This is a genomic window from Pseudomonas fulva, assembly GCF_023517795.1.
Lineage (GTDB): Bacteria > Pseudomonadota > Gammaproteobacteria > Pseudomonadales > Pseudomonadaceae > Aquipseudomonas > Aquipseudomonas fulva_D.
Genome location: NZ_CP082928.1, coordinates 288,358 through 513,006 on the forward strand (window position 1 = coordinate 288,358; position 224,649 = coordinate 513,006).

General features: G+C 65.4%; 214 protein-coding genes, 1 tRNA gene and 1 pseudogene (2 of these 216 cut by a window edge). 115 read left to right on the forward strand and 101 right to left on the reverse strand.

The window, feature by feature from the left end:
* From K8U54_RS25275 to hppD, 7 genes and pseudogenes are all read right to left on the reverse strand, one after another.
* Positions 1-545: the 5' portion of a methyl-accepting chemotaxis protein gene (locus K8U54_RS25275; RefSeq protein WP_434060005.1), read on the reverse strand. Its footprint begins 328 nt before the window's first position; 545 of the gene's 873 nt are visible here — the first part of the coding sequence; the start codon lies at positions 543-545; its stop codon lies beyond the left edge, outside the window.
* A 30-nt stretch (positions 546-575) separates the two neighbouring features.
* Positions 576-1,628 (reverse strand): annotated as a pseudogene (locus K8U54_RS25280) (methyl-accepting chemotaxis protein); the annotation flags it as partial.
* A gap of 278 nt (positions 1,629-1,906) precedes the next feature.
* Positions 1,907-3,295, reverse strand: a complete 1,389-nt coding sequence (locus K8U54_RS01165) for an amino acid permease (protein WP_249908503.1) — start codon at positions 3,293-3,295, stop codon at positions 1,907-1,909.
* A gap of 81 nt (positions 3,296-3,376) precedes the next feature.
* Positions 3,377-4,027, reverse strand: a complete 651-nt coding sequence (gene maiA / locus K8U54_RS01170) for a maleylacetoacetate isomerase (protein WP_249908504.1) — start codon at positions 4,025-4,027, stop codon at positions 3,377-3,379.
* A gap of 220 nt (positions 4,028-4,247) precedes the next feature.
* Positions 4,248-5,234: a fumarylacetoacetate hydrolase family protein gene (locus K8U54_RS01175; protein WP_249908505.1), complete on the reverse strand. Its 987-nt coding sequence runs from the start codon at positions 5,232-5,234 to the stop codon at positions 4,248-4,250.
* Positions 5,234-6,373, reverse strand: coding sequence for a homogentisate 1,2-dioxygenase (locus K8U54_RS01180; protein ID WP_249908506.1), 1,140 nt, complete (start codon positions 6,371-6,373; stop codon positions 5,234-5,236). The genes K8U54_RS01175 and K8U54_RS01180 overlap by 1 nt, the downstream gene beginning before the upstream one ends.
* A 4-nt stretch (positions 6,374-6,377) precedes the next feature.
* Positions 6,378-7,460 (reverse strand): 4-hydroxyphenylpyruvate dioxygenase, encoded by a 1,083-nt coding sequence (gene hppD / locus K8U54_RS01185; RefSeq protein WP_249908507.1) that lies wholly within the window; start codon positions 7,458-7,460, stop codon positions 6,378-6,380.
* 297 nt (positions 7,461-7,757) lie between these two features.
* Here hppD and K8U54_RS01190 point away from each other — a divergent pair, with 297 nt between their 5' ends.
* The gene (locus K8U54_RS01190; protein WP_249908508.1) at positions 7,758-8,357 is read left to right on the forward strand and encodes a hypothetical protein; all 600 of its coding nucleotides are present in this window, start codon (positions 7,758-7,760) and stop codon (positions 8,355-8,357) included.
* Positions 8,358-8,450: 93 nt separating this feature from the next.
* Here K8U54_RS01190 and K8U54_RS01195 read toward each other — a convergent pair whose 3' ends face one another.
* Genes K8U54_RS01195 through K8U54_RS01205 form a run of 3 tightly spaced genes read right to left on the reverse strand, consistent with a single transcriptional unit; the run spans position 8,451 to position 11,799 of the window.
* The gene (locus tag K8U54_RS01195) at positions 8,451-10,229 is read right to left on the reverse strand and encodes an ABC transporter ATP-binding protein (RefSeq protein WP_249908509.1); all 1,779 of its coding nucleotides are present in this window, start codon (positions 10,227-10,229) and stop codon (positions 8,451-8,453) included.
* Positions 10,222-10,854: a DsbA family protein gene (locus K8U54_RS01200; protein ID WP_249908510.1), complete on the reverse strand. Its 633-nt coding sequence runs from the start codon at positions 10,852-10,854 to the stop codon at positions 10,222-10,224. The genes K8U54_RS01195 and K8U54_RS01200 overlap by 8 nt, the downstream gene beginning before the upstream one ends.
* A gap of 3 nt (positions 10,855-10,857) precedes the next feature.
* Positions 10,858-11,799 (reverse strand): rhodanese-related sulfurtransferase, encoded by a 942-nt coding sequence (locus tag K8U54_RS01205; protein ID WP_249908511.1) that lies wholly within the window; start codon positions 11,797-11,799, stop codon positions 10,858-10,860.
* Positions 11,800-12,068: 269 nt separating this feature from the next.
* Between K8U54_RS01205 and K8U54_RS01210 the strand changes: the two genes are divergently transcribed.
* Positions 12,069-13,082 (forward strand): zinc-dependent alcohol dehydrogenase family protein, encoded by a 1,014-nt coding sequence (locus K8U54_RS01210; protein WP_249908512.1) that lies wholly within the window; start codon positions 12,069-12,071, stop codon positions 13,080-13,082.
* A 103-nt stretch (positions 13,083-13,185) separates the two neighbouring features.
* Here K8U54_RS01210 and K8U54_RS01215 read toward each other — a convergent pair whose 3' ends face one another.
* Both K8U54_RS01215 and K8U54_RS01220 read right to left on the reverse strand, forming a co-directional pair.
* Entirely contained in the window at positions 13,186-13,491 is a 306-nt protein-coding gene (locus K8U54_RS01215; RefSeq protein ID WP_249908513.1) for a BolA family protein, read from the reverse strand.
* A gap of 52 nt (positions 13,492-13,543) precedes the next feature.
* On the reverse strand, positions 13,544-14,044 hold the full coding sequence (locus K8U54_RS01220; RefSeq protein ID WP_070887016.1) for a DUF2059 domain-containing protein: 501 nt from the start codon (positions 14,042-14,044) through the stop codon (positions 13,544-13,546).
* Positions 14,045-14,293: 249 nt separating this feature from the next.
* Between K8U54_RS01220 and K8U54_RS01225 the strand changes: the two genes are divergently transcribed.
* Genes K8U54_RS01225 through K8U54_RS01235 form a run of 3 tightly spaced genes read left to right on the forward strand, consistent with a single transcriptional unit; the run spans position 14,294 to position 17,372 of the window.
* On the forward strand, positions 14,294-15,304 hold the full coding sequence (locus tag K8U54_RS01225) for a DUF2804 domain-containing protein (RefSeq protein WP_249908514.1): 1,011 nt from the start codon (positions 14,294-14,296) through the stop codon (positions 15,302-15,304).
* Positions 15,305-15,364: 60 nt separating this feature from the next.
* Positions 15,365-16,759: a class II fumarate hydratase gene (locus K8U54_RS01230; RefSeq protein ID WP_249908515.1), complete on the forward strand. Its 1,395-nt coding sequence runs from the start codon at positions 15,365-15,367 to the stop codon at positions 16,757-16,759.
* On the forward strand, positions 16,752-17,372 hold the full coding sequence (locus K8U54_RS01235; protein ID WP_249908516.1) for an NAD(P)H-dependent oxidoreductase: 621 nt from the start codon (positions 16,752-16,754) through the stop codon (positions 17,370-17,372). The genes K8U54_RS01230 and K8U54_RS01235 overlap by 8 nt, the downstream gene beginning before the upstream one ends.
* 319 nt (positions 17,373-17,691) lie before the next feature.
* Here K8U54_RS01235 and K8U54_RS01240 read toward each other — a convergent pair whose 3' ends face one another.
* The 6 genes from K8U54_RS01240 to pcaQ form a co-directional block, all read right to left on the reverse strand.
* Entirely contained in the window at positions 17,692-18,633 is a 942-nt protein-coding gene (locus K8U54_RS01240) for an AEC family transporter (RefSeq protein ID WP_249908517.1), read from the reverse strand.
* A 4-nt stretch (positions 18,634-18,637) separates the two neighbouring features.
* Positions 18,638-19,765, reverse strand: coding sequence for a cell division protein ZapE (gene zapE / locus K8U54_RS01245; RefSeq protein WP_249908518.1), 1,128 nt, complete (start codon positions 19,763-19,765; stop codon positions 18,638-18,640).
* Entirely contained in the window at positions 19,755-20,363 is a 609-nt protein-coding gene (gene pcaG / locus K8U54_RS01250) for a protocatechuate 3,4-dioxygenase subunit alpha (RefSeq protein WP_249908519.1), read from the reverse strand. The genes zapE and pcaG overlap by 11 nt, the downstream gene beginning before the upstream one ends.
* A 10-nt stretch (positions 20,364-20,373) precedes the next feature.
* On the reverse strand, positions 20,374-21,087 hold the full coding sequence (gene pcaH / locus K8U54_RS01255; RefSeq protein WP_249908520.1) for a protocatechuate 3,4-dioxygenase subunit beta: 714 nt from the start codon (positions 21,085-21,087) through the stop codon (positions 20,374-20,376).
* 399 nt (positions 21,088-21,486) lie between these two features.
* On the reverse strand, positions 21,487-22,284 hold the full coding sequence (locus tag K8U54_RS01260; RefSeq protein ID WP_249908521.1) for an SDR family NAD(P)-dependent oxidoreductase: 798 nt from the start codon (positions 22,282-22,284) through the stop codon (positions 21,487-21,489).
* A gap of 151 nt (positions 22,285-22,435) precedes the next feature.
* The gene (gene pcaQ, locus K8U54_RS01265; RefSeq protein WP_249908522.1) at positions 22,436-23,374 is read right to left on the reverse strand and encodes a pca operon transcription factor PcaQ; all 939 of its coding nucleotides are present in this window, start codon (positions 23,372-23,374) and stop codon (positions 22,436-22,438) included.
* A 751-nt stretch (positions 23,375-24,125) separates the two neighbouring features.
* Here pcaQ and glgA point away from each other — a divergent pair.
* The 16 genes from glgA to K8U54_RS01345 all read left to right on the forward strand — a co-directional run bounded on the left by glgA (position 24,126) and on the right by K8U54_RS01345 (position 42,639).
* The gene (gene glgA, locus K8U54_RS01270) at positions 24,126-25,664 is read left to right on the forward strand and encodes a glycogen synthase GlgA (protein WP_249908523.1); all 1,539 of its coding nucleotides are present in this window, start codon (positions 24,126-24,128) and stop codon (positions 25,662-25,664) included.
* Positions 25,664-27,397, forward strand: coding sequence for a malto-oligosyltrehalose trehalohydrolase (gene treZ, locus K8U54_RS01275; RefSeq protein ID WP_249908524.1), 1,734 nt, complete (start codon positions 25,664-25,666; stop codon positions 27,395-27,397). Before glgA ends, treZ begins: the two co-directional genes overlap by 1 nt.
* Positions 27,394-29,472, forward strand: coding sequence for a 4-alpha-glucanotransferase (malQ, locus tag K8U54_RS01280; RefSeq protein WP_249908525.1), 2,079 nt, complete (start codon positions 27,394-27,396; stop codon positions 29,470-29,472). Before treZ ends, malQ begins: the two co-directional genes overlap by 4 nt.
* Positions 29,465-32,269: a malto-oligosyltrehalose synthase gene (locus tag K8U54_RS01285; RefSeq protein WP_249908526.1), complete on the forward strand. Its 2,805-nt coding sequence runs from the start codon at positions 29,465-29,467 to the stop codon at positions 32,267-32,269. The genes malQ and K8U54_RS01285 overlap by 8 nt, the downstream gene beginning before the upstream one ends.
* The gene (locus K8U54_RS01290) at positions 32,266-32,598 is read left to right on the forward strand and encodes a DUF2934 domain-containing protein (protein ID WP_249908527.1); all 333 of its coding nucleotides are present in this window, start codon (positions 32,266-32,268) and stop codon (positions 32,596-32,598) included. The genes K8U54_RS01285 and K8U54_RS01290 overlap by 4 nt, the downstream gene beginning before the upstream one ends.
* An 18-nt stretch (positions 32,599-32,616) precedes the next feature.
* The gene (glgX, locus tag K8U54_RS01295; protein ID WP_249908528.1) at positions 32,617-34,749 is read left to right on the forward strand and encodes a glycogen debranching protein GlgX; all 2,133 of its coding nucleotides are present in this window, start codon (positions 32,617-32,619) and stop codon (positions 34,747-34,749) included.
* On the forward strand, positions 34,746-35,780 hold the full coding sequence (locus K8U54_RS01300) for an acyl-CoA dehydrogenase family protein (protein WP_249908529.1): 1,035 nt from the start codon (positions 34,746-34,748) through the stop codon (positions 35,778-35,780). The genes glgX and K8U54_RS01300 overlap by 4 nt, the downstream gene beginning before the upstream one ends.
* Complete coding sequence (locus K8U54_RS01305; protein WP_249908530.1) at positions 35,777-36,535, forward strand: PIG-L deacetylase family protein; 759 nt, start codon at positions 35,777-35,779, stop codon at positions 36,533-36,535. The genes K8U54_RS01300 and K8U54_RS01305 overlap by 4 nt, the downstream gene beginning before the upstream one ends.
* Positions 36,532-37,158, forward strand: coding sequence for a class I SAM-dependent DNA methyltransferase (locus tag K8U54_RS01310; RefSeq protein WP_249908531.1), 627 nt, complete (start codon positions 36,532-36,534; stop codon positions 37,156-37,158). The genes K8U54_RS01305 and K8U54_RS01310 overlap by 4 nt, the downstream gene beginning before the upstream one ends.
* Complete coding sequence (locus tag K8U54_RS01315) at positions 37,155-37,808, forward strand: glycosyltransferase (RefSeq protein ID WP_249908532.1); 654 nt, start codon at positions 37,155-37,157, stop codon at positions 37,806-37,808. The genes K8U54_RS01310 and K8U54_RS01315 overlap by 4 nt, the downstream gene beginning before the upstream one ends.
* Positions 37,809-37,937: 129 nt before the next feature.
* The gene (locus K8U54_RS01320) at positions 37,938-38,351 is read left to right on the forward strand and encodes a CBS domain-containing protein (RefSeq protein ID WP_249908533.1); all 414 of its coding nucleotides are present in this window, start codon (positions 37,938-37,940) and stop codon (positions 38,349-38,351) included.
* A 76-nt stretch (positions 38,352-38,427) separates the two neighbouring features.
* Positions 38,428-39,339: a DUF72 domain-containing protein gene (locus tag K8U54_RS01325; RefSeq protein WP_249908534.1), complete on the forward strand. Its 912-nt coding sequence runs from the start codon at positions 38,428-38,430 to the stop codon at positions 39,337-39,339.
* The gene (locus tag K8U54_RS01330) at positions 39,336-40,115 is read left to right on the forward strand and encodes an endonuclease/exonuclease/phosphatase family protein (protein WP_249908535.1); all 780 of its coding nucleotides are present in this window, start codon (positions 39,336-39,338) and stop codon (positions 40,113-40,115) included. The genes K8U54_RS01325 and K8U54_RS01330 overlap by 4 nt, the downstream gene beginning before the upstream one ends.
* On the forward strand, positions 40,112-41,344 hold the full coding sequence (gene clsB / locus K8U54_RS01335) for a cardiolipin synthase ClsB (protein WP_249908536.1): 1,233 nt from the start codon (positions 40,112-40,114) through the stop codon (positions 41,342-41,344). Before K8U54_RS01330 ends, clsB begins: the two co-directional genes overlap by 4 nt.
* Positions 41,341-42,330 carry a lysylphosphatidylglycerol synthase domain-containing protein gene (locus K8U54_RS01340; RefSeq protein WP_249908537.1) on the forward strand — a complete coding sequence of 330 codons (990 nt, stop codon included), beginning with the start codon at positions 41,341-41,343 and terminating at the stop codon, positions 42,328-42,330. The genes clsB and K8U54_RS01340 overlap by 4 nt, the downstream gene beginning before the upstream one ends.
* A gap of 96 nt (positions 42,331-42,426) precedes the next feature.
* Positions 42,427-42,639: a DUF3079 domain-containing protein gene (locus K8U54_RS01345; protein ID WP_249908538.1), complete on the forward strand. Its 213-nt coding sequence runs from the start codon at positions 42,427-42,429 to the stop codon at positions 42,637-42,639.
* Between the two features lie 2 nt (positions 42,640-42,641).
* Here the strand turns inward: K8U54_RS01345 and K8U54_RS01350 are convergent, their stop codons facing one another.
* Positions 42,642-44,114, reverse strand: coding sequence for a PLP-dependent aminotransferase family protein (locus K8U54_RS01350; protein WP_249908539.1), 1,473 nt, complete (start codon positions 44,112-44,114; stop codon positions 42,642-42,644).
* 87 nt (positions 44,115-44,201) lie between these two features.
* Here K8U54_RS01350 and K8U54_RS01355 point away from each other — a divergent pair, with 87 nt between their 5' ends.
* From K8U54_RS01355 to K8U54_RS01365, 3 genes are read left to right on the forward strand one after another with little or no spacing between them, the layout of a single operon-like run.
* Positions 44,202-44,831, forward strand: coding sequence for an FMN-binding negative transcriptional regulator (locus K8U54_RS01355; protein ID WP_249908540.1), 630 nt, complete (start codon positions 44,202-44,204; stop codon positions 44,829-44,831).
* Between the two features lie 13 nt (positions 44,832-44,844).
* Complete coding sequence (locus tag K8U54_RS01360; RefSeq protein ID WP_249908541.1) at positions 44,845-45,282, forward strand: GNAT family N-acetyltransferase; 438 nt, start codon at positions 44,845-44,847, stop codon at positions 45,280-45,282.
* A 14-nt stretch (positions 45,283-45,296) separates the two neighbouring features.
* Positions 45,297-45,977, forward strand: a complete 681-nt coding sequence (locus K8U54_RS01365) for a GNAT family N-acetyltransferase (protein WP_249908542.1) — start codon at positions 45,297-45,299, stop codon at positions 45,975-45,977.
* 1,213 nt (positions 45,978-47,190) lie between these two features.
* Here K8U54_RS01365 and K8U54_RS01370 read toward each other — a convergent pair.
* From K8U54_RS01370 to K8U54_RS01415, 10 genes are all read right to left on the reverse strand, one after another.
* Positions 47,191-47,796, reverse strand: coding sequence for a LysE family translocator (locus K8U54_RS01370; RefSeq protein WP_249908543.1), 606 nt, complete (start codon positions 47,794-47,796; stop codon positions 47,191-47,193).
* 47 nt (positions 47,797-47,843) lie between these two features.
* Positions 47,844-48,683 carry an AraC family transcriptional regulator gene (locus tag K8U54_RS01375; protein ID WP_249908544.1) on the reverse strand — a complete coding sequence of 280 codons (840 nt, stop codon included), beginning with the start codon at positions 48,681-48,683 and terminating at the stop codon, positions 47,844-47,846.
* Positions 48,684-48,763: 80 nt separating this feature from the next.
* Positions 48,764-49,855, reverse strand: coding sequence for a DUF1615 domain-containing protein (locus K8U54_RS01380; protein ID WP_434060006.1), 1,092 nt, complete (start codon positions 49,853-49,855; stop codon positions 48,764-48,766).
* Between the two features lie 355 nt (positions 49,856-50,210).
* Entirely contained in the window at positions 50,211-52,415 is a 2,205-nt protein-coding gene (gene glgB / locus K8U54_RS01385; protein ID WP_249908545.1) for a 1,4-alpha-glucan branching protein GlgB, read from the reverse strand.
* Entirely contained in the window at positions 52,412-55,744 is a 3,333-nt protein-coding gene (gene treS / locus K8U54_RS01390) for a maltose alpha-D-glucosyltransferase (RefSeq protein ID WP_249908546.1), read from the reverse strand. Before treS ends, glgB begins: the two co-directional genes overlap by 4 nt.
* Positions 55,745-55,755: 11 nt before the next feature.
* A complete protein-coding gene (locus K8U54_RS01395) occupies positions 55,756-57,780 on the reverse strand; it encodes an alpha-1,4-glucan--maltose-1-phosphate maltosyltransferase (protein ID WP_249908547.1) in 2,025 nt (674 codons plus the stop codon).
* 265 nt (positions 57,781-58,045) lie between these two features.
* Positions 58,046-60,601, reverse strand: coding sequence for a DNA ligase D (ligD, locus tag K8U54_RS01400; RefSeq protein WP_249908548.1), 2,556 nt, complete (start codon positions 60,599-60,601; stop codon positions 58,046-58,048).
* A gap of 11 nt (positions 60,602-60,612) precedes the next feature.
* The gene (locus K8U54_RS01405) at positions 60,613-61,437 is read right to left on the reverse strand and encodes a Ku protein (protein ID WP_249908549.1); all 825 of its coding nucleotides are present in this window, start codon (positions 61,435-61,437) and stop codon (positions 60,613-60,615) included.
* A 116-nt stretch (positions 61,438-61,553) separates the two neighbouring features.
* The gene (locus tag K8U54_RS01410; protein WP_070887049.1) at positions 61,554-61,796 is read right to left on the reverse strand and encodes a hypothetical protein; all 243 of its coding nucleotides are present in this window, start codon (positions 61,794-61,796) and stop codon (positions 61,554-61,556) included.
* 65 nt (positions 61,797-61,861) lie between these two features.
* Positions 61,862-62,350, reverse strand: a complete 489-nt coding sequence (locus tag K8U54_RS01415) for an MgtC/SapB family protein (RefSeq protein WP_434059975.1) — start codon at positions 62,348-62,350, stop codon at positions 61,862-61,864.
* Positions 62,351-62,561: 211 nt separating this feature from the next.
* On the opposite strand from K8U54_RS01415, the gene K8U54_RS01420 reads away from it, so the two are divergent.
* From K8U54_RS01420 to K8U54_RS01430, 3 genes are read left to right on the forward strand one after another with little or no spacing between them, the layout of a single operon-like run.
* Positions 62,562-62,780 (forward strand): hypothetical protein, encoded by a 219-nt coding sequence (locus K8U54_RS01420; RefSeq protein WP_070887050.1) that lies wholly within the window; start codon positions 62,562-62,564, stop codon positions 62,778-62,780.
* An 8-nt stretch (positions 62,781-62,788) separates the two neighbouring features.
* A complete protein-coding gene (locus K8U54_RS01425) occupies positions 62,789-63,367 on the forward strand; it encodes an NAD(P)H-binding protein (protein ID WP_249908550.1) in 579 nt (192 codons plus the stop codon).
* Entirely contained in the window at positions 63,364-63,612 is a 249-nt protein-coding gene (locus K8U54_RS01430; RefSeq protein WP_249908551.1) for a hypothetical protein, read from the forward strand. Before K8U54_RS01425 ends, K8U54_RS01430 begins: the two co-directional genes overlap by 4 nt.
* A 313-nt stretch (positions 63,613-63,925) precedes the next feature.
* Here the strand turns inward: K8U54_RS01430 and katE are convergent, their stop codons facing one another.
* The 3 genes from katE to K8U54_RS01445 form a co-directional block, all read right to left on the reverse strand.
* Positions 63,926-66,064 carry a catalase HPII gene (katE, locus tag K8U54_RS01435; protein WP_249908552.1) on the reverse strand — a complete coding sequence of 713 codons (2,139 nt, stop codon included), beginning with the start codon at positions 66,062-66,064 and terminating at the stop codon, positions 63,926-63,928.
* Positions 66,065-66,312: 248 nt separating this feature from the next.
* Positions 66,313-68,769 carry a glycogen/starch/alpha-glucan phosphorylase gene (locus K8U54_RS01440; RefSeq protein ID WP_249908553.1) on the reverse strand — a complete coding sequence of 819 codons (2,457 nt, stop codon included), beginning with the start codon at positions 68,767-68,769 and terminating at the stop codon, positions 66,313-66,315.
* Positions 68,770-68,788: 19 nt separating this feature from the next.
* Positions 68,789-69,184: a DUF2513 domain-containing protein gene (locus tag K8U54_RS01445; RefSeq protein ID WP_249908554.1), complete on the reverse strand. Its 396-nt coding sequence runs from the start codon at positions 69,182-69,184 to the stop codon at positions 68,789-68,791.
* A 215-nt stretch (positions 69,185-69,399) separates the two neighbouring features.
* Here K8U54_RS01445 and K8U54_RS01450 point away from each other — a divergent pair, with 215 nt between their 5' ends.
* Both K8U54_RS01450 and K8U54_RS01455 read left to right on the forward strand, forming a co-directional pair.
* Positions 69,400-69,777: a termination factor Rho gene (locus K8U54_RS01450; RefSeq protein WP_249908555.1), complete on the forward strand. Its 378-nt coding sequence runs from the start codon at positions 69,400-69,402 to the stop codon at positions 69,775-69,777.
* An 11-nt stretch (positions 69,778-69,788) separates the two neighbouring features.
* Entirely contained in the window at positions 69,789-70,046 is a 258-nt protein-coding gene (locus K8U54_RS01455; RefSeq protein ID WP_249908556.1) for a YgaP family membrane protein, read from the forward strand.
* Between the two features lie 155 nt (positions 70,047-70,201).
* On the opposite strand, the gene K8U54_RS01460 is transcribed toward K8U54_RS01455, so the two are convergent.
* A complete protein-coding gene (locus tag K8U54_RS01460) occupies positions 70,202-70,594 on the reverse strand; it encodes a hypothetical protein (protein ID WP_249908557.1) in 393 nt (130 codons plus the stop codon).
* A gap of 196 nt (positions 70,595-70,790) precedes the next feature.
* On the opposite strand from K8U54_RS01460, the gene K8U54_RS01465 reads away from it, so the two are divergent.
* Together K8U54_RS01465 and K8U54_RS01470 are read left to right on the forward strand one after the other, a co-directional pair.
* Positions 70,791-71,240, forward strand: coding sequence for a MarR family winged helix-turn-helix transcriptional regulator (locus K8U54_RS01465; protein ID WP_249908558.1), 450 nt, complete (start codon positions 70,791-70,793; stop codon positions 71,238-71,240).
* Between the two features lie 191 nt (positions 71,241-71,431).
* Positions 71,432-71,860 (forward strand): organic hydroperoxide resistance protein, encoded by a 429-nt coding sequence (locus K8U54_RS01470; RefSeq protein ID WP_073264773.1) that lies wholly within the window; start codon positions 71,432-71,434, stop codon positions 71,858-71,860.
* Between the two features lie 61 nt (positions 71,861-71,921).
* On the opposite strand, the gene K8U54_RS01475 is transcribed toward K8U54_RS01470, so the two are convergent.
* On the reverse strand, positions 71,922-72,197 hold the full coding sequence (locus K8U54_RS01475) for a putative quinol monooxygenase (protein WP_249908559.1): 276 nt from the start codon (positions 72,195-72,197) through the stop codon (positions 71,922-71,924).
* 60 nt (positions 72,198-72,257) lie between these two features.
* On the reverse strand, positions 72,258-72,995 hold the full coding sequence (locus tag K8U54_RS01480; protein ID WP_249908560.1) for an SDR family oxidoreductase: 738 nt from the start codon (positions 72,993-72,995) through the stop codon (positions 72,258-72,260).
* A gap of 275 nt (positions 72,996-73,270) precedes the next feature.
* Here K8U54_RS01480 and K8U54_RS01485 point away from each other — a divergent pair, with 275 nt between their 5' ends.
* Positions 73,271-74,182, forward strand: coding sequence for an AraC family transcriptional regulator (locus K8U54_RS01485; RefSeq protein ID WP_249908561.1), 912 nt, complete (start codon positions 73,271-73,273; stop codon positions 74,180-74,182).
* A gap of 146 nt (positions 74,183-74,328) precedes the next feature.
* Here K8U54_RS01485 and K8U54_RS01490 read toward each other — a convergent pair whose 3' ends face one another.
* From K8U54_RS01490 to dnaX, 6 genes are all read right to left on the reverse strand, one after another.
* Positions 74,329-76,818, reverse strand: a complete 2,490-nt coding sequence (locus K8U54_RS01490; RefSeq protein WP_249908562.1) for a TonB-dependent siderophore receptor — start codon at positions 76,816-76,818, stop codon at positions 74,329-74,331.
* Between the two features lie 114 nt (positions 76,819-76,932).
* Positions 76,933-77,880 (reverse strand): FecR domain-containing protein, encoded by a 948-nt coding sequence (locus K8U54_RS01495; protein ID WP_249908563.1) that lies wholly within the window; start codon positions 77,878-77,880, stop codon positions 76,933-76,935.
* Between the two features lie 3 nt (positions 77,881-77,883).
* Positions 77,884-78,390, reverse strand: coding sequence for a sigma-70 family RNA polymerase sigma factor (locus K8U54_RS01500; RefSeq protein WP_249908564.1), 507 nt, complete (start codon positions 78,388-78,390; stop codon positions 77,884-77,886).
* 120 nt (positions 78,391-78,510) lie between these two features.
* Positions 78,511-79,110: a recombination mediator RecR gene (recR, locus tag K8U54_RS01505; RefSeq protein ID WP_249908565.1), complete on the reverse strand. Its 600-nt coding sequence runs from the start codon at positions 79,108-79,110 to the stop codon at positions 78,511-78,513.
* 257 nt (positions 79,111-79,367) lie between these two features.
* A complete protein-coding gene (locus K8U54_RS01510; RefSeq protein ID WP_013791929.1) occupies positions 79,368-79,694 on the reverse strand; it encodes a YbaB/EbfC family nucleoid-associated protein in 327 nt (108 codons plus the stop codon).
* Positions 79,695-79,711: 17 nt separating this feature from the next.
* Positions 79,712-81,781 carry a DNA polymerase III subunit gamma/tau gene (gene dnaX, locus K8U54_RS01515; RefSeq protein WP_249908566.1) on the reverse strand — a complete coding sequence of 690 codons (2,070 nt, stop codon included), beginning with the start codon at positions 81,779-81,781 and terminating at the stop codon, positions 79,712-79,714.
* Between the two features lie 597 nt (positions 81,782-82,378).
* Between dnaX and K8U54_RS01520 the strand changes: the two genes are divergently transcribed.
* Together K8U54_RS01520 and K8U54_RS01525 are read left to right on the forward strand one after the other, a co-directional pair.
* On the forward strand, positions 82,379-82,600 hold the full coding sequence (locus K8U54_RS01520; protein ID WP_249908567.1) for a hypothetical protein: 222 nt from the start codon (positions 82,379-82,381) through the stop codon (positions 82,598-82,600).
* Between the two features lie 113 nt (positions 82,601-82,713).
* The gene (locus K8U54_RS01525; RefSeq protein ID WP_249908568.1) at positions 82,714-83,001 is read left to right on the forward strand and encodes a DUF3509 domain-containing protein; all 288 of its coding nucleotides are present in this window, start codon (positions 82,714-82,716) and stop codon (positions 82,999-83,001) included.
* A 202-nt stretch (positions 83,002-83,203) separates the two neighbouring features.
* On the opposite strand, the gene K8U54_RS01530 is transcribed toward K8U54_RS01525, so the two are convergent.
* Entirely contained in the window at positions 83,204-83,779 is a 576-nt protein-coding gene (locus tag K8U54_RS01530; protein ID WP_249908569.1) for a DUF1287 domain-containing protein, read from the reverse strand.
* A gap of 175 nt (positions 83,780-83,954) precedes the next feature.
* Between K8U54_RS01530 and K8U54_RS01535 the strand changes: the two genes are divergently transcribed.
* The gene (locus K8U54_RS01535; RefSeq protein ID WP_249908570.1) at positions 83,955-84,131 is read left to right on the forward strand and encodes a PA1571 family protein; all 177 of its coding nucleotides are present in this window, start codon (positions 83,955-83,957) and stop codon (positions 84,129-84,131) included.
* Between the two features lie 24 nt (positions 84,132-84,155).
* Here the strand turns inward: K8U54_RS01535 and pdxB are convergent, their stop codons facing one another.
* A complete protein-coding gene (gene pdxB / locus K8U54_RS01540; RefSeq protein WP_249908571.1) occupies positions 84,156-85,307 on the reverse strand; it encodes a 4-phosphoerythronate dehydrogenase PdxB in 1,152 nt (383 codons plus the stop codon).
* A 114-nt stretch (positions 85,308-85,421) separates the two neighbouring features.
* Here pdxB and K8U54_RS01545 point away from each other — a divergent pair, with 114 nt between their 5' ends.
* Positions 85,422-86,810 (forward strand): MATE family efflux transporter, encoded by a 1,389-nt coding sequence (locus tag K8U54_RS01545; RefSeq protein WP_249908572.1) that lies wholly within the window; start codon positions 85,422-85,424, stop codon positions 86,808-86,810.
* Positions 86,811-86,930: 120 nt separating this feature from the next.
* On the opposite strand, the gene tusA is transcribed toward K8U54_RS01545, so the two are convergent.
* A complete protein-coding gene (gene tusA / locus K8U54_RS01550; protein WP_070887113.1) occupies positions 86,931-87,173 on the reverse strand; it encodes a sulfurtransferase TusA in 243 nt (80 codons plus the stop codon).
* A 73-nt stretch (positions 87,174-87,246) separates the two neighbouring features.
* A complete protein-coding gene (gene rlmM / locus K8U54_RS01555) occupies positions 87,247-88,302 on the reverse strand; it encodes a 23S rRNA (cytidine(2498)-2'-O)-methyltransferase RlmM (protein WP_249908573.1) in 1,056 nt (351 codons plus the stop codon).
* A gap of 242 nt (positions 88,303-88,544) precedes the next feature.
* Here rlmM and acnA point away from each other — a divergent pair, with 242 nt between their 5' ends.
* From acnA to K8U54_RS01605, 10 genes are all read left to right on the forward strand, one after another.
* Positions 88,545-91,283: an aconitate hydratase AcnA gene (acnA, locus tag K8U54_RS01560; RefSeq protein ID WP_249908574.1), complete on the forward strand. Its 2,739-nt coding sequence runs from the start codon at positions 88,545-88,547 to the stop codon at positions 91,281-91,283.
* A 340-nt stretch (positions 91,284-91,623) separates the two neighbouring features.
* Positions 91,624-93,189: a methyl-accepting chemotaxis protein gene (locus tag K8U54_RS01565; RefSeq protein WP_249908575.1), complete on the forward strand. Its 1,566-nt coding sequence runs from the start codon at positions 91,624-91,626 to the stop codon at positions 93,187-93,189.
* Between the two features lie 226 nt (positions 93,190-93,415).
* Positions 93,416-93,802, forward strand: a complete 387-nt coding sequence (locus tag K8U54_RS01570; RefSeq protein WP_249908576.1) for a hypothetical protein — start codon at positions 93,416-93,418, stop codon at positions 93,800-93,802.
* A 618-nt stretch (positions 93,803-94,420) separates the two neighbouring features.
* The gene (locus K8U54_RS01575) at positions 94,421-94,579 is read left to right on the forward strand and encodes a DinB family protein (RefSeq protein WP_249910373.1); all 159 of its coding nucleotides are present in this window, start codon (positions 94,421-94,423) and stop codon (positions 94,577-94,579) included.
* Positions 94,580-94,621: 42 nt separating this feature from the next.
* Positions 94,622-94,960 carry a DUF6966 domain-containing protein gene (locus tag K8U54_RS01580; protein WP_249908577.1) on the forward strand — a complete coding sequence of 113 codons (339 nt, stop codon included), beginning with the start codon at positions 94,622-94,624 and terminating at the stop codon, positions 94,958-94,960.
* Between the two features lie 25 nt (positions 94,961-94,985).
* Positions 94,986-95,312 carry a hypothetical protein gene (locus K8U54_RS01585; protein ID WP_249908578.1) on the forward strand — a complete coding sequence of 109 codons (327 nt, stop codon included), beginning with the start codon at positions 94,986-94,988 and terminating at the stop codon, positions 95,310-95,312.
* Entirely contained in the window at positions 95,309-95,845 is a 537-nt protein-coding gene (locus K8U54_RS01590; RefSeq protein ID WP_249908579.1) for a GNAT family N-acetyltransferase, read from the forward strand. Before K8U54_RS01585 ends, K8U54_RS01590 begins: the two co-directional genes overlap by 4 nt.
* 17 nt (positions 95,846-95,862) lie before the next feature.
* Entirely contained in the window at positions 95,863-96,330 is a 468-nt protein-coding gene (locus tag K8U54_RS01595; protein ID WP_249908580.1) for a GNAT family N-acetyltransferase, read from the forward strand.
* Complete coding sequence (locus tag K8U54_RS01600) at positions 96,327-96,488, forward strand: DUF2986 domain-containing protein (protein ID WP_249908581.1); 162 nt, start codon at positions 96,327-96,329, stop codon at positions 96,486-96,488. Before K8U54_RS01595 ends, K8U54_RS01600 begins: the two co-directional genes overlap by 4 nt.
* Positions 96,489-96,579: 91 nt before the next feature.
* Positions 96,580-96,885 carry a hypothetical protein gene (locus K8U54_RS01605; protein WP_249908582.1) on the forward strand — a complete coding sequence of 102 codons (306 nt, stop codon included), beginning with the start codon at positions 96,580-96,582 and terminating at the stop codon, positions 96,883-96,885.
* A 273-nt stretch (positions 96,886-97,158) separates the two neighbouring features.
* Here K8U54_RS01605 and K8U54_RS01610 read toward each other — a convergent pair whose 3' ends face one another.
* The gene (locus tag K8U54_RS01610; RefSeq protein WP_249908583.1) at positions 97,159-97,530 is read right to left on the reverse strand and encodes a hypothetical protein; all 372 of its coding nucleotides are present in this window, start codon (positions 97,528-97,530) and stop codon (positions 97,159-97,161) included.
* 453 nt (positions 97,531-97,983) lie between these two features.
* On the reverse strand, positions 97,984-98,664 hold the full coding sequence (locus K8U54_RS01615) for an alpha/beta family hydrolase (protein WP_249908584.1): 681 nt from the start codon (positions 98,662-98,664) through the stop codon (positions 97,984-97,986).
* A gap of 99 nt (positions 98,665-98,763) precedes the next feature.
* Between K8U54_RS01615 and ccoN (K8U54_RS01620) the strand changes: the two genes are divergently transcribed.
* The 15 genes from ccoN (K8U54_RS01620) to hemN all read left to right on the forward strand — a co-directional run bounded on the left by ccoN (K8U54_RS01620) (position 98,764) and on the right by hemN (position 113,128).
* Positions 98,764-100,203: a cytochrome-c oxidase, cbb3-type subunit I gene (ccoN, locus tag K8U54_RS01620; protein ID WP_249908585.1), complete on the forward strand. Its 1,440-nt coding sequence runs from the start codon at positions 98,764-98,766 to the stop codon at positions 100,201-100,203.
* The gene (ccoO, locus tag K8U54_RS01625) at positions 100,203-100,811 is read left to right on the forward strand and encodes a cytochrome-c oxidase, cbb3-type subunit II (protein ID WP_249908586.1); all 609 of its coding nucleotides are present in this window, start codon (positions 100,203-100,205) and stop codon (positions 100,809-100,811) included. Before ccoN (K8U54_RS01620) ends, ccoO (K8U54_RS01625) begins: the two co-directional genes overlap by 1 nt.
* A gap of 4 nt (positions 100,812-100,815) precedes the next feature.
* Positions 100,816-101,001 carry a cbb3-type cytochrome oxidase subunit 3 gene (locus tag K8U54_RS01630; protein WP_249908587.1) on the forward strand — a complete coding sequence of 62 codons (186 nt, stop codon included), beginning with the start codon at positions 100,816-100,818 and terminating at the stop codon, positions 100,999-101,001.
* Positions 100,998-101,927, forward strand: a complete 930-nt coding sequence (ccoP, locus tag K8U54_RS01635; protein WP_249908588.1) for a cytochrome-c oxidase, cbb3-type subunit III — start codon at positions 100,998-101,000, stop codon at positions 101,925-101,927. Before K8U54_RS01630 ends, ccoP (K8U54_RS01635) begins: the two co-directional genes overlap by 4 nt.
* Before the next feature lie 164 nt (positions 101,928-102,091).
* A complete protein-coding gene (locus K8U54_RS01640) occupies positions 102,092-102,541 on the forward strand; it encodes an REP-associated tyrosine transposase (protein WP_249908589.1) in 450 nt (149 codons plus the stop codon).
* A gap of 356 nt (positions 102,542-102,897) precedes the next feature.
* Positions 102,898-104,352: a cytochrome-c oxidase, cbb3-type subunit I gene (gene ccoN / locus K8U54_RS01645; protein ID WP_249908590.1), complete on the forward strand. Its 1,455-nt coding sequence runs from the start codon at positions 102,898-102,900 to the stop codon at positions 104,350-104,352.
* A complete protein-coding gene (ccoO, locus tag K8U54_RS01650; RefSeq protein ID WP_249908591.1) occupies positions 104,349-104,957 on the forward strand; it encodes a cytochrome-c oxidase, cbb3-type subunit II in 609 nt (202 codons plus the stop codon). Before ccoN (K8U54_RS01645) ends, ccoO (K8U54_RS01650) begins: the two co-directional genes overlap by 4 nt.
* Positions 104,958-104,961: 4 nt before the next feature.
* On the forward strand, positions 104,962-105,162 hold the full coding sequence (locus K8U54_RS01655; RefSeq protein ID WP_249908592.1) for a cbb3-type cytochrome oxidase subunit 3: 201 nt from the start codon (positions 104,962-104,964) through the stop codon (positions 105,160-105,162).
* Positions 105,159-106,106: a cytochrome-c oxidase, cbb3-type subunit III gene (gene ccoP, locus K8U54_RS01660; protein ID WP_249908593.1), complete on the forward strand. Its 948-nt coding sequence runs from the start codon at positions 105,159-105,161 to the stop codon at positions 106,104-106,106. Before K8U54_RS01655 ends, ccoP (K8U54_RS01660) begins: the two co-directional genes overlap by 4 nt.
* Before the next feature lie 180 nt (positions 106,107-106,286).
* Positions 106,287-107,693 (forward strand): cytochrome c oxidase accessory protein CcoG, encoded by a 1,407-nt coding sequence (ccoG, locus tag K8U54_RS01665; RefSeq protein ID WP_249908594.1) that lies wholly within the window; start codon positions 106,287-106,289, stop codon positions 107,691-107,693.
* Between the two features lie 104 nt (positions 107,694-107,797).
* Positions 107,798-108,304: a FixH family protein gene (locus K8U54_RS01670; protein WP_147176342.1), complete on the forward strand. Its 507-nt coding sequence runs from the start codon at positions 107,798-107,800 to the stop codon at positions 108,302-108,304.
* On the forward strand, positions 108,304-110,742 hold the full coding sequence (locus K8U54_RS01675) for a heavy metal translocating P-type ATPase (RefSeq protein WP_249910374.1): 2,439 nt from the start codon (positions 108,304-108,306) through the stop codon (positions 110,740-110,742). The genes K8U54_RS01670 and K8U54_RS01675 overlap by 1 nt, the downstream gene beginning before the upstream one ends.
* Positions 110,739-110,942 (forward strand): cbb3-type cytochrome oxidase assembly protein CcoS, encoded by a 204-nt coding sequence (ccoS, locus tag K8U54_RS01680; protein WP_249908595.1) that lies wholly within the window; start codon positions 110,739-110,741, stop codon positions 110,940-110,942. The genes K8U54_RS01675 and ccoS overlap by 4 nt, the downstream gene beginning before the upstream one ends.
* Positions 110,935-111,618, forward strand: a complete 684-nt coding sequence (locus K8U54_RS01685) for a sulfite exporter TauE/SafE family protein (RefSeq protein ID WP_249908596.1) — start codon at positions 110,935-110,937, stop codon at positions 111,616-111,618. Before ccoS ends, K8U54_RS01685 begins: the two co-directional genes overlap by 8 nt.
* A 127-nt stretch (positions 111,619-111,745) precedes the next feature.
* Entirely contained in the window at positions 111,746-113,128 is a 1,383-nt protein-coding gene (gene hemN, locus K8U54_RS01690) for an oxygen-independent coproporphyrinogen III oxidase (RefSeq protein ID WP_249908597.1), read from the forward strand.
* Between the two features lie 40 nt (positions 113,129-113,168).
* Here hemN and K8U54_RS01695 read toward each other — a convergent pair whose 3' ends face one another.
* Positions 113,169-113,651 (reverse strand): hypothetical protein, encoded by a 483-nt coding sequence (locus K8U54_RS01695; RefSeq protein WP_249908598.1) that lies wholly within the window; start codon positions 113,649-113,651, stop codon positions 113,169-113,171.
* A gap of 144 nt (positions 113,652-113,795) precedes the next feature.
* Here K8U54_RS01695 and fnr point away from each other — a divergent pair, with 144 nt between their 5' ends.
* A complete protein-coding gene (gene fnr / locus K8U54_RS01700) occupies positions 113,796-114,530 on the forward strand; it encodes a fumarate/nitrate reduction transcriptional regulator Fnr (protein ID WP_070887096.1) in 735 nt (244 codons plus the stop codon).
* A 26-nt stretch (positions 114,531-114,556) separates the two neighbouring features.
* Positions 114,557-115,105 carry an adenine phosphoribosyltransferase gene (locus tag K8U54_RS01705; protein ID WP_070887097.1) on the forward strand — a complete coding sequence of 183 codons (549 nt, stop codon included), beginning with the start codon at positions 114,557-114,559 and terminating at the stop codon, positions 115,103-115,105.
* Positions 115,106-115,269: 164 nt separating this feature from the next.
* Here the strand turns inward: K8U54_RS01705 and K8U54_RS01710 are convergent, their stop codons facing one another.
* From K8U54_RS01710 to K8U54_RS01720, 3 genes are all read right to left on the reverse strand, one after another.
* Positions 115,270-116,223: an ABC transporter substrate-binding protein gene (locus K8U54_RS01710; RefSeq protein ID WP_249908599.1), complete on the reverse strand. Its 954-nt coding sequence runs from the start codon at positions 116,221-116,223 to the stop codon at positions 115,270-115,272.
* A 75-nt stretch (positions 116,224-116,298) separates the two neighbouring features.
* On the reverse strand, positions 116,299-117,243 hold the full coding sequence (locus tag K8U54_RS01715) for an ABC transporter substrate-binding protein (RefSeq protein ID WP_249908600.1): 945 nt from the start codon (positions 117,241-117,243) through the stop codon (positions 116,299-116,301).
* A gap of 16 nt (positions 117,244-117,259) precedes the next feature.
* On the reverse strand, positions 117,260-118,324 hold the full coding sequence (locus K8U54_RS01720) for an LLM class flavin-dependent oxidoreductase (RefSeq protein ID WP_249910375.1): 1,065 nt from the start codon (positions 118,322-118,324) through the stop codon (positions 117,260-117,262).
* 399 nt (positions 118,325-118,723) lie between these two features.
* On the opposite strand from K8U54_RS01720, the gene K8U54_RS01725 reads away from it, so the two are divergent.
* The 12 genes from K8U54_RS01725 to K8U54_RS01775 all read left to right on the forward strand — a co-directional run bounded on the left by K8U54_RS01725 (position 118,724) and on the right by K8U54_RS01775 (position 131,679).
* Complete coding sequence (locus K8U54_RS01725) at positions 118,724-119,326, forward strand: cysteine dioxygenase (RefSeq protein ID WP_249908601.1); 603 nt, start codon at positions 118,724-118,726, stop codon at positions 119,324-119,326.
* The gene (locus K8U54_RS01730; protein ID WP_249908602.1) at positions 119,323-120,906 is read left to right on the forward strand and encodes a rhodanese-related sulfurtransferase; all 1,584 of its coding nucleotides are present in this window, start codon (positions 119,323-119,325) and stop codon (positions 120,904-120,906) included. The genes K8U54_RS01725 and K8U54_RS01730 overlap by 4 nt, the downstream gene beginning before the upstream one ends.
* A 478-nt stretch (positions 120,907-121,384) precedes the next feature.
* Positions 121,385-122,278, forward strand: a complete 894-nt coding sequence (locus K8U54_RS01735; protein WP_249908603.1) for a LysR family transcriptional regulator — start codon at positions 121,385-121,387, stop codon at positions 122,276-122,278.
* Positions 122,279-122,517: 239 nt separating this feature from the next.
* Positions 122,518-123,720 carry an acyl-CoA dehydrogenase family protein gene (locus K8U54_RS01740; RefSeq protein WP_249908604.1) on the forward strand — a complete coding sequence of 401 codons (1,203 nt, stop codon included), beginning with the start codon at positions 122,518-122,520 and terminating at the stop codon, positions 123,718-123,720.
* 76 nt (positions 123,721-123,796) lie between these two features.
* The gene (locus K8U54_RS01745) at positions 123,797-124,591 is read left to right on the forward strand and encodes a class II aldolase/adducin family protein (protein WP_249908605.1); all 795 of its coding nucleotides are present in this window, start codon (positions 123,797-123,799) and stop codon (positions 124,589-124,591) included.
* Positions 124,592-124,607: 16 nt separating this feature from the next.
* Positions 124,608-125,432: an ABC transporter permease gene (locus K8U54_RS01750; protein ID WP_434059976.1), complete on the forward strand. Its 825-nt coding sequence runs from the start codon at positions 124,608-124,610 to the stop codon at positions 125,430-125,432.
* A gap of 3 nt (positions 125,433-125,435) precedes the next feature.
* Positions 125,436-126,230, forward strand: coding sequence for an ABC transporter ATP-binding protein (locus K8U54_RS01755; RefSeq protein WP_249908606.1), 795 nt, complete (start codon positions 125,436-125,438; stop codon positions 126,228-126,230).
* Between the two features lie 15 nt (positions 126,231-126,245).
* Positions 126,246-126,371, forward strand: coding sequence for a hypothetical protein (locus K8U54_RS25165; protein ID WP_283939394.1), 126 nt, complete (start codon positions 126,246-126,248; stop codon positions 126,369-126,371).
* Between the two features lie 208 nt (positions 126,372-126,579).
* Positions 126,580-128,208: an ABC transporter substrate-binding protein gene (locus K8U54_RS01760; RefSeq protein WP_249908607.1), complete on the forward strand. Its 1,629-nt coding sequence runs from the start codon at positions 126,580-126,582 to the stop codon at positions 128,206-128,208.
* Complete coding sequence (locus tag K8U54_RS01765; RefSeq protein ID WP_249908608.1) at positions 128,205-129,155, forward strand: ABC transporter permease; 951 nt, start codon at positions 128,205-128,207, stop codon at positions 129,153-129,155. Before K8U54_RS01760 ends, K8U54_RS01765 begins: the two co-directional genes overlap by 4 nt.
* A gap of 2 nt (positions 129,156-129,157) precedes the next feature.
* Complete coding sequence (locus K8U54_RS01770; protein WP_249908609.1) at positions 129,158-130,060, forward strand: ABC transporter permease; 903 nt, start codon at positions 129,158-129,160, stop codon at positions 130,058-130,060.
* On the forward strand, positions 130,057-131,679 hold the full coding sequence (locus K8U54_RS01775; RefSeq protein WP_249908610.1) for a dipeptide ABC transporter ATP-binding protein: 1,623 nt from the start codon (positions 130,057-130,059) through the stop codon (positions 131,677-131,679). The genes K8U54_RS01770 and K8U54_RS01775 overlap by 4 nt, the downstream gene beginning before the upstream one ends.
* Before the next feature lie 69 nt (positions 131,680-131,748).
* Here K8U54_RS01775 and K8U54_RS01780 read toward each other — a convergent pair whose 3' ends face one another.
* Positions 131,749-133,071 carry an LLM class flavin-dependent oxidoreductase gene (locus tag K8U54_RS01780; protein ID WP_249908611.1) on the reverse strand — a complete coding sequence of 441 codons (1,323 nt, stop codon included), beginning with the start codon at positions 133,069-133,071 and terminating at the stop codon, positions 131,749-131,751.
* Between the two features lie 333 nt (positions 133,072-133,404).
* On the opposite strand from K8U54_RS01780, the gene K8U54_RS01785 reads away from it, so the two are divergent.
* From K8U54_RS01785 to K8U54_RS01795, 3 genes are all read left to right on the forward strand, one after another.
* On the forward strand, positions 133,405-134,388 hold the full coding sequence (locus K8U54_RS01785) for an ABC transporter substrate-binding protein (protein WP_249908612.1): 984 nt from the start codon (positions 133,405-133,407) through the stop codon (positions 134,386-134,388).
* A 19-nt stretch (positions 134,389-134,407) separates the two neighbouring features.
* The gene (locus K8U54_RS01790; RefSeq protein WP_249908613.1) at positions 134,408-134,572 is read left to right on the forward strand and encodes a hypothetical protein; all 165 of its coding nucleotides are present in this window, start codon (positions 134,408-134,410) and stop codon (positions 134,570-134,572) included.
* 63 nt (positions 134,573-134,635) lie between these two features.
* Positions 134,636-135,742, forward strand: a complete 1,107-nt coding sequence (locus K8U54_RS01795; protein WP_249908614.1) for an LLM class flavin-dependent oxidoreductase — start codon at positions 134,636-134,638, stop codon at positions 135,740-135,742.
* 92 nt (positions 135,743-135,834) lie between these two features.
* On the opposite strand, the gene sppA is transcribed toward K8U54_RS01795, so the two are convergent.
* The 3 genes from sppA to rluC are packed head-to-tail and all read right to left on the reverse strand — an operon-like array spanning position 135,835 to position 138,440.
* The gene (gene sppA, locus K8U54_RS01800; protein WP_249908615.1) at positions 135,835-136,809 is read right to left on the reverse strand and encodes a signal peptide peptidase SppA; all 975 of its coding nucleotides are present in this window, start codon (positions 136,807-136,809) and stop codon (positions 135,835-135,837) included.
* Complete coding sequence (locus tag K8U54_RS01805) at positions 136,799-137,494, reverse strand: HAD-IA family hydrolase (protein ID WP_070887099.1); 696 nt, start codon at positions 137,492-137,494, stop codon at positions 136,799-136,801. The genes sppA and K8U54_RS01805 overlap by 11 nt, the downstream gene beginning before the upstream one ends.
* A complete protein-coding gene (gene rluC, locus K8U54_RS01810) occupies positions 137,487-138,440 on the reverse strand; it encodes a 23S rRNA pseudouridine(955/2504/2580) synthase RluC (protein WP_249908616.1) in 954 nt (317 codons plus the stop codon). Before rluC ends, K8U54_RS01805 begins: the two co-directional genes overlap by 8 nt.
* 747 nt (positions 138,441-139,187) lie before the next feature.
* Here rluC and rne point away from each other — a divergent pair.
* Entirely contained in the window at positions 139,188-142,409 is a 3,222-nt protein-coding gene (gene rne / locus K8U54_RS01815; RefSeq protein WP_249908617.1) for a ribonuclease E, read from the forward strand.
* Positions 142,410-142,552: 143 nt separating this feature from the next.
* Here the strand turns inward: rne and murB are convergent, their stop codons facing one another.
* The 11 genes from murB to K8U54_RS01870 all read right to left on the reverse strand — a co-directional run bounded on the left by murB (position 142,553) and on the right by K8U54_RS01870 (position 152,722).
* On the reverse strand, positions 142,553-143,572 hold the full coding sequence (gene murB, locus K8U54_RS01820) for a UDP-N-acetylmuramate dehydrogenase (protein ID WP_249908618.1): 1,020 nt from the start codon (positions 143,570-143,572) through the stop codon (positions 142,553-142,555).
* Positions 143,569-144,033, reverse strand: coding sequence for a low molecular weight protein-tyrosine-phosphatase (locus K8U54_RS01825; protein ID WP_249908619.1), 465 nt, complete (start codon positions 144,031-144,033; stop codon positions 143,569-143,571). The genes murB and K8U54_RS01825 overlap by 4 nt, the downstream gene beginning before the upstream one ends.
* A complete protein-coding gene (gene kdsB / locus K8U54_RS01830) occupies positions 144,033-144,797 on the reverse strand; it encodes a 3-deoxy-manno-octulosonate cytidylyltransferase (RefSeq protein ID WP_249908620.1) in 765 nt (254 codons plus the stop codon). Before kdsB ends, K8U54_RS01825 begins: the two co-directional genes overlap by 1 nt.
* A 1-nt stretch (position 144,798) precedes the next feature.
* On the reverse strand, positions 144,799-144,984 hold the full coding sequence (locus K8U54_RS01835; protein ID WP_013791977.1) for a Trm112 family protein: 186 nt from the start codon (positions 144,982-144,984) through the stop codon (positions 144,799-144,801).
* Positions 144,985-145,025: 41 nt separating this feature from the next.
* Positions 145,026-146,033 carry a tetraacyldisaccharide 4'-kinase gene (gene lpxK / locus K8U54_RS01840; protein WP_249908621.1) on the reverse strand — a complete coding sequence of 336 codons (1,008 nt, stop codon included), beginning with the start codon at positions 146,031-146,033 and terminating at the stop codon, positions 145,026-145,028.
* Positions 146,033-146,461 (reverse strand): ExbD/TolR family protein, encoded by a 429-nt coding sequence (locus tag K8U54_RS01845; RefSeq protein WP_249908622.1) that lies wholly within the window; start codon positions 146,459-146,461, stop codon positions 146,033-146,035. Before K8U54_RS01845 ends, lpxK begins: the two co-directional genes overlap by 1 nt.
* Positions 146,458-147,114 carry a MotA/TolQ/ExbB proton channel family protein gene (locus K8U54_RS01850; protein WP_249908623.1) on the reverse strand — a complete coding sequence of 219 codons (657 nt, stop codon included), beginning with the start codon at positions 147,112-147,114 and terminating at the stop codon, positions 146,458-146,460. The genes K8U54_RS01845 and K8U54_RS01850 overlap by 4 nt, the downstream gene beginning before the upstream one ends.
* Positions 147,115-147,186: 72 nt before the next feature.
* Complete coding sequence (locus K8U54_RS01855; protein ID WP_249908624.1) at positions 147,187-149,409, reverse strand: DNA internalization-related competence protein ComEC/Rec2; 2,223 nt, start codon at positions 149,407-149,409, stop codon at positions 147,187-147,189.
* 121 nt (positions 149,410-149,530) lie between these two features.
* Positions 149,531-150,775, reverse strand: coding sequence for a lipoprotein-releasing ABC transporter permease subunit (locus K8U54_RS01860; protein WP_249908625.1), 1,245 nt, complete (start codon positions 150,773-150,775; stop codon positions 149,531-149,533).
* Positions 150,775-151,479 (reverse strand): lipoprotein-releasing ABC transporter ATP-binding protein LolD, encoded by a 705-nt coding sequence (lolD, locus tag K8U54_RS01865; RefSeq protein WP_249908626.1) that lies wholly within the window; start codon positions 151,477-151,479, stop codon positions 150,775-150,777. The genes K8U54_RS01860 and lolD overlap by 1 nt, the downstream gene beginning before the upstream one ends.
* On the reverse strand, positions 151,472-152,722 hold the full coding sequence (locus tag K8U54_RS01870; protein WP_249908627.1) for a lipoprotein-releasing ABC transporter permease subunit: 1,251 nt from the start codon (positions 152,720-152,722) through the stop codon (positions 151,472-151,474). Before K8U54_RS01870 ends, lolD begins: the two co-directional genes overlap by 8 nt.
* Before the next feature lie 95 nt (positions 152,723-152,817).
* Here K8U54_RS01870 and K8U54_RS01875 point away from each other — a divergent pair, with 95 nt between their 5' ends.
* Genes K8U54_RS01875 through K8U54_RS01885 form a run of 3 tightly spaced genes read left to right on the forward strand, consistent with a single transcriptional unit; the run spans position 152,818 to position 154,412 of the window.
* Positions 152,818-153,390, forward strand: a complete 573-nt coding sequence (locus K8U54_RS01875; protein ID WP_249908628.1) for a PilZ domain-containing protein — start codon at positions 152,818-152,820, stop codon at positions 153,388-153,390.
* The gene (locus tag K8U54_RS01880; protein WP_249908629.1) at positions 153,387-153,683 is read left to right on the forward strand and encodes a phosphodiesterase; all 297 of its coding nucleotides are present in this window, start codon (positions 153,387-153,389) and stop codon (positions 153,681-153,683) included. Before K8U54_RS01875 ends, K8U54_RS01880 begins: the two co-directional genes overlap by 4 nt.
* Positions 153,684-153,692: 9 nt before the next feature.
* Positions 153,693-154,412, forward strand: coding sequence for a glycerophosphodiester phosphodiesterase (locus K8U54_RS01885; RefSeq protein WP_093501775.1), 720 nt, complete (start codon positions 153,693-153,695; stop codon positions 154,410-154,412).
* A 210-nt stretch (positions 154,413-154,622) separates the two neighbouring features.
* On the opposite strand, the gene sthA is transcribed toward K8U54_RS01885, so the two are convergent.
* The 10 genes from sthA to K8U54_RS01935 form a co-directional block, all read right to left on the reverse strand.
* A complete protein-coding gene (gene sthA, locus K8U54_RS01890; protein ID WP_249908630.1) occupies positions 154,623-156,017 on the reverse strand; it encodes a Si-specific NAD(P)(+) transhydrogenase in 1,395 nt (464 codons plus the stop codon).
* A 126-nt stretch (positions 156,018-156,143) separates the two neighbouring features.
* Positions 156,144-156,371 carry a (Na+)-NQR maturation NqrM gene (gene nqrM / locus K8U54_RS01895; protein ID WP_249908631.1) on the reverse strand — a complete coding sequence of 76 codons (228 nt, stop codon included), beginning with the start codon at positions 156,369-156,371 and terminating at the stop codon, positions 156,144-156,146.
* A complete protein-coding gene (locus K8U54_RS01900) occupies positions 156,368-157,411 on the reverse strand; it encodes an FAD:protein FMN transferase (protein ID WP_249908632.1) in 1,044 nt (347 codons plus the stop codon). The genes nqrM and K8U54_RS01900 overlap by 4 nt, the downstream gene beginning before the upstream one ends.
* On the reverse strand, positions 157,408-158,631 hold the full coding sequence (gene nqrF / locus K8U54_RS01905; protein WP_249908633.1) for an NADH:ubiquinone reductase (Na(+)-transporting) subunit F: 1,224 nt from the start codon (positions 158,629-158,631) through the stop codon (positions 157,408-157,410). The genes K8U54_RS01900 and nqrF overlap by 4 nt, the downstream gene beginning before the upstream one ends.
* Positions 158,632-158,641: 10 nt before the next feature.
* Positions 158,642-159,250, reverse strand: coding sequence for an NADH:ubiquinone reductase (Na(+)-transporting) subunit E (nqrE, locus tag K8U54_RS01910; protein ID WP_074880290.1), 609 nt, complete (start codon positions 159,248-159,250; stop codon positions 158,642-158,644).
* 1 nt (position 159,251) lies between these two features.
* Positions 159,252-159,920, reverse strand: coding sequence for an NADH:ubiquinone reductase (Na(+)-transporting) subunit D (locus K8U54_RS01915; RefSeq protein ID WP_074880293.1), 669 nt, complete (start codon positions 159,918-159,920; stop codon positions 159,252-159,254).
* A gap of 3 nt (positions 159,921-159,923) precedes the next feature.
* Complete coding sequence (locus tag K8U54_RS01920) at positions 159,924-160,709, reverse strand: Na(+)-translocating NADH-quinone reductase subunit C (protein WP_249908634.1); 786 nt, start codon at positions 160,707-160,709, stop codon at positions 159,924-159,926.
* Positions 160,702-161,913 carry an NADH:ubiquinone reductase (Na(+)-transporting) subunit B gene (locus K8U54_RS01925; protein WP_249908635.1) on the reverse strand — a complete coding sequence of 404 codons (1,212 nt, stop codon included), beginning with the start codon at positions 161,911-161,913 and terminating at the stop codon, positions 160,702-160,704. Before K8U54_RS01925 ends, K8U54_RS01920 begins: the two co-directional genes overlap by 8 nt.
* Before the next feature lie 2 nt (positions 161,914-161,915).
* Positions 161,916-163,253 (reverse strand): Na(+)-translocating NADH-quinone reductase subunit A, encoded by a 1,338-nt coding sequence (locus K8U54_RS01930; RefSeq protein WP_249908636.1) that lies wholly within the window; start codon positions 163,251-163,253, stop codon positions 161,916-161,918.
* Positions 163,254-163,609: 356 nt separating this feature from the next.
* The gene (locus K8U54_RS01935) at positions 163,610-165,058 is read right to left on the reverse strand and encodes a glyceraldehyde-3-phosphate dehydrogenase (protein WP_249908637.1); all 1,449 of its coding nucleotides are present in this window, start codon (positions 165,056-165,058) and stop codon (positions 163,610-163,612) included.
* Between the two features lie 152 nt (positions 165,059-165,210).
* On the opposite strand from K8U54_RS01935, the gene mfd reads away from it, so the two are divergent.
* Complete coding sequence (mfd, locus tag K8U54_RS01940) at positions 165,211-168,654, forward strand: transcription-repair coupling factor (RefSeq protein ID WP_249908638.1); 3,444 nt, start codon at positions 165,211-165,213, stop codon at positions 168,652-168,654.
* A gap of 213 nt (positions 168,655-168,867) precedes the next feature.
* Here the strand turns inward: mfd and nagZ are convergent, their stop codons facing one another.
* Both nagZ and K8U54_RS01950 read right to left on the reverse strand, forming a co-directional pair.
* On the reverse strand, positions 168,868-169,866 hold the full coding sequence (gene nagZ / locus K8U54_RS01945; RefSeq protein WP_249910376.1) for a beta-N-acetylhexosaminidase: 999 nt from the start codon (positions 169,864-169,866) through the stop codon (positions 168,868-168,870).
* A 166-nt stretch (positions 169,867-170,032) separates the two neighbouring features.
* Positions 170,033-170,737 carry a TetR/AcrR family transcriptional regulator gene (locus tag K8U54_RS01950; protein ID WP_249908639.1) on the reverse strand — a complete coding sequence of 235 codons (705 nt, stop codon included), beginning with the start codon at positions 170,735-170,737 and terminating at the stop codon, positions 170,033-170,035.
* 250 nt (positions 170,738-170,987) lie between these two features.
* Between K8U54_RS01950 and lexA the strand changes: the two genes are divergently transcribed.
* A complete protein-coding gene (gene lexA / locus K8U54_RS01955) occupies positions 170,988-171,599 on the forward strand; it encodes a transcriptional repressor LexA (protein ID WP_075963132.1) in 612 nt (203 codons plus the stop codon).
* 11 nt (positions 171,600-171,610) lie between these two features.
* Positions 171,611-172,066, forward strand: a complete 456-nt coding sequence (sulA, locus tag K8U54_RS01960; RefSeq protein WP_249908640.1) for an SOS-induced cell division inhibitor SulA — start codon at positions 171,611-171,613, stop codon at positions 172,064-172,066.
* A gap of 93 nt (positions 172,067-172,159) precedes the next feature.
* Here sulA and K8U54_RS01965 read toward each other — a convergent pair whose 3' ends face one another.
* The 6 genes from K8U54_RS01965 to fadB form a co-directional block, all read right to left on the reverse strand.
* On the reverse strand, positions 172,160-172,399 hold the full coding sequence (locus K8U54_RS01965) for a hypothetical protein (protein WP_027910358.1): 240 nt from the start codon (positions 172,397-172,399) through the stop codon (positions 172,160-172,162).
* Between the two features lie 112 nt (positions 172,400-172,511).
* Positions 172,512-173,033 carry a DUF6586 family protein gene (locus K8U54_RS01970; RefSeq protein ID WP_249908641.1) on the reverse strand — a complete coding sequence of 174 codons (522 nt, stop codon included), beginning with the start codon at positions 173,031-173,033 and terminating at the stop codon, positions 172,512-172,514.
* A 52-nt stretch (positions 173,034-173,085) separates the two neighbouring features.
* Positions 173,086-175,692, reverse strand: a complete 2,607-nt coding sequence (gene topA / locus K8U54_RS01975) for a type I DNA topoisomerase (protein ID WP_249908642.1) — start codon at positions 175,690-175,692, stop codon at positions 173,086-173,088.
* Between the two features lie 255 nt (positions 175,693-175,947).
* Positions 175,948-176,184, reverse strand: a complete 237-nt coding sequence (locus tag K8U54_RS01980; RefSeq protein WP_249908643.1) for a DUF1653 domain-containing protein — start codon at positions 176,182-176,184, stop codon at positions 175,948-175,950.
* Between the two features lie 203 nt (positions 176,185-176,387).
* The gene (gene fadA / locus K8U54_RS01985; protein ID WP_070886860.1) at positions 176,388-177,563 is read right to left on the reverse strand and encodes an acetyl-CoA C-acyltransferase FadA; all 1,176 of its coding nucleotides are present in this window, start codon (positions 177,561-177,563) and stop codon (positions 176,388-176,390) included.
* A 30-nt stretch (positions 177,564-177,593) separates the two neighbouring features.
* Complete coding sequence (gene fadB, locus K8U54_RS01990; RefSeq protein ID WP_249908644.1) at positions 177,594-179,741, reverse strand: fatty acid oxidation complex subunit alpha FadB; 2,148 nt, start codon at positions 179,739-179,741, stop codon at positions 177,594-177,596.
* Between the two features lie 434 nt (positions 179,742-180,175).
* Between fadB and K8U54_RS01995 the strand changes: the two genes are divergently transcribed.
* Complete coding sequence (locus K8U54_RS01995; RefSeq protein WP_249908645.1) at positions 180,176-180,994, forward strand: hypothetical protein; 819 nt, start codon at positions 180,176-180,178, stop codon at positions 180,992-180,994.
* 29 nt (positions 180,995-181,023) lie between these two features.
* Here the strand turns inward: K8U54_RS01995 and K8U54_RS02000 are convergent, their stop codons facing one another.
* Positions 181,024-181,461: a hypothetical protein gene (locus K8U54_RS02000; RefSeq protein ID WP_249908646.1), complete on the reverse strand. Its 438-nt coding sequence runs from the start codon at positions 181,459-181,461 to the stop codon at positions 181,024-181,026.
* Positions 181,462-181,548: 87 nt separating this feature from the next.
* Here K8U54_RS02000 and K8U54_RS02005 point away from each other — a divergent pair, with 87 nt between their 5' ends.
* On the forward strand, positions 181,549-181,992 hold the full coding sequence (locus K8U54_RS02005) for a universal stress protein (RefSeq protein ID WP_249908647.1): 444 nt from the start codon (positions 181,549-181,551) through the stop codon (positions 181,990-181,992).
* A gap of 76 nt (positions 181,993-182,068) precedes the next feature.
* Here the strand turns inward: K8U54_RS02005 and K8U54_RS02010 are convergent, their stop codons facing one another.
* Positions 182,069-183,997, reverse strand: coding sequence for an ATP-binding cassette domain-containing protein (locus K8U54_RS02010; RefSeq protein ID WP_249908648.1), 1,929 nt, complete (start codon positions 183,995-183,997; stop codon positions 182,069-182,071).
* A gap of 364 nt (positions 183,998-184,361) precedes the next feature.
* On the opposite strand from K8U54_RS02010, the gene K8U54_RS02015 reads away from it, so the two are divergent.
* A complete protein-coding gene (locus K8U54_RS02015) occupies positions 184,362-186,287 on the forward strand; it encodes a transglycosylase SLT domain-containing protein (protein ID WP_249908649.1) in 1,926 nt (641 codons plus the stop codon).
* A 96-nt stretch (positions 186,288-186,383) separates the two neighbouring features.
* On the opposite strand, the gene K8U54_RS02020 is transcribed toward K8U54_RS02015, so the two are convergent.
* The 5 genes from K8U54_RS02020 to moaB all read right to left on the reverse strand — a co-directional run bounded on the left by K8U54_RS02020 (position 186,384) and on the right by moaB (position 191,058).
* Positions 186,384-187,184: an MOSC domain-containing protein gene (locus K8U54_RS02020; protein WP_249908650.1), complete on the reverse strand. Its 801-nt coding sequence runs from the start codon at positions 187,182-187,184 to the stop codon at positions 186,384-186,386.
* A 72-nt stretch (positions 187,185-187,256) separates the two neighbouring features.
* Entirely contained in the window at positions 187,257-188,186 is a 930-nt protein-coding gene (locus K8U54_RS02025; protein WP_249908651.1) for a chemotaxis protein CheV, read from the reverse strand.
* A 121-nt stretch (positions 188,187-188,307) separates the two neighbouring features.
* Positions 188,308-189,204 (reverse strand): lipid kinase YegS, encoded by an 897-nt coding sequence (gene yegS, locus K8U54_RS02030; RefSeq protein WP_249908652.1) that lies wholly within the window; start codon positions 189,202-189,204, stop codon positions 188,308-188,310.
* A gap of 106 nt (positions 189,205-189,310) precedes the next feature.
* A complete protein-coding gene (locus tag K8U54_RS02035) occupies positions 189,311-190,522 on the reverse strand; it encodes a molybdopterin molybdotransferase MoeA (RefSeq protein WP_249908653.1) in 1,212 nt (403 codons plus the stop codon).
* Complete coding sequence (gene moaB / locus K8U54_RS02040; protein ID WP_013792019.1) at positions 190,519-191,058, reverse strand: molybdenum cofactor biosynthesis protein B; 540 nt, start codon at positions 191,056-191,058, stop codon at positions 190,519-190,521. The genes K8U54_RS02035 and moaB overlap by 4 nt, the downstream gene beginning before the upstream one ends.
* A gap of 68 nt (positions 191,059-191,126) precedes the next feature.
* On the opposite strand from moaB, the gene mobA reads away from it, so the two are divergent.
* The 3 genes from mobA to K8U54_RS02055 all read left to right on the forward strand — a co-directional run bounded on the left by mobA (position 191,127) and on the right by K8U54_RS02055 (position 192,209).
* Positions 191,127-191,699, forward strand: a complete 573-nt coding sequence (mobA, locus tag K8U54_RS02045) for a molybdenum cofactor guanylyltransferase MobA (protein ID WP_249908654.1) — start codon at positions 191,127-191,129, stop codon at positions 191,697-191,699.
* Between the two features lie 107 nt (positions 191,700-191,806).
* Positions 191,807-192,028 (forward strand): YgdI/YgdR family lipoprotein, encoded by a 222-nt coding sequence (locus tag K8U54_RS02050; RefSeq protein WP_070886848.1) that lies wholly within the window; start codon positions 191,807-191,809, stop codon positions 192,026-192,028.
* A gap of 104 nt (positions 192,029-192,132) precedes the next feature.
* Positions 192,133-192,209: transfer RNA gene (locus K8U54_RS02055), tRNA-Pro, on the forward strand.
* 269 nt (positions 192,210-192,478) lie between these two features.
* On the opposite strand, the gene K8U54_RS02060 is transcribed toward K8U54_RS02055, so the two are convergent.
* From K8U54_RS02060 to K8U54_RS02080, 5 genes are all read right to left on the reverse strand, one after another.
* Complete coding sequence (locus tag K8U54_RS02060) at positions 192,479-192,661, reverse strand: hypothetical protein (RefSeq protein WP_249908655.1); 183 nt, start codon at positions 192,659-192,661, stop codon at positions 192,479-192,481.
* A gap of 230 nt (positions 192,662-192,891) precedes the next feature.
* Positions 192,892-194,220, reverse strand: a complete 1,329-nt coding sequence (locus K8U54_RS02065) for a dicarboxylate/amino acid:cation symporter (protein ID WP_249908656.1) — start codon at positions 194,218-194,220, stop codon at positions 192,892-192,894.
* A gap of 284 nt (positions 194,221-194,504) precedes the next feature.
* Entirely contained in the window at positions 194,505-195,815 is a 1,311-nt protein-coding gene (locus K8U54_RS02070) for an ATP-binding protein (protein WP_249910377.1), read from the reverse strand.
* 56 nt (positions 195,816-195,871) lie between these two features.
* Complete coding sequence (locus K8U54_RS02075; protein ID WP_013792025.1) at positions 195,872-196,549, reverse strand: response regulator; 678 nt, start codon at positions 196,547-196,549, stop codon at positions 195,872-195,874.
* Positions 196,550-196,785: 236 nt separating this feature from the next.
* Positions 196,786-197,394 (reverse strand): outer membrane protein, encoded by a 609-nt coding sequence (locus K8U54_RS02080; RefSeq protein WP_249908657.1) that lies wholly within the window; start codon positions 197,392-197,394, stop codon positions 196,786-196,788.
* Between the two features lie 293 nt (positions 197,395-197,687).
* Between K8U54_RS02080 and napE the strand changes: the two genes are divergently transcribed.
* The 11 genes from napE to K8U54_RS02135 all read left to right on the forward strand — a co-directional run bounded on the left by napE (position 197,688) and on the right by K8U54_RS02135 (position 209,455).
* Positions 197,688-197,855, forward strand: a complete 168-nt coding sequence (gene napE / locus K8U54_RS02085; protein ID WP_249908658.1) for a periplasmic nitrate reductase, NapE protein — start codon at positions 197,688-197,690, stop codon at positions 197,853-197,855.
* A gap of 24 nt (positions 197,856-197,879) precedes the next feature.
* Positions 197,880-198,140 carry a chaperone NapD gene (locus K8U54_RS02090; protein WP_249908659.1) on the forward strand — a complete coding sequence of 87 codons (261 nt, stop codon included), beginning with the start codon at positions 197,880-197,882 and terminating at the stop codon, positions 198,138-198,140.
* On the forward strand, positions 198,137-200,641 hold the full coding sequence (gene napA, locus K8U54_RS02095; RefSeq protein ID WP_249908660.1) for a nitrate reductase catalytic subunit NapA: 2,505 nt from the start codon (positions 198,137-198,139) through the stop codon (positions 200,639-200,641). Before K8U54_RS02090 ends, napA begins: the two co-directional genes overlap by 4 nt.
* A gap of 11 nt (positions 200,642-200,652) precedes the next feature.
* The gene (locus K8U54_RS02100; protein ID WP_249908661.1) at positions 200,653-201,138 is read left to right on the forward strand and encodes a nitrate reductase cytochrome c-type subunit; all 486 of its coding nucleotides are present in this window, start codon (positions 200,653-200,655) and stop codon (positions 201,136-201,138) included.
* A gap of 9 nt (positions 201,139-201,147) precedes the next feature.
* Positions 201,148-201,744, forward strand: coding sequence for a cytochrome c3 family protein (locus K8U54_RS02105; RefSeq protein WP_249908662.1), 597 nt, complete (start codon positions 201,148-201,150; stop codon positions 201,742-201,744).
* 21 nt (positions 201,745-201,765) lie between these two features.
* Positions 201,766-202,488: a 4'-phosphopantetheinyl transferase family protein gene (locus K8U54_RS02110; protein WP_434059977.1), complete on the forward strand. Its 723-nt coding sequence runs from the start codon at positions 201,766-201,768 to the stop codon at positions 202,486-202,488.
* A gap of 254 nt (positions 202,489-202,742) precedes the next feature.
* Positions 202,743-204,032, forward strand: a complete 1,290-nt coding sequence (locus K8U54_RS02115; protein WP_249908664.1) for a M18 family aminopeptidase — start codon at positions 202,743-202,745, stop codon at positions 204,030-204,032.
* A gap of 7 nt (positions 204,033-204,039) precedes the next feature.
* Positions 204,040-204,627, forward strand: coding sequence for a D-sedoheptulose 7-phosphate isomerase (lpcA, locus tag K8U54_RS02120; protein WP_070886834.1), 588 nt, complete (start codon positions 204,040-204,042; stop codon positions 204,625-204,627).
* Between the two features lie 46 nt (positions 204,628-204,673).
* A complete protein-coding gene (locus K8U54_RS02125) occupies positions 204,674-206,851 on the forward strand; it encodes a mechanosensitive ion channel family protein (protein WP_249908665.1) in 2,178 nt (725 codons plus the stop codon).
* Between the two features lie 105 nt (positions 206,852-206,956).
* The gene (locus tag K8U54_RS02130) at positions 206,957-207,553 is read left to right on the forward strand and encodes a LemA family protein (RefSeq protein WP_249908666.1); all 597 of its coding nucleotides are present in this window, start codon (positions 206,957-206,959) and stop codon (positions 207,551-207,553) included.
* A 15-nt stretch (positions 207,554-207,568) separates the two neighbouring features.
* The gene (locus K8U54_RS02135; RefSeq protein WP_249908667.1) at positions 207,569-209,455 is read left to right on the forward strand and encodes a M48 family metallopeptidase; all 1,887 of its coding nucleotides are present in this window, start codon (positions 207,569-207,571) and stop codon (positions 209,453-209,455) included.
* 125 nt (positions 209,456-209,580) lie between these two features.
* Here the strand turns inward: K8U54_RS02135 and K8U54_RS02140 are convergent, their stop codons facing one another.
* Complete coding sequence (locus tag K8U54_RS02140) at positions 209,581-210,459, reverse strand: CAP domain-containing protein (protein ID WP_249908668.1); 879 nt, start codon at positions 210,457-210,459, stop codon at positions 209,581-209,583.
* Positions 210,460-210,566: 107 nt separating this feature from the next.
* Here K8U54_RS02140 and stpA point away from each other — a divergent pair, with 107 nt between their 5' ends.
* The 4 genes from stpA to K8U54_RS02160 all read left to right on the forward strand — a co-directional run bounded on the left by stpA (position 210,567) and on the right by K8U54_RS02160 (position 214,343).
* Complete coding sequence (gene stpA / locus K8U54_RS02145) at positions 210,567-211,835, forward strand: glucosylglycerol 3-phosphatase (protein ID WP_249908669.1); 1,269 nt, start codon at positions 210,567-210,569, stop codon at positions 211,833-211,835.
* An 85-nt stretch (positions 211,836-211,920) separates the two neighbouring features.
* Positions 211,921-212,817, forward strand: coding sequence for a bestrophin family protein (locus tag K8U54_RS02150; RefSeq protein WP_434060007.1), 897 nt, complete (start codon positions 211,921-211,923; stop codon positions 212,815-212,817).
* A 475-nt stretch (positions 212,818-213,292) separates the two neighbouring features.
* Positions 213,293-213,619: a hypothetical protein gene (locus tag K8U54_RS02155; protein ID WP_249908671.1), complete on the forward strand. Its 327-nt coding sequence runs from the start codon at positions 213,293-213,295 to the stop codon at positions 213,617-213,619.
* 157 nt (positions 213,620-213,776) lie between these two features.
* Positions 213,777-214,343: an MFS transporter permease gene (locus K8U54_RS02160; protein WP_249908672.1), complete on the forward strand. Its 567-nt coding sequence runs from the start codon at positions 213,777-213,779 to the stop codon at positions 214,341-214,343.
* A 51-nt stretch (positions 214,344-214,394) separates the two neighbouring features.
* Here K8U54_RS02160 and K8U54_RS02165 read toward each other — a convergent pair whose 3' ends face one another.
* Both K8U54_RS02165 and K8U54_RS02170 read right to left on the reverse strand, forming a co-directional pair.
* Entirely contained in the window at positions 214,395-215,432 is a 1,038-nt protein-coding gene (locus K8U54_RS02165) for a DUF2167 domain-containing protein (protein WP_249908673.1), read from the reverse strand.
* A gap of 115 nt (positions 215,433-215,547) precedes the next feature.
* Positions 215,548-215,811: a DUF2798 domain-containing protein gene (locus K8U54_RS02170; protein WP_070886910.1), complete on the reverse strand. Its 264-nt coding sequence runs from the start codon at positions 215,809-215,811 to the stop codon at positions 215,548-215,550.
* A 141-nt stretch (positions 215,812-215,952) separates the two neighbouring features.
* Between K8U54_RS02170 and K8U54_RS02175 the strand changes: the two genes are divergently transcribed.
* From K8U54_RS02175 to K8U54_RS02195, 5 genes are all read left to right on the forward strand, one after another.
* The gene (locus K8U54_RS02175; protein WP_249908674.1) at positions 215,953-216,876 is read left to right on the forward strand and encodes a LysR family transcriptional regulator; all 924 of its coding nucleotides are present in this window, start codon (positions 215,953-215,955) and stop codon (positions 216,874-216,876) included.
* A gap of 96 nt (positions 216,877-216,972) precedes the next feature.
* Entirely contained in the window at positions 216,973-217,254 is a 282-nt protein-coding gene (locus K8U54_RS02180; protein WP_070886824.1) for a peptidylprolyl isomerase, read from the forward strand.
* Between the two features lie 142 nt (positions 217,255-217,396).
* On the forward strand, positions 217,397-218,539 hold the full coding sequence (locus tag K8U54_RS02185) for a zinc-binding metallopeptidase family protein (RefSeq protein WP_249908675.1): 1,143 nt from the start codon (positions 217,397-217,399) through the stop codon (positions 218,537-218,539).
* Between the two features lie 43 nt (positions 218,540-218,582).
* A complete protein-coding gene (locus K8U54_RS02190) occupies positions 218,583-218,999 on the forward strand; it encodes a GFA family protein (protein WP_249908676.1) in 417 nt (138 codons plus the stop codon).
* A gap of 96 nt (positions 219,000-219,095) precedes the next feature.
* Entirely contained in the window at positions 219,096-219,830 is a 735-nt protein-coding gene (locus K8U54_RS02195) for a sulfite exporter TauE/SafE family protein (RefSeq protein ID WP_249908677.1), read from the forward strand.
* Positions 219,831-220,066: 236 nt separating this feature from the next.
* Here the strand turns inward: K8U54_RS02195 and dgt are convergent, their stop codons facing one another.
* Positions 220,067-221,533 (reverse strand): dGTPase, encoded by a 1,467-nt coding sequence (gene dgt, locus K8U54_RS02200; protein WP_249908678.1) that lies wholly within the window; start codon positions 221,531-221,533, stop codon positions 220,067-220,069.
* 113 nt (positions 221,534-221,646) lie between these two features.
* Here dgt and K8U54_RS02205 point away from each other — a divergent pair, with 113 nt between their 5' ends.
* Positions 221,647-221,835, forward strand: coding sequence for a hypothetical protein (locus K8U54_RS02205; protein ID WP_249908679.1), 189 nt, complete (start codon positions 221,647-221,649; stop codon positions 221,833-221,835).
* Between the two features lie 7 nt (positions 221,836-221,842).
* Here K8U54_RS02205 and K8U54_RS02210 read toward each other — a convergent pair whose 3' ends face one another.
* On the reverse strand, positions 221,843-222,088 hold the full coding sequence (locus K8U54_RS02210) for a DUF2789 domain-containing protein (RefSeq protein WP_070886817.1): 246 nt from the start codon (positions 222,086-222,088) through the stop codon (positions 221,843-221,845).
* Between the two features lie 126 nt (positions 222,089-222,214).
* Between K8U54_RS02210 and K8U54_RS02215 the strand changes: the two genes are divergently transcribed.
* The 3 genes from K8U54_RS02215 to K8U54_RS02225 form a co-directional block, all read left to right on the forward strand.
* The gene (locus K8U54_RS02215; protein WP_434059978.1) at positions 222,215-223,489 is read left to right on the forward strand and encodes a serine hydrolase; all 1,275 of its coding nucleotides are present in this window, start codon (positions 222,215-222,217) and stop codon (positions 223,487-223,489) included.
* A 74-nt stretch (positions 223,490-223,563) separates the two neighbouring features.
* Positions 223,564-224,073, forward strand: a complete 510-nt coding sequence (locus tag K8U54_RS02220) for a hypothetical protein (RefSeq protein ID WP_249908681.1) — start codon at positions 223,564-223,566, stop codon at positions 224,071-224,073.
* Between the two features lie 226 nt (positions 224,074-224,299).
* Positions 224,300-224,649, forward strand: partial view of a YebC/PmpR family DNA-binding transcriptional regulator gene (locus K8U54_RS02225; protein ID WP_249908682.1) — the beginning only. 352 nt of this gene lie beyond the right edge of the window; 350 of the gene's 702 nt are visible here — the first part of the coding sequence; the start codon lies at positions 224,300-224,302; its stop codon lies off the right edge, out of view.

The window sequence follows — 224,649 nt, forward strand, 5'->3', positions numbered from 1 at the left end:
TTGGCGATCAGGTTCTCGATTTCCTGGGTCGAGTCATGGGTGCGCCGCGCCAGGGCGCGCACCTCGTCGGCGACCACCGCGAAGCCGCGGCCCTGGTCACCAGCCCGGGCGGCCTCGATGGCGGCGTTGAGCGCCAGCAGGTTGGTCTGTTCGGCCACCGCACGAATCACCTCCAGCACGCTGCCGATCCGCCCGCTTTCCTGATTCAGGGCCTGCATGGCCTCGGCCGATTGCTCGACCTCCTGGGCCAGCTTGCCGACCTGGCTGATGGCCTGCTGCACTACCTGGTTGCCCTGCTGCGCTTCGCGGTCGGCGTCGCCGGCGGCCAGGGAGGCCTGTTCGGCGTTCTGCGCCACTTCCTGCACGGTGGCGGCCATCTGGTGCATGGCGGTGGCGGTCTGCTCGGTTTCCACCTTCTGGGTCTGCACGCCGGCGCTGGTCTGGGCGGTGATCGCCGACAGCTGCTCGGCGGCCGCGGCGATCTGCCCGACACCGTTGCCGATGCGGCCGACCAGATCGCGCAGGCTGCGGGTCATGCCCTGCATGGCCTCGAGCAACTGGCCCAGTTCGTCCCGGCGGTTCTGCGGCAGATCCTGGCTCAGGTCGCCGCCGGCGATACGCCGCGCGAACTCCACGGTCTGGCGCAGCGGCGCGACGATGGAGCGGCTGATGGTGAAGGCAGCGAACAGGCCGATCAGGACCGCCGCCAGGCCCATGCTGCCGAGCAGCAGCATGGCGTTGCGGCTGTCTTCGCTCATGGCCTGCTCTTCGATGTTCTTGGCCTGTTCGGCCAGCGCCAGTACCTGGTCGGCCTGCTCGAGCATGGCGGCATCGCTGGCCAGGCTCTGCTCGTGCACCTGCTGGAAGTTGGTGAACGCCTGCTGGTAGTTGGTCAGTGCCACCAGAGCGGCTTCGATGGCGCGCTTCTGGTCGTCGTCGAGCCACACCATCAGGCCGTTGGCCGATGACTGCAGGTCGTAGCTGACGAAGTTCCAGTCTTCCAGCGCGGCGGGCGAGCCATCGATGATGAACTGGCCTTCGTGGCCGCGCAGTTCGAGCATGCGCTTGCTGAGGTTGGAGGCGGTTTCGGCCAGCGTCAGCGGGTCGCTGCCGCGCAACTGGTCGCCGGCCAGGCGCAGCTCCCGCACGGCGTCGTACATGCCCAGTTCGATCATCTCGAACTGGCTACGTGCCTCCTGGGCGGCATCGTCCATCTGCTTGCGCGCTTCGCTGGCACGCGCCTGTTGCTGCACGCTGGCGTCGAACTGGTGCAGGTAATCGGCGGTCGCCACATCCATGGCCTGCAGACGCTCGCGCTCGGCCGGCGAGGCAGCGGCGATCTGCTCGGCCAGCCCGGCACGCACCTTGGCCAGCTGCTCGCGCATGCGCTGGGCATCGGCTTCGCTGTGGCTGATCGCGTAATCACGCTCCATGCGCCGGGCGCCGAGAATCTGCGCGTCGATGGTCGACAACGATACGGACTGGGCGTGGCCTTTCATCACCGCCTGCACGGCGACGAAGCCGCTGGCTGTCACGGTAACGGTCAACAGCAGTACCAGGCCGAAACCGACCAGAAGTTTCTTGCCGACGGAAAGGTCGACGAACAGTCGAGTGGCAGAATGCAACATCCAAGCGGGCTCCCTTTGTTTTTATAGGTGTGGTGCACGGCCTTCTTCCTGCAACCGTGCGACCCATGGCTTCAGGAAGTTAATCGGCCGCGCGCGGCAAAGCCTGAGCGAAAAAGCCGATTACTGGCGCCATCAAGTCGCCACTATACCGGCCTATGCCCACCCCCCCCCATGTCCATACCTGCGACAAAAGGTTATGGCGCGTACGCGAGCGTCGACGATTAGGCACAAATGCCACCCGCAGCGTTGCGCTGCGGGTGTGGGATGACGCTTGGCAGTCAGCGAGCCAGGCGACGCTGGCGGACCTGGTAACAGCCCCAGATGAACAGCAGCCAGAACGGAATGGCGAACACCGAGATGCGGATGCCGGGGATGAACAGCATCACGCCGAGGATGAACAGCACGAAGGCCAGGCACAGGTAGTTGGCGAAGGGGAACCAGAAGGCCTTGAACGACGGCTCCACGCCCTTGGCCTGCATGGCCTTGCGAAACTTTATGTGGGCCAGGCTGATCATCGCCCAGTTGATCACCAGGGCGGCGACCACCAGGGACATCAATAGCTCCAGCGCGCTCTTGGGCACCAGGTAGTTGATCACCACGCAGATCAGCGTGAACAGCGCCGAGAAGAAGATCGCCAGTACCGGCACGCCGCGCTTGTCGACCTTGAGCAGCGCCTTCGGGGCGTTGCCCTGCTCGGCCAGGCCATAGAGCATGCGGCTGTTGCAGTACACGCCGCTGTTGTAGACCGACAATGCAGCGGTGAGCACCACGAAGTTGAGCAGGTGCGCGGCGGTGTCGCTGCCGATCAGCGAGAAGATCTGCACGAAGGGGCTGCTACCGTAGGAGTCGCCGCCGGCGGTCAGGGTAGCCACCAGGTCGTCCCAGGGGTGCAGCGAGAGCAGCACGGTCAGCGCACCGATATAGAAGATCAGGATGCGATAGACCACCTGGTTGATGGCCTTGGGAATCACGGTTTTCGGCTGGTCGGCTTCGGCCGCGGTGATGCCCACCAGTTCCAGGCCGCCAAAGGAGAACATGATGATGGCCATCATCATCACCAGCCCGGACACCCCGTTGGGGAAGAAGCCGCCGTGGCTCCACAGGTTGCTGACCGACGCCTGCTCACCGCCCGCGCCGCTGAACAGCAGGTAGCAGCCGAGCAGGATCATGCCCATGATCGCCACCACCTTGATGATCGAGAACCAGAACTCGGCCTCGCCGAACACCCGCACGTTGGTCAGGTTGATGGCATTGATCAGCACGAAGAACGCCGCCGCGGTCGCCCAGGTGGGGATCTCCGGCCACCAGTACTGCACGTACTTGCCCACCGCGGTCAGCTCGGCCATGCCCACCAGCACGTAGAGCACCCAGTAGTTCCAGCCGGACAGGAAGCCGGCGAACGGCCCCCAGTAGCTATGGGCGAAGTGGCTGAACGAGCCGGCCACCGGCTCCTCGACGATCATTTCGCCAAGCTGGCGCATGATCAGAAAGGCGATGAACCCGCCGATCGCGTAACCCAGGATCATCGACGGCCCGGCCGAGGCCATCACCCCGGCAGAACCCAGGAACAGGCCGGTACCGATGGCACCGCCCAGGGCGATCAACTGAATGTGGCGGTTCTTCAGGCCGCGCTTGAGCGGGCCGGTCTGGAGCATTTCGCTTGGCATCTGTCACCTGTGGGTGATCGACCGTGACGGGATCGAACCCGCCCGGCTCGTGGCCTTGCGGAATGGCTTGGGTGCTTGCGTTTACTGCGCGTCGGGCTGGGCATCCGGCGCGGCGTGCCGGAATGCATCAAGGGCCTCACAACGGGCGGTCAGCGCGAGGATGCGTGGATACGCATCGAGGTCACAGTCGAAACGGCGCGCATTGTACACCTGTGGAATCAAACAGGCTTCCAGATAGCCGGGCCGCATGCCCAGGGAAAATCTATCGCCATGCGCCGCCAGCCCCTGCTCCACCGCTGCCAGGCCTGCAGCCACCCAGTGGCGGTACCAGGCATTCTTCGCGGCATCGTCGACACCCAGCTCACGGCTGAGGTACTGCAGCACCCGCAGGTTGTTCAGCGGGTGCACATCGCAGGCGAGGTGCAGCGCCAGGGCGCGAGCCTGGGCCCGCTCGACGGGGTCGGCCGGCAGGATGGCCGGCACCGGGAAGATTTCCTCCAGGTACTCGATGATCGCCAGGGACTGAGCGATGCGCGCACCGCCGTTCTCCTCGTCCACCAGCAGCGGCACCAGGCCCTGGGGATTCAGGGCCTGATAGGCTTCGTCATGCTGCTCGCCACCGTCACGCACCAGGTGCACCGGCACCTGCTGGTAAGCCAGGCCCTTGAGGTTGAGGGCGATACGCACCCGGTAGGCGGCGCTGGAGCGCCAGTAACCGTAGAGCTTCAACATTGCGGACTCCCTTCGAAACACAACACAGTGGGAGCGGCTTCAGCCGCGGTCAGGCTTGAATGCGCTGACAGCTCGCGGCTAAAGCCGCTGCTACGGATCTGCGGCGCACTCGGTCATCGATCCCAGGTCAGGGTGCCGGCATACGCTCTCGTGGGAGCGGCTTCAGCCGCGATCGGGCTTGAAGGCGCCGACAGCTCGCGGCTAAAGCCGCTGCTAGGGGTCAGTGGGTGTCATAGCGCTCCACCACCTGGTCGATGGCGCCGAATATGCTCGCCCCGGCGCCATCGAACATCTCGATGCGCACCCGGTCGCCGAACTTCAGGAATGGCGTCTTCGCCTCGCCGTGTTCGATCACCTCGAGCATGCGCTTTTCGGCCAGGCAGCTGGACCCGGCGCTGCGGTCGTAGTTGGAGACGGTGCCCGAGCCGATGATGGTGCCGCTGCCCAAGGGCCGGGTGCGGGCGGCGTGGGCGACCAGGGTCGGGAAGTCGAAGGTCATGTCGGTGCCGGCATCCGGCTGGCCGAACAGTGCGCCGTTGATATGCGACACCAGCGGCCGGTGCACGCGGCCTTCGCGCCAGCTGTCGCCCAGCTCGTCCGGCGTCACCGCCACCGGCGAGAAGCTCGACGACGGCTTGCTCTGGTAGAAGCCGAAACCCTTGGCCAGCTCGCCGGGCACCAGGTTGCGCAGCGACACGTCGTTGACCAACATCAGCAACTGGATATGCCCCGCGGCCTGGGCCGGCGTGGCGCCCATGGGCACGTCGTCGGTGATCACCGCCAGCTCGGCCTCCAGGTCGATGCCCCAGGCCTCGTCACCCAGGCGAATCGGCGCCTGGGGCGCGATAAAGGTATCCGAGCCGCCCTGGTACATCAGCGGCTCATGCCAGAACGACTCCGGCATCTCGGCGCCTCTGGCCTTGCGCACCAGCTCGACGTGATTGACGTAGGCACTGCCATCGGCCCAGTGGTAGGCACGCGGCAGCGGGCTGTGGCAGGCGCTCTGCTCGAAGTCGAAGGCTGCAGCTTCCAGGCCGTCGTTGAGGCGCTGGTAGATGGCTTCCAGCTGCGGGCGCTTGCTCGCCCAGTCGTCCAGGGCGGCCTGCAGCGTCGGGGCGATCTGCGCCACACGCACGGCGCGGCTGAGGTCGCGGGATACCACCACCAGTTCGCCATCGCGGCCCCTGTTCAGCGATGCCAGTTTCATCAGGACTCCTTGCCTGGCGCACGCCAGGAATTGACGTATTCGGCGACATCCACCGCAGCCGCGGCGTCGGTCACTTCCAGGGCGCGGCGGGTGTCGATCATCACCGCCACTTCCTCGGCGAAAGTGGCCGGGTCGGTCTGCGCCTTCTTCAGCGCCTTGGGATGCGGGCCATGGGGGAAACCGCAGGGGTGCAGGGTGACCATGCCGGCCTCGATATTGTCGCGGCTGAAGAAGTTGCCACGGTGGTAGAACAGCACCTCGTCGTAGTCGTCGTTGTTATGGAAGAACGGCACCTTGAGGGCGCCCGGGTCGGACTCCACCGGCCGCGGCGTGAAGGTGCAGACCACGAAGCCCTTGGCCACGAAGGTGGTGTGCACCGAGGGCGGCAGGTGATAGCGGTGGCTCATCAGCGGGCGGATGTCGCGCCAGTTGACCCGCACCACGGTGTTGTCGCCATGCCAGCCCACTGCATCGAGGGGATTGTAAGGATAGGTCACGGTGCTGATCTGGCCCTGGCGCTTGATGCGGATCTGCCAGGTGCTTTCGTCCTGCTGGGCCTTGAAGGCGTCATCGATGCGGGGGTGATCGAGCACCGCCGGGTCGAAGATCGCCTGGCCACCGAGCAGGCCCTTGTCCGGCAGTTGATAGGCGCCATCGGTGTTCTCGATCAGCAGGAAATGGCTGGGCGTCGTGGGCTCGACGCGCCAGGCGGTGCCGCGGGGAATCACCAGGTAATCGCCATCGCGGTATTCCAGATGCCCGAAGTCGCAATGCAAGTGCCCGGCGCCGTCGTGCACGAACACCAGCTCGTCGCCATCGCTGTTGCGCACCAGATGGCGCATCGCAGTGGCGGTCTTCCACACGCGCAGGCGGATGTCGGCGTTGTGCAAGGTCAGCGGCGCCTCGAACGGACAATCGTGCTCGCTGGGAATCCTGTTGAAGTTGAAGGCGTGGGGGCGCAGCGGCCCCTGCCAGTCGATCCAGCCGGTGGGCGGATGCTTGTGGTGCAGGTGGGTCACCGGGCCGAAGAAGCCCTCGCGGCCCATTTCCCGCTCGTAGGTGTCGGCGGGAAAGTCGCAGTGGGCCTGGCGCGAGTGCTCGCCTTCACGCAGGGGAAAGCTGATCCATTTGCGGCTCATGGCTTCACTCCTCGCTGATCACACCGCGGCGCACCTGGTCTTCTTCGATGGACTCGAACAGCGCCTTGAAATTGCCCTCGCCAAAGCCCTGGTTGCCCTTGCGCTGGATGATCTCGAAGAAGATCGGGCCGATCACCGTGTTGGTGAAGATCTGCAGCAGGATGCCGTCATCCTCCGGCGCGCCATCGATCAGTAGGTTCAGGTCACGCAGCACGTCCAGCGGCTCGCCATGGCCAGCCACGCGCTGGTCGACCTTCTCGTAATAGGTGTCCGGGGTACCCATGAACGACACGCCATTGGCCTGCAGCTGGCGCACGGTGGCGTAGATGTCGTCGGTGGCCAGGGCGATGTGCTGGATGCCCTCGCCATGGTACTCGCGGATGAATTCCTCGATCTGCGACTTGTCGTCGGCCGACTCGTTGATCGGGATGCGGATCTTGCCGCACGGCGCGGTCATGGCCCGGGACAGCAGGCCGGTGAGCTTGCCCTCGATATCGAAATAGCGGATCTCGCGAAAGCCCGCGATGCGCTCGTAGAAGCCGGACCAGACGTCCATCTGCCCACGTTTGACGTTATGGGTCAGGTGGTCGATGCATTGCAGGCCCACGGCATTGTCATTGGCCGAGCGGCCTTCGATGAACTCGAAATCGACGTCGTAGATGCTGTGCTCACCGTAGCGGTCGACCAGATACAGGAGCGAGCCGCCGATGCCCTCGACGCAGGGAATTTTCAATTCACCGAAGTTGGCGTGGCTGCCGACCAGGGTGGCACCCTGCTCCTTCACGTAGGCCGCCGCCTGGGCAGCGTTTCTGACCCGAAAGGCCATGGCGCAGGCACTGGGCCCGTGTTTTTCGGCGAAGGCGTGCACGTGCCCCGTCGGGCTGCCGTTGAGCACGAAGTTGACGTCGTGCTGCTGGAACAGCCACACCTGCTTGCTGCGGTGCCTGGCGGTCTCGGTAAAACCCATGGCGGTGAACAGCTGGCGCAGCTGCTCGATGCCTTCGGACGTCGGCGCGGTGAATTCGACGAACTCGAAACCGTCGGTACCGATGGGGTTGTGCTGCTCGATTCTGGACACGGCGTTCATGGGGGTCGTCCTCGTTGTCGTTATGCCTCTCATGACAATCGAGGCGCCGACCCCGAGCAAGGCCGCCTGGCTCGCCCGAAACGGGCGCTGCGCCTGCCAATGGCAAGGCTTCGATACATGGCGGCGCAATCGGCGGCCAAGCGCTGCCTGCAGACCTGTGGAACGGCCGCATGCGTAAACCTTTCTTTACAACCTGGTCGATTAGCCTGCCGACGGGATGACAGCGCTGCACGGGCAGATCGATGAAAACACTGCCAGAATGACAGCATCCATCAGCGCCATGACAATGAGGCCGCCATGAGCAGTGAAACGCCTACCGAAGCCGAGAGCGCACCCGCCGCATTCGACCTGGCGCCCGCCAGCGACGAGGAGCGCCTGGCCAGGCTGGAAAAGGCCAACCGCCTCAACCGCATCCTGATCTTCGCCCTGGCCCTGCTGCTGTTCATCATCCTCTCCAGCCTGGCCACCTCGGCGGTGGTGAAGATGCTCGCCGACGAACCGCCGCCCTTCGACCCGGAGGCCTTCGCGGCGCTGCAGCAGCATGCCGAGGAACTGGAAAAGCAGGTAACGGCGCTGAAGGAGGATCAGAAGCGCCAGGACGCCCTGCTGAAACTCGCCGCCGCGCCACCGCCGCCGCCTCCTGCGGCCGTCGCGGCGCCGCCCGCCCAGGACATAGCCGCCCTGAAGCTGATGGGCCGCACTCTGCTCGGCCAGGAACAGAGCTACCAGCAGAGCCTGCAGGCGCTGAAGAATGGCATGCGTGACCTGGCGGACATGATCCCCGGCTCGCGCAGTTGGCTGGACGACTACAACCAGGAAATCGACAAGGCGGTCAGCGCCAGTGTGCAACGCACCAAGGCGATCCAGCAGTGGGGCAGCAAGCTGCCCCACGAGTAGGGCTGGCGTTCGATCGCCCAGGGTTTGCGCAACGGACCCTGGGTATCGCTGCGCTCGACCGCCGGCTACGCAAGGCGGATTGCTTAGCGCGCCCTAGTGCTGCAGATTGCCGTAGAGCTTGGCGTACAGCCCGCCCTCGGCGATCAGCTGACGGTGGTCACCGTCTTCGGCGACGCTGCCGCCATCGAACACCAGCACCCGGTCGGCCTGTTTCACCGCGCTCAGCCGGTGGGCGATGATCAGCGTGGTGCGGCCGTTGAGGAACTGCCCCAGCGCCTGGTGCAGGGCGTATTCGGTGGCGGCGTCGAGGGCCGAGGTGGCCTCGTCGAGAATCACCACCCTGGGGTCGGCCAGCACCATCCGAGCGATGGCCAGGCGCTGGCGTTGGCCGCCGGACAGCCGCACGCCGGAGCGCCCGACCAGGGTATCCAGGCCTTGCGGCAACTGGCGAACCGTCTCTGCCAGCTGGGCGATGGTCAGGGCCTGCCAGCAGGCTTCGTCGCTGCGCTCACGGCCCATGCACAGGTTGGCGCGCACCGTGTCGTTGAACAGCGCCGGGTGCTGCAGCACCACCGCCACGTGCTCGCGAATGGCCGGCAGGCCGATCTCTTCCTGGCTGCTGCCGCCAAAGCGGATCACCCCGGCCTGGGGCGTATACAGCCCCAATAGAAGCTGCACCAGGGTGCTCTTGCCGCCGCCGCTGGCACCGACGACGGCGACCTTCTCGCCTGGCGCGATGGACAGGTCGAGGCCGGTCAGCACTGGCTCCTCGCCGTAGGAAAAGGTCAGGTCGCGGATTTCGATGCCGACGGTTTCACGGCCCTTGAACGGGTCGGCGCCACCGATGTAGTCCGGCTCGTCACGCCTTGCGAGCAACTCGTTGATGCGGGTCAGCGCCCCGCCGGCGGCATAGAAGGCGTATTGCAGGTTGAGCAACTGCTCGACGGGGCCGATCATGAACCACAGGTAGCTGAACACCGCGAGCATCTGGCCGATGGACAGGTCGGAAAACAGCACGGTGAGCATCGCCGCGGCGCGGAATACGTCGATGCCGAACTGGAACAGCAGGCCGCTGGCGCGGTTCGAGGCGTCGGTCTTCCACTGCGAGGCCACGGCGTAGTCGCGCACTTCCTTGGCACGCCCGCCGAGGCGACCGAGAAAGTAGCCCTGACGGTTGCCGGCACGCACTTCCTGGATCGAATCGAGGGTTTCGGTCAGCGCCTGGGTGAAGCGCGAGGTGCTGTCGTTCTCGAGCTTCTTAAGGTGCTTGACGCGCTTGCCCAACTGTACCGTGGCGTAGATCACCAGCGGGTTGAACAGCAGGATCAACAGCGCCAGCTTCCAGTGCATCCACAGCAGGATCGCCGAGGTGCCGGCCAGGGTCAGCACGCCGACCAGAAAACGGCTCAGGGTTTCGCCGATGAATTTGTCCAGGGTGTCGAGATCGGTGACCAGGTGGGTGGTCACCGTGCCGCCGCCGAGGCTTTCGTACTCGGCCAGGGAAATGCGCTTGAGCCGCTCGATCAGGCGGATGCGAATGCGGTAGACGATATCCTTGGCGAGCCGTGCGAACAGTCGCGCCTGCACCACGTTGAACAGCAGCGCCGCACCGCGTAGCAGAAAGGTCAGCCCGAGCATCAGCAGGATATAGCCCACCGCGCCCTGCCAGGCCGCGGGCAGGAAGTTGTCCATCACCTGCAGGGCGGTGTTGCCGTCGCCGAGCAGCACCTCGTCGACCAGCAGCGGCAGCAACAGGGGAATCGGCACGCTGCACAGGGTGGCCAGCACGGCGACCAGGTTGGCGAGGATCAACGCACGCTTGTGGCGCAGGGCCAGGCGACGGATTTCCGCCCAGCTCAGGCGATCAACCATCGACGGCGTGCTCCAGCCAGCGGCCGAGCAGTGGCGCCAGGGCATCGAGGGGCTGGTAGCCATTGGTGAGCAGTGCCAGGCGCCCGCCCTTCTCGGCCAGCAGGGTCGGGAAGCCGGCGATGCCGAGATCCTGCACCCAGGTGAAATCGGCCGCGGTGGCGCGGTGCTGGGCCTCGCTGTCGAAGGCCTCGGCGAATTCGATCCGCGGGATGCCGACGTCTTCGGCCAGCTGCACCAGGGTCGAGGCCAGGGTCACGTCAGCGCCCTGCTGGTAGAAGGCCTGCTGGATGCGCTGCGCCATGGGCCAGGCGCTCGCCGTGTCCAGGGTGCGCACGGTGACCACCGCGCGGCACGCCGCCTCGGTGTCGTAGCGCATGCCCAGGGGAATGCCGGCGTCGAAGTTGAACAGCTGGCCGGTGCTGGCGTTGACCGCCTGCCAGTAGCCCAGGTAACGCACCCGCGCCGCGGCGTCGATGGCCACCTGATCACGGCGCAAGCCGCCGAGCACCAGTTGCATGGGTACGCCGCGCTCGGCGGCCTGGGCGGCCAGCGCCTCGGCCACCGGGGCGAAGCCCCAGCACCAGGAACACATCGGGTCCATCACGTAGAGCAGGCGCGCATCCATGGCTCAGGCCTCGTTTTTCTGACGGGGGTTGTTGCCCAGAGGATGGGGCTGATTGCGCGCTTTCGCCAGTTCGATCTGCCGCTGACGCTCGCGGGCGCCCTCGCGGGTCTTCTCCGGCAGCGAATCCCAGCAGTGTGGGCAACTGACCCCGGGGCTGAACAATTCCGAGGCGCGGTCCTCGACCGATACCGGTGTGCGGCAGGCGTGGCACTGGTCGTAGTCACCTTCGGACAGGTCGTGACGCACCGTCACGCGGTTGTCGAACACGAAGCAGTCGCCCTGCCACTTGGTTTCTTCCTGGGGCACTTCCTCGAGGTATTTGAGGATGCCGCCCTTGAGGTGATAGACCTCCTCGAAGCCCTCGCTGAGCATGTAGCTGGAGGCCTTCTCGCAGCGGATGCCGCCGGTGCAGAACATCGCCACCTTCTTGTGCTTGCTCGGGTCGAAGTGCTCGCGGATATAGTCCGGGAATTCGCGAAAGGACTTGGTCCTGGGGTCGATGGCGCCTTCGAAGGTGCCGATGGACACCTCGTAGTCGTTGCGCGTGTCGATCAGCAGCACCTCGGGGTCGCTGATCAGCGCGTTCCAGTCCCTGGGCTCGACATAGGTGCCCACCCGCTGGTTGGGGTCGACGCCCGGCACGCCGAGGGTGACGATCTCCTTCTTCAGCTTGACCTTGGTGCGATAGAACGGCTGCTCGGCGCAATACGACTCCTTGTGGTCGACGTCGGCCAGGCGCGGGTCGAGTGCGAACCAGGCGAACAGCCCGTCGATGCCTTCGCGGCTACCGGAAACGGTGCCGTTGATGCCCTCTTCGGCGAGCAGCAGGGTGCCCTTGATGCCGTTGGCGAGCAGGGTGTCGAGCAAGGGTTGGCGCAGCGCCTCGTAGTCCGGCAGGGACACGAACTTGTAGAGCGCGGCGACGACGATGGTGGTGTCGGTCATTGCAGATGTCCTTCAGTAGTCGCCCTCGCAAAGGGCGGACTGGGTACGAAATGTAGGCCGTTTCGGCAAAGCAGCGCACTGCCCGGTGGCGTCGCCTGGGCATGGGTGAGGTGCAGTGGAGAAATGGGCCGTGCAGTTTACTGGTGTTGGCCGCCCAGGTGTAGTGCGCGCCGCCGGAACGCCCCGGGATGGGTACTGTCGAGAAAAGAGTGGCGGCCGCGCGTGCTGCCATCGATCAAGCCTATTGGCTGCCACAGGAGGAACCGCCCATGAAAGCCGTCGTCGTGCGTACACCCGCAGGCCTGAACAACATCGAAGTGGTCGATATCGCCGACCCCGGGCAACCCGGACCCGGCCAGATTCGCGTTGCCCTGCACGCCAGCTCGCTGAACTTCCACGACCTGCTGGTGGCCAATGGCAGCAGTCCCACCGCTGATGGCCGGGTGCTGATGGCCGACGGCGCCGGGGTGGTCGAGGCCGTGGGCGACGGGGTCGACGAATTCGAGGCAGGTGATCATGTGGTGTCGGGCTTCTTTCCGCAGTGGCCGGATGGCGACGCGGGCGCGCCGGTCAGCAATTTCGCCGGCACCCCGGGCGATGGCATCGACGGCTTCGCCGCCCAGTATGCGGTGCGCGCGGCCAGCGCTTTCACCCACGCACCGCGTGGCTGGAGCCATGCCGAGGCGGCGACCATCACCACGGCGGGGCTGACCGCCTGGCGGGCGCTGGTCGTCGATGGCGGGCTGAAGGCCGGTGACAGCGTGCTGGTGCTGGGCAGCGGCGGTGTGTCCATCGCCGCCCTGCAGATCGCCAGGATGATGGGCGCCTCGGTGATCGCCACCTCCTCGTCGGACGAGAAGCTCGAGCGCCTGCGCCAACTGGGCGCCGATCACACCATCAACTACCGGCAGACACCGGACTGGGGCAAGCGCGTGCTGGAGCTGACCGATGGCCGCGGCGTGGACCAGGTGGTCGAAGTGGGCGGCCCGGGCACCCTGGCGCAATCGATCACGGCGGTGCGCGTGGGCGGTCATATCGCCCTGATCGGCGTACTGACCGGGCGTCAGGGCGATGTGCCGACTGCCGTGCTGATGGCCAAGCAGGTACGCCTGCAGGGGCTGATCGTCGGCAGCCGTCGCCACCAGCAGGACTATGTCCGCGCGCTGGAACAGTCCGGCGTGCGCCCGATCCTCGATCAGAGCTTCCCGCTGGAAAGGCTGGCAGACGCCTTCCGCCTGCAGGAAAGCGGCCGCCATTTCGGCAAGATCGTGGTCGAGTGGTAAATGCTGCAACCTAGCCTGGGTTGAGCGAAGCGATACCCGGGACTGCCTAACTAGGGACGTTTACAGATGAGTGCCCCTGCGCAGAAGGCGGGGCACGCAGAAATCAAAGGTCGTGCTTACTGCCACCGCGGCAGGTTGGCGAATCCGGTGCAGCCCCTTGCAGGGCCCACTCCTGCGGCGTGTAGGTATGCAAGGCCAACGCATGCACCTGGCCCATCAGCTCGCCCAGCACGCCATAGACCTTCTGGTGGCGCTTGACGGCATTGAGGCCGTCGAACTGCGGGCTGACGATCACCGCCTTGTAATGGGTCTCCAGGCCACGGCTGTGCATGTGGCTTTCGTCCAGCACCTCGAGGTGCTCGGGTTGCAGGGCGGCAAAGGCGTTACGCAGCTGGTCGATCTTGGGCATTGCGGGCTCCGGGGAAAGGCCGTGGCCGGCACCAGGCCGGCCACGTCGGGTATCAGGGCTTCTTGGCGCCCAATTCGTTGCCCATGTCGCTGAGCAGCTTGTTGACCGCCGGCACGGCGCTTTCCAGCTTGGCCTGGGTGATCTGCGCGGACTGGGCGGTGAGCGCCGGCATCTGCTTGAGCACCTTCTGGCCCAGGGGCGACTGGTAGAAGGCGATCAGGTCCTTGAGCTCCTGCTCACTGAAGTTGCTGGTGTACAGCTTGACCATGTCCGGCTTGAGCTTGTCCCAGCCGACCGCCTTGTCCAGCTCGGCGTTGGCCTTGGCCTGGTAGCTTTCCAGCACGGCCTTCTTGCTCTCCGGCGCCTTGGTTTCGGCGAAGCGCTGGGCGAACATCTGCTGCACCTGGGCGTAAACCGGAACAGCCAGCTTGTCGGCGTTGGCGAGCTGCAGGAAGCGCTCGGCATCGGCGGCATGGCTGCGGGCATCGGCCAGCACCTGGGTGCTACCGACGGCCATCAGAGCGGCAATGCAAAGCGCGGGGATACGGGACATCGGGGTACTCCTGATCACGAGGGTGAGGTGCTTTGACCGACAGCGGCGCATTTTGTGCCCCGGCGCCGCACCTCTCAAGCCTTTTCGCACAAGGGAGTGCACCCGTTCTGCGCCTGCCGCCGGTCATCAATGGGTACGAAATGCCTACTGGCGCACCCTTGCAACGCAGTTCAAACTGCCAGTACTTGCCCGCCACGCCGCACAGTTGCATGCTCGACGGCTCTCTTCATGCACACATGGACGTGCCAGATGAACAGCCCCTTCGTTCCCTCACCGCCGATCCCGCTATGCGACGCCCGCGGGCGACTCAACCCCGAGGCCGTCGGCTGGTCGTCGCAGCCGCGGGTCGACTGCTCGCTGCCGGGCAACCTGGGGCGTCGCAAACGCTGGAACCACTGGAACATCTGCACCCCGGACTGGACGCTGTCGCTGATCCAGGCCGATCTCGACTACGTCGGTTATGGTGCCGCCTACTTTCTCGACCTGGGCAGCGGCCGCCATGTCGCCCTCAACCAGCTCAGCCTGCTCGCCCGCGGCTGCCACCTGCCGGACACGCCCCTGGGCGGCCACGCCTTCGAGCACCCGCGACTGCAGTTGCATTTCAACGAGTACCCCGGCCGCGTGCGGCTGACCGCCACCTCACCGAATATCGGCGGCCAGCCCCTGCACCTGGCCCTGGACATCCAGCGCCCCGCTCACCTGGAGTCGGTGAACCTGGTGGTGCCCTTCGGCAACCAGGGCTTTCATGCCACCTGCCGTCAGGTGGGCCTGCCCGTCACCGGCAGCGTGCACCTGGGTGCCAGGGACTATGAGTGCGCCAGTGGCCACAGCTTCGCCTCCATGGACTTCGGCCGCGGCGTCTGGCCGCTGTACAGCCAATGGACGCGCGCGGTGTTCGCGGCGCCCGGCGGCATCGGCGGCAACTTCGGCAGCGGCTGGACCGAGCACAGCGGGCTGACGGAAAACGCCCTGTGGTTCGGCGGCGCCTTGCTGCATCTGGAGCAGGCCGTGCAGATCAGCCAGACCCGCCAGGCGCACCTGGCGCCCTGGCAGCTGTGCACCGAGGACGGCCAGGTCGACCTCACCTTCACCCCGCGCCAGGCCCACGTCGCCAGACCGCGCCTCGGCCTGGGCCTGCTGTATGCCGACACCCATGAGTGGTTCGGCCAGTACGACGGCCTGCTGCGCAATGCCCTGGGAGAACGTGTGCCGGTACGCGCCGCACAGGGCTGGATCGGCACGAGCCAAACGCGCTGGTAGTTGGAACGTGTCGCCGCCGGCGCAGCCTAACGAGCTTGAACAGCGACGGAGAGTCCCGCAATGAGCCGCACCGAAACCGACAGCATCGGCCCCATCGAAGTCCCTGAAGAGGCCTACTGGGGCGCCCAGACCCAGCGTTCGCGGATCAACTTCGCGATTGGCGAGGAACGCATGCCGCTGGCGGTGGTGCACGCCCTGGCGCTGATCAAGAAGGCCGCTGCGCGTATCAACGACCGCATCGGCGACCTGCCCCAGGACATCGCCCGGCTGATCGAGCAGGCCGCCGACGAGGTGATCGCCGGCCAGCATGATGAACAGTTTCCCCTGGTGGTCTGGCAGACCGGCAGCGGCACCCAGAGCAACATGAACGTCAACGAGGTGATCGCCGGGCGCGCCAACGAGCTGGCCGGCAACCCCCGGGGCGGCAAGAGTCCGGTGCACCCCAACGACCACGTCAACCGGGCGCAGAGCTCCAACGACTGCTTCCCCACCGCCATGCACATCGCCGCCGCCGGCGCCGTGCAGCGCGACCTGCTGCCGGCCATCGCCGAGCTGTCCGAAGCCCTGGCCGACCAGGCCGCGCGCCACAACCGCCTGGTGAAGACCGGCCGCACCCACATGATGGATGCCACGCCCATCACCTTCGGCCAGGAGCTGTCGGCGTTCGTCGCCCAGCTGGAGCTGGCCCAGCAGGCGATTCGCGCCACCCTGCCGGCGGTCTGCGAACTGGCCCAGGGCGGCACGGCGGTGGGCACCGGCCTGAATTCGCCCCCCGGCTTCGGCGAGGCGATCGCCGCGGAACTGGCGGCCCTCAGCGGCCTGCCGCTGAAGAGCGCGCCGAACAAGTTCGCCGCCCTCGCCGGCCACGAGCCGCTGACCGCGCTGTCCGGCGCCCTGAAGACCCTTGCCGTGGCGCTGATGAAGATCGCCAACGACCTGCGCCTGCTCGGCTCCGGCCCACGCGGCGGCCTGGCCGAAGTGCGCCTGCCGGCCAACGAGCCGGGCAGCTCGATCATGCCCGGCAAGGTCAACCCGACCCAGTGCGAAGCCCTGTCGATGCTCGCCTGCCAGGTGATGGGCAATGACGTGACCATCGGTTTCGCGGCGAGCCAGGGCCATCTGCAGCTCAACGTCTACAAGCCGGTGATCATCCATAACGTGCTGCAATCGATCCGCCTGCTGGCCGATGGCTGCCGCAACTTCCGCGAGCATTGCGTGCTGGGCCTGGAACCCGACGCCCCGCGCATGGCCGAGCACCTGGAACGCGGCCTGATGCTGGTCACCGCGCTGAACCCCCATATCGGCTACGACAAGGCCGCGGAAATCGCCAAGAAGGCCTACAACGAGGGCACCACCCTGCGCGAGGCAGCGCTGGCGCTGGGCCATCTGACTGACGAGCAGTTCGACACCTGGGTGCGCCCGGAAACCATGCTGCAGGCCGGCCACCATGACTGACGGCGCCAAGAGCGGCGCCACCCCGCTGGAGGGTGACGGCAAGCGGATCCTGATGATCATCGGCTCGCCGAAAAGCGACAGCCTCTGCCATTCCCTGGCGGAGGCCTACGCCCTGGGCGCGCGCACCGAAGGCCATGTGGTGCGGCAGATGCGCCTGAGCGAGATGAGCTTCGATCCGGTGCTGCACGAAGGCTACAGCCAGAGCCAGACCCTGGAACCGGACCTGCTCGAAGCGCAGCGCCAGATCCACTGGGCCCAGCACCTGGTGTTCGTCTACCCGGTGTGGTGGGGCGGCCTGCCGGCCCAGCTCAAGGGCTTTTTCGACCGCGTGCTGCTGCCCGGCTTCGCCTTCAAGTACCGCAGCGACTCGCAGCGCTGGGACAAGCTGCTCAGCGGCCGCAGCGCGGACCTGCTGGTCACCCTCGATACGCCGCGCTGGTACTTTCACTGGATCTACGGCGCGCCGGCCCATCGTCAGATGAAACGTACCATCCTCGGCTTCTGCGGCATCAAAACGCGCCGCCTGGAGACGTTTTCGCCGGTGCGTCCCTCTTCGGAGAATCAGCGGCAGAACTGGATAAGGCGTGCCGAATTGCTCGGCAGTCGGGTTTGATCAGAATCTGTGCGCGATCTTCTTAGGCGACATTAACGAGGCTGCTAAAAGGCAGAATCGGACATCGTTGCTTTACCTGTGGGAACGGGCCGTGCCCGTGACTTTTTCGCGGGCATGGCCCGCTCCCACAGATAATCACCAGTCCATAGGGTAGATGATGCTTCACCTCCGCGGCCCCGCCCCATTCACTGGCCTGCAATTGCAACGGTGGATGAAAAGAGCGTCAGCTACGCGCCCCGATCCACCCTACGGCCCGAGCCATCCTACAGCGGGTTCGTACGCACGCCTTCACGGGCATGGCCCGCTCCCACAACCCCGTTCAGGACGTCCCCGCGCCGATAAACAGCAGCGCTAGGCTGATGGTGACGAACGACAGCACGGTGGCCACCAGCAGCGTCGCGCTGCAGCGGTCCTCGAGGCCGAAGCGCTGGCCGAGGATCGGGAAGATGCTCATCATCGGCGAGCAGGCGAACAGCACGCCCACCGCCATCATCACCGGGTCGACGCCCGGCACCAGCATGAAGGCGCAAAGCACTGCCAATGGGTGAAGGATCAGCTTGCCGCCCGAGATCCACGCCGCATCGAGCCACACGCCGCGGGCCTTCATGCCGAACAGGCCGGCGCCGATCACGAACAGCGCCAGGGGCGCCGACACCCCGGCGAGCATGTCGATGGGCTTGAACAGCAACGGGGGAATCTCGATGCCCAGCAGCGATACCCCCAGGCCGATGATGATGCCGACGATCACCGGGTTCTTCAGCAGTCGCCCGAAGGTCATGCCCAGCACCCTGAGCCCGCCGCCGCCCTGCTGCTTGCCCGCCTCGGCCAGTACCAGCGCCAGGGGAATCATCAGCAGGTTCTCGACCAGCATGCCCATGGCCATGCCCAGCACCGCCGGCGAACCGATGGCGGCCGCCACCAGCGGGTAGCCGACGAAACCGCTGTTGGAAACCGACATGCCCATGGCGTTGATGGCCGAGCCCGAGAGGTTGTCGCCGCGCAGCCAGCGCGACACGCCGAAGGCCAGGGTGAAGGCCGCCAGGGAGCCGAGCGCGTAGGCGATCAGGTAGCCGGGCATCAGGGTCTGCTGGATCGGCGAGGTGCCCAGGGTCCTGATCAGCAGCGCCGGCATGGCGAAGGTGATCACGAACGCGCCGATGCCCCGCACCTGCTCGCGGTTGAGCAGGCCGCCCATGGCCGCGAGGTAGCCGAGGCCGATCAGCAGGAAGATCGGTGCGGTGATCTGGAGGATGTGCAGCACGGGTTCAGCATTCCTTGTCGCAGATGGCGCGGGGCTCTCGGCCAGGGCCTTCGGTCACCAGTTCTCGTTTGTGCAATTGACCGAGGCGGCTGCGGGTTCGCACGAAATCCTGATGGGCGGAGCCGCGGCACAGGCGCTCGAGACTGAACTCGCTGCACAGCAGCAGCGTGGCGCCGGCATCGTAGGCGATATCCACCAGGTTGATGAAGCGCTGGCAGGCATCGGTGGGCTGCGAATCCAGGCTCGGCACCCCGGTCAGCGCCAGGCGCGGATAGCGCTGCAGCAGCCAGAGAAAATCCGCCGTGGAGTGGGCGCTGCCACACAGCTCGGCGAACTCCAGCCAGGCGCGACCGGGCGCCAGGGCCCGCACCTGCAGCGGATGGTGGTTGACGGTCAGGACCTGATCGCGCTGCGCCTGCTCATCCAGCGCCAGCCAGCGCTGCAGATAAGCCAGCCCGCCGGCCGACTGTGGCCACAGGTATTCGCCCCACTGCTGGGCGTTACCGGGCAATTCGCGGTAGTCGGTGCCGGCATCCAGGGCCAGCACCGTGAAACGCTTCTCGAGCATCTCGATGGCCGGAGTGAAGCGCTCGCGGTACAGCGGGTTGGGGCACAGCCCGGCGGGCGGATAGTTGGAGGTCATCACCAGACCGACGCCCTCCTCGACCAGCACGTCGAGCAACCGGCGCAAGAGCATGGCATCACCGATGTCATGCACGTGGAATTCGTCGAAGCACAGCAGGCGGATATCCTTGGCCAGCGCGCGGATCGCCAGTACCAGCGGGTCGGGCTGGCCGGCGAACGCCTGCATGCGCTGTTGCAACTCCTGCAAGAAGGCGTGGAAATGCACGCGGCGCTTGGCGGTGAACGGCGCCGCGGCGAAGAAGGCATCCATCACGAAGCTCTTGCCGCGCCCCACGCCACCCCACAGGTACACGCCGGCCGCCGGCTTGCGCAGCCAGCCACGGCGCCCGGCGCACCAGCCCTGCAGCCACTGCCCGAGCGTATCGATTGCTTGCTGTTGCTGACTGTCGGCATGAAAACCGCGGGCCTCGAGGGCCGCGGTGAAACCCTGGTGGATGCGCGCGTCGATCTGCTCGGCGGGCACATCTAGGTCACTGTCAGAAATCAAAAAACACCGTTTCGCCGTCCCCCTGAATGCGTATATCAAATCGGTAGGCCGGTTTGCCGTCAACCTCGCAGCGCCTGGCGATCAGGGTTTCGCGCCGCGACGGCTGCTCGATCAGGTTGAGCACCGGATCCTTGCCATTGGCCTCGGCTTCGTCTTCGAAATACAGGCGCGTATGCAGGTGGATATTGATGCCACGGGCGAACAGCGCGACGTTGATATGCGGCGCCATCGGCACACCGGCGGCGTTGTCGACCACACCGGGCTTGACGGTCTGAACCGTCCACTCGCTGCCGGCATCGAAGGTGGTGGCGGTACGGCCAAACCCGTTGAAGGGTTTGTCCAGATCGTATTCGGCATCGTAACGGCCCAGGTGATCGGCCTGCCAGAGTTCCAGAAAGGCGTCGCGGACCAGGTGGCCGTTGCCGTCGTAGACGTGACCGATCAGGGTGATGTGCTCGCCCGGCGCACCGGGCTTGGCCATCTGGTTCCAGATCTCCTGGTCGCGGGTCGGGTTGCCGGCGGCGGCCAGGGCCAGGCCGATATGCACGTAGGGGCCGGCGGTTTGCGAAGCGGTTTCGGGCAAGAGTTCGACAGGCATGGCGGGCTCCTCAGCAATTCTCGAAGTGGGTCTTGCGCTGGCCGCGCAGCACGATATCGAAGCGGTAGGCCAGGCAGTCCATGGGGTTGGCCATGCTCATGTCGAGCTTGGCGATCAGCGTCTGTACCGCGTCCGGGTTGGCGATCGACTTGACGATCGGGCACAGCGGGATCAGCGGATCCCCTTCGAAATACAGCTGAGTGATCAGTTTGGTGGCGATCGACGGGCCACTGATGGAGAAATGGATGTGCGCCGGGCGCCAGTCATTGGGGCCGTTGCGCCACGGGTACGGGCCTGGCTTGACGGTACGGAAGCTGTAGTTGCCTTCGCTGTCGGTCAGGGCGCGACCGACACCGCCAAAGTTCGGGTCCAGCGGAGCCAGGTAGCGGTCGTTCTTGTGGCGATAGCGGCCGCCGGCGTTGGCCTGCCACATTTCCACGAAAGTATGGGGGATCGGCTTGCCGTACTGATCCATCACCCGGCCGCACACCAGAATGCGCTCACCGATGGGCAGGCCGCCGTTGTTGAAATTGAGCAGCAGGTCGTTGTCGTGCCTGCCCATTTTCAAGCGGGTGAAATCCGGCCCGGTGGTTTCCGAAATCGATTGCGCAATGCTCACCAGCGCCTGGCGCGGTGAACGAGCGATGGAGGTCTTGTAATCGGGGGTGAAGGCTTTGGGGTGCCAATTGCGATCACGGATGACGAAACGGCTGTCCTCGGACATGGGACGCTCCTGGTTATTGAAATTGTGGAGTCGCCGGTCATTTGGCGCGCTTGCGCCGATGCAGGCTCTGCGGGCCATGATCAGATAAAGGGGGCAAGGCGCCTATTGAAAAAATATCGGCCATACATAACCAAAAGGTTATTGATGATCGGTATTCGAGATGACATCGCCGGGTGGCGAAACCGCCAGCCGAGGCGTGCTGATCGGCAGCTACTAGGCAGAAGCGGCCGCTCCCAGCGTAGGGTGGACAACGCTCTTTTTGTCCACCATTGCGATCGCAGAGCGGTGGACGGGTAAAGCGTCGTCCACCCTACGAAAGGCCACTTGCGCCACTCAACTGCCAAAATCGACGAAACAGCGCTCAAGATCATCAAAAGGTTGTAAGCGCTCGGGGTTGGTCTAGTTCTGCACGCTCTGCACCGAGCCACCATCGACGCGCAGGTTGCTGCCGTTGATAAACGAGGCGCGCGCCGATACCAGCAAGGCGATTGCCGCCGCCACCTCCTCGGGCTGGCCACGTCGCTGCTGGACGATGCCCGGACGCTCCTCCTTCAGGAAGCTCTCTACCGCTTCCTCGAAGCTCACGCCCATCTCGTCGGCGCGCTTTTTCATCATGCCGTCGGTCATGCCGGTTTCGATAAAGGCCGGCGCTACCGTATTGCACAGCACGCCATGGGCGGCTTCCTTGTACGACAGGTTCTTGATGAAGGCCGCCAGCGCGGCCTTGGCCACGTTGTAGACGGCTTCGTCCCAATAGGGCTGCACGGCGTTTTCCGAAGTGATGCAGACCAGCCGGCCCCAGCCGCGCCGACGCATGGCCGGCACGGTCGCGCGGGCGATACGCACGGCGGTGAAGAAGTCGGTGTCCCAGGCTTCCTGGTAGTCGGCGTCGGTCAGCGCCAACGGGTCGCCCTTGGCACCGGTCACGCCAGCGGTGTGCACCACGATATCGACTTGGCCAAAGCGTGCTTCGGCCTGGCGGACCAGGTCATCGACCTCGGCTTGCCGGGTCATGTCCGCGGCGATCAACAGCGGATCACCGGCCAGGCGGGCAGTGGATTGCTGCAAGGCGTCCTGCTCGCGGTCGGTCAGCACCAGCTTCACGCCCTCTTCCGCCAGCAGGCGCGCGGTCGCCAGACCGATGCCGCCCGCCGCCCCGGTGATCAGTGCCACACGGTCTTTCAAGCCCAGGTCCATCACGGTTCTCCTCTAGAACTACCAGCAGCGATGCGATGACGTGATCGCCCTTGGCCCGGTGGCAACGTGGGCGCAGCGAACGCCTGCCTACCGGGGTTCAAAGTGGAAAGCGAGACGGCAGCGGGAGTTCAGGTAATTACCGGGATCGCGCTCAGGCAGAGCAACCGAGGGCGGCGTTTCGCTCGCCGGCCAGTTCCCGCAATGTCTCGCAGCACCACTGCGCTGCCAGCGACAGGGGCAGCGTGGCGTTGCTGCAGATGCCCACGGACCCCCCGGGCTCGCGGATACCCAGGGCCAGCTCGGCCAGGTCGCCGTTCTGCAGGTCGAGGCGCACGGCATCGAGCGGTGCCACCCACACCGCGTCGCTCTGCTGCACGTAGCGGCGGCTGAGCGCCGGCGACAGGGTCTCCAGGCGCTGGCGTGGCTGGGGCACGCCGCATTGCACGAACAGGCTGTCGGCGTAACGGCGGATGGTGGTGCCAGCCAGCGGCAGCACCGCGGGGTAGTCGCCCAATTGGCTGAGACCGGCATCGCCCAGGGCCAGCAGCGGATGCCCGGGGCGCACCACCAGGCTCATCGACTCGCTGTACAGATGCTCGAAGGTCAGGCCCTGGATATCCGGGCTGTCGGTCATGCGCCCGACCACCAGGTCCAGTTCGCCGACACGCAGCTGCGCCAGCAGGTAGGCGCTGGGCCCGGTGGCGACGCTGACCACCAGGGCCGCATGACGCTGGTGCAGGCGCCGCACCACGTCGGGAATCAACAAGCTCTCCACGGTGGACAGCACGCCGACGCGCACCTGCCCGGCATCATGTTCGCCACTGCGCAGGCTGTTCACGCCGTCGCGCAGCGCCTGCACGCAAGGGCCGGCGTAGCGCATGAAGGCCAGCCCCGCCGAGGTCAGGCTGACGCCCGCCTTGCCGCGCTCGAACAGCGAGGCGTCGAGGATGGCCTCCAGCTCCTTGAGCGTCTTGGAGATGGCCGGCTGGCTGACGGCCAGGGCGTCGGCGGCCTTGGCGAAACTGCGCTGGCGGGCGATCTCGAGAAAGCAGGTGAGGTGGCGAAACTTGATGCGGGTGTCGAGGTTCATGGCCGGAACACGTTGATTGGGGCGCGGCCACAGTAGCAGAACCCCACGGCCGCTGCCGGCCCGCCGCGGGCCGTTCGCGATCTGCAACACCGTGCCCGTTTCAGCGGCGGACCAACGACCTGCTCCGCAGCCGGGCAACCTGGCAAAAACCCTGCACCTGAAAGCCTTCCGGCGTACCTGCGAGATGCTGCCGCAAGTATCTGGGCCTGGGCGATACTTTTACTTTCGCCATGAAATATCGAACGGCAGGTCGATCAATAAAAAACAGCGAACTTTATGGGTTGTTCGAACGATCAATATAAATGCAACTTCGCGCCTGCTTAGTTGCGCTGTTAGCTGTAAAGGAGTTGTCCAGGTTTTGTACAACCGGACTAACAGCGGCAAATATGACCGCTCGTCGCCTCGCTTCGGCACAAACAGCCGAAAGCCCCTCCCAGAGATCTTCCAGAGCAGTGCGAACCTGGCCCGCAAACCGCCCAACACAGTCGAAACCCCGCTACTTGACCGGCATCGGCAGCGAAAACCTGCTGCTTCCCATTAGTTCCGTACTGGCCAGTGGTGGCACCGAAAATAGTCGAAACTTCTTATTCGCGGGCTGGGTCATCAACTACGTGGGAATTAATCACCAGCAAGCAGCTTTTCCTCCTGCCCCGACACGGCAATCAACTGGAAAGACAGGGCGGCATATTCCCGTCGGCGCGCAAGCTAACGAAACATTACGGGTCAAGGACAGAATCGAGCGGAGGATGGTATGGGAAACGCTGTTGCAGCAACACGGTTTGACCAGTCGGTCTCAGTAGAAACACCCCTCAAGCCACACAACACAATTACCAATCTGCACGCGGTCAAGAAGAAGATCCTCTTCGTCAGCCCCGAGCTGGCCGACCTCATCAAGGTGGGCGGCCTGGGTGACGTGTCCGCGTCGCTGCCACGGGCGATGAACGCGGATCACGACGTCCGGGTGCTGATCCCTGGCTACCGCCAGGTGCTGCAGAGCGGTCACGCGATTCGTGACGTTGGCAGCGTGCCGGGCCATGCCGCCCTGCCCCCCGCGCGCATTGGCTGCATGACCCTGCCGGACGGCCTGATCGTCTACGTGCTGATCTGCCCCGAACTGTTCGACCGTGATGGCACGCCCTACGCCGACGCCCATGGCCGCGACTGGCAGGACAACCACATCCGCTTCGCCAGCCTAGGCCTGGCAGCCGCCGAAATCGCCGCCGGCACCGCCTGCCTGAGCTGGTGCCCGGAAGTGGTCCACGCCAATGACTGGCCAGCCGCCCTGGCCCCGGCCTACATGAGCTGGCGAGGCCTGCAGACCCCCACCGTGTTCACCATCCACAACCTCGCCTACCAGGGCCTGTGCAGCCTGGAATGCAGCCCGGAGCTGGGCTTGCCGTCGTCGGCCTGTGGCCACCAGGGCATGGAGTTCTATGGCCGCCTGTCGTTTCTCAAGGCCGGCCTGGTGTACTCCGACCACGTCACCACGGTGAGCGCCAATTACGCCCGCGAGATCACCACCCCCGAATTCGGCTGCGGCCTGGAAGGCATGCTGCAGTTCAAGGTGCAGCTCAACCAGCTCAGCGGCATTCCCAACGGCATCGACGACAGCTGGGACTCGGTCAACGACCCGCACCTGGTCCAGGGCTTCGATGCCCACGACTGGGAAGGCAAACGGGTAAACACCCGCCACGTCGAGCAGATGTTCAGCCTGGAGCAGAGCGACGGCCCGCTGTTCGCCGTGGTATCGCGCCTGGTGCAGCAGAAAGGCATCGACATGACCCTGGAGATCGCCGACACCATCGTCGCCGAGGGCGGTCGCATCGCCATCATCGGCCGCGGTGAGGAGCACCTCGAGGAAGCCGTTCGCGAACTGGCTCGCCGTCACCCCGGCAAGGTCGGCGCCAACGTCGGCTTCAACGAGGCGGACGCGCGCTGCATGTTCGCCGGCAGCGATTTCCTGCTGATGCCCTCGCGTTTCGAGCCCTGCGGCCTGAGCCAGATGTACGCCCAGCGCTTCGGTTCGCTGCCGATCGCCCGCGCCACCGGTGGCCTGGCCGACACCATCGAAGATGGCGTCAACGGCTTCCTGTTCGACGAGCCGAGCACCGACAGCTACCTGGCCGCCGTACGACGCGCCATGGCCATTTACCGTAACCCGGAACTGCTCAACGCCATGCGCGCCCACGCCATGGCCGCGCCGCTGTACTGGACGCAGTCCGTGGAACCCTATGCCGCGCTGTATCGCAAGCTGCTGGCCGCAAAGAAATCGGGTGGGAAACTGGTCTGATGCCTGAAGCAAAACAGAGACACGGTGCCTGGCCGGACGACAGCGGCCACACCCACTTTTCCCTGTGGGCGCCGGACGCCAAGCGCGTCGACGTGAAGCTTGGTGACGCCCGGCATGCAATGACCGCCGGCGAAGACGGCTGGTACGGCGTCACCCTGCCGGTGACGGCAGGTACCGATTACCACTATCTGATCGATGGCCACCTGCAGGTGCCTGACCCTGCCTCGCGCTGGCAGGCCAATGACGTTCACGGCCCAAGCCGCGTCGCCGATCCGCACCGCTATCAATGGCGCAGCAATGCCTGGCAGGGCCGCCCCTGGCAGGAAACCGTGCTCTACGAAGTGCACGTTGGCACCCTGGGCGGCTACCAGGCCATCGAGGCGCGCCTGCAGGAACTCGCCGACCTCGGCGTCACCGCCATCGAACTGATGCCCCTGGGCGAGTTTCCCGGTGGCCGCAACTGGGGTTACGACGGCGTCCTGCCCTTCGCCCCGGACTCGTCCTACGGTACCCCCGACCAACTGCGCGGGCTGATCGACCGCGCCCATGAGCTGGGCCTGATGGTATTCATCGACGTGGTGTACAACCACTTCGGCCCCGACGGCAATTACCTGGGCCAGTACGCCAGCGACTTCTTCCGCGAAGACGTGCACACGCCCTGGGGCCCGGCCATCGATTTCCGCCGCCGCCAGGTGCGCGACTACTTCCTCGACAACGCCCTGATGTGGGTACAGGACTACCGCGTCGACGGCCTGCGCTTCGATGCCGTGCACGCCATCAGCGAACGCGACTTCCTGCTCGAACTGGCCGAGCGGCTGCACGCCGCCATTCCCGCCGCGCGCCATCTGCACCTGGTGCTGGAAAACGAACACAACGACGCCGAACTGCTGCAACAGGGCTTCGTCGCCCAGTGGAACGACGACGGCCACAACGTGCTGCACCACCTGCTGACCGGTGAACACGAAGGCTATTACGCCGACTTCGCCGAGGACGCCACCGGCAAGCTGGCCCGTTGCCTGCGCGAAGGCTTCATCTACCAGGGCGAGACCACTCGGCATGGCACCGCCCGCGGCAGCAGCAGCGGCCACCTGCCGCCCAGCGCCTTCGTATTGTTCCTGCAGAACCACGACCAGGTGGGCAACCGCGCGGTCGGTGAGCGTCTGCGCAGCCTCGCCGATGACGAGGCGCTGAAGAGCGCCACCGCCCTGCTGCTGCTCAGCCCGATGATTCCGCTGTTGTTCATGGGCGAGGAATGGGGCAGCGAACAGCCGTTCCAGTTCTTCACCTCCCACAACGACGAACTCGGCGAAGCGGTACGCAAGGGTCGCCAGAACGAATTCAAGGACTTCTCCAAGTTTTCCGGCCAGGCCATTCCGGCCCCCAACGAAGCCAGCACCTTCGAAACCTCGAAGCCCGATCATCACAACCGCGACACGGCAGACGGCAAGGCCTGGCAAGCCTTCTACCGCGAGCTGCTGAGCCTGCGCCACCAGCACATCGTGCCGCGTCTGCCCGGTAGCCAGGCCCTGGAAAGCCGCGTACTCGGTGAAGCCGCGGTGGCCGCCAGCTGGCAGCTTGGCGATGGCCAGGTGCTGCATATCGCCCTGAACCTGGGGCGTGAGCCGGTCGAAGCCCAGGTGCCCCAAGGCGCCCGTGCCTTGTTCAGCTATCGCGCCGAGGGCGATCGGCTGCCGGCGCACAGCGTGCGGGTTCTGCTGGAGGGCGCGCCATGAGCGATGCACGCCTGGCAGAACTGAGCAAGGCCGCGGGTCTGAGCGTCGACTGGGTCGACGCCGACGGCAACGCCCAATCGGTCAAACCCGAACACCAGCGCTGCCTGCTCGAGGCCCTCGGTTATCCAGCCGCGGATGATGAGCAGATCGAAGCCAGCCTGGCGCGGCTGCAGGACCGCCAGAACAACCTGGCCCTCGGCCCGCTGGTCACCCTCGACCAGCAACAGGCCCTGGACCTGACCCGCTACTTCCCGCCGGGCACCCCGTTCGAGATTCAGCTCGAAGACGGCGAACGCCTGGAAGGCCGGCTGGACGACAGTGGCAGCCTGCCGGTGATCGCCACCACCGGTTACCACCAGCTGCGCATTGCCGGTGGCGAAGTGACCCTGGCCGTGGCGCCTGCCGCTGGCCCGAGCGTCGCCGAACTGGCGGGCCGTGCGGACGCCAAGATCTGGGGTCTCAGTGCCCAGCTGTATTCATTGCGCCGCCCGGGCGATGGCGGCCTGGGCGATACCCAGGCACTGGAATCCCTGGTGCGCAGCGCGGCCGCCCGTGGCGCCGACGCCGTGGCGATCAGCCCGATGCACGCCATGTTCAGCGCCAATTTGCACACCTATAGCCCCTATTCCCCCTCCAGCCGCCTGTTCTTCAACGTGCTGCATGCCGCCCCGGCCAGCGTGCTTGGTGAGGCGGCCGTGCAGCAGGCGATTCGCACCTGCGGCCTGGGCGAGGAGCTGGCGCGCCTGGAAAGCCTGGAGCTGATCGACTGGCCGGGCGTGGCCCGTGCACGGATGCAGATCCTGCGTCAGCTGCATGCCGATTTCGCTGCCAGCCTTCACCCGCTGCAGGCTGATTTCGAGGCGTTCCGCCAGGCTGGCGGCGATGCCCTGCGCCAGCACTGCCGTTTCGAGGCCTTGCGCGGTTTCATGGACCTCAACGGCCTGCCGGTGGACTGGCGCGCCTGGCCCGAGCAGTACCGCGACCCGGCCAGCGAGGCGGTGGAGCAATTCTGCGAAGGTCACGGGCACGAGATCGAATTCCACGCCTTCGCCCAATGGCTGATCGCCCGCTGCCTGCACGGTGCCCAGAATGCCGCCCGCGATGCCGGCATGGCGGTCGGCCTGATCGCCGACCTGGCGGTGGGCGCCGACGCGTCCGGCAGCCAGGCCTGGGGTCGCCAGGCCGAACTGCTGCAGTCGGTCAGCGTCGGCGCGCCGCCGGACATCCTCAACCGCTCGGGGCAGAACTGGGGCGTCTCGGCATTCTCGCCCCAGGGCCTGCAGGAGAATGGCTTTCGCGCCTACATCGAAATGCTGCGCGCCAACCTGGCCCACGCCGGCGGCATGCGCATCGATCACGTGATGACCATGCGCCGCCTCTGGGTGATACCCGAGGGCCAGGATTCGTCCGCCGGCGCCTACCTCAACTACCCGTCCCAGGACCTGCTGCGCCTGCTGTGCCTGGAAGCCGAGCGCCACCGTGCGCTGATCATCGGCGAGGACCTGGGCACGGTGCCCGACGGCCTGCGCGAAGAGCTGGCGGCGCGCAACATTCTCGGCATGCGGGTGTTGCTGTTCGAACAGAGCAATGGCCGCTTCCATGCGCCGGCCGACTGGCCACGCGATGCCCTGGCCACCACCACCACCCATGATCTGCCGAGCATTCGCGGCTGGCTCGCCTCCCGCGACATTCATTGGCGCCAGGCTGCGGGCCACCGCAGCGACGACTACACCAATCAGGATCACCAATTGCGCGCCCAAGAGACCCGAGCACTGCACCAGGCCCTGCACGAGCATGGCCACGCCACCGCCGACCAGATGGACGACGGCCAGCAGCTGGACGCCAGCATCGCCTTCATCGGCAGCACCCCCGCACCGCTGGTACTGCTGCCACTGGAAGACGCCATGGCCGCCAGCGAGCAGCCCAACCTGCCCGGCCCCGGTGACGAACACCCGAACTGGCGCCGCCGCTGGGCCATCGAGGCGGCCAGCATGCTCGACGCACCAGCCGTCGCGCACCGCCTGCAACGCCTGCAGTGGGCCCGCAACCTGGCCGAGGGCCTTGGCCATGACTGAGTTGCGCGCCAGCGTCCGCCTGCAGTTTCACAAGGGTTTCACCCTCGACGATGCCGTGCCCCTGGTCGATTATTTCGCGCACCTGGGCATCAGCCACATCTACGCCTCGCCGCTGCTCACCGCGCGCCCGGGCTCCATGCATGGCTACGACGTGGTCGACCCGACCCGCGTCAACCCCGAGCTGGGCGGCGAAGCGGCCCTGCAGCGCCTGGTCACCGCCCTGCGCGGCAAGGACATGGGGCTGATCCTGGATATCGTCTCCAACCACATGGCGGTGGGCGGCGACGCCAACCCCTGGTGGCTGGACGTCCTGGAGTGGGGCGCCAGCAGCGCCCATGCCAAGTTCTTCGACATCCACTGGCAATCCCATGACCCGCTGCTGCGTGGCCAGCTGCTGGTGCCCTTCCTGCGCAGCGACTACGGCGAGGTGCTGGCCGCTGGCGAGATCGAGCTGCATTTCGACGCCCAGCGCGGCCTGTTGTATGCCAAGCACTACGATCACCGCTTCCCGCTCAACCCGCCGACCTATGGCGACGTGCTGCGACACAGCGGCCACCCCGAGCTGCAGGCCCTCGGCCAGCGCTTCGCGGCGCTGGACGACAGCGCCGAGGGCCAACGCCAGGCCGGTGCGCTGTTTCGCGAACTGGTGGCCCTGGCGAGCAAGGCCGGGGATGCCGTCGAGCGGGCGCTGGACAGCCTGCGCCCCGTCGATGGGGAGAATTTCCAGGCCCTGCACCAGCTGCTCGAACGCCAGCACTACCGCCTCGCCAGCTGGCGTACCGCGGCGGACGACATCAACTGGCGGCGCTTCTTCGACATCAACGAACTGGGCGGCCTGAAGGTCGAGCGCCACGAGGTGTTCGAGGCGACCCACGCCAAGATCTTCGAGCTGATCGAGAACGGCCTGGTCGACGGCCTGCGCATCGACCATGTCGATGGCCTGGCCAACCCCCGCGCCTACTGCCGCAAGCTGCGCCGCCGGGTCGAACGGCTGCTGCCCAGGCGCCCCGCCAGCCTTCAGGGTGGCCGCTTCCCGATCTACGTCGAGAAGATCCTCGGCGAGGGCGAACAATTGCCCCGCGACTGGGGCGTGGATGGCACCACCGGCTACGAGTTCATGAACCAGGTTTCGCTGCTGCAGCATGCGCCCGAGGGCGAGCCGGTGCTGGCCCAGCTATGGAGCGAAACCAGCGGCCGTGACGCCGACTTCATGGCCGAAGTGCGCGAGGCGCGCCAGCTGGTGCTGACCACCTCCCTGGCCGGCGACCTGGAAGCCCTGGCTCAAGGCCTGCTGCTGGTCGCCCGTGACGATATCGCCACCCGCGACCTGACCCTGGGCGCCATCCGCCGCGCGTTGCTGGAGCTGATCACTCATTTCTCGGTGTACCGCACCTACGTGTCGGCGGCCGGGCGCAGCGCCACGGACCAGGCGGTGTTCGAACAGGCCCTGGAAGGCGCTCGCAGCACCCTTGCCGAGGGTGACTGGCCGCTGCTCGAGCACCTCGACCGCTGGCTCGGTGGCCAGGCGCTGTCCGAACTGCCGCCCAGCCCGCAGCGCAAGCGCCGGGCGAAGATGATCGAACGCTTCCAGCAGCTCACCTCGCCGGCGGCGGCCAAGGCGGTGGAAGATACCGCCTGCTACCGCAGCGCCGTGTTGCTGTCGCGCAACGACGTGGGCTTCGACCCGCAGCAGTTCAGCGCGCCGCTCCAGGCCTTCCACGATGGCTGCCTGGAACGGGCACGGCATTTCCCGGCCAACCTGCTGACCACCGCCACCCATGACCACAAGCGTGGCGAAGACACCCGTGCCCGCCTCGCCGTGCTCAGCGAGCGTGCCGAGTGGTTCGCCGAACGCTGCCAACGCTGGCGCGAGATGGCCGCACCGCTGCGCGCCGAACTGGAAGATGGCCTGGCACCCTCCCCCGGCGATGAGTTGATGCTGCTGCAGATCCTGCTCGCCTGCTGGCCGCTGGATCTGTCGGCCGACGATGCCGAAGGCCTGCAGACGCTGACCGAACGCCTGAGCGCCTGGCAGGAGAAGGCCGTGCGCGAGGCCAAGCTGCGCAGCACCTGGAGCAACCCCAACCAGGGCTACGAAGAGGCGTGCAGGAACTACCTCCAGGCGGTACTCGGCAGTGACCAGGGCGCCGAATTGCGTACCCAGATCCGTGCCGCCGCCGCCGAGATCGCCCCCGCTGGCGCACTCAACAGCCTGGCCCAGAGCCTGCTGCGCATGAGCGTGCCGGGCGTGCCTGATCTGTATCAGGGTTGCGAGTTCTGGGACTTCTCCCTGGTCGACCCGGACAACCGCCGCCCGGTGGATTTCGCCGCTCGCCGCCAGGCCCTGGCTGATGGCCAATCCCTGGCCGAAGCCCTCGGGCACTGGCACGACGGCCAGGTGAAGCAGACGCTGATCGCCGCCACCCTGCAGGCACGCGCCCACCACCCGCGGCTGTTCGCCGAGGGCGACTACCAGCCGCTCGAGGTACAGGGCACGCATGCCGAGCGGGTCGTGGCCTTCCTGCGCAGCCTGGGTGACCAGTACGCCATCGTGGTGGTGCCGCGACTCGGCGCTGCCCTGCTGGGCGACAGCCCGCTGCCGCTGATCGCCGCCGACCAATGGGGCGACACCCGTATCGCCCTGCCCGCCGTGCTGGCCGACAAGGCCCTGCACAGCGCCTTCGCTGCCACTGCCCCGCTTGCCCCTGGCGGCCACCTCGCGTTGCGCGATGTGCTGCGCGACACCCCCGTCAATTTGCTGATCGCCCCTAGCCACTCTCAGGAGTCACACCCATGAGCGCAAAAGAAGACCGTATCCGTGAGTTCGCCTATCAGATCTGGGAATCCGAAGGGAAACCCCATGGCCAGGCCAAACGCCATTGGGAAATGGCCACCAAGCTGGTCGAAGCCGAGCAGACGCCCGGCAAGGCCACACCCAAGCGCGCGAGCAAGCCAAAGGCCGCCGCGGGTGAGGTAGCCGCTGCCGCTCCGATCAAATCGCGCACCAGCAAGTCAGCGCCCAAGGCCGAAGCCGAGAAACCTGCCCTGCTCAAACCTGCCAAGGCACCCGCCAAGGCCAAATCCAGCACCCCCGCCAAGCCTGCCGCCAAGAAGCCCAAGGCCTGATACCAGGAGCCACCCAGAATGAGTCAACCACGCTCGCGTATAACCGAAGGTCAACCCTTTCCGTTGGGGTCGACCTGGGATGGTTTGGGCGTCAACTTCGCGCTCTTCTCGGCTCATGCCACCAAGGTCGAGCTGTGCATCTTCGATCCCGAAGGTCTGGAGGAGATCGAGCGCATCGAATTGCCGGAGTACACCGACGAGATCTGGCACGGCTATCTGCCCGATGCACACCCGGGGCTGATCTACGGTTACCGCGTTTACGGCCCCTACGAGCCGGAAGCCGGTCACCGCTTCAACCCCAACAAGCTGCTGATCGACCCCTACGCCAAGCAACTGGTCGGCGAGCTGAAATGGTCCGAGGCGCTGTTCGGCTACGAGATCGGCCATCCCGATGGCGACCTCAGCTTCGATGAGCGTGACAGCGCGCCCTTCGTGCCCAAGTGCAAGGTCGTCGACCCGGCCTACACCTGGGGCAAGCACCGCAACCACCGCGTCGACTGGGACAAGACGGTGTTCTACGAAGCCCACCTGCGCGGCCTGACCATGCGTCACCCGTCGGTGGCCGAGGACAAGCGCGGCACCTTTGCCGGCCTGATGAACGCCGACGTGATCAAGCACATCCGCAAACTGGGCGTCTCGTCGGTCGAGTTGCTGCCCATCCATGCCTTCGTCAACGACCAGCACCTGCTGGAAAAGGGCATGAACAACTACTGGGGCTACAACAGCATCGGCTTCTTCGCCCCGCACCCGCGCTACCTGGCCAGCGGCCATATCAACGAGTTCAAGGAGATGGCCGCGCACCTGCACGACGCCGGCCTCGAGCTGATTCTCGACGTGGTCTACAACCACACTGCCGAAGGCAACGAGCTGGGCCCGACCCTGTCGATGCGCGGCATCGACAACGCCAGCTACTACCGGCTGATGCCCGATGACAAGCGCTACTACATCAACGATTCCGGCACCGGCAACACCCTGGACCTGAGCCACCCCTGCGTGCTGCAGATGGTCACCGACTCGCTGCGCTACTGGGCCACCGAGATGGGCGTGGACGGCTTCCGCTTCGACCTGGCGACCATTCTCGCCCGCCATCACGATGGCTACGACGAGCGTCACAGCTTCCTGGTCGCCTGCCGCCAGGACCCGGTGCTGAGCAAGGTCAAGCTGATCGCCGAACCCTGGGACTGCGGCCCCGGTGGCTACCAGGTGGGCGGCTTCCCGCCGGGCTGGGCGGAGTGGAACGACAAGTTCCGCGACAACGTGCGCAGCTTCTGGAAAGGCGACGAAGGCCAGCTGGCCGAGCTGGCCAGTCGCCTGACCGCCTCGGGCGACCTGTACAACCAGCGTGGTCGTCGGCCGTTCTCGTCGGTGAACTTCATCACCGCCCACGACGGTTTCACCCTCAATGACCTGGTCTCCTACAACGACAAGCACAACGAGGACAACGACGAGAACAACCAGGACGGCAGCAACAACAACATGTCCTGGAACCACGGCGTCGAAGGCCCGACCGATGACGAGGCCATCAACGACCTGCGCTTCCGGCAAATGCGCAACTTCATGGCCACCCTGGTGCTCGCCCAAGGCACGCCGATGCTGGTGGCCGGCGACGAATTCGCACGCACCCAGCACGGCAACAACAACGCCTACTGCCAGGACAGCGAAATCGGCTGGATCAACTGGGACCTGGGCGAGCGCGGCAAACAGTTGCAGGCCTTCGTCACCCGGGTGATCAAGCTGCGCATGAGCTACCCGATCCTGCGCCGCGGGCGCTTCTTCGTCGGTGCCTACAACGAGGAGCTGGGCGTCAAGGACGTCACCTGGCTGGCGCCCAATGGCGAGGAAATGAGCGAGGAAAACTGGCACGATCCCCATGCGCGCTGCATGGGCATGCTGCTCGATGGCCGCGCTCAGCCCACCGGCATCCGCCGTAGCGGTGCCGATGCGACCTTGCTGCTGGTGGTCAACTCGCACCATGACGTGGTCAATTTCCGCCTGCCGGAAGTGGCCCAGGGCAGCCATTGGACGTGCATGCTCGATACCAACCGTGTCGACGAGCCGGAAGACGACGAAGTCTTCCAGTTCGGTGACGAGTTCATCGTCACCCATCGCTCCCTGGTGCTGTTCGAGTTGCAGAAGGAAAAAGTGGCATGACCGGGAGCGGCACTCGTCCGCTGGAACGCCTTGGCGCCCTGCTCGACGAGTGGCCGCACCCCCTCCCGCATCACCCCGAGGCCCTGCTGCGCAGCCTGCAACGGTTGTGCAACGAGGGCCTCGACCAATTACCCCCACCCGGCGGTGGCCAGACCCTGCAACGTTGGCAGGCGCTGGCCACGGTCGCCGCACAGGACCTGAGCCTGTGCAAACTCTATGAAGGCCACACCGACGCCCTGGCGATCTTCCAGCACTATGAAACACCAGTGCCGGCGCAGTCGACCTGGGGCATGTGGGCCGCCGAGCCACCCCAGGCGCGGGTGACGCTGGACGCCGAACGGCGCGACGGCAGCGTGCGCCTGCATGGCCGCAAGGCCTGGTGCTCGGGCGCCACGGTGCTCAGCCACGGCCTGCTCACCGCCTGGAATGCCCATGGCGAACAGCAGCTGGTGGCCGTGGCCCTGGAGCAACCCGGCGTACGGGTTAGCGAGGACGGCTGGCAGGCCGTGGGCATGGCCGCCACCCAGAGCGTCGAGATCCTGTTCGAGGATGCCATTGGCCAGCCCGTCGGCCCGGCCAATGGTTATCTGGCCAGGCCCGGCTTCTGGCAAGGCGGCGCGGGCATCGCCGCCTGCTGGTACGGGGCGGCGAGCCGCCTCGGCGATGCGCTGCGCCGCCATTGCGCCGAACGTGACGAGCCCCATGCCCACGCCCACCTGGGCCAGGTGGACTGCGCCCTCAGCGCAGCCGCCAGCGCCCTGCGCGATTGCGCCGCCTGGATCGACGCCAACCCCGAAGCCGATGCCGAATTGCCGGTGCGCCGCGTGCGCGCCATCGTCGAACACAGCGCCAGCGCGGTGATCGAGCATGTCGGCCGCGCCCTGGGCGCCGCGCCCTACTGCCGAGACGCAGCCTCGGCGAGGCTGCTGGCCGACCTGCCGGTGTTTCTGCGCCAGAGCCATGCCGAACGCGACCTGGCGGCCCTCGGCGGGCTGGTGGCGCTTCAACCACGAGAGAGCTGGATGCTATGAACACCAACCCGATTCAGGGCCAGGGCACCTCACCGCAAGCCTGGAAAGCCTCGCGCCGTCTGGCCCAGGTGGCCGATATCCAGTGCACGCAACTGGTGCCCGAAGGCTGCCGTGCGGTGATCATCGCCCCGCACCCGGATGACGAGATTCTCGGCAGCGGCGGCCTGCTGCAGCTGCTGGCCCAGGCACGGCGGCAGATCCTGCTGATCTCGGTCACCGACGGCGCTGCCAGCCATCCAGGCTCGACCTACTGGACGGCGCAGCGCCTGAGCATCGTGCGCCCTCAGGAAAGCGCCGACGCCCTCAAGCGCCTCGGCCTGCCGGTCAACCAGGTGCAATGGGTCCACGGCGGCTTCGCCGATACCGGCGTCGCTGCCGCTGAAGCCGAGCTGCGCGAATTCCTGAAAACCTACCTGCAGCCCAGCGACGTGGTGTTCGCCACCTGGCGCGAAGATGGCCATGCCGACCACGAGGCGGTGGGTCGCGCGGCCCTGACCGCGGCCCTGGAATGTGGCGCCCGCGCGCACGAGATTCCAATCTGGGCCTGGCACTGGGCGAGCCCGGAAGACCCGCGCATCCCCTGGGAGCGCGCTCGCAAGCTGCAGCTCGACAAATGGACCCAGGCGCGCAAGCGCCACGCCATCCAGGCCTTTGCCAGCCAGCTCTACGACGACCCCGACACTGGCCACGAGCCGGTGCTTTCCAGCACGGCGGTGGAGCGCCTGCAGCAGCCGTTCGAGGTGGTGTTCCTATGAGCGTTGCCGACAATTATTTCGAGAAGCTCTACAAGGGCAGCGAAGATCCCTGGTCGTTTCGCGAACGCTGGTACGAGCAGCGCAAGCGCAACCTGACGCTCGCCGCCCTGCCGCGCAGCCATTACGGCAGTATCTTCGAGCCGGGCTGCGCCAACGGTGAACTCAGCGCGCGCCTGGCCGAACGCTGCACCCACCTGCTGTGCAGCGACACCTCGGCGATTGCCCTGGAGCTGGCGCGCAATCGCCTCGCCCATCGCAGCAACGTGCGCCTGCTGCAGACCCGCCTGCCGGAACAATGGCCGGCCGGGCGCTTCGACCTGATCGTGCTCAGCGAGCTGTGCTACTACCTCGACGAGCAGGATCTGGATCGGCTGATCGACTGTGCCAGGGCCGCCCTCAACACCGGCGGCAACCTGCTGGCCTGCCATTGGCGCTGGCCGATCGCCGAGTGCCCGTTGAGCGGCGATCAGGTTCACCAACGCCTGCACGAACGCCTCGGCCTGCCGCGCCTGCTGCGCCACGAAGATGCCGACCTGCTGCTCGAGGTATGGGGCACCCAGGCCACCTCGGTTGCCCAGCGCGAAGGCCTGGCACCGGATTCCGCCACGGAGTTGCCTGCTTGATCGGCGTCGTCATTCCCGCCCACAACGAAGAGCAATACCTGGACGCCTGCCTGGAGGCCCTGCTCGAAGCCGCCGCTCATCCGGCGCTCGACCTGCCGGTGCGCATCCTGGTGGTGCTCGACAGCTGCACCGATGGCTCGGCCAGCGTGGTGGCCAACTACCCGGTAGCGAGCCTGGCGTTGCAGGCACGCAACGTCGGCCGGGCACGCGCCGCCGGGGTGGCGCGGCAGTTGGCCCAGGGCGCCAACTGGATCGCCTGCACCGATGCCGACAGCCGGGTCGCCAGCGACTGGCTGGTGCGCCAGCGCGAACTGCAGGCCGACATGGTCTGCGGCACCGTGGAGGTCGCCGAGTGGGGTGAGCTCGATGACGGTGTGCAGGGCCGCTACCTCAGTGCCTATCAGGACCGTGACGGGCATCGCCACATCCACGGCGCCAACCTGTCGTTCAGCGCCGCGGCCTACCGACGCGCCGGCGGCTTCCAGGAGCTAGTGGTCGACGAGGATGTGCAACTGGTCGCCGCCTTCCAGCGCACCGGCGCACGTATCGCCTGGAGCGCGCTGCCACGGGTGTACACCAGTGCACGCCTGGATTGCCGCGCCCGCGGCGGTTTCGGCGACTACCTGCGCTCGCTGCTCCAGGCCAGCTGACACCCCGCGCCAGCGGCAAAAACCTTGAACCGCCTCCTCGCCGATCCAGTCGGAATTTAACGACGCCCGCGCGCTTGTCGCGCCCGGGCCCCTCGCTGAAACCACCGCGACCATCGCCAGGAGGACAGCATGAAAGTCAGCGAAATCATGACCCGCGGCGTGCAGACCATCACGCCGGGCCAGACCATCCACGAAGCCGCCGCCATGATGGCGCGCATCGATTGCGGCGCCCTGCTCGTCAATCAGGACGACCGCCTGGTCGGCATGATCACCGACCGCGACATCACCGTGCGTGCCGTGGCCACCGGCATGCCGGGCGAAACGCCGATTTCCGAGGTGATGAGCGGCGAGATCCGCTACTGCTTCGAGGACGAGGACGTGCGCGACGTGGCCCGCAACATGGGCGACAACCAGTTGCGTCGCCTGCCGGTGCTCAACCGCGACAAGCGCCTGGTGGGCGTGGTGTCGCTGGGCAACCTGGCCCTCAGCGACGACCCGCGGGCCAGCGCCGAGCTGCTGCGCCGCGTTACCGGCGCGCACTGAGCATGAGCAGACCGACGCGAAGAGTCGGCGCCTGCGGGCAACTGCGCGTTGGTCTGCCGCGAGCGGGTGAGCCGCGGTGAAGCACATCCACATCGGCATTTCCGGCTGGCGTTATGCGCCCTGGCGTGGCGACTTCTACCCCGAAGGGTTGAAGCAGCGCGAGGAACTGGCGTTCGCCTCACGGGCGGTCAGCAGCATCGAGATCAACGGCTCCTTCTATGCCCTGCAGACACCCGAGCGCTATGCCGGCTGGGCCAGCGAAACGCCCGACGGCTTCTGCTTCGCGGTCAAGGCGCCGCGCTACATCACCCATATCCGCCGCCTCGACGACGTGGCCACGCCGATCGCCAACTTCTTCGCCTCCGGCCCGCTGCAGCTGGGTGACAAGCTGGGGCCGATCCTCTGGCAATTTCCGCCGAGCATGGCCTTCGACGAGCAGCGCTTCGCCGACTTCCTCGCCCTGCTGCCACAGGACACCGACCAGGCCCTGCGCAGCGCCAGGCAGGCCGATCGTCTTCAGGACGGCAGCCTGGAGGCGCCCCACCACCAGAAACTGCGCCATGCCGTGGAAATCCGCCACGACAGCTTTCGCGACCCGGCCTTCATCAAGCTGCTGCGCAAGCACAAGGTGGCCCTGGTGTTCGCCGACAGCGCCGGCAAGTGGCCGTACGCCGAGGATCTGACCGCCGACTTCGTGTACCTGCGCCTGCACGGCAACAAGAAGCTCTACGAAAGCGGTTACGACGAAGACGCCATCGACCATTGGCACCAGCGCATCGCCACCTGGAGCCGCGGCCAGCACCCCGGCGACGCGCAGCTGATCGACAGCCACAAGCCACGGGCCCGAGCGTCACGCGACGTGTATTGCTACTTCGACAACGACCTCAAGGTACGTGCGCCCTACGACGCCCACGCGCTCTTACAGAAGTTCGACCTGGCCAAGGCGTTGCCCAACGCCCCCGGCCAGTCGCCAGGAGTGACCCCATGACCACCCACCAACCGGCCCCCACGGAGCTGGCCAGCGCGGTTCATACGCTGAAGATTCTCACCGTCAACACCCACAAGGGGTTCACCGCCCTGAACCGCCGTTTCATCCTCCCGGAACTGCGCGATGCGGTGCGCACCCTGTCGGCCGACATGGTGTTCCTGCAGGAGGTGCACGGCACCCACGAGCACCATGCCAAGCGCTACGAGAACTGGCCGCCGACGCCGCAGTACGAATTTCTCGCCGACAGCATGTGGCCGCAGTTCGCCTACGGGCGCAACGCCGTTTACCCCCACGGCGACCACGGCAACGCCCTGCTCTCCAAATTCCCGATCCTGCGCCACGAGAACCTCGACGTGTCGATCGGCACCCAGGAGCAGCGCGGCCTGCTGCACTCGGTGCTCGACGTGCCGGGCCACGCCGAAGTGCATGCCATCTGCGTGCACCTGGGCTTGCGCGAAGTCCACCGCAAGCAGCAGCTCGGCCTGCTCTGCAAGGTGATCGACCGACTGCCGCCCGATGCCCCGGTGATCGTCGCCGGGGACTTCAACGACTGGCGCCAGCGCGCCGACGGCCTGCTGGCCGCCAGCGGCCTGAAAGAAGCGTTCGTCAGCGAGCACGGCAAGCCGGCGAGGAGCTTTCCGGCGCGCTGGCCGCTGCTGTGCCTGGATCGCATCTATGTACGCAACGCGACCACTCACAACCCGCAGGTGCTGTCGACCCGCCCCTGGTCGCACCTGTCGGATCATGCACCGTTGGCTGTGGAGATACGGCTATGAAGTACGACTGGCGTGATGGCAACCAGGTCGATTTGCTGATCAACGGCGAGGAGTTCTACCCCGCCGTGTTCGAATCCATCCGCAACGCCCGGCAGGAAGTGCTGCTGGAAACCTTCATCATCTTCGAAGACAAGGTCGGCATGGAGCTGCAGCAGGCGCTGATCGCCGCGGCGCGCAACGGCGCCAGCGTGGAGATCACCGTGGACGGCTACGGTACCGCGGACCTGTCCATCGAGTACGTGGCCGCGCTGACCGCTGCCGGTGTGCGCGTGCACATGTTCGACCCCGGCAAGCGCCTGCTCGGCATGCGCACCAACCTGTTCCGTCGCCTGCACCGCAAGATCGTGGTGATCGACAGCGAGATCGCCTACATCGGCGGCATCAACTTCGGTGCCGACCACCTCGGTGACTACGGCCCGATGGCCAAGCAGGACTACGCCGTACGGGTGCGCGGCCCGATCGTCGCCGACCTGCACACCGCTGCCGAGCGCCTGCTGGAGGCCCGCGACGACCGCGAAGTCGCCAAGCGCCGGGTCAACCAGCCCGGCCAGCACCGCCACGCCGGCAACAGCCGCCTGCTGATGACCATCCGCGACAACGGCGACGACACCAACACCATCGAACAGCACTACCTGGACGCCATTCGCAAGGCCCAGCACCGGCTGATCGTCGCCAACGCCTACTTCTTTCCCGGCTACCGCCTGCTGCGCGAGCTGCGCAACGCCGCCCGCCGTGGCGTTAAGGTGACGCTGATCCTCCAGGGCATGCCGGACATGCCGCTGGTGCGCCTGTGCTCGCGCCTGACCTACAACTACCTGCTGCGCGACGGCGTGACCATCTACGAGTACTGCCAGCGTCCGCTGCACGGCAAGGTCGCCCTGGCCGACCACGAGTGGTGCACCGTGGGCTCGAGCAACCTCGACCCGCTGAGCCTGTCCCTGAACCTGGAAGCCAACCTGATCATCCGCGACCCGGCACTCAATCGCCGCCTGCACGAGCACCTGTCCGAGCTGGCCGCCTCCAGCTGCAAGTCGGTGCCGCTCAAGCGGGTGATGCGCGGCTACTGGTGGCGCGCGCCGCTGATCTTCCTGTGCTTCCACTTCCTGCGCCACTTCCCGGCCATCGCCGGCTGGTTCCCGGCCCACTCACCGCGGCTCAAGCTGCTCAAACCCGATATTGAAGCGCCGCAGTGCGGCACCTTGCAGGTCGACCAGGAGAAAGTCTCGTGAGCAAAGCCGACGACAAACAGGGCAAACCGGCCTGGCGCTGGGCCAAGCGCCTGCTGACCCTGTGCTTTTTCATCCTGGTGCCGGCGCTGCTGTTCATGCTGGTCAAGAACCTCGACTGGCAGGAAGTCAGCCTGGCCCTGCGCAGCTACAGCGCCACCATTCTCCTGGCCGCGGTTGGCGTCACGGCGCTCAGCTACGGGGTGTATTCGAGTTTCGACCTGATCGGCCGTGCCTACACCCAGCACGGCCTGCCCGCCCGGCAGGTGCTGCCGCTGACCTTCGTATGCTACGCCTTCACCCTCAACCTGAGTTCCTGGGTGGGCGGCGTGGCGCTGCGCTATCGCCTGTACTCACGCCTGGGCCTGAAGGTCTCGACCATCACACGGGTACTGAGCATGAGCCTGATCACCAACTGGCTCGGCTACATCCTGCTGGCCGGCGTGCTGTTCACCTTCGGCCTGTTGAAGCTGCCGGAGGGCTGGGCGATCGGTGCCACGGGTCTGCGCATCATCGGCCTGGCACTGCTGGCCATCGGCATCGGCTACCTGCTGGCCTGCCAGTTCTCCAAGCGTCGCAGCTGGACGATCCGCGGCCACGAACTGAACCTGCCGTCGCTGCCCATGGCCCTGCTGCAGGCCGGCCTGGGTGCCCTGAACTGGTCGCTGATGGCGCTGATCATCTACCTGCTGCTGCCCGAGGAGGCCTTCTACCCGACCATTCTTGGCATTCTGATGATCAGCAGTATCGCCGGGGTGATCACCCATATCCCGGCCGGCCTGGGGGTGATCGAGGCCGTGTTCATCGCCATGCTGCAGCACGAGATGTCCAAGGGCAGCATCGTCGCCGCGCTGATCGGCTACCGGGCGATCTACTTCCTGCTGCCGCTGGCGGTGGCCTGCGTGGTCTACCTGGTGCTGGAAAAACGCGCCAAGAAGCTGCGCCAGAACGCCGGCCAGGAAAACAGCGAAGAGCCGCGCCCCGCCTGACCGACGGCTCCTCGACCGGGACAGGCCTTGATCCCGGTCAAGGGGCCAGCGGCCTGTCGCGCTAGGCTGGGATCGACACCCAGCGGAGCACGCGAGATGGCCAAGAAATTCCCCCTGCAACCCGGCAACCCCGAGCGCATCTGCTGGGGTTGCGACCGTTACTGCAGCGCCACCGACCTGCAATGCGGCAACGGCGCCGGCCGCACCCAGCACCCCATCGAGCTGTTCGGCGAAGACTGGTACCTGGACGGCAGCTGGGGTATCGAGCCCCCAGGGGCCGATCGCAAGCCCAAGCAGCGGCAGATCTGAATTCAGCCCGGCAACTTCCAGGCCCTGCGCAGGGCCTGCAGCGCTTCGCCGATGGCCTGTTCCGGCACCGCCGCAAAGCCCATCACCAGCCCGGCACGCTGCTCCGCCGGCGTGCTCCCCTCGGGCAGCCATTGCACGCTGAGCGGGTTGATCTCCACCCCACAGCTGGCCGCCGCCGCGATCAGTTCGCGCTCACGGGCCAGGCTCTCGCAGCGCACGCTCAGGTGCAGGCCGGCGTGCACGTCCGGCAGTGGCGCACAGCCGGGCACGGCAGCCGGCCAGCCGGCCAGCAAGGCATCGCGACGGGCCCGGGCGGCGTTGCGCATACGGCGGATATGGCGCTGGAAATGCCCGCCGGCAATGAAGTCGGCCATCACCGCCTGGGTGCCGATATCGGAATGCCGCATATCCACCCCACGGCGCCGGGCGAACGCCTGGGCCAGGCGCGGCGGCGCCACCAGATAGCCCAGGCGCAGGGCCGGAAAGGCGATCTTGCTGAAGGTGCCGACGTACAGCACGCGCTGGCCGCGATCCAGGGCGGCGAGCGGGGCCAGTGGCGTGCCGCTGTAGCGGTACTCACCGTCGTAATCGTCCTCGATGATCCAGGCATCGTGGCGCTCGGCCCAGTCGAGCAGGGCCAGGCGCCTGGGCAGCGACAGCGTCACCCCGGTCGGGTACTGGTGCGACGGGGTGACGTAGGCCAGCCGACACGGCCCTGAACGTTGCAGCGCGGCGACGTCCAGGCCCTCGGCGTCGATGCCGACGCCCTCGAGGCGGGCACCGGCGACGCTGAACGCGTGGGCGGCGGCGCGGTAACCCAAGTCCTCGATGGCCACCCGGTCACCAGGCTCGAGCAGCAGCTGGGTGCACAGGCTGATGGCCTGCTGGGCACCACAGGTGATGATGATCTGCCCCGGGTCGCACTGCAGGCCGCGGCTGCTGCGCAGGTAGGCGGCGATCAGCTCACGCAGCCGACCATCACCCGCCGGGTCGCCGTAGCCCAGCAGCGCAGACGCCGGCCGGCGCCAGAAACGCGCGGCCAGACGTGCCCAGGTGTCGTAGGGAAACAGGTCGAAAGCCGGCACGCCAACGCGAAAGGCCCGCGGTGGCCCGGGCAGGTGCGGCGGCAGATGAAAGCGCTCCAATCGCTGCAAGGCGCTGCTGCTCGCCTGGCTCACCGGCATCTCCGCCGGCAACGGCGCGCTGGCGGCCAGGTCGGCCACGTAGGTGCCATCGCCGACCCGCGCCTGCACATAGCCCTCGGCGTACAGCTGATCCAGGGCGCGGTTGACGGTATTGCGCGACACCCCCAGCAGCTCGGCCAGCTGGCGGCTGGCCGGCAGGCGCGTGCCACCGGGCAGCCGCCCGTCGAGCATGCGTTCGCGCAGCGCCTGGTACAGCTGGCGCGACAGGCCTGCACCGGGCTGCAGGCACAGGCCCGAGAGGTCGACGGGTAGCGGCGCCGAGGTGGCCATGATTGGCTCCATGAAAGTCACGGGAAATGGATCTTACAACAGACCAATCGTAATTCTAGGATGGCGCATCCAGCCAAGGAACGCCCCATGTACACGCCACCCGCCTTTCGCCAGAACGACCTCGCCACCCTGCACCGGGAAATCCACGCCTGCCGCCTGGCGACCCTCATCAGCCCTGGCGAACATGGCCTGCAGGCCAGCCACCTGCCCTTGCTGCTGCGCGCCGAAGAAGGCCCCTACGGCACCCTGTATGGCCACCTGGCGCGGGCCAACCCCCATGCCCGGCTGCTGGCAGAAGGCGGCGAGGCCCTGGTGGTGTTCGGCGGCGCCGATGCCTACGTCAGCCCCTCCTGGTACCCGACCAAGGCCGAGCACGGCAAGGTGGTGCCGACCTGGAACTACATCGCCGTGCATGCCCATGGCCGCGCCGACGTGTTCGACGATGCCGAACGCCTGCTGGCCCTGCTCGGCGCGCTGACCGACCGCCATGAGCAACCGCGGCCGCAGCCCTGGACCATTGACGACGCACCGCGCGATTACATCGACGGGATGCTGCGCGCCATCGTCGGCTTCGCCCTGCCCATCGCGCGCCTGGAGGGCAAGTGGAAGCTGGGCCAGAACCGCAGCGAGGCCGACCAGCGCGGCGTGCGTGACGGCCTCGATGCCAGCCCCGATCCCCGTGACCGCGCCCTGGCGCAGCGCATGACCGAACGATAACAGGAGACCGAACATGGAAATACGCGCCGTTACCGCTGACGATCACGCCGCCTGGCTACCACTCTGGCAGGGCTACCAGCGTTTCTACGCCACCGAGATCCCGGAGGCCACCAGTGCCCAGACCTGGCAGCGCTTTCTCGACGCCGACGAGCCGATGCACGCGGCCCTGGCCTGGCAGGACGACCGCGCCATGGGTATGGTCCAGTGGATTTTCCATCGTTCCTGCTGGACCGCGGGGGACTACTGCTACCTGCAGGACCTGTTCGTCGACGAAAGCGTTCGCGGCAGCGGCGTCGGGCGCGGACTGATCGAGCACGTCTACGCCCAGGCCAGGCTGGCCGGCGCTTCGCGGGTGCACTGGCTGACCCACGAGAGCAACACCAACGCCATGCAGCTGTACGACCGCATCGCCGAGCGCCCCGGCCTCGTGCAGTACCGCAAGAAATTGTGATCAGGAGCCCGACCATGACAGACGCCCCGCTCGACTGGGTACCCGCCACACCACCGCCCCGCGCGCCCATCGACGGCCGCTACGTGCGCCTGGAACCGCTGGACGCCCAGCGCCACGGCGAGGCGCTATGGCATGCCCTGCAAGGCCCGGACAGTGATCCCGATTTGTGGGACTACCTGCCCTACGGCCCGTTCGCCGAACGCGGCGCTTTCGATGACTGGCTCGCCGGCAGGCAGGCGGGCGACGACCCGCTGTTCTTCACGGTGATCGACAAGGCCACCGAGCGGGCCGTGGGGCTGCTCAGCTTTCTGCGCATCGCCCCGGCCGACGGCTGCATCGAGATCGGCCATATCGCCTCTGGCCGCGCCATGCAGCGCTCCCCCGCCTCCACCGAAGCGCTCTGGCTGCTGATGCGCCTGGCCATGGACGAGCTCGGCAATCGCCGCCTGGAATGGAAGTGCAATGCCCGTAATGGGCGCTCGATGCGCGCAGCCCAGCGGCTCGGCTTCACCCAGGAAGGCCTGTTCCGCCAGCATGCGGTGATCAAGGGGCGGAATCGCGATACCGCCTGGTTCTCGATCATCGATGGCGAATGGCCGGCGATTCGCGATGCCTTTGTACGCTGGCTGGCCCCGGAGAATTTCGATGCGCAGGGCAGGCAGCGCCAGCGTCTGGAGGAGTTGCGCGGGCGGTAGAACGACCTTCTGCGCGAAAACGATTGCGGCCTTACCGCGAGAACGGCGTTGTGCACACGATTCGCCGCGAGGTCGCGTCTCCTACACGGGGATCGCGGTATCACACGAGCCTGGTGGGAGCGTCGCCCCCGGCGCGAAAACGATTGCGGCCTTACCGCGAGAACGGTGCCGTGCTCACGATTCGCCGCGAGGTCGCGGCTCCTACAATGATCGCGAGCATCCCAACGCCCGAGTGGGAGCGTCGCCCCCGGCGCGATATCGATTGCGGCCCTACCGCGAGAACGGTGCCGTGCTCACGATTCGCCGCGGGTCGCGGCTCCTACAATGATCGCGAGCATCCCAACGCCTGCGTGGGAGCGTCGCCCCCGGCGCGAAAACGATTGCGGCCTTACCGCGAGAACGGCGTTGTGCACACGATTCGCCGCGAGGTCGCGTCTCCTACACGGGGATCGCGGTATCACACGAGCCTGGTGGGAGCGTCGCCCCCGGCGCGAAAACGATTGCGGCCTTACCGCGAGAACGGTGCCGTGCTCACGATTCGCCGCGAGGTCGCGGCTCCTACAATGATCGCGAGCATCCCAACGCCCGAGTGGGAGCGTCGCCCCCGGCGCGATATCGATTGCGGCCCTACCGCGAGAACGGTGCCGTGCTCACGATTCGCCGCGGGTCGCGGCTCCTACAATGATCGCGAGCATCCCAACGCCTGCGTGGGAGCGTCGCCCCCGGCGCGAAAACGATTGCGGCCTTACCGCGAGAACGGCGTTGTGCACACGATTCGCCGCGAGGTCGCGTCTCCTACACGGGGATCGCGGTATCACACGAGCCTGGTGGGAGCGTCGCCCCCGGCGCGAAAACGATTGCGGCCTTACCGCGAGAACGGCGTCGTGCACACGATTCGCCGCGGGTCGTGGCTCCTACAATGATCGCGAGCATCCCAACGTCCGCGTGGGAGCGTCGCCCCCGGCGCGAAAACGATTGCGGCCTTACCGCGAGAACGGCGTCGTGCTCACGATTCGCCGCGGGTCGCGGCTCCTACAATGATCGCGAGCATCCCAACGCCCGCGTGGGAGCGTCGCCCCCGGCGCGAAAACGATTGCGGCCTTACCGCGAGAACGGCGTCGTGCTCACGATTCGCCGGGAGGTCGCGTCTCCTACACGGGGATCGCGGTATCACATGAATCGCTGGGAGGATCGCCCTCAGCGCGTCAGCGGTTCAAAGCGGCGCACCCAGCCAGGCTGAGGCCAACAGCAGCACGGCCATCGTCTGGTTGAAACGGCTCATGGCGCGCGCCGAGGTGAACAGCCGGGCGGCGCCGCGACCGAGCAATGCCCAGCAGCCCAGGCACGCCAGGGAAATGGCCAGGAAGATCGCCGCCAGCAGCGCTACCCGCAGCCCCTGCCCGGGCCCCGGTGTGGCGAATACGCTGACCACCGCCAGGGCCATCATCCAGGTCTTGGGGTTGACCAGTTGCAGCGCCGCGCCGGCAGCCAGCCCGAGGCGTTTCTCTCCCGCCGTCACCGCCGCGCCATCCAGCGCCGCCGCAGGGCTGCTGAAAATCCGCCAGGCCAGGTAGCTCAGCCACAGCACGCCGAACCAGGCCATCGCCCATTGCCGGCGCGGGTGCTGCTGCAGCAGCTCACCCAGGCCGAGGCCGACCGCAACCACCATGGCCGCCGCGCCAAAGCAGGCGCCGAGCACCAGCGGCAGGGTCGCCGCCAGGCCATGGCGGGCGCTGCTGCCGAGCACCAGCACGTTGGTGGGCCCCGGGGTGATGGAGGCGACGAAAGCGAACAGCATAAAGGGCAACAACTGGGTCATGAATGGGCTCCTCAACGATCCGAGCCCTGATCATCGGCGCCTGCAGCTCAGCAGTCTGGAAGCTTTGAGCAGCGCCGCTGGTAGTTCGCCGGGGTGATGCCGTAGGCGCGGCGGAACCAGCGCCCCAAGTGGCTCTGGTCGGCAAAGCCGAGAATCGCCGCCACCTGCACCGGCGGCTCGCCGCGGGCCAGCAGGTGCCGGGCCCGCGCCAGGCGCAGCTGCACCAGGTAGGCATGGGGCGCCAGGCCGAACGCGGCCTTGAAGGCGCGGCTGAGGCGAAAACGATCGACGCCGCAGGCAGCGGCCAGGTCGTCCAGGCCGATATCGCGGCTGTGCTGGTCGTGCAGGAAATCCCGTGCGCGCTGGGCCACCAGCGGCAGGCGCGGGTCGACATCCAGGCGCCGGCGCCAGTGCAGCCGCTCGGTGAGGCGCGCCAGCAGCCCGTCCAGGGCAGCCTGCCTGACCATGCGCAGCTCCTGGCGATGCAGGGCGCCAAAAGCCTCGACCACCGCTGCCAGCAGGCGCGGGTCACTGGCCAGGGTGGCGCCGAAGCCTGGCAGGCAGTCCGCCGGTGCATGCTCGAACAGGCTGCGCAGCTCACGCTCCAACCACTGGCCGTCCAGGTACAGCGTCGAGTAGGTGAAGCCCTCCGGCTCCGGTGCATGGCCGTCGTGCAGTTCCCCGGGCTCGAGCAGAAACACCTGGCCTGCCAGGCTGCTGTTCAACTGCTTGCGGCAATTGAACTGCTGCACGCCCTGCTCGGTGAAGCCGACCAGGTAGGCGTCGTGCCAGTGAGGATCGTAGGCATGCCCGCGAAAATGCGCGCGGATGGTCTCGATCCCGGTGTCTGCGTCCTGGGCCAGGTCGACCCAACTCTGCGCGCTCATGCCTGCTCCCGCGCCACGGTGTGTGGACGGATGATGCTAACCGACCTGCCGCGCTTATTCTGGAAGTTTTGAGCAACCGTTCATCTGGCCCGTGCCATGCAACGCTGGTGACGGACGTCCACGCGCTCGGCGAACCAGGCGGTGGTCAGGCGGCGGGTGATCTTCGGGCTCTTCAGCACGATGCCGGGCAGCAGCGCGCGCGGCACGGGTTTGCCTTCGGCCGCGTCGGCCAGGGCGAATACCCGCTCGTAGAGGCGGCTGTCCTCGAAATCCAGGCTGTCACCCTGCTCCAGGTCCCGGCGAATCGCCCGTTCGCTCATATCCAGGCGCTTGCCCAGCGAGCGCACGGCAAGCTCCGTGGAGCCCGCCCTGCTGCTGCCGTGAATGATCAGGTCGCCATCGAGGGCCAGGGGAATGCCCGAGGCGCTGGTGACGGCGTTCTGGAACGCCGCGTTGCGGCTGGCGTACCAGCCGGCATTGAAATCGGCGAAGCGGTACAGCGGTTTCGGGTAATTGGCCGGGTAGCCCAGCAGGTGGGCGATGCCGAAGTACATGCCGCCGCGGCGGCTGAACACTTCGCGGCGAATGGAGCCGTCCGGCGGATAGGGGTAGCCCTCGGCATGGGCCTGGGCGAAGGCGATGCTGACCTGCATCGGCCCACCGGTGCGCACCGGGTTGAGGGTGCCGAACAGCTGGCGGCCGAGGGGCACCATGCCGGTGAAGTCATCGAAGATGGCGCTCAGCTGCTTTTCGGTGCGCACGCTGTCCAGGCGCTGCTGGTAGGTCTTGCCGGTCGGCGACTCGAGGCGCAGCGCAGCGTTCACCAGCAGCCGAGGAATGTGCAGGCTGGCGGCGCGGCGGTCGATTTCCGCGCGGGCGATCCTGGCCAGCCCCGGCACCTGCGGGTCGGCATTGAAGGTCGACTCCTGCTCGGTCACCGCCAGCACCGCGCAGATGTTCTCGGTGGTCGGCGCGATTTCCTGGGCGGCGAAGGCGGCGTAGATATCGGCGGCCCAGCCTTCGCGATCAGGGGTATTGATCGGCATCAGCCGCACGATCTGCGCGCGTACCTCGGCCGGCTTGGGCGCCGGCTCCCGGGGCTGGGTGGCGCAGCCGGCCAGCGACAGGGCCAGCAGCGCAGCGGTTGAACGCAGGAAAAAGGATGTCACCAGGGGCTCCTCGCAATGAACAGGCTTGAGCCTCTGACAACGGGGGTACGCTGCCGTGCGCGATTATTTGCCGCGCTTGGCTGCCTGGCCGTGGCAATGATCGCGAGGGGCCGCCGGCAGCGACGAACAGAATCCGCTCGAAGAGCCGTAATCGCCGCACTGCACGAGCAGGCCCGCAATGACCGCGCATCGGTGGATTCAGCGACCGGCGACACCTGTGCCCGCGCTGCCAGGCGGCAGCTCAAAGGGTGGTTATCACGCTCGGGCGCCAGGAAAGGACTCACGGTGATCGAGCTCGAAAACCGCTGTTGCAGAGCCGCCGGGGTGGGCCGCCATCATCGGCCCACCCCTGTTCGCCTCACTGCGGCTTGATCACCAGGGTGGCCAATGGCGGCAGATCCAGGCTCAGCGACTGCGGCTGACCATGGCTGGCCACCGCATCACTGAACAGCCCGCCCTGGCTGCCGGCGTTGGAGCCGGCGTAGCGCTCCGAATCGCTGTTGAGCAGCACGTGCCAGGCGCCCCCTTTTGGCACGCCGATGCGATAGCCGTTGCGCGGTTCGGGGGTGAAGTTGTGCACCACCAGAAGCGGTGCACCGCTGCGATCGTGACGCAGCCAGGCGAACACGCTGTTGGTGGCGTCATCGCCGATCAGCCAGGCGAAGCCCTCGGCGTTGCCGTCGAGCTGGTGCAGCGCCGGCTCGTGGCGGTACAGGCCGTTGAGATCGCTGACCAGCTGCTGCACGCCCTTGTGCTCGCCGTAGCGCAGCAGGTACCAGTCCAGCTCGTGGTCGTGGTTCCACTCGCGCCATTGGCCGAACTCGCAGCCCATGAACAGCAGCTTCTTGCCCGGGTGGCTCCACATGAAGCTCAGGTACAGGCGCAGGTTGGCGAATTTCTGCCAGCGGTCGCCGGGCATCTTGTCGAGCAACGAGCGCTTGCCGTGCACCACTTCGTCGTGGGAGATCGGCAGCACGAAATGCTCGGAAAAGGCGTACAGCAGGCCGAAGGTCAGCTGGTGATGGTGATGGCGGCGATGCAGCGGGTCCTCGGCGGCGTACTTGAGGCTGTCGTGCATCCAGCCCATGTTCCACTTGTATGAAAAGCCCAGGCCACCTTCCTGGGTCGGCCGGCTGACCCCTGGCCAGGCGGTCGATTCCTCGGCGATGACCAGGGCTCCGGGCACTTCCTGGGTAACCACGTCGTTGAGGTGGCGCAGGAAGTCGATGCTCTCCAGGTTTTCGCGGCCGCCGAAACGGTTGGGAATCCACTCGCCGTCCTTGCGCGAATAGTCGCGGTAGAGCATCGACGCCACGGCGTCCACGCGCAGGCCGTCGATATGGTAGGTGCGCAGCCAGTGCAGCGCAGAGGCCAGCATGAAGCCGTGCACCTCGGTGCGGCCCAGGTTGTAGATGTAGGTATCCCAGTCCTGGTGGAAGCCCTCGAACGGGTGGGCGTACTCGTACAGCGCGGTACCGTCGAACTGGCCAAGGCCATGGGCATCGGTGGGGAAATGCGCCGGCACCCAGTCGAGGATCACGCCGATGCCGGCCTGGTGGCAGGCGTCGACGAAGGCGGCGAAGTCCGCCGGGCTGCCATGCCGCGCGGTGGGCGCGAACTGCGACAGCAGCTGATAGCCCCAGGAGCCACCGAACGGGTGCTCCATGATCGGCATCAGCTCGATATGGGTGAAGCCCAGCTGCTGCACGTAGGGAATCAGCTGCTCGCTCAGCTCCCGCCAGCTCAGCAGGCGACCATCCTCGCCGCCCTCGCGGCGCCAGGAGCCGGCATGCAGTTCGTAGATCGACATCGGCGCCTGGTAGCCCTGCTGGGCCTGACGCTGCTGCAGCCAGTGATCGTCGTGCCAGTCGAACTGCAAGGGCGCCGACACCACCGAGCCGGTAGCCGGCGGCAACTCGGTAGCCAGGGCCATGGGGTCGGCCTTGAGCGGCAGCAGGCCGTCACGGCCGAGAATCTCGTACTTGTAGACCTCGCCCGGCGCCAGGCGCGGAATGAACAGCTCCCACACACCGCTGGGCTGGCGCAGGCGCATCGGGTGGCGCCGACCGTCCCAGCCGTTGAAGTTGCCGACCACCGACACCCGCCGGGCGTTGGGCGCCCACACCGAGAAGCGCACGCCCTGTACGCCTTCGTGGGTGGTGAACTGGGCGCCCAGGCTCTTGCCCAGTTCGCGGTGGTTGCCCTCGGCGAACAGATACAGGTCCATCTCGCCGAGCAGCTGGCCGAAGGCATAGGGGTCTTCGGTTTCCTGCACACCGGTGCCCCACTGGATGCGATAGCGATACGGCACCTGCTGCTCGATACGAATGCTGAACAGCCCCGGCACGCTGGATTGCTCCAGGGCACCGAGTACCTCGCCGCTCACCGCGTGGATCAGCTCGACGCCCAGGGCACCGGGCAGGTAGGCACGGATGGTCAGCCCGTGGGCGAAGGCGTGGGGGCCCAGAATCGAAAACGGATCGCCATGCTCGCCCCTGATCAGGGCCTCGACGGCGGCGCGTTCCAATCCCGCCACCTGGCGCTCGGTTTCTCCATTGCTCATCGTTTACCGCTCCCCAAGAGATATTTGGTCAGCTCTATCAACCCTTGCACCGGGACTTCCAGCCAATCGGGACGATAGCGCGCTTCATACAGGATTTCGTAGGCCGCCTTCTCGATGCAGAACAGCGCCAGGGCTGCCACTTCACCTTCGCGGTCGTGCCAGGCATGGGGCAGATCGGCTGCCGCCAGCCGGTAGGCTTCGTTGAATGCGGTTCTGGCCTGGCTGCGATACAGCCCGGCGATATGCTGGCGGGCCTGTTCGGCCTCGGCGGTGACATCGGCGCTCTGGGCACTGCGCATGGCCATGGCGGCAGCGTAGTCGAAGGAGCGCAGCATGCCGGCGACGTCCTTGAGCGGGCTGTAGAAGGCGCGGCGCTCCTCCAGCGTGCGGGTCGGCTCGCCTTCAAAGTCGATCAGGTAGGCATCGCCCTGCACCACCAGCACCTGGCCCAGGTGCAGGTCGCCATGCACGCGCATGCGGATACCGCCTGCCGAACGCCGCGCCAGGTCGTCGACCAGCTCGATGATCTGGTCATGCCGCGCCGCCAACCAGTCGGCCTGATTGGCCGCTTCACCCGGCAGGTGCCCGCGGCCTTCGGCGATCACCTTCAAAGCTTCGCGCACCTGGGCGGCAATGTTCTGCGACCACTCGGCCACCTCGGCCTCGCCCGTCTCGTGGTAACCGAAATCCGGGTTGTCGCTGGCCTGGCCGAGCGCCACGTGCATTTCGCCCAGGCGTTTACCCAGCAGCCCGGCGAAGGTTTCCAGTTCGGATAACGCACCGTGCTGGCTTTCCTGCTCGGAATGCCCGCCGGCCAGTTCGTCGCGGATGGCGCGCTCCAGATTGTTCTGGGTCCACTGCCAGGCGTCGCCCTGGTTGCTCAGGAAACCCTGCAGGATCATCAGCGTATGGGGCACGCCCTGCTCGTCGACGCGGCGTACTTCACCGAGCAGCGGCGCGATATGTTCGAAGCCGGCGGCGGTCAGGTAGCCGCCGATCTCCGCCTCCGGATGGATGCCGGGCAACACGCGGCGCACCAGCTTGAGCACCGCCTGCTCGTTGATGATCGCCGAGCTGTTGGACTGTTCCGCGGAGATCAGCTTGATCTCCGCGTCGCTCAGATCGCCCAACGCCTGCAGGCGCGAGGTGGGCACGAATTGGATTTCGCTGCCCTGCCAGCCCAGCACGCTGCGCTCGCTCAGCTGACGCATCACATGGCGCACGAAGCCGGGCAGCGTGTAGCCATCGGTAAGCAGCCCCACCTGGCGGCCGCGGCGCAGCCGGGCCAGGGCGAGTTGCTGGGGCACGCTGCTGCCCGCGTCATGCTCGCCAACAAAGCCCAGCGGCACCTGGTAATGCTCGCTGGCCCCGGAGGCGCGAGTGACCTGGACTTCGCTGAGCACGTAGGGCTCCTCGGCGGTGCCGAAGGGAATGGCGTAGAGCAGCTTGACCTGGCCGGGGTTCTCGCCCTGCCCGGAGAACCAGCGGCGCTTGGGCAGGTAGGCCGGCAGCGACTCCTGTTCCAGTGTCGCGCGGGCCGGCAGCTGCAGCAGCTCGCCGAGTTCGTTCTTGATCACCAGGGTGGTCAGTTCCGGCATGCGGTCGACCGGTGGTACGTGCCAGCTGGGCATTTGCGCCTCCTCGGCGAGCAGAAACCAGTAGAAGCCATAAGGCGGCAGGGTCAGCAGGTAGTTGAGCTGGCCGATGGGCGGGAACGACGAGCCGCCGACCATTTCCACCGGCACCTTGCCGTCGTGGGCGGACAGTTCCAATTCCACCGCCTGTGCGGCGCGCGACAGGTTGGCCACGCAGAGGATCAGCTCCGGGTTGCCCTGGACATCGGTGCCCTCACGCAGGTAGGCCAGCACGCGGCGGTTGTTGGGGGTGAGCATCTTCAGCGCACCGCGGCCGAAGGCACGATGCTGCTTGCGGATGTTGAGCATGCGCCGCGTCCAGTTGAGCAGCGAATGGGGGTCGCGGGACTGGGTCTCGACGTTGATGCTCTGGTAGCCGTACAGCGGATCCATCACCGGCGGCAGCACCAGCCCGGCCGGGTCGGCGCGGGAAAAGCCACCATTGCGGTCGGGGGACCACTGCATCGGCGTGCGCACGCCATCGCGGTCGCCCAGGAAGATGTTGTCGCCCATGCCGATCTCGTCGCCGTAATACAGTGTCGGCGTGCCGGGCATGGACAGCAGCAGGCTGTTGAGCAGTTCGATGCGCCGACGATCGCGCTCGACCAGCGGCGCCAGGCGCCGGCGGATACCCAGGTTGATACGCGCCCGGCGGTCGGCGGCGTAGTAGTTCCACAGGTAGTCGCGCTCGTGGTCGGTGACCATTTCCAGGGTCAGTTCATCGTGGTTGCGCAGGAAGATCGCCCACTGGCAATTGTCGGGAATCTCCGGGGTCTGGCGCAGGATGTCGGTGATCGGGAAGCGGTCTTCCTGGGCGATGGCCATGTACATGCGCGGCATCAGCGGGAAGTGAAAGGCCATGTGGCATTCGTCACCCTGGCCGCTGGCGTCACCGCCAAAGTACAGCTGGGTGTCCTCGGGCCACTGGTTGGCCTCGGCGAGCAGCATGCGGTCGGGGTACTTGGCGTCCAGCTCGGCGCGAATCTTCTTCAGCACCCCGTGGGTTTCCGGCAGGTTCTCGTTGTTGGTACCGTCGCGTTCGATCAGGTACGGAATGGCGTCCAGGCGCAGGCCGTCGACGCCCATGTCGAGCCAGAAGCGCATCACCCCCAGCACTTCCTTGAGCACCTGGGGGTTGTCGAAATTCAGGTCCGGCTGGTGCGAGTAGAAGCGGTGCCAGTAGTACTGGCCGGCCTCGGCGTCCCAGCTCCAGTTGGACTTCTCGGTATCGAGAAAGATGATCCGCGTACCGTCGTATTTCTGGTCATCGTCGGACCACACGTAATAATCGCGCGCCTTGCTGCCGCGCTTGGCGGCGCGGGCGCGCTTGAACCAGGGATGCTGGTCCGAGGTGTGATTGATGACCAGCTCGGTGATCACCCGCAGGCCACGCTTGTGGGCTTCGGCGATAAAGCGCTTGGCGTCGGCCATGGTGCCGTAGTCCGGATGCACGCCGCGGTATTCGGCGATGTCGTAGCCGTCGTCACGGCGCGGCGACGGGTAGAACGGCAGCAGCCACAGGGTATTCACCCCCAGGTCGGCGATGTAGTCGAGCTTGTCGATCAGGCCCGCGAAGTCGCCGATGCCATCGTTGTTGGCATCGAAGAATGACTTCACGTGCACCTGATAGATGATCGCGTCCTTGTACCACTGCGGGTCATTGAGGAAGGTGCCGCGCCGGGCTCTGCGTGCCATCGACCGCTTCCTCAGCTCGCCACGCGAATGCGCCAGATGCCGAACGGCTGGTGCCAGGGCTCGATGCGCATCCACTGGGTCTTGCCGTGCCAGTGCCAGGTATGGCCGGTCATCAGGTCTTCGCCATGGGTGGTGGCGTGGTCATCCAGGCCCAGCTCCCAGAGTGGCAGCTCGAAGTGCGCTTCCTGGGCGTTGTGCGGATCGAGGCTGACCGCCACCAGAATGAAGTTCTCGCGGTCGGCGGTGCGTTTGCCGAAGAACAGGATGTTGTCGTTCCAGCAGGTGTAGGCCTTGAACCCGAGGTGGGTCTGCAAGGCCGGGTTCTGACGGCGAATGCGGTTGAGCTGGGCGATCTCGGCGACGATGTTGCCCGGCGCCTGATAGTCTCGCACGCGGATCTCGTACTTCTCCGAGTCCAGGTACTCCTCCTTGCCCGGGACCGGCAGGGACTCGCAGATCTCGAAGCCCGAATACATGCCCCACAACCCCGAGCCCATGGTCGCCAGGGCAGCGCGGATCAGAAAGCCGGCGCGGCCGCTGTGGTGCAGGAAGTAGGGGTTGATGTCCGGCGTGTTGACGAAGAAGTTCGGCCGGTAGCAATCACGCCACGGCGCCTCGTTGAGCTGGGTCAGGTAGGTTTCCAGCTCGGCCTTGGTGTTGCGCCAGGTGAAATAGGTGTAGCTCTGGGTGAAGCCGAGCTTGCCCAGGCGCGCCATCATCGCCGGGCGGGTGAAGGCCTCGGCGAGGAACATCACCTGCGGATGGCTCTTGCGGATATCGGCGATCAGCCATTCCCAGAACGGCAGCGGCTTGGTGTGCGGGTTGTCGACGCGGAACTGGTACACGCCCAGCTCCACCCAGCCGCGCACCACGTCGCGCAGTGCCAGCCACAGGTCGGGCACGGCATCCTTGGCGTAGAAATCCACGTTGACGATGTCCTCGTACTTCTTCGGCGGGTTCTCGGCATGACGAATGGTGCCGTCCGGGCGCCAGCTGAACCAGCCCGGGTGTTGCTGCAGCCAGGGATGATCGGGCGAGCACTGGATGGCGAAATCCAGGGCGATCTCCAGATCATGCTCGCGGGCGGCCTCGACCAGGGCGACGAAATCCTCACGGCTGCCGAGCTGCGGGTGGATGGCCTCGTGGCCGCCGTCGGGGCTGCCGATGGCGTAGGGGCTGCCGGGATCATCCGGGCCGGCCGTCAGCGAGTTGTTGCGACCCTTGCGGTGGGTGGTGCCGATGGGGTGGATCGGCGGGAAGTACAGTACGTCGAAGCCCATGGCCTGGATCGCCGGCAAGCGTCTGATCACGTCGCGGAAGGTACCGTGGCGGGCCGGGTCATCGGTTTCCGAGCGGGGAAACAGCTCGTACCAGCTGGCGAAGCGCGCCAGGGGGCGCTCCACGTCGAGCAGGTAGGTGGCACTGCGGGTGCGATGCGGGTGGCCTTCGGCGCGGCGTACCAGGGCCACGGTTTCGGGGGCCAGCAACAGCGCCACCCGCTCATCCAGGCTCTGCAGTTCCTGCAGCTCGTCGCACAGGGCCTGCAGGGTCATGGCCAGGTCACCCTCGGCGCGCTCGGCGGCTTCGCGCAGCAGCGCCTGGCCTTCCTGCAGTTCGAGGTTGATGGTCACGCCGGCGCCGAACTTCTTCGACAGCTCGTAGCAGTAGCTGGCGTAGATGTCCCACCAGGCTTCGATGAGAAACTCCACCTCGCCGACCCGCTGCGGGGTGATCTGTGCCTGCCAGCGATCGTGGCCCAGCTCTTCCAGCGGCTCGCGGTGCCAGTCGGTGGCGCCGACGTCACGCCACAGCACTTCGCCAGCCAGCTTGTCGTGGCCATCGGCAAAGATCAGCGCGCTGACCGTGACCCGGTCGCCGGCTATCGCCTTGGCAGCGAAGCGCCCCTGTTCGACCTGCGGCTCCACCTCCTCGATGGCCAGGCGCGGCAATTCCAGCGCCCGTTCCAGGGACAACTGGCCATGGCTCAAGCGAACGGGTTCTTGCAGAAAAGCGGCTTGCGGATCAGCGGACGGCATCGAAACGGGCTCCTCACGCCTGGCAGGCGTATAAGCTGTTGCACCGTGGCGAACCACGGGCTGTACGCGACAGTGCGTACCTGAATGCGGGTTTGCCGACGGCACCTGCTCGGCGCCCTGCGCTGCGACGTCGCCCTGGCCTGACCTGCGCCAGTGCGACTTGCATGACAGGGGCTGCGGGGTGCCGCGACCTGTCTATCTCCGAACCTGGCGCATTTGCCAAAGTTCATAGTTTCCGAGGCGAGGCAGGCGCGCCCTCTCGGGCTCATGGCGCCTCGGCGCCCAACTTCTTCCACATCGCCCGGGTGATGCGCTGGCGGTTGGCGTAACCGGCCCAGGGATCGCCCTCGAGTTTGTCCAAGCGCTGCTGCAGATTGCCGATATGCCACTGCCTGGAGTCGCGCAATTGCGCCAGCTCGTCGCGACCGATCGGCACCGACACCGGCAGGCCCGGCCGCGCGCGTACCGAATAGGCGGCCACGGTGCTGGCCCCCCGGCCGTTGCGCAGGTAATCCAGGTACACCTTGCCGATGCGGTTCTTCGGCCCCATGCGGGCACTGAAGCGATCCGGCAACTGGTCGGCCATGAATTGCGAGATCGCCTTGCCGAAGGCCTTCAGGGTGTCCCAGTCGACATGCCGGGCCAGCGGCACCACCAGGTGCATGCCGGCGCCGCCGCTGGTTTTCACGAAGGTTTCCAGTCCCAGCTCGTCGAGTACCGACAGGCTCAGGCGCGTGGCCTCCAGTACCGCGCGCCAGGGCAATGCCGGATCCGGGTCGAGGTCGAGGATCAGCCGGTCCGGCCGTTCGATGCTGGCATAGGCGGCATTCCAGGTGTGCAATTCGATGGTGCCCATCTGCACGGCACCGACCAGGGCCGGCACGCTGTCGATGGCCATCAGCCGGTCGTGACCGGGGTCGAGATCGGCATCCAGGTGGCGGATATTGGGAATCGCCAGGCGCTCGGCGTGCTTCTGGAAGAACTGCTCGCCACCCACACCGCTCGGCGCGCGCAGCAGGGACACCGGCCGGTTGCGCACATCGGGCAACAGCCAGTCGGCAATCTCGGCGTAGAAGCGCGCGAGCTGCGCCTTGGTGGTACCGCTTTGCGCGTCGATGACCCGCTCGGGGTGGCTGACCGACACCTCGCCGATCTGCTCACGCCCCTTGCGTGGGGAAGCCTTGCCGGCAGGTTGGTCGCCAGTAGCGCCCGCCTCCACGGCCTGCGCTGGCGCGGCTTGCTCCTTCACGATCTGCTCGGCCGGCTTGTCACTGCGCTCGCCGACGAAGGCGCCCTGGCGCACCAGCCCTTCCCCGGTCCAGCCGGCAAAGGCCACCTCGACCACCAGCTGCGGTTCGATCCATTGCACGCCCCGGCGCTGCGCCGCGCTGGGTTGCTTGTGCAGCGGCGAGTCGTCCCGCGCCAGCGCTTTCATGCGCGTAAACAGGCTGCCGAGCAGCGCCTCGTTGAAGCCGGTACCGACTCGCCCGGCATAGCGCAGGCCCTGTGCCTCGTTGACCGCCAGCAACAGCGCTCCGAACCCCGAGCGACTGCCCTGGGGCTTGCTGAAGCCGACCACCACGAACTCCTGGCGCTGCCGACACTTGAGCTTGATCCAGTCGGCGCTGCGCGAGGAGCGATAGGGGCTGCCGGCACGCTTGCCGATCACCCCTTCCAGGCCCAGCGCACAGGCGCTGCCCAGTACGCTCTGGTGATCGACCTCGAAGGCGTCGGAAAAACGCAGCGGACCCTTGCGCTTGGGCAACTTCTTCTGCAGCGCCGCGCGGCGCTGCTCGACCGGCAGCTGACGTTGATCCTGGCCGTCCAGCCAGGGCGCGTCGAACAGGAAATACAGGATGGCGCCACTGCGCGACTCGTCGAAGGCATTCTGCAGGGCCTGGAAATCCGGCATGCCCTGCTCGTCGAGCACCACCGCCTCGCCGTCCAGCCAGCTATCGCCGAGCTTGAGTTTTTCCAGGGCCTTGGCCTGGGGCGCCATGCGCGCCGTCCAGTCGTGGCCGTTGCGGCTGAACAGGGTCACCTTGCCGTCTTCTACGCGCGCCATGATCCGGTAGCCGTCGTACTTGATCTCGTAGATCCAGTCCCCCGCCGGCGGCGACTCGACCAGGGTCGCCAGCTGCGGCGAGAGGGTCTCCGGCATGGCCGACTGGGCGCCCTTGCCGGCCTTGGCCTTGCTCGCCCTGGCCGGCGCCTCGCTGCGCGCCTTGGCCTTGGCGGCCTGGTTGGCAGCCGGCTTGGCCATGCCGCCCACCAGTTCGCCGCTGATCACGCTGGCCGGCAAGGCGGTGACGATGTCGTATTCATCGGCCGGCCTGGCCACGTCGTCCTGCTCCTTGATCAACAGCCATTGCTGCTTGTCGCCGCTGCCCTTCAGGCGCGTGCGCACCAGCGTCCAGGCACCGCTGAGTTTCTCGCCAATCAGGGTGAACTTGAGCTTGCCGGCCGCATAGGCCGCCACGGGGTCACCCTCGGGCTGCCAGATACCCTGATCCCAGACGATCACGTCACCGGCCCCGTAGTTGCCCTCGGCGATGCTGCCCTCGAAGCTGGCGTAGGCCAGCGGGTGATCCTCGACGTGCACGGCCAGGCGTTTCTGGCTCGGATCGAGGCTCGGCCCCTTGGGAACGGCCCAGCTTTTCAGGGTGCCCTCCAGCTCCAGGCGAAAATCGTAATGCAGGTGCCGCGCATCATGCTTCTGCACCACGAAGGTCAATGCCCCGGCCTTGGCGCGGCTGCGCCGGCCGGACTCGCGGGGTTCGCTGGTGGACTCGAAATTGCGCTTGCGGTTGTAGTCGCTCACGGCCGCTCACCTCACTTGGACGAGCGCTTGCGCGCAGGCTTGCCGGAATTGCCTTCCAGGCTGCGCTTGAGCAGGTCGGTAAGATCGATGACGTCGGCGCTCTTGCTCGCCGGCTTGCGCTCGCCGCCTTCCACGTCTTCGATCTTGCCGGCCTTGGCCTTCTTCTCGACCAGTTTCATGATCTCGTCGCGGAAGGTGTCCTGATACTCGTCAGGCGTCCACTCCACGGTCATGTCGCGCACCAGGCGCTTGGCCATGTCGCGTTCGCCCTTGCTGAGCTTGGCGCCGGTTACCGCGCTACTCAGCTCCAGGGTGTCCAGGCCGCGCACCTCATCTGGCCAGCGCAGCATCACCAGCAGCAGCGCATCGCCGTCGACCATCACCGCCGCCAGGTGCTGCTTGACGTGCAGCACCACATTGGCGAGCGCCACCTTGCCGGAATCCTTGAGGGTCTGCTGCAGCAGGGCATAGACCTTTTCGCCGCGCTTGTCCGGCGCCAGGTAGTAAGGACGCTCGATGTTCTGTAGGGGAATGTCCTTGGCGTCGAGAAAGCCGAAGATATCGATGGTCTGGGTCGACTCCGGATGGGCGGCGCGGATCTCGTCCTCGCTGATGATCACGTAGCGGCCCTTTTCCACCTGCACGCCCTTGGCGATGTGCTCCTTGTCGACTTCCTTGCCGGTGGCCTTGTTGACGCGCTTGTAGCCCACCGGCTCCATGCTGCGTGCATCCAGCCAGTCGAAATCGATGCCCTTGGATTCGGTCGCCGAGACCAGCGACACGGGAATGTGGACCAGCCCGAAACTGATCGCCCCTTTCCAGATTGCACGCGCCATGTGGCGAATCTCCCGTTGATTGAATCTGTACGGGTGACTGGGCGGCGAAAACAAAAGTTTCAGTGATCCGCCGGAGGGCCCGGCGGCGACGCGGGATCGCGCCGCAGGAGGGGTCTCTACAGGGCGACGCCGTCGCGGTAGATCACGTCGCCGTCGATGGTGATGTCACGGATCTGGCGCAGCATGTTGTCGGCGGCGGTTTCCGCCTCGCTCTCGCACACCGAGCCCAGGGCCGGCACCCAGAGCAGCTGCACGGCAGCGCCAGCGCATTTGGGCTGGTACTCGATCAGGCCAACGTAGTGCTGGCCATCCTTCATGGCGTCCGTCCAGGCGATGCATCCCTTGAAATCGCGGAACATACGGGGCTCCCCTCATCCACCAGGTAGTGCATGAGAGCGTGACGGGGGCGAAGACGTTCCCATCTTCAGCGCGCACGCTTCTCCAGCCAGGCGATCAGGTGCGGCACGGTATTGAAGATGAACAGCGCCATCAGCGTGGCCAGCACCGCGGTGGCTTCGCGTCCCATGCCGATGGTGATGCCGATGGCGGCGGTCAACCAGATACCCGCGGCGGTGGTCAGGCCCTTCACTTCGGTCATCGAATCGCCCTTGATGATGGTGCCCGCGCACAGGAAGCCGATACCGGCCACCAGCCCCTGGATGACCCGGCTCATGGCGTCGTGCTCGGCGCCCATCTGCGCCGGCACCAGCACGAACATCGCCGAGCCGATGGCCACCAGCATATGGGTGCGCACGCCAGCGGCCTTGCCGCTGGTCTCGCGCTCGAGCCCCAGCAGACCGCCCAGCAGCGCCGCCAGCAGCAGGCGCAAGGTGACCTGGGTGAACTGCTCGGGGGTACTCAGATCGGAAAATTCGTTGGCCAGGGTGGCCAATACCGCGTCCCAGAAACTCAAGTCGATTGCTCCAGCCTGCTCGATCAGGAAGTAAGCGCAGCGCTCCCGCCGCGCTGCTGTAATCGACCCCATAAGCAGGTAGAGGTTTGGCTTTTTTGACGGCGTACCGCTGGGCGAAAAACCTGAACGCCGTGCAACGCCGGCCAGTCAGCTGTCATGACAGGCGAGCACGCCGCCCCGCGCCACAAGCGCACGACGAAAAGAGGTTCGGATGTCCAGAAATCACTACTTTCTCGTCAGCTACAGGCTTGGCAAGCAGAAGAAATCCACCGAGGTGCAGGCCGGTGCCTCGGTGCTGACGCCCGAGCAGGCTCGTTATCACATCGAATCGCTGCACAGCAGCGAACTGCCCAGTGAGATTACCGATATCGAGGTCAAGCCTCTGGGTGATTCGAACGAGCAGGAACCCGGTCAACAACGGCAGACCTGAGCCCGATCATGAGCGACCTACGCCCCATCGACAAAATCGCCCTCTACGGTGCGCCGGACCGGGTCACCGATGCCCTGCAGGACGTGCTGCTGGAGCGCGGCCTGCAGGTGGTGGTGATCGTCGATGACCCGAGCGACATCGCCGCGCGCCCAGGCCTCGCGGCCAAGAGCGGTACGCCGCTGCAGGCCGACAGCGTGGCACGCAGCGTCGCCGGCATGGACGCGGTGATCGTCGTGTTGAATAGCCGACAGCTGCGCATCGAGGGATTCGAACGCACCTACGACGCGATCATCGCCCTGCTCGAGGGATTGCCCACGGCGGGCGTGGAGCGCCTGCTGCTGATCGGCGAACACGGCTGGCTGGATCGCGACGACGGCCTGCCGGCCGACAAGCTCGAACACCTGCAGCACAGCCTGCACAAGTCGCCGCTGGCGTGGACGCTCGTCGAAGCGCCCGGCACAGAGCCAAATGCATTCATGACGCTGCAACACTATGCCTGCAGCGTGATAGACCAATGCCTGCAGGGGACGAGCGTCAAACAGCGTTTGCACGTCGACTCTCGCCCGCAGGCCGAGGAGGCCCCATGAGTCCTGAAAGCTATATCCTGTTGATGATTTCCGGCTGGTTACTGGTATCGGCGGCCATGCTCTGGGGCATGCTGCGCCTGCTCAACCGTTACCAGCTCGAAGCCCAGCTGGCCGAAGAATTCCCCGCCCTGCCCGCCTCGCCGAGCGATCCGGTATGGCGTCGCCAGCATGCACCGCGCCGCGCCAAATTGCGCGCCCGTGCCCAGCGTACCTGCCAGCAGCATGCGCATGTGCTGATGAGCTAAGAATCAGTTGACGATTTTTAGGCAACGTTGAAGAGGCAGCTATAAGGCAGAAGCGGCCGTCACTGATCCAGTGTGGGAGCGGGCCATGCCCGCGAAAAATCACGGGCATGGACTAGCCACGTAGGGTGGATGACGCTCTTTTCATCCACCGTTGCGATCACGAAGCGGTGGACGGATGAAGCGTCGTCCACCCTACAAATGTCCGCTCCCGCCAATTTGCAGGCAAAGCGCTGAAATCGGCCGAACGATTGTGAAAAGCTTCTGACACCCAGCTGAAAGCCCCTGCACCTCGCGGTACAGGGGCTTTTTCACGTCAGGCTGGAATCGCCTTGGTCAGCGGCTCGCGGGCCCACACGCGGTGCTTGGCGATGGCCGCGGTGAACGGCTGTACCAACCCACTACCCGCCTGCCCGGTGAGCAAGCCTTCATCCTCCTGGAGACGCAGCAGCTTGAGCAGATCGGCCGACTCGCCGCACAGGGCGATGGCCTTGAGGTGCTTGTAGGCTTCGAGCAGGTAATGCAGCGCCACGCCATCGCCTTCCAGGGCCTTGGCGAAGCTCGCGCCACCCGGCACCCACACCGCGTCGAAGGCCACCGACGGCAGGCCCTGCATGGAGTCATTGGGCACCAGTTGCTTACCGGCATCACTGTTCACCGGCGCGGCGCTTGGCGCGAGCAACTTGAACTGCGCGCCCTGCTTGTCCAGCTCGGCAGTGAGCGCATCGATATCGGCCTGCTTGACGCCCTCGCCGATCAGGATCGCCACCTTGCGCGACTTGATGTTGCCCGGCAGCAGGTTCATCTGGCTCAGCGCCGGCGACTCCTTCAGCGAAATCTCCGGCACCTGCACGGTCGGCCCGCTCGGTGCGTCGACACCGATATTGGCCGCTACCTGCCTGGCCAGGTCCAGGTCGATGTTGGCGAGGATCTCATGCACCTGGCGCTTGCGGATATGCATGCGTTCGACCTTGCCCAGCTCGAAGCTGTAGGCCGCCACGATATGCGCTTTCTCGGCGTCGCTCATGCTGTTGAAGAACAGCCGCGCCTGGGAGAAATGATCGCCGAACGACTCGGCGCGCTTGCGGATCTTCGGCCCGGAGACCTCTTCGGGGTAGCTGACGTAGCCGCCGCCCTTCGGTGCCTCGGGGGTTTCCTTCGGCCAGCCGCCATCGATGGAGTTCGGCTCGTAGGAGGCACGGCCCTTGTTGATGGTCTGGCGGTGGAAGGAGTCACGGTTGTTGTTGTGGAACGGGCACACCGGACGGTTGATCGGGATCTCGTTGAAGTTCGGCCCACCGAGGCGCAGCAGTTGGGTGTCGGTGTAGGAGAACAGCCGGCCCTGCAGCAGCGGGTCATTGGTAAAGTCGATGCCCGGCACGATGTTGGCCATCTGGAAGGCCACCTGCTCGGTCTCGGCGAAGAAGTTGTCCGGGTTGCGGTTCAGCACCAGCTTGCCGACCACGCGCACCGGCACCTGCTCTTCGGGCACCAGTTTGGTGGCGTCGAGCAGGTCGAAGTCGAATTTGTGCTCGTCTTCCTCGGGGATCACCTGCAGGCCTAGTTCCCATTCCAGCGGGTCACCGTTCTCGATGTCGTCCCACAGGGTGCGGCGATGGAAGTCCGGGTCCTTGCCGGCGAGCTTCTGCGCCTCGTCCCAGACCAGCGAGAACACCCCGGCCACGGGGCGCCAGTGGAACTTGACGAAGTGCGCGCGGCCTTCGGCGTTGACCAGCCGGTAGGTGTGTACGCCGAATCCCTGCATGCCGCGAAAGCCTACGGGGATGGCGCGGTCGGACATGGTCCACAGCACCATGTGGGCCGACTCCGGGGTCAGCGACACGAAGTCCCAGAAGGTGTCGTGGGCCGAGGCGCCGGTGGGAATCTCGTTGTGCGGCTCGGGCTTCACGGCGTGCACGAAGTCCGGAAACTTGATGGCGTCCTGGATGAAGAACACCGGCATGTTGTTGCCGATCAGGTCGAAGTTGCCCTCGTCGGTATAGAACTTGGTGGCGAAGCCGCGTACGTCGCGCACGGTGTCGGCCGAGCCGCGCGGGCCCTGCACGGTGGAGAAGCGCACGAATACCGGGGTCTGCTTGCTCGGGTCGGTGAGGAAATCCGCCTTGGTCAGCTCGCTCAGGTCTTCATAGACCTGGAAGTAGCCATGGGCCGCCGCGCCGCGGGCATGCACCACGCGCTCGGGGATGCGCTCGTGGTCGAAGTGGGTGAGCTTCTCGCGCAGCAGGAAGTCCTCGAGCAGCGACGGGCCGCGCTCGCCGGCACGCAGGCTGTTCTGGTTGTCGGCGATACGGGTGCCGTGGTCGGTGGTCAGCGCCTGGCCGGTGGCGTCTTCACGAAAGCGTTCGAGCTGCTCGAGCTTCTTGTTGCTGTTGCCGCGGTCCACGGTGTCGGTTCCCGCCAATTCGCTGGTACGGCCCTTGTCTCTGGATTCCATCAGTCATCTCCTCGCAGTGGTATCGCCCGCCAGATCGACTGATCGGGGGCAACAGCGTCCGCCGCGCTCAGGCAGGCGCGGCTTGGACGTGTGGACGCCTCAGGAATGTGAGGCCGCAAGCGGAGGGACGTTCGGGTTATTTAGCGAAGCGGTGCCCGGCAACAGGACGGACGGCAGGCAACCTGGTGGCGCAAAGCAAAAAGCCCGGCATGCGCGAGGCATGCCGGGCTCTGCTCGTTGCCTATCGGTCAGCCGTCGAGGCCGCCCACGTTCCAGATCTCCTTGGCGTACTCGCGAATGGTGCGGTCCGAGGAAAACCAGCCGGTACGGGCGGTGTTGAGCACCGCCGCCTGCCACCAGCGGTCCGGCGTGCGCCAGAGGATGTCGACCTTGCGCTGCGCCTCCCAGTAGGCCTGGAAGTCCGCACAGACCAGGAAGCGATCATGGGCCAGCAGGCCATCGATCAGGCCCGTGTAGCGGCCCGGGTCGTCCGGCGAGAACACCCCGGAGCGAATCGCCTCCAGGGCCCCCGCCAGCCGCTCGGAGGCGGCCACCTCGGCGCTCATGTTCAGGTCACGGCGCGAGCGCGCGGCGACCTGCTGGGCGGTCATGCCGAAGATGAACATGTTCTCGCGGCCGATCTGCTCGGACATCTCCACGTTGGCGCCATCCAGGGTGCCGATGGTCAGCGCGCCGTTGAGGGCGAACTTCATGTTGCTGGTGCCGGAGGCTTCCAGCCCGGCGGTGGAGATCTGCTCGGAGAGATCCGCCGCCGGGATGATCACCTCGGCCAGGCTGACGTTGTAGTTGGGGATGAACACCACCTTGAGCAGCCCGCGCAGGGTCGGGTCGGCGTTGACGGTGCGGCTGATGTCGTTGGCCAGCTTGATGATCAGCTTGGCCTGGTGATAGCTGGCCGCGGCCTTGCCGGCGAAGATCTTCACCCGCGGTGCCCAGTCGGTGGCCGGGTCGTTGCGCATCGCCTGGTACAGCGCCACGGTGTGCAGCAGGTTGAGCAACTGACGCTTGTATTCGTGGATGCGCTTGACCTGCACGTCGAAGATCGCTTGGGTATCCAGGCTGATGCCCATGCGCTCGCGCACCAGCTCGGCCAGGGCGCGCTTGGCGTGCTGGCGCTGGGCAGCGAACTGCTTGCGGAACGACGATTTGGCGGCGAACGGCTCGAGCGAGCGCAGGGTGGTCTCCGGCGTGTCGAGCACGCCCTCGCCCAGGGCGCCGACCAGCAGCTCGGTCAGTTGCGGATTGGACTGGTACAGCCAGCGGCGAAAGGTCACGCCGTTGGTCTTGTTGTTGATGCGCTCCGGGTACAGGCGATGGAAGTCGCTGAACACGCTCTTGCGCATCAGGTTGGTATGCAGCGCCGAGACGCCGTTGATGCTGTGCGAGCCGAGGAAGGCCAGGTTGCCCATGCGCACGCGGCGGCCATTGTCCTCGTCGATCAGCGAAATGGAGCGCAGCAGGTCGAAGTCGTGGATGTCCTTGGCGCGCAGCGAATCGATGTGGTAGGCGTTGATCAGGTAGATGATCTGCATGTGCCGTGGCAGCAGGCGTTCCATCAACGACACCGGCCAGGACTCCAGGGCCTCGGGCAGCAGGGTGTGGTTGGTATAGGACAGGGTCGCGGTGGTCAGTTTCCAGGCTTCGAACCATTCCAGGCGGTACACGTCGACCAGCAGGCGCATCAGCTCGGCCACGGCGATCGCCGGGTGGGTGTCGTTGAGCTGGATGGCGACGCGGTCGGGCAGCGAATGAATGTCGAGATTCAGCTCCAGGTGCCGGGCGATCAGGTCCTGCAGCGACGCCGAAACGAAGAAGAACTCCTGGCGCAGGCGCAGTTCCTGGCCGGCTTCGGTGCTGTCCGCCGGGTAGAGCACCCGGGAAATGCTCTCGGCCTTGACCACGTCAGCCACGGCGCCGAAGTGGTCACCGGCATTGAAGCGCTCCAGCTGCAGGTCTTCCTCGGCGCGGGCACGCCACAGGCGCAGGGTGTTGACGCTGGAATGACGCCAGCCGACCACCGGGGTGTCATAGGCGATGGCGCGCACCTGTTCGTTGGGGTGCCATTCGTGACGGGACACCTCGGCCGAATCGGCCAGGTTCACCACGCTGCCGCCGAAGCCGACGCTGTAGCTCACCTCCGGGCGCTCGAACTCCCAGGGATTCCCGAAATCCAGCCAGGTCTCGGTGTGCTCCTGCTGCCAGCCGTCGACCACCACCTGGCGGAACAGGCCGTGCTCGTAGCGAATGCCGTAGCCGTGGGCGGCGATGTTGAGGGTCGCCATGCTTTCCATGAAGCAGGCAGCCAGGCGGCCCAGGCCACCGTTGCCGAGGGCGGCATCGGGCTCCAGGTTGCGAATCTGCTCGAAATCCACGTCCAGCTGCGCCAGCGCTTCGCGGGCGGTGTCCAGCAGGCCGAGGTTGCTGAGGTTGTCGACCAGCAGGCGGCCGATCAGGAACTCCAGCGAAAGGTAGTAGACGCGTTTCTGTTCCTGGCGATCGACCTGCAGGGAGGCGTCTTCCCAGTGGTCGATCAGGTGGTCGCGAGCCGCCAGGGCGACCGCCTCGAACCAGTCGTGGGCAAAGGCGTTGCCCGGGTCCTTGCCCACCGAATACCTGAGCTTGGCCAGGATCAGTTGTTTGAAAGTATCGACGTTGTCTGTTGCTTTCACTGCTTCCTCGGCCATTGCAGGTTCGCTCCCTGAATCAGTTGTAGACGTGGCCGTTATGACCCTCTTCGCTACCGCGACTGGCGAACAGCATGGAGTCGGCGGTCGGCGCGTTCTTCAGCCCTTCATAGGTGATGCCACCGGCACGAGCCTGCAGATAGGCCTTCTTGGCTTCCCACAGCGCCTCCTCGCGAATGCCGTCGAGCAGGTCGTGACCGGTCAGGGTCAGGCCGTTGGCGATGGAAACCGGCGCGCCATTCCAGGGATGGTGCTGGGAGCACTCGATCAGGTTGGCCTGGCACATCAGATGAATATGGTAGCTGACCGATTCGGCGCTGTGCTCGCCGACCTGCTGCGGGTAGAAGTGGTGTCCGGTTTCCAGTGCTTCGATCTGCAGCAGCAGTTCACGGATCAGTTCCCAATCGCGTTTCATCATTGATCTCCTTGAATGAGGTTAGGTGGCCGGGGGACGCATGCCAGAGCTTGGCGCCCCTGCCACGGGCACTTAGCAATGAGTCCGGCACCGGCGACAGAGTTCAATGCGTCTGCCGAATTGCCGACGACCACTCATCCAGCCCTCTGAACTCGACGCCGTGGCGCCCTGCCCCATGGGTATCGACCCATGCCATTGCTGACCAGGAGACCGACATGCCACGTGGAAGCAAAGACAAGTACACCGCAGCCCAGAAGCGCAAGGCAGCGGCCATCGAATCCAGCTACGAGGACCGCGGCATCGCGCAAGACGAGGCCCGTGCCCGGGCCTGGGCGACCGTCAACAAACAGTCCGGGGGCGGCGAACGTGCCGGCGGCTCGGGGCGGCAGACCAGCGCCAAACAGAAGAGCAGCGCCCGCCAGGATTCTGCCCGTCAGGCAGCGGCCAGCCGCCGCGGTGAGACCCATCCCAACCGCCCACTGGACGAGCAGAGCAAGCAGGAGTTGCTGCGCCTGGCGCGTGCCCGCCAGATCAGCGGGCGCTCGACGATGCGCAAGGCCGAGCTGCTCAGCGCCCTGAAGAAAGCCTCTTGATGGGAGTTTCCATGCCCGCACACGACAGCAACGACAGTTCCGCCAACCTGGCGCCCCTGGAACGGGTGATTTCCATCGCCGGTGGCGCACTGCTGATTCGCAAGGGGCTGGCCATTGGCGGCGTGTTCGGCCTGACCGACATCGCCGCCGGTGCGCTGGGCATCTTCCGCGGCGTGACCGGCATCTGCCCGGCGAAACGGCGCATGGCCGCCCGTGGCAAGGCCGCCACGCTCAAGCGCCTACCACCGCCACGGCGCCTGCTGGACTAAGATCCGGCGGCTCAGCTGGGCGGATTCAACCGCTCGAGAACCGGGTGGGAGGGGCTTTGGCCGCGAGCTCTTTACGCCTGGCCAGGCACGATCGAGGCAAAAGCGGATCGCCGCCCGCCCCCCTGCCACAAAAGTGCCGTGCCTACCGTCTGCGTCTAGCGGTAGGAGCAGATCATCGCCAGGAACTGGTTCTCGGTGCTGGTGCCATGGGGCGCGGCTTCGTCCCAGAGCAGCAACTCGCCGTTGTAGTAGGCGAAATACAAAGCGCCGTCCTGATCATCGCGCTTGGCGAAACCGCACACCGCCGGGTCTTCGCCGGCCGCGTTGGCCGCCGTGCCGAACAGGGTGTCGAATTCGACCCCACCGGAATCGATGGCAGTGAACAGGCTGGCTTTGGCCGCCTCGATATCGGCATCACTCGGTGTGACCTGCACCCGGGTCGGGTTGCTCTTGCCGGTCACCGGCGCCTGCAGCGCCGGCGGCTTGCCGGGCGCACTGCAGCCGACCAATAGCAACAGCGCGGCGAACCCCGCCATCAAGCTCTTCATGTCTTCCCCCCTGATGACTGATCGATGCCGCGTAACCATCACAGGCGGCGTCGCATTGTATGCCAGATGGGTGCCGGCGAGGTGATCGGCGCCCATTGCAGGCCACTCACCGGCGCCCTGCTCTGCCGCTTTGGCTGGCATCGACCGGATTGGCGCGCTAAATTGCGCCCTCGCCCGCCCTCATCCCGGAGCCTCCATGACCACCGACGACACCTGCGCCGATCTGCTGCTCGACAACCAGGTGTGCTTCGCCCTGCATTCGACCTCGCTGATGATGACCAAGGTCTACAAGCCGCTGCTCAAGAAGCTCGGCCTGACCTATCCGCAGTACCTGGCGATGCTGGTATTGTGGGAAGGCGACGGCATTACCGTGAGCGAGATCAGTGCGCGCCTGCTCACCGACCCCGGCTCGCTGACGCCGCTGCTCAAGCGCCTGGAAGCCGAGGGGTTGATCGACCGCAAGCGCAGCAGCAGCGACGAGCGCGTGGTGCACCTGCACCTCACCGACAAAGGCCGCGCCCTGCACGCCGAAGCCCGGCAGATCCCCGGCTGCATTCTCGATGCCAGCGCCCAGACGGCCGAGCGCCTGGCCAAGCTCACCGCCCAGCTGACCGCCCTGCGCAAGCAGTTGCAGGACAGCCTCTGAGCACGTGCGTGCAATCGACAGCTAACCATCCGGGTCTACACTGAGCCTCACTCGAGGATGCCGGTCTCGCCCGCTTGCGATTTTCCTCGAAAAATACCTTGCGCACTAAATAAATCACGACTAGAGTTCACCCCGAACAGTTAAGTTGCGCACTAACAAACATCGCACAAACAAAATACGAGGATTTCACCATGTCGATCGAAACCGTTGCCTACCGCGCCTACGCCGAAGCCACTGGGGGCCGTGAAGGCCGTGCCATTTCCTCCGACGGCGTGCTGGATGTCGCGCTGACCACGCCCAAGGAGCTGGGCGGCGCTGGCGGCCAGGGCACCAACCCCGAGCAGCTGTTCGCTGCCGGCTACTCGGCCTGCTTCCTGGGCGCGATCAAGTTCGTCGCCGCCCGTGACAAGCACAAGGTGTCGCCGGATAGCTGGATCGAAGGCATCGTCGGCATCGGTGCGGTGCCCACCGGTTTCGCCATCGAGGTGGAACTGAAGATCACCCTGCCGGGCCTGGACCGTGAAGAAGCCAAGGCACTGATCGACAAGGCGCATATCGTCTGCCCTTACTCGAACGCGACCCAAGGCAATATCGACGTGACCCTGACCCTGGTCGAGTAAACGCCCGCCGCAGCAACGCAAACGCCCCGGTCGATACCGGGGCGTTTGCGTTGCTGCGGCGTCAGGCGGCGCGGCTTTGCAGTTGCTGTATGGCGCCACTGCGCCAGGCACTGGCGAGCACCTCCTGCAATAGTGGCTGGGCGAAATAGCGCTCCAGATCGCGGCTGCTGCGCCAGCGGCTGTGCAACTGCCAGCGCTGCCGATCACGTTGTAGTTCGAACGCCAGGCAACCTTCCAGGCGCCGCGTTGGCTCCAGCAGGTCACGCAGGTAGCCACCCAGTTCCTCACAACGACCTGGAGCGGCTTCGAGCACGGTGATGTGGGTCTGCAGGGTCATGTTTTTCTCCCTCGATCTAGTCGGCGATGCCACGGCAGATCCACCGTGGCATCGGCCCTGTCAGTGGATGCTCGCGGTCGGGCGCACCACCAGTTCGCTGACGTCGACGTCGGCCGGTTGCTCGATGGCATAGGCCACGGCACGGGCGATGGCCGACGGGCTGATGGCCACCTTGCGGAATTCGCGCATGGCGTCGCGGGCACCCTCGTCGGAGATGCTGTCGGCCAGTTCGGATTCCACCACGCCAGGCGATACCAGGGTGACGCGAATATCGCCGCCGACTTCCTGGCGCAGGCCATCGCTGATCGCCCGTACCGCGTACTTGGTGGCGCAATACACCGCTGCGGTCGGTGACACCCGGTAGGCACCGATCGACGCCACGTTGATGATCTGCCCGCTGCGCTGGGCCTGCATGACCGGCAAGGCCGCAGCGATGCCGTGCAGCACGCCACGGATGTTGACGTCGATCATGCGGTTCCACTCGTCCAGCTTGAGTGCTTCGATCATCGACAGCGGCATCACACCGGCATTGTTGAGCAGCACATCGATGCGCCCATACTCGGCCACGGCGGCATCCGCGAAGGCCTGCACATCGGCGGCGTCGGTCACGTCGAGACGACGGGCGATGGCCTGGCCGCCGGCAGCGCGGATATCCGCCACCAGTTGCTCGAGGCGTTCGACTCGACGGGCGCCGAGTACCACCCGCGCGCCCTGCTCGGCCAGCAAGCGGGCGCAGCCTTCGCCGATGCCGCTGCTGGCGCCGGTGATCAGGACGACTTTTTCTTGGATGTTGTTCATGGTGCGATCCTCTGGTCAGGGCGGCGTACCCGCCGCGATGGATCCAGAGTAGGAGCCGGATACATTTCTGCGTTAGCCGGATACTGGAACATTCTTGCCTGATCGTGCAGATCTGCGCTCGAGCTCAGCCTCCGCCCGCCCATTACGGGGCATACAGCGCGGACGATTGCCTAATGCTGTGCAACGCTTGCCCAATACTCCGAAGATCGCTGGCCGCGCAGGACGTCTGGGCAATTCCCGGATAGGCTTCGCACAAATTCGCGAGTGAGTAGACGATGCAACCCGACCAGCCTGATGACCTGGCCCTTCGCCAACGCGAACTGGCCCACCTGATTCAGCAGCACACCCCGGCCGAGGGCATGCACGAGACCTTGATCGACGGCCTGGGGTTGGCCTACACCACGGCGCCCAGCCTACCGATGCCGACGCTCTATCGGCCGTGCCTGTGCATCATTGCCCAGGGCCGCAAGGAGGTTCGCCTGGGCGCCGAGCAGTATTACTACGACCCGCTCAACTACCTGGTGGCTTCGGTGACCTTGCCGGTGACCGGCCAGGTGATCGAAGCCACCCCGGAGCAGCCGTACCTGAGCGTGCGCCTGGATATCGACCCGGCGCTGATCAGCGAACTGCTCTCCGCCGCCGGCCCGATCGGCCTGCCGGCGCCCGGCACCAAGCGCGCGCTGTTCGTCGACCGCCTGGACGCCTCCATGCTTGACGCGGTGATTCGCCTGCTGCGCCTGCTCGACGCCCCGCGCGACGCCGCCATGCTGGCGCCGCTCGCCCTGCGCGAGATCTTCTATCGGCTGCTGCGCAGCCCCCAGGGCCAGCGCCTGCGCGAGATCGTCATGGCCGACAGCCAGAGCCACCGTATCGCCCGCGCCATCGAATGGATCAACCGGCATTACGACAAGCCCCTGCGCATCGAGGAGCTGGCCCGCGAGGTCAACCTCAGCGCCTCGACCCTGCACCACCGCTTCAAGGCCGTCACCGCCCTGAGCCCGCTGCAGTACCAGAAGCAGCTGCGCCTGCAGGAAGCGCGCAGGCTGATGTTCAGCGAAGGCCTGGAAGCGGCCTCGGCAAGCTTCCGCGTCGGCTACGAGAGCCCCTCGCAATTCAGCCGCGAGTACAGCCGCCTGTTCGGCGCCCCGCCGCTGCGCGATATGCTGCGGCTACGCAACGCGGGCTGAGCGCTGGAAAGCGATAGCGGCCGTTCGCTGATCCACTGTGGGAGCGCGCCATGCGCGCGAAAAATCGCGGGCATGGCCCGCTCCCACAGGTGGGGCGCCTTACGCCCGCTTTCGCCACTTTGCGAACTCAACGATGGCGCAGCGTCTCAGAAACGCTGAGTCAGGGTCGCCGTCACCGTCCGCTCCTCGCCCAGATAACACGCAACCGCCGAATAGCAGGATGCCACGTAGTACTCGTCGGTGAGGTTGTTGGCGGTCAGCCTGAGCGAGGTGCCGTTCAGGCCGACCTGGCTCAGGTCATAACCCACCGACGCATCGAACAGGGTGTAGGACGGCACATCGAAGTCGTTCAGCTCACTGCCCTCGCTCTGCCCGACATAGCGCGCACCGGCGCCGATACTCAGGCCGGCCAGCGGGCCGTCACTGAAGCGGTAGTCGGCCCACAGGCTGGCCATGCGCTCGGGCGTCTGCGGCGGGGTATTGCCCTTGGCGTCGACCACGGCGCTGCCGGCGTTGACGAAGTAGGTCTTGCTGTACGACACGTCGGCGTAGGTGTAGCTGGCGATCAGCTGCAGGTTGTCGACGGGCTTGAAACGCGCCTCCAGCTCGACGCCGCGGGAACGAATGCCGCCGACGCCCTTGTAGAAGCTGTCGGTGACCAGGCTGTTTTCCTTGGCGAACAGGTTCTCCATCTCCAGGTTGAAGAACGACAGGGTGTAGAGGTCGTCGGTGCCCGGCGGCTGGAACTTGAGGCCGGCTTCCCATTGCTCGCCGGTGGTCGGGTCGAGGATCTGCGCACCGCTGGAATAGTTGGAGGTCGGGTTGAACGAGGTCGAGTAGCTGACATAGGGCGACACGCCATTGTCGAACGCATAGAGAACGCCGACATGGCCGCTGAGTTTCTCGCCCTGATTGTCGTCCTTGCCACTGATCTCGTCATCGATGGACACGTCGTACCAGTCCTGACGCAGGCCGAAGGACAGGTTCCAGTTGTCGATCTCGACCAGGTCCTGCAGGTACAGGCCGGTCTGTTTCTGCCGGCGCAGGGCGTCGGTCACCGGGGTGATGGAGGTCAGGGGATTGTTGTCGTAGACCGGATCGAACACGTCGATCGGGGTAACCGAGCCGGGCGGCTGCAGGATCGAGTTGTCACGCTGGTCGGCGATCTTGTTCTTCGAATACTGATAGTCCAGGCCCAGTACCAGGGTGTGCTGGGCCGCGCCGGTGGCGAAGTCGGCCTGCAGCATGTTGTCGACGATCCAGGCGTGCAAACGCTCCTGGCCACCGCTGTAGCCGCGGTACAGCTCGTTGCTGGTGTCGCTCAGGTAGCCGGAGGCCCAGACCTGGCTGTTCGACACCCGGGCATCCACGTAGCGGAAGTTCTGCCGCGCACTCCAGGTGTCGTTGAAGCGGTGCTCGACCTCGTAACCGGCCATCTGCTGGGTGCGGGTGAACTCTTCCACGCCCGGGTCGCCCTCGAAAAAGCCGCTCGAAAGGCGCCGGCCATCGCGCTTGTGCACGGTGCCGGAGGCCGGCAGGCTGCCGTGATAGCCGCCGTTGGGATCATCCTGCAGGTAGGCGTAGAGCGTCATGAAGGTGTCGTCACTGAGGTTCAGCGCCAGGCTGGGCATGAGCGCATAGCGGGTCTCGGTGACGTGATCGGCCTGGGAATCGGCATCCTTGGCCAGACCGACGACGCGGTAGGCGATGTTCTCGTTCAAAGGGCCGGTGACATCGAAGCCCAGGGACTTGCGGGCATTGTTGCCATAGGACAGGTCCACCCGGCCGGACTGGGTGAATTCCGGTCGCTTGGTGCTGATGGCCGCCAGGCCGCCGGGGTTGCTGCGACCGTAGAGCACCGAAGACGGCCCTTTGAGAATGTCGATGCGCTCGATGAAGTACGGGTCGATCTGCAGGCTGCTGTAGGAGCCGGGATCGCCCATGGACTTCAGGCCGTCGATGGTGATGTTGTCCACCGAGCCGTCGTTGATGCCACGAATCGCCAGATAGTCGTAGCGGTGGGTGTTGCCGTAGGGGTTGGTCAGCACGCCCGGGCTGTAGCGCATGGCATCGGCGGCGCTCAACGCGCCCTGGCGCTCGATCTGCTCGCGGGTGACCACCGACACGCTTTGCGCGGTTTTCGCCAGCGCCTTGCTGGTCTTGGTCGACACGCTGCTGTGGGTGGCGTTGTAGCCGTCCATGCTGCCCAGCGCGTTGCCCAGGGCGAAGGCGCGCACATCGGTGCTTTCCAGTTCCAGCGAGCCGGTCCCCGTCTGCGCGGCAGCCTGCAGCGAGTAGCCGCCATGACCATCGGCGACGGCCTGCAGGCCGCTGCCCTGCAGCAGCCGCGCGAAGCCCTCGTCGACACCGGCCTCGCCCTGCAGCCCGGGGCTCTGTTTGCCGGCGGTCAGCCGCCCATCCACCGACAGCAGCACGCCCGTCTCCGCCGCGAAACGGCTCAGCGCCGTCGACAGCGAACCCGCCGGAATCTGGTAGCTGCGCGCTGCCTGCTGGTGGCTACCGACCTCAATGGCCTGGGCCTGCACGAGAAGCGGTGAGCAGGTCGCCAGGGCCAGGGTGGCCAGGCGGATCGAGCGGCGCAGATCAAGGGGCGAGAAGCGGAGCGGTGACGACATGCAGGAATCCTCGAGACAACGCCCGCGCAGGGTGCGCAAGGGCCGGATGCACTGAGGCCAAGCGAGATCGCAAAAGGGGAACCACCATCGCAAGATTTTTTGCACGCCAGGTCGTCAGCCGGCCAGTGGTTCTATCGTCACCCACCAGGGCAAACGCCGGTTGACGCGGATCGGCAGGCTGCCGGCCAGGGCCTGGAGAATCCGCTCGGGGTCGCCCAGCGGATAGGCACCGACCAGGCGCAGATCGGCCACCCGCGGGTCGCAGCCCAGATAACCCGGCAGGTAATCGGCCAGCTCCGCGATGAAATCGCCCAGGGGCCGGTCATTGGCCAGCAACACGCCGCGACTCCAGGCCTGACGCGCCGGGTCCACCGGCTCGCTGGCCGAGATGGCGTCACTGCCGAAGCGCACCTGATGGCCGGCCTGCAACACCTGGGCAGAATGCCCGGCCCAGGGTTCGATACGTACCGCCCCCGCGAAGACGCTGAGCTGGCTGAAGCCATCGCCCTCGCGCACGCCGAAACGCGTACCCAGGGCCTGCAGCCGCCCGTGGCGGGTATCGAGCAGCAGGGGCCGCGGATCGGCTGCCGTGTCGATCAACACCTCGCCCTGCAGCAACCGCAACGACCGCGTCGAAGCGCTGTAGTCGATATCGACCGCCGTGCGGCTGCCCAGCCAGAGGTGGCTGCCATCGGCCAGGCGCCGCTCGCGGATTTCCCCCATACCAGTGCGCTCGCTGGCCAGCCACGCGCGCCACGGCTGGCCCTGCCCGGCAGCGGCCAGCAACCCTGCGCCGCCCAGCACGGCGAACAGCCCAAGCACCTGGCGCCGGCTGCGCGCCGGATGGCGCAGGGCCCTGGCCGCAGCGCGGCGATGGGTATCGGCCGGCAATCGGGCGAACTGGCTGCTGATCGCCTCGACCCGCTGCCAGGCCGCCGCATGCTCGGGGCGCGCCGCCAGCCACTGCTGCCAGGCCTGGCGCTGCTGATCGTCGACTGGCGGATCGGCAAGCACCGCGAACCACTCGGCGGCCTGTTGCAGGTGAACGTGATCAGGCGCCATGGCTCAGGCCTCGGCCAGCAACAGGCATTGCAGCATGGCCTGGGCCATGTACTTCTTGACCATCCGTTCGGACACCTGCAGGCGCGTGGCGATGGCCCCATAGGTCAGGCCCTCGAGCTGCGAGAGCAGGAACGCCTCGCGTACCCGGGCCGGCAGGCGCAGCAACATGGCGTCGATGGCCAGCAGGGTTTCGATGATCAGCTCGCTGGTTTCCGGCGAAGGTGCATGGGGCTCCGGCTGCAGGGCCAGGGCCTCGAGGTAGGCACGCTCGATCGCCTGGCGGCGCCAGTGATTGACCAGCAGCGAATGGGCGATGGTCGAGAGATAAGCCCGCGGCTCGCGCAGCGACGGCAACTCGCGATGCTTGGCCAGCAGGCGCACGAAAGTGTCCTGGGCCAGATCCGCGGCATTGTCCGCACAGCCCATGCGTTTGCGCAGCCAGCCGTTCAGCCAGCTGCTGTGCTCGAGGTACAGCTGCTGCAGGGACTGTTGGGAAGAGACGAGGGACATCGAGCACACCATCACCGCGCAGGAAAAACGCATGAATGGTAATGCTTCTCAGAAACAAATTATAGCTATTCCTAGCTCAGAGACAGCTGGCTGGGCATCACGCCCCCAAGTGACGGCCACTCAGAGGTTGATCGGCCGCCGCCCCGCCAGGGCGTGGGCCAGGGTGCCGCCATCGACCAGCTCCAGCTCACCGCCGAGCGGCATGCCGTGGGCGATACGCGAGGCGATCATGCCTTTGCCAGCCAGCAGCTGGGCGATGTAGTGGGCGGTCGCCTCGCCCTCCACCGTCGGGTTGGTGGCCAGGATCACTTCACTGAACTGCCCGGCCTCGATGCGCGCCAGCAGTTCGGGAATGCCGATGGCCTCCGGCCCCAGGCCATCGAGGGGCGACAGGTGGCCCTTGAGCACGAAGTAGCGGCCGCGAAAGCCGGTGTGCTCCACGGCATACACGTCCATCGGTCCTTCCACCACGCAGAGCAGGCTGTCGTCGCGGCGCGGGTCCTCGCAAATCTGGCAAAGCTCGCTCTCGCTCAGGCTGCGGCACGACTTGCAGTAACCCACGCCTTCCATCGCCTGGCTCAGTGCCTGGGCCAGCCGCTGGGCACCATTACGGTCGCGCTCGAGCAGTTGCAGCGCCATGCGCTGGGCGGTCTTCTGGCCGACACCGGGCAGGATGCGCAGCGATTCGATCAGTTGGCGGATCAGGGGGCTGAAGCTCATGGGGCGAGTGCTCGAAGAGGATGAAGCGAAAAGGTGTAACGGTCAGACGTAGCAAGGGCCGAACCACGCAGGTGACACCCATCGATCACCGACGGGGTCCACCTGCCTTACCTCTGGCCCAGGGAAATACGGTGGCGATCAGACGGCGTGCAGGGCAAGGCGCTGGCGAGCGAGGAACCGCAGTGTGCTGGTGCACATGAGGATTCCGAGCCCGCCGGCAACGCAGCCATGTGCGTCGGCTGGACGGCACGTGCCAATCAGAACGGCATCTTGAAGCCGGGCGGCAACTGCATGCCGGCGGTCATGCCGGACATCTTGTCCTGGCTGTTGGCTTCGATCTTGCGCACGGCGTCGTTGACGGCCGCGGCGATCAGGTCTTCGAGGATTTCCTTGTCTTCCTGCATCAGGCTGTCGTCGAGGCTGACGCGCTTGACGTCATGGCGACCGGTCATCACCACGCTGACCAGACCGGCACCGGATTGGCCGGTGACCTCGGCGTTGGCCAACTCTTCCTGCATCTTCTGCATCTTTTCCTGCATCTGCTGCGCCTGCTTCATCAGGCCGGCCATGCCACCTTTCATCATGATGTTGTCCTCGGTAGTCAGGGATTAACGACGTTATCGACGGGTTCGATACTGCCCGCACGCACGGAGGCGGCGAACTGGGAAATCATTTGCTGCACCAGCGGATCGTTCTGGATCGCGGCCTCGGCTTCACGCTGGCGATTGGCGCGCTTGCGGGCGGCAGCCTGGGCCGGGGTTTCCTGCTCGGGCTTGACCAGCTCGATGCTCAGCTGCATCTCCCGGCCATGGTAGGCGTTGAGGGCGTCGTTCAGGCGCCGCTGCTGGGTGGCGTTGAACAATGCACTGTGGCCAGGGTCCAGGTGCAAGAGCCACTTGTCGCCTTCGGCGGCGATCAGCGTGCAGTTGGCGGCGATGCTGCCGGTCATGCCGCTCAAACCCAGCTTGGGGAAGATCTCCAGCCATTCGGCGGCCAGGCCGGTGGCCGGCATCGCTGCCGGCTCCGGTTCCGGCTCGGCCTGGGGCTGATCGCCGCCGAGCGCATCGGCGAAATCGTAATCCAGGTTGTCGACGTCCATCGCCACGTAGTCGTAGTCGCCGGGTGGCGGCTCGTCATCGCTGTCGGGCGGGTTCAGGTCGCGGGTGTCGATCACCGGCACGTCGGCCAACTCGGGCACGGGCAGCTCGGCCGCCGGTTCCGGCTGCGCTTCGACAGCGGCGGCCGGCGGTTGCGGCACCGGCGCTGGCGCTGCGGCAACCGGCTCCGCTGCTGGCGCCTCGCTGACCGGCGCGGCAGGCTCGGCTCGGGCTGGCATCTCTTCCCAGGGCGGCGTGACGGCTGGTGCCGCCGCAACGGGTGCAGTCACCGCCGAAGCGACGACAGCCGGCGCAGCGGGCGGCTCGACAGCGGCCGGCTGGCTGGGCGCGGCTGGTGCCTCAGGCGCAACGCTGGCAATGGCAGGCGATGCAGCGGGCGCTGCATCGGCCACCGGGGTTACCTGGGGATCAGCCTTGGCCTGGCTGATCCCCAGTGGCTTTAGCGCCACCTTCGGGGCATCGCCCTCGCCGGCCGGCCGGAACGCCAGCATGCGCAGCAGCACCATCTCGAAACCGCTGCGCGGATCCGGCGCCAGGGGCAGGTCGCGGCGGCCGATCAGGCCCATCTGGTAATAGAACTGCACGTCTTCGGCGGGCAGCGCCTGGGCCAGGCCCAGCACGCGCTCGCGGTCGCCCTGGCCGTTGTCCACCGCATCCGGCAGCGCCTGGGCGATGGCCACGCGGTGCAGCACGTTGAGCATTTCGGCCAGCACGCCGCTCCAGTCCGGGCCCTGCTCGGCGAGCTGGCGTACCGCATCGATCACACCACGGGCGTCGCCTTCGATCAGCGCGTGCAGTACGCCATACACCTGGCCATGGTCGAGGGTGCCGAGCATGGAGCGCACGTCGGCCGCCAGCACCTTGCCCTCGCCAAAGGCGATGGCCTGGTCGGTCAGGCTCATGGCGTCGCGCATCGAACCATCGGCGGCGCGGCCCAGCAGCCACAGCGCGTCATCCTCGAACGGAATGTTCTCGGCGCCCAGTACGTGGCTCAGGTGCTCGACCACCCGCTCCGGCGGCATGTTCTTCAGGGAGAACTGCAGGCAGCGCGACAGCACGGTGACCGGCAACTTCTGCGGGTCGGTGGTGGCGAGCAGGAACTTGACGTGGGGTGGCGGCTCCTCGAGCGTCTTGAGCAAGGCGTTGAAGGAGCTGGTGGAGAGCATGTGCACTTCGTCGATCAGGTAGACCTTGAAGCGCCCACGGCTTGGCGAGTACTGCACGTTGTCGAGCAGCTCGCGGGTGTCTTCGACCTTGGTGCGGCTGGCGGCGTCGACTTCGATCAGGTCGACGAAACGACCCTCGTCGATCTCCCGGCACACCGAACAGGTACCGCAGGGTGTCGAGCTGATGCCGGTCTCGCAGTTCAGGCACTTGGCGATGATCCGTGCGATGGTGGTCTTGCCCACCCCGCGGGTGCCGGTGAACAGATAGGCATGGTGCAGGCGCTGACTGTCCAGTGCGTTGATCAGCGCCTTCAGCACATGGGTCTGCCCGACCATCTCGCGAAACGAACGCGGGCGCCATTTGCGTGCAAGAACCTGATAACTCATTGAAAACCGTCGCCAGAGGAAAGCAAAAGAGCGCTAATGCTAGCTCAAATCGACCAGCCAGTGCGACGCCGATCGGCGGCCACAAAAATATCAAAACGGGGCTGGCTATTTTTTATACAGCCGGGTATGATCCGCACCGTTCGTACCACGCTGCAAGTCATCCGGCCCCTGGGCCTTCCCGATGGTTTCCTGGCAATCGGCATCCAATCGATGCACGCATCGCTGCCAAGACCCCCTCCGCTGACTGATCTGGCCGTCCCGCTCACGCGCTGACCTTGCCAGTCTTCCGAAGTACAGACCCGCTCCAGCAAGCCGTTGAAGAACCACCTGCGTTGCCATTGCTGCGCTGAAGCCGTGCGCGGACACCAGTCCGATCGGAATGCTCATTTACAGCCCGTAAACTGCGCTTTCTCGCCCGCCTTCGCCTGGCACCGGCTGCCTCGCCAGGTATTCGACAGCCCGCTGGTTCCGCCCATATAGGTGGAACTTAAAAGCGCGCAGCTCGCTCCGATAACCAATCCCGTTGGCATAAGCCCGCGACCGGAGCCCTTTATTTATGGCGCGATCATGCGCCTGCAGTATCAGGAAACACCGATCATGAATACCAATCAACAAATCCAGACCGCTATCCATACCCTCTCCAACGCCTTCGCACCGCTGGCTTGCCATATTCTGGCCACGCGCAAGGGCAGCTTCAGCTTCACCGTGGTGGACCATACCGGCGTCGCCCAGCACAGCCAGCGCCTCTACCCCGGCCAGTACGGGGCGGACACCCTGCCGGGCGTCATCGAGCGTACGCGCCAGGCATTGCGTCGCTGAACATCGAGATAAATGCGAAATCCATCACCATAAGGGCGCGAAAAAGCAGCCATCGTCGAACTAAATGATTTTCAGTCACTCATAGGGGTTCCTACGTAAACTGGAGTTCGTCAATGGAAAATGGTCATCGACAGCTTGTCGAGAAGCTATTCGCCCCACTACGTGCCACCTTCAGTCGGCCTCGCCCGGACGGTAGCATCGTTCTCTCCCTGATCGATGAAGCGGACACCACCGCCTACAGCCGGGTCTTGCAGAAACTGCAGATCAACGATTCGAACGCTTTCGCTCAGAGCCTCGAAGACATCCGCCTGGAGCTGGCCGTCAGGGCCGGCAACATCCCGGCGGAAATGCGCAAGGTGCTCAAGGAGCAGGACAGCGTGATCAGCTACCACCACGCCTGACAGCTGTTCCAACCGAAGCCCCGCAGCCCACAAGGCGCGGGGCTTCGTCGTTTCTGTGCCCGGGGTCTGTACGAAAAGTCTCCGAGCGAAGGTCAGGCGAGGCAAAAATCGGTGAGGACGCGGAGTTTACGAGCTGTAAATGAGCAGTCCGAACCGATTTTTAACGAAGCATCACCGAGCGCAGGTACTTTTCGTACAGAGCCTAACTGGGTGTGAAGCGGTAATGGCCTGCGATGGGAAAACGGAACAGGATGGCCTCCTCCCGGGTACCGGCGCCTATGTTGTGCAGGATCAGCGGCTCGCCCGCCGCGGACAGGCGATCGGAAACGATGCCGATATGGGTCTGCCCGCGGCCCAGATCCCAGGTGACGATATCGCCCGCCCGATAGTCGGCCGCCTGGCGACCTATCTCTAGCGCCATGCCCTGGCGCTTGAACCAGGTCATCAGGTTGGGCACGCGGCGGTGATCGATGTTGCGATCCGGACGCTTGAGCCCCCACTGCTTCGGGTAGGCGGAAAAATTCGCCGCCATGTCCTCGTGCACCGCCTTCTGCAGATCCAGGCCTTGCAGGCGCAGGGCGCGGATCACCACATCGGTGCATACCCCGGTTGCCATGGGTACGTCCCCGCCCGGGTAGGCGATGCGTCGGTAGGCGGGGTCGTAGGCCAGGGTCACGCCGACCTGCTGGCGCGCTCCGCTCACCAGCTCTGCAGGCTCGATGGCCGCCACCTGCAGACTCAGCAGAAACCCCAGCAGCAACAATGACGCTCTCAGCATGCACGCCTCCTTTCAGCCGAAACCGTTCGACGGACGCTCTTCTTTAAATGGTAATTTTTTGCGACAGTATGGCTGGGCACGGTTGAAGCCATATCGGGATGCCCCCATCACTACATAAAGTCGTCATGCACGGATGCCATCGACGATGCGCCTACCACCTGATGAGGAGACCATGATGAGCAGCCCCGACAAGCAACAGGCACAGCAGTCGAACAGCAAATGTGAGCTCGCCCACGGCGCGCTGATCGACCCCAATGGTCAGGAAATTCCGATTACCGAAAGCATGATCCAGCAAGCATGCAGCGAACTCGACAAGGACGCGACAACCAACCAGCAGGACACCTCCCGCTGACAGGCCAGCACGGCGTACGCGCTGTCATCTCAGGTTGATCACGCGCGCGCCCAGCGCGCTGATCAGCGCCCTCAGGTGCTCGTCCACGCCGAGCAGCTCGACTTCCAGCCCTTCTATCTCACGGCGCATGGGATAACCCTTGCGCAGCAGGTCGAAACCGGCCTTGCGTGCCTGCTCCTCGATCACCAGGCTGCGGCGCAAGTCCGCATCGTCGCGCCGCGGGTCGTAGACGGCGCGGCATACCGTAGCCAACGCCCAGGCCGGATCGCTGCCCGCGGCGATGCTCAGGCGCTGCAGCCAGCGGGCCGGGGTCAAGGCGTCCAGAGAAATCGCCGGTTCGATACCCTGGTGTCGACAGAACGCCTGATAGATCTGCGCCGTGCCGCGCAGCTTGCCGTCCAGGCTGTAGCCGGCGATGTGCGGCGTGGCGATATGGCACAGCGCGGCCAGTTCGAGATCGACCAGGGGCTCACCCTCCCAGACGTCCAGCACCACATGCAGATCGGCGCCGCGCTGCAGGTGCGTGCGTAGCGCTACGGTATCGAGCACCGCGCCACGGCTGGCGTTGAGCAGCCAGGTGCCGGGGCGCAGCTGCTCCAGCAGATCGGCGTCGAGCAGATGCCGGGTGGCGAACTCGCCGTCGCGGGTCAGCGGGGTGTGCAGGCTGATCACGTCGCACTGCTCGACGATCTGCTGCAGGCTCACATAATCGCCGCCCTCGGCGCGCCGCCGGGGCGGATCGCAGACCAGCACCCGCCAACCCAGCGCGCGCAGCACCTTGATCAGCCGCTCTCCAACCTGGCCGGCGCCGACCACGCCGTAGGTGCGCTGCGTCAGGTCGGCGCCCAGGCGCTCGCCGAGCACCAGCAGGCTGCCGAGCACGTAGTCGACCACCCCCCGCGCATTGCAACCCGGCGCACTGCTCCAGGCGATGCCGGCTGCGCTGAAATAGTCGAGATCCAGGTGGTCGGTGCCGATGGTGCAGGTGCCGATGAAGCGCACCGGGCTGCCCTGCAGCAGCGCCTGGTCGACGGTCGTGACCGAACGCACCAGCAGCAGCTCGGCATCGGCCACGGCGGCGCGGTCGATGGCGCGCCCGGGCAACCGACGAATTTCGCCGAAACCGGCGAAGAACTCATCGAGCAGCGGAATATTTTCGTCGGCGACTATGCGCATGGCAGCTCTCCACAAACCGGTGGGCATTCTACCTGCAAGCGCGGCGGTTCGCCTTTCCTGACCGATCCGTCAACGCGTAGACTGTGCGGTTTTCTCTGCCCAGTGAAACTTGTCATGCCTGCCCAATCCCGCCTGCAGCGGGTGCGCACCGAACTGCGCACACTGCTGGCCCTTGCCCTGCCGATCATCGTCGCGCAGTTGGCCTATACCTCGATCGGCTTCGTCGACACCGTGATGTCCGGGCGCTTCAGTGCCCGCGACCTGGCCGCCGTGGCCCTCGGCAACTCGATCTGGGTACCGGTGTTCCTGCTGATGACCGGTATCCTGCTGGCCACCACACCCAAGGTGGCCCAGCGCTTCGGCGCCGGCCAGCACGGCGAGATCGGCCCGCTGGTGCGCCAGGCCCTGTGGCTGGCACTGGCGGTGGGCTGCCTGGCGGGCACGCTGCTATGGAACGCCGAGTTCGTGCTGCGCCTGATGAAGGTGGACGCAGACCTGATCGAACCGGCCATGGGCTACCTGCACGGCGTGGCGTTCGGCTTTCCCTGCGTGGCGCTGTTCCACGTGCTGCGCTGCTACAGCGACGGCCTGGGTCGCACCCGCCCGGCCATGGTGGTGGGCCTGCTCGGCCTGCTGGTGAATATCCCGCTGAACTACGTGCTGATCTACGGCAAGCTCGGCCTGCCGCCGCTGGGCAGCGTCGGCTGTGGTTGGGCCACGGCGCTGGTGATGCTGTTCATGCTGCTGGGCATGCTCTGGTGGATTCGCCGCGCGCCGGTCTACGCGCACACCACGCCACTGCGACGCTTCGACTGGCCGGACTGGACGCTGATCAAGCGCCTGCTGGGCATCGGCCTGCCGATCGGCATCGCGGTATTCGCCGAGTCGAGCATCTTCGCGGTCATCGCCCTGCTGATCGGCGGCCTGGGCGCCACCGTGGTCGCCGGGCACCAGATCGCCCTCAACTTCGCCTCGCTGGTGTTCATGATCCCCTACTCCATCGGCATGGCCGCCACCGTGCGCGTCGGCCAGGCACTCGGCCGCGAGCAGCCACGGGAGGCGCGCTTCGCTGCCGGGGTGAGTATCGCCACCGCATTGGCCTACGCCTGCGTATCGGCGACCTGCATGCTGCTGATGCTCGAACCCATCGCGCGGATCTACTCCTCGGCGCCGGAGGTGATCGAAGTGGCCGTGGCGCTGATCGTCTACGCCGCGCTGTTCCAGTTCTCCGATGCCATCCAGGTCACCGCGGCCGGCGCGCTGCGTGGCTATCAGGACACCCGGGCGACGATGATCCTGACCCTGTTCGCATACTGGGGCATCGGCCTGCCGGTCGGCTACCTGCTGGGCCTGACCGAGCTGTTCGGCGCCGCCAGTGGCCCGGCCGGGCTGTGGCAGGGGCTGATCGTCGGCCTGACCTGTGCAGCGTTGATGCTGACGCTGCGCCTGAAGACCAGCGCCAGGCGGCGAATTGGAATGCAGCCGATGGCGCCAGCGGCCTAGCGAGGTGATCGCAATGGTGGGCAGCAGCCAGCAATCCCCTGTGGGAGCGGGCCATGCCCGCGATTTTTCACGGGCATGGCCCGCTCCCACATGGGTCACCTATTGCCCGCCTAGCCCCGCTCAATCAACCTTCTTGCGAATCCAGTACAGGTAGGTCTCGGCATCCTGCGCCTGCTCCACCAGCTCATGGCCGAGAAACACGCAGAACTTGGGGATATCGCGCTGGGTCGAGGGGTCGGTGGCGATCACCTTGAGCAGGCCGCCGGCCGGCAGGTCGCGCACCTTGTTGTGCAGCATCATCACCGGCTCGGGGCAGAACAGGCCGGTGGCGTCGAGGGTGTCATCAGGGGTCGAATCGAGCATCACAGGCTCCGCGTCATGGGTACGTGCAGTGTTCATGGAATCGCCGCCCGGCTGGGCGGCGTAACGGTTTGGCCTACTTGCTCAGGCGGCGCAGGTGGCAGGTCACTTCCTCGCGGTCGTGGTACAGCTGCTTGCAGGCGATGGTCGCCTTGACCTTGCGCGCCGCCAGGCCTTCGGCAATGCGTTCGAGCAGGCGCTGCACCTCGGCGTAGCGCTGCTTCATCGGCAACTTGAGGTTGACCACCGCCTCGCGGCAATGTCCCTCGCCGATCCAGCTTTCCAGCAGCGCGGCACTGCGCGCCGGCTTCTCGACGATATCGCAGACCATCCAGTCCACCGGCTGCTTGGGCTTCCAGGTGAAGCCGTCGACCATCAGGTGCTTGACCAGGCCGGTGTCCATCAGGCTCTCGGCCATCGGGCCGTTGTCGATGGCGGTGACCAGCATGCCGCGGCGTACCAGCTGATAGGTCCAGCCACCCGGTGCGGCGCCGAGGTCGACGCCGGTCATCTCGTCCGACAGGCGCTCGTCCCATTGCTCGCGGGGGATGAAGGTGTGCCAGGCCTCTTCGAGCTTCAGGGTCGAACGGCTGGGCGCCTCGCGGGGGAACTTGAGGCGCGGGATGCCCATGGGCCAGATCGCCGAATTGTTCGCCTCGGCCATGCCGAGAAATACCTCGCGGCCACTCTTGAAGGTCAGCAGCAGGCGCGGCGCGCGGGCGTTCTCCGCCAGCCGGCCGGCAGCCATCAGCGCCTTGCGCAGCGGGCCTTCGAACTTCTTGCAGAAGCCGGACAGCTCCTTGCCCTCGTTGCTGTCGAACACCTCCAGCCACAGGCTGCCGAAGATCGGCAGCGGCGCCAGGTGCTCGAGCAACACGCTGATACGATCCTTCTCGGGCAGCTCGATGAAGCGCCCTCGCGCCCACTGGCGAATGAATATCAGTTGGCCGAAGCGCAGCCCGGCCATCAGCCGCTCGGCGCCCGCCTCGTCGCTGCAGATGAATTCGGCGTGGGCGGTATTGGGCTTGGCCTTGGCGTAACCGGGCACCTCGAGGCGCGCAGCATGCTCGGAAATCTCCGAACATACCTCGCTCTCGAAGCCGGGGCGGCAGTGCAGCAACAACGTATTCATCGACACTCTCCTTGGGCCGCGCATGATAGCGAAAACCGGAACCCAGGGCCTCAGTTCCCTGTCCAGAGAACAGCATCCCGGCATCGCCGGCTGCGCCTGCGGACTATGCTCGACAGGCGCACGATCAGGCGACGGCTCACCGCACGCCACACGAGCCGGGCCCAGGGAACTCTCGCGCAGAGTCGCAGAAGCTCTGCCAAACCAGCTTGGCTTGTACCGTGCAAGCCATAAGGAGATGCACGATGCCTTCCATCGATAGCCTGAACTGCCGCCGCACCCTCGAGGTGGACGGCAAATCCTACGATTACTTCAGCCTGCCGGACGCCGCCAAAAGACTGGGCGATATCGACAAGCTGCCGGTGTCGTTGAAAGTGCTGCTGGAAAACCTGCTGCGCTGGCAGGACGACAAGACCGTCACCCAGGACGACCTGCAGGCCATCAGCGACTGGCTGCACAAGCGCAGCTCCGACCGCGAAATCCAGTACCGCCCTGCCCGCGTCTTGATGCAGGACTTCACCGGGGTGCCCGCCGTGGTCGACCTGGCCGCCATGCGCGACGCCATGGCCAAGGCCGGCGGCGACCCGCAGAAGATCAACCCGCTGTCACCCGTGGACCTGGTGATCGACCACTCGGTGATGGTCGACAAGTTCGCCAGCCCTGAAGCCTTTGGCGAAAACGTCGAGATCGAGATGCAGCGCAACGGCGAGCGCTACGCCTTCCTGCGCTGGGGCCAGAGCGCCTTCGACAACTTCAGCGTGGTGCCGCCAGGCACCGGCATCTGTCACCAGGTCAACCTGGAGTACCTGGGCCGCACCGTGTGGACCAAGGAAGAAGACGGCGTGACCTACGCCTACCCCGACACCCTGGTCGGCACCGACTCGCACACCACCATGATCAACGGCCTGGGTGTGCTCGGCTGGGGCGTCGGCGGCATCGAGGCGGAAGCGGCGATGCTTGGCCAGCCGGTGTCGATGCTGATTCCCGAGGTGATCGGCTTCAAGCTGACCGGCAAGCTCAAGGAAGGCATCACCGCCACCGACCTGGTGCTGACCGTCACCCAGATGCTGCGAAAAAAAGGCGTGGTCGGCAAATTCGTCGAGTTCTATGGCGACGGCCTGGCCGAACTGCCCCTGGCCGACCGCGCCACCATCGCCAACATGGCGCCGGAATACGGCGCGACCTGCGGCTTCTTCCCGGTCGATGACATCACCCTGGATTACCTGCGCCTGTCCGGTCGCCCCGACGAGACGGTCAAGCTGGTCGAGGCCTATTCCAAGGCCCAGGGCATGTGGCGCCAGGCTGGCAGCGAGCCGGTATTCACCGACACCCTGGAACTGGACATGGGCCAGGTCGAAGCCAGCCTCGCCGGGCCGAAACGCCCGCAGGACCGCGTCGCCCTGCCCAACGTCGGCCAGGCCTTCGAGGACTTCCTCGGCCTGCAGCTCAAGCCGCCGCGTAAAGAGGAAGGTCGCCTGGAAAGCGAAGGCGGCGGTGGCGTGGCCGTCGGCAATGCCGCGCAGAACGAAATCCACTACGAGATGGACGGCCACCGTCACCCGATCAGCGACGGCGCCGTGGTGATCGCGGCGATCACCTCCTGCACCAATACGTCGAACCCGAGCGTGATGATGGCCGCCGGCCTGCTGGCCAAGAAGGCCGTGGAAAAAGGCCTCAAGCGCAAGCCCTGGGTCAAGAGCTCGCTGGCACCCGGCTCCAAGGTGGTGACCGAATACTTCGCCGCCGCTGGCCTCACCGAATACCTCGACAAGCTTGGCTTCGACCTGGTCGGCTACGGCTGCACCACCTGCATCGGCAACTCGGGCCCGCTGCCGGACCCGATCGAGAAGGCCATTCAGGAGCATGACCTGACCGTCGCCTCGGTGCTGTCCGGTAACCGCAACTTCGAAGGCCGCGTGCACCCGCTGGTGAAAACCAACTGGCTGGCCTCGCCGCCCCTGGTGGTCGCCTATGCCCTGGCCGGCAGCGTGCGGGTGAATATCGCCGAGGAGCCGCTGGGCGAAGACCGCGACGGCAAGCCGGTGTACCTGCGCGATATCTGGCCGAGCCAGAAGGAAATCGCCGAGGCGGTGCAGAAGGTCGACACTGCCATGTTCCGCAAGGAATACGCCGAGGTGTTCGAAGGCGACGAGCAGTGGCAGTCCATTGCCGTGCCGGAGGCCGATACCTATACCTGGCAGAACGACTCCACCTATATCCAGCACCCGCCGTTCTTCGAAGCCATCGACCAGGCGCCGCCGGCGATCACCGACATTGCCAATGCGCGGATCCTTGCGCTGCTCGGCGATTCGGTGACCACCGACCACATCTCCCCGGCCGGCAACATCAAGGCCGACAGCCCGGCCGGTCGCTACCTGCGCGAGCAGGGCGTCGAGCCGCGCGACTTCAACTCCTACGGCTCGCGCCGCGGCAACCATGAAGTGATGATGCGCGGCACCTTCGCCAACATCCGCATCCGCAACGAGATGCTCGACGGCGAGGAAGGCGGTATCACCCTGCACGTGCCCAGCGGCGAGAAGCTGGCGATCTACGATGCCGCCATGCGCTACCAGCAGGAAGGCACGCCGCTGGTGGTGATCGCCGGCAAGGAATACGGCACCGGCTCCAGCCGCGACTGGGCGGCCAAGGGCACCAACCTGCTGGGCGTGAAGGCGGTGATCGCCGAAAGCTTCGAGCGCATCCACCGTTCCAACCTGGTGGGCATGGGCGTGCTGCCGCTGCAGTTCACCAACGGCGCGGACCGCAAGAGCCTCGGTCTGACCGGCAAGGAAACCCTGGCGATCAAGGGCCTGGATGGCGTCGAGGTGCGCCCGCACATGCCCCTGACCCTGGAGATCACCCGTGAAGACGGCAAGCTGGAGAGCGTCGAGCTGCTCTGCCGTATCGACACCCTCAACGAGGTCGAGTACTTCAAGGCCGGCGGCATCCTGCACTACGTGCTGCGCCAGCTGATCGCCAGTTGATGCGCATCCGTGCAGCGTCGCCAATGGCCGCGCTGCACGGCGCTTTCCGTAGCCTGGGTCGAGCGACGCGACGCCCGGGTTCTTTATTATCCGCCTGCCCGCTACATAAGCCCCACCAATGGACTGCCGATTTACCGGCGTCAAAATGTGACGAACCTCGAATATTGGTTACACTGCAGCCCTGCCACGCGTAAGCGATAACCATAAAAAGCGTTGTCTGAAGATCGGCCGACCCAGCCGCACCGGGTCCAGGCCCAAGGTCATAGTCTGTAGGCACCGCGACTCATCGCCAGCCTGCCTAGTGCCCACCAGGCATCGCACTGACATCAGGGTAGATGCCATGCGTAACAACCAGCCCATCACCGGTAACGAGCGGACATTTCCAGCGCAGCAGCGCCTGATCTCGACCACCGACCTCAAGGGCCAGATCACCTACTGCAACGATGCCTTCGTGGAAATCAGCGGTTTCTCCCGCGACGAGCTGATCCGCGCCCCGCACAACCTGGTTCGCCACCCGGACGTGCCGCCCGCCGTGTTCGCCCATATGTGGGAGACCCTGAAAGCCGGCCGACCGTGGATGGGCATCGTCAAGAACCGCTGCAAGAGCGGCGATCATTACTGGGTCAACGCCTACGTGGTGCCGGTGCTGGATGACGGCAAAGTCACCGGCTACGAGTCGGTGCGCAGCAAGCCCACCGCCGAACAGGTGCAGCGCGCCCAGGCCCTCTATTCCCGTATCAATGCCGGCAAGGCGGCGATACCGAGCCGCGACCGCTGGCTGCCGGTGCTGCAGAACTGGCTGCCGTTCATTCTGGTCAGCCAGGTGGGCTTCCTGGTTGGCGCCTGGCTGGACAGCACCTGGGGCTTCGTCGCCGCCGCGGCGCTGTCGATTCCCCTCGGCCTGCTCGGCCTGGCGTGGCAGAGCCGCGGTACCAAGCGCCTGCTGCAACTGGCCGAACAAACGACGTCCGACCCGCTGATCGCGCAGATGTATACCGACAACCGGGGCGTCGAAGGCCGTCTGGAACTGTCCATTCTCAGCCAGGAAGCACGACTGAAAACCTGCCTCACCCGCCTGCAGGACAGCGCCGAGAACCTGGCCAGGCAGGCCCAGCAGGCCGACGTGCTCGCCCATAACAGCTCCGCCGGGTTGCAGCGCCAGCGCGAGGAGACCGACCAGGTCGCCACCGCCGTCAATGAAATGGCCGCCACCACCCTGGAGGTGGCCAACAACGTGGCGCGCACCGCCATCGCCACCCAGGAAGCCAACCGCCTGACCCAGGAAGGCCGCACCATCGCCAGCGAAACCCGCCAAGCGATCCAGCGCCTGTCCCTGTCGGTGGGGGAAACCGGCGAAGCCGTCACCCGCCTCGCCCAGGACAGCAATGAAATCGGCGGCGTGGTCGACGTGATCAAAGGCATCGCTGACCAGACCAACCTGCTGGCCCTCAACGCCGCCATCGAAGCCGCCCGCGCCGGCGAAATGGGCCGCGGCTTCGCCGTGGTCGCCGACGAAGTCCGCTCCCTGGCGCAACGCACCGCCGAATCCACAGGCCAGATCCACGCCCTGATCGCCAAACTGCAACGCACCGCCGACGAAGCCGTAATGACCATGGACATCGGCCGCAAACAGGCCGACGAAGGCGTCGAACGCGTGCAACAGGCCGACCAGGCCCTGGCCGGCATCAGTGACGCGGTGGCCAATATCAACGAAATGGCCGACCAGATCGCCGCCGCCGCCGAAGAACAAAGCGCCGTGGCCGACGAAATCAGCCGCAATATCACTACCATCGCCCAACTCTCCGACCAGACGGCGGGTGAGGCACAGAGTACGGCGTTGTTGAGTGAGGAACTGACCAGTACGGCGCAGGGGCAGTATTCGTTGGTGGCAAGGTTTAATCGGTAGGTTGGGTTGGTGGGGCTGCACTTTGGGCCTGGTGCGCACGCGAGGCAAGGAAACTTTTGTACCCTTGCGAAGGTGCAATGAGCGTGGTGTATACATGCCAAACACCCCAGTGCCTCGCCGTATGCCTCGGACTAGACGGGTTCAGCACAAAGGTCCTGAAATGTTATACACCAGTCAATTACAGGGAGTTATGCAAGTTGGTGTCTATTTATAATTAGGAGGCTTGATGAAGGACCTCGAAGCCCTCATTAAAGCAGCTGCCACAAACGGCAGCGAGCCAGAATACCAAGAGACATTTATCTATTGCGAGGCAATGAAAATTTCTCCGGAAGCATTCTGCAATGAGTTTTCAATTGTGGTCGCAAAGAGTTTCCAACAGGGAGCGCTTGATTATAATTACTGTAATGAGGCGATGAACTACTTGTGGGGTTTTATCACGACTCCTCCTGTATTCGGACCAGATAAAGACATTCCTGAACCAGCTTTTTCCGTCTATAAAGCCTTTGATGAGGGTGAGATCCTGCATAAAGGAGATTCAGCCGAAACAGACCCAATAGAGAAATATACCAAACCAATCATTACTGAGATACTTAGTCGCGCAGAAGCATCCTAACTACTTTCGCCCACTGGGACGGGCCAAAGTCCGCCGCTTAACCAACGTTAGAGCTAGGTATGCACCCCAAAAATATCAAACCATGGCTACTTATTTCGCTCGCGGCACTGTCAGTACGTTTTTTTGCCGGCCTTTATTACCTATACATAGGTTGCCCTAGAATTTTGGGGGAATGCTACAACGAAGGCGCGGATGCTGCTTTCTGGCCAATAATAATCTCGATGCTAACATTTTATGTATCTGCCCTAGCAATTATTACCATAGTAACAGTCAGAACGGCTATGATCCTGGTGCGCCTTTCGAGGCAAGTATTCACATCCAAAAAATCCACCTAGTGGTTCAAGTCCTTTCGCTCCGCTCACCGATACCGGCTAAAGCTCACTCCGCAACCAAACACCAGAAGCAACTCAACATGAAATTTTTTTGGAAAATAACTAGAGCAATAGCAGCACTAACAGCAAGTAGGGTGGATGACGCTCTTTTCATCCACCATTGCACGCTGAAACTGGTGGACGGATAAAGCGTCGTCCACCCTACGAAACTGAGTACTTGGAAGACCTCGTATCTACGCAGTTTCAGGAGCCTATTCGCTTTGTTTTCGTGGATTGCAAACAGGGCATGCTGAGCCGTGAGGAAGCGATCTTTAATCTGATCAATCACGGCACCTATCATCGCGGCGCCATCGGCCATGCTCTCGACCGGGCTGAAGGCAGCCGGCCCGCCGATACCTACACGGTATTTATTCATGGGGCTGAGCCTGAGCGTCGAAACGCCTGAGGCATGCTCCCCGTTCGATACAGACCCACCATCCGGCGCACCATGACCAATCCGCAAAACCAACTGAATGAACTGATCGCTCACCTTGCGGCGCTCAGAGACATTCTCGCCCTCGACGCAGATAGCCACTGGGGCACGCATTTCCGCAATTGCCTGTCGACCGCCAGAGCGCTGGCGGACAGCAGTCACGATGGGGATGAATTGACAGGCCTGGCGTGTTCTGTGATGTCCGTATACGGCGGCATGGGCAGCTTCAACGATTACGCGCCGTGGCAGAATGGCCGCTTGATTGCTGGCATGGAGTCGTTGGATGAGGCCTCGAACCGCGTCTATATGGCCGCCCGGGCGATAAGGCTGCGCAACGCCACAGACGTAGATTGACTGCATACAGAGGCAACCGCATCGAATGTCCATAAACACCCTATCCGACCTCTTCCAGTCCGACCCCATCAGTTGGGGCTGCCGGGGCGATCCCTATCTGTGGCAGGAAATGAGCGAGGCGCTGGCCGCCCTGCCGCTTCCACCCAGCGAGGCGCAGCTGGCCGCACTCCTCGAGACCACCTTCGAACGCCTGGTTGGCTTGCCGACAAGCGCGCAAGAGTCGTCGGTGTTCGTCGAGCGGCATGCCCATGGCGGTATGTCGTCGGGCCATATCAGCTTGAAGTTCTGGCGCGAGACGGCCTTGCCGTTGTTGTTGGCGCGCTACCGCACCGCACAGGGCGACAGGCTGTGAAGGAACTCGATGGCGAACTCGTGCTGAGGACCGAGCGCCTGCTGGTGCGGCGCTGGTCGCCTGATGACCTGGAGCCGCTGCTGCGGGTCTACGGCGATGCCGAGGCCATGCGCTGGGTCGGCGATGGCGTGGCGCTGACGCCGCCACAGGCGGCCAACTGGCTCGAAGTGACGGCGAACAACTACCGGCAACGCGGCTATGGCATGTACACCGTGACCCTGCGCGACGGCGGCCCGGTAATCGGCTTCTGCGGGCTGGTGCACCCGGACGGCCAGGACAAGCCCGAGATCAAGTACGCTTTCGCCCGCGAGCACTGGGGCCATGGCTATGCCAGCGAAGTGGTATGCGCCCTGCTACCCTACGCGGCCCAAAAGCTGGGCCTGACGCAGATCATCGCCACCGTCGCGCCGGACAATGCCGCTTCCCGGCGGGTGCTGAGCAAGGCTGGCATGACGCTTATCGACACACTGGAGGACGACGGCAGCCAGACGCTGTTAATGGGCTGGCACGCGCCAGCTGCAGAATTGCAGTGATTTCAGGAGTTTCTCCCATGACCCAAAACACCTCCGCCTACTCCATCGTGCACGCCATCCCGTCGGTGGAAACCTATCGCCATCTGCGCAGCGCAGCCGGGCTGAGCGCCAAGACCATCGAGGCGGCGAGCCGTGGGCTGCCCAACAGTCTGTTCGCCGTACAGGTGCTCTGCGCCGGCGAGCCGGTCGGCATGGGCCGGGTGATCGGTGATGACGGCGCGTTCTATCAGGTGGTGGATATCGCCGTGCTGCCGGAACATCAGGGCCGGGGGCTGGGCAAGCAGATCATGGCCGCGATCAGCGATTACATCGCCCGCGAGGTGCCAGAATCCGCTTACGTCAGCCTGATCGCTGACGGTGAGGCCTATCGCCTTTATCAGCAGTTCGGCTTTGCGCTGACGGCACCGGCAAGCCAGGGCATGGGGCTGACGAAGGCTAGGCTGAACCACCCCAAACCACCGATCGAGACGCAGGTAGCACCATGAATCGCCGCAAGAAGATCAAGCAGTTGCTGGAGGCCCACGCGAAAAAGGCCAACGCCAAGCTGGCACCCAAAAGCAGCAAGCCGAAATACATCAGCAAGGCTGACAGGGCGAAGCTGGAAGCCGAGGCTGCTGAAAGCCCGGGCAGCGTAGCCGAGTAAAGCAAACTGCTTCATTTGTTTTCCATCAGGCACATGGCCACGTAACTGAAGCCAAACTGGCAATGGCCACCCGATAACAAGGATGCCTGCCATGGACCAGAACGCTTACAACCGCCTGCGCAGCCAAGTGGACTTTCTGGAATCACTGCTCGCCGTGCTGGTGATCGCCCTGTTCGTGCTGACGATCTCCGGCGCCCCGGACTTCGCGGTAATCATCCTGGCCGTGATCATTGCCTGCGGCCTGCTCAACCTGTATCGCCAGCATCAGCTGCTGGAGCGTTACACCTGCCCCAACTGCCGCAATACGCCCCATCAGAAGTTCGACGAACGCGCCGGCGACTACCATGACCCAGCGACCGCGGACTGCCTGCATTGTGGGCAGCGGCTGACTGAGTGAGGCATCGATCCGAACCCCGCAGCTATCACGTAGGAGCGTTGACATCAGCGCGAGGGCGTTACTGCATGCCGTTAGTGCGCTACTGCCTTTGTGGGAGGGGCTTTAGCCCCGATTGTGCCTGTCTAGGCTTAAAGAACTCGAGGCTAAAGCCTCTCCCACAAAAGCGCCGAGTCTACCGGCTGCTTTTGCCTTGTCGTTGCCGCTTCATGCAAATAAAGATTTGATCGTTCGCGCGCTCTGCGTGAGTACTCTCCGCATAAGCGCCCTAAACGATCAGGGCCCCGACCGCGGCCCGGCGCAGCGGCTCTTGTTCCACTCGTCCGTCAGCACGTTTGGCGCCACACTCTGGCCTGGGATGGCGACAAAACCCATGGGCGTACTACGTTTTCCGTCACGGCCGATATAACTGAACGTTCCGCAGGTGCCGTGGTGGTCACTGAGGATCAGTGTTGCGGGGTCGGCGCCGGCGCCGCGCACGTAGTCCTTCATCATCTCGATGGATTCGGGGTTTGCCGGCACACCCGCCAGGTACCACGTGCTCTTGCCCAGCAGCATGATCAGGCACAACAGGATGGCTGCCCACAGCGCCAGGCGTTTGAAGCGTTTGGCGCTTCGGTGAATCTGCAGCACGTCGCGGTAATGCATCCCTGATTTCCTGCCTCCCAATCCCAACTGCCGATGTTAACCAGCCAGGTGGATCAGGGCTGCGACGCAGGCCTGCTTTCAGCGCTTCTTAGCCTCGTAGGGTGGATGACGCTTTTTTCATCCACCGTTGCGATTGCAGAACGGTGGACGGGTGAGGCGTCGTCCACCCTACAAACTGCGCCATTCGCCCCGGGTCGGGGCTCCTACAATTCGGCCACGGATAAGAGGGCGTTACTGCGTGCCTTTAGCGTTTCGCGTGAAGACCTGCTCAGGATCGTTTAATCCAGGCTCGTCGATTTTGGCAGTTAAGCGGGGCGGAAGCGGCCGTTCCCCGATCCACTGTGGGAGTGCGCCATGCGCGCGAAAAATCGCGGGCATGGCCCGCTCCCACAGTGGATCAGTGACGGCTGCTTCTGCGTTGTAGCTGCCGCTTCATGCCCATAGTGATCGTAATCAGGTTCCAAGAAACGCCGCCACCGCATCCGCCGCCGACTCCAGATGCTGTTCATGGCTGTAGCCGGACACTTTCAACGGTTTGAGGTCGTGATCGCCTGCCGTCAGCCAGCACAGCTCGATGGCCGCCGAGAGTTGATAACCGGCCACGGTGTGGCGATCGCCCATGGCGTCGCGCTCGCCTTGCACGATGAGGGTCGGCGTTTTCAGGTCGGCCAGGTGCGCGGTGCGCGGTTTGTCGGCCTTGCCGATGGCGTGGAACGGATAACCCAGGCAGACCAGGCCGTCAGCACCCAGTTCGTCGGCCAGCAGACTGGCCATGCGCCCGCCCATGGATTTGCCGCCGATGGCCAGCGGGCCCGTGACCTGCTGTCGCACGGCGGCATACACGGTTCGCCAGCAGTCGAGCAGTTTGGCCTGGGGGTTGGGTGGGCGCTTCTTGCCGTCCTGGCGGCGCGCGGCCATGTAGTCGAATTCGAAACGCACCACCGTCAGCCCGCGGGCGGCGAGCTTCTGCGCCATCAGGCTCATGAAGTCGCTGTCCATCGGCGCGCCGGCGCCGTGGGCGAGGATCAGCGTGCCCTGGCTGGCACCCGCCGGCCGATCCCAGAGCAGCGCTGGCGCCTGGCTTTCCTGTGCCTGTTGACCGGCGTCAATACCGCTTCGTTGCCCTTCTCGCATGCTTGCCTCGCTCATAAAAAAGCCCTTTTTCCTGTACGGATTTGTCCGTGCGCGGGGGCTGCAGATGATCTGCCCATAACCGTGGATGGAAACCCAGACATGAACACAACAACCAGTTCCGCCTATAACTACAAGGTGGTTCGCCAATTCGCCATCATGACGGTGGTGTGGGGCATAGTCGGGATGGGGCTCGGCGTGCTTATCGCGGCGCAGCTCGCCTGGCCGTGGCTCAACTTCGACCTGCCGTGGACCAGTTTCGGTCGCCTGCGGCCCCTGCACACCAACGCGGTGATCTTCGCCTTCGGCGGCTGCGCTCTGTTCGCCACCAGCTACTATGCCGTACAGCGCACCTCCCAGGCCACGCTGTTCGCGCCCAAGCTGGCGGCCTTCACCTTCTGGGGCTGGCAACTGGTGATCCTGCTGGCGGCCGTCACCCTGCCGCTGGGTTACACCAGCAGCAAGGAATACGCCGAGCTGGAATGGCCGATCGACATCCTGATCACCATCGTCTGGGTCAGCTACGCGATCGTGTTCTTCGGCACCATCATCAAGCGCAACGTCAGCCACATCTATGTCGGCAACTGGTTCTTTGGCGGCTTTATCCTCACCGTGGCGCTGCTGCACGTGGTCAACAACCTGGAAGTGCCGGTCACCCTGACCAAGTCCTACTCGCTGTATGCCGGCGCCACCGACGCGATGATCCAGTGGTGGTACGGCCACAATGCCGTGGGTTTCTTCCTGACCGCGGGCTTCCTGGGGATGATGTACTACTTCGTGCCCAAGCAGGCCGGGCGCCCGGTGTATTCGTATCGCCTGTCGATCGTGCATTTCTGGGCGCTGATCACCCTGTACATCTGGGCCGGTCCACACCACCTGCACTACACCGCGCTGCCGGACTGGGCGCAGTCGCTCGGCATGGTGATGTCCCTGGTGCTGCTGGCACCGAGCTGGGGCGGCATGATCAACGGCATGATGACCCTCTCGGGCGCCTGGCATAAGCTGCGCACCGACCCGATCCTGCGCTTTCTGGTGGTGTCCCTGGCGTTCTACGGCATGTCGACCTTCGAAGGCCCGATGATGGCCATCAAGACCGTCAACGCCCTCTCCCACTACACCGACTGGACCATCGGCCACGTGCACGCCGGCGCCCTCGGCTGGGTCGCCATGGTGTCGATCGGCTCGCTGTACCACATGATTCCCAAGGTATTCGGCCGCGAGCAGATGCACAGCATCGGCCTGATCAACGCGCACTTCTGGCTCGCCACCATCGGCACCGTGCTGTACATCGCCTCGATGTGGGTCAACGGCATCGCCCAGGGCCTGATGTGGCGCGCGGTGAACAGCGACGGCACGCTCACCTACTCCTTTGTCGAGGCGCTGGAGGCCAGCCATCCCGGCTTCGTGGTGCGGGTGATCGGCGGCGCGATCTTCTTCACCGGCATGCTGCTGATGGCCTGGAACACCTGGCAGACCGTACGCGCCAGCAAGCCGGAAGAGCTGGAAGCCGCTGCGCTTTATTCGGTTGAGGGAGCCCACTGATGAAACACGAAATCGTCGAAAAGAACGTCGGCCTGATGGCGTTGCTGATGGTGTTCGCCGTCAGCATCGGCGGCCTGACGCAGATCGTCCCGCTGTTCTTCCAGGACGTGGTCAACGAACCGGTGGCCGGCATGAAGCCCTACACCGCGCTGCAACTCGAAGGCCGCGACGTGTACATCAAGGAAGGCTGCGTGGGCTGCCACTCGCAGATGATCCGCCCATTTCGCGCCGAAACCGAGCGCTACGGCCACTACTCGGTGGCTGGCGAAAGCGTGTGGGACCACCCCTTCCTGTGGGGTTCCAAGCGCACCGGCCCGGACCTGGCCCGGGTTGGCGGCCGCTACTCGGACGAGTGGCACCGCGCGCACCTCTACAACCCGCGCAACGTGGTGCCGGAGTCGAAGATGCCCGCCTACCCCTGGCTGGTCGAGAACGTGCTGGACGGCAAGGACACCCCCGCCAAGCTCAAGGCCATGCAGTTTCTCGGCGTGCCCTACACGGATGAAGACATTGCCGGCGCCAGCGCCGCGGTGAAGGGCAAGACCGAGATGGACGCCCTGGTCGCCTACCTGCAAGTGCTCGGCACTGCCTTGAAGAACAAGAGGTGATTCCATGCTTTTCGACTTTATCGACATCGGCATGGTGCGTGGCATCGGCACCGCACTGGTACTGATCGCCTTCACCTGCGTGACGCTGTGGGCCTACAGCGGCAAACGCGCCAAGGCTTTCGACGATGCGGCGAACCTGCCCTTCGCCGATGAACCCAACAAAGCAGCAGTAAGGAAAGACACCCCATGAGCACTTTCTGGAGCGGGTACATCACGCTGCTGACCCTCGGCAGCCTGGTCGCGTTGTTCTGGCTGCTGTTCGCCACACGCAAGGGGGAACGCAAGAACACCACCGACCAGACCATGGGCCATTCCTTCGACGGCATCGAGGAGTACGACAATCCGCTGCCGCGCTGGTGGTTCATGCTGTTTCTCGGCACGCTGATCTTCGCCGCGGGCTACCTGGCGTTGTATCCCGGCCTGGGCAACTTCAAGGGCCTGCTGCCCGGCTATGAAGACGGCTGGACCCAGGTCGCCCAGTGGCAACGGGAAGTGGCCAAGGCCGACGCCCAGTACGGGCCGATCTTCGCCAAGTACTCGGCCATGCCCCTGGAACAGGTGGCCCAGGACGAGCAGGCGCTGAAGATGGGCGGTCGGCTGTTCGCCACCTACTGCTCGATCTGCCACGGCTCGGACGCCAAGGGCGCGGTGGGCTTTCCCAACCTGACCGACGAGAACTGGCGCTGGGGCGGCGACGCCGAAACCATCAAGACCACCATCCTCAACGGCCGCATCGGCGTGATGCCGGCCTGGGGCCAGGTGCTCGGTGACGACGGCGTGCGCAACGTCGCCGGCTACGTGCGCCACGAACTGGCGGGCCTGCCGCTGGCCGAGGGCAGCAACGTCGACCTGGAACAGGGCAAGCAGCTGTTCGCCACCACCTGCGTGGCCTGCCACGGCCCGGCTGGCAACGGCATGGCAATGCTCGGCGCACCGGACCTGACACACCCGGGTGGCTGGATCTACGGCTCGAGCCTGGCGCAGCTGCAGCAGACCATCCGCTACGGCCGCAACGGCCAGATGCCGGCGCAGGAACAGTACCTGGGCAACGACAAGGTGCACCTGCTGGCGGCCTATGTGCTGAGCCTGAGCCGTAAACCACAACCAGGCGAATGATGCCCACTTCTAGGAGTGGCCGGGCGGCGATCCGCTTCAGCCGCGAGTTCTTTGGTGCCTGGTCGGGTGCTAAAGCTCGCGGCTAAAGCCGCTCCTACGAAATCGGTCCCGCAGGTCGCCAATCTATCAGCTACCGTTGCTTTACCTACTCAGGAGGCAACGGAATGCCGCACTCAGTCAGTTTGCGCAAAGGCCGGATCTCTCTAACCAACCACATCTACCTGCTCACGGCCACTGTCGAGAATCGCCAGGCGATCTTTGCCGACCTGGCGCCCGCTCGCCTCCTCATTCGGGAGCTGTATAACGCTCAAGCATCAGGGCTGGCAGAGTCGCTCGCCTGGGTGGTCATGCCCGATCACCTGCACTGGCTGGTATCGCTGCAAGAAGGCTTGCTCAGCGAATTGATGCAACGCGTCAAGGGGCGCAGCGCCTTGCAGGTGAACAGTCGGCTCGGTCGTCAAGGCAGACTCTGGCAAGAGGGTTTCCATGACAGAGCACTACGCCGTGAGGAGGACATACTGCCAACTGCACGATACATCGTTGCCAACCCTCTACGTGCAGGCCTGGTAAAGCGTATCGGTGATTACCCTTTCTGGGATGCGGTGTGGCTTTGAGAGCCTGCTCAATATTTTCAGTCTGACCTATTAACTTAGAATGCGACCTACCGTGGGAGGGGCTTTAGCCCCGAGTTTTATTCTGGAACGAAGAGCTCGGGGCTAAAGCCCCTCCCACGCCCCCGCCCATGAATCTAGGTTCCCAGGTCGCAGGCTTCTGCTCCTTCGGTAACGTCCTCGCACTCCAAAGCTCCGCCACAATCGGCCGCGCATCCTCCCGAAACACAGCAAAGCTCACCACAGAGCGCTTTCCGGATATTTCCGAACATTGCACCGCCTAAGCGTGTCGGGGATACTCGCGCCGCCTGAAATGCCTGTCGCCCCGCGGCAGCACCCAGCCCAGCGTGGAACCCAGCATGAGCCCAGCAAGCAGTCCGGCTGCCTACAACTACAAGGTGGTGCGCCAGTTCGCGGTGATGACCGTGGTCTGGGGCGTGGTCGGCATGGCGCTGGGGGTGTTCATCGCCGCGCAGCTGGTGTGGCCGCAGCTGAACCTCGACCTGCCCTGGACCAGCTTCGGCCGCCTGCGCCCGCTGCACACCAATGCGGTGATCTTCGCCTTTGGCGGCTGCGCGCTGTTCGCCACCAGCTATTACGTGGTGCAGCGCACCTGCCAGGTCAGGCTGGCGTCCGACCGCCTGGCGGCCTTCACCTTCTGGGGCTGGCAGGCGGTGATCGTCGCAGCGGTGATCAGCCTGCCGCTGGGCTACACCAGCAGCAAGGAATACGCCGAGCTGGAATGGCCGATCGATATCCTCCTGGGCATCGTCTGGTTCGCCTACATCGGCGTGTTCTTCGGCACCCTGTTCAAGCGCCGCACCCGGCATATCTACGTCGCCAACTGGTTCTTCGGCGCCTTCATCCTAGTCACCGGCATGCTGCACCTGGTCAATAGCGCCGCCGTGCCGGTCGGCCCCTTCAAGTCCTATTCGATGTACGCCGGCGCCACCGACGCGATGATCCAGTGGTGGTATGGCCACAACGCGGTGGGCTTCTTCCTGACCACCGGCTTCCTGGGAATGATGTACTACTTCGTGCCCAAGCAGGCCAACCGGCCGATCTACTCGTACCGGCTGTCCATCGTGCACTTCTGGGCGCTGATCACCCTGTATATCTGGGCCGGCCCGCACCACCTGCACTACACCGCCCTGCCGGACTGGGCCCAGAGCCTGGGCATGGTGATGTCGATCATCCTCCTGGCACCGAGCTGGGGCGGCATGATCAACGGCATGATGACGCTTTCGGGCGCCTGGCATAAGCTGCGCACCGACCCGATCCTGCGCTTTCTGGTCGTCTCCCTGGCGTTCTACGGCATGTCGACCTTCGAGGGGCCGATGATGGCCATCAAGACGGTCAACGCCCTCTCCCACTACACCGACTGGACCATCGGCCACGTACACGCCGGCGCCCTGGGCTGGGTGGCGATGATCACCTTCGGCGCGCTGTACCACCTGATCCCCCGGGTGTTCGGCCGCGAGCAGATGCACAGCCTGGCGGCGATCCATGTGCACTTCTGGCTGGCGACCCTCGGCACCGTGCTGTACATCGTCGCCATGTGGGTCAACGGCATCACCCAGGGCCTGATGTGGCGGGCGGTGCATGAAGACGGCACGCTGACCTACTCGTTCATCGAATCGGTGGCAGCCAGCCACTGGGGCTACCTGGTGCGCATGATCGGCGGCGCGATCTTCTTCAGCGGCATGCTGCTGATGGCCTGGAACACCTGGCGCACCATTCGCGCCGCCCGGCCAGCCGAGTACGACGCCGGCGCGCGTATTCCCCTGGCGCAAAACGGGGGGGCCGGGCGATGAAGCACGACCTGATCGAAAAGAACCTCGGCCTGATGACCCTGCTGATGGTCATCGCCGTGAGCATCGGCGGCCTGACCCAGATCGTGCCGCTGTTCTTCCAGGACGTGGTCAACGAGCCGGTGGCCGGCATGCGGCCCTACACCGCGCTGCAGCTCGAAGGTCGCGACATCTATATCCGCGAAGGCTGCGTGGGCTGCCATTCGCAGATGATCCGCCCGTTCCGCGCCGAGACCGAGCGCTACGGCCATTATTCGGTGGCCGGGGAAAGCGTCTGGGATCACCCCTTCCTGTGGGGCTCCAAGCGCACCGGCCCGGACCTGGCGCGGATCGGCGGGCGCTACTCGGACGACTGGCACCGCGCCCACCTGATCAACCCGCGCGACCTGGTGCCGGAGTCGAAGATGCCCGCCTACCCCTGGCTGGCCGAGCGCAGGCTCGACGGCGCCCTGAGCGCCGACAAGCTCAGGGTGATGCAGGGCTTCGGCATTCCCTACAGCGACGAGGATATCGCCAAGGCCCGCGAGGCGGTGGCCGGCAAGAGCGAGCTGGACGCATTGATCGCCTACCTGCAGGTGCTCGGCACCGCGATTCCCAACAAGCGGTGACACCATGCCAGCCTTTCTGACCGACATCGGCACCCTCCGCGGCATCGGTACTGCGGTGGTGCTCATCGCCTTCGTCGCCGTGGTGCTCTGGGCCTACAGCAGCAAGCGCAAGTCCAGCTTCGACGAAGCGGCCAACCTGCCCTTCGCCGACGAGCCGGAGCGCGCCTGCCAGCAGGACGAGAAGGCTGGGGACGACAAGCCTTGAGCACCTTCTGGAGCCTGTTCGTTGCCCTGGCCACCCTCGGTACCTTGCTGGGGCTGACCTGGCTGCTTATCGCCACCCGCAAGGGCCAGCGCCCGGTCGACAGCGAGCGGACCACCGGGCACAACTTCGACGGCATCGAGGAATACGACAACCCGCTGCCGCGCTGGTGGTTCCTGCTGTTTCTCGGCACCCTGGCGTTCGCCTTCGGCTACCTGTTGCTGTATCCCGGGCTGGGCAACTTCAAGGGCCTGCTGCCCGGCTATGGCGGGGGCTGGACCCAGGTCGGCCAATGGCAGCGTGAAATGGCCGAGGCCGATGCACGCTATGGCCCGCTGTTCGCCGGGTACGCCGCCATGCCCATCAGCGAGCTGGCCGGGGATGAGAAGGCGCTGAAAATCGGCGGCCGGCTGTTCGCCAACAACTGTGCCGTATGCCACGGCGCCGACGCCAAGGGCGCCTTCGGCTTTCCCAACCTCACCGATGACGACTGGCTGTACGGCGGCGACCCGGAAACCATCAAGACCTCCATCCTGCAGGGCCGCCAGGGCGTGATGCCGGCCTGGCAGGCCATTCTCGGCGACGATGGCGTGCGCGACGTGACCGGCTATGTGCGCAGCCTCTCGAACCTGGAGAACCCGGCGGACATCGCCGTGGACCTCGACGAGGGCGAACAGCTCTACGCCAGCAACTGCGCCATGTGCCACGGCGCCGATGGCACGGGCCTGCAGGTGCTCGGCGCACCAGACCTCACGGACAAGGTGTGGCTGTACGGCTCCAGCTTCGCCCAGGTGCAGCAGACCATCCGTTATGGGCGCAGCGGCAAGATGCCGGCGCAGGCGGACTTTCTCGGCAACGACAAGGTGCACCTGTTGGCGGCCTATGTGTACAGCCTGTCGCAACGCGAAAAGGTGCCGGCACAAGCGCAAAGCCGGGAGAAAGATTGAGTGCACTGATCTGGGTCAGGACGCCTTGATCATGCAACGCCTAGCATGGCCCTGCACCTACCCTGCGACGGGTAGCCGCAAGCCCGATCCGGCCTGGCGGCGTACCATCGGCGCAGCGAACGATCGCGACCGGCAGGTATCGGTCGCGGCAGGCCCGACCAACCGTTGTGGTAGCCCTCGATGAGCCAACAGATTCCCGTCAAGAACGTCACGCCGCCCGCCGGCGAGACCATCGACCTCTATGTCAGCCGCGAGAAGATCCACACCCGCGCCTTCAGCGGCTTCTACCGCAACCTGCGGCGTGCTGGCGGAGCCCTGCTGTTCGTCCTCTACTTCGGCACCGTGTGGTTGAACTGGGACGGCCACCAGGCGGTGTGGTGGAACCTGCCGGAGCGCAAGTTCCACATCTTCGGCGCCACCTACTGGCCCCAGGATTTCGTGCTGCTCTCGGCGCTGCTGATCATCGCCGCCTTTGGGCTGTTCTTCATCACCGTGTTCGCCGGCCGGGTGTGGTGCGGCTATACCTGCCCGCAAAGCGTGTTCACCTGGGTTTTCATGTGGGCGGAAAAGGTCACCGAGGGCGACCGCAACCAGCGCATGAAGCTGGAAAAGGCGCCGATGAGCGCAGACAAGTTCATCCGCCGCTTCGCCAAGCACAGCATCTGGCTGGGGGTTTCCCTGGCCACGGCACTGACCTTCGTCGGCTATTTCGCACCGATCCGCGAGCTGCTCCCTGAGCTGGTCACCTTCGAAGCCAGTGGCTGGGCGCTGTTCTGGATCGCCTTCTTCACCCTCGCCACCTACGGTAATGCCGGCTGGCTGCGCGAGCAGGTGTGCATCCACATGTGCCCCTATGCGCGCTTCCAGAGCGTGATGTTCGACCAGGACACCCTGATCGTTTCCTATGACCCGCGCCGTGGTGAAACCCGCGGCCCGCGCAAGAAGAGCGCCGACCACAAGGCTCTGGGCCTGGGCGACTGCATCGACTGCACCCTGTGCGTGCAGGTGTGCCCCACCGGTATCGACATCCGCGACGGCCTGCAGATCGAATGCATCGGCTGCGCCGCCTGCATCGACGCCTGCGACGCGGTCATGGACAAGATGAACTACCCGCGCGGGCTGATCAGCTACACCACCGAACACAACCTCTCGGGGCAGCAAACCCGCCTGCTGCGCCCAAGGCTGATCGGCTACGCCATCGCCCTGCTGGCCATGCTGGCGGTATTCGCCTGGGCAGTGAGCAACCGCCCGCTGGTGGAGCTGGACGTGCTCAAGGATCGGGTACTCTACCGCGAGAACGAGCTGGGCCGGATCGAGAACGTCTATACCCTGAAGATCATGAACAAGGCCCAGCAGGACGTCGTCTACCGCATCGAGGCCGACGGCCTGGACGGCCTGGTCTACGAAGGCCGCCGCGAAGTGCGCGCCCTGGCCGGCGAAGTGCTGGCGATCCCAGTGGAGCTGTCCATCGACGCAGAGAAACTGCCGTCGAGCACCAACGAGATCACCTTCCATATCCGCGCCACCGACGACGACAGCATCCACAACGACGCCAGCAGCCGCTTTATCGGCCCGAGCTTGAGATAGCCAAGGCCGGTGGGCTTCGCGGATCGCCGCCCGGCCCACCCTACCGAGTTACCACCGTAGGGTGGGCTTCAGCCCACCAAATCGAATGAAAGAGCAGGCCAACCATGAACGAAGACCTCCAACCCGCCCCCTGGTACAAGCAGTTCTGGCCCTGGTTCCTGATCGCCCTGCTCGGCTACTCGGTGATCCAGGGGCTGACCCTGCTGACCGTCGCCACCCGCAATCCGCCGGGGTTGATCTCCGACGACTATTACGACGTCGGCAAGGGCATCAACCAGTCCCTGGAGCGCGAGAACCTGGCGCTGCGCCTGAAGCTGCAGGCGACACTGGACCTGGACGACGAACGCGGCATCGCCGAGTTGCAACTGCACGGCGCCAGCGCCCCCGCGCAACTCGTGCTCAACCTGGTATCGCCCACCCAGCCGGAGCGCGATCGCCGCGTAGTGCTGCAACATCAGGGTGAAGGCCTGTATCGCGGCAACCTGCAGGACAGTGTGCAGGGCCGGCGCTTCGTCGAGCTGATCGGCCAGGAAGGCGGCCAGGACTGGCGCCTGTTCGAGGAAGAAACCCTCGAAGCCGGCAAGCGCATCCAGCTGGGGGATGAACGCTGATCGACACCTCGCTTGCCACCGGCGCGCCGCTTGAGCGCAGCAGCCCGGCACCCTGCTACCACTGCGGCCTGCCGGTGCCGGCGGGCAGCCACTTTTCAGCTGTGGTGCTGGGCCAGTCGCGCGAGCTGTGCTGCCCAGGCTGCCAGGCGGTGGCCGAAACCATCGTGCAGAATGGCCTGGAGCATTACTACAGCCACCGCAGCGAAGCGGCCAACAACCCCCAGCAACTGCCCCAGGCACTGCCCGACGAGCTGGCCCTGTATGACCGCCGCGACGTGCAGCAGCCCTTCGTCGAACAAAGCGGCGAATGGCGCGAAACCAGCCTGCTGATCGAGGGCATCAGTTGCGCGGCCTGCGGCTGGCTGATCGAAAAGCACCTCGCTGCCCTGCCCGGCGTGGTCGAGGCGCACCTGAACCTGTCCAACCATCGCCTGCGGGTACGCTGGAGCGCCAGCGCCCTGCCCTTGAGCGAACTGCTCGGCGAAGTGCGGCGCATCGGCTACGCCGCCCATCCCTGGCAGGCCGATGCCGCCGCCGAGCAGCTGACCCGCGAGAACCGCCGCGCGATGCGCCAGCTGGGTGTGGCCGGGCTGCTGTGGATGCAGGTGATGATGGCCAGCATGGCCACCTGGCCGGAATTCAACGTCGACCTGAGCCCCGAGCTGGACAGCATCCTGCGCTGGGTCAGCCTGTTTCTCACCACGCCCATCGTCTTCTACTGCTGCGGCCAATTCTTCCGCGGCGCCCTGCGCGACCTGCGCACCCGTCACCTGAGCATGGACGTCTCGGTGTCGCTGGCCATCGGCGGCGCCTACGCGGCCGGCATCTGGTCCACCGTCACCGGCCATGGCGAGCTGTACTTCGATGCCGTGGGCATGTTCGCCCTGTTCCTGCTCAGCGGTCGCTACCTGGAACGCCGCGCCCGGGAGCGCACCGCCGCGGCCACTGCGCAACTGATCAAGCTGCTGCCGGCCTCCTGCCTGCGCCTGGATGAACAGGGCCGCAGCCAGCGCGTCCTGCTCGCCGAACTGCAACCCGGCGACCGCGTGCTGGTGCCGCCGGGTGCGCTGCTGCCGGCCGACGGCCAGGTGCTGGCCGGGCAGTCCAGCGTCGATGAATCCCTGCTCACCGGTGAGTACCTGCCGCAACCGCGCAGCGTCGGCGATGCCGTGACCGCCGGCACCCTCAATGTCGAGGGGCCATTGACCGTCGAGGTGCAGGCGCTGGGCGACGCCACCCGGCTGTCGGCCATCGTCCGCCTGCTCGAGCGCGCCCAGAGCGACAAGCCGCGCCTGGCCGAGATCGCCGACCGGGTGGCGCAATGGTTCCTGTTGATCGTGCTGGTGGTGGCGGCCATCGTCGGGGTCGTCTGGTGGCAGCTCGATGCGTCGCGGGCGTTCTGGGTGGTGCTGGCCCTGCTCGTCGCCACCTGCCCCTGCGCCCTGGCCCTGGCTACGCCGACGGCCCTGACCACCGCCACCGGCACCCTGCACAAGCTCGGCATGCTGCTGACCCGCGGTCATGTGCTCGAAGGCCTGGAGCAGATCGACACGCTGATCGTCGACAAGACCGGCACCCTCACCGAAGGCCGCCTGACCCTACGCGCCGTGCACCCGCTCGGTGACCTGGATGGCGACACCTGCCTGGCCCTGGCCGCGGCGCTGGAAAGCCAGTCCGAACATCCGCTAGCCCGCGCCTTCGGCCACGCCACGGCGCCGGTCGAAGCGCTACAGAACGTGCCGGGGCTGGGCCTCGAAGGCGTCGTCAGGGGGCGCCGGCTGCGTATCGGCCAGGCCGAATTCGTCAGCGCACTCAGCGCCAGCCCCGCACCGGCCTTCAACGGGGAACAGGGCCAGTGGTTGCTGCTCGGCGATGAACAGCGGCCGCTGGCCTGGTTCGTACTCGACGACCGCCTGCGCGACGATGCGCCGGCCCTGGTCGAGGCGGCGCGCGGGCGTGGCTGGCAGATCCTGCTGCTCAGCGGCGACAGCTCGCCCATGGTCGGCGAAGTGGCCCGCCAGTTGGGTATCGAGCAGGCACGCGGCGGGCTGACCCCGGACGCCAAGCTGGCCATCCTGCGTAATCTGCAGGCACAGGGCCGCCGCGTGCTTATGCTCGGCGATGGCGTCAACGACGTGCCGGTGCTCGCCGGCGCCGACATCAGCGTGGCCATGGGCTCGGCCTCGGATCTGGCCAAGACCAGCGCCGACGCCGTGCTGCTCTCCAATCGGCTGACCAGCCTGGTCGATGCCCTGCGCCTGGCACGCCGCACCCGCACGGTCATCATCGAGAACCTGGCCTGGGCCGGCCTGTACAATGGCCTGGTGCTGCCCTTCGCCGCCCTGGGCTGGATCACCCCGATCTGGGCCGCCCTGGGCATGTCGCTCAGCTCACTGCTGGTGGTACTCAACGCACTGCGCCTGGGGAAAGCACCATGACCGCGCTGTACATCCTGATTCCCGTCGCCCTGTTGCTGGTCGCCTTCGCCGTGTGGCTGTTCTTCTGGGCGGTGGACAGCGGCCAGTACGACGACCTCGACAGCCCGGCGCACCGCATCCTCTTCGATGACGATGACCCGCGCCATCAGGCGGCGGTGAAACAGGCCAGAGACGAGCCCACGCCGAACGACCATGACTGACCTTCTGCCACAACTGCTCTCCGCGCTGATCCTCGGCCTGCTCGGCGGCGGCCATTGCCTGGGCATGTGCGGCGGGCTGATGGGCGCGCTGACCCTGGCCATCCCGGCCGAACGGCGCCAGCAGCGCCTGCAGTTGCTGGTCGCCTACAACGCCGGGCGCATTCTCAGCTATACGGCCGCCGGGATGCTGCTCGGCCTGGCTGGCTGGGTAATAGCCAGCGGGCCGCTGGCCACCCTGCTGCGCAGCATCGCCGGGCTGCTGCTGATCGCCATGGGCCTGTACCTGGCCGGCTGGTGGAGCGGCCTGACCCGTATCGAAACGCTGGGCCGCGGCCTCTGGCGGCACCTGCAACCCGTCACCCGACGCTTTATGCCGATCACCAGCGCGCCGCGTGCCATGGTGCTGGGCGGCCTGTGGGGCTGGCTGCCCTGTGGGCTGGTGTACAGCACCCTGCTGTGGGCGGCGAGCCAGGGTGATGCCCTGCGCAGCGCCGCCCTGATGTTCGCCTTCGGCCTCGGCACCCTGCCGGTGCTGCTGGCCACGGGGCTGGCGGCCGAGCGCCTGGTCGGCCTGCTGCGCCGGCGCGGCGTGCGCATCGCAGGCGGTCTGCTGGTGATCCTGTTCGGCCTGTGGACGCTGCCCGGCCCGCACCAGCATTGGCTGATAGGGCACTGAGAACCGCCTCTGGCAGCTGACAGGCCCAACGGTCCCACCACCACTGCGACCCCATGACTCAGATCAAAAAGCCCCGTCCATCCGCCCCCTAGACTGCTGAGCATTCAACGCTGAAGCGGAATTCGCCATGCTCGACGCCATCCAGTGGGATTCCGACCTGATCCGCCGCTACGATCAAGCCGGCCCGCGCTACACCTCCTACCCGACCGCCGTGCAGTTCCACGACGGCGTCGGCTCCTTCGACCTGCTGCACGCCCTGCGCGACAGCCGCCGCGCGCTGCGCCCGCTGTCGCTGTACCTGCACCTGCCGTTCTGCGCCAACATCTGCTACTACTGCGCCTGCAACAAGGTCATCACCAAGGATCGCGGCCGCACCCAGCCCTATCTGCAGGCGCTGGAGCGGGAAATGGCGCTGATCGGCCACCATGTCGACAGGCGCCAGCGCATCGAACAGTTGCACCTGGGCGGCGGCACGCCGACCTTTCTCAGCCATGACGAACTGCGCCAGCTGATGAGCAAGCTGCGCGAGCACTTCAGCCTGCTCGACGACGATTCCGGCGACTACAGCATCGAGATCGACCCCCGTGAGGCGGACTGGTCGACCATGGGCCTGCTGCGCGAGCTGGGCTTCAACCGGGTCAGCCTGGGTGTGCAGGACCTGGACCCCAACGTGCAGCGCGCCATCAACCGCCTGCAGAGCCTGGAAGAAACCCGCGCCATCATCGAGGCCGCGCGCACCCTGCAGTTTCGTTCGGTGAACATCGACCTGATCTATGGCCTGCCGCTGCAGACGCCGGAAAACTTCGCCCGCACCGTGCAACAGGTCATCGCCCTGCAGCCCGATCGCCTGTCGCTGTTCAACTACGCCCACCTGCCGGAGCGTTTCATGCCGCAACGGCGCATCGACAGCGGTCAGCTGCCCAGCGCGGCAGCCAAGCTGGCCATGCTGCAGGGCAGCATCGAGCAGTTGGCGAGCGCCGGTTATCGCTATATCGGCATGGACCATTTCGCCCTGCCTGACGACGAGCTGGCCAGCGCCCAGGAGGATGGCAGCCTGCAACGCAACTTCCAGGGCTATACCACCCACGGCCACTGCGACCTGATCGGCCTGGGCGTGTCGTCGATCAGTCAGATAGGCGACCTGTACTGCCAGAACACCACGGACCTGGCCGCCTACCAGGGCAGCCTCAACAACCGGCAGTTGGCGACCCAGCGCGGCCTGGGCTGCAACGACGACGACCGAATCCGCCGTGCGGTGATCCAGCAGCTGATCTGTCACTTCCAGTTGGAGTTCGCCGACATCGAGCAGCGCTTCGCCATGAGCTTTCGCAGCTACTTCGCCGCTACCTGGCCAGCACTGCAGCAGATGTACCGTGACGGGCTGATCGAATTACGGGAGAGCGGTATCGAGGTGCTGCCCGCCGGCCGGTTGCTGGTGCGCTCGCTGTGCATGGCGTTCGACCGCTACCTGGGCGAGACCAGCCTGCAGCGCTTTTCCCGGGTGATCTGAGCGGTGCGCCCGACAGGACCGAGATGCCGCGCAGCCGTCCTCACTTGGCCATCAACGAGGCGACGGTGGCGCTCTGCTCACTGCTGAGTTTCTGATCACGCATCACTTTCACCAACTGGGCGTTGGCGGTGCTCAGGGCGCCGTTGATCGAACCGATTTCGGTCTGCAAGCCACGCACCCTGGCCTGCTGCGCCTCATCCTCCCTATCGCCCTGGGCCATCAGGGCCTGCAGCTCGGCCATTTTCTCGGCCAGTTGGGCCTTGAGCTCGCGGATCATCTTGAGCAGTCGTTTCACCTCGTCGGGCAAATTGCTCTTGTCGATATCGGCGTTCTTGTTTTCGGCTTCCCGGGAACGGGCCAGGCCAACGTCCGACAGGCTCACCTTGACGCCGGGTGCGGAGCCGGCTTCCTCGCCTGGCGTGGCGGCTTGCTCTGCCGCCTCGGCAGGCGCCGCTGCAGCTACGGGCGCCGCGCTGGCGGTCACGTAGCTGGGCTCTCTCGACACATTGGTCGCCACTTGCATCACACCGCTCCCTGCTTCCTGACTGATCGATACAGGTCTATCGGCAGGCGCGTGCGACACTTGAGCACCCTGCGGCAGGTGGCCGCGCACCCCTCTGGTGCGTTACCCTTACAACTTCTGAGTGATTACCTAGGGATAAGGGCGATGTCCGAAAGCATCAAGCTGCGCACAACTCATCAGGCACACTGCAAGGATTGCAGCCTCGCCAGCCTCTGCCTGCCCCTGTCGCTGGATCTCAAGGACATGGACGCGCTCGACGATATCGTCAAACGCGGCCGCCCCCTGAAAAAGGGCGAGTTCCTGTTCCGCCAGGGCGACACCTTCAACTCGGTGTTCGCCGTGCGTTCCGGCGCCTTGAAGACCTTCAGCCTGAGCGACGCCGGCGAGGAGCAGATCACCGGTTTCCACCTGCCCAGCGAACTGGTCGGCCTCTCCGGCATGGACACCGAGCTGTACCCGGTGTCGGCCCAGGCCCTGGAAACCACCTCGGTCTGCGAGATTCCCTTCGAGCGTCTCGACGAGCTGTCGGTCAGCCTGCCGCAACTGCGCCGCCAGCTGATGCGCGTGATGAGCCGTGAGATCCGCGACGACCAGCAGATGATGCTGCTGCTCTCCAAGAAGACTGCCGACGAGCGCATCGCCACCTTCCTGGTCAACCTGTCCGCACGCTTCAGCGCCCGCGGCTTCTCGGCCAACCAGTTCCGCCTGGCCATGTCGCGCAACGAGATCGGCAACCACCTGGGCCTGGCCGTGGAAACCGTGTCGCGGGTGTTCACCCGCTTCCAGCAGAGCAACCTGATCGAAGCCGAAGGCAAGGAAGTGCATATTCTCGACCCGATCGAGCTGTGCGCCCTGGCAGGTGGTAACCTTAACGGCTGATACTCCCGTTAAGGATTCACCCTGCCATGATCTTTGATGAATTCACCATCAAGACCCTTATCCGCCCGGTCAACGACTTCCCCAAACCGGGCGTGGTGTTTCGCGACATCACGCCGCTGTTCCAGTCCCCACGCGCCCTGCGCATGGTCATCGACAGCCTGATCCAGCGCTACGTCGAAGCGGACTTCAGCCACGTCGGCGCGATGGATGCACGGGGTTTTCTGATCGGCTCGATCCTTTCCTACGAGCTGAACAAGCCGCTGGTGCTGTTTCGCAAGCAGGGCAAGCTGCCGGCTGACGTACTCAGCCAGGGCTACCAGACCGAATACGGCGAAGCCTTTCTGGAGGCCCACGCCGACAGCCTGTGCGAAGGCGACAAGGTGCTGATCGTCGATGACCTGATCGCCACCGGCGGCACCCTGCTGGCCGCCGTGCAGCTGGTCAAGCGCATGGGCGCCGGCATTCACGAGGCGGCGGCGATCATCGACCTGCCCGAGCTCGGTGGCTCCCGCCGGCTGCAGGACATGGGCATTCCCACCTACAGCCTGACGGCCTTCGCCCTCGACGAGCGCTGAGACCGTTTCCTGGCAAGGCGCCCATCGACACGCGAAACGCGCGCTTAATCGATGGGCGCCTTGCCCTGTGATGCGATTTTCCGCACCCTCCGCCGGCAGTTTCTTCTAGCCGACCTCGGCCCATCAGGACCTACCCGGCGCCCATCGAGCGCCAGGGCCTTTGCTCATTGCGCCTGGGCAGTGGCCGGCTGCAAGGTCGAGGTGAAAGAGCTGTCGAACAACCGCTCGGCCGGGTAGCCCTTTACCAGACCCAGGCCGGCGAAGAAGTCGACGGTCTGTTGCGCCTGTTCGATGGCAGCGGGCGTCACCGGGCCGATGTCGGTGCGCGCGCGGGCGAACCAGGCACGGGCGACCGATTCGTCGGCGCGGGTGTGCTTGGCCCAGGCGCTGGCATAGGCGTCGGTGTGGGCCGGGCTGGCCAGGGCCCATTCACGGGCGCGTTTGAGGCGCTGCAGGAAGTCGCCGATAATCTCGCGCTTGCCGGCCAGGGCCTTGTCGCTGGCCACGGCAAAGCTCTGCGCGGGAATCAATCCTTCGGCGGTGGTCAGTACACGGGCGCCGTGGCGCTCGGCCTGGGTGACGTAGGGCTCCCAGGTGGCGATCACGTCCACCGAGCCGCCTTCCAGGGCATGGGAGGCGTCCAGTGCGCTCAGGTAGCTCAGGTGCAGGTCGTCCCGGGCGATGCCTTCACGGTCCAGCGCGGTGAACAGCAGCTGCTGGCTCCAGGAGCCCTTCCACACGGCGGCACGCTTGCCGCGAAGATCCGCCAGGCTGCGAATCGGTGAGTCCTTGCGCACCAGAATGGCAACCCCGTCCAGGCTCTGCCGGGTCACCGCGACCACCTTAATGGGGGCGCCCAGGGCGCCGAGGAACAGCGGCGGTGCATCGCCGAGAAAGCCCAGGTCGAGACTGCCGACATTCAGCGCTTCGGCAACCGGCGAGCCGGCGGTGAACTGCTTCCAGTCGACGGCATAGGGCAGGTCATCGAGCACGCCGGCGGCCTCCATGACGGTACGGGTGTTGTAGCTCTGGTCGCCGATAACCAGCGTCTGGGCCAGTGCGGAGAGCGAAAGCAGCGTGCTGGCCGTGGCCAGTGCCAGGGAGCGGAAGATGCGCATGAGCGGGTGTCCTGTTTGGGTAGGCTACCGATCCGCGCGTGCGGTCTCGTGAGTGATGACCAGTCGAATTGAGAGTTACTCAAAGGCCTTGTCGAACGAGGTGTCGATGATGCGGCTGGTGTCGATGTTCTGCTTCAGCGCGCCGGTCTCGACGAGAAAGTCAGCGGTTTCCTGATAGTCGCGCGCCGCCTGCTCATCGACCGGGCCGACGGTCATGTCGGCGTGGCCGATCCAGTTGCGCGATACCGCCTGGTCCAGGTTGGCCTTCTTGGCCCACAGGTCGGCGTAGTCTTCCTTGTTGGCCTCGACCCAGGCACGGGCCTTTTGCAGGCGGCCCAGGAAGTCGGCGATGGCAGCGCGCTTGGGTTCGATGGAGTCGGCATTGGCGGCGATGCTCGACAGCCCGGGCATCAGGCCCTTGGCGGTGATCAGCGGCCTGGCACCGGAGAACAGGGTCTGCTGGGAGATATAGGGCTCCCAGACCGGAAACGCATCGATGCTGCCCCGGGGAAAGGCCGCCGCGGCGTCGATGGGCATCAGCTTGACGAATTCGACGTAGTCCGGGGGCAGGCCGGCTTTCTCCAGTGCCCGCAAGGTCAGCTGCTGGCTCCAGGCGCCGGGCCAGTAGGCGACCTTCTTGCCCTTGAGGTCGGCGATGCTCGTGGCGGTGGAGTCCTTGGGCACCAGCAAGGCAATGGTGTCCGGGTTCTGCCGCGACACGCCGATCAGCTTGACCGGCGCGCCCTTGGCAGCCAGGAAGACGAAACCCGAGTCACCGAGAAAACCCAGGTCGACCGCGCCCGCCTCCAGCGCCTCGGCCACCGGTGCGGCGGACTGGAAATGCTTCCACTCCACGGTATATGGCGCACCTTCCAGCACGCCGGAAGCCTCCACCGAGGCCCGCACGTTGTAGTAGTTTTGGTCACCGACACGCAGCACCGTTGGGTCTGCGGCGTGTGCCAGGGGCGCAGCCAGGGCGATGGCCGCCAGGCTGCGGCGCAACAGGAAAAGCAGTTTCATGGGACGATCTCCAGAGTCAGCCGGCCCGGCGCTGTTGCAGGGTGGCGATATGTTCACGAATTGCCGGAATCAGGCCCCGGCCATAGAGCTCGGCGTCGTCCAGGGGATCGAAGCCGCGAATCAGGAAGGTGGAGGCGCCGTGCTGCCAGTAGCGGCCGAGCGAGGCAGCGACCTGCTCGGCGGTGCCCACCAGGGCGGTGGAATTCCACTGCGCACCGGTCAGGCGGGCCACGCCGGTCCACAGCCGCTCGTCCAGCACCTCGCCGCGCTGCGCCGCCGCCAGCAGGCGCTGCGAGCCGGCATTGGCCGGGGCATGGCCGTTGATCGGCAGGCCAAGACGGGTGCGGTTTTCACGGATGCGTTCGAGCAGTTCGGCGGCGCGTTTCCAGGCCCCCTCCTCGGTATCGGCGATGATCGGCCGGAACGACACCGACACCCGCGGGCTGCGACCCTGGCGTTGGGCAGCGGCGCGCACCTGCTGCACGTGCTCGGCGAAATCCGCGAGCGGCTCCCCCCAGAGCATGTAGGTGTCGGCGTGCCGCGCCGCCACCTGGATGGCGGCAGGCGACGAGCCGCTGAAGTAGACCGGAATGTGCGGCTTCTGCCGGGTGCGCACGTTCGGCAGCGCCCCCTTGAAGCGGTAATAGTGCCCCTCGTGATCGACCGGCCCCTGGGCGGTCCAGATCGCCTTCAGGGCATCCAGGTATTCGTCGGTGCGCGCGTAACGCTGGTCATGGTCCAGCCAGTCGCCGTCACGCTGCTGGTCGGCATCGCTGCCGCCACTGATCACGTTGAGCGCCAGGCGGCCGTTGCTGAACTGGTCCAGCGTCGCCAACTGGCGGGCCGCGAGCGGCGGCGCGATCACCCCGGGCCGGTAGGCCAGCAGGATGCCCAGGCGCTCGGTGGCCGCGGCGATGAACGAGCTGACCACCGCACCTTCGGCACCATTGGAGAAGTAGCCGACCAGGGCGCGGTCGAAGCCCGCGCGCTCATGGGCCTGGGCGAAACGCCGGACGAAGTCCGCATCCACCGCATCACCCAGGGGTTGATCCACTTCCGAACTGGGAGTGGCAGTGATCATGCCGATGATTTCCACGCTCATGTCGCGCTCCAGAATGAGTTGAGCAAGCGCCAGCACGACAGAGCATTTCATTTATAAAAGCGCGTCGATGCCTAACGAATGCTTATAACGCTACCCAAGCGGCATTACGTTAGGAAATTCATTTTAGGAATAACCTAATATGCATAAATATCATCCGCTATTTTTCCGGGGTTGCTGGACTCGCAGGATCGATCCACGGCAACACCTGCTGAGCGCGGGCCGGCGGTCAAGGACCCGCCGCGGAATTAAGACCAACCCGATAAATTCCTAATTCGCATATTAGCTTATGCGCAAATTGAATTTTTATGATCATAAGCCGTTTGCTACCGTGGGCACTCGATGCCCTGCCGGGCCTTCAGCCGACCACCGGATATCCCCATGAGCGCCCAACCGAATCTGCAACGCCTGCGCCTGTTCATCGATCAACTGGCGCAACTGCTCGACAGCACGCCCGAGGAGAGCCAGGTGCTCGAGCGCGGCGCCGAGCTGCTGCAGCAACTGGTCGGTCATGACGACTGGCTACCAACCGCCTTCGCCCAGCCTGACCCGCAACGCTACCAGCAATTTCTGCTGCACGGCGATTCACGCCAGCGCTTTTCCATCGTCAGCTTCGTCTGGGGCCCAGGTCAGAGCACGCCGGTGCACGATCACCGCGTCTGGGGCCTGATCGGCATGCTGCGCGGCGCCGAGCTGTCCCAGGGGTACGTGCGCGATGCCGCCGGCCTGCGCCCCGACGGGCCAGCCGTACGCCTGCAGCCTGGCCAGGTGGAAGCCGTGTCGCCACGCATCGGCGATATCCACCGGGTCAGCAACGCGTTCGACGACCGCACCTCCATCAGCATTCATGTCTATGGCGCCAACATCGGCGCGGTACGCCGCGCCGTCTACCTCGACGACGGTAGCGAGAAGCCGTTCATTTCCGGCTATTCCAACAGCCTTCTTCCCAACCTCTGGGACCTGTCCAAAGAGAACCCTGCATGAGCCAGATCGCCACCCGCTCCTTCCACGCCATCCGCCAGGCCCTGCTCGACAGGCAGGAAGTGGCGCTGATCGATGTTCGCGAAGAGGCGCCGTTCGCCGAAGCGCATCCGCTGTTCGCGGCCAATATCCCGCTGTCCAAACTGGAGCTGGAGGTCTACGCACGTATTCCGCGGCGCGATACCGCCGTGACCCTGTATGACGACGGCGAGGGCCTGGCGCAAGAAGCGGCCGAACGCCTGATCGTCCTGGGCTATAGCCAGGTGGCGCTGCTCGAAGGGGGCCTGGCCGGCTGGCGCGACGCCGGCGGCGAGCTGTTCCGTGACGTCAACGTGCCGAGCAAGGCCTTCGGTGAGCTGGTCGAAAGCCTGCGTCACACCCCGTCGCTGGCTGCCGAAGAGGTGAAGGCCCTGCTCGACGCCAAGGCCGACGTGGTGGTGCTCGACGCCCGCCGCTTCGACGAATACCAGACCATGAGCATCCCCACCGGCATCAGCGTACCGGGTGCCGAGCTGGTGCTGCGCGCCCGCGAACTGGCACCCGATCCGGCCACCCGTATCGTGGTGAACTGTGCCGGCCGCACCCGCAGCATCATCGGCACCCAGTCGCTGATCAACGCCGGCCTGCCCAACCCGGTGTCGGCACTGCGCAACGGCACCATCGGCTGGACCCTGGCCGGCCAGCAACTGGAGCACGGCCAGGCACGGCGCTTCGGCGAGGTGAGCGAGCACAATCACCAGCAGGCCGCGCAGTCGGCACGCGCTGTAGCGGATAAAGCTGGCGTCGGCCGCGCCAGCCTGCAGGACCTGGCGCGCTGGCAGACCGAGAGCGCTCGCACCACCTACCTGTTCGACGTGCGCACGCCCGAGGAATACGAGGCCGGCCATCTGCCGGGCGCGCGCTCGACGCCGGGCGGCCAGCTGGTGCAGGAAACCGACCACTTCGCCAGCGTGCGCGGCGCTCGCCTGGTGCTGGCTGACAGTGACGGCGTGCGCGCCAATATGAGCGCCTCCTGGTTGGCACAGCTGGGTTGGGACGTGCACGTGCTCGACGGCCTTCAAAAGAGCGATTTCACCGCACGTGGCCCTTGGCAGCCACCATTGCCGGCCCTGCCGCAACCCGCCGCCATCGATGCGCCTACGCTGGCCAACTGGCTGGCCGCAGGTGACACGGTGGTGCTGGACTTCACCGCCAGCGCCAATCATGTCGCCCGGCATATCCCCGGCGCCTGGTGGGCATTGCGCTCACAGCTGCCGCAGGCCCTGGAAAGGCTGCCGCTAGCCGAACGCTATGTGCTGACCTGCGGCAGCAGCCTGCTGGCCCGCTTCGTGGTCAGCGAACTGCGAGAGCTGACCGGCAAACCGGTAACGTTACTCGAAGGCGGCACGGCGGCGTGGGTGGCTGCCGGCCTGCCGACGGAGAGCGGTGAACAGCACCTCGCCGTACCGCGCAGCGACCGCTACCGTCGCCCCTACGAGGGCACCGACAACCCGCGCGAGGCCATGCAGGCCTATCTGGACTGGGAGTTCGGCCTGGTCGAGCAACTGGGCCGCGATGGGACCCATCACTTCCAGGTGATCTGACCACCTGTGCATGGTCTTTCAGTACAGGTTCGTCGATTTTGGCAGCTAAGTGGCGCAAGTGGCCTTTCGTAGGGTGGACGACGCTTTACCCGTCCACCGCTCTGCGATCGCAATGGTGGACAAAAAGAGCGTTGTCCACCCTACGCTGGGAGCGGCCGCTTCTGCCTTGTAGTTGCCGCTTCATGCGCGAAGATCTTACAGGTGCTGAGAGGCTGAACGCTGCACCAGGGGGCTCTCGCCGAGCCCCTTGTTCTCGCGCCTCAAGTTTTCCAATGGCCGCGGTAGATGCCCCGCGCCGCCACCCTATCCGCTTCTTTCCCGGCCACTAGGCAAAAGCTGGCTGGCGATTCAGCGCTTCGCCAAACCGTCCCTGCCCTGCCTTGCCGGGAACATTCCCAAATCGATCCGTGCTCTGGCTCGATCCAGCGAGTTATTCTATAAGCGTATTTTTTCCAACTCGTAATATGTGAGCGCAAAGATGAAGATCGATGACATGGATGCATTCGTTGCGGTGATCCGCTGTCAATCGACCAAGCTGGCGGCCGATGCGCTGCAACTGACCCAGCCAGCCATCACCCGGCGCGTGCAGAACTTCGAAGAGGACCTGGGCGCCAACCTGCTCGATCGCAATACCAAGCCGCTCAAGCCGACGCCCATGGGGCTGCGCGTCTACGAACAGTGCAAGGCGATCCTGCGCGAGATCGATTCGTTGCGTGAACTGGTGGCTAGCGATGGCTCGCCCAGTGGCTCGCTACGCCTGGGGGTGCCGCAGACCATCAGCGACGTGGTGCTGCTCGATGCCTTGCAGCAGATCCGCGAAACCTTCCCGGAACTGAAGACCCAGGTGGTCAACGGCTGGGGCAGCAGCCTGATTTCGCGTATGGAAAATGGCGAATTGGACGCCGCCGCGGCGCTGTTTCCGGCCGGTAAGATCTTTCCCGAGGGTATCGCCAGTCGCTCCATCGGTCGCATGCCGCTGCTGGTGGTCGCCGCCAAGGGCGCCGTTCGCAAGCGCAGTTGCAAGCTCAAGGACTGCTATCAGCAAGGCTGGGTGCTCAACCCGGACGGCTGCGGCTTTCGCGCCGGCCTGCAGCGTGCGCTGTCCGAACAGGGGCTGTCGCTGCAGATCAACCTGGAAACCTTCGGCACCGAACTGCAGTTGGGGCTGGTCGCCAGCGGCATGGGGTTCGGCCTGGTACCGGCGCCGCTGCTGGAGCGCAGCGGCCATCGCGACGCGCTGGACGTGATCAGCGTCGGCGACTTCAAGCCGATGATCGACCTCTGGCTGCTGCACCCGCAGTACCTGGGCAACCTGCAGGACGCCGTGAACCTGTTCAGCGATGTGGCCGCCGAGCGCCTGCGCTCGGCATAACGCTGCGCTGGACGCCTGGACAGGGCGCAACAACGCCCATCCCTGACACCCTTAAGATTCCACAACCGCATAATCAAAAAAGCGTTAACTCAAAAAAGCTGATAATTAGCTTAGAACCAAAAAGACTTTTACAGCGTTAATTTATAAGAATACGGTCTCACTCAGGCCACCTCATCACCCTGGGGCGCTCAGAAACCCAACAGGCATTGCCTGCCCTCTGCGCCCGTGATGAGAGACCCATGACGCACTCCGCCGACACCCTCGCCTTTTCCGCCCGACGCCAATCCCGCGAGCGAGACGCCGGCCGTTTCGCCCGTCAGCTGACCGAGATCACCGAGGCCCTGGCCGCCAGCGCCGAGCGTTTCGACCGCAGCGGCGAGTTTCCGGCCGAGAACTTCGCACTGCTGCAGCGCCACGGGCTGCTGGCCTTGACGGTGCCGAAAAGCCTGGGCGGCGGCGGCGCCGAGCTGACTACGGCACGGCGCGTGATCAGCGCAGTGGCCAAGGGTGAGCCCTCCACCGCACTGATCCTGGTGATGCAGTACCTGCAACACGTTCGCCTGCAACAGAACCTCGCCTGGCCGGAGCACCTGCGCCGCCGGGTAGGGATCGACGCCGTCGAGCAGGGCGCGCTGATCAACGCCTTTCGCGTCGAACCGGAGCTCGGCACCCCCGCACGCGGCGGCCTGCCGGCGACCGTTGCCCGGCGCACCCCTGACGGCTGGCGCCTCAATGGCCGCAAGATCTATTCGACCGGCAGCTATGGCCTCACCTGGTACCTGGTATGGGCACGCAGTGACGACGCCGATCCGCTGGTGGGCGGCTATCTGGTGCACCGCGACACCCCCGGCATCCGCATCGTCGACGACTGGGATCACCTGGGCATGCGCGCCACCTGCAGCCACGATGTGCGCTTCGACGAGGTGCTGATTCCCCTCGACCACGCCGTCAGTGTCAGCCCGTGGAGCGCGCCCAAGCCGGAGCTGGATAGCGAAGGCCTGCTGTGGATGTCGGTGCTGCTGCCGGCGGTCTACGACGGCGTCGCCCAGGCGGCGCGAGACTGGCTGGTGGGTTTTCTCGAAGGGCGCAAACCGTCGAATCTCGGCGCGCCGCTGTCCAGCCTGCCGCGCTTCCAGGAAATCGTCGGGCGCATCGACACCCTGCTGTTCGCCAATCGCACCCTGCTCGACTCGGCCGCCGCCGCCGGGCAGGTCGACGCCAACCACGCCGGGCAGATCAAGCAGCTGGTCAGCAGCAATGCGATCCGCGCCGTGGAGCTGGCCATCGAGGCCGCCGGCAACCCCGGCCTATCCCGCAGCAACCCGCTGGAGCGCCACCTGCGCGACGTGCTGTGCAGCCGTATCCATACCCCACAGGACGATGTGGCCCTGAACGCCGCCGGCCGCGCCGCCTTCGCCCAGTTCCGCGAGGCGCAGCGATGAGCCGCCCCAAACGCCTGCCCGAACCTGTGCCGCCTGCACACACCACCCAATTGCCCACCACGGCCAGGAGATTGCCATGAGTTCACTTGCCACCCTGCACGGCACCCCGTCGGTCAGGGAACGCGTCAGCCCTGAAGAATGGGAAGTGCGCGTCAAGCTGGCCGCGGCCTACCAGCTGGCCGCGCTGTTTCGCTGGACGGATCATATCTACACGCACTTTTCCGCCCGCGTGCCGGGGCCGGACGAACACTTCCTGATCAACGCCTTCGGCCTGCTGTTCGACGAAATCACCGCCTCCAATCTGGTCAAGGTCGACGTCGACGGCACCATCCTCGATGACCCGCTGAACCTGGGCATCAATCAGGCCGGCTACGTGATCCACAGCGCCATTCACCGGGCGCGCCCGGACCTCAAGGCGGTGCTGCATACCCATACCCGCGACGGCGCCGCGGTATCCGCCCAGCGTGGCGGCCTGCTGCCACTCTCGCAACATGCGCTGGGCTACTACAGCCGGGTGAAATACCACGACTACGAAGGCGTGGCGCTGGATCTCGACGAGCAGGAACGCCTGGTCGCCGACCTGGGCGACAGCAACATCTTCATCCTGCGCAACCACGGGCTGCTCACCGGCGGCATCAGCGTCGAACACGCCTTCCGCGAACTGCATGGGCTGGAGCGCGCCTGCAACATCCAGATCGCCGCCCAGGCCGGTGGCAATGCCGACCTGCTGCATGCGCCGGCCGCGGCCATCGAGAAGGTGCGCCAGCAATCGGCGCGCTTCGCCGATGGCAAGGGGCCGGGCATCGCCCTGCACTGGGACGCCCTGATTCGCCAGCTCGAGCGCGCCTCGGGCCAGAGCTACAAGCACTGAGCGGCGGGAGACTTCGATGAGCGATACCAGCACCCTCACCGTCCGCCGCACGACGCCGGCCGCTCGCCGCCGCCAATGGAGGGCGCCGGATTTCGTCCTGCGCCTGCTCAGTCCCCTGGCCATCCTGCTGCTCTGGGAAATCGCCTCGCGGGCCGGGCTGATTCCCGCCCGGGTGATCGCCGCGCCCAGCGAGATCAGCACCACGCTGTGGGAGCTGATCCGCAGTGGCGAGCTGCTGCGCCATCTGCTGGTGTCGCTGCAGCGCGCCGTCACCGGGTTGGGCATCGGCGTGGCGATCGGCGTCAGCGCCGCGCTGATCACCGGCCTGTCGAAACGCGGCGAGATCGCCCTCGACTCGCCCATGCAGATGCTGCGCACCATTCCGTCCCTGGCGCTGGTGCCGCTGTTCATCCTCTGGTTCGGCATCGGTGAGTTCACCAAGGTGGCGCTGATCGTCATGGGCACCACCTTTCCGATCTACCTCAACCTGTTCGCCGGCATTCGCAACATCGACCCGAAACTGGTGGAGGCGGCCAATACCCTGGGCCTCAACCGCCGCGAGCTGATCTGCCACGTGATCCTGCCCGGCGCCCTGCCCTCGTTCTTCGTCGGCCTGCGTTATTCCCTGGGCATTTCCTGGCTGGCCCTGGTGTTCGTCGAGCAGATCAACACCACCGCCGGCATCGGCTTTCTGGCCAGCGATGCGCGGGACTTCATGCGTACCGACGTGATCGTCATCTGCCTGCTGATCTACAGCCTGCTGGGCCTGCTCATCGACGGCCTGATCCGTACCCTGGAACGCCTGGCCCTGGCCTGGCGCCCCTCGTTCATAAGGACCTGATGCATGAATGCGCACAGCAAGATCGACTTTCCGCCGGCCGTCAGCCTGCGCGGCGTAGTGCGCCAGTTCGGCGACAACCGGGTGATCGATAGGCTGGACCTGGACATCGCCCCCGGCGAGTTCGTCGCCCTGCTCGGCGCCAGCGGCTCGGGCAAGACCACTCTGTTGCGCTCGCTGGCCGGCCTCGACCCCATCGAGGGCGGTGAACTCCTCGCTCCGAGGGCACGCGCCGCGGTGTTCCAGGAGCCGCGGCTGATGCCCTGGAAGCGCGCCTGGAAGAACGTCACCCTCGGCCTGCGCGTGGCCAACCCCAGGGAACGTGCCGTGCAGGCGCTTACCGAAGTCGGCCTGGCCCATCGTCTGGAAGCCTTTCCCGCCACCCTGTCCGGCGGCGAATCCCAACGTGTGGCGCTGGCCCGCAGCCTGGTGCGCGAACCGAAACTGCTGCTGCTCGACGAGCCCTTCGCCGCGCTCGATGCGCTGACCCGCATCCGCATGCACCGGCTGATCATCGACCTGTGGCAAAGGCACACCCCGGCGGTGCTGCTGGTCACCCATGACGTCGACGAGGCGATCCTGCTCGCCGACCGCATCATCGTGCTGCAGCACGGGCGCATCGCCGAAGCACTGCAGGTCGACCTCGCTCGCCCGCGGGACAATGGCCAGGCCGGCTTCAACGCCATCCGCACGCGCCTGCTGGCCCTGCTTGGCGTAGAAAAGGATGACCCGGAAAGCATCGGCCGTGACCACAACCCTTTCCTGGCGCAGGACTACCCGCTCAACGCCATTGCTATCTAGAGAGGGAAGCAGCCCATGAAAAACCAGCTGTCTCGCCTCACCCGCCTGCTGCTCGCCAACCTGCATGGCGACAGCGTCAGCGTGCTGATCGGCTGGCCTGGTGTGCCGCCAGCCGGCGAGCCGATGTGTCGCCAACACTGACCGTCTAACCGGATAGCACACCGGACAGCCCCAGCACGTTTTCGAGCGATCCACCACCGCCTTGTCGCTCACCACCACGCCACGAACCGCACCGGTGAAAGCTGGCGCGTAGCGGCTTCGTACACCTGTGGAAACCCTGCGGACGCAACCTTGCCGGCCGTGGTTCCCAGCTTCGCGTGCCCCTCATTGGAAGAACCGGGACAAAGAGATGAAAAAAACCTACTCCGCGATCCACCTGCTCGCCTCCTGCGCCCTCGCCGCCGCGCTGATCGGTTGCTCGCCGTCAGACCAGCAAGCCACCAGCAACACCCTGAACATCGCCTTCTTCGGCGACAACACCACCCTGGTCAGCGTCGACCCTTTCCAGGTCTACTGGCTGGAACATCGCGTGCTGCTGCGCAATGTCGCCGAAAGCCTGACCGATCAGGACCCCAAGAGCGGCGAGATCATTCCCTGGCTGGCCAAGAGCTGGACGATCAGCGACGACGCCCTGACCTACAGCTTCCAGCTGCGCGACGACGTCACCTTCAGCAACGGCGAGCGCTTCGACGCCAAGGCCGTGAAGACCGCCTTCGACAGCAACAAGGCGCTGGCCAGCGAGCTGCCGGCGACCTTCGGCGCCACCTACCTGGCCGGATTCGACCACGCCGAAGTGGTCGACGACTTCACCGTCAAACTGGTGCTGTCGCGCCCCAACGCCGGCTTCCTGCAGGCCACCTCGACCACCAACCTGGCGATTCTCGCCCCGGCGTCCTACGCGCTGCCGGCCAAGGAGCGCTCCCTGGGCAAGATCATCGGCAGCGGCCCGTTCGTGCTCGAGCACTACACCCCGGAAGTCGGCGCCAGGCTGGTCAAGCGCAGCGGTTACGCCTGGCCGTCGGCCAACGTGAGCAACAAGGGCGAAGCCCATCTCGATGCCGTGGAGATCAGCTACATCCCCGAGGAAAGCGTGCGCAACGGCCTGTTCCTGCAAGGTAAAGCCGACATCCTGTGGCCGCGCAATCCGTTCTCGGAAGTGGACCTGAAGCTGTTGCAGTCCAAGGGTGCGACCATCCAGAGCCGCGCGCTGCCGGGGCCGTCGCTGAACCTGTTTCCCAACACCCGCAACGGCCGCGTGCTGGAAGACAAGCGCGTGCGCCTGGCGCTGCAGAAAGGCATCGACCGCAAGACCTACGCCAGCACCGTGTACCACGCCGAGTTTCCGGTGGTGCGCAGCGTCTATGACGTGACCACGCCGTTCTTCAAGGACCAGAGCGCCAAGCTGGCCTATGACCCACAGGGCGCCGAGCAGTTGCTCGACGAGGCGGGCTGGAACAAGGGCGCCGATGGCTATCGCAGCAAGGACGGCAAGCGCCTGAGCCTGAGCTACAACATCCAGGGCGCGGAAACCGCCGGCGACGTGCTGGTGCAGGATCAACTGCGCAAGCTCGGCATCGAGTTGAAGCTCGCCGTGGTCACCCGCGCCGAATGGGTCACCGCCAACGCCCAGGGCAACTATGACCTGACCTCCACCTATATGACCCGCGCCGACCCGATCATCCTGCAGACCATCATCGATCCCCGGTCCGCCAACAGCTCGACCCTGGCCACCAACCTCTACGAGCCGCAGACCCTGGAAAGGGCCAAGGCGCTGTTCGATGCCGGCATCACCGCCACCCAGGCCGAGCAACGCGCTCAGGCCTACGGCCAGTTGCAGGACCTGCTGGTCGACGAAGCCTCCGCGCTGCCGATCTACGAGCGCGTCTGGCAGGCCGCCACCGCACCGCGGGTGAAGAACTTCCGCTGGACCGCCGAAGGCTTCGCGCTGCTGAGCGATATCGAGGTGGATGGACCATGAGCCGCTACCTGATCGGCCGCGTCGGCCAGGCGCTGCTGGTGCTGTGGGGCGCCTATAGCATCAGCTACTTCATCCTCTATCTGCTGCCGGGCGATACCCTGGCGATCATGCTCAGCGCCTCGGGCATGGAAGCCGATTCACTGTCGCCCGAGGATCTGGCCAGAGCGCAGGCCTACTACGGCCTCGACAAGGGCATCTTCGAGCAATACGTCAGCCTGCTGTGGAACGTCGTGCAGGGCGACTTCGGGCAATCGCTGTCGCTCAACCGTCCGGTCAACGAGTTGCTCGTCGAGCGCTTGCCGCAGACGTTGTCGCTGGCCGGTTTGGCCATCCTGCTGTCGCTGATCGGTGGCATCGGCCTGGCCTACCTGACCGCCTATGTACGCTGGCAACCGCTCAAGGTGGCGCTGGCCCGCCTGCCGTCCCTGGGCTTTTCGGTGCCGGTGTTCTGGCTGGGCCTGCTGCTGATCCAGGTGTTCGCCTTCAGCCTCGGCTGGTTTCCGGCCACCGGCAGCCGCGGCTTCGACAGCCTGATCCTGCCGGCCGTGACCCTGGCGATTCCCAGCGCAGCGGTGTACGCCCAAGTGCTGCAGCGCGGCTTCCAGGGCGTGTGGCAGGAGCCCTACATCACCACGGCCTACGCCAAGGGCCTGAGCCGCCGGCAGGTGCAGGCACGCCACGGCTTCAAGAACGCTGCATTGCCGATCCTCACCCTGATCGGCCTGCAGGTGGGCAATACGGTGTCCGGCGCGGTACTGGTGGAAACCATCTTCGCCCGCAACGGCGTCGGCCGCCTCGCCCAGGAAGCGGTGCTGCGCCAGGACATTCCGGTGGTGCTGGCCATCGTCGCCGTGTCGGCCGCCGCCTTCGTACTGGTGAACCTGATCGTCGACCTGCTCTACCCCTACCTCGATCCGCGTATCGCTCACACGCCAAGGGTGTCCTGACCATGAACGCCGAAAGCCGCATCGCCCTGCTGCCACACTCGCCCGCCAGCCTGTCGCTGACCTGGCAACGCCGTAGTCGTCTGCAGCGCGCGGTCACCGCATTGTTGCCGTTGCTGCGCCGCCCCGGCTTCAGCCTGGCCCTGCTGATCGTGCTGTTCGCCCTTGTCTCGGCGCTGCTGCCAGGGCTGCTGAGCAGTTTCGATCCCTACGCCACTTCGCCTGCGGACAAGCTCACCGCGCCGAACCTGGTGCACTGGTTCGGCACCGACGAACTGGGTCGCGACCTGTATACCCGAGTGGTCTACGGCTCCAGCCTGTCGGTGCAGGCCGCACTGCTGGCCGTCGGCATCGCCCTGGTCGGCGGCCTCGGCCTGGGCGTACTGTCCGGCTTCGCGGGTGGACGTATCGATGCCGTGATCATGCGTTTCGTCGACGTATTGCTGGCCCTGCCCGGTCTGCTGCTGGCCCTGGCCATCGTCACCGCCATCGGCTTTGGCACCATCCCGGTGGCCATCGCCGTGGGCGTCGGCATCATTCCCGGCTTCGCCCGTACCACCCGCGCCGAAGTGTTGCGGGTGAAAACCCTGCCGTATGTGGAAGCGGCCCGCCTGGGCGGCGCCAGCTGGGGCCGCACCCTGCTGCGGCACATCCTGCCCAATGCCTGGGGCCCGGTGGCGGTGCTCGCCACCCTGGATTTCGGCGCGGCAATTCTCGCCACCGCCGGCCTGTCGTTTCTCGGTTTCGGCGCCGCACCGCCGGCTGCCGAATGGGGCACGCTGATCGCCAACGGCCGCCATTTCCTGATCACCGCGCCCTGGGTCTCGCTGCTGCCTGGCCTGTTCGTGGTCGCCGTGGTGTTCAGCCTCAACCATATCGCCCGCACGCTGGAGGAAACCCCACGATGAGCAGCCCCTTGATCGACATCCATCAGCTCGATGTCACCTACCGCTTCGCCGGGCAGATCACCGAGGCGGTGCGCGGCGTCTCATTCCAGGTCAGCCAGGGCGAGACGGTGGCCATCGTTGGCGAGTCCGGCTCCGGCAAATCCACCCTGGCCAACGCCATGCTCGGCCTGCTGCCCGACAATGCCCAGCCCCACGGCCAGCTGCGGGTCGACGGTGTCGGCCTCAGCGGCGCCAGCGAGAAGCAAAAACGCGCGCTGCGCGGTCGCACCATCGGCCTGGTGCCCCAGGACCCGATGGTCAGCCTCAACCCGACGCTGCGTATCGGCCAGCAGATCGGCGAAGCGCTGACGCTCGCCCACGGCCGCCGCTACCCTGGCGTCGATGCCGATGTGATCGAGCTGCTGCAACAGGTCGGCATCGACAAACCGCTGCTGCGCGCCCGCCAGTATCCCCACGAGCTGTCCGGCGGCATGCGCCAGCGCGTGCTGATCGCCATCGCCCTGGCCGGCAACCCGCGGCTGATCATCGCCGACGAGCCGACCAGCGCCCTGGACGTCACCGTGCAGCGCAAGATTCTCGACCACCTGCAACGGCTGGTCGCCGAGCGCGGTATCTCCCTGTTGATCATCACCCATGACCTGGGCGTGGCCACCGACCGTGCCGATCGCATCCTGGTGATGCAACAGGGCGAGCTGGTCGAACAGGGCCCGCCCCGGCAGATCCTCGATGCGCCGCAGCACGATTACACCCGCGCGCTGCTGGCGGCCGCGCCGGCGTTCGCCAATCGGCGCAAACCGCGCTCATCCCAGCACACCGCCCAGGCGCCGATCCTTCGCCTGCAGGGCGTCGGCAAGACCTTCGACCTGCCACGGCTCAAGGGCGAGAGCAGGACCTTCACCGCCCTGCAGAACCTCAGCTTCGAGGTCTATCCCGGGCAGACCCTGGCCATCGTCGGTGAGTCCGGTTCGGGCAAGAGCACCGCCCTGCGCATCGCCCTCGGCCTGGAAAAACCCAGCCAGGGCCGCGTGCACTTCGAGCAGCGGGACGTGACCGATCTCGGCTGGCGGGAATTCCGCCCCCTGCGCCAACGCATCCAGCTGGTGCAGCAGAACCCCTTCGCCGCTCTGGACCCGCGTTTCACCATCTTCGACAGCATCGTCGAACCGCTGGTGTCGTTCGGCCTGCTCAAGGGGCCGGCGCTGGAGCAGGCCGCACGGGAGCTGATCAGCCGCGTACACCTGCCGCTCAACTACCTGGATCGCCTGCCCCGCGAGCTGTCCGGCGGCCAGCGCCAGCGCGTGGCCATCGCTCGCGCCCTGGCCCTGAAGCCGGACCTGCTGCTGCTCGACGAGCCGGTCTCGGCGCTGGACGTTTCGGTGCAGGCGCAGATTCTCGACCTCCTGCTCGAACTGCAACACGAGCTGGGCATCGCCTATGTACTGGTCTCCCACGACCTGGCCGTGGTGGCCAACATGGCCGATCAGGTGTTGGTGCTGCGCAACGGCCAGGTGGTCGAACAGGGCCCGCTGGCCCAGGTATTCGACCAGCCGGCCAGCGCCTATACCCGGGAGCTGATCGCGGCCATACCGGGGCGCCTGTCGACCGGCGTGGCGGCTTGAAGGCTCGCCCCTCTGCGCAGCCAGCGACCGGGGCAGATGATACCCCGGCCGGCCGCGGTCACCATTGAATCATCGACGATTGTGGGGAATTTCCAGTCCCAGGCTTTCACGCAGGGTGCTGCCCTCATAGGCGCGGCGATACACGCCGCGTTCCTGCAGGATCGGCACCACCTCCCGGGTGAAGCGCCAGAACTGCTGCGGGTGGCCGATGTAGAGGTTGAAGCCATCCAGCGCCCGCGCCTCGAACCAACGGATCATCTCGTTGGCGACCGTCTCGGCCGAGCCGACGAAGGCGCTGGGTCTTAGCTGCAGGCCGGCCGCCACCGCCTGGCGCAGCGTCCAGCCATTGGCGACGGCCTGGTCGGTGGCTGCCTTGGCGGCGGTGTAGAAACTGCTGCGGGCATGTTCGAGCGCCTCGACCGGGAACGGCGCGTCGAGGTCGTACTGGCGGAAGTCGTGCCAGCCGAAACTGCGGCCATATTCGGCCAGGGCCTGCTCGAAGCTGTGGTCGACGGCATGGTAGTGGCGCTCGATCTCGCGCGCCTCGGCGTCGGTATCGCCGATGTAGATCTGCGCACCGGGCAGGATGATGATGTCGTCGGCATGGCGCCCCAGGCGCTCGGCGCGCGCCTTGATATCGCGGTAGAAGGCCTGGCCCTTCTCCACGCTCGGTGCATGGGTGAACACCACGTCGGCCACGCGGGCGCCCAGGTCGCGCCCCTGGGGCGAGTCGCCGGCCTGGAAGATCACCGGCTGCCCTTGCGGTGAGCGCTGGATGTTCAGCGGCCCGACCACCGAGAAGTGCTCGCCCCTATGATGCAGCGCATGCAGCTTGCTGCGGTCGAGGAACCGCCCGGTCTCGCGGTTGCGCACCAGGGCATCGTCCTCGTAGGAGCGCCAGAGTTTTTGCACCACTTCGACATGCTCCAGCGCACGCCCATAACGGGTGTCGTAGTCGTAATGCTCGTCGCGCCCGTAGTTGCCCGCGGTGCCGGCATCGCCACTGGTCACCACGTTCCAGCCCGCCCGGCCCTTGCTGATCAGGTCCAGGGACGCCAGCCGGCGCGCCACGTTGAAGGGTTCGTTGTAAGAGGTGGTCAGGGTGCCGACCAGACCGATATGGCGGGTGGTCACCGCCAGGGCCGAGAGCAGGGTCAGGGGCTCCAGGCGGTTGAGGTAATGGGGCGGCGAATCCGGCGTGATGAACTGGCTGTCGACGATGAACATCAGGTCGAACAGCGCGGCCTCGGCCTGCTGCGCCAGGTCGATGAACCACTCGACACTGACGCTGGCATCGGCCGGCACCTCGGGATCGTGCCAGAGATTATGACGCCCTGGCCCACCCACGCCCATCGGCACCGCGCCCAGTTTTATCTGCCTGTTGCTGCTCATGGGAAACTCTCAAACGCCTTCAGATGCCCCGCATTAAATACTTAACACTGATATTAAAAAACAGATTAAATAATGAAATTACATAATTAGCTTAGAACCACAAAGACTTTCACAGCCCTTTCCTGGCCCTATAAGGTCAATTGCAGACCGACCCCTTTCCTGGCGGAGGCCGTCCCCTCGACCCTGCCAGGAGCGTTTCGCCCATGCCCGCCCCCACTTTCCTTCCCGTCCGATCACCGTCGCGCATTGCCTGCTCCAAGCGGCGCGGCAGCCACTTGCGCGCACCTTATCTGACCAACCTGGCCGCGCTGGCGGCCTGACCGGAGCTCACCCATGCTGATCCGTACCCTCCTCGCCACCCTGCTCGGCAGCAGCCTGCTGCTCGGTGGCCATGCCAGCGCCGCCGACCTCGAGCCATTGCGCGTCGCCAACCAGAAATCCGGCATCAAGCTGCTGCTCGAGGCCGCTGGCGAACTCGACGACGTGCCGTACCAAATCGACTTCTCCGAGTTCCCCGCCGCCGCGCCACTGGGCGAGGCGCTGAACGCCGGCGCCGTCGACATCGGCGGTCTGGGCGATGCCCCCTATGTATTCGCCCTGGGTGCCGGTGCGCCACTCAAGGTGGTGGAAATCATCCAACGCGATGGCCGCTACACCACTTCGATCCTGGTGCCGAAGGATTCGCCGTTGAAGACCGTGGCCGACCTAAAGGGCCAACGCATCGTCACCAACCGCGGCTCCATCGGCCACTTCCTGGTGATCCGCGCCCTGCGCGAAGCCGGCCTGAAAACCTCCGACGTAACCTTCGTCAACCTGCTGCCCACCGATGCCCGCAGCGCCCTGGAAAGCGGCGCCGCCGATGCCTGGTCGACCTGGGATCCGTACACCACCATCGCCATCACCCAGAACGGCGCGCGCATCCTGCGCAGCAGCGACAACCTGCTGACCAACCACTTCTACCTGGCCGCCACCCAGACCGCCGTCGATGGCAAACGCGTGCAGCTCGAAGACTTCGTCCAACGGGTCGAGCGCGCCTTCCTGTGGGCCAATGACCATCACCAGGCCTATGCCGAGGCCCAGGCGCGGGTCACCGGCCTGCCGGTCGAGGTGCATCTGGAGTCGGTCAAGGCCACCGTGCACTCGCGCGCCGAGATCACTGACGAGGTCATCGCCGGGCTGCAGCAAGTCGCGGACATCTACCTGGAAGAAGGCGTGCTGAGCCGCTCCGTGGACGTATCCCAGGGCTTCGATGCGAGCTTCAACGCCGCCCGCGCCGAGCAGCCCGAAAAAGCGCTCGCCCAGGCGCAGCCCCGGTAATCCGCCAGGAGCACCTTCCATGAGCAAACGACAGATCAAACTCGGCGCCATGATCCACGGGGTCGGCCACGGCTGGGGCGAATGGCGCCACCCGGATGCACTGGCCGCGGTAATCAGGCACGTCGGTCTGGCCGTGCCCAACCAAGGCAACACCGTGCGCCACCTGCCGGGCCAGATGGCCTGAACGCCCGCCGCCGCCTCGTCCAGCCGGCCAGCGGCGGCCTACCTCAATCGAAAGGAGCAACCCATGAGCCTCGAATTCATCGGCCTGATCGGCCCCCAGGAAGGCAGCGAATCCCAGGCGCCACGCGGCCCGGTAGTGGACATCGACTTTATCAAGGCCTTCGCCCAGGCCCAGGAATATGGCGGCTTCGACAAGGCGCTGCTGGCCGTCAACACCAGCGCACCGGACTCGCTGATCCTGGCCAGCTACGTGGCCGCGGTGACCGACAAGCTGGGCCTGCTGGTCGCCCACCGCCCGGGCTTCCAGGCGCCGACCTTCGCCGCGCGGCAGTTCGCCACCCTCGATCACCTGAGCCGCGGCCGCGCCTCGATCAACGTGATCACCGGCGGCGACAGCGGCGACCTGCAGCGTGACGGCGACCACCTCGACAAGGACGCCCGTTACGCACGCACCGAGGAGTACCTGGATGTCCTGCGCAAGACATGGACCCGCACCGAACCCTTCGATCACCAGGGCGAGCACTACCGCATCGAAGACAACCTCACCCTGGTCAAACCGCTACAGAAGCCCCAGGTACCGATCTATTTCTCGGGGGCATCGGACGCCGCCGTGGAAGTCGCCGCCAAGCACGCCGACGTGTACATGATGTGGGGCGAGCCCCTGGAGCAGGTCCGCGAGCGCATCGCCAAGGTGCGCAAGGCCGCCGCCAAGTACGGCCGCGACAAACACATTCGCTTCAGCCTGTCGCTCAGGCCGATCCTCGGCGCCACCGAGGAAGAAGCCTGGGCCCGCGCCGAGCGCACTCTGGCCGATGCACGGGAGCTGATCCACCTGCGCCAGGGCAAGCGCCGCGACAAGAACTTCGGCACCAGCAACGCTGGCTCCTCGCGCCTGGTGGAACTGGCGGGCCAACGCAAGGTGCATGACAAACGCCTGTGGACCGAGATCGCCGCCCTCAGCGGCGGCGCCGGCAACTCCACTTCACTGGTCGGCACCCCGGAGCAGGTCGCCGAGGCCGCGCTGGAGTACTACAACATCGGCGTGAGCACCTTCCTGTTCCGCGGCTTCGAGCAACTGCGCGACGCCGTGGAATACGGCCAGGATCTGCTACCGCGCATTCGCGCCCTGGTCGAGCAGCAGAACAACGCCAAGAGCATCAGCAACGCCTGATGTCCTCTCTCTAAAGGCAGCGTGTGTGGATTTTCGAAACCAATAAAAAGCCCCGGCATCTGGCCGGGGCTCTCTAATTCACAAAGCCGTCATCAACGCAGGGTCGGACCCTGGAAGCCCATCCACAACGCCAGGTGCTCCGCCACGCTGGCGCCGAGCTTCTTGGTGAAGCGATCCAGCGGGCTTTCCTGCACGGTGAAGTCGACCATCTCTTCCTGGCCGATCACCTCGCGGGCCACGTAGCTGGTGCTGCCCAGCCCGTCGATCAGGCCCAGGCTCAGGGCCTGCTCGCCGGACCAGATCAAACCGGAGAACAGCTCGGGATGCTCGGCATCCTTGAGGCGATCGCCACGGCCCTTCTTCACGCTGTCGATGAACTGCTTGTGGGTGGTGTCCAGCACCGTTTTCCAGAAACGGGTTTCCTCGTCCTTCTGCGGCTGGAACGGGTCGAGGAATGCCTTGTGCTCACCCGAGGTGTACACGCGACGCTCGACGCCAAGCTTCTCCATGGTGTCGACGAAGCCGAAACTGGCCGCCGTGACGCCGATGGAACCCACCAGGCTGGCCTTGTCGGCGTAGATCTGGTCGGCGGCGCTGGCGATGTAATAGGCACCCGATGCACCGAGATCGGAAATCACCGCATAGACCTTGATGTCCGGGTGCTCGCCACGCAGGCGGCGGATTTCGTCGTACACGTAGCCCGACTGCACCGGGCTGCCGCCCGGGCTGTTGATGCGCAGGACCACGCCCTTGGTGTTCGGGTCCTTGAATGCAGCGCGCAGGCTGCCGACGATGTTGTCGGCGCTGGCCGCTTCCTTGTCGGCAATCATGCCGCGCACCTCGATCACCGCGGTGTGGGCCGAGCTGCTGCCGCTTTGCGTGCTGATCAGCGGCGAGAACAGCGCCAGGGCGCCGAACAGGTAGATGAAGGTCAGCAGCTTGAAGAAGATGCCCCAGCGACGCGAGCGGCGCTGCTCGTGGACACTGGCCAGCAAGGTCTTCTCGAGGAGCTTCCAGCTCTTCGGGTCACTCTCGGAGACCGACGACGTCTTTCTCTCACCCCACATGCTCAATCTCCTCGGTTCGGGTCTCGGCTACCCTGCTGCTCAGCCAGGTACTCAATTGCATGAAATGGTCGATCGACAACTTCGGCTGATAAAGGCTCAGCGCCTCCAGCGTCTGGGCACCATAGCCCACCGCCACCGAATCCATACCCGCACGCTGCGCCATCAGCAGGTCGAACGACGAGTCGCCGACCATCAGCGCCTGCTCGGCGCTCACCCCGCAGTGTTGCAGAATCTCGTGGAGCATCCGCGGGTCCGGCTTGCTGGCCGTTTCATCGGCGCAGCGGGTGATGTCGAAGTAATCCTGCCAGCCCAGGGTATCGAGAATCCGCTGCAGGCCTCGGCGGCTCTTGCCGGTCGCGACCGCCAGCTGATAGCCCTGCTGGCGAAACCTCGCCAGGCTCTGCTCGACACCGTCGAAGAACGCCGAAGGCGTCTGGTCCAGGGCCACATAGCAGTCGCTGTAGCGGGCATGGAAGCGTTCGACGTGCGCCGCTTCGCCGAGTTCCGGATAAAGGGTGGTGATCGCCTCGGGCAGCGCCAGGCCGATGATGCCCTTGACCGCCTCGTCGCTGCGCCGCGGCACGCCGCACAGATCGGCGGCCTGGTGCATGGCGGTGACGATGCGGGCGATGGAATCGACCAGGGTGCCGTCCCAGTCGAAGATCAGCAGCTCGTAGTCACGCACTCAGGCGCTCCACGGTGCGTGCCCACATCTCGTCGACCGGCGCCTCGAGCTTCAGCACGCCGCCCTCGGGCAGCGGGATGTTCAGCTCGTAGGCATGCAGGAACAGGCGCTTGCCGCCCAGCTCGCGAATCTCCCGGGTGAAGTCGTCATCGCCGTACTTGCTGTCACCGGCGATGCAGTGCCCGCCGTACTGGGCGTGCACGCGAATCTGGTGGGTACGGCCGGTCACCGGCTTGGCTTCGATCAGGGTGGCGAACTCGCCGAAGCGGCGCAGCACGCGAAATACGGTCAGCGCCTCCTTGCCTTCGGGGTTGACCTCGACCATGCGCTCGCCGGAACGCAGATTACTCTTGAGCAGCGGCGCGTTGATCTGTTTCTTGGCGGTCGCCCAGTGGCCGCGCACCAGCGCCATGTAGCGCTTGTCGACGCCGTCGCCGCGCAGTTGCTCGTGCAGGTGGCGCAGCATGCTGCGCTTCTTGGCGATCATCAGCAGGCCCGAGGTGTCACGGTCCAGGCGATGCACCAGCTCCAGGTCCTTGGCATCCGGACGCAGCTGGCGAAACGCCTCGATCACCCCGTAATTGAGGCCGCTGCCACCATGCACGGCGATGCCGGCCGGCTTGTTGAGCACGATCAGCGCCTTGTCTTCATAGACGATGGCCGCTTCCAGGCGCTGCAGCAGGCCCTGGGCCAGCGGCTCGGGCTCGTCGCGTTCGGCCAGACGCAGCGGCGGCACGCGCACGACGTCGCCGGCCTGCAGCTTGTACTCGGGCTTGATGCGCCCCTTGTTGACCCGTACCTCACCCTTGCGCAGGATGCGGTAGATCAGGGTCTTGGGAACGCCCTTGAGCTGGTTGCGAAGGAAGTTGTCGATGCGCTGACCCGCGAGCTCAGGCGCGACCTCGAGCAGCTGAACGCCGGAGGTTGGGGGAGTAGGTGTCGTCATGGCCGCAATCATACAATTTTTATGCATTTGAAGCACTTAATCATTGCTGCTATAGTCGCGAATGCCGTCAAAAGCGGCCTGATTCGCGGATGTTGCCAAACCGCCATCGCGAATCGAGCAACCCACTTCAGGACATAAGGCCGTCCGACGGGCATCTCACAGAGCGAAAGGCCGGCATGGCTGCTCGAGAAACTCGGAAACAAGGCCTGAGACACAGATGCGTGACCTGCCCAACTGGACGGTCGCGGTAATGCCAACCCGCTGCGGATTTTCGTGAGCGGCACCCGATTTTCAGCGATACGTGTAGGGTGGAGATGCACAACGGTCGGCCTGCGTAGCAAAGAGCTTTATCTAAAGACGCGTCATATCGTCCGCTACCGACCCTTGATTCCTCCTCCTGACTGAGAACCTGTTTAGGGTCTCGCGAGCTAGCGCCACGCAAGACGCTACGTTAGTAACAGCCCCCGTTCGGGGCGGCCGAGGAAACGACCTTTACCCGCGTGGTAAACGGGCCTTCCAGACCGGTTTCAACGCAGCAAGGCCGATGCTTAGCCGATCACAAGCGAGTTCTGAGGGCTTTCTGTCACATACAGCAAGCAGGAGACGTCCGTCGCGGCCCAGCAAAACTGGCTGCTGCCGCTAGACAATGAAACGATTTACGCCCGTTTCTGACGCACCTGACACCGACCCTGAGCGTCGTGTGTGCCTAACGCGGCTTCCGGCAGCACCGGAAACCACTGGTACCACATGAAAAGAATGCTGATTAACGCAACTCAACCCGAAGAGTTGCGTGTTGCGCTGGTAGATGGCCAGCGCCTGTACGATCTGGACATCGAGTCCGGCGCCCGCGTACAGAAGAAATCCAATATCTACAAAGGTCGTATCACCCGCGTAGAACCCAGCCTCGAAGCGGCGTTCGTCGACTTCGGCTCCGAGCGTCACGGCTTCCTCCCCCTCAAAGAAATCTCCCGCGAATACTTCAGCAAGGCCCCCGAAGGCCGCGTCAACATCAAGGACGTGCTCAAGGAAGGCCAGGAAGTCATCGTTCAGGTCGAGAAAGAAGAGCGTGGCAACAAGGGCGCAGCCCTGACCACCTTCATCAGCCTTGCCGGTCGTTACCTGGTACTGATGCCCAACAACCCGCGTGCCGGTGGCATCAGCCGCCGCATCGAAGGTGAAGAGCGCAACGAACTGCGCGAGGCGCTCAACGGCCTCGACATCCCGGGCGACATGGGCCTGATCGTGCGCACCGCCGGCCTGGGCCGCAGCAGCGAAGAAATGCAGTGGGACCTCGACTACCTGCTGCAACTGTGGAGCGCCATCAAGGAAGCCTCCCAGGACCGCCCTGCCCCGTTCCTGATCTACCAGGAAAGCAACGTCATCATCCGCGCCATCCGCGACTACCTGCGCCAGGACATCGGCGAAGTGCTGGTCGACAGCGTCGAAGCCCAGGAAGAAGCCCTGACCTTCATTCGCCAGGTGATGCCGCAGTACGCCAGCAAGATCAAGCTGTACGAAGACAGCGTGCCGCTGTTCAACCGCTTCCAGATCGAAAGCCAGATCGAAACCGCCTTCCAGCGTGAAGTGAAGCTGCCGTCCGGTGGCTCGATCTACATCGACCCGACCGAAGCCCTGGTGTCCATCGACATCAACTCGGCGCGTGCCACCAAAGGCAGCGACATCGAAGAAACCGCCCTGCAGACCAACCTGGAAGCGGCCGAAGAGATCGCCCGCCAGCTGCGCCTGCGCGACATCGGCGGCCTGATCGTCATCGACTTCATCGACATGACCCCGGCCAAGAACCAGCGCGCCGTCGAAGAGAAGGTCCGCGAAGCCCTGGAAGCCGACCGCGCCCGCGTCCAGGTCGGCCGCATCTCGCGCTTCGGCCTGCTGGAAATGTCCCGTCAGCGCCTGCGTCCATCCCTGGGCGAAAGCAGCGGCATCGTCTGCCCGCGCTGCAACGGTCAGGGCATCATCCGCGACGTCGAGTCGCTGTCCCTGGCCATCCTGCGCCTGATCGAAGAAGAAGCCCTGAAGGACCGCACTGCCGAAGTACGCGCCCAGGTGCCGATCCCGGTCGCCGCCTTCCTGCTCAACGAGAAGCGCAACTCGATCACCAAGATCGAACTGCGTACCCGTGCGCGCATCGTCATCCTGCCGAACGATCACCTGGAAACCCCGCACTTCGAAGTGCAGCGTATCCGTGACGACAGCCCGGAAGCCCAGAGCGCCCAGACCAGCTACGAAATGGCCACGGTCGAAGCCGAGGAAGAAAAACCAGCAGCCGCGACCCGCACCCTGGTTCGCCAGGAAGCCGCCATCAAGGCCGCCCCGCCGCGCAGCGCACCGGCTCCGGTCAGTGAAGCCGCGCCAGCCGCTCCGGTTGCCGCTGCTGCCCCTGCCGGTGGCCTGTTCAAAGGCCTGGTGAAGTCCCTGGTGGGCCTGTTCGCCGGCGCCGAAGAACAGAAGCCGACCGTGGTCGAGAAAAAGCCGGGCGAGCGCCAGCCGCGCGGTGACGAGCGTCGCAACGGTCGCCAGCAGAACCGCAACCGTGGCAACCGCCGCGACGACGATCGCAAGCCGCGCGAAGAACGCCAACCGCGCGAGGATCGTGCCGCCCGCGAAGAGCGTGCACCCCGCGAGGAACGCGCGCCACGTGAAGAACGTCAGCCGCGCGCCCCGCGTGAAGACCGCCAGGCCCGTGAGAACGTGGAAGTACGCGAGCCTCAGGAAGTGCGCCAGTCCCGCCCGCCGCGCGAACCGCGTGAAGGCCAGGAAAACCGTCGCGAGCGTCGTCCCCGCGAAGAGCGCCAGCCACGCGAACTGCGTGCCCCGCTGGACGCCGAGCCGCAGAACGAAAACACCGCCGTTGCCGGCGAAGAAGCCCGCGCCGAGCGTCCGCAACGCGAACCGCGTCAGCCACGCCAGCCGCGCGAAGAGCGTCAACCGCGCGCCGAGCAGGCCAAGGCCGACAGCGCTGAAGAAGAGGTGCTGAACAGCGAAGAGCAGCAGGACGACGATCAGGACGGCAACGAAGGTGGTGACCGCCCACGTCGCCGTTCCCGTGGTCAGCGTCGCCGCAGCAACCGTCGCGAACGTCAGCGCGATGCCGATGGCAATCCGATCGAAGGCAGCGACGAGAATGTCGAGCAGCCGGTCGCCGGCGCCAGCATCGCCGCAGCCGCCACCGTGGCGGCCGTGATCGCGGAAACCGAGCGACCAGCCGAGCAGGACGCCACCGGCGAAAGCCAGGCGGCCGCCCCTGTAGAGGCCGCTCAGGCACCTGCTGCAGTCGCAGCCGAGCCACCGGCCCCGGCCCCGGCCGAGGACGCCGCTCCGGCACCCGTAGTCGCCGAGCGCGCCGACCTGGCGATCGAAGCACTGCCGGAAGTCGAGCAGCCCCGTGAGCAGGCGCCGGTTTTCGAAGCCGTTGCCGAGCAGCCAGCTGTCGTCGCCGAAGCGGTGAGCGAGCCCGCCGTCGTCGAAGCAGCCGCTGTCGAGAAACCGCTTGCCGAAGCGCCGCTGGCCGAAACCACCGTCGTCACCGAGCCAGCGCCCGCAGCCGAAGCTGAAGCTGAAGCGGCAACTGCACCGGTCGTGGAAGCCGCAGCGGTCGTCGAGCAAGCGCCTGCCGAGCAGCCTGCGCCAGCAGCCGTGGCCAGCAGCAATGGCCGTGCACCGAACGACCCCCGTGAAGTGCGCCGTCGCAAGCGTGAAGAGGAGCGTCTGGCTCGCGAAGCCGAGGAAGCTGCCAAGACTGCCGCCGCGGCACCTGCCGTGGTCGAGGCCGCTCCGATCGCTGAAGTCGCCCCTATCGTTGAAGCAGCTCCGGTCGTCGAAAGCGAGGCCCTGGTCGATGCCCAGCCAGCCAGCGAGCCGGTCGAGCAAGCCGAACAGGCCGACGTCATCGTCACGCCGGTCGACGAAAGCGCCCAGCGCGATCAGGATGCGCCCAAGCCGCAAGCCTGATCGCTGACGCGTAAAGAAAAGGGATGCCTCGGCATCCCTTTTTTATTGCCTGCGATTCGGGGAAAAAGGGCCGTCCGGCCCTGGGGGCAATGAAAATGCCGCAGGAGCACCGCGAGCCCCGCCAAGGCGGCGAGGCCACGCAATCAGAGCAGGTTCGGCTCGATTTCCAGGCTGACCCCAAAGCGCTCGGCGATATCGGCCTGGATGCGCCGTGCCAGGTCGAGCAGTTGCTGCCCGCTGGCGTTGCCATGGTTGACCAGCACCAGCGCCTGCAGCCGGTGCACGCCGGCATCGCCGTCGCGATAGCCCTTCCAGCCGGCCTTTTCGATCAGCCAGCCGGCAGCCAGCTTGACCTGGCCGTCGGCCTGGGGATAGGCCACCAGGTCGACATGCTCGGCCTGCAGACGCTGCGCCAGTTCGGCTGGCACCAGGGGGTTCTTGAAGAAGCTGCCGGCGTTGCCGAGCACGGCAGGATCCGGCAGTTTCTCGCTGCGGATGGCGCAGATGGCGCGGCTGACATCCAGGGCGGTTGGCGCCTCGATGCCCTGCTCCGCCAGGCGCAGGCGCACCGGGCCGTAATCGAGATGCAGCGGCGCGTGGCGGCTCAGGGCGAAGCGTACGCGCAGGATGATCCAGCGCCCACTTTCACGCTTGAACAAGCTGTCGCGATAGGCGAAGGCGCACGTCTGCAGGTCGAACTCGCGAACCTCGCCGCTCTGTCGATCCAGGGCCGTGAGGCCGAGGAAACAGTCCTTGAGCTCGACACCGTAGGCGCCGATGTTCTGCACCGGCGAGGCGCCGACGGTACCAGGGATCAGGCTGAGGTTCTCCAGGCCGACCAGGCCCTGGCCCAGCGTCCACAACACGAAATCGTGCCAGGGCTCGCCGGCTTCGGCTTCGATCTGCACGCACTGGCCATCGTCGGCGAGCACGCGAATGCCGCGGCCGACCATGCGCAATACCAGCGCCTCGACATCGGCGGTCAACAGCAGGTTGCTGCCACCGCCAAGCACCAGCAGCGGCACCTGACGCTCGCGCGCCGCCTCGAGCGCCTGGCGAACCTGATGCTCGTCGCCGGCCTCGGCCCAGTAGCGTGCGGCCACGTCCACGCCAAAGGTGTTGTAGGCCTTGAGCGATACGCCCGACTGCACCACCAGGCTCATAACCGTCCCTTGAGTTCGATCAACAAGGCATCGCTGGCCTGCTCGAGCAGATCCAGCACGTGCTCGAAACCTTCGCTGCCACCGTAATAGGGATCCGGTACCTCGTCCTCGGCCAGGCCGAAACGCCGCAGGTACAGATCCAGCTCGCCCCGTGCCTGGGCCGGGCGCAGGCGCTGCAGGTCGCGCAGATTGGCGCTGTCCATGGCCAGGATCAGGTCGAAACGGGCGAAGTCGTCAGGCGAGACCTGGCGGCCGCGCAGGCTGGACAGGTCATAGCCACGGCGCTTGGCCGCTTCCTGAGTCCGCGAGTCCGGCGCCTTGCCGATGTGCCAGTCACCGGTGCCGGCGGAATCGACGTCGATGCGCTCGGCCAGGCCGGCCTGTTGCAGACGCTGGCGCAACACCGCCTCGGCGGTGGGCGAACGGCAGATGTTGCCCAGGCAGACGAACAGGACGCGCATCAGGCGCCCAGCAACCGGCGCACGCGGTCCAGGTCTTCCTGGGTATCGACGCCGGCGGGCGGCGCTTCCAGGGCGTCTGCGACGTGGATACGCACGCCATGCCAGAGCGCGCGCAACTGCTCCAGGCATTCGGTGTTCTCCAGCCAGCACGGCCCCCAGGCGACGAAGTCCTGCAGGAAGCCGGCGCGGTAGGCATAGATGCCGATATGCCGGCGGTAAGGCACCTCTGCCGGCAAGGCGTCGCGGTCGGCGGCGAAGGCATCCCGCGCCCAGGGCAGCGGCGCGCGGCTGAAGGTCAGCGCCAGGCCATTGAGGTCGCTGGCGACCTTGACCACGTTGGGATTGAACAGCGCCGCGACATCCTCGATCGGCTCGGCCAGGGTGGCGATGCCCGCCCGGGGATTGCTCGCCAGGTTGGCGGCCACCTGGTCGATGATCGACGGCGGCACCAGCGGCTCGTCGCCCTGCACGTTGACCACGATGGCATCGGCAGCCAGGCCCAGCGCCGCGGCCACTTCGGCCAAACGGTCGGTGCCGGAGTTATGGTCGACCCGGGTCAGCAGCACCCTGGCGCCGAAACCCTGGCAGGCCTCGACGATACGGGCATCGTCGGTGGCCACCACCACCTGGGTCGCACTGCTCTTGCAGGCCTGCTCCCACACATGCTGGACCATCGGCTTGCCGGCGATGTCCTGCAGCGGCTTGCCGGGCAGGCGGGTGGACGCATAGCGCGCCGGAATCACCACGGTAAAGGCGTTGCTCATGTTACTTGTCCAGGCGCTCGTCATCGTTGAGGGTGCGGGCTTCGCTTTCCAGCATGACCGGAATGCCATCGCGGATCGGATAGGCCACACCGGCGCCCTTGCTGATCAGTTCGGTCTTGTCCTGGCTGAGCTTGAGCGGGCCCTTGGTGATCGGGCAGGCCAGGATATCGAGCAGTTTCGGGTCCATGGGAAATCCTTGAGAACAGAGAAGAAGTAGAGCGCGAAGGCTTAGTGCCGCTCGCCGAGCAGACGTTCCAGCCGGGCGTCGAACCAGGCGCGGAACGCCGCGGAGGGCTGGGCCTCGACGGCCAGGTACCACCAGTCGTCGGCCGCAAAGGCCCGGCACTTCACCGCATCCTTCTCGGTCATCAGCAGCGGCAGCGCTGGCGAGAAATTCAGCAGCTCGGCGCTGTAGGCCGCATGGTCGGCGAAGGCATGCGCGACAGGCCGCCAGTGTAGCGCCTCGAGGGTTTTGAAGAAACGCTGCGGGTTGCCGATGCCGGCCACCGCATGCATGGCCTGGCCCGGGGGAAAATGATCGAGCGGACGGCGCTCGCCGTTGCGCAGGTTGATCAGCGCGCTCGGCACCAGGCTGAAGGCATAGCCCCCGAGTGGATCCTCGGGCGCACCGTTATAAAGGCAGGCATCCACGCTTTGCAGGCGCTCGGCCGGCTCGCGCAACGGCCCGGCCGGCAGGCAGCGGGCATTGCCGAGGCCGCGGGCGGCATCGATCAGCACCAGCTCCACGTCACGGGCCAGGCGGTAGTGCTGCAGGCCATCGTCGCTGAGCAGCAGGTCCAGCGGCTCCTCGGCCAGCAAGGCCCGCGCCGCCCGGCTGCGATCCGGGTCGATCATCAGCGGCACGCCGCAGCGCTGCACGATCAGTAGCGGCTCGTCGCCCGCCTGCTCGGCGCTGTGCTCGGCCCTGACTCGCCAGGGAAAACTTGGCGGCTTGGCACCATAGCCGCGGCTGATCACCCCGACGCGCAGGCCGCGGGCCTGGCACTGCTCGACCAGCCAGAGAATCAGAGGGGTCTTGCCGGTACCGCCAACGGTGATGTTACCCACCACGATCAGCGGCACGGGTGCGCGATAGATCTCACCCTCGCCCGCCAGGAAGCGCGCACGCTTGCGCTCTGCCACGCCGCGGTACAGGGCCTCCAGCGGGCGCAGCAGCGCCAGCGCCGGATGCCCCTCGTACCAGGCCTTGACCAGACGGTCGGCAAAGCTCGCCATCAGGGCGCTGCCTGGGTCTCGACCGTGGTGATGCGCAGGTGCGCGAAGCCCAGCTTGCCGGCGGCGTCCATGGCGGTGATCACCGACTGGTGGCTGGTCTTGGCGTCGGCGCTGATGGTCAGCGGCAGGCTGTTGTCGCCGCCGGACTCCTTCTGCAGCGCCGCCATCAGGTTGTCCAGATCGTTCTTGATCAGGGCCTGACCGTTGAGCGAGAAGCTGCCATCGGCGGAGATCACCACTTCCAGCTGCTTGAGCTCGCTCTGCTCCGGCGGCGTGCCGCTGGCTGCCTCGGGCAGGTCGACCTGCATGCGGGTTTCCCGGGTGAAGGTGGTGGTCACCACGAAGAACAGCAACAGGATGAACACCACGTCGATCAGCGAGGCGAGATTGATCTCGACCTGCTCGCGCCGTCTACGTCTGAACTTCACGCCTTTTTGCTCCCCTTGGCCGGCTTGGGCTCCTCGGCCAGGTCGACGTCGCGCTCGCCCTGGACCATTTCCACCAGCTTGATCGCCTCCTGCTCCATGCCGATCACCAGTTCATCGACACGGCGCTGCAGGAAACGGTGGAAGAACAGCGCCGGAATCGCCACGGCCAGGCCCGATGCGGTGGTGATCAGCGCCTTGGCGATACCGCCGGCGAGCAACGCCGGGTTGGCGGTGCTGCCGCCCATGAACGAGCCGAAGATGTCGATCATGGCGATCACCGTGCCGAGCAGGCCGAGCAGCGGCGTGATGCCGGCGATGGTGCCCAGGGCGTTGAGGTAGCGCTCCATCTCGTGGACCACCCGTGCGGCGGCCTCCTCGATGCACTCCTTCATGATCTCGCGGCCGTACTTGGAGTTGGCCAGGCCTGCCGCGAGGATCTCGCCCAGTGGCGAATCGGCGCGCAGTTCCTTGAGTTTCTGGCTGTTGAGCTGCTTGTCCTTGATCCAGCGCCACACCTGCCCCAGCAGATGCGGCGGCGTGACCCGGCTGACGCGCAGGGTCCACAGACGCTCGGCAATGATGCCCAGGGCAGCGATTGAACACAGAATGATCGGCAGCATCACCCAGCCGCCAGCTTTAACCAGTTCCCACACGGTGGCAGATCCCCTTCGCAAAAGTGGCGCCACTCTAGCATAGGGCCGTGATGTCGCCGACGGCTGCGGTTCTCATTTTTCCCGCCAGAAACGCGGTATTTCACGCAGTACCCGTGGCTCGCCAAAGGTGCCGAGGTCGATACGCAGTGCGCCGGTCTCGACGCTGTCGTAGGCCCGGGCCTCGAAGGCGTCATACCGGGAGACCACCATCGGATGCGGATGCCCATAGGCATTGTGCTTGCCCCGCGAATACAGCACCGCCTGGGGCTGCACCGCCTTGAGCAAGGCCCAGGACGACGAACTGCGGCTGCCGTGGTGCGGCGCCACCAGCCAGCGGGCCTGCAGCTCGCGACCGCTGTCGATCAGCGCGCGCTCGGCCCGCGTGTCGATATCCCCGGTCAGCAGGATGCGCTCGCCGGCCGCCTCGATCATCAACACGCAGGAAGACTGGTTGCTGTCCGCCGCCTCGGCCCAGCGCCAGGTGCTGAACTGCACGCCATCCCATGCCCAGGTCGCTTGCCCGCACGCCTCTGCGCCGAGGCCGGCGGGTAGCGCGGGTGCCTCGCCACTGACCACGCGTTTCACCGGCATGCCCCGCGCGACCGCCTCGGCACCACCGGAGTGGTCATTGTCCGAATGGCTGATCAGCAGCATGTCCAGTGCGCGCACATCCAGTGCCCGCAACGAGGGCAGCACCACCCGCTCGCCCAGGTCGAAATCGCCGAAGCTGGGGCCGGCGTCATACAGCAGCGCGTGATGGCGGGTCAGCACCAGCATCGACAGCCCCTGGCCGACATCCAACATCCATACCTCGGCGCGCTGCTCGGCAGGCCGCTCTACCGGCGTGAACAGCAACGGCAGCAGCAGGATCAGTCCCAGGCTGCGCAACGGCACACCGCCCGGCAATAGAATGAACAGCGCGCCCAGCGCCACCAGCAGCCAGCCCCACAACGGCAGGTGGCTGGGCAACCAGGCCGGCAGCCACTCGGCCATCAAGCCGAGCAGGCGGAACAGCCACTCCAGGGAGAAGCCGGCCAGCCACAGTAGCCCCTCGCCAAGCCAGGGCACCGGCAGCAGCAAGGTGCCGAGCAGCGCCAGCGGTACCACGGCGAAACCGACCCAGGGCACGGCGATCAGATTGGCCAGCGGGCTGCTGGCACTGATCGGCAGGCCGAGGGCCATCAGCATCGGCAGCAGGCCCAGGGTCATCGCCCACTGCGCGCGCCCCAAGGTGCGCCACCAGGCCCAGGCGCCCAGGCGCGCGGCGAAAATCAGAATCAGCAGGCCCACCGCGCCGAACGACAGCCAGAAACCCGGCTGCAACACCGCCAGGGGCTCCAGGAGCAGCACCGCGACCAGTGCCATCAGCAGCGGCAAGGTGATACCCAGGTGACGAAAGCGCCAGCGCCACAGCAGCACCAGGCCGATCATCGCGCAGGCCCGCTGCACCGGCACCTCGAAGCCGGCCAGCAGGCTGTAGCCCAGCGCCGAGGCGAAGCCCAGCAGGCAGGCCGTGGGCAGCCAGGGCAGCGCGCGTGGCCACCAACCCAGGCGGGCCAGCCAGAACACCAGGCCGTAGAACATGCCGGCTACCAGCGTCACGTGCTGGCCGGAGATCACCAGCAGATGCACCGTGCCGGTGTCCTGCAGCACCCGCCAGTCGGCGACCGACAGGCCGGAGCTGTCGCCCAGCACCAGGGCGGCCAGCCCGCCGGCACGGCCATGGGGATCCTCGGCGAGCATGTGCTGGCGCAAGCGGTCGCGCCACGCCGAACTGCCGCCGGCTTCGCTCAGGCGCTGGCCGGACTTGATGGTGCCCACGCCACCGATACGCTGGGCCAGCAGCCAGGCCTCGTAATCGAAGGATTGCGGGTTGACCAGCCCATGGGGCCGCTTGAGGTTGACCGCCAGTCGCCAGGTTTCGCCAGCACGGATCTCCGGCCCGCCATACCAGGACAGACGCAGCAGTCGCGGCAGCTCGGCGCGCCGCGACCGAGGCTCGGCCAGGTGAAAGCGCACCACGCCGTCACGGACATCCGGCAGGTCCACCACCCTGCCCTCCAGCCATAGCGTGCGACCGTCCAGTGCCGGGTCCAGGCGATCATCCAGCGCCCATTGGGCCGACAGGCAGGCCCAGCTGAAGCCGAGCAGCAACAGGCCGATCCGGTAACTGCGAAACGGCAGCAGGATCAGCCCCAACAGCGCGGACGCCAGCAACAGCGAGACCGGTGGCAGCTGGGGTAGAAAGCGCAGCACCAACAGGCCGGCGGCCAATGCCAACAATGCGCTGCGCAAGTCGCCTGTTCGCGTCCCGTCCATGGGCGTCCCGCTATGGAATCAAAAGGGCAGAAACGACAAGGCCGCCATGTTCATGGCGGCCTTCTGAGCCTAGCAGGCGGACGACGACGCGCGGCCGTCATTCGTAACGCAATGCCTCGGCCGGCTGGGTACGCGACGCGCGCCAGGACGGATACAGGGTGGCAAGGAAGCTCAGGGTCAGCGCGGCGCTGCAGATCAGCACCACGTCGGCGACCTGCAGTTCCGACGGCAGGGTGCTGATGAAGTACACATCGGAGCTGAATACGTGCTGGCCGCTGACGCGCTCCAGCCAACCCACCAGTTCGCTGACGTTGAGCGCCGCCAGCACCCCGAGCACGCCGCCGATCAGGGTGCCGATCACCCCGATCACCGTGCCCTGGACCATGAAGATGCCCATGATCTGTCGCGGCGTGGCGCCCAGGGTGCGCAGGATGGCGATATCGGCGCCCTTGTCGGCGACCACCATGATCAGCGTGGCGATGATGTTGAAAGCGGCCACCGCGACGATCAGCAGCAGCAGCAGACCGATCATGGTCTTCTCCATCTTCATGGCGCTGAACAGGCTGCCCTGGGTCTGCGTCCAGTCGCTGGCGTGGTAGCCCTCGCCCAGCTGCGTGGCGATCGCCGCCGCCACCTGGGGCGACTGGTACAGGTCCTTGAGCTTGAGGCGAATGCTCTGCACCGCCCCCGGCTCGAGGCGCTGGATCTGCGCGGCATCGGCGACGTTGATCAGCGCCAGGGAGCTGTCCAGGTCGGCGCCGACCTTGAAGATGCCGACCACGTTGAGGCGTTGCATGCGCGGTGTGATACCGCCGGGCACCGAGCTGACTTCCGGCACGATCAGCGCCAGGCGATCACCGATCTGCAGCTGGAAACGCCGTGCGGTGATCTCGCCGATGATCACCCCGTACTCGCCTTCGCGCAGGTCGCTCAGGCGGCCCTGCACCATGTGGTCACCGATGATCGACACCTTCGGCTCCAGCGCCGGGTCGATGCCGTGCAGCTGGATCGGCTGCATCACGCCGCGGTACGACAGCATGCCTTCCAGCTCGGCGAAGGGCACCGCCGCCTCGACCTGCGGGTTCTCCATCGCCACCTTGGCCGGGGCCTGCCAGTCGGCCAGGGCCGGTGCCCCGGCGATGGTCGCGTGGGGCACCATGCCGAGGATGCGCGAGCTCATTTCCCGGTGGAAGCCGTTCATCACCGACAGCACCACGATCATCGCCAGCACCCCCAGGGACAGGCCGATCATCGAGGTCAGGGAAATGAACGAGATGAAGTGATTGCGGCGCTTGGCGCGGGTGTAACGCAGGCCGATGAAGACACTCAGCGGGCGAAACATCAGGCGCGCACCAGCTTGCCGTCTTCCAGGCTCAGCACCCGGTCCATCTGCCGCGCCAGCTGCAGGTCGTGGGTGACGATCAGGAAGGCCGTCTGCGACTGGCTGCTGAGCTCACGCATCAACTCCTGAATGCCCTGGGCGGTGTGGTTGTCGAGGTTGCCGGTGGGCTCGTCGAGCAGTACCAGGCCAGGGCGGTTGACCAGTGCCCGGGCAATCGCCACACGCTGTCGCTCACCGCCGGACAACTCGGCCGGCTTGTGGCTCAGGCGATGGCCGAGGCCGACGCGCTCGAGCAGTTCGCTGGCGCGCTGGCGCGCCTCACTGATCGGCGTCTTGCCGATCAGCAGCGGCATGCAGGCGTTTTCCAGGGCGGTGAATTCAGCCAGCAGGTGGTGAAACTGGTAGACGAAGCCCAGCGCGCGGTTGCGCAGCAGGCCGCGCTGCTTCTCGTTGAGCGCCGACAGTTCCTCGCCGGCCAGCCAGACGCTGCCGCTGCTCGGCGTATCCAGCCCGCCGAGCATGTTCAGCAGCGTGCTCTTGCCCGAACCGGAGCTGCCGACGATGGCCACGCGCTCGCCGGGAAACAGCTCCAGTTGCAGATCGTCGAGCACCACCACCGATTGTGGGCCTTCTTCGTAGCGCTTGCTCAGGTTGCGGCAGCTGAGCACGGCATTCGCCTGCGCCTGCACGACCGGATCACTCATAACGTAATGCCTCCGCGGGCTGGGTGCGCGCCGCGCGCCAGGCCGGATAAAGAGTAGCGAGGAAACTCAGGACCAACGCCGCGCCGCACACCTGCACCACGTCGGCGAGCATCAGCTGCGACGGCAGGTAGTCGATGAAATACACGTCGGCATTGAGAAACTTGAAGCCCAGCAGGCGCTCGACGCCGGCGATGATGGCGCTGATGTTCAGCGCCGCGAGAATGCCCAGCACCGCGCCGATCAGGGTGCCGATCACGCCGATCACCGTACCCTGCACCATGAAGGTGGCCATGATCTGCATCGGCGTGGCGCCCAGGGTACGCAGGATGGCGATATCGCCCTTCTTGTCGGTGACCACCATCACCAGGGTGGAAATGATGTTGAACGCGGCGACCGCGACGATCAGCAGCAGGAGCAGGCCGATCATGGCCTTTTCCATGCGGATAGCCTGGTACAGATTGCCGTGGGTGCGGGTCCAGTCGCGGGCCAGGTAATCCTCCTGGCCAAAGCTCTGGGCCAGTTGCCAGGCGGTGCGCGGCGCCTGGAACAGGTCGGCGAACTTGAGGCGGATGCCCTGCACCTGATCAGGCTGGTGGCGCTGCAGGCGGGCCAGGTCCTGAACGTGGGTCATGGCCATGAAACCGTCGATCTCACCGGCGCCGACGTGAAAGATGCCGACCACGGTGAAGCGCTTCAGGCGCGGGAACACGCCGCCCGGTGTAACGGTGACTTCCGGTGCCACGAAGGTGATCTTGTCGCCCAGGCCGACGCCGAGCTTGTCGGCCGCCTTGTCGCCGATGACGATGCCGAAGCTGCCGGGCTGCAGATCCTCGAGACGGCCCTCGCGGAAGAAGTCGCCGATGATCGACACCTTGGGCTCCTCGACCGGGTCCACGGCGTTGATCAGCACCTTCTGCACCTTGCCGTCGTTGGTCAGCAGGCCCTGCATCTGGCTGAAGGGTGCCACCGCCAGCACCTGGGGATTCTTCAACGCGCGGTCGGCCAGGCGCTGCCAGTCGGTGATCGGCGTGGCGCTCTCGATGGTCGCGTGGGGCACCATGCCCAGCACCCGGGTGCGCATTTCATGGTCGAAGCCATTCATCACGGACAGCACCAGGATCATCACCAGCACACCGAGTGCCAGCCCGATCATCGAGGTCAGGGAAATGAACGAAACGAAGTGGTTGCGACGCTTGGCCCGCGTGTAGCGCGTACCGAGAAAAACGGACAGGGGTCTGAACATGTGGGGCGCTTGTTCGAGGGAAAGAGAAACGTCCTTGTGGCGGGGCCTGGCGAGCGGCCTTACACTCTGACCACCACTGCTGCCATGGGTTCGCCATGTCGACTCAAGACGAAAACGATCGCCGCGAATACTACCGTATCGAGGACAGGATCGCACTGGATTTCACCCCCCTGGCCGGCGCCGAAACCCTGGCCAGCGACGAGCTTCACGATGCCTCGCCGCTGTTCAACCTGCTCAGCGAACTGCATGTGATGGATTTCGAATCCCAGCACCTGCTGCGCAATATCAGCGAGCGCGACCGCACCCTGGCGGGCTACCTGAAGGTGGTCAACAAACGCATCGACCTGCTCGGCCAGGCCATGGCCCAGAGCCTGCTGCGCGATATCGGCCCGCCCAAGCGGGTCACCCTGTCCGAAGGCGGCATCAGTTTTCTCAACGCCCAACCGGTAACGGTCGACAGCCACCTGGCCATGAAGATGGTGTTGATGCCCCAGGCGCTCGGCCTGTTGCTGCGCGCCAAGGTGCTGCACTGCTCCGAGCGTGACGGCCAGTTCGAGATCGGCGCCGAGTTCGAAGCGCTGACTGACGCACAACGCCAGTTGCTCGCCCGGCATATCCTGCAGCGTCAGGCGCAGGAGCGCCGCCAGGCCCGCGAGGAACTCACGTGACCCCTTCCCGACTGCTGCTTGCGCTGATCTGCTCGCTACCCCTGGCCGCCCAGGCCGAGACCCTGACGATTCCCATCGGCCAGCAAGGCGCCGACCTGACCGAGGTGCCGCAAAAGGGCCAGTCCAAACGCGCGGTGCTGGAGCGCTTCGGCCTCGCCGATGAAGAGCACCCCGCCGTCGGCAAGCCGCCGATCAGCCGCTGGGACTACCGCGAATTCAGCGTCTATTTCGAATACGACCATGTGATCAACAGCGTGCGCCACCTGCAACCGCGCACCACCGCCACCGAGTAAGGAGCAACCGTGACCCTGATCTACGGCCATCGCGGCGCCAAGGGCGAAGCCCCGGAAAACACCCTGGTCAGCTTTCAGCAGTGCCTGGAGCATGGCGTGCGCCGCTGCGAACTGGACCTGCACCTGTCGCGCGACGGCGAACTGATGGTCATCCACGACCCGACACTCAAGCGCACCACCGGCCAGCGCGGCAAGGTGGTCGAGCACGATGCCGCCGAGCTGGTGCATTACGACGCCCGTCGCGGCGGCCCGGGCTGGCGCCATCCCTGCCCCATCCCGCGGCTGAGCGAACTGTTCGAGCAATGCGACTTCGAGCACTGGCAGCTGGAGGTCAAGAGTGCCTCCAAGGTACGCGCCGCGCGCACGGTGGAAGCCATTGCCCTGCTCAGCCGCCGTTTCGGCCTGGACGACAAGATCACCATTACCTCCAGCTCTCGCGAAGTGCTGAGTGCCGCCCAGCGCCTGACGCCGCATCTGGGCCGTGGCCTGGTCGCCGAATACGCCTGGCTGGATCCTATCAAGGTGGCGCGCAACTACGGCTGCGACCTGCTGGCCCTGAACTGGACGCTGTGCACCCCGGAACGCCTGCTCAAGGCACAGAAAGCCGGCCTGCACGTGTCGGTGTGGACGGTCAACGAACCCGCCCTGATGCGCCGCCTCGCCGACTTCGGTGCCGACAGCATCATCACCGATTTCCCCGGTATCGCCGTCAGTACCCTGCGCGGTTAAGCGGAGCGTTTCTTGATGTGGGAACGGGCCGTGCCCGTGATTTCGCGCGATGGGCGCGCTCCCGCCTCGCACACGATCAGCCCATAAAAAAACCGATCCACGAGGGATCGGTTTTCTGGCCTGCTCAGACGCTCTCGCGGTTTGGCCAGCGCCAGTCGCGGGAGTCGGCGAACGGATCCCCGACCGGCTCAGGCCGCCGGCCGGAGCCGCTCAAAAAAGCCGGTTGAGGCCATCGAACGCGGCTACCCGGTAGGCTTCGGCCATGGTCGGGTAGTTGAAGGTGGTGTTGACGAAGTACTTCAGGGTATTCGCCTCGCCCTTCTGGTTCATGATCGCCTGGCCGATGTGCACGATCTCCGAGGCCTGGTAGCCGAAGCAGTGCACGCCGAGCACTTCCAGGGTTTCGCGGTGGAAGAGGATCTTCAGCATGCCCACCGGCTCATGGGAAATCTGCGCCCGCGCCATGCTCTTGAAGAACGCCTTGCCGACTTCGTAGGGGATCTTGGCCTTGGTCAGCTCGTGCTCGTTCTTGCCGATCGAGCTGATCTCGGGAATGGTGTAGATACCGGTGGGGATGTCGTCGACGATCCGCCAGCTGCCGTTGTCGACGATGCTGCCGGCCGCCGAACGGCCCTGGTCGGCCGCGGCACTGGCCAGGCTCGGCCAGCCGATCACGTCGCCTGCAGCGTAGATGTTCGGGACTTCGGTGCGGTAATGCTCGTCGACGTGCACCTGGCCACGACTGTTGACCTTGATGCCGATGTTCTCCAGGCCCAGCTTGTCGGTGTTGCCGGTACGCCCGTTACACCACAGCAGCGCGTCGGCCTTGATCTTCTTGCCGGACTTCAGGTGCAGGATCACGCCGTTGTCCAGGCCCTCGATGCGCTCGTATTCTTCGTTGTGGCGAATCAGCACGTTGTTGGTGCGCAGGTGGTAGCTCAGGGCATCGGAGATTTCCGAATCCAGGAAGCTCAGCAGTTGATCGCGGTTGTCGATCAGGTCGACCAGCACACCCAGGCCGCTGAAGATCGAGGCGTACTCGCTGCCGATCACGCCAGCGCCATAGATGATCAGGCGGCGCGGGGTGTGGCTCAGGGTCAGGATGGTGTCGCTGTCATAGACCCGCGGGTGGTTGAAGTCGATATCCGCCGGGCGGTACGGCCGCGAGCCGGTGGCGATGATCACCTGCTTGGCCGACAGGGTTTCCACCACGCCGTTGGGGCAGACCACTTCGATGGTCTGCTCGTCGGCGAAGCTGCCGGTGCCAAAGAACACGTCGATGCGGTTGCGCGCGTAGTAGCCGGTGCGCGAAGTGACCTGCTTGGCGATCACGCGCTCGGCGCTTTTCAGCACGTCAGGGAAGGAGAACCAGCGTGGCTCGCCGATCTGGCGGAACATGGGGTTGGTGTTGAACTGCATGATCTGCCGCACCGAATGGCGCAGCGCTTTCGAAGGGATGGTACCCAGGTGGGTGCAGTTGCCGCCCACTTCGCGGCGGTCGTCGACCACCGCCACCTTGCGACCGGCCTTGGCCGCGTTCATCGCCGCCCCTTCACCTGCAGGGCCGGAGCCCAATACCACGACATCGTAGTTGTAGACCGCCATGTTCACTCCTCAGATCACGCCGCAACGCTTATCGCGCGTTATCGGCAGAACCAGACCGGACGTGCGGCCTGGTACGCAACATTTCGCAATGACGCATAGCCTACCGGGCCAGGCGGCAAATGGCGATCAGCGCTTGCTGGCGTCGTAGCTTTGCACGCCGGACTCGCCGTTGCCCTGGCCCGTCACTTCCGGGCATTTCTCGCGGTCGTCACCGCAGATCGAGCACTTCTTCTCGATGCCCAGGTTGGCGATGCCGCCGCAGGAGCCGGCGATGGGCTTGCGGCCCATCATCACGCCGACGGCCATCAGGCCGACGACCGTGAGCATGATCAGAAAAACCATCACGAATGTCATTGCTTGCCTCCCGCAGCGAACAGCTGCTCGAAAGTGGCGGTACTGCGTGTGACGAATCCGTCACCCTCCCGGGTCACGAAGAACGCCGCGATACCTTCGCGCTCGGCGTACTCGAACCCCTTGTCGGGGCCGAGCACCAGCAGCACGGTGGACAGGCCGTCGGCCATCAGCGTCGAGGGCGCGGCCACGGTGACCGCCGCCAGGGTGTGCTGGATCGGCGCGGCGGTCTGCGGATCGAGGGTGTGGGAATAGCGTACGCCCTGCTCCTCGAAATAATTGCGGTAGTCACCCGAGGTGGAGATGCCGTAGCCGTCCAGCTCGATCACCCGCTGGATGGCCCGCTGGTCATCCCGGGGCGCTTCGAGCGCGATACGCCAGGGCTGGCCGTCGGGCTTGCGGCCAACCGCCTTGAGTTCGCCGGTGGCTTCGACCAGGTAACTGCTCACCCCCCGTTCGACCAGCCGCGCGATGATTCGATCAACCGTATAACCGGCGGCGATGCTGTTGAAGTCGACCTGCAGGTCGAGATCCTTGCACAGGCGTTCGCCGTCGATGTGCAGGTGGTCCTGGCCGATACGCCCGCGCACCTCTTGCAGGGCCTCGGCATCTGGCACCACACGCTCGCCGTTGCCGCGCGGGCCGAAGCCCCACAGATCGAGCAGAGGTTCCAAGGTGAGATCGAACGCCCCGCCACTGTCGCGGTGCAGGGCATTGCCGGTTTCGATCAGTTGCAGCACCCCGGCGGGCATCGGCATGCAGGTGCCCGCCGGTGCGCGGTTGAATTGCTCGATCAGCGAGTCGTCACGGTAGGTGGACATCTGCTCGTCGACCTCGGCGAAGATCGCTTGCACATCGGCCTTGAGCGTGGCCTTGTCCGGTACGCCCCTGGCGCTGACGTACTTGACCGAATAGGTGCTGCCCTGGGCCGGGCCACCGAACTCCTCGACCGTCTCGGAAAAACCGCAGCTCACGAGCGCAGCAGCCAATGTCGCGGCCAGGGCAGCGACAAGGGCGGGCTGTTTCAGAGCGGTTGCAATCATCCGCCGAAGTCGTCGAGCAGGATGTTGTCCTGTTCGACACCCAGGTCGGTGAGCATCTTGATCACCGCGGCGTTCATCATCGGCGGGCCGCACATGTAGAACTCGCAATCCTCGGGCGCCGGGTGATCCTTGAGGTAGTTCTCGTAGAGCACGTTGTGGATGAAGCCGGTCAGGCCGGTCCAGTTGTCTTCCGGCTGCGGATCGGACAGCGCCAGGTGCCATTCGAAGTTCGGGTTCTCCGCCTGCAGCTGGTCGTACTCCTCGGTGTAGAACGCCTCGCGCATGGAGCGCGCGCCGTACCAGAAGCTGATCTTGCGGGTCGATTTCAGGCGCTTGAGCTGGTCGAAGATATGCGAGCGCATCGGCGCCATGCCGGCGCCGCCACCGATGAAGACCATCTCGGCATCGGTGTCCTTGGCGAAGAACTCGCCGAACGGCCCGTACACCGTGACCTTGTCACCCGGCTTGAGGCTGAACACCCAGGACGACATCTTGCCAGGCGGCAGATGGTCCTTGCCCGGCGGTGGCGAGGCGATGCGGATGTTGAACTTCACCAGGCCGACTTCTTCGGGGTAGTTGGCCATGGAGTAGGCGCGGATCACCGTCTCGTCGACCTTGGACACGTACTTCCACTGGTTGAATTTGTCCCAGTCGCCGCGGTACTCCTCCTGGATGTCGAAGTCCTTGTAGTGCACGGTGTGCGGCGGGCACTCCAGCTGCACGTAACCACCGGCGCGGAAATCGACGTTCTCGCCTTCCGGCAACTTGAGGGTCAGCTCCTTGATGAAGGTGGCCACGTTCGGGTTGGACTCGACCGTGCATTCCCACTTCTTCACGCCGAAGACTTCCTCGGGCACCTCGATCTTCATGTCCTGCTTGACCGGGGTCTGGCAGGACAGGCGCCAGCCTTCGCGGGCCTCGCGCTTGTTGAAGTGCGACTCCTCGGTGGACAGCATCTCGCCGCCACCGCTCTCCACGATGCACTTGCACTGCGCACAGGTACCGCCGCCGCCACAGGCCGACGACAGGAAGATCTCGTTCTCGGCCAGGGTCTGCAGCAACTTGCCGCCAGCCGGAACGGTGATGGTGCGCTCACCGTTGATCTCGATGTTCACGTCGCCGCCGGAAACCAGGCGCGCGCGGGCCATGAGGATCACCGCCACGAGGAGGATGATCACCACGGTGAACATGGAGACTGCTACTAGAATCTCGAAAGCCATTGGCAACCCCTTACAGCTGTACGCCGGAGAACGACATGAAGCCCAGCGACATCAGGCCAACGGTGATGAAGGTCAGGCCCAGGCCGCGCAGACCGGCGGGTGGGTCGCTGTACTTGAGCTTCTCGCGGATGGCGGCCAGCAGCACGATGGCCAGCGCCCAGGACACGCCCGCGCCGGCGCCGTAGACCACGCTCTCGGTGAAGTTGTAGTCGCGCTCGACCATGAACAAGGTGCCGCCGAAGATGGCGCAGTGCACGGTGATCAGCGGCAGGAAGATGCCCAGCGCGTTGTAGAGCGACGGCAGGTACTTGTCGAGCACCATCTCCATGATCTGCACCACCGCGGCGATCAGGCCGATGTAGCAGATCAGGCCGAGAAAGCTCAGGTCGACTTCCGGCAGGCCGGCCCAGCTCAGCGCCCCTTCCTTGAGCAGGTAGACGTACAGCAGGTTGTTCAACGGCACGGTGATGACCATCACCACGATCACCGTCAGGCCGAGCATCAGGGAGGTTTCGACCTTCTTGGAAATCGCCAGGAAGGTGCACATGCCCAGGAAGAACGCCAGCGCCATGTTCTCGATGAACACCGCACGGACGAACAGGCTGATGTAATGCTCCATATCAGTAAGCCTCCTCGTTCTTCACCTGGGGCGCCATGCGGTACTCGACCTTCTCCACCTGCTCCTTCTTGTAGCTACGCAGGGCCCAGATGAACAGGCCGATCAGGAAGAACGCCGACGGCGGCAGCAGCAGCAGGCCATTGGGCTGATACCAGCCACCATTGTTGACGGTGTGCAGGATCTCGATGCCCAAGAGCGAGCCGGCACCGAACAGCTCGCGCACGATACCCAGCGCCACCAGCATGGCGCTGTAGCCCAGGCCGTTGCCCAGGCCATCGACGAACGACGCTACCGGCGGGTTGGACATGGCGAAGGCTTCGGCGCGCCCCATGACGATGCAGTTGGTGATGATCAGGCCGACGAATACCGACAGCCGCTGACTCAGGCTGTAGGCATAGGCCTTGAGGAACTGATCGATGACGATCACCAGGGAGGCGATGATCACCACCTGGGCGATCATGCGGATCGAGCCCGGGATCTGGTGGCGCACCGTCGAGATGAAGAAACTCGAAAACGCCGTGGTCAGGGTCAGCGCGATGGACAGCACCAACGCGGTGCTCAGCGCTGAAGTGACCGCCAGCGCCGAACAGATACCGAGAATCTGCAGGCCGATCGGGTTCTTGTTGAGGATCGGATCGAGCAGCAGTTCTTTCATGGTGGGTTTGGACATGGATCAAGCCTCCCCTGCGGACAGCTTCTTGAGGAACGGCGCGAAACCATCCTCACCGAGCCAGAAGTGAATCATGTGGGTCACGCCGTTGGCGGTCAGGGTCGCACCCGCGATGGCGTCGACCTGGTAATCGGCCTGCGGGCTCTGCGGATTGACGCTGCCCTTGATCACGCGCAATACCGGTTCGCCATCCTGGTAAACCTTCTTGCCGACCCACTTGGCCTGCCAGTTGGGATTGTCGATCTCGCCACCCAGGCCCGGCGTTTCACCGTGCTGGTAGAAGCCGATACCGGCAACCGTCTCCAGGTCGCTCTGCAAGGCCACGAACCCGTACATGGTCGACCACAGGCCGTAACCACGCACCGGCAGCACCAGGCGCTCGAGTTCGCCGTTCTGCTCGATCTGATAGACCACCGCGTAGTGTTCCAGGCGACGGATCGAGGCGATGTCGCGCTCTTCCGGGATCATGCTGGACAACGACGAATCGGCGACGGCCTTGTTCTGGTCGAAGGTGTGCGGATCGAAGGCGTCGCTGTAGTCGCCGGTGCGCAGGTCGACCAGGCGCGGCGTGACACGCGAGGAGAACACCTCGCGCACTTCGTCGCTGGACATGCCCGGCTGCCACAACTCGGCGATCACCAGCACCGCGCGCTGGCGGTCGACCAGGGCGTTTTCCTGCTGGGTAGGACGCAGGATCAGCGCGGCAGCCGAAACGGCGATGGAGCACACCAGGCACAGCACCAGGGTCACGACCAGCGTGCGTGTCGGGGTTTCTTTGAGCTTAGACATTACGCGCCAGCCTCCGCTTGATGTTGGCCCGCACCACGTAGTGGTCGATCAGGGGCGCACACAGGTTGCCGAACAGGATCGCCAGCATCACGCCTTCCGGGAACGCCGGGTTGACCACACGAATGATGGTCACCAGCAGGCCGATAAGGATGCCGAAGATCCACTTGCCGGTATTGGTCATGGAGGCCGACACCGGGTCGGTGGCCATGAAGATCATGCCGAAGGCGAAGCCCCCGGTGACCAGGTGCCAGTACCAGGGCATGGCGAACAGCGGGTTGTTGTCCGAGGCGAGGGCGTTGAACAGCGTGGCGGTGGCGATCATGCCGATCATCACTCCGCTGACGATGCGCCAGGAAGCGATCTTGGTGACCAGCAGCACCGCGCCGCCCAGCAGGATCGCCAGGGTGCCGGTCTCGCCAATGGAGCCCGGCATCAGGCCGATGAAAGCCTGGGTCCAGGTCAGGCCGTCATCGATCAGGCCATCGACACCACTGCCGCCGATGGTGGCCAGCGCCGTGGCGCCCGCGTAGCCGTCCACGGCCGTCCACACGCCGTCACCGGAAATCTGCGCCGGGTAGGCGAAGAACAGGAAGGCGCGGCCGACCAGGGCCGGGTTGAGGAAGTTCTTGCCGGTACCACCGAACACTTCCTTGCCGATCACCACGCCGAAGCTGATGCCCAGCGCGACCTGCCAGAGCGGAATGCTCGGCGGCAGGATCAGGGCGAACAGCACGGAGGTGACGAAGAAGCCTTCGTTGACCTCGTGACGGCGGATGGAGGCGAACAGCACTTCCCAGAAACCACCGACGATGAACGCCGTGAGGTAGATGGGCAGGAAGTACGCCGCGCCCTGGATGAAGTTGTCCCACAGGCTGCTCGGGTCGAAACCGCCCAGCGCACCGATCAGCGCGAAGCGCCAGCCCTCCTGGGCGGCCAGCAGATCGGGGCTCTGCGCGTAGACCAGGTTGGCCTGGTAGCCGGTGTTCCACATGCCGAAGAACATCGCCGGGAAGGTGCAGGCCCAGACGGTGATCATCATGCGCTTGAGGTCGATGCCGTCGCGCACGTGAGCGGTGGTCCTGGTCACGCTGCCGGGGCGATAGAAGAAGGTGTCCACGGCTTCGTAGAGCGCGTACCACTTCTCGTACTTGCCACCTTTTTCGAAGTTGTGTTCGATCTTGTCGAGGAACTGACGTACGCCCATGTTCAACCCTCCTTCTCGATGAGGGTCAGACAATCACGCAGGATCGGACCGTATTCGTATTTGCCGGCACACACGTAGGTGCACAGCGCCAGGTCTTCCTCGTCGAGCTCCAGGCAGCCCAACTGCTGGGCCATCTCGGTGTCGCTGACGATCAGCGAACGCAGCAGTTGCGTCGGCAGGATGTCCAGCGGCATCACCTCTTCATAGTTGCCGACCGGCACCATGGCGCGCGGGCTGCCATTGGTGCTGGTGGAGAACGCGAAGCGCTTGGCGGCGTTGAGCTTGGACACGAAGATATTGAGGATCGAGTGCTTGTTCACCCCGGCGCGCAGGTAGTGCAGCATTTCGCGCTCGGTGCCTTCGGCCAGGCACGACACCTGCAAGTGGTAACGCCCCAGGTAGGTACAGGCGCCACGGGAGGTGCGGCCGCCGAGTACCGAACCGGAGATCACCCGGTTGTCGCCAGGGACCAGTTCGCCTGCGCTCAGCTCGGTGAGATCGGCACCCAGACGGGTACGCAGCAGACGCGGGCGCTCGACTACCGGCCCGGCCAGCGCGACCACGCGCTCGACCCACAACTGGCCGCTGGTGAACAGCTTGCCGACCGCGATCACGTCCTGATAGTTGATGGTCCACACGCTCTTGCTGGCGCTGACCGGGTCCAGGTAATGAATGTGGGTACCCGGCAAGCCGGCCGGGTGCGGCCCGGCAAAGGCCTGGCTGCGCACACCGTCCACCTGCTCGCCCGGCAGGCTCACGCCCGGTGCCTTGCACAGGAACACCGGGCTCAGGCGCGTCAGCACCTTGAGGCCGTTTTCGAAATCGTCGGCATGCTCGGCGATGATCGGCGCGGGATCCGCGGCCAGCGGGTGGGTATCGATGGCGGTGACGAAGATCGAGCTGGGCACGGCATCGACGGCCGGCACCTTGCTGAACGGCCGGGTACGCAGCGCCGTCCACAGACCGGACTGCTGCAGATTGTCGCGAACCTGGCCGGCATCGAGGCTGCCCAGCTGAGCGGCCGGATACTGGGCGAAGGTCTCCTGTTCGTCGCCATCGAGATCGATGACCACCGATTGCAGCACGCGCTTTTCACCGCGGTGAATCGCGCTGACCACACCGGCACCTGGCGCGGTGTAGTGGATGCCCTCCGAGCGCTTGTCGGAGAACAGAACCTGGCCCAGCTTGACCCGGTCGCCCACCTGCACCGCCATGGTGGGCTTCATCCCGTGATAATCGAAGCCTATGACAGCCACGCTGCGCACCGGTCTCGAGGTATCGATCTGCTGAGCCGGCGCGCCTGCTATGGGCAGATCGAGCCCACGTTTTATTTTGATCATAGGTTTGCCTAACCACTGAGCTTATAAGTTTTTGAATGACGCTCGACAAACCGTCAGTCACAAAGCAGGACGCACCCCAATATCGCTATTGGCGTGGATCAATGTCGAACGCGGGTAAGAAATCGCCGGGATTATAGAGTTGTGCGACAACGGGACGCCACCCGGGCGGCCGGCTTTTTTCGGATTTCCGTTACAGAACGCAACAGAAATTTAACGACGACAGGCGCGCCGGGCGGCGACATAACGCCGCACCACCCTGCCCTTCGGATTCAGAACCCGGTGGCTGCAACGAAAACGGCAGGCAAAAAAAATGGGAGCCCGAAGGCTCCCATCTGGTGTCGCCTAGCGTGCGGCGATCAGCGCGGGAAGGCAGGCGGGTTGACCCCGGCCATCTCTTCCATCACGCGAATCACCTGGCAGCTGTAGCCGAACTCGTTGTCGTACCAGACGTACAGCACGACACGGTTGTCGTTGGCGATGGTGGCTTCGGCATCGACCACACCGGCATGGCGCGAGCCGACGAAGTCGGTGGACACCACTTCCTGGGAGCTGACGAAGTCGATCTGCTTCTGCAGGTCCGAGTGCATGGCCATCTGGCGCAGGTACTCGTTGATCTCTTCGCGGCTGGTGGCCTTCTCCAGGTTCAGGTTGAGAATGGCCATGGACACGTTCGGCGTCGGCACGCGAATCGCGTTGCCGGTCAGCTTGCCCTTGAGCACCGGCAGTGCCTTGGCGGCAGCGGTGGCGGCACCGGTTTCGGTGATGACCATGTTCAGCGCGGCGCTACGGCCACGACGGCTGCCCTTGTGGAAGTTGTCGATCAGGTTCTGGTCGTTGGTGTACGAGTGAACGGTCTCGACGTGGCCATTGACGATGCCGTACTGGTCATTGACCGCCTTGAGCACCGGCACGATGGCGTTGGTGGTGCAGGAGGCGGCCGAGATGATCTTGTCGTCGGCGGTGATTTCGCCATGGTTGATGCCATGCACGATGTTCTTCAGCGCGCCCTTGCCCGGTGCGGTGAGGATCACGCGGTCGATGCCCGGGCACTTGAGGTGCTGGCCCAGGCCGTCGGCATCACGCCATACACCGGTGTTGTCGACCAGCAGCGCATCCTTGATGCCGTACTGGGTGTAGTCGATGGCCGACGGATCCTTGGCGTAGATCACCTGGATCAGGTTGCCGTTGGCGGTCAGGGTGCTGTTGGCTTCGTCGATGGTGATGGTGCCGTCGAACTTGCCATGTACCGAGTCGCGGCGCAGCAGGCTGGCGCGCTTGACCAGGTCGTTCTCGGCGCCCTTGCGCACGACGATGGCACGCAGACGCAGGCCGTCGCCACCACCGGTGTGTTCGATCAGGATACGCGCCAGCAGGCGACCGATACGGCCGAAACCGTAGAGCACCACGTCGGTGCCCTTGCGTGGCGAGGCGTTCTGCTGGTTGGCGACGTCGGCCAGCTCGTCCTTGACGAACTGCTCGATGCTGCGGCCGTTACCTTCAGCCTTGAACTTGCCGACCATCTTGCCCAGGTCGACGGACGCCGCGCCCAGCCTGAGCTCGCTCATGGCCTTGAGCACGGCGTAGGAATCGTGAACGGCCAGGCCGTTCTCGTCAGCCTGACGGTGACGGGCGAAGCGATGCGCCTTGAGAATCTCGATGACCGAGCGGTTGATCAGGCTGCGGCCATGGATCGACAGCACCACGTTGTTGTTGCGGTACAGCTGACCGATCAGCGGAATCATCGCCTCGGCGAGAGCTTCACGGTCAATCCATTCACCAAGACACTGGTCGGGCTTCTGAGTCACGGCATTACCTTCCACATGTAGGGGCTGAAAAAAGGGGCTACATTATGACGACCCGGCCAGGGGTCGGCAATCTACAGCGGTCGAAACACTGACAGCCATCCTCGCGGATAGTTACAATCGGGGGCCAAATCGTTACCAATCGCGAGCCACCCGTGCCTGTACTGCGTCTGCCGTCCTTGCCGGCCACCGCCGGTAAACAACACTGGGGCAACCTGCCCGGTGCCGCGCTGAGCCTGGCCATCGCCGAGGCGGCCACCTGCGCCAAACGCTTCACCCTGCTGCTCACCGCCGACAGCCAGAGCGCCGAGCGCCTGGAGCAGGAACTGAGCTTCTTCGCGCCCGAACTGCCGGTGCTGCACTTCCCGGACTGGGAAACGCTGCCCTACGACCTGTTCTCGCCGCACCAGGACATCATCTCCCAGCGTATCTCGGCGCTCTACCGCCTGCCGTCGCTGAGCCATGGCGTGCTGGTGGTGCCGATCACCACGGCGCTGCACCGGCTGCCGCCGAAGCGTTTTCTGCTGGGCAGCAGCCTGGTGCTGGACGTCGGCCAGCGCATCAATGTCGATGACATGCGCGCACGCCTGGAGGCAGCCGGTTATCGGTATGTCGATACCGTCTACGAGCATGGCGAGTTCGCCGTACGCGGCGCGCTGATCGACCTGTTCCCCATGGGCAGCAAGCAGCCGTTCCGTATCGACCTGTTCGACGACGAGATCGAGACCCTGCGCACCTTCGAGCCGGAGACCCAGCGCTCGATCGACAAGGTGGAATCGATCAAGCTGCTGCCGGCACGGGAGTTCCCCCTGGAGAAGAAGGCCGTCACCGACTTCCGCGGCCGCTTTCGCGAGCGCTTCGACGTCGACTTCCGCCGTTGCCCGATCTACCAGGACCTGTCCACCGGCATCACCCCGGCGGGCATCGAGTACTACCTGCCGCTGTTCTTCGAGGAAACCGCCACCCTCTTCGACTACCTGCCCCAGGACACCCAGGTGTTCTCGCTGCCCGGGATCGAAAAGGCCGCCGAGCAGTTCTGGACGGATGCGCGCAACCGCTACGAGGAACGCCGCGTCGACCCCGAGCGGCCGCTGCTGCCGCCCGCCGATATCTTCCTGCCGGTCGAAGACTGCTTCGCCCGCCTGAAGGACTGGCCGCGGGTGGTGATCAGCCCCGAGGACATCGAGCCAGGCGTCGGCCGTACGCGCTTCGAGGCCAGTGCCCTGCCCGACCTGGCGATCCAGGCCAAGACCAGCGAACCGCTGGCAGCCCTGCGCCGTTTCATCGAGGAATACCCGGGCCGCGTGCTGTTCTGCGCCGAATCCGCCGGGCGCCGCGAGGTGCTGCTCGAACTGCTCGCCCGCCTCAAGCTCAAGCCCAGGGAAGTCGAAGGCTGGCCGCAGTTCTGCGCGAGCAAGGAGCGCCTGGGCATTACCATCGCGCCGCTCGACGAAGGCCTGCAGCTCGAAGATATCGCGCTGATCGCCGAAAGCCCGCTGTTCGGCCAGCGCATCATGCAACGCCGTCGCCGCGAGAAGACCCGCGACGCCGGCGACAACGTGATCAAGAACCTTACCGAGCTGCGCGAAGGCGCACCGGTGGTACATATCGACCATGGCGTGGGCCGCTACCTGGGCCTGGTGACCATGGAGTTCGACGGCCAGGCCGCCGAATTCCTCGCCCTGATGTACGCCGAGGAAGCCAAGCTCTATGTGCCGGTGGCCAGCCTGCACCTGATCGCCCGTTACACCGGCAGCGACGACGCCCTGGCGCCGCTGCACCGGCTGGGCTCGGAAACCTGGCAGAAGGCCAAGCGCAAGGCCGCCGAACAGGTACGCGACGTGGCCGCCGAGCTGCTCGATATCTATGCACGCCGTGCCGCCCGCGAGGGCTATGCCTTCAGGGACCCGAAAGCCGATTACGAAACCTTCAGCGCCGGCTTTCCGTTCGAGGAAACACCGGACCAGCAGAGCGCCATCGAGGCGGTGCGCGAAGACATGCTCGCCGCCAAGCCGATGGACCGCCTGGTGTGCGGCGACGTCGGCTTCGGCAAGACCGAGGTGGCCATGCGCGCCGCCTTCATCGCCGTGCACGGCGGCCGCCAGGTGGCAATCCTGGTGCCCACCACCCTGCTCGCCCAGCAGCACTACAACAGCTTCCGCGACCGCTTCGCCGACTGGCCGGTGACCGTCGAGGTGATGAGCCGCTTCAAGAGCGCCAAGGAAGTCAATGCCGCCATCGAGCAGCTGGCCGAAGGCAAGATCGATATCATCATCGGCACCCACAAGCTGTTGCAGGATGACGTCAAGATCAAGAACCTGGGCCTGGTGATCATCGACGAGGAGCACCGCTTCGGCGTGCGCCAGAAGGAGGCCCTCAAGGCCCTGCGCAGCGAAGTGGACATTCTCACCCTGACCGCCACGCCGATCCCGCGCACCCTCAACATGGCGGTGTCGGGCATGCGTGACCTGTCGATCATCGCCACGCCGCCGGCACGGCGCCTGTCGGTGCGTACCTTCGTCATGGAGCAGAACAAGCCGACCATCAAGGAGGCGCTGCTGCGTGAGCTCTTGCGCGGCGGCCAGGTGTATTACCTGCACAACGACGTGAAGACCATCGAGAAATGCGCCGCCGATCTCGCCGAGCTGGTGCCCGAGGCGCGCATCGGCATCGGCCACGGGCAGATGAACGAGCGTGAGCTGGAACAGGTGATGGGCGACTTCTACCACAAGCGCTTCAACGTGCTGATCGCCTCGACCATCATCGAAACCGGCATCGACGTGCCGAGCGCCAACACCATCATCATCGAGCGCGCCGACAAATTCGGCCTGGCCCAGTTGCACCAGCTGCGCGGCCGGGTCGGCCGTAGCCACCACCAGGCCTACGCCTACCTGCTGACCCCGCCGCGCAAGCAGATGACCGATGATGCCCAGAAGCGCCTCGAAGCCATCGCCAATGCCCAGGACCTCGGCGCCGGCTTCGTGCTGGCCACCCATGATCTGGAAATCCGCGGTGCCGGCGAGCTGCTCGGCGACGGCCAGAGCGGGCAGATCCAGGCGGTCGGCTTCACCCTGTACATGGAAATGCTCGAACGGGCGGTCAAGTCGATCCGCAAGGGCGAGCAGCCCAACCTCGACCAGCCCCTGGGCGGCGGGCCGGAAATCAACCTGCGGGTGCCGGCGCTGATCCCCGAGGACTACCTGCCAGACGTGCACGCCCGCCTGATCCTCTACAAACGCATCGCCAATGCCAGCGACGAGGACGGCCTCAAGGAACTGCAGGTGGAGATGATCGACCGCTTCGGCCTGCTGCCCGAGCCGACCAAGCACCTGGTGCGCCTGACGCTGATGAAGCTGCAGGCCGAACGGCTGGGCATCAAGAAGATCGATGCCGGGCCGCAGGGCGGACGCATCGAGTTCGCCACGGAAACGCCGGTCGATCCGCTGACGCTGATCAAGCTGATCCAGAGTGCGCCGAACCGCTACAAGTTCGAAGGCGCCACGCTGTTCCGCTTCTCGGTGCCGATGGAACGCCCCGAGGAACGCTTCAATACCCTGGAAGCACTGCTCGAACGCCTGCTGGCCACGGTGAAAAGCTGAAAACCATCAGGGCCGCTTATGCGGCCCTGATGGTTTGTGGCATGGGTGATTGAAGACGTCGCTTAAGCGACTGTTGTAAGGCAGAAGCGGACATCGAGTGTAGGAGGGGCTTTAGCCCCGAGCTTTTTATCAAGGCAAACAAAGAGCTCGAGGCTAAAGCCTCTCCCACGAGTTACACGACCGGCCGCTCCCGCCACTAAGCGGTAGTTCGCCTCACTCCACCAACTGCGCGGCCCGCAACGCCGAGAGCGCCTGCGCCCAGCGCGGATTCTGGCGATAGTCGACACCAGGGAAAGCGCGACGGCGCATACGCGCCAGGCCCTTGGGCGCCACCACCTTGAGGCGCTGCGCCGCCGACAGCGCCAGCTCCGCCGCCGCCCGGTCATTGCACACCAGGCCCATGTCGCAGCCGGCAGTCAGCGCGGCCTCGATACGGCTGGCCGCATCGCCGACCACATGGGCGCCGGCCATCGACAGGTCATCGCTGAAGATCACGCCCTCGAAGCCCAGCTCGCCGCGCAGGATGTCCTGCAGCCAGCGGCGCGAGAAGCCGGCCGGTTGGCTGTCGACCTGCGGGTAGATGACGTGGGCCGGCATCACCGCGGCCAGGTCGCGGCTCAGCGCCGCGAAGGGCCGCAGATCGTTCTGGCGGATTTCCTCCAGACTGCGCTCATCAAGGGGAATCGCCACGTGGGAGTCGGCCTCGGCCCAGCCATGCCCGGGGAAATGCTTGCCCGTGGCAGCCATGCCCGCCTCCGCCATGCCGCGGATAAAGGCACCGGCCAGCTGCGTGGCGCGCTCGGGGTCGCCCTCGAAGGCGCGATGGCCGACCACCGCACTGCGCCCGTGGTCCAAGTCCAGCACCGGGGCGAAGCTCAGGTCCAGCCCCACCGCCAACACTTCGGTGGCCATCAGCCAGCCGCACTGGCGCGCCAGCTGCTCGGCACCGGCGCAACCGGCGATGGCCCGCATCGCCGGTAATTTCACGAAGCCCTGACGCAGGCGCTGCACACGCCCGCCTTCCTGATCCACCGCCAGGAGCAGGTCGGGACGCACCGCCCGGATGGATTCGCACAATTCCCGCACCTGCCGCGGGCTGTCGATATTGCGGGCAAAGATGATCAGGCCACCGACCTCGGGCTGGCGCAGCAACTGGCGATCCTCGGCGGTCAGCCAGGTACCGGCGATATCCACCATCAGGGAGCCATACAGGGGAGTCGTCACAACGGAATTCCTTGAAGATAGGCATCACGCCCAATGGCCATCTGACAATGGCGCGACAAAGGGTTCCCGTCGCACGGGCGACGGGAGCCAGCCGCTACGACAGGGCGCGATAAAGGGTGGTAGCTTAGGGGCAGCCGAGGCCCACCGACAAGCCTCAGGGCTTGCTGATGGGTGGACCTTTGTGACGGGGAATCAGCTGCGCCGATGCCAGACGCGGATCGGTCACCCCGCTCTCCGAGCGCATGCCGGCCGCCAGGAACGGCACCATCAGGCGCATCACCTGTTCGATCGAGGTGTCGACTCCGAAGTCGCTCTCGGCCATGGCACGCAGCGCCTTGATGCCGGACATGCTGAACGCCGCCGCACCAAGCATGAAGTGCACGCGCCAGAACAGCTCCAGGGGCGGAATACCGGGTGCCGCTTCGTGCACCAGGTACATGTAGCGGCGAAATACCTTGCCGTAGACCTCTTCGAGGTATTTGCGCAGGTGGCCCTGGCTCTGGCTGAATGCCAGGCCCAGCAGGCGCATGAAGATCGACAGATCGTTGCCGCTGCGCGGCTTGACCGCCAGGGCCTGCTCGACCAGCAACTCGAGCAGTTCCTCGAGGCTGAAGGTCACGCCGGGCTTGCTCTGGCGCTTGTCCAGCTCACGCTCCAGGCTGGTGCAGAATGGCCCGAGAAAGCGCGAGAACACCGCCTGGATCAGGGCCTTCTTGGAGCCGAAGTGGTAATTGACGGCCGCCAGATTGACCCCGGCCTTACTGGTGATCAGGCGCAGCGACGTTTCGGCAAAGCCCTTCTCCGCGAACAACTGCTCCGCCGCGTCGAGAATGCGTTCAACGGTTTCCGATTGCGCCATGACATCCACCAGACAAACAAGTGTTTGAAACATACGTTTCAGCGCGTGCCACTGTCAAGTCGCGCAGGGCGTATTCTGGCTGCTCAGTCACCATTTGGCGAGCGCGTCGCACGTCACCGCCGCCCGCTACCCCGGGGTACCGGTCATCCGCTGCCTGGCCCTCTATCGACACGGCGGGCATCAACCGATTGCCAAGCACGACTTACTGTATATAATCCCAGTCACTGTATAAAAAGCCAGAGCGCCTCACATGATCAAGCTGACGCCCCGCCAAGGCGAAATTCTCGCCTTCATCAAGCAGTGCCTGGAAGACAACGGCTACCCGCCAACCCGCGCGGAGATCGCTCAGGCCCTGGGCTTCAAGTCGCCCAACGCGGCCGAAGAACACCTCAAGGCCCTGGCACGCAAAGGCGCCATCGAGATGACCCCGGGCGCCTCCCGCGGCATTCGCATTCCGGGCTTCGAGCCCAACCAGGAAGAGGAAGACGGGCTGCCGGTGATCGGTCGCGTCGCCGCCGGTGCGCCCATCCTGGCGCAGCAGCATATAGAAGAGGCCTGCCGGATCAACCCGGACTTCTTCCGCCCCAAGGCCGACTACCTGCTGCGCGTACGCGGCATGAGCATGAAGGACATCGGCATCATCGACGGTGACCTGCTGGCGGTGCATACCACCAGTGAAGCGCGCAACGGCCAGGTGGTGGTGGCGCGCATCGACGATGAAGTGACGGTCAAGCGCTTCAAGCGCGAAGGCAATACCGTGTGGTTGCTGGCGGAAAACCCGGAGTTCGCGCCGATCGAGGTGAATCTCGAGGAGCAGGACCTGGTCATCGAAGGTTTGAGTGTCGGCGTCATCCGCCGCTAATTGGAGGCGTCATGCAGTTCCCCCAGTCGTTGAGCCGTAACCAGCTGCCCCTGTTCGATGCCTTTCTGGCCTCGACCCTCGCAGCTGTAGAGGAACCAGCCAGCCAGGAAGCCGCATTCAGCGAGGTGTCGCTGCGTGGTGCCGCTGGGCATTGCCTGACGCTACTGGCGCCCATGCTGCGGGAACTGAGCGAGAAGGATGACGAACGCTGGCTGACCCTGATCGCGCCGCCCGCCAGCCTGACCCAGAGCTGGCTGCGTGACGCCGGCCTCAACCGTGAGCGCATCCTGCTGCTGCAGCCGCGCCGCAACCAGAGCCCGCTGCAACTGGCTCAGGAAGCCCTGAAGCTTGGCCGCAGCCACACCGTGGTCAGCTGGCTGCACCCCCTGCCCCAGCAGGCACGCCAGCAGCTCGAAGCAGCGGCGCACACCGGCAAGGCGCAAAGCCTGAATATCAGCCTGGGTTGAGGTATCGGCGGCGAGCAAGAATCCGATAGAAAGCAAAAGGCCAGCGAATCTGCTGGCCTTTTGTTTATCTGGGTACGCTCAGGCCACTGCCTGTCAGTGAAGCACGCGCGGCTGCTCGTCTTCTTCGTGCTCGAAATCGCCCTCTGCCATTCTGCCCGCCATCTGCACGCCGACATTGAGCATCGCCTTGGCGACCTCCACATGCTGGCCCTGCAGGAACGCCTTGGCATCTTCGGAGAAGTCCAGCACCACCAGTGCTTCCTCATCGTCGGCGCGACGCAGGGCGATGCGCCCATCGGGCAGTTCGACGATTTCAAGGAAAGACGTAGGCATGACTCGGATTCTCCACGAAAGGCCGCCCAGTGTAACAGCGAGCCTGGTTGATCGCTTGGCGAAAAAGCCGCCAATTGCCGAACGGGCGTTCAATCAAGGGCAAGCGGCGCGATTACCACTCGCTGAGGCCCTCACGAAAACGCTGGGCCAGCGCCTTGAGCGCCTGCCGCCAACCTTCCAGGGTTTCGCGTTCGAGCAGCGGCGGCTCGTCGCCCAGACTCACCGCCTCGATCAGCGCGGAAGTGCTGGGATCGCCCTTTGGCTCTCGCGGCTGACGTGGCGGCTTGAATAGCTCGGCATGGGCGGCCAGCAGCTGCCCCAGCCAGGTCTGCCGGTTTTCGGCCAGCTCGACCAGTTCCGCCAGCTCCGGGCTTGGCGCCCCGCTCAGGCTCTGGCGATCCAGCAGCACTTCGGCACGGGCAGCGCTGCTGTTGGGCAGACGGTAGAAGCCGGCGATCTCATGGCACAGCCCGAGCAACGCACCGTACAGATGAAACAGCGTGGCTTCGCGTTCGGCCTGTATCAGCGCCTGGGCATTCATTGCCCGCCCCTCTTCAGCCTTGCGCCAGGACTCCAGGGAGAGGCCAGCGTAGAAGATCTTCTGATTGGTCCGGGTATACAGTTCGCCAGCCATATGCACTCTCCAGATAGCCTCGGGTGCGCGCATGACGCGCACCGAGCACGGATCAACGCTTGTCTTCGACCTTCCACTTGCCGCCGTCGAAGAACGCCTTCCAGCCAGTGGGCTTGCCGTCCACCTCGGTCTGTACGTATTGCTCCTTGGTCTTGCGGCTGTAGCGGATCACCGCCGCACGGCCTTCCGGATCGCGCGCCGGCGCATCGAACAGGAAGTGGTACTTCGGATCGATCTCGTCCTTGTGCGGCAACAGCTCGAGTACCAGGGGTGCCCGGGTTTCGCGGTTCTTCGGGAACTGGCTGGCAGCCAGGAACAGCCCCGACGCGCCATCGCGCAGCACGTAGGTGTCCTCGACCTTCTCGCACTTGAGCTCCGGCATCTTCACCGCATCCATCTTGGGTGGCGCCGGCTCGCCGTTGCGCAGCAACTTGCGGGTGTTCTTGCATTCGCTGTTGGTACAGCCGAAGAACTTGCCGAAACGGCCGGTCTTGAGCTGCATCTGGCTGCCGCACTTGTCGCATTCCAGGCTCGGGCCCTCATAGCCCTTGATGCGGAACTGGCCCTGCTCGATTTCATAGCCCGCGCAATCCGGGTTGTTGCCGCAGATATGCAGTTTGCGGGTCTCGTCCAGCAGGTAGGCGTCCATCGCCGTGGCGCAGATCGGGCAGCGATGCTTGCCCAGCAGCACCCGCGATTCCGACTCGCCCTCGTCATCGGCGGCGATCTCGTCGCCCGGCACCAGGTTGATGGTGGCCTTGCAGCGCTCTTTCGGCGGCAGGGCGTAGCCCGAGCAACCGAGGAACACACCGGTGGAGGCGGTACGGATCATCATCGGCCGGCCACATTCGCGGCACGGGATATCGGTCAGGGTCGGCGTGTTGGCGCGCATGCCGTTGTCGCCGTCGGCGGCCACTTCGAGCTTCTTCTTGAAGTCGCCGTAGAACTCGTCGAGCAGGTGCTTCCACTCGCGCTCGCCCTGGGCGACGTCATCGAGATTCTCTTCCATGCCGGCGGTGAAGCCGTAGTCCATCAGGTCGGCGAAGCTCTCGCTGAGGCGTTCGGTGACGATGTCGCCCATCTTCTCGGAATAGAAGCGGCGATTGTGCAGGGCCACGTAGCCGCGATCCTGGATGGTGGAAATGATCGCTGCATAGGTCGACGGACGGCCGATACCGCGCTTTTCCATTTCCTTGACCAGGCTGGCTTCCGAGTAGCGCGCCGGCGGCTTGGTGAAGTGCTGGCTGGGGTCGAGCTTGATCAGCTTGAGCGACTCGCGCTCCTTCATTTCCGGCAGCACGGCGTCGTCGCCCGGCTTACTCATCTGCGGCTGGGCACGGGTATAACCATCGAACTTGAGGATACGGCCCTTGGCGCGCAACTCGAACTGCGCGGCGGTGACGGTCACGGTGGTCGACAGGTATTCGGCCGGCGGCATCTGGCAGGCCACGAACTGGCGCCAGATCAGCTCGTACAGGCGCTCGGCGTCGCGCTCCATGCCGGACAGCTGGGTCGGTCGCAGGTTGACGTCCGAAGGTCGGATCGCCTCGTGCGCCTCCTGGGCGCCCTCCTTGCTCGAGTAGTAGTTGGGCTTTTGCGGCAAGTATTTGCTGCCGTACTCGCTGTCGATGAAGCCACGCACCATCTCGATGGCATCGGCCGACAGGTTGGTCGAGTCGGTACGCATGTAGGTGATGTAGCCGGCCTCGTAGAGACGCTGGGCCATCATCATGGTCTTCTTCACCCCGAAGCCCAGGCGCGTGCTGGCCGCTTGCTGCAGGGTGGAGGTGATGAACGGCGCGGTCGGCTTGCTGCTGGTCGGTTTGTCCTCGCGCTTGGCGACGCTGTAGCTCGACGCCTTGAGAGTCGCCAGCGCGGCCGTGGCCTGGGCTTCGTTCAGCGGTTTGAAGGCGGCGCCGTTCTCGCGCACCACTTCGAAGCGCACCTGGGCGTCCTTGGCAGTACCGAGGTCGGCGTGCACTTCCCAATATTCTTCGGGCACGAAGGCGCGGATTTCCTTCTCGCGTTCGACCACCAGCTTCACGGCCACCGACTGCACGCGGCCGGCCGACAGGCCACGGGCGATCTTCGCCCACAGCAGCGGCGAGACCATGTAGCCCACCACGCGATCCAGGAAGCGGCGCGCCTGCTGGGCGTTGACGCGGTTGATGTCCAGCTCGCCCGGGGCGGAGAACGCTTCCTGGATGGCCTTCTTGGTGATCTCGTTGAACACCACGCGCTTGTAGCGGCTGTCATCGCCACCGATGGATTCGCGCAGGTGCCAGGCGATGGCTTCCCCCTCTCTATCCAAGTCGGTCGCGAGATAGATGGTATCGGCTTCCTTGGCCAGGCGGCGCAGTTCCTCGACCACCTTCTCCTTGCCGGGCAGGATTTCGTACTTGGCTTTCCAGCCGTGCTCCGGGTCGACGCCCATGCGCGCGAACAGCTGGCGCTTGGCCTTTTCCTTCGGCGACAGCGCCGGCGCCTCGCCTGCCGCTGCCTTGCCGCGCTTGGCAGGTTCCTTGGTAGCCGCCCCGCCGCTGGTGGGCAGGTCGCGGATATGGCCGATGCTCGACTTCACCACGTACTGGCTGCCCAGGTACTTGTTGATGGTCTTGGCCTTGGCCGGGGATTCCACGATGACCAGCGATTTACCCATGGATTGGAAAATTCCTGAAATTCGGTAGGTGAACGGCGACAGGCGCCTGAAAACACTGTTGGGCGTATCGAGTCGACGCGTAACGCATCGACGATGAAGGCGCCCGCTCGATGGAGCGAACGCGAGAAGCGTGGTGCTGCCGCGGACCAGAGAGGTGCTTTTGCACACCTGCGATTGCCCTGCGTTCAGCTTTGGCCCCGCTATATATAGTGGCGGTCAAGGCAAGGTCAAGGGCGACCGCTTCCTGAGGTGCCCTCAGGGGCGACTGAAAACGCTCGCTTCGGCCTCGACCAAAGCAAAGCGTGGAACCCGCTCGCCGTCCAGTTCCACCTCGCCGGTGAACATTGCCAGCGGTCGCACCCAGAGGCCGAATTCGCCATACAGCGCCTGGTAGACGACCACTTCCTCTTCGCTCTCCGAGTGCCTGGCCACGCCCAGCACACGGTACTCGGGACCTTTGTAATGACGGTAGAGACCGGGTTGCAGCGACATCATTCAATTTCCTGGAAAATTTTTCGTCCGATACGAAGGAACGACCTCGGCAAGTGTCCGACGATCCGCCCCGCTGGCCTCCCCACTTGCCGGAGCGCCAAAAAACAAAAACCGGGGCAGAAGCCCCGGTTGTGCAACCTGTACAGCGGATTGGAAAGAACCGCTGCGCCACCTTTATATAACGCAGCAGTCCAGGCGAATCCTCAGATGCGCTCGAACACCGTGGTGATGCCCTGGCCGAGGCCGACGCACATGGTGGCCACGCCGAAGGTGCCGTTGTTCTGCTTCATCACGTTCAGCAGGGTACCGGAGATACGCGCCCCGGAACAACCGAACGGATGACCCAGCGCAATGGCGCCACCGTGCAGGTTGACCTTCTCTTCCATCTTGTCGAGCAGCTTGAGGTCCTTGAGCACAGGCAATGCCTGGGCGGCGAAGGCTTCGTTGAGCTCGACGAAATCGATGTCATCGATGGTCAGGCCGGCGCGCTTGAGCGCCTTCTGGGTGGACGGCACCGGGCCGTAGCCCATGATCGCCGGGTCGACGCCGGCCACGGCCATGGCGCGCACCACGGCCATCGGCTGGATGCCCAGATCCTGGGCACGCTGGGCGCTCATGACGATCATGCAGGAGGCGCCATCGGTGATCTGCGACGACGTACCCGCAGTGACGGTGCCGCCCTTGGGGTTGAACGCGGGCTTGAGGTTGGCCAGGCTTTCCAGGGTGGTTTCCGGACGAATGGTCTCGTCGTAGTCGAAGACCTTGAGGAAGCCGTTCTCATCAAAGCCCTGCATCGGGATGATCTCGTCCTTGAACTTGCCTTCGACCGTGGCCTTGTGGGCCAGCTGGTGCGAACGCACGCCGAACTTGTCCTGGGCCTCGCGGCTGATGTTGTGCATCTTGCCCAGCATCTCGGCGGTCAGGCCCATCATGCCGGACGCCTTGGCGGCGTACAGCGACAGGTGCGGGTTCGGGTCGACGCCATGCATCATGCCGACGTGGCCCATGTGCTCGACGCCGCCGACCACGAAGACATCGCCATTGCCGGTCTGGATCGCCTGCACGGCGGTGTGCAACGCGCTCATCGACGAGCCGCACAGGCGGCTGACGGTCTGCCCGGCACTGGTGTGCGGGATCTGGGTCATCAGCGAGGCCATGCGGGCGATGTTCCAGCCCTGCTCCAGGGTCTGGTTGACGCAACCCCAGATGACGTCCTCGACTTCCTTGGGGTCGACCTTGGCGTTGCGCTCCAGCAGTTTGCTGATCAGCTGCGCCGACATCGTTTCGGCACGGGTGTTACGGTGCATGCCGCCCTTGGAACGACCCATTGGGGTCCGGCCGAAGTCGACGATGACTGCATCTCTTGGATTCAGGCTCATAAATTCACTCTCGCTCCAATCGTTGCGCGATTAACCAAAGAAGGTCTGGCCGTTTTTGGCCATTTCACGCAGTTTCTCGGTCGGCTGATACAGCGCGCCCAGATCGGCGTACTTGTCGGCCAGGGCCACGAATTCGGCAACCCCGACGCTGTCGATGTAACGCAGCGCCCCCCCCCGGAAGGGTGGGAAACCGATGCCGTAGATCAGGCCCATGTCGGCCTCGGCGGCGGTCTCGACGATGCCGTCCTCCAGGCAGCGCACGGTTTCCAGGCACAGCGGGATCATCATGATGTTGACGATGTCCTCGTCGCTCAGCTCACGCTGCTCGGCCACGATCGACTTGAGCAACTCGTAGGCCTCGGGGTCGCTGACCTTTTTCGGCTTGCCGCGCTTGTCGGTCTCGTAGGCGTAGAAGCCCTTGCCGTTCTTCTGGCCCAGGCGGTTGGCTTCGTACATCACGTCGACCGCGGTACGGCCTTCCACGGCCATGCGGTCCGGGAAACCTTCGGCCATCACGTCACGGCCATGGTGGCCGGTGTCGATGCCGACCACGTCGGACAGGTAGGCCGGGCCCATGGGCCAGCCGAACTTCTCCATGACCTTGTCGATACGGGCGAAGTCGACACCGAAGCTCAAAAGCTTGGAGAAGCCGCCGAAATACGGGAACAGCACGCGGTTGACCAGGAAGCCCGGGCAGTCGTTGACCACGATCGGGTTCTTGCCCATCTTCTTGGCGTACGCCACGGTGGTGGCCACCGCCTCGTCACTGGATTTCTCGCCGCGGATGACTTCGACCAGCGGCATCATGTGCACCGGGTTGAAGAAGTGCATGCCGACGAAGTTTTCCGGGCGCTTGAGAGCCTTGGCCAGCAGGCTGATGGAAATGGTCGAGGTGTTGGAGGCCAGGATGGTGCCCTCCTTGACCGCCGCCTCGACCTCGGCCAGCACGGCCTGCTTGACCTTGGGGTTCTCGACCACGGCTTCGACGACGATGTCGACATGGCCGAAGTCGCCATAGGACATGGTCGGGCGAATGGCGCTCAGCGATTCGGCCATCTGCGCGGTGGTCATGCGGCCTTTCTCGACGCGCTTGCCGAGCAGCTTGGAGGCCTCGTTCAGGCCCATCTTGATGCCTTCCTCGCGGATGTCCTTCATCAGGATCGGCGTGCCCTTGGAGGCCGACTGGTAGGCGATGCCGCCGCCCATGATGCCGGCGCCGAGCACGGCAGCCAGTTTCACGTCCTGGGCGATGGCGTCATGGGCCTTGGCCTTCTTCTTCAGCTCCTGGTCATTGAGGAACAGGCCGATCAGGCTCTCGGCCACCGAGGTCTTGGCCAGCTTGGCGAAACCGGCGGCTTCGACTTCCAGGGCCTTGTCACGGCCAAAGTTGGCGGCCTTCTGGATAGTCTTGATCGCTTCGACCGGCGCCGGGTAGTTCGGACCCGCCTGGCCGGCGACGAAACCCTTGGCGGTCTCGAAGGCCATCATCTGCTCGATGGCGTTGAGCTTGAGCTTCTCCAGCTTGGGCTGGCGCTTGGCCTTGTAGTCGAGCTCGCCGGAGATGGCGCGCTTGATCAGGTCCAGGGCGGCGGCCTGCAGCTTGTCAGCGGCGACCACGGCATCCACGGCGCCGACCTTGAGGGCTTCCTCGGCGCGGTTTTCCTTACCCGAGGCGATCCACTCGACGGCGTTGTCGGTACCGATCAGGCGCGGCAGACGCACGGTGCCGCCGAAGCCCGGGTAGATACCCAGCTTGACCTCGGGCAGACCGATCTTGGCGCCTTCGGCCATCACCCGGTAGTCGGCGGCCAGGCACATTTCCAGGCCGCCACCGAGGGCGATGCCGTTGATGGCGACCACGGTGGGTACGTTCAGGTCTTCGAAATCGCTGAAGATCTTGTTGGCTTCCAGACCGCTGGAAACCAGCTGCTCTTCGGGCAGCTTGAAGTTTTCGACGAACTCGGTGATATCGGCGCCGACGATGAACACGTCCTTGCCGCTGCTGACGATCACGCCCTTGATCGAGGCATCGGCCTTGATCGCATCGACGCTCTGGCGCAGTTCGCTGAGGGTCAGACGATTGAACTTGTTGACGGACTCACCCTTGAGGTCGAACTTGAGTTCGACGATGCCGCTTTCAAGAGCCTTAACCGTGATGGCTTTACCTTCGTAAATCATCAACTGATCTCCACGCTAAGGGAATCTGAACAGTACACACCGGAGCCAACCGGCTGACTCACGCCACCAGACAACGTAGACGAAAATCGGCTACCCACCGATGCGGTATCGGACTGAATTGGGCATTGCCGACAAGACAAACACTCAATTCATACGCCCGTTTGATTTGGGTGAACACACCTTCACGGAAAAGCCTGCGATTGTCAATCGACGTTATGTAGCCAGGTGCGGCCGGCACTACGCAGACCATACAGTCACATGCCCGGGTAGCGAAAAGCCGATCATCCGCGTCGATATCCCATCATTCGGCAGGTGCCGCTGGCCCGTTCGTGACCGCTAGCCAAAACCCCGGGCCAAGGGTAGAGTCGCGGCCATTCGGCTGCCACCGAATGACCAAAAACAACAAGAACGAGCGCCTACACCGAGGTTCCCGCATGCCAACTCACTTGCGTGCCGTCTCTCTGCGTGCCCTTCTGCTTGCTGCCCTGCTGATACCCACAGCGGCCTTCGCCAACACCACCGGCGACCTCAAGCACCTGCAGACCTTCCATCTCGCCATCCAGAAAAGCCTGGGCGACTTCTACATGTACAACAGCATGGAAGGCGACCAGCGCTATGCACGAATGATCGACGCCTCCCGCCAGCAGGCGCACGAGCAGCTCGGCAAGCTGGCCAACCTGGCCGACGTGGGCGCCGCCCGCCTGCAGACGCAACTGCAGCGACAATGGCAGCGTTACGACGGAGAACTGACGACCTTGATGGCGGCGCTGCAGAAGCAGGGCTACACGGACCTGCAGCCGGTCGCGGACCTGGCTGCCCGTAACCGTCAGGTACTGGAAACGGCCCAGGCGCTTTACGAGGCGCTGCACCGCATGGATGGCAACGCCATCAGCGAGCAGATGGCGGCCACCCGCGAACTCAGCGTGCTGATGCAGAGCATCGCGGTGAACTACGCGGCGCGCAGCGCTTCGGTGGGGGCCAGCTTCTCGGGCGACAGCAGCGAGCGGCCCATCGAGGAACTGGTCGGCGACTTTTCCATGCGCCTGGCTGCGCTGCGCAACCAGGCAGGCAACAGCGCGGCGATCAACACCACGCTCGACGGCGTGGCGACCAAATGGCGCTATATCGAAGGCTCGCTGCGCAATTACAACGAAAAGAGCGTGCCCTTCCTGGTCAATAAGTATTCGGACAGCATCATCCGCAGCCTGGCGGACGTCGACACGCTGTACGCGCAGCCGGGCGGCGCTTCATGAGCGGGTGCGGCGCCGGCTCGACAATTGAGTCAGGCACGGGCCTTGAGAAAGTCGGCGATCGCCGGCAAGGCTTCGGGTTGGGCCCGCTCCCCCCAGAACAGCGCGATCATCTGCGGCGTGGCCTCGGCCTTGTAGACGTCGGCCGGCAGCGTTGCCAGTTGCGCGGCCAGCGCCACGTCCGTGCAGGGCTCCTGCCATTTGTTCAGCCACTGGCCCGGCTCGCGCTGCCAGTAGCACCAACTGTCCTGGCGCCCACGGGGGCGTGGACTGTGGTACTGCGGGCAGGGGTTGGGCGGCGTCTTGCCCAGCCAGTACGGCCATTCCTCGCGGGCCAGCTGCATCGCCAGGCCCAGGCGCCGCGCCTGCAGGCGCACGTCCATCTGCCCGCGCTGGCGACGCGACGGCACCAGCCAGACCAGCGGGCTGAGGGCCAGGACCAGCAGGCCCAGAACGATCCATCCCGTCATAAGTTCTATCTCGACTGCGCAACCTGTGGTAAATGCTCAAACCAGCCATACTTGAAATCACTGGTCACCCTTGTAAGGAGACAACCCATGTCCTACCAGCACATTCTGGTCGCCGTCGATCTGACCGAGGAGTGCGACCCGGTAATGAAGCGCGCCCAGGCTCTGGCCGGCAGCACACAGGCCAAGCTGTCCGTGGTGCATATCGTCGAGCCGATGGCCATGGCCTTCGGCGGTGACGTGCCGATGGACCTGTCGATGCTGCAACAGCAGCAGTTCGAACAGGCCAAGGAGCGCCTCGACGCCTTTGCCATCAAATACCCGCAACTCAGCGCCGAAAGCCGCCACCTGGCCTACGGCCAACCGCGCCAGGAAATCCACCGCCTGGCCGCCGAACAGCACTGCGACCTGATCATCGTCGGCAGCCATGGCCGCCATGGCCTGGCCCTGCTGCTCGGCTCCACCGCCAACGACGTGCTGCATGGTGCACCGTGCGACGTCCTGGCCGTAAGCCTCAAGAAGCCTTCGGCCTGATCAGCCCCGGCAGATGACGCCGGGCACTGGCCCGGCGTCATCGCATCCGATCCTTCCCGCGCGGCGCCCTCGCTTTTTAGCCTTCCAGCTCAGCCCAACGCTCGATCAACTGTTCCAGCTCCTGCTGCTTTTCCTGCAGCTGCGCCAGCACCGCGGCGGTCTGCTCGGCCGGCTGCTGATAGAACGCCGGATCGGCAATCTTCGCCTCCAGGGCGGCAATCGCCTGCTCGGCGGCATCGATCATTTCGGGCATGGCGTCCAGCTCGCGCTGGTGCTTGTAGCTGAGCTTCTTCCTGGCCGTCGGTGCAGCAGCGGCAGTCTCGGCGACCGGCGCTTCGGCCACGGGCGTTTCGACGATGGCCGAACCCAACTCGGCCTTGCCCGACTTGCTCTCGCCCACGCCCAGTAGGCGCGGCGAGCCGCCCTGGCGCAACCAGTCCTGGTAGCCGCCGACGTACTCACGCACCTTGCCCTCGCCTTCGAAGACCAGGGTGCTGGTCACCACGTTGTCGAGGAAGGCCCGGTCGTGGCTGACCATCAGCACGGTGCCCTTGAAGTTCGACAGCACTTCCTCGAGCAACTCCAGGGTTTCCACGTCGAGGTCGTTGGTCGGTTCGTCGAGCACCAGCAGGTTGGCGGGCTTGCTGAACAGCTTGGCCAGCAGCAGGCGGGCACGTTCCCCCCCGGACAACGCCTTGACCGGCGTGCGGGCACGCTGCGGGCTGAACAGGAAGTCGCCCAGGTAGCTCAGCACATGGCGATTCTGGCCATCGATCTCGATGAAATCGCGGCCTTCGGAAATATTGTCGATGACGGTCTTTTCCACATCGAGCTGGTGGCGCAATTGGTCGAAGTAGGCCACTTCGATCTTGGTGCCCTGCTCCACCTTGCCGGCGGTCGGCTGCAAGCCGTCGAGCATCAGCTTGAGCAGCGTGGTCTTGCCCGTGCCGTTGGCGCCGAGCAGGCCGATGCGGTCGCCGCGCTGCAGCACCATGGAGAAATCCTTGATCAGCAGCGGGCCGCCCGGATGGGCGAAGCTGACGTTCTCCAGCACCATCACCTGCTTGCCGGACTTGTCCGCCACATCCAGCTGGATATTGGCCTTGCCGGTGCGCTCACGACGCTCGCTGCGCTCGACGCGCAGCGCCTTGAGGGCGCGCACGCGACCTTCGTTACGGGTACGACGAGCCTTGATGCCCTGGCGGATCCACACCTCTTCCTGGGCCAGTTTCTTGTCGAACAGCGCATTGGCGGTTTCTTCGGCGGCCAGCGCGGCCTCCTTGTGCACCAGGAAGCTGGCGTAGTCGCCGTTCCAGTCGATCAGGCCGCCGCGGTCCAGCTCGAGGATGCGCGTGGCCAGGCTCTGCAGGAAGGCCCGGTCGTGGGTGATGAACAGCACGGCGCCCTGGAAATCCTTGATGGCCTCTTCGAGCCAGGCGATGGCGCCGATGTCCAGGTGGTTGGTGGGCTCGTCGAGCAGCAACAGGTCGGGCTCGCTGACCAGCGCCTGGGCCAGCAGCACGCGACGGCGCCAGCCACCGGAAAGCTCGGCCAGGGTCTTGTCGGCCGGCAGCTGCAGGCGGCTCAGGGTGCTGTCGACCAGTTGCTGCAGACGCCAGCCATCCTTCGCCTCCAGCTCCTGCTGCACGTGCATGAGCTTGTTCAGGTCTTCTTCGGTCACGCAGTTCTGCGCCAGGTGATGGTACTGGGCAAGCAGATCACCCACGCCGTCGAGGCCCTGGGCGACCACATCGAACACCGTGCGGCCATCGGCCACCGGCAGCTCCTGGGGCAGTTCGCCGATCTTCAGCCCCGGCGCTCGCCAGATGGCACCGTCGTCGGGTTTCTGCTGATCGTTGACCAGCTTGAGCATGCTCGACTTGCCGGTGCCGTTACGGCCGATGATGCACACCCGCTCGCCGCGGGCGATCTGCCAAGACACCTTGTCCAGCAGCGGCATGGCGCCAAAGGCCAGGGAAACATCGGTGAACTTGAGCAGGGTCATCAGGGTTGCCTCGACAATACGCAGGAGTGGTGGGCGAAAGCCTGGGGCGCGACCTGGGGCTCGCTGCTGCCGACCACGAAACTGATCTGGCCGGCACGCGCCAGCCAAAAACGGGCGCGTATTCTAACCGAGAAGACCCTCGGCGTCTGTCGGCCTCGGCCGCCGGCCATCGATGTGACATAAACAGACATGCGCCAGGCACCGGCGGCCCTTTCGCGGCACGCCGGCAAAAGGCTAAGCTAGCGACCATTGCCGCCGCGCCTGAAGATGCCCGCATCGCCGCGGCGCACGCCGCCCCAAGGGCACATCAGGCGACCGGCACCAGCCAGGTCGCGCCCGCTCACGAGATGACCCCGGAAGTGCCATGCGCTGTCGTTTGCCCAGTCTGCTGTCCTGCCTGATCCTTTGCGCCGCCACCTCCACGCTCAGCCAGGCCGCGAGCCTGCAGCAGCAGCGTCAGTACTACGACGAGGCCAAGGCTGCACTCGCCAAGGGCGACAAGGGGCCTTACCAACGCTACGCCAGCGCGTTGCGCGATTACCCGCTGACGCCCTACCTGGCCTATGACGAGCTGACCGCCCGCCTGAAGTCGGCCAGCAACCAGGAAATCGAAGGCTTTCTCGCCGCCCACGGTGACCTGCCCCAGGCCAGCTGGATGAAGTTGCGCTGGCTGCGCTGGCTCGCCGAGCGTGGCGAATGGCAGACCTTCGCCAAGTACTACGACCCGGGGCTGAACTTCACCGAGCTGGACTGCCTGAACGGCCAGCGCCAGTTGGCCCAGGGCCAGACCGCCGAAGGTTATGCCACGGCCGAAAAACTCTGGCTGGTCGGCAAATCCCAGCCCGAAGCCTGTGACCGCCTGTTCGATCGCTGGGCCGCCGAAGGCCAACTGACCGAACAACGCCGCTGGCAGCGCGCCAAACTGGCCGCCGAAGCGCGCAACTACAGCCTGGCGACCTTTCTGAGCAAGGACCTGCCGACCCTGAGCAACCACGGCAAGCTGCTCGTGGACGTCGCCCAGAAACCGCAGATGCTCACCCAGACCGCACGCTTCACGCCGGCCGACGACGCCATGGGCGACGTGGTCAGCCTCGGCCTGCGCCGCCTCGCCCGCCAGGACCCGGAACAGGCCCTGAGCCTGCTCGAAGGCTACTCGCAGCGCATGCGCTTTTCCGAGCAGGAGAAGGTCGCCATCGCCAACGAGATCGGCCTGACCCTGGCGCGCCGCTTCGACCCGCGCGCGCTCGACGTGATGGCCAAGTACGACCCCAACCTGCGCGACGACACCGTCAGTGAGTGGCGCGCCCGCCTGCTGCTGCGCCTGGGCCGCTGGGACGACGCCTACAAGCTGATCAGCCGCATGCCCGAGTCTTTGGCCAGCACCAACCGCTGGCGCTACTGGCAGGCGCGCAGCCTGCAACTGGCCCAGCCCAACGGCAAGGCCGCCCAGCCGCTGTTCCACGAGCTGGCCAAGGAGCGCGACTTCTACGGTTTCATGGCCGCCGATCAGGTCAAGGAACCCTACTACCTGAAGAACGCGCCCCTGCAGTTGAGTCCGGCGGTGATCAACAAGGTGCGCAACGCGCCGGGTATCCGCCGCGCCATGGAATTCCACGACCGCGGCCAGATCGTCGAAGGCCGTCGCGAGTGGTACCACGCCAGCCGCCATTTCGACCGCGACGAACTGGTCGCCCAGGCGCGCCTGGCCTATGACATGCAGTGGTATTTCCCGGCGATCCGCACCATCAGCCAGGCCAAGTACTGGGATGATCTGGACATCCGCTTCCCCATGGCCCATCGCGAACCGCTGACCGCCGAGGCCAAGAAACGCGGCCTGCACTCGAGCTGGGTATTCGCCATCACCCGCCAGGAAAGCGGCTTCATGGCCGACGCCAAGTCCCCCGTCGGCGCCATGGGCCTGATGCAGGTGATGCCCGCCACCGCCAAGGAGACCGCACGCAAGTTCGGCATTCCCTTGAGCAACCCGAACAACGCGCTGCTGCCCAGCGTCAACATCCAGCTGGGCGCCGCCTACCTGAGCCAGATCTACGGCCAGTTCAACGGCAACCGGGTGCTGGCCTCGGCCGCCTACAACGCCGGGCCCGGCCGCGTGCGCCAGTGGCTGCGCGGCGCCGACCACCTGGCCTATGACGTGTGGGTGGAAAACATTCCCTTCAACGAGACCCGCCAGTACGTGCAGAACGTGCTGTCCTACGCGGTGATCTACGGCGACAAGCTCAATGCGCCCCAGCCCCTGGTGGGCTGGCACGAGCGTTATTTCGACCAGTAAGGCAGCGGCAAGCGGCAAGCTTCAAGCACAGGTAATCGCCATTCGCTTGTGGCTTGTGGCTTGTGGCTTGTGGCTTGTGGCTTGTGGCTCAGAAGCCTATTCCAGCACCTCGATCGGCATCCCGACCTGCAGCTCGCCGCCGCCATGGTTGATCAGGTTCTGTCCGAACAGGATGCCGCCCTCGCCCTGGCGGTAGCTGCGCAGGGTGGTCAGCGGCTCACGGTCGGCGCTGCGCTCTCCAGTGCGCGGGTCGATGGTGGTGATCACGCAACGCGAGCAGCGCTTGGCGAGGGTGAACTCGACAGCGCCGATACGGATACGCTTCCAGCCGTCCTCGGCATAGGGCTCGCTGCCCTGCACCACCAGGTTGGGACGAAAACGCAGCATCTCCAGGGGGCGGCCGACCCTTGCCACCAGGTCGTCCAACGAGGCCTGGCCGATCAGCAGCAACGGAAAGCCGTCGGCGAAACCGACCTTCTCGTCACCGCTGAGGTTGCCTTCGATGAAACGCGCCCGCGCCGCCGGCACATGCACCAGGCGACACGCCTTGCCCATGAACGCACTGCCCCAGGCGGCCGCTTCGTCGCCGGCATCCGGTACCTGCAGGGTATCGCGCCAGATGATCACCCCGCGCAGCGCCTGGTCCGGCTCCGGCAGCGCCACCTGCAACACCGGCATGCCAGGCGCTTCCAGGGTCAGGCCGCCAGCCGCATTCCAGCGTGCCTGCAACTGGCTCAGGTGGGGAAAGGTGCGCTGCGTCATGAACCGCCCGGTTTGCGCATCCGCGAACATCCAGCGGCGATCGCCGGCCACACCCAGGCCGTCGAGCTGCAGGCTGGGCAGGGATTCACCCATGGCGGATTTGAGGGGGAAACGGTACAGCGCGGAGAGGTGCATGGCTCGGCGTCCTGACTTGAGCGAAACGGCGGTTATACGCAAACCGCCGTCGGGGCTCAAGCCGACAGCGCTCTACTTTTCGTCTAGAGCGAGACGCTGACGAATCACATCCACCAGCTTGTCCGGCTGGAACTTGGAGAGGAAATTGTCGCAGCCCACCTTCTTGACCATGGCATCGTTGAAGCTGCCGGACAGCGACGTGTGCAGCACCACGTACAGGTCACGCAGGCGCGGATCCTGGCGAATCTCGGTGGTCAGGCGGTAGCCGTCCATTTCCGGCATTTCGGCGTCGGTGAACATCATCAGCAGCTTGTCGGTGATGACTTCACCGGCATCGGCCCAGCCCTTGAGCATCTGCAGGCCCTTGAGGCCATCGGTGGCGACATGCAGCTTGATGCCCAGTTGCGACAGGGTATCGCGCAGCTGGGCCAGGGCCACGCTGGAGTCGTCGACCAGCAGCACCTCGCGGCCGCGGGCCTTTTCCAGCAGCGGATCGGCCAGGCGGTCACCAGAGATGCGCGTGTCGTAGGGCACGATCTCGGCCAGCACCTTCTCCACGTCGATGATCTCCACCAGTTGGTCGTCGACCTTGGTGATGGCCGTCAGGTAATGCTGACGCCCTGCACCACCCGGCGGCGGCAGGATGGATTCCCAGTTGAGGTTGAGAATGCGGTCGACGCCACCGACCAGGAATGCCTGGATCGAGCGGTTGTACTCGGTGACGATGATGGTGCTGCGCTCATCCGGGACGATCGGCCGCATGCCGATGGCCTGAGACAGATCGATCACCGGCAGGGTCTGGCCGCGCAGATGGATCACCCCACAGACGAAACGATGGCGGTGCGGCATCAAGGTCAGCTTGGGCATGTGCAGCACTTCCTGCACCTTGAACACGTTGATGGCGAACAGCTGCCGGCCCGCCAGGCGGAACATCAGAATTTCCAGGCGGTTCTCGCCTACCAGCTGCGTCCGTTGATCAACGGTGTCGAGAATACCGGCCATTATTCGCTCCTGTGAGGCGTGGTGTTCGTATGAAGCTATCGGCCAGTCGTGCAATTACTGTAGGCGGCATGGCGCAACGCCATCTTGCACCAGCGCGCGGCACTACACCAGTACCCGCCGGTCAGTCGCGCAGCAAAGGCGAATGCTCCGGCAAATGCAGGCGCAGCGCCTGGGGCCTTGCCGCGAAGCGTAGACGATGCCCGCCACGCGGCTCGCCATCCAGGTTCAGGTCCAGGCCTTCCGGGGCATCGATCTCCAGCCACGGCAGGCGCGCGCTGATCGCCACGCCCTCGATGCCCTTGAGGCCGCCGGACAGCAGCGTGCCGAGCGTGCCGACCACATCGGAAGCGGCCGGCACGATGCACACGTCCAGCAAGCCGTCGTTCACCCGGGCGTGGGGGCACAGCACATGCCCGCCACCGGCCTGCCGGCCATTGCCGATGCCCAGGGCGAGAAAATCGCCCTCCCACTGGAAATCGGGGCCCTTGAAGCGTCCAAAGGCCGACCGTACTTCGGCGAAGCGGGTCAGGCCGGTGAGCATGTAGGCCGCCCCGCCCAGGAAACGCTTGAGATCTTCGGAGGTATTGGCGGTGATGTTGGAGCCGAAGCCCCCCGTGGCCATATTGAGGAACAACTCATCATCGACCTCACCCAGGTCGATCGGCTGCGCGGGGGTATCGAGCAGCGCCAGCGCGTCGGCGGGCGTCAGCGGTATGCCCGCCGCATGGGCGAAATCATTGGCGGTTCCCAGCGGCAGCAAGACCAGGCTGGCGTCGCTTTCGGCCTTGGCCATGGCTTCGGCGACGTCACGCAAGGTGCCGTCACCGCCTCCGGCGATCAGCGTCGGGTAGCCCGCCTGCAGGGCCTCGGCGACCAGACGCTGGGCATCGCCCGCCTCCCAGGTGAGCCGCACGGCCAGATCCCAGCCACGCTCACGCTGGCTGCTGACCGCAGCGCGTACCTCGTCGTTGAGGGACTGCTTACCATGAAGGATCAACAGCGCTTTACGCTCTTGCATAACGGCTCCGGAAAGGGGATTGAAGACAGTGCTGCTTATCCAGACAACGCGCGAGCGAAATAATCACGCTCGCCGTCATCGGCTAGCAGACTGCCGGCCCTGCGCCTCAGCCGAGCAGTTCGCTCATTGCAATGAACCGCACCAGGTCACCTTCGGCGAGGGTGGTGCCTTCCAGCACCTGCGCCAGCCCCTCGGCCCAGGCAGCGCTGCGCAACACCCCCGAACTCTGGTTCGCATACGGCACCACGCGGCCATTCTCCAGCCGCGCGCGCAGGAACTCGCGGCGCTTGCCCGGCTTGGCCCAGGTAAAGCCTGCCGGCACCGGGAAGCCCAGCGGTTCGACCTTCTGCACGCCGAGGCGGCGTAGCAGATAGGGGCGCGCCAACAGACCGAAGGTCACCAGCGTGGAGGCCGGGTTACCCGGCAAACCGATGACCGGGCGACCGCGGAACTCGCCGACGGTCAGCGGTTTGCCGGGCTTGATGGCGAGCTTCCACAACGCCAGTTCGCCGGCTTCACGCAGGGCGATGCCGAGAAAGTCCGCCTCGCCGACCGACACGCCGCCAGTGGAGAGGATCAGGTCGACGTCATCCAGTTCACCGAGTGCCTGGCGCGTGCGCTCCAGATCATCCGGCAGGATGCCGCCATCGACGACCTCGCAGCCCATACGTTTTAGCCAGGCGACCAGCAGGTAACGGTTGCTGTTGTAGATCTGCCCGGCGCCCAGCCCATGGCCGGGCTCGACCAGTTCGTCACCGGTGGACAGCACCGCCACCCGCGGCCGACGCCGTACCGGCAGGTGCGCCAGGCCGATGGACGCCGCCAGCCCCAGTTCGATGGGCCCCAACCGCGTACCGGCAGCCAGCAGCGTCTCGCCCTTGCGGTTTTCCTGGCCCTGGGGCCGGATGTTCTGCGCCAGCTTGAGCGGCTGATGGAAATGCACCCGGCCGTCGTCGGCGACACTGACGTTCTCCTGCATCTCGACCGTATCGGCGCCCTCGGGCACCGGTGCGCCGGTGAAGATGCGCGCGCAGCTGCCGGGCTGCAGCGGGTCGGGCGCCATGCCGGCAAGGATGCGCTGGCTGACCGGCAGCGCCTCGCCCTGCCAGTCGGCCAAGCGCAACGCGTAGCCGTCCATGGCGCTGTTCGGCCAGGGCGGCAGGTCCAGGCCGGCGACCATCGGCTCGGCCAGCACGCGACCGTCGGCAGCGGCCAGATCGACCACTTCGTGCTCGGTGATCGGACGGGCCTCGGCCAGTTCCAGCAGGCGAGCCAGCGCCTGCTCCACCGGCATCAACGGGGAATGCGCCTCGCTCATCCGCGGCTCTCGCAAGGCGCAGCGAGTTTCAGGTGCGGCACGAAGTTGCACGGGCGATGGCGCGCGTCGAGCTGTTCGGCGAGGATGCCGTCCCAGCCGGTGCGGCAGGCATTGGTCGAGCCCGGCAGGCAGCACACCAGGGTGCCGTTGGCCAGGCCCGCCAGCGCCCGGGACTGGATGGTCGAGGTGCCGATATCGGCGGTGGAGATCTGCCGGAACAGCTCGCCGAAGCCATCGACCTGCTTGTCGAGCAGGCAGGCCACCGCTTCCGGTGTGCTGTCGCGGCCGGTAAAGCCGGTGCCGCCGGTGATCAGCACCACCTGCACCACGTCTTCGGCGATCCAGGTGGCGACCTGGGCGCGGATCTTGTACAGGTCGTCCTTGAGCAGCACCCGCTCGGCGAGATTATGGCCTGCGGCTTTCAGGCGATCGACGAAGAGTTGCCCGGAGGTGTCGGTTTCCAGCGTGCGGGTATCGCTGACCGTCAATACGGCGATATTCAGGGGCACGAATGGCGCATCGGCCTTGTGGCTCATGGCAGGCTTCCAGTTGTCGTCTACAAAGGCCGGTGTTATACCACAGCGCCACCTCCGGAGACCCTGCCATGCCCGCCCCAGCCTCGCCCCAGCCCTTCTCGGTGGTTCTGCTCGCAGGCGGCCGCGGCCAGCGCATGGGCGGCCTGGACAAGGGCCTGGTGCCCTGGCAGGCGCGACCCATGATCGCATGGCTGCACGAGGTGGTACGGCCGCTGACCGATGACCTGATCATCTCCTGCAACCGCAACCAGCAGGCCTATGCCGCCTATGCCGATCGCCTGGTCGCTGACGACAGCGCCGACTATCCCGGTCCCCTGGCCGGCATCCGCGCAGCCCTGCAGGTCGCCCGTCATCCCCTGCTGCTGGTGCTGCCCTGCGACGCCCCGCGGGTCGACCGCGCGCTGGTCGAGCGTTTGCTGGCCCTGGCCGAGGATCGGCCGGTGATGGCCCAGCGCGCCGGCTATTGGGAGCCGCTGTTCGCGGTCATCCCCCGCCGCCTGCTGCCTTCACTGGAACAGGCCTGGCAGGCTGGTGAGCGCAGCACCCAGCGCTGGCTGCGTGCCCACGATCCCGCTGCGCTGCCCTGCGCAAGCAAGGACCCACGCCTGAGCAACCTCAATTCCCCGGACCTGCTTGGCTGAACGCTTGCGGCATGGCAGCCTCGGGTGGATAAATAGGGTGGAACTTGGGCTCGGCCTACCCGTCTGAGCCAAGGTAATCACTCTGCCTCGACTTAAGGAGACATGCCATGAAGCAACGGACAACCGCTGCATTCCTACTCGCCCTCGGCCTGGTTACCCTGGCAGGCTGTTCCACGCCATCGGTGATCACCCTCAACGACGGCCGTGAGATCCAGACTGTCGATCGTCCCGATTTCGACGACGACACCGGCTTCTACGAGTTCGAGCAGCTGGACGGCAAGCGCACCAAGGTCAACAAGGACCAGGTTCGTACCGTCAAGGAGCTGTAAGCGCCCTGCCCGTCTCGCGGGCGCCTGCCAGGTGCGGCGCCCCGATTAAAAATTTTTGCTAACCCCTTGTGCTGCAAAAGTTTTTGAGTAGAATTTGGCGAATTCGGAGTGTAGCGCAGCTTGGTAGCGCGTCTCGTTCGGGACGAGAAGGTCGCAGGTTCGAATCCTGTCTCTCCGACCAATCCCAGAAAAACCGGCCCTCGTGGCCGGTTTTTTCGTTTCGGCTCCTGCGTATCCGTTTCCCGCGTCGATCCAGCGACGCCCCACGCGAACAGTCCGCCGACCACAGCCGACTCACCTGCACAAGTCCGACCCGTCACGGCGTACTGCCTCTGGCGACGCCCCCTGCAGGACGCGCCATCAACGCCTCCAGGCGTGAAAAAGCCCGCTCACGGCGGGCTTCAGGACAGGCATTGCCAGGCCGGATATCGCGGCCCGGCGCCAGGCGGATCAGCCCTCGCCTCCGCCACCGCAGGCAATCAGTTCGATCAGCCCCATCTGGTACCACTTGTTCTGGCAGCTCCAGCCATGCTCGAACGTCCAGGCGCTGGCAGTGCCGCTGAATGCGATACCCGCGAGCAATGCTGCCGCCAGCCCCAAACGGCGCGAACCCATCTTCTTCATGCTTTTCATGGAAACCTCTCCATCGATCCAGGATTGATGAGCAGCGCATCGCCGCTTGCCAGCTCACGACACACCGCCCGCCCGGAAATGCTCCTGCAGGACCGGGCCCGGCTCAATAGAACAGGTGGCCTAAAGGCGAGGTGCCAGCAGCACGCCGGTTTTCGTCCGCCCATAAAAAAAGCCCGCCGAGTGGGCGGGCCAGGTGACCTTCCCTCACGGGAAGGTCGACGACATCGGTATCAGGAAACCTTGCCAGCGTTGTCGGCAGGCACGGCAACCACTTCCGGACGGCCACCGGAAGCCAGCTCGCGCTGCAGGGTGTCTTCGTCCAGCTCCTTGCACCACTTGGCGACCACGATGGTGGCCACGCCGTTGCCGACCAGGTTGGTCAGCGCGCGGGCTTCGGACATGAAGCGGTCGATACCCAGGATCAGCGCCAGGCCGGCAACCGGCAGGTGGCCGACGGCGGACAGGGTGGCAGCCAGCACGATGAAGCCGCTACCGGTCACGCCAGCAGCACCCTTGGAGGCGACCAGCAGCACCAGCAGCAGGGTGATCTGGTGGGTGATGTCCATCGGGGTGTCGGTGGCCTGGGCGATGAACACCGCGGCCATGGTCAGGTAGATCGAGGTACCGTCGAGGTTGAAGGAGTAACCGGTAGGAATCACCAGGCCGACGACCGACTTGTTGGCACCGAGTTTTTCCATCTTGGTCAGCATGCGCGGCAGCGCCGACTCGGACGACGAGGTACCCAGCACGATCATCAGCTCTTCGCGGATGTAGCGGATCAGGCGCAGGACGCTGAAGCCGTGGGCACGGCAGATGCCGCCCAGCACGATGAGCACGAAGAAGAAGCAGGTGATGTAGAAGCACAGCATCAGCTGGCCCAGCTGCACCAGCGAGCCGACACCGTACTGACCGATGGTGAAGGCCATGGCACCGAAGGCACCGATGGGCGCGACCTTCATGATCATGTTGATGATGCCGAACATGACGTGGGCAATGCGATCGATGAACTCGAGCACCGGGCGACCGAACTCACCCATGCGCTGCAGGGCGAAGGCGAAGATCACCGAGAAGAACAGCACCTGGAGGATGTCGCCGTTGGCGAACGCCCCCACCACGGTGGCCGGGATCACGTTGAGCAGGAAGCCGATGGTGCTCTGCGCTTCACCTGCCTGGGCATAGGCAGCGATCTTGCTGGCATCCAGGGTGCTTGGATCGACGTGCATGCCGACACCCGGCTGCACCACGTTGACCACGACCAGACCGATGATCAGGGCGATGGTGGAGACGATCTCGAAATACAGCAGCGCGTAGCCGCCGGTCTTGCCGACTGCCTTCATGTCCTGCATGCCGGCGATGCCGCTGACCACGGTACAGAAGATGATGGGCGCGATGACCATCTTGATGAGCTTGACGAAACCATCGCCGAGCGGTTTGAGGGCGACGCCTGTTTCCGGGTAGAAATGGCCGAGCAGGATGCCCACGGTGATGGCGAACAGCACCTGGACGTAGAGCATTTTGTAGAACGGTTGACGGACAACTTCGTTCGTTGTGGCAGTCATGGTGAATCCTCATGGGCGCGGCAATGACATCCAGCGACGTCCGCACCACCTTTCTTGTTTAGGCGCCAACCCTCCTGACCTGGAGGGATTTGTTAGTAGGTACGCTCGACGCGACCTTGACGCAGCAAAAGCAAGCGCCATGCCATACAAGAAAATTTCGGATAAACCGTTGATAAACAGGGCTTTTAGGGAAACCCAGCAAGCCATCCGACCCGCATTTGGCGGTTTTCCGCACGCACTCTCGAAAGCCGTGGCGGATTCCCACCACGGCGATCACCGCCCGCTCAGATCCGCACCCGGAATGCCGCACCGCCCAGCTCGGAGTCCTCGAGAAAGAGCTCGCCCTCGTAGCTTTCGATGATGTCCTTGACCACCGCGGTGCCGATGCCCTGCCCCGGGTGCTGGGCGTCCAGGCGCTCGCCACGGCGGAGAATGCGCTCGCGCTGATCCACCGGCACGCCCGGCCCATCGTCCTCGACGCACAGCTGGCAGGTGCCGCCCTCGATTCGGGCGCTGACACGCACCTGGCCCAGGCACAGGCGATAGGCGTTTTCCAGCAGGTTACCGAGCAGCTCCAGCAGCGCGGCACGCTCCATGGGAATTTCCAGCCAGGCATCGAACTGGCGCTGCACGCTGACCTGTTTGTCCCGGTAGACCTTGTCGAGCGCCTCGCAGAGGTTGTCCACCACGGTGGCCAGCGGCACCCGGTGACGGACCAGGCCGCTCTTGCGCAGGCTGGCGCGCTGCAGCTGATAGCCGATCTGCTGGCTCATGCGCTCGATCTGCCCCTGGAGGATCTGCGCCTGCTCGCGGTTCTCCGGCTTGCCGGCGATCACCTCCGTCGCCCCTTGCAACACCGACAGCGGCGTCTTCAGGCTGTGCGCCAGGTCGTCCAGGGAATGGCGGTAGCGCTCACGCTGCTGGCGTTCACTGTCCAGCAGGCGGTTCAGCGAGCCGGTCAGGCGCAGCAGCTCACGGGGATGATCATCGCTCAGCCGTTCGCGGGTGCCGCTCTCCACCTCATCGAGTTCCTCGCGCAACCCGCGCAGGCTGCGAAAGCCCCAGGTCAGGCCGAACCACAACAGCCCCAGGAGCAGCAGCAGCGCACCACCGAGCCACAGATACAGCTGCTTGGTGAAATCGTTGTACAGCGCCTGGGTGTCGCTGGCCGGCTGCATGGTGACGATGCTGAACGCCGCGCTCTGCCCGCGCAGCAGCTTGATTTCCACGTCATAGAGGTAGAACTCGCGGCCTTGACGGTCGGTGGTGCGCAGCAGTTCGTCGCCACGCCCGTCGTAACGCGGCTGGTAGGACACGGACATGTCCCGGGTCGACGGCGAGCGCCACACCAGTTGTCCGTCGCGGTCGTAGATGAAGCCCAGCAACTGGGCATCGGGCAGGTCGAATTCCTCGTCAGGCAGCTTGCTGGGCATGCGCAGCTTGCCGTCGTCGGTGCGGGCCGCGGATATCAACGCACCGGCATCGGCGGCCAGGCGCTTCTCGACGGATTTTTCCAGGGCGATCAGAAAGGCGCCCTGCAGGGCCGGCAACAGCGCCAGCATGAACAGCACGGCGATCACCGTGCTGCCGAGCATCAGGCGCAGGCGCAGGGAGGACACCCAGTGCACTTTCAAGCGTGCCAGGCCTGAGGTCACCGGCAGCGCTCGGTGAACAGATAGCCCTGGCCACGCACCGTTTCGATCGGTTTGAAGCCGTTGCAGCTTTCCAGCTTGCGGCGCAGGCGGCCGACCAGCACTTCGATGACGTTGGGATCGCGCTCCTCGTCATCGGGATACAGTTGCTCGATCAGCCGCTCCTTGGGCACCACCTGCTGATGGTGGCGCATCAGGTACTCGAGGATGCGGTATTCGTAGGCGGTCAGGCCCATGCCCGCGCCATCGATCAGCGCCTGCTTGCGGTTCATGTCGAGCAACAGGGGGCCTGCTTCGATGGTCGACTGGATAAAGCCGGAGGAGCGGCGCAGCAGCGCATTGAGGCGTGCCTCGAGCTCTTCGAACTGGAAGGGTTTGACCACGTAATCGTCGGCACCGGAAGCCAGGCCCTCGACCTTGTCCTGCCAGTTGCCGCGGGCGGTGAGAATCAGGATGGGAAAGGTCTTGTCGCGGCTGCGCAACTGACGGATCAGATCCAGACCGCTGATACCTGGCAGACCGAGATCGATCACCGCCAGGTCATGGTGGTATTCATCGACGCGATACAGCGCCTCCTCGGCGTTGGCGACCGCGTCCACCACGTGGCCTTGTTCGCCGAGTCGGGTATAGAGATGATGGCGCAGCAGCGCTTCATCCTCCACGACCAGCAATTTCATCGTTGCATGCCCTCTTCGTTCTGAAACGGCAACAAGCTCGAACCATCAATTTAATAATCTTGCGAGCTAGAGCCCTGCAAGGCAAAAACCGGCGAGAAAGCGGAGTGTACTTTTGTACATGAGCATTACTCGCTTCGCTCGCTCCTCCGGAGCCGCACTGAAGTGCGTTAGCCGCAAGCGGCTTTCCGAGCCTGTTTTTAACGCTGCAGGGCCGACGCGCAGCTGATTATGGCGACTTAGAACTTGTAGTTGGCACCCAGGTACCACTGCCCGCTGCTATGCAGATCGAGGGAGCCGACCTTGCCTTCGCCGTGCGGGGCGAATTCGGTGCTGGCATTGGTGCGCAGGTAACGGTAGCCGCCTTCGATGGAGGCGTTCTCGTTGACTTCCTGCAGCAGGCCTGCCTGCAAGCCGGCAGCATACCCGACATTGGTGTCACGCGAGACACCGGGGCTGTTCTGCTCCAGCTTGACCAGACCCAGGGTGCCACCGCCGAACAGCTTGGTGCCGTTCTCGTTCAGCGGCAGGAAGGCGTCGTAGCTGCCGAGCAGATTCTGCTGGCGCAGCTTGAGGCCATCGTTGCTGCCGGAGATGTATTCATAGGTGGCGTAGTAACGGCCGACGTCGTTCTGCTGACCGGCGCGCACGCCCCAGGTGCTGGTGTTGTTGATCACACCGTCGAAGTTCGGATCACCCAGGTTGGCATTCAGCGCCGAGGACTTCTGGATGTTGTTGCTGGTCTGGCCCCAGGTGAAGCCGGCGAAGTTGTTGTCGGCATGGGCAGTGGACGCAGCGCCGACGACCAGGGAAGTTGCCAGAGCCAGTTTGGTCAGAGTCGCTTTCATGGAGATGCCTCTCGATTGGCAGTGGGTTAAGGAAGAACTCGGGAATCATCCTGCCCGACGGCGACTGAACACCTCCTGAACCCTTGCTGAACCTCACCTGAACGATGGGCAAGACCGTTTTTCTCCGGCTGCCACGGGGTAACGGCCCAGTCATTGACCCGGATCAATACCCCGCTGGCCAGTGCGACTAAGGTCGGGCTTAACGACCAGAGACCGTCAGATTGCCAGCGCCAGAGGCGCTGCCTTCCTCAATGACGGCATGTCCAATCAGCCTGACCGATGAAGAACTGCCCATGCCCAGCCCATCCGAAGACACCGGGGGCAAACGCCGCGAACGCCGGTTGTTTGTGTTCCTGGTGATATTCCTCTTCCCGCTGCTTTCCGTGGCCCTCGTCGGCGCCTACGGCTTCGCCGTGTGGTTCCTGCAGATGCTCTTCGGCCCGCCCGGCCCGCTCAACTGACCCCTCGGCTTACAGGAGCCCGTCATGGACGCCCCCCTGCACATCGCCAGCTTCATCGTGCATGCCCGCCCCGAGCAGCTCGATGCGGTACTCGCCAACCTGCGCCTGCTCGACGATCTGGACGTGCACCAGCACAGCCCGGAAGGCAAGGCGGTGGTGGTGATCGAGGCGGTCGACGAAACACTCATTCTGCAGCGTATCGACCAGGTCAACGCGCTGCCGGGCGTGCTCAACGCCGCGCTGATCTACCACGAATGCCTCACCCCGGAAGGAGCCGCTCAATGAGCATGACCCGCCGCGAATTCACCAAGGCCCAGGCCGCAGCCATCGCTGCCGCCGCCGCCGGCCTGCCGTTCGCCTCCACCGCCAGCAACCTGGTCGCCGACGCGGAAAACACCCGCCTGGACTGGAACAAGGCACCCTGCCGCTTCTGCGGCACCGGCTGCAGCGTGATGGTCGCCACCCGCGACAACCGCGTGGTGGCCACCCACGGCGACATCAAGGCCGAGGTCAACCGCGGCCTGAACTGCGTCAAGGGCTACTTCCTGTCGAAGATCATGTACGGCGTCGACCGCCTGACCACACCCTTGCTGCGCATGAAGAACGGCGTCTACGACAAACAGGGTGAATTCCAGCCGATAGGCTGGGAGCAGGCCTTCGACATCATGGAGGAGAAGTTCAAGGCAGCCCTGCGCGAGCACGGCCCCCAGGCCGTGGGCATGTTCGGCTCTGGGCAGTGGACGATCTGGGAAGGCTACGCCGCCAACAAGCTGATGAAGGCCGGCTTTCGCAGCAACAACATCGACCCCAACGCGCGCCATTGCATGGCCTCGGCGGTGATGGGCTTCATGCGCACCTTCGGCATGGACGAGCCGATGGGCTGCTACGACGACATCGAGGCCACCGACAGCTTCGTGCTGTGGGGCTCGAACATGGCCGAGATGCACCCGGTGCTGTGGAGCCGGGTCACCGACCGGCGCCTGAGCAAGCCCGGCGTCAAGGTCGCCGTGCTGTCGACCTTCGAGCACCGCAGCTTCGACCTGGCCGACATCCCCATGGTGTTCAAGCCGCAGACCGACCTGCTGATCCTCAACTACATCGCCAACCACATCATCCAGAGCGGCGCGGTGAATCAGGAATTCGTCAAGCGCCACACCCGCTTCGCCCTCGGCGCCGACGACATCGGCTACGGCCTGCGCCCGGACAACCCGCTGGAGGTCAAAGCCAGGAACGCGAAGAATGCCAACACCTGGAGCGACCTGTCGTTCGAGCAGTTCGCCGCCTTCGTCAAACCCTACACCCTGGAGCGCGCCGCCAGGGAATCGGGGGTGCCCGCCGAACGCCTCAAGGCGCTGGCCGAGCTGTACGCCGACCCGCAGCGCAAGGTGGTGTCGTTCTGGACCATGGGCTTCAACCAGCACACCCGCGGCGTGTGGGCCAACAACCTGATCTACAACATCCATTTGCTGACAGGCAAGATCAGCGAGCCGGGCAACAGCCCCTTCTCGCTGACCGGCCAGCCGTCGGCCTGCGGCACCGCCCGCGAAGTCGGCACCTTCTCCCATCGCCTGCCCGCCGATCTGGTGGTGACCAACCCGAAACACCGCGCCACCGCCGAGAAGATCTGGAAGCTGCCCGCCGGCACCATCCAGGAAAAGCCCGGCGTCCACGCCGTGGAGCAGAGCCGCATGCTCAAGGACGGCGTGCTCAAGGTGTACTGGACCCAGGTCAGCAACAACATGCAGGCCGGCCCCAACATCATGCAGGAAGTGCTGCCGGGCTGGCGCAAGCCGGACAACTTCGTGATCGTCTCCGACGTCTACCCGACCGTCTCGGCCCAGGCCGCCGACCTGATTCTGCCCAGCGCCATGTGGGTCGAGAAGGAAGGCGCCTACGGCAACGCCGAGCGCCGCACGCAGTTCTGGCATCAACTGGTCGGCGCACCGGGTGAGGCGAAATCCGACCTGTGGCAGCTGGTGGAATTCTCCAAGCGCTTCACCACCGATGAGGTCTGGCCCGCCGAACTGCTCGCCAAGATGCCGCAGCTCAAGGGCAAGACGCTCTATGAGGTGCTGTACAGGAACGGCCAGGTCGACGCCTTCCCGGCCGAACAGCTGGAAAAGGGCTTTCGCAACGACGAGGCGGAGGCCTTCGGCTTCTACCTGCAGAAGGGCCTGTTCGAGGAGTACGCCCAGTTCGGCCGCGGCCATGGCCACGACCTGGCGCCCTTCGACCGCTACCACAGCGAACGCGGCCTGCGCTGGCCGGTGGTCGAGGGTTCGGAAACCCGCTGGCGCTACCGCGAGGGCCACGACCCCTACGTGGCCAAGGGCAGCGAGGTGCAGTTCTACGGCTACCCGGACAACCGCGCGATCATCTTCGCCCTGCCCTACGAGCCGCCGGCCGAGGCGCCGGACGACGACTACCCGTTCTGGCTCAGCACCGGCCGTGTGCTCGAACACTGGCACACCGGCAGCATGACCCAGCGCGTCGACGAGCTGCACCGCGCCGTGCCCGATGCCCTGGTGTACATGCACCCCGATGACGCCAAGGCCCTCAACGCCCGGCGCGGCAGCGAGGTGAAGGTGATCAGCCGGCGCGGCGAGATCCGCGCACGCATCGAGACCCGCGGGCGCAACAAGCCGCCCCGGGGCCTGGTGTTCGTGCCCTTCTTCGACGCCAACAAGCTGATCAACAAGGTCACCCTGGACGCCACCGACCCGATCTCCAAGCAGACCGACTACAAGAAGTGCGCGGTGAAGATCCAGTTGATCAGCGCGGCATGAGGAGCTCAGCCATGAAACTGCGTTATCTGCCCCTGCTGCTGCTCGCCGTGTTCGGCGTGGCGGTGGCCGCCGACCTCAGCTACCCGCTCGATGCGCCGGCACCGGACGGGCGCCGCCCTGGCGGCACCCTGACCCAGGAATTCCCGGCACCACGCATCGCCCCCGAGGAGAACAAGGACATCCGCCGCGAGCGCAACTACCCCGAGCAACCGCCGACCATTCCCCACACCATCGCCGGTTATCAGGTGGACAAGTACGGCAACCGCTGCATGGCCTGCCACAGCCGCGCCAACAGCGCGCGCAGCCAGGCGCCGATGATCAGCATCACCCACTACATGGACCGCGACGGCCAGGCCCTGGCCGCCATGTCGCCGCGCCGCTACTTCTGTACCCAGTGCCACGTCACCCAGGCCGAGGTGAAGCCGCTGGTGGAGAACGGTTTCAAGAACATCGACCAGCTCCTGCAGGACGAAAACCAACCTGCCGGGCACCGCTGAGGAGGCATCATGAAATCGCTGCTTGCCTTGCTCGGTCGCTACTGGAGGGTCCTGCGCCGCCCCAGCGTGCACTACAGCCTGGGTTTTCTGACCCTGGGCGGTTTCATCGCCGGGATCATCTTCTGGGGCGGTTTCAACACCGCGCTGGAGGCCACCAACACCGAGCAGTTCTGCACTTCCTGCCACGAGATGCGCGACAACGTGTTCGTCGAGCTGCAGGACACCATCCACTACAACAACCGCTCCGGGGTGCGCGCCACCTGCCCGGACTGCCACGTGCCGCACCAGTGGACGGACAAGATCGCCCGCAAGATGCAGGCCTCCAAGGAGGTGTGGGGCAAGATCTTCGGCACCATCAACACCCGCGAGAAATTCCTCGACAAGCGCCGCGAGCTGGCCGAGCACGAGTGGGCGCGCCTGAAGGCCAACGACTCGCTGGAATGCCGCAACTGTCACAACTTCGACTTCATGGACTTCACCCGCCAGAGCAAGCGCGCCGCGCAGATGCACTCCACGGCCCTGGCCAACGGCGAAGCCACCTGCATCGACTGCCACAAGGGCATCGCCCACAAGCTGCCGGACATGCACGGCGTGCCCGGCTGGTAAGCGGACGGCCGGCACGGCAAAATGCCGGCCATGACCGCTCCCCCTCTGCCCCGCTGCTGCACGCCTCTCGACGATCATTGGCCGTTCGCCCGGCCATTGGCCGGTGCGCATCTGATCAGCACCCGCTTCGACCCGACCCTGCTCGCTGATGATGACTACAGGGCCGCGGGCGTGCCGGCGGTTCGCGGTGTGGCCAAGCGCCAGGCCGAACACCTGGCCGGCCGCCTGTGTGCACGCGAGGCCCTGTATCGGCTCACCGGCGTGGCCAGCGTGCCGCCGGTCGGCGAGGATCGCGCACCGCAGTGGCCAGCGCAGGTCAGCGGCTCGATCACCCACGGCCAGGGCTGGGCCGCCGCCATCGCCGCGGCCACTGGCCAGTGGCGCGGCCTGGGCCTGGATGTCGAGGAGGTGCTGTCGAGCGAGCGTGCCGAGCGCCTGGTGGGCGAGATTCTCAGCGCAGACGAACTGACCCGCATCGCCGGGCTAAGCCCCGAGCAACGCGCCTGGCGGATCAGCCTGACCTTCTCGTTCAAGGAAAGCCTGTTCAAGGCCCTCTACCCGCTGGTGCTGACGCGCTTCTATTTCCAGGATGCCGAACTGCTCAGCCTCGACCCAAACGAGCAAACCGCGCGCCTGCGCCTGCTTATCGACCTCAGTGAAGACTGGCCAGCTGGCAGCGAACTGTGCGGCCACTACGCCGAGCTGGACGGGCAGATCCTCAGCCTGGTGGCCATCGCGGCGTAGGCAGTGATGGTGGGCCAAAGCCCACCCTACGGAACTGGTTCTGTGAGTACCGAGATAAGGTCATGCGCGATTTCACCCTGTGGGAGCGCGCCGTGCGCGCGACATCAAGGATACCCAGCGTAGGATGGGCAGGGCCACATAGGTGCCAGCCCATCAATGCGTAGCCTGCGCTCAACACGGGCTACTGCTCTCAAACGCCAACAGCGCCGCGGGCAAATCCGATAAACTCGGCACATTGCCGTCCGGAGTGCCCCATGCGCGAAGAATTGAATCAAGGCCTGCTCGACTTTCTCAACGCCTCCCCTACACCCTTCCATGCCACCAGCAGCCTGGCCATGCGCCTCGAGGCCGCCGGTTATCGCCAGCTCGACGAGCGCGCGCCCTGGTACACCGAAGCCGGTGGCCGCTACTACGTGACCCGTAACGATTCCTCGATCATCGCCTTCAAGCTCGGCACCCGCTCGCCGGTCGACGGTGGCGTGCGCCTGGTCGGCGCCCATACCGACAGCCCCTGCCTACGCGTCAAGCCCAACCCCGAGCTGGAGCGTCAGGGCTACTTCCAGCTCGGCGTCGAGGTTTACGGTGGCGCGCTGCTCGCCCCCTGGTTCGACCGCGACCTGTCCCTGGCCGGCCGGGTGACCTATCGCCGCGACGGCAAGGTGGAAAGCGCGCTGATCGACTTCTACCAGCCCATCGCCGTGATCCCCAGCCTGGCCATCCACCTCAATCGCGAAGCCAACCAGGGCTGGGCGATCAACGCGCAGAACGAGCTGCCGCCGATCCTCGCCCAGCTGGCCGGTGCCGAGGGTGCCGACTTCCGCGCCCTGCTCAGCGAACAGCTGGCCATGGAGCACGACTTCAACGCCGATGCGGTGCTCGATTACGAGCTGAGCTTCTACGACACCCAGAGCGCCGCCGTGGTGGGTCTGAACCAGGACTTCATCGCCAGTGCGCGCCTCGATAACCTGCTGTCCTGCTACGCCGGCCTGCAGGCGTTGCTGGACTCAGGTGACGAAGAAACCTGCGTGCTGGTGTGCACCGACCACGAAGAGGTCGGCTCCAGCTCGGCGTGCGGCGCCGATGGCCCGATGCTCGAGCAGGTGCTGCGCCGCGTGCTGCCCCAGGGTGACGACTTCGTGCGCACCATCCAGCGTTCGCTGCTGGTCTCGGCCGACAACGCCCACGGCGTGCACCCCAACTACGAGGCCAAGCACGACGGCAACCACGGGCCCAAGCTCAACGCCGGCCCGGTGATCAAGATCAACAGCAACCAGCGCTACGCCACCAACAGCGAAACCGCCGGCTTCTTCCGCCACCTGTGCCTGGAAAACGAAGTGCCGGTACAGAGCTTCGTGACCCGCAGCGACATGGGTTGTGGTTCGACCATCGGCCCGATCACCGCCAGCCAGCTGGGCGTGCGCACCGTGGACATCGGCCTGCCGACCTTCGCCATGCACTCGATCCGCGAGCTGGCCGGCAGCCAGGACCTGGCCCACCTGGTGAAAGTGCTGGGCGCCTTCTACAACAGCCATGACCTGCCCTGAGGCGACCATGATCGACCATATCCGCAACAGCCTGCTCGAAGCCCAGCGCGCCCTCGACGCCTTTATCGGCAACCAGCAGACGCTGGCCAGTATCGAACGTGCCGGCGACCTGCTGGTGAGCAGTTTCGAAGCCAGGGGCAAGGTGTTTTCCTGCGGCAACGGCGGCTCCATGTGCGATGCCATGCACTTCGCCGAGGAACTGACCGGCCGTTATCGCAAGAACCGCCCGGGCATCGCCGCGGTGTCGATCAGCGACGCCAGCCATATCAGCTGCGTGGCCAACGACTTCGGCTACGACCACATCTTCTCGCGCTACGTGGAATCCCACGGCCGCGAAGGTGACGTGCTGCTGGCCATCAGCACCAGCGGCAAGAGCCCCAACGTGGTCAAGGCCGCCGAGGCAGCCAAGGCGCTGGGCATCAAGGTCATCGCCCTGACCGGCAAACCGGGCTCGCTGCTGGAGAGCCTGGCCGACGTGTGCATCTGCGCGCCGGGCGGCGACTTCGCCGACCGTACCCAGGAGCTGCACATCAAGGTCATCCATATCCTCATCGAACTGGTCGAGCGCCGTCTCAGCCCGGAAAACTACGCCTGAGCCCGCGGCGGCATCGGTCGGTGCCGCCCCGACACTCACCCGCGTGATGGAGAGTTCGCGCGTGATCCGCTTCAACGCCCTGCTACGCCGCCTGCTGTTGCTGACGTTGCTGATCCTCGCCTGCTCGTCTGCCCAGGCGGCGGGCATCCCGCCCCTGTTCGGCAGCAGCACCGACTCCAGCGCCCAGCCCCAGGCGGATCAACCGCTGGATCGTTCGCTCGACGAAGTGATCCAGTCGCTGGAGAACGACAAGCAACGCGCGCAGTTGCTCAACGACCTGAAAACCCTGCGCGACACCACCCAGAAAGCCCAGCCCGAAAGCCGCGATGGCGTGCTGGGCTTGATCGGCAGCACGCTGACCGGTATCGAAAGCCAGTTCTCCGGCGAGCACAGCCCCCTGGCGCGCTGGCAGCTGGAGCTGTCGCGCAGCCGCAGCGAACTGGCGGCGCTGCTGCCCGAGGCCGGCGAGCGCTTCGCGCTGGTCAGCAACTTCGCCCTGATCATCGGCATCTGGAGCCTGCTGGCCTTCGGGCTGCGCGCGCTCAGCCACCAGGTGCGCCTGCGTTTCGGCCTGGCCGAGGAGCTGCCACAGAACCCGCGCCCCACCGACCTGCTGCGCTTCGCCCTGCGCAAACTCGGCCCCTGGTTCGCCGCCCTGCTGATCACCGGCTACCTGAGCTATGTACTGCCCGCTTCCCTGGGCCGCGACCTGGCCATGGTGCTGGCCTACGCGCTGGTGGTGGGTACCTGCTTCTCGGCCATCTGCGTGATCGCCTTCTCGCTGCTCGACGGCCCGCACCGGCGTACCGCCCTGAACATCCTGCGCCGCCGCGCCTTTCGCCCGCTGTGGCTGATCGGCAGCTTCGCCGCCTTTGGCGAGGCCCTCAACGACCCACGCCTGGTCGCCAGCCTGGGTGGCAACCTGGCGCACACCACGGCCACCCTGACCAACGTGCTGGCGGCGCTGTGCACCGGCCTGTTCATCCTGCGTTTTCGCCGGCCGATCGCCCACCTGATCCGCAATCAGCCCCTGGCAAGGCGCCTCAGGCAGCGCGGCATCAGCGAAACCGTGGAGCTGCTCGGCAGCTTCTGGTACCTGCCAGCCCTGGCCCTGGTGGCCATCTCGCTGTCGGCCACCTTCGTGTCGGCCGGCGACACCAGCACCGCCTTTCGCCAGTCGCTGGTGTGCACCGTGCTGCTGGTCACCTGCATGGTCATCAACGGCCTGATCAGGCGCCGGCTGTTCCGCAGCCGCTCGCGCCACCGTCGCCATGCGGCGTATTTCGAGCGCTTCCAGAACTTCTTCCACACCATGCTCAGCTTGGCCATCTGGCTGGTGTTCATCGAACTGGGTCTGCGGGTGTGGGGGCTGTCGCTGATCCGCTTCGCCGAGGGCGACGGCCATGAGATCAGCCTCAAGCTGGTCGGCCTGGGTGCCACCCTGGCTTGCGGCTGGCTGGTGTGGATTCTCGCCGACACCGCGGTGCACCACGCCCTGACCCGCTCGCGCAAGGGCCAGACCAACGCCCGCGCGCAGACCATGATGCCGCTGATCCGCAACGTGCTGTTCGTCAGCATCTTCATCATCGCGGCCATCGTCGCCCTGGCCAACATGGGCATGAACGTCACGCCGCTGCTGGCCGGTGCCGGGGTGATCGGCCTGGCCATCGGCTTCGGTGCCCAATCGCTGGTGGCGGACCTGATCACCGGCCTGTTCATCATCATCGAGGACTCCCTGGCCATCGACGACTACGTCGACGTCGGCGGCCACCTCGGCACCGTCGAGGGCCTGACCATCCGCACCGTGCGCCTGCGCGACATCGACGGCATCGTGCACACCATCCCGTTCAGCGAAATCAAGAGCATCAAGAACTACTCGCGCGAATTCGGCTACGCCATCTTTCGCGTCGCGGTGCCCCATGACATGAACATCGACGAAGCCATCAAGCTGCTGCGCGAGGTGGCCACCGAGTTGCGCAACGACGTGCTGATGCGCCGCAACATCTGGTCGCCCCTGGAGATCCAGGGCGTGGAGAGCTTCGAGTCCGGCAACGCCGTGCTGCGAGCGCGCTTCAAGACCGCGCCGATCAAGCAGTGGGAGGTGTCGCGCGCCTTCAACCTGGCGCTCAAGCGCCACCTGGACGAGTCCGGCCTGAGCCTGGCCACGCCGCGCCTGACCATCCAGATGACCGCCCCCAGCCCGAGCAAGCCAGACGCCCAGTAACCGGAACCACCGCACATCCATACGGACTGCCCGGCCGGCATGCGCCCGGCAGCCTGCAGTTTCCGTTACCATGCGGCCACGTCTACCAACCGATAGGGACATCTCATGGATATCTCCACCCTTATCATCATCGCCGTACTGGTCGTGGTGGTCTTCTACGTGATCAGCGTCTACAACCGCCTGGTCAGCCTGCGCAACCGCTACCAGAACGGCTTCGCGCAGATCGAGGTGCAACTCAAGCGCCGCTACGACCTGATCCCCAACCTGGTGGAAACCGCCAAGGCCTACCTGGCCCACGAGCGGGAAACCCTCGAGGCGGTGATTGCCGCGCGCAATGGTGCGGTCGACGGCCTCAAGCAGGCCTCGCAGAACCCGGGCGATGCCCAGAGCATGAACCTGCTGGCCAATGCCGAAGGGGTACTGAAGGACGCCATGGGCCGCCTCAACGTGACCGTCGAAGCCTACCCGGACCTGAAGGCCTCGCAGAACATGCAGCAGCTCAGCGAAGAACTCTCCAGCACCGAGAACAAGGTGGCCTTCGCCCGCCAGGCCTACAACGATGCGATCACCGCCTACAACGCCTACCGCCAGAGCTTCCCGCCGGTGGTGCTGGCCGGCGCCTTCGGGCATGGCAGCGATGCGGCACTGCTGGAATTCGCCGACAGCGCGGCGATTCAGGACGCGCCCAAAGTCTCCTTCTGAGCAGGAGCCTAGCGGATGGATTTCTTCGAGCATCAGGACCGGGCCAGGCGCAATACCTCGCGCCTGGTGATCCTGCTGATGCTGGCGGTGGTCACCCTGGTGGTCAGCACCACCCTGGTGATCGCCGTCGCCTGGCAGGTCTACCAGTACGGCAACTACGGTCTGCAGTCGCTTAGCCACGAGCTGCTGCTCGGCGTGGCCGCGGTGGTGGTCGGGGTGGTGCTGCTGGGCTGGGCATTCAAGGCTTCGCAGCTGCGCGGCGGTGGCAAGGTGGTCGCCGAGCGCCTCGGTGGGCGCCTGCTCAACCTCAAGCCCGAAGGCCTGCACGAGCAACGGGTGCTCAACGTGGTGGAAGAAATGGCCCTGGCCGCCGGCGTGCCGGTGCCACCCGTGTACCTGCTCGAAGAACCGGCCATCAACGCCTTCGCCGCCGGGCTGCGGCCGGAGAACGCGGTGATCGGCGTGACCCGTGGCGCCATCGAACGGCTCGACCGCGATGAGCTGCAGGGCGTTATCGCCCACGAATTCAGCCATATCCTGCATGGCGACATGCGCCTCAATACCCGCCTGGTGGCGGTGCTGCACGGCATCCTGCTGCTTGGCCTGATCGGCGAACTGCTGATGCGCGGCGTCGGCCACAGCGGCGCCGTGCGCTCGTCCAGCCGCTCCGACGACAAGGGCCGTGGCAATGCGGTCGCGCTGGTCATGGTGGTCGGCCTGGCGCTGCTGGTGATCGGTTACGCCGGCACCTTCTTCGGCAACCTGATCAAGGCCGCGGTCAGCCGCCAGCGCGAGTTTCTCGCCGACGCCTCGGCCGTGCAGTACACCCGCAACCCCACCGGCATCGCCGGCGCCCTCAAGAAGCTCGGCGCCGGCTCACGCCTGGAAGCCAGCCACGCCGCCGAGTACAGCCATATGTACTTTGGTCAGGGCCTGGCGTTGAGCAGGATGATGGCCACCCACCCGCCGCTGGAAGAACGTATCCGCCGCATCGATCCAGACTGGAAAGGCGTGGTGCTCGGCGACGAGGTGTTCGAGGCTCCCACGCAGCCTGCCGCGCCCCAGCAACCCGCTACCGCGGGCTTTAGCGCCGCCGCCGCAAGCGCCGCCATCGCCAGTATCGGCGAGCCACAACCGCTGCACCTGGAAGAAGCCCGCGAGAGCCTGGCGCAGATCGATGAGCGCCTGCGCGACGCCGCCCACGACCCCCACGGTGCACTGACGATTCTGTATGGCCTGCTGCTGGGCCCCGACGACGCCACCCGCCAGCAACGCATGACCTGGATGCAGGCCAACCTGCCGCCCCTGCTGGCCGACCGCCTGCTGGAACTCGCCCAGCCACTGCAGCAATTGCCCGCCGGACGTCGCCTGCCGCTGCTGGAGCTGGCCATCCCGGCGCTCAAGCAACTCGAGCCCCAGGACTTCGTCAGCCTCAAGCGCGATATCGGCACCCTGCTGATCAGCACGGGGCAACTGGGCTTTATGGAATGGGCACTGCTGCGCATCGTCGAACGCAACCTGGGCATGCAACGCCCCGTGCAGGGTCGCCTGCCGCTGGCCGCCCTGGGCAATGAAAGCGGCGTGCTGCTGGCGGCGCTGGCACGGGCCGGCAATACCACCGAGCAGGCAGCCGGGGCGGCCTTCCAGGCGGCCTGGAGCACACTGCCCTTCACCGCCCGGGCATTTGCCGAGCAGCCCAAGGCGGGTATCAGCGACTTGAACGACGCGCTCAACCGCCTCAACCAGATGCGCCCGCTGCAAAAGCCCCAGTTGCTCAAGGCCATGGCCCGCTGCATCGAGCACGACGGGCGGATCAGCGCAGGCGAAGCGGAACTGATGCGTGCCGTCGCCGACACCCTGGATTGCCCGATGCCACCGCTGTTGAGTGATCGTCAGGCTTGAGGGTTAAAGGGCAACCTATTGTGGGAGCGCGCCATGCGCGCGAAATCGCGGGCATGGACCAGGGGTCCCCGCCCGCTCCCACAGTAAGTTCGCTTCAGCCCACAGACAGCACAAATCAAACCCGCCTAGAGCCCAGAACGCCCCGCCGCGCCAAACACCTGGGTCCAGTAGATGGTCGCCTGGCTCTGCGGGTTGCTGGCGTAGGCCGCGCCCATTTCGTGGAAATCCGGGTTCATCAGGTTGTAGCAGTGCGAGGGGCTGGCCAGCCAGCCTTCGACCACCTGCTGGGCGCGTCCCTGGCCGGCAGCGATGTTCTCGCCGATCACCGTCCAGGTGTAGCCAGCAGCGGTGGCCCGGGCGCCGACCAGGCTGCGGTCGCTGCCCTGGTGACTGAACAGGCTGTTCATCGCCATGTCGCGGCTGTGGGCCAGGGCCGCCTGGCCCAGGGCATCGCTCCAGCGCAACGGCTGCGCCGCATCGAACGGCTGGTCGCCACATTGGCGAGCCGTGCCACGGGCCTGGTTGACCGCCTCGAGGATGGCCTTGCCTTCCTCCTGCCAGTCGCCCAGGCGCGCCGGCAATAGCGCGCGACCCAGCACCACCTGCCAGCTGTTGCCTTCGTGCAGCACGCCGATATCGGCGAACTGCGCATCCTGCAGCTGCTTGCAGTAGGACTGCTGCAGCATGGCCATGGCCGCTTCGGGCGTATCGGGGCCGGTGACGCGGATCAGTTGCACGGCCGCGGCCTGATAACCGGCCTGCTGCAGGGCCTGCTGCAACTGCTCGGACGAATTGACCGTCTGCCCGGCCAGGCGCCGGTCGGGCGCCAGCGGGCCGGCCGCCGGGCTGGATTGCCCGCCGCAGCCCTGCCCGGCCTCGCGGTAACTGTTGATCAGCTTGGCCAATTGCGCGGCTTCATCGCCCCTCGCAGTCCCTGCGGCACTCGCGCAGAGCAGCAACGCTGCCGTAACGATCTGCCGAACCCGCTTGGGTGAATCATTCATCCGTGCTTCCTCTCAATCCGCTCTGCCAATCTGATGATGGACAACCGCTCTGGCCAAATGCTTCAGCCAATCGCCCCATCGGGTGAAACCGCGATAGACTCGAACCCATGATTGTGACCGAAACCGCGTACTCGCTCGACCCCGCTTCGCTGCTCGATAGCCTCGCCGGCACCGATAACCTGCTGATCATCCAGGATCTGGATGGCGTATGCATGGACCTGGTGCGCGATCCCCTCACCCGCACCCTCGACCCGGCCTACCTGCAGGCGGCCCACGCCCTGCATGGCCACTTCCAGGTGCTGACCAATGGCGAGCACCTGGGCAGCCGCGGCGTCAACGGCCTGGTCGAGCGGGCCATCGGGTCCGCGCAGCGCTGCCGGGAACAGGGTTTGTACCTGCCCGGGCTGGCCGCCGGCGGCGTGCAGGTGCAGGATCGTCACGGGCGCATCTCCCATCCGGGCGTCAGCACCGAGGAGCTGGCGTTTCTCGCCGCAGCGCCGGCATGGTTGAACGAATCGCTGAAACAGCTGCTTCAGCAGGCGCCCTACCAATTGGCGGATCGCGATATCGAGCGACTGCTGGCCAGCAGCGTGCTCGACAACCCGGTGTCGCCAACGCTCAATCTCAACGCCTTCCATCATCACTGGTCTGACCGGCCAGCGCTGTATGCGCGCCTCCAGGCCGATGGCGCCGGGCTGTTGCAAGCGTTGCTCGAAGGTGCCGCTGCCCAGGGTCTGGCGCAGTCGTTCTTTGTCCACTACGCGCCCAATCTCGGCCGCGATACCGACGGCCGCGAGCGCCTGCGACCGGCGCAGGGCAGCGCGGCCGGCACCACCGATCTGCAACTGATGCTGCGCGGCGCCGTCAAGGAAGCCGGTGTGCTGGTGATCCTCAACCGCTACTACGGGCAACGCACCGGCACCTACCCGTTGGGCGAAGCCTTCAACGTACGCCAGGCACCCGCCAGCCTCGACGCACTGCTGCAACTGGCGGTGGAACGCTTCGATCCTCGGCACATGCCGCGCCTGGTGGGCGTTGGCGACACCCTGACCAGCGCACCCGCCTCGGCCGATGATGGCGGCACCCACTGGCTGCGCGGTGGTAGCGACCGTGGCTTTCTCACCCTGGTACAGGCCTTGGGCGAGGCGTTCGGGCAGGACAACCGCGTGCTCTACGTCGACAGCAGCCAGGGCGAGGTGCAGCGCCCCGGCGTGGATGCCGCCTACCTGCGTGATCACCCACACGCCCCCTGGCCGGCGCTCGAAGGCATCACCGATGCCAGTGATCCGCTGCGCCTCAATACCCTCTTCTCCGATGGGCCGCGCCAATACCTGGCCTTCTTCAACGAGCTGGCCCGGGCGCGGCAACGAGGCTGATTCACCGACCCTGCGAACCTTTCATCGGCCTTCACGTCCGAATCTCTGCGCTTTCGCCTCACTCGCTCGCGGAGAATTCCACGTGATGCAATCCGTTACCCGTGGTTATCGCTACCTGCTCAAGACCTTCGGCTACGTTGGCTGGTCACTGTTCTGGCTGCTGATCTGGGACATCGTCGTCACGGTCGACTACATGCTGTTTCTCGACCGCAGCATCAACCTGCCCTCCATGCCACTGACGCTGCTCGGCTCGGCCCTGGTGGTGCTGATCAGCTTTCGCAACAGCAGCGCCTATAACCGCTGGTGGGAAGCACGCACCATCTGGGGCGCGCTGATCAACAGCTCGCGCAGCTTCGCCCGCCAGGTGCTGACCCTGATCGATGACCATGAAGGCAGTAACCCTGCCAAGGTGGTGCTGCTGCGCCGCCATGTCGCCTATATCCGAAGCCTGTCCGCCAGCCTGCGCAACCAGCCTTGCGAAGAGGAGGTGCGGGCGTTCGTCTCTGCCGAGGAGTTCGACCGGCGCGGCACCACCAACAACTTCCCCAACGATATCCTCAACGGCTCTGCAGCGATGCTGGCCAGCGAATACAAGGCGGGGCGCCTGGACAGCATCCGCCTTACCCGTCTCGAGTCGACGCTGGTCGACGTCTCCAACTGCCAGGGCGGCCTGGAGCGTATCGCCAACACGCCACTGCCCTACCCCTACGTGTACTTCCCGCGCCTGTTCATCACCCTGTTCTGCGTGATCGTGCCGATCGGCCTGGTCGAGACCCTGGAGTGGTACACGCCGCTGGCCTCGACGGTGGTCGGCTTCATGCTGTTGGCGATCGAACGGGTGGGCAGCGATCTGCAGAGCCCCTTCCAGGTCAGCGAACACCAGATCCAGATGGACGCCCTGTGCGAGACCATCGAAAAGAACCTCGAGTCGATGCAACGCGACGCGCAGCGCGAGCGCGACGGGCGCCTCCCCGAGGGCTGACCAGAGGGTCATTTTTCGGCGTGCCAGACGCTTTGCAGTGGGCTCGAAGATTTTTTGTAGTGCTTAAAAAAAATCACTACAAAAGTATTGACGGCCCCTGTGCGCTTTTGCATGATGGGCTCGCCTCCCCTGACGGGAGCCCTGACAAGGGCACTTGGGCGAGCTCGGTAATACCAACCGAGCGTTCCACGATATGTACTGCCCACAAGGCAGATTGATGAAGTCGAGCGTCCCGTGCGGACGAGAGCGTTAGCGAGACATTGTCATGATGCCTGTGGCTGATCCTGTGGATCACCTGCATCCGATCCTGTCTTCACTGCCTTCTCCCCACCTCCTCGACCTCCGTTGGCCGCCGCTGCGTAGCGATACCCACGCATCACTACACGGCTGTCGGCAGCACTCAAACGCCACGGGCAATGACGGCCGCACTGCCGCGGTCGCCCTAGACAGATCAGAGAATGAAGGGGTAAACGCCATGAACCTGAACCAGCAACCGACCATCGACGACCTCGCCCAGCTGTTCTCCCAGCACAAGGACAGCCTGCACAACCACATCCTGTGGGTCTGCGAATCGGGTGAAGTGCGCATCGACCGCCTGCCTGCGGATCAGGCGGAGCAGGAATTCGTGAGCCAGCGGCCGAACATGCGCACTCGCCTGCGCACCTACCGCCGCGGTCAGGGCTACGTGGGCCGCCGCGCCGCCGCCGACCGCGACTTCATCGGCAACGTGCTGCGTACCCTGCAGCACGACTGGGCACGCGCGCGCAGCCAGAAGCAGCAGTTGCTCGACAGCTACTGCTGAGCCAATCCCGAGGTGGGCCGCAACGGCCCACCTCGGCACGGCGGGTGACACGGCACGATCTGGTAATACCCGGTAAAATCTCTCGCGCTCCTGGAGGAGCCGTTCGCCTGGCGAACGCCTAGCCATAGCACTCGAAAAGTGCCTGCGAGACACCCGAATGGACAATATCTACCAGCCCCCCAGTGCCGATCTCCTGCCTCAGGAGCGTGCCAGCGACACCTTCTTCGTCACCTCAGCCCGCAAGCTGTATCTCGTGTACTTCTTCACGCTCGGCTTCTACTCGATCTACTGGGCGTACAAGCACTGGGATCGCCAGCGCGCCAGCATGCTGCCGAAGAAGATCAGCCCGGCCGCGCGCTCGATCTTTCATATCTTCTTCATCCACTCGCTGTGCCGACTGATTCAGGGCCAGCTGCAGGCCAAGGGCCTCGGCGCGTGGAAATACGGCGCCATCGCCTGGGCGTACATCGCACTGGTATTTGTCGGCAATGGCCTTTCCCGCGTCGAAAGCTTCGGCAACCCGCTGCTGGAGATCTTCGTGCTGGTCGCGACAACCCTGGTGACCGCCTGGCCGCTGGCAACCATCCAGCAGCAGGCCAACCTGGCCAGCGGCGACCCGGCAGGCGAGCAGAACAGCCGTCTCAGCCTGGCCAACTGGCTGTGCATGCTGCCCGGGCTGCTGCTCTGGCTGTTTATCGTCATCGCGATGTTCCTACCCGAGTGACATGCAAAAGCCCCGGTCGATGCCGGGGCTTTTTTCGTGCCGAGGACGGCGTTACTTGTGCTTGTCGTCAGGCGGGTTGTTCAGATCCATCACGCTCGCCACCCGCGGCGGCGCTTCGCTGGGGGCAGGCTCTGCCTTGGCTTCAGGCTGCACCTGGGGCTCGGCTGGCGCCGGCTGCTGCTTCTTGCCGGTGACGCGCCGCCATACCCAGCCGATCAGCAGCACGGGCAGGAACCACAGCTTTTTCAACAGCACCAGCGCGGCGGCGAACAGACCGACCTTGGCAGCCGCCTTGCCGGCGATCAGCGCGCCGAGGCCGTAGGCCGCCACTTCGTCGAGGTCCGGGTTGAAATCGGCGTAGCGATTGCCGTCGTTGAAGTCGGTCATGGCCAGCACCGCCGGCACGTTCTCCTCGATCTGCGGCAACTGGTGCATGCCGGCGATGAAATTCAGCACCAGCACGCCCTTACGGCCCAGCACGCGGATGTTGTAGTTGAGGATGTGCTCGTCACTGTCGCCAAACTTCACTTCCTTGGCCCAGTGCAGTTTCTTGCCCGCCGCATCGTAGTGCGGCGCCGAGGCCCAGCCGACGATGGCGATCGGCTCGTAGCCGTTTTCGGCGCGCCATTCGTTGTCGGCCCTGGCGCCGTCCTGCAGGTCCTCGAGCATGTCGTTGTAGTCGATATCGGCCGCGTCTTCGTCGGACACGTAGCCGCTTTCCTCGTACTCGACGGTCACCGCCCAGGACTCGTCGGCCAGGGGCGAAACGCCCTTGGGCAGAATCATGCCCAGCGGCAGCTTGTCATCCGGCGGGTTGCCCCAGGCTTCGACCAGCACGCGCTCGGCATCGGCGCCATCGAGAAACACCATGTTGTCCGGCAGGTTCAGGGTCGCCAGGTTGCTGCCGACCACCACCTTGCCGGAGCGAAAGGTGAGGCTGTCGAGAAACTGCTCCTCGCTGAGGTACTCGCCGTCAGCCGCTTGCGCGGCCGCGGTTTCCTGCTCGGCCTGCGCCGACGCCTGGTCCGCCCAGGTCAGGGGAACGGCGGTGGCCAGCAGGCCGGCCAGTAACAATTCCTTGTAGAACATCTGCAACTCCGTGGGATCGGCTGAATTTCGGGCGCCAGCCTACCATCAATTACCGAATTATTTGGTAACGCCTTGTCATTTTTGGATACATCTCACATTCGGCCGCGCCCGCTGCTCAGCTTCTGACCGTCAGTTTGACCAGGCGCACCACCACCGGCCGTACGCCCATCACGCAGACGAACGCCACCGGCATGGCCAGCCGGTAGGCATCCAGCACTGCGCTCAGGTAACCGTCGCTCAAGCCACGGTTGGTGGCGGTGATCACCAGGCACATGAGCAACGCCATGATGCCGGACATGAAAAAGGCGAAGACCACCGGCGACAGCTTGGCCGGCAGCTTCCAGGTGGTACGGGCGAGGTTCAGTGTGGAATCGGGCATGTCGGTTCCTTGCAGGTTGAGTGATGCCGCCAGCGGCGAGCGGCCATTATCGTTGTCGGCCATTGCTGCGAGTAGCGCGCCACGGGTAAGGACAGTACCAAGCAAACCTTATCAATCAGATGATCAGAATAAAGCTTGGCTATGGATACCCTGCGTGGCATCGAGAGTTTCGTGAAGGCGGTTGAAAGCGGCAGCATTGCCGCTGGTGCGCGCCTGCTGGGCATCAGTGCGGCGGCGGCAAGCCAGAACATCGCGCGGCTGGAAGCGTCCCTGGGCATTCGCCTGCTCACCCGCACCACGCGCAGCCTGGCACTAACCGAAAGCGGCGAGCTGTACTTCAGCCAGGTGCGCAACGTGCTGCGCGACCTCGAACTGGCGCGCAGCAACGCCACCCTGCAGCACGATCATCCCCAGGGCCGCCTGCGCATCGCCGCCAGTGCCGCGTTCGGGCGCTATGTGCTGGCGCCGATGCTGCCGGCCTTCACCGCCCGTTTTCCGCGCATCGCCTGCGAACTCAGCACCACGGACCGCAGCGTCAACCATATCCAGGAATCGGTGGATGTCAGCATCCGCATCCCCCAGCAGCTCGAAGACGGCCTGGTGGCACGGCATATCGCCAGCGTGCCATCGATCTACTGCGCCGCCCCCGCCTACCTGCACAGAGCCGGCGTGCCGGATACCCCCGAAGCGCTGCGCGAGCATGACTGCCTGGCGTTCAAGGTCGCCGTGGATGGTCGCCTGATGCCCTGGCGCTTCGTGCGTGACGGCGTACGTTTCGAGGCGCCGATTCGTGTCGCCCTGGTCAGCGACGATATCGACGTGCTGGCCCGCGCGGCGGTCAACGGCGGTGGCATCACCCGCCTGGCCGCCTTCGTCGCCGAGCCTCTGCTGGCCAGCGGGCAATTGCAGCCACTGTTCGCGGCCTCGCAGGATGCGGGTAACCAGGCGCTTATCGAGCCACTCGACTACTACCTGTGCGTGCGCGACCGCTACGAGCTGACCCCCAAGGTGCGCGCCTTCACCGAACATGTCCTCGCCAGCCTGCGCGACGACTGGCGCCCTTAGCGCCAGTCGGGGATCGGTAACGTCAGGTGCTCGGGCAATTTGACTCGCGGGGCGAATCCGGTAGGCTCGGCAACTCATTTGAACGGAGTGTTTCCCATGGCCAAAGCCACTGCCCGCCACATCCTGGTTGCCACCGAAGAGAAGTGCAACGAACTGAAAGCTGCCATCGAAGGCGGTGCCGACTTCGCCCAGGTCGCCAAAGACAACTCCAGCTGCCCGTCCAGCCGTGACGGCGGCAACCTGGGCTCCTTCGGCCCGGGCCAGATGGTCAAGGAATTCGACACCGTGGTATTCAGCGCCCCGGTCAACGTGGTGCAGGGTCCGGTGAAGACCCAGTTCGGCTACCACCTGCTCGAAGTGACCAGCCGCCAGGACTGATTCACGCCTCGCCTGGCGCCGTCCTGGTGCCAGGCGTTCCCCGCGCCCCACCCCAGCCCTGCCTACCTGTCGAAAAGCCCGGAACCGCCGCCCCTGCACACCACTCTATCGCTGCGGTAGTCAGCGTGGGCGAGGCCATCACATGAACCGGTTCTTCCAGGCCCTTGGCCTGCGCATTGGCGACTCGGCCAAGCAAACCCGCATGCCCAGCCAGAAAGCCCTGGGCAAATGCACCTGCGGTCAGCCCATCTTCTTTCGCAACAGCCAGTGCCTGGCCTGCCACTCGCCCCTGGGCTACGAGCCCGAACGTGGCCAGGTGGTGACCCTGGTTGCCGACGAGGATGCACGGAGCTGGCGAATCGAAGGCGACCTGCGGCGCTACCGGCGCTGCGCCAACCTGCACACCGCCGCCGGCTGCAACTGGCTGCTGCCCCACGCCAGCGAAGCGACGCTGTGCATCGCCTGCCAGCTCAACCGGACCATTCCCGATCTGTCGATAGCCGGCAATGAACAGCGCTGGGCGCGCCTGGAAATGGCCAAACGCCGGCTGGTCGCGCAGCTGCTGAACCTTGGTCTACCGCTGCTCAGCAAGTACGAGGACAGCGAGCGCGGCCTGGCCTTCGACTTCCTCGGCCCGGATCTCAGCGGCCAGCCACCGATGACCGGGCATGCCAGCGGCCTGATCACCCTGAACATCGCCGAAGCCGACGACGACGTGCGCGAGCAGACGCGCATCCAGCTGCACGAACCCTATCGCACCCTGCTCGGCCACTTTCGCCACGAGGTCGGCCACTACTACTGGGACCGGCTGATCGCCGGCAGCCCCTGGCTGGGCGATTACCGCCGGCTGTTCGGTGACGAGCGCGCCGACTACGGCGCGGCGCTGCAACGCCACTACGAGCGAGGCGCGCCGGTCGACTGGCAGACATCCTTCGTCAGCGCCTACGCCACCATGCACCCCTGGGAAGACTGGGCCGAAACCTGGGCCCACTACCTGCACATGATGGACACCCTGGACACCGCCCTGAGCTTCGGCATGCGTGCCGGCGACGTGGAACTGGAGTTCCGGCCCTTCACCAAGGCTGCGCTGTACCACCCGGACGATCCCCAGGCCGAAGAGTTCCTGCAGTTCATCAATGCCTGGATCGAGCTTGCCGCTATGCTCAACGAGCTGGCACGCAGCATGGGCCACAAGGATGTCTACCCTTTCGTGCTGTCGGCTGCGGTGGTCGGCAAGCTGCAATTCATCCATCGGGTCGTCGAGGCGGCCTCCCCCGTCACTTGAGGCCGGCAGGTCAGCTCGCCGGCCGAGCTGAAGGAGTTCTTCCATGACTCAACTCGACCGACACGGCAGTTGCCTGTGTGGCGCCGTCAACCTGACCTTGCGCATCACCAGCCCGAGCCTCAGTGCCTGCCACTGCGCCACCTGCCGCAAATGGGGTGGTGGCCCGCTGCTGGTGGCCGAAGGTGAATTGACCCGGCTCAGCGGCGAGCAACAGGTACGCGTCCACGACTCGTCGCAATGGGCCGAGCGCGGCTTTTGCGGCCAGTGCGGCAGCCACCTGTTCTATCGCCTGAAAAGCACCGGCCACCACGCGGTGCCGGTCGGCCTGCTCGACGAGCATGACGACTGGCAGCTGGACAGCCAGATCTTTATCGAGTCCAGACCGGCCTACTACTGCTTCGCCAACCAGACCCGGGAGCTGACCGGCGAACAGGTGTTCGCCGAGTTCGGCCAGGGCTGATTCACGCCGCGTCCAGGGACGGCCCGGCCAGCGCTGGCTTGCGAGGCAGCGGCACCAGCCTCTACCCTGCGCACTCGCTGAATGAGCGCTGTTGCAATGACCCTCGCCGACCTGCTGTTGTTCGCCATTCCTGCCGTCTTTCTCACCGGCCTGTCCAAGGGCGGCTTCGGCGGCGCACTGGGTGGCATCGCCGTGCCGCTGCTGGCCCTGGCCACCTCGCCGATGCAGGCGGTGGCGGTGATGCTGCCGATCCTCTGCCTGGCCGATGTGGTCGGGCTCAAGGCCTACTGGGGCAAGTGGGACGTGGCCAACCTCAAGGTCATGCTGCCCGGCGCGGTGATCGGCATCGTCATCGGTTCGCTGACCTTCGGGCTGCTCAACGAGAACCTGATTGGTCTGTTGATCGGCCTGATCGCCATTTCCTTCGTGCTGCTGGGGCTGCTCCAGGGCAACCCGGCGCCTCGCCCACTGCAACCCCGGCGCGGCCTGGCGCTCTGCTCGGTGGCAGGCTTCACCAGTTTCGTGGCCCACGCTGGCGGGCCGCCAGTGATGATGCACCTGCTGCCCCAGCAGCTGGACAAGCTGCGCTACGTGGCCACCATCAACCTGTTCTTCCTGCTGACCAACGCCATGAAGCTGATTCCCTACACCTGGCTCGGCCAGTTCAGCCGGGAGAATCTGCTGCTCAGCCTGATGCTCGCGCCCATCGTCCCCCTCGGCGTATGGACCGGCCTGTGGCTGCAGTCACGGATCAACCACACCTGGTTCTACCGCATCGCCCGGCTGGGCATGCTGCTGGCCGGACTGCAGTTGATCTGGAAGAACATCTAAGAACCTGCTGACGATCTTTATGTGCCTCAAGCGGCTAGTACAAGACAGAAGCAGCCGCTCGCCACGTAGGGTGGATGACGCTCTTTTCATCCACCGTTGCGATCACGAAGCGGTGGACGGGTCGGGCCGCGTAGGTGAAGCGTCGTCCACCCTACAAATGGCCGCTCCCGCCACCTAGCCGCCAGAATCAACGAACCTGGACCGAATGGTCATGAACAGGCTGCAGCAAATCGCGCCTACAGCGCGAACAGGGTGCGATACTCGTCATGGGCATGCTGATCGGTCATGCCGCTGATGAAATCCTGCACCAGCCGGCAACGGTGGTAGAACTCCCAGGCCGCGCGATCCGTTTCGCCACATTCGCGCACGGCCTGGCGGTAGGCCTTGATCAGTTGGCCCGGCAGGCGGCGCACCAGCATCTGCAGATAAGCCTCGCGCCGGCAGCTGCCTTCGGTCAGCTCGACGAAGGTCTGGGCATCCACCCGTAGCAGCGCGCCGTAGCTGTCCAGCAGGCCCTGGATGATGCGGTGCCCCTGCAACTGCAGGGTTTCCACCTCGCGGTGGCAGAACACCCGGGCCATGGCCACGTCCTTGAAGGTCTGTACGATGGCGTGGGGCAGGCTGTCATCCTCGATCAAGGCGCGATCCAGGGTGCCGGCATGCACCGCGTCGATATTGTCGATGAACTGCCGCGCCGCGTGCTGCACCAGCGGGTGGATCATGCTGACGCGCAACTTGACAAAGAATTCGCCGGCCTTGTTGATCTCTTCCTGGTGATAGCGCTCGAGGGCTTGCTCGACCAGACCGCGGAATGACTGTTTGGAGCCGGGAATCGGCGTGTCCGGGGATTGCAGCTTCTCGAAGGTGGACACCAGCAGCGGCGCCAGCTCGGTCACGGAGAGGATGCCCTTTTCCACCGAATCCTCGATGTCGGCCAGGCAGTAGGAGATGTCGTCGGCGGCCTCCATGATGTACGCCACCGGGTGGCGGGTGCCCGGCGCCTGGCCGAGCGCCTGCTGCAGTTCGGCGACGAAATGCTCTTCGCAGAGATAGAAGCCGGGCTTCTTGTTCAGGTAGGCACCGGCCACGCCCTTGCCGGGCTTGGGCTGGTAGGCCGGGCGCAGGTATTTGAGCAGGCCGGCGGTCTGGGTATAGGTCAGCCGCAGGCGCTGCAGGTTCACCACCAGCCGCACCGCCTGGGCGTTGCCTTCGAAGTTGCGCAGATCGGCGCGCATGCGCGCCTGCAGCTCGGCGTTGACCGAATGCTGTGGCACGGCGACGGCGAACAACCCGTCCAGGGCCCGCTCGAACCATTCACCAATGGCGAATTCGCCGAAGTGCCCGAACGGCGGATTGCCGATGTCGTGCATCAGGCAGGTCATTTCCACCAGGCTTTCCAGCGCGCCCTGCAAGCCGTCCAGACCGTAATCCTCAGCCTGCTCGCCCAGCTGGGCATACAGGGTGCGGACGATGAAGCGTCCGGTCTGCTGCACTTCCATGGAATGGGTCAAACGGCTGCGCACCGCCGCGTTGCGCTCGAGGGGAAACACCTGGGTACGCTGCTGCAGGCGACGGATGGCCGCGGAGTTGATGATCCGCCCCCGGTCGCTTTCGAAGGCGTACAGCAGATCGACATCGCCGCCGGCCTGATCACCGGGCCGCAACGCGCAGATTCGTCGTTTGAAATTCACCGCTGCTGGCATCCTCGGGCTCCGGTCAGGCACACAAGTCGCGAGCCTAACGCGCAGCGCCCGGTTTACCAAGCACCTGGCGCCAGGGACAATGGGCGCTTCGCGCCAATCGACATGAGGCAACCATGAGTCGCGCCGACTTCCACCAGCAACGCGCCGCCCAGACCACCGCTGAGGCTCAGCGTCTGCTGGAGCGCCGGGCCAGCCTTGGCGGCGGCTGGCTGACCTGGGTCGCCAGGGAGCTCTACCAGCTTTCGCCGCCAGAATATGCGGCCATGGTCAGGCGCGAATTGCAACGCCTGACGTCGTCCTGATGGTGGCTCAGGCGGGCTTGTTCTCATGCAGGCGCACGTTGAGCTCGTCGACCACTGGCGCCCATTCGGCGTCCTCCAGCAGTTCGTCCTTGAGAAAGGTGGCCTGGGCCTGGTTCCAGAATGGCGCTTCGGAAACCTTCACGTCATCGGGCAGCGGGTAGTGCTTGGCGATGAAGGCATCGATGCTGGCGGGATCGGACGGCAGGCCCAGTTGCTCGAACAGGGTACCGAGGTCTTTGTTGGGCAGTTCCATGGGGGTCTCCATCAGGTTGATTCTATGTGCTGTGTAGAGCCGCCCCCGCAAACGACAGTTCAACCTCTCGGCTGTGATGCAATGCGCTGCAAGAGCCCGTTATCGGCTATGGTTGAGCCATCGACCATGCTCCGGGAACGCCTCGTGACCACTTTCCGACCTTGCAGCACCGCCCTTCTCCCAGCCGTCATCGCCCTGCTGCTCGGCGCCTGCGCACACGTACCCGAGCCACCCACCGGCCAGGCGCAGCGCATCGGCCGCGCCCAGGATCTCTACGAGCTGCCGCCGGCCTACCAGGCGGGCACCTACCGCAACATGGACGCGCTGTTCTACACCCGCACCGTGCACCGCGGCCCGCAGGCTCTGCCGTTGCCGAGGGGCAGCGAAGTGCCGGTGCAATACACGGCAGGCGGCCAGCGCCTGGGCGTCGATGCCTTCATGCAGCGCAATCAGGTCAGCGGGCTGCTGATTCTCAAGGATGGCAAGGTGGCGCTGGAGCGCTACGCCATGGGCAACGACGCCAGCACCCGCTGGACGTCCTTCAGCGTGGTCAAGTCGATCTCCTCGACCCTGGTCGGCGCTGCGGTGCAGCAGGGCAAGATCGCCAGCGTGAACGACCCGATCACCCGCTATCTGCCGCAACTCAAGGGCGGCGCCTACGACGGCGTCAGCGTCGAGCAGGTGCTGCAGATGAGCTCCGGCGTGGCCTGGGACGAAACCTACCGCGACCCGCAATCGGACCGGCGCCGCATGTTCGAACTGCAATTGGCTAACGACCCCGGCGCGTTGCTCAAGCAGATGTCCGCGCTGAAAAAGGCGCAGGCGCCCGGCACCACCTTCAACTACAGCACGGGTGAATCACACCTGCAGAGCGAACTGGTTCAGGCGGCGACCGGCATGACCGCCAGCGATTATCTGTCCGAGCGCATCTGGGCGCGCCTGGGCATGGAGCGTGATGCCTTCTGGCAGCTCGACAGCCGTGCCGGCCAGGAAATCGGCAGCAGCGGCCTGTCGGCGACGCTGCGTGATTACGGCCGCTTCGGCCAGTTCATCCTCGATGATGGGGTGATCGATGGCGAACGCATCCTGCCGGCCGGCTGGCTGCAACGCGCCACCCGCGCGCCAGCAGGCTCGCACCTGGAGCCCGGCAAGCTGTACGACGGCGAATACGCCCTGGGCTATGGCTACCAGTGGTGGCTGTTCCCCACCGGGGCCGCGGCGCTGCCCAACCACGACGGCGGTGCCTTCGAGGCTCAGGGCATCTTCGGCCAGTTCCTGTACATCAACCCCAGGGAGAAGGTCGTTGCGGTGGTATGGAGCACCTGGCCGAAGCCGGAGATGGATGAGCGGGAAATGGAAACCTACGCCTTTATCGGGGCGGCGGTCGAAGCGCTGCGTTGAACGGGAAAGTACCGGCACGCCGAACCTGAAGGCGGCGCGCGGGTCGATACATCAGATTTGCCTGGGGAACTCCTATGATTGACTGCCGACATGGCGTTGGCTGCCTGCTGCTGAGCCTGATGCTCGCAGGCTGCGCCTCACCGACCACCTGCGACGAGCCGCTGAGCGGCGACAGCTGCCGCGATCGCCAGCTGCTCTATCAGAACGACATGCTGCAGGCCAAGATGCTGGTGATGTCCGGCGACATGGAAAGCCATGAGCTGGCCAATGCCCTGCTGCGCCGCGCCGCGAGCGACGACGAACGCGGCGAGGTGGAGTTCTACCAGGCGATCCTGATGATCCGCGAGGGCCCGCAGCCCGAGGAGGTGCTGGCCAAGCTGGAAGCCGCTGCCGACCAGCAGCAGCCCTATGCCGTGGCGCTGCTCTATCGCATCTGGTCGCAGCCTTACCTGGTCGATGAAGCCGACCCGATCCGCGCCGAAAAGTACCGCGCCGACTATGCCGAGCTGGATGTCGCCAAGAGCGGCTACCCCTCCTTCGAGAAGGCCCTGGAACTGGTCGACCAACTGGTGCAGATGCCCTGAGCGGCTCGGGCAAGGTCGTGGCGATTGCGCCGCGGCCGGCCCTTGCCAACCGGTCGTAGGCACACGGCGGTGCGCGGTCAGCCACCAGGCAGCGGCAAAATACGATTTGTCGGATGCCAGCAGCGCGCCGAGGCATTAAAATCTGCCACCCTAATTCGTCGCACAGCCCGTTCCGGTCACTTCGAGGCTGCGCCACGCCATCATCCGCACAGCCGAGAGAACAGACATGGGCGCCCAGTGGAAAGCCAAACCTAAAGAAGCCGCCGCCAACGCCAGGGGCAAGATTTTCGGTCGCCTGGTCAAGGAGATCATGGTCGCCGCGCGCAATGGCGCCGATCCGGACATGAACCCCAAGCTGCGCCTGGCCATCCACCAGGCCAAGAAAGCCTCGATGCCCAAGGACACCCTCGACCGCGCCATCAAGAAAGGCGCGGGCCTGAGCGGCGAGACGGTGAACTTCGAGCGCACCACCTACGAGGGTTTCGCGCCCCACCAGGTGCCGCTGATCGTCGAGTGCCTGACCGACAACGTCAACCGCACCGTGGCCGAGATCCGCGTGCTGTTCCGCAAGGGTCA

Excerpts from the sequence above, each read along its gene's own strand:
- K8U54_RS01165 (WP_249908503.1), bottom strand. The coding sequence starts at position 3,295 with ATGCCAAGCGAAATGCTCCAGACCGGCCCGCTCAAGCGCGGCCTGAAG.
- maiA (WP_249908504.1), bottom strand. The coding sequence starts at position 4,027 with ATGTTGAAGCTCTACGGTTACTGGCGCTCCAGCGCCGCCTACCGGGTG.
- K8U54_RS01175 (WP_249908505.1), bottom strand. The coding sequence starts at position 5,234 with ATGAAACTGGCATCGCTGAACAGGGGCCGCGATGGCGAACTGGTGGTG.
- K8U54_RS01180 (WP_249908506.1), bottom strand. The coding sequence starts at position 6,373 with ATGAGCCGCAAATGGATCAGCTTTCCCCTGCGTGAAGGCGAGCACTCG.
- hppD (WP_249908507.1), bottom strand. The coding sequence starts at position 7,460 with ATGAACGCCGTGTCCAGAATCGAGCAGCACAACCCCATCGGTACCGAC.
- K8U54_RS01190 (WP_249908508.1), top strand. The coding sequence starts at position 7,758 with ATGAGCAGTGAAACGCCTACCGAAGCCGAGAGCGCACCCGCCGCATTC.
- K8U54_RS01195 (WP_249908509.1), bottom strand. The coding sequence starts at position 10,229 with ATGGTTGATCGCCTGAGCTGGGCGGAAATCCGTCGCCTGGCCCTGCGC.
- K8U54_RS01200 (WP_249908510.1), bottom strand. The coding sequence starts at position 10,854 with ATGGATGCGCGCCTGCTCTACGTGATGGACCCGATGTGTTCCTGGTGC.
- K8U54_RS01205 (WP_249908511.1), bottom strand. The coding sequence starts at position 11,799 with ATGACCGACACCACCATCGTCGTCGCCGCGCTCTACAAGTTCGTGTCC.
- K8U54_RS01210 (WP_249908512.1), top strand. The coding sequence starts at position 12,069 with ATGAAAGCCGTCGTCGTGCGTACACCCGCAGGCCTGAACAACATCGAA.
- K8U54_RS01215 (WP_249908513.1), bottom strand. The coding sequence starts at position 13,491 with ATGCCCAAGATCGACCAGCTGCGTAACGCCTTTGCCGCCCTGCAACCC.
- K8U54_RS01220 (WP_070887016.1), bottom strand. The coding sequence starts at position 14,044 with ATGTCCCGTATCCCCGCGCTTTGCATTGCCGCTCTGATGGCCGTCGGT.
- K8U54_RS01225 (WP_249908514.1), top strand. The coding sequence starts at position 14,294 with ATGAACAGCCCCTTCGTTCCCTCACCGCCGATCCCGCTATGCGACGCC.
- K8U54_RS01230 (WP_249908515.1), top strand. The coding sequence starts at position 15,365 with ATGAGCCGCACCGAAACCGACAGCATCGGCCCCATCGAAGTCCCTGAA.
- K8U54_RS01235 (WP_249908516.1), top strand. The coding sequence starts at position 16,752 with ATGACTGACGGCGCCAAGAGCGGCGCCACCCCGCTGGAGGGTGACGGC.
- pcaG (WP_249908519.1), bottom strand. The coding sequence starts at position 20,363 with ATGCCTGTCGAACTCTTGCCCGAAACCGCTTCGCAAACCGCCGGCCCC.
- pcaH (WP_249908520.1), bottom strand. The coding sequence starts at position 21,087 with ATGTCCGAGGACAGCCGTTTCGTCATCCGTGATCGCAATTGGCACCCC.
- K8U54_RS01260 (WP_249908521.1), bottom strand. The coding sequence starts at position 22,284 with ATGGACCTGGGCTTGAAAGACCGTGTGGCACTGATCACCGGGGCGGCG.
- pcaQ (WP_249908522.1), bottom strand. The coding sequence starts at position 23,374 with ATGAACCTCGACACCCGCATCAAGTTTCGCCACCTCACCTGCTTTCTC.
- glgA (WP_249908523.1), top strand. The coding sequence starts at position 24,126 with ATGGGAAACGCTGTTGCAGCAACACGGTTTGACCAGTCGGTCTCAGTA.
- treZ (WP_249908524.1), top strand. The coding sequence starts at position 25,664 with ATGCCTGAAGCAAAACAGAGACACGGTGCCTGGCCGGACGACAGCGGC.
- malQ (WP_249908525.1), top strand. The coding sequence starts at position 27,394 with ATGAGCGATGCACGCCTGGCAGAACTGAGCAAGGCCGCGGGTCTGAGC.
- K8U54_RS01285 (WP_249908526.1), top strand. The coding sequence starts at position 29,465 with ATGACTGAGTTGCGCGCCAGCGTCCGCCTGCAGTTTCACAAGGGTTTC.
- K8U54_RS01290 (WP_249908527.1), top strand. The coding sequence starts at position 32,266 with ATGAGCGCAAAAGAAGACCGTATCCGTGAGTTCGCCTATCAGATCTGG.
- glgX (WP_249908528.1), top strand. The coding sequence starts at position 32,617 with ATGAGTCAACCACGCTCGCGTATAACCGAAGGTCAACCCTTTCCGTTG.
- K8U54_RS01300 (WP_249908529.1), top strand. The coding sequence starts at position 34,746 with ATGACCGGGAGCGGCACTCGTCCGCTGGAACGCCTTGGCGCCCTGCTC.
- K8U54_RS01305 (WP_249908530.1), top strand. The coding sequence starts at position 35,777 with ATGAACACCAACCCGATTCAGGGCCAGGGCACCTCACCGCAAGCCTGG.
- K8U54_RS01310 (WP_249908531.1), top strand. The coding sequence starts at position 36,532 with ATGAGCGTTGCCGACAATTATTTCGAGAAGCTCTACAAGGGCAGCGAA.
- K8U54_RS01320 (WP_249908533.1), top strand. The coding sequence starts at position 37,938 with ATGAAAGTCAGCGAAATCATGACCCGCGGCGTGCAGACCATCACGCCG.
- K8U54_RS01330 (WP_249908535.1), top strand. The coding sequence starts at position 39,336 with ATGACCACCCACCAACCGGCCCCCACGGAGCTGGCCAGCGCGGTTCAT.
- clsB (WP_249908536.1), top strand. The coding sequence starts at position 40,112 with ATGAAGTACGACTGGCGTGATGGCAACCAGGTCGATTTGCTGATCAAC.
- K8U54_RS01345 (WP_249908538.1), top strand. The coding sequence starts at position 42,427 with ATGGCCAAGAAATTCCCCCTGCAACCCGGCAACCCCGAGCGCATCTGC.
- K8U54_RS01350 (WP_249908539.1), bottom strand. The coding sequence starts at position 44,114 with ATGGCCACCTCGGCGCCGCTACCCGTCGACCTCTCGGGCCTGTGCCTG.
- K8U54_RS01355 (WP_249908540.1), top strand. The coding sequence starts at position 44,202 with ATGTACACGCCACCCGCCTTTCGCCAGAACGACCTCGCCACCCTGCAC.
- K8U54_RS01360 (WP_249908541.1), top strand. The coding sequence starts at position 44,845 with ATGGAAATACGCGCCGTTACCGCTGACGATCACGCCGCCTGGCTACCA.
- K8U54_RS01365 (WP_249908542.1), top strand. The coding sequence starts at position 45,297 with ATGACAGACGCCCCGCTCGACTGGGTACCCGCCACACCACCGCCCCGC.
- K8U54_RS01370 (WP_249908543.1), bottom strand. The coding sequence starts at position 47,796 with ATGACCCAGTTGTTGCCCTTTATGCTGTTCGCTTTCGTCGCCTCCATC.
- K8U54_RS01375 (WP_249908544.1), bottom strand. The coding sequence starts at position 48,683 with ATGAGCGCGCAGAGTTGGGTCGACCTGGCCCAGGACGCAGACACCGGG.
- glgB (WP_249908545.1), bottom strand. The coding sequence starts at position 52,415 with ATGAGCAATGGAGAAACCGAGCGCCAGGTGGCGGGATTGGAACGCGCC.
- treS (WP_249908546.1), bottom strand. The coding sequence starts at position 55,744 with ATGGCACGCAGAGCCCGGCGCGGCACCTTCCTCAATGACCCGCAGTGG.
- K8U54_RS01395 (WP_249908547.1), bottom strand. The coding sequence starts at position 57,780 with ATGCCGTCCGCTGATCCGCAAGCCGCTTTTCTGCAAGAACCCGTTCGC.
- K8U54_RS01405 (WP_249908549.1), bottom strand. The coding sequence starts at position 61,437 with ATGGCGCGTGCAATCTGGAAAGGGGCGATCAGTTTCGGGCTGGTCCAC.
- K8U54_RS01410 (WP_070887049.1), bottom strand. The coding sequence starts at position 61,796 with ATGTTCCGCGATTTCAAGGGATGCATCGCCTGGACGGACGCCATGAAG.
- K8U54_RS01420 (WP_070887050.1), top strand. The coding sequence starts at position 62,562 with ATGTCCAGAAATCACTACTTTCTCGTCAGCTACAGGCTTGGCAAGCAG.
- K8U54_RS01425 (WP_249908550.1), top strand. The coding sequence starts at position 62,789 with ATGAGCGACCTACGCCCCATCGACAAAATCGCCCTCTACGGTGCGCCG.
- K8U54_RS01430 (WP_249908551.1), top strand. The coding sequence starts at position 63,364 with ATGAGTCCTGAAAGCTATATCCTGTTGATGATTTCCGGCTGGTTACTG.
- katE (WP_249908552.1), bottom strand. The coding sequence starts at position 66,064 with ATGGAATCCAGAGACAAGGGCCGTACCAGCGAATTGGCGGGAACCGAC.
- K8U54_RS01440 (WP_249908553.1), bottom strand. The coding sequence starts at position 68,769 with ATGGCCGAGGAAGCAGTGAAAGCAACAGACAACGTCGATACTTTCAAA.
- K8U54_RS01445 (WP_249908554.1), bottom strand. The coding sequence starts at position 69,184 with ATGAAACGCGATTGGGAACTGATCCGTGAACTGCTGCTGCAGATCGAA.
- K8U54_RS01450 (WP_249908555.1), top strand. The coding sequence starts at position 69,400 with ATGCCACGTGGAAGCAAAGACAAGTACACCGCAGCCCAGAAGCGCAAG.
- K8U54_RS01455 (WP_249908556.1), top strand. The coding sequence starts at position 69,789 with ATGCCCGCACACGACAGCAACGACAGTTCCGCCAACCTGGCGCCCCTG.
- K8U54_RS01460 (WP_249908557.1), bottom strand. The coding sequence starts at position 70,594 with ATGAAGAGCTTGATGGCGGGGTTCGCCGCGCTGTTGCTATTGGTCGGC.
- K8U54_RS01465 (WP_249908558.1), top strand. The coding sequence starts at position 70,791 with ATGACCACCGACGACACCTGCGCCGATCTGCTGCTCGACAACCAGGTG.
- K8U54_RS01470 (WP_073264773.1), top strand. The coding sequence starts at position 71,432 with ATGTCGATCGAAACCGTTGCCTACCGCGCCTACGCCGAAGCCACTGGG.
- K8U54_RS01475 (WP_249908559.1), bottom strand. The coding sequence starts at position 72,197 with ATGACCCTGCAGACCCACATCACCGTGCTCGAAGCCGCTCCAGGTCGT.
- K8U54_RS01480 (WP_249908560.1), bottom strand. The coding sequence starts at position 72,995 with ATGAACAACATCCAAGAAAAAGTCGTCCTGATCACCGGCGCCAGCAGC.
- K8U54_RS01485 (WP_249908561.1), top strand. The coding sequence starts at position 73,271 with ATGCAACCCGACCAGCCTGATGACCTGGCCCTTCGCCAACGCGAACTG.
- K8U54_RS01490 (WP_249908562.1), bottom strand. The coding sequence starts at position 76,818 with ATGTCGTCACCGCTCCGCTTCTCGCCCCTTGATCTGCGCCGCTCGATC.
- K8U54_RS01495 (WP_249908563.1), bottom strand. The coding sequence starts at position 77,880 with ATGGCGCCTGATCACGTTCACCTGCAACAGGCCGCCGAGTGGTTCGCG.
- K8U54_RS01500 (WP_249908564.1), bottom strand. The coding sequence starts at position 78,390 with ATGTCCCTCGTCTCTTCCCAACAGTCCCTGCAGCAGCTGTACCTCGAG.
- recR (WP_249908565.1), bottom strand. The coding sequence starts at position 79,110 with ATGAGCTTCAGCCCCCTGATCCGCCAACTGATCGAATCGCTGCGCATC.
- K8U54_RS01510 (WP_013791929.1), bottom strand. The coding sequence starts at position 79,694 with ATGATGAAAGGTGGCATGGCCGGCCTGATGAAGCAGGCGCAGCAGATG.
- dnaX (WP_249908566.1), bottom strand. The coding sequence starts at position 81,781 with ATGAGTTATCAGGTTCTTGCACGCAAATGGCGCCCGCGTTCGTTTCGC.
- K8U54_RS01520 (WP_249908567.1), top strand. The coding sequence starts at position 82,379 with ATGAATACCAATCAACAAATCCAGACCGCTATCCATACCCTCTCCAAC.
- K8U54_RS01525 (WP_249908568.1), top strand. The coding sequence starts at position 82,714 with ATGGAAAATGGTCATCGACAGCTTGTCGAGAAGCTATTCGCCCCACTA.
- K8U54_RS01530 (WP_249908569.1), bottom strand. The coding sequence starts at position 83,779 with ATGCTGAGAGCGTCATTGTTGCTGCTGGGGTTTCTGCTGAGTCTGCAG.
- K8U54_RS01535 (WP_249908570.1), top strand. The coding sequence starts at position 83,955 with ATGAGCAGCCCCGACAAGCAACAGGCACAGCAGTCGAACAGCAAATGT.
- pdxB (WP_249908571.1), bottom strand. The coding sequence starts at position 85,307 with ATGCGCATAGTCGCCGACGAAAATATTCCGCTGCTCGATGAGTTCTTC.
- K8U54_RS01545 (WP_249908572.1), top strand. The coding sequence starts at position 85,422 with ATGCCTGCCCAATCCCGCCTGCAGCGGGTGCGCACCGAACTGCGCACA.
- tusA (WP_070887113.1), bottom strand. The coding sequence starts at position 87,173 with ATGCTCGATTCGACCCCTGATGACACCCTCGACGCCACCGGCCTGTTC.
- rlmM (WP_249908573.1), bottom strand. The coding sequence starts at position 88,302 with ATGAATACGTTGTTGCTGCACTGCCGCCCCGGCTTCGAGAGCGAGGTA.
- acnA (WP_249908574.1), top strand. The coding sequence starts at position 88,545 with ATGCCTTCCATCGATAGCCTGAACTGCCGCCGCACCCTCGAGGTGGAC.
- K8U54_RS01565 (WP_249908575.1), top strand. The coding sequence starts at position 91,624 with ATGCGTAACAACCAGCCCATCACCGGTAACGAGCGGACATTTCCAGCG.
- K8U54_RS01570 (WP_249908576.1), top strand. The coding sequence starts at position 93,416 with ATGAAGGACCTCGAAGCCCTCATTAAAGCAGCTGCCACAAACGGCAGC.
- K8U54_RS01575 (WP_249910373.1), top strand. The coding sequence starts at position 94,421 with ATGCTGAGCCGTGAGGAAGCGATCTTTAATCTGATCAATCACGGCACC.
- K8U54_RS01580 (WP_249908577.1), top strand. The coding sequence starts at position 94,622 with ATGACCAATCCGCAAAACCAACTGAATGAACTGATCGCTCACCTTGCG.
- K8U54_RS01585 (WP_249908578.1), top strand. The coding sequence starts at position 94,986 with ATGTCCATAAACACCCTATCCGACCTCTTCCAGTCCGACCCCATCAGT.
- K8U54_RS01595 (WP_249908580.1), top strand. The coding sequence starts at position 95,863 with ATGACCCAAAACACCTCCGCCTACTCCATCGTGCACGCCATCCCGTCG.
- K8U54_RS01600 (WP_249908581.1), top strand. The coding sequence starts at position 96,327 with ATGAATCGCCGCAAGAAGATCAAGCAGTTGCTGGAGGCCCACGCGAAA.
- K8U54_RS01605 (WP_249908582.1), top strand. The coding sequence starts at position 96,580 with ATGGACCAGAACGCTTACAACCGCCTGCGCAGCCAAGTGGACTTTCTG.
- K8U54_RS01610 (WP_249908583.1), bottom strand. The coding sequence starts at position 97,530 with ATGCATTACCGCGACGTGCTGCAGATTCACCGAAGCGCCAAACGCTTC.
- K8U54_RS01615 (WP_249908584.1), bottom strand. The coding sequence starts at position 98,664 with ATGCGAGAAGGGCAACGAAGCGGTATTGACGCCGGTCAACAGGCACAG.
- ccoN (WP_249908585.1), top strand. The coding sequence starts at position 98,764 with ATGAACACAACAACCAGTTCCGCCTATAACTACAAGGTGGTTCGCCAA.
- ccoO (WP_249908586.1), top strand. The coding sequence starts at position 100,203 with ATGAAACACGAAATCGTCGAAAAGAACGTCGGCCTGATGGCGTTGCTG.
- K8U54_RS01630 (WP_249908587.1), top strand. The coding sequence starts at position 100,816 with ATGCTTTTCGACTTTATCGACATCGGCATGGTGCGTGGCATCGGCACC.
- ccoP (WP_249908588.1), top strand. The coding sequence starts at position 100,998 with ATGAGCACTTTCTGGAGCGGGTACATCACGCTGCTGACCCTCGGCAGC.
- K8U54_RS01640 (WP_249908589.1), top strand. The coding sequence starts at position 102,092 with ATGCCGCACTCAGTCAGTTTGCGCAAAGGCCGGATCTCTCTAACCAAC.
- ccoN (WP_249908590.1), top strand. The coding sequence starts at position 102,898 with ATGAGCCCAGCAAGCAGTCCGGCTGCCTACAACTACAAGGTGGTGCGC.
- ccoO (WP_249908591.1), top strand. The coding sequence starts at position 104,349 with ATGAAGCACGACCTGATCGAAAAGAACCTCGGCCTGATGACCCTGCTG.
- K8U54_RS01655 (WP_249908592.1), top strand. The coding sequence starts at position 104,962 with ATGCCAGCCTTTCTGACCGACATCGGCACCCTCCGCGGCATCGGTACT.
- ccoG (WP_249908594.1), top strand. The coding sequence starts at position 106,287 with ATGAGCCAACAGATTCCCGTCAAGAACGTCACGCCGCCCGCCGGCGAG.
- K8U54_RS01670 (WP_147176342.1), top strand. The coding sequence starts at position 107,798 with ATGAACGAAGACCTCCAACCCGCCCCCTGGTACAAGCAGTTCTGGCCC.
- ccoS (WP_249908595.1), top strand. The coding sequence starts at position 110,739 with ATGACCGCGCTGTACATCCTGATTCCCGTCGCCCTGTTGCTGGTCGCC.
- K8U54_RS01685 (WP_249908596.1), top strand. The coding sequence starts at position 110,935 with ATGACTGACCTTCTGCCACAACTGCTCTCCGCGCTGATCCTCGGCCTG.
- hemN (WP_249908597.1), top strand. The coding sequence starts at position 111,746 with ATGCTCGACGCCATCCAGTGGGATTCCGACCTGATCCGCCGCTACGAT.
- K8U54_RS01695 (WP_249908598.1), bottom strand. The coding sequence starts at position 113,651 with ATGCAAGTGGCGACCAATGTGTCGAGAGAGCCCAGCTACGTGACCGCC.
- fnr (WP_070887096.1), top strand. The coding sequence starts at position 113,796 with ATGTCCGAAAGCATCAAGCTGCGCACAACTCATCAGGCACACTGCAAG.
- K8U54_RS01705 (WP_070887097.1), top strand. The coding sequence starts at position 114,557 with ATGATCTTTGATGAATTCACCATCAAGACCCTTATCCGCCCGGTCAAC.
- K8U54_RS01710 (WP_249908599.1), bottom strand. The coding sequence starts at position 116,223 with ATGCGCATCTTCCGCTCCCTGGCACTGGCCACGGCCAGCACGCTGCTT.
- K8U54_RS01715 (WP_249908600.1), bottom strand. The coding sequence starts at position 117,243 with ATGAAACTGCTTTTCCTGTTGCGCCGCAGCCTGGCGGCCATCGCCCTG.
- K8U54_RS01720 (WP_249910375.1), bottom strand. The coding sequence starts at position 118,324 with ATGATCACTGCCACTCCCAGTTCGGAAGTGGATCAACCCCTGGGTGAT.
- K8U54_RS01725 (WP_249908601.1), top strand. The coding sequence starts at position 118,724 with ATGAGCGCCCAACCGAATCTGCAACGCCTGCGCCTGTTCATCGATCAA.
- K8U54_RS01730 (WP_249908602.1), top strand. The coding sequence starts at position 119,323 with ATGAGCCAGATCGCCACCCGCTCCTTCCACGCCATCCGCCAGGCCCTG.
- K8U54_RS01735 (WP_249908603.1), top strand. The coding sequence starts at position 121,385 with ATGAAGATCGATGACATGGATGCATTCGTTGCGGTGATCCGCTGTCAA.
- K8U54_RS01740 (WP_249908604.1), top strand. The coding sequence starts at position 122,518 with ATGACGCACTCCGCCGACACCCTCGCCTTTTCCGCCCGACGCCAATCC.
- K8U54_RS01745 (WP_249908605.1), top strand. The coding sequence starts at position 123,797 with ATGAGTTCACTTGCCACCCTGCACGGCACCCCGTCGGTCAGGGAACGC.
- K8U54_RS01750 (WP_434059976.1), top strand. The coding sequence starts at position 124,608 with ATGAGCGATACCAGCACCCTCACCGTCCGCCGCACGACGCCGGCCGCT.
- K8U54_RS01755 (WP_249908606.1), top strand. The coding sequence starts at position 125,436 with ATGAATGCGCACAGCAAGATCGACTTTCCGCCGGCCGTCAGCCTGCGC.
- K8U54_RS25165 (WP_283939394.1), top strand. The coding sequence starts at position 126,246 with ATGAAAAACCAGCTGTCTCGCCTCACCCGCCTGCTGCTCGCCAACCTG.
- K8U54_RS01760 (WP_249908607.1), top strand. The coding sequence starts at position 126,580 with ATGAAAAAAACCTACTCCGCGATCCACCTGCTCGCCTCCTGCGCCCTC.
- K8U54_RS01765 (WP_249908608.1), top strand. The coding sequence starts at position 128,205 with ATGAGCCGCTACCTGATCGGCCGCGTCGGCCAGGCGCTGCTGGTGCTG.
- K8U54_RS01770 (WP_249908609.1), top strand. The coding sequence starts at position 129,158 with ATGAACGCCGAAAGCCGCATCGCCCTGCTGCCACACTCGCCCGCCAGC.
- K8U54_RS01775 (WP_249908610.1), top strand. The coding sequence starts at position 130,057 with ATGAGCAGCCCCTTGATCGACATCCATCAGCTCGATGTCACCTACCGC.
- K8U54_RS01780 (WP_249908611.1), bottom strand. The coding sequence starts at position 133,071 with ATGAGCAGCAACAGGCAGATAAAACTGGGCGCGGTGCCGATGGGCGTG.
- K8U54_RS01785 (WP_249908612.1), top strand. The coding sequence starts at position 133,405 with ATGCTGATCCGTACCCTCCTCGCCACCCTGCTCGGCAGCAGCCTGCTG.
- K8U54_RS01790 (WP_249908613.1), top strand. The coding sequence starts at position 134,408 with ATGAGCAAACGACAGATCAAACTCGGCGCCATGATCCACGGGGTCGGC.
- K8U54_RS01795 (WP_249908614.1), top strand. The coding sequence starts at position 134,636 with ATGAGCCTCGAATTCATCGGCCTGATCGGCCCCCAGGAAGGCAGCGAA.
- sppA (WP_249908615.1), bottom strand. The coding sequence starts at position 136,809 with ATGTGGGGTGAGAGAAAGACGTCGTCGGTCTCCGAGAGTGACCCGAAG.
- rluC (WP_249908616.1), bottom strand. The coding sequence starts at position 138,440 with ATGACGACACCTACTCCCCCAACCTCCGGCGTTCAGCTGCTCGAGGTC.
- rne (WP_249908617.1), top strand. The coding sequence starts at position 139,188 with ATGAAAAGAATGCTGATTAACGCAACTCAACCCGAAGAGTTGCGTGTT.
- murB (WP_249908618.1), bottom strand. The coding sequence starts at position 143,572 with ATGAGCCTGGTGGTGCAGTCGGGCGTATCGCTCAAGGCCTACAACACC.
- K8U54_RS01825 (WP_249908619.1), bottom strand. The coding sequence starts at position 144,033 with ATGCGCGTCCTGTTCGTCTGCCTGGGCAACATCTGCCGTTCGCCCACC.
- kdsB (WP_249908620.1), bottom strand. The coding sequence starts at position 144,797 with ATGAGCAACGCCTTTACCGTGGTGATTCCGGCGCGCTATGCGTCCACC.
- K8U54_RS01835 (WP_013791977.1), bottom strand. The coding sequence starts at position 144,984 with ATGGACCCGAAACTGCTCGATATCCTGGCCTGCCCGATCACCAAGGGC.
- lpxK (WP_249908621.1), bottom strand. The coding sequence starts at position 146,033 with ATGGCGAGCTTTGCCGACCGTCTGGTCAAGGCCTGGTACGAGGGGCAT.
- K8U54_RS01860 (WP_249908625.1), bottom strand. The coding sequence starts at position 150,775 with ATGTTTCGCCCGCTGAGTGTCTTCATCGGCCTGCGTTACACCCGCGCC.
- lolD (WP_249908626.1), bottom strand. The coding sequence starts at position 151,479 with ATGAGTGATCCGGTCGTGCAGGCGCAGGCGAATGCCGTGCTCAGCTGC.
- K8U54_RS01870 (WP_249908627.1), bottom strand. The coding sequence starts at position 152,722 with ATGTTCAGACCCCTGTCCGTTTTTCTCGGTACGCGCTACACGCGGGCC.
- K8U54_RS01875 (WP_249908628.1), top strand. The coding sequence starts at position 152,818 with ATGTCGACTCAAGACGAAAACGATCGCCGCGAATACTACCGTATCGAG.
- sthA (WP_249908630.1), bottom strand. The coding sequence starts at position 156,017 with ATGGCGGTCTACAACTACGATGTCGTGGTATTGGGCTCCGGCCCTGCA.
- nqrM (WP_249908631.1), bottom strand. The coding sequence starts at position 156,371 with ATGACATTCGTGATGGTTTTTCTGATCATGCTCACGGTCGTCGGCCTG.
- K8U54_RS01900 (WP_249908632.1), bottom strand. The coding sequence starts at position 157,411 with ATGATTGCAACCGCTCTGAAACAGCCCGCCCTTGTCGCTGCCCTGGCC.
- nqrF (WP_249908633.1), bottom strand. The coding sequence starts at position 158,631 with ATGGCTTTCGAGATTCTAGTAGCAGTCTCCATGTTCACCGTGGTGATC.
- nqrE (WP_074880290.1), bottom strand. The coding sequence starts at position 159,250 with ATGGAGCATTACATCAGCCTGTTCGTCCGTGCGGTGTTCATCGAGAAC.
- K8U54_RS01915 (WP_074880293.1), bottom strand. The coding sequence starts at position 159,920 with ATGTCCAAACCCACCATGAAAGAACTGCTGCTCGATCCGATCCTCAAC.
- K8U54_RS01920 (WP_249908634.1), bottom strand. The coding sequence starts at position 160,709 with ATGTCTAAGCTCAAAGAAACCCCGACACGCACGCTGGTCGTGACCCTG.
- K8U54_RS01925 (WP_249908635.1), bottom strand. The coding sequence starts at position 161,913 with ATGGGCGTACGTCAGTTCCTCGACAAGATCGAACACAACTTCGAAAAA.
- K8U54_RS01930 (WP_249908636.1), bottom strand. The coding sequence starts at position 163,253 with ATGATCAAAATAAAACGTGGGCTCGATCTGCCCATAGCAGGCGCGCCG.
- K8U54_RS01950 (WP_249908639.1), bottom strand. The coding sequence starts at position 170,737 with ATGGCGCAATCGGAAACCGTTGAACGCATTCTCGACGCGGCGGAGCAG.
- lexA (WP_075963132.1), top strand. The coding sequence starts at position 170,988 with ATGATCAAGCTGACGCCCCGCCAAGGCGAAATTCTCGCCTTCATCAAG.
- sulA (WP_249908640.1), top strand. The coding sequence starts at position 171,611 with ATGCAGTTCCCCCAGTCGTTGAGCCGTAACCAGCTGCCCCTGTTCGAT.
- K8U54_RS01965 (WP_027910358.1), bottom strand. The coding sequence starts at position 172,399 with ATGCCTACGTCTTTCCTTGAAATCGTCGAACTGCCCGATGGGCGCATC.
- K8U54_RS01970 (WP_249908641.1), bottom strand. The coding sequence starts at position 173,033 with ATGGCTGGCGAACTGTATACCCGGACCAATCAGAAGATCTTCTACGCT.
- topA (WP_249908642.1), bottom strand. The coding sequence starts at position 175,692 with ATGGGTAAATCGCTGGTCATCGTGGAATCCCCGGCCAAGGCCAAGACC.
- K8U54_RS01980 (WP_249908643.1), bottom strand. The coding sequence starts at position 176,184 with ATGTCGCTGCAACCCGGTCTCTACCGTCATTACAAAGGTCCCGAGTAC.
- fadA (WP_070886860.1), bottom strand. The coding sequence starts at position 177,563 with ATGAGCCTGAATCCAAGAGATGCAGTCATCGTCGACTTCGGCCGGACC.
- fadB (WP_249908644.1), bottom strand. The coding sequence starts at position 179,741 with ATGATTTACGAAGGTAAAGCCATCACGGTTAAGGCTCTTGAAAGCGGC.
- K8U54_RS01995 (WP_249908645.1), top strand. The coding sequence starts at position 180,176 with ATGCCAACTCACTTGCGTGCCGTCTCTCTGCGTGCCCTTCTGCTTGCT.
- K8U54_RS02000 (WP_249908646.1), bottom strand. The coding sequence starts at position 181,461 with ATGACGGGATGGATCGTTCTGGGCCTGCTGGTCCTGGCCCTCAGCCCG.
- K8U54_RS02005 (WP_249908647.1), top strand. The coding sequence starts at position 181,549 with ATGTCCTACCAGCACATTCTGGTCGCCGTCGATCTGACCGAGGAGTGC.
- K8U54_RS02010 (WP_249908648.1), bottom strand. The coding sequence starts at position 183,997 with ATGACCCTGCTCAAGTTCACCGATGTTTCCCTGGCCTTTGGCGCCATG.
- K8U54_RS02015 (WP_249908649.1), top strand. The coding sequence starts at position 184,362 with ATGCGCTGTCGTTTGCCCAGTCTGCTGTCCTGCCTGATCCTTTGCGCC.
- K8U54_RS02020 (WP_249908650.1), bottom strand. The coding sequence starts at position 187,184 with ATGCACCTCTCCGCGCTGTACCGTTTCCCCCTCAAATCCGCCATGGGT.
- K8U54_RS02025 (WP_249908651.1), bottom strand. The coding sequence starts at position 188,186 with ATGGCCGGTATTCTCGACACCGTTGATCAACGGACGCAGCTGGTAGGC.
- yegS (WP_249908652.1), bottom strand. The coding sequence starts at position 189,204 with ATGCAAGAGCGTAAAGCGCTGTTGATCCTTCATGGTAAGCAGTCCCTC.
- K8U54_RS02035 (WP_249908653.1), bottom strand. The coding sequence starts at position 190,522 with ATGAGCGAGGCGCATTCCCCGTTGATGCCGGTGGAGCAGGCGCTGGCT.
- moaB (WP_013792019.1), bottom strand. The coding sequence starts at position 191,058 with ATGAGCCACAAGGCCGATGCGCCATTCGTGCCCCTGAATATCGCCGTA.
- mobA (WP_249908654.1), top strand. The coding sequence starts at position 191,127 with ATGCCCGCCCCAGCCTCGCCCCAGCCCTTCTCGGTGGTTCTGCTCGCA.
- K8U54_RS02050 (WP_070886848.1), top strand. The coding sequence starts at position 191,807 with ATGAAGCAACGGACAACCGCTGCATTCCTACTCGCCCTCGGCCTGGTT.
- K8U54_RS02060 (WP_249908655.1), bottom strand. The coding sequence starts at position 192,661 with ATGAAAAGCATGAAGAAGATGGGTTCGCGCCGTTTGGGGCTGGCGGCA.
- K8U54_RS02065 (WP_249908656.1), bottom strand. The coding sequence starts at position 194,220 with ATGACTGCCACAACGAACGAAGTTGTCCGTCAACCGTTCTACAAAATG.
- K8U54_RS02070 (WP_249910377.1), bottom strand. The coding sequence starts at position 195,815 with ATGCTCGGCAGCACGGTGATCGCCGTGCTGTTCATGCTGGCGCTGTTG.
- K8U54_RS02075 (WP_013792025.1), bottom strand. The coding sequence starts at position 196,549 with ATGAAATTGCTGGTCGTGGAGGATGAAGCGCTGCTGCGCCATCATCTC.
- K8U54_RS02080 (WP_249908657.1), bottom strand. The coding sequence starts at position 197,394 with ATGAAAGCGACTCTGACCAAACTGGCTCTGGCAACTTCCCTGGTCGTC.
- napE (WP_249908658.1), top strand. The coding sequence starts at position 197,688 with ATGCCCAGCCCATCCGAAGACACCGGGGGCAAACGCCGCGAACGCCGG.
- K8U54_RS02090 (WP_249908659.1), top strand. The coding sequence starts at position 197,880 with ATGGACGCCCCCCTGCACATCGCCAGCTTCATCGTGCATGCCCGCCCC.
- napA (WP_249908660.1), top strand. The coding sequence starts at position 198,137 with ATGAGCATGACCCGCCGCGAATTCACCAAGGCCCAGGCCGCAGCCATC.
- K8U54_RS02100 (WP_249908661.1), top strand. The coding sequence starts at position 200,653 with ATGAAACTGCGTTATCTGCCCCTGCTGCTGCTCGCCGTGTTCGGCGTG.
- K8U54_RS02105 (WP_249908662.1), top strand. The coding sequence starts at position 201,148 with ATGAAATCGCTGCTTGCCTTGCTCGGTCGCTACTGGAGGGTCCTGCGC.
- K8U54_RS02110 (WP_434059977.1), top strand. The coding sequence starts at position 201,766 with ATGCCGGCCATGACCGCTCCCCCTCTGCCCCGCTGCTGCACGCCTCTC.
- K8U54_RS02115 (WP_249908664.1), top strand. The coding sequence starts at position 202,743 with ATGCGCGAAGAATTGAATCAAGGCCTGCTCGACTTTCTCAACGCCTCC.
- lpcA (WP_070886834.1), top strand. The coding sequence starts at position 204,040 with ATGATCGACCATATCCGCAACAGCCTGCTCGAAGCCCAGCGCGCCCTC.
- K8U54_RS02125 (WP_249908665.1), top strand. The coding sequence starts at position 204,674 with ATGGAGAGTTCGCGCGTGATCCGCTTCAACGCCCTGCTACGCCGCCTG.
- K8U54_RS02130 (WP_249908666.1), top strand. The coding sequence starts at position 206,957 with ATGGATATCTCCACCCTTATCATCATCGCCGTACTGGTCGTGGTGGTC.
- K8U54_RS02135 (WP_249908667.1), top strand. The coding sequence starts at position 207,569 with ATGGATTTCTTCGAGCATCAGGACCGGGCCAGGCGCAATACCTCGCGC.
- K8U54_RS02140 (WP_249908668.1), bottom strand. The coding sequence starts at position 210,459 with ATGAATGATTCACCCAAGCGGGTTCGGCAGATCGTTACGGCAGCGTTG.
- stpA (WP_249908669.1), top strand. The coding sequence starts at position 210,567 with ATGATTGTGACCGAAACCGCGTACTCGCTCGACCCCGCTTCGCTGCTC.
- K8U54_RS02150 (WP_434060007.1), top strand. The coding sequence starts at position 211,921 with ATGCAATCCGTTACCCGTGGTTATCGCTACCTGCTCAAGACCTTCGGC.
- K8U54_RS02155 (WP_249908671.1), top strand. The coding sequence starts at position 213,293 with ATGAACCTGAACCAGCAACCGACCATCGACGACCTCGCCCAGCTGTTC.
- K8U54_RS02160 (WP_249908672.1), top strand. The coding sequence starts at position 213,777 with ATGGACAATATCTACCAGCCCCCCAGTGCCGATCTCCTGCCTCAGGAG.
- K8U54_RS02165 (WP_249908673.1), bottom strand. The coding sequence starts at position 215,432 with ATGTTCTACAAGGAATTGTTACTGGCCGGCCTGCTGGCCACCGCCGTT.
- K8U54_RS02170 (WP_070886910.1), bottom strand. The coding sequence starts at position 215,811 with ATGCCCGATTCCACACTGAACCTCGCCCGTACCACCTGGAAGCTGCCG.
- K8U54_RS02175 (WP_249908674.1), top strand. The coding sequence starts at position 215,953 with ATGGATACCCTGCGTGGCATCGAGAGTTTCGTGAAGGCGGTTGAAAGC.
- K8U54_RS02180 (WP_070886824.1), top strand. The coding sequence starts at position 216,973 with ATGGCCAAAGCCACTGCCCGCCACATCCTGGTTGCCACCGAAGAGAAG.
- K8U54_RS02185 (WP_249908675.1), top strand. The coding sequence starts at position 217,397 with ATGAACCGGTTCTTCCAGGCCCTTGGCCTGCGCATTGGCGACTCGGCC.
- K8U54_RS02190 (WP_249908676.1), top strand. The coding sequence starts at position 218,583 with ATGACTCAACTCGACCGACACGGCAGTTGCCTGTGTGGCGCCGTCAAC.
- K8U54_RS02195 (WP_249908677.1), top strand. The coding sequence starts at position 219,096 with ATGACCCTCGCCGACCTGCTGTTGTTCGCCATTCCTGCCGTCTTTCTC.
- dgt (WP_249908678.1), bottom strand. The coding sequence starts at position 221,533 with ATGCCAGCAGCGGTGAATTTCAAACGACGAATCTGCGCGTTGCGGCCC.
- K8U54_RS02205 (WP_249908679.1), top strand. The coding sequence starts at position 221,647 with ATGAGTCGCGCCGACTTCCACCAGCAACGCGCCGCCCAGACCACCGCT.
- K8U54_RS02210 (WP_070886817.1), bottom strand. The coding sequence starts at position 222,088 with ATGGAACTGCCCAACAAAGACCTCGGTACCCTGTTCGAGCAACTGGGC.
- K8U54_RS02215 (WP_434059978.1), top strand. The coding sequence starts at position 222,215 with ATGCTCCGGGAACGCCTCGTGACCACTTTCCGACCTTGCAGCACCGCC.
- K8U54_RS02220 (WP_249908681.1), top strand. The coding sequence starts at position 223,564 with ATGATTGACTGCCGACATGGCGTTGGCTGCCTGCTGCTGAGCCTGATG.